Origin of the sequence: Massilia sp. BKSP1R2A-1 (assembly GCF_050586525.1) — a bacterium.
Classification (GTDB): Bacteria; Pseudomonadota; Gammaproteobacteria; order Burkholderiales; family Burkholderiaceae_D; genus Telluria.
In genome coordinates this window covers 227011-452344 of record NZ_JBOBRE010000001.1, presented here as the reverse complement: position 1 = coordinate 452344, position 225334 = coordinate 227011, and the positions used below count along the sequence as shown (strand labels likewise).

At 67.1% G+C, this 225334-nt stretch carries 202 protein-coding genes, 2 tRNA genes, 1 other RNA gene, 1 pseudogene and 2 riboswitches (2 of these 208 running past the window's edge); of the genes and pseudogenes, 109 read left to right on the top strand and 97 right to left on the bottom strand.

Translation table 11 applies throughout. The features are described 5' to 3' along the window. From ACQ7JA_RS02010 to ACQ7JA_RS02000, 3 genes are all read left to right on the top strand, one after another. A protein-coding gene (locus ACQ7JA_RS02010; protein WP_430894233.1) for a choice-of-anchor J domain-containing protein crosses the window boundary here: on the top strand, positions 1–257 show its end. Its footprint begins 424 nt before the window's first position; only the last 257 of its 681 coding nucleotides appear in the window; its start codon lies off the left edge, out of view; its stop codon occupies positions 255–257. 74 nt (positions 258–331) lie between these two features. After that, entirely contained in the window at positions 332–739 is a 408-nt protein-coding gene (locus ACQ7JA_RS02005) for a post-PEP-CTERM-1 domain-containing protein (protein WP_430894232.1), read from the top strand. Continuing rightward, positions 729–2177 carry a PA domain-containing protein gene (locus ACQ7JA_RS02000; RefSeq protein ID WP_430894231.1) on the top strand — a complete coding sequence of 483 codons (1449 nt, stop codon included), beginning with the start codon at positions 729–731 and terminating at the stop codon, positions 2175–2177. Before ACQ7JA_RS02005 ends, ACQ7JA_RS02000 begins: the two co-directional genes overlap by 11 nt. Positions 2178–2258: 81 nt before the next feature. Here ACQ7JA_RS02000 and ppa read toward each other — a convergent pair whose 3' ends face one another. The 5 genes from ppa to hemC all read right to left on the bottom strand — a co-directional run bounded on the left by ppa (position 2259) and on the right by hemC (position 6960). Next, on the bottom strand, positions 2259–2795 hold the full coding sequence (ppa, locus tag ACQ7JA_RS01995) for an inorganic diphosphatase (RefSeq protein ID WP_258827822.1): 537 nt from the start codon (positions 2793–2795) through the stop codon (positions 2259–2261). A gap of 157 nt (positions 2796–2952) precedes the next feature. After that, positions 2953–4149, bottom strand: a complete 1197-nt coding sequence (locus tag ACQ7JA_RS01990) for a heme biosynthesis protein HemY (RefSeq protein WP_430894230.1) — start codon at positions 4147–4149, stop codon at positions 2953–2955. A gap of 3 nt (positions 4150–4152) precedes the next feature. After that, positions 4153–5259 carry a uroporphyrinogen-III C-methyltransferase gene (locus ACQ7JA_RS01985; RefSeq protein WP_430894229.1) on the bottom strand — a complete coding sequence of 369 codons (1107 nt, stop codon included), beginning with the start codon at positions 5257–5259 and terminating at the stop codon, positions 4153–4155. Continuing rightward, positions 5256–6029 (bottom strand): uroporphyrinogen-III synthase, encoded by a 774-nt coding sequence (locus tag ACQ7JA_RS01980; RefSeq protein WP_430894228.1) that lies wholly within the window; start codon positions 6027–6029, stop codon positions 5256–5258. Before ACQ7JA_RS01980 ends, ACQ7JA_RS01985 begins: the two co-directional genes overlap by 4 nt. Next, entirely contained in the window at positions 6022–6960 is a 939-nt protein-coding gene (hemC, locus tag ACQ7JA_RS01975; protein ID WP_430894511.1) for a hydroxymethylbilane synthase, read from the bottom strand. Before hemC ends, ACQ7JA_RS01980 begins: the two co-directional genes overlap by 8 nt. Positions 6961–7187: 227 nt before the next feature. Between hemC and ppc the strand changes: the two genes are divergently transcribed. The 5 genes from ppc to bluB all read left to right on the top strand — a co-directional run bounded on the left by ppc (position 7188) and on the right by bluB (position 16147). Beyond that, positions 7188–10010 carry a phosphoenolpyruvate carboxylase gene (ppc, locus tag ACQ7JA_RS01970; protein WP_430894227.1) on the top strand — a complete coding sequence of 941 codons (2823 nt, stop codon included), beginning with the start codon at positions 7188–7190 and terminating at the stop codon, positions 10008–10010. Positions 10011–10070: 60 nt separating this feature from the next. Further along, a riboswitch (cobalamin riboswitch) is annotated at positions 10071–10287 on the top strand. Positions 10288–10436: 149 nt separating this feature from the next. Beyond that, the gene (locus ACQ7JA_RS01965) at positions 10437–14750 is read left to right on the top strand and encodes a cobaltochelatase subunit CobN (RefSeq protein ID WP_430894226.1); all 4314 of its coding nucleotides are present in this window, start codon (positions 10437–10439) and stop codon (positions 14748–14750) included. Beyond that, entirely contained in the window at positions 14743–15186 is a 444-nt protein-coding gene (locus ACQ7JA_RS01960; RefSeq protein ID WP_430894225.1) for a MotA/TolQ/ExbB proton channel family protein, read from the top strand. Before ACQ7JA_RS01965 ends, ACQ7JA_RS01960 begins: the two co-directional genes overlap by 8 nt. Continuing rightward, positions 15183–15491, top strand: coding sequence for a hypothetical protein (locus tag ACQ7JA_RS01955; RefSeq protein ID WP_430894224.1), 309 nt, complete (start codon positions 15183–15185; stop codon positions 15489–15491). Before ACQ7JA_RS01960 ends, ACQ7JA_RS01955 begins: the two co-directional genes overlap by 4 nt. Continuing rightward, positions 15488–16147, top strand: a complete 660-nt coding sequence (bluB, locus tag ACQ7JA_RS01950) for a 5,6-dimethylbenzimidazole synthase (RefSeq protein ID WP_430894223.1) — start codon at positions 15488–15490, stop codon at positions 16145–16147. The genes ACQ7JA_RS01955 and bluB overlap by 4 nt, the downstream gene beginning before the upstream one ends. A 1-nt stretch (position 16148) precedes the next feature. Here the strand turns inward: bluB and ACQ7JA_RS01945 are convergent, their stop codons facing one another. The 5 genes from ACQ7JA_RS01945 to rpoD all read right to left on the bottom strand — a co-directional run bounded on the left by ACQ7JA_RS01945 (position 16149) and on the right by rpoD (position 25943). Beyond that, complete coding sequence (locus ACQ7JA_RS01945; RefSeq protein ID WP_430894222.1) at positions 16149–18362, bottom strand: family 10 glycosylhydrolase; 2214 nt, start codon at positions 18360–18362, stop codon at positions 16149–16151. Positions 18363–18556: 194 nt separating this feature from the next. After that, positions 18557–20461, bottom strand: coding sequence for a methyl-accepting chemotaxis protein (locus ACQ7JA_RS01940; RefSeq protein ID WP_430894221.1), 1905 nt, complete (start codon positions 20459–20461; stop codon positions 18557–18559). 199 nt (positions 20462–20660) lie between these two features. Further along, positions 20661–22265 carry a methyl-accepting chemotaxis protein gene (locus ACQ7JA_RS01935; RefSeq protein WP_430894220.1) on the bottom strand — a complete coding sequence of 535 codons (1605 nt, stop codon included), beginning with the start codon at positions 22263–22265 and terminating at the stop codon, positions 20661–20663. Positions 22266–22272: 7 nt separating this feature from the next. Continuing rightward, positions 22273–23046 carry a transporter gene (locus tag ACQ7JA_RS01930; RefSeq protein ID WP_430894219.1) on the bottom strand — a complete coding sequence of 258 codons (774 nt, stop codon included), beginning with the start codon at positions 23044–23046 and terminating at the stop codon, positions 22273–22275. Between the two features lie 212 nt (positions 23047–23258). Further along, the gene (gene rpoD, locus ACQ7JA_RS01925; protein ID WP_430894218.1) at positions 23259–25943 is read right to left on the bottom strand and encodes an RNA polymerase sigma factor RpoD; all 2685 of its coding nucleotides are present in this window, start codon (positions 25941–25943) and stop codon (positions 23259–23261) included. A gap of 588 nt (positions 25944–26531) precedes the next feature. Between rpoD and ACQ7JA_RS01920 the strand changes: the two genes are divergently transcribed. The 9 genes from ACQ7JA_RS01920 (at position 26532) to ACQ7JA_RS01880 (ending at position 33428) form a co-directional block, all read left to right on the top strand. Further along, positions 26532–27050: a ProQ/FINO family protein gene (locus ACQ7JA_RS01920; RefSeq protein ID WP_430894217.1), complete on the top strand. Its 519-nt coding sequence runs from the start codon at positions 26532–26534 to the stop codon at positions 27048–27050. Further along, positions 27047–27709, top strand: coding sequence for a 3'-5' exonuclease (locus tag ACQ7JA_RS01915; protein ID WP_430894216.1), 663 nt, complete (start codon positions 27047–27049; stop codon positions 27707–27709). Before ACQ7JA_RS01920 ends, ACQ7JA_RS01915 begins: the two co-directional genes overlap by 4 nt. Positions 27710–27823: 114 nt before the next feature. After that, on the top strand, positions 27824–28543 hold the full coding sequence (locus tag ACQ7JA_RS01910; protein ID WP_430894215.1) for a c-type cytochrome: 720 nt from the start codon (positions 27824–27826) through the stop codon (positions 28541–28543). Next, complete coding sequence (locus ACQ7JA_RS01905; protein WP_430894214.1) at positions 28540–29802, top strand: cytochrome c; 1263 nt, start codon at positions 28540–28542, stop codon at positions 29800–29802. The genes ACQ7JA_RS01910 and ACQ7JA_RS01905 overlap by 4 nt, the downstream gene beginning before the upstream one ends. 29 nt (positions 29803–29831) lie before the next feature. Continuing rightward, on the top strand, positions 29832–30239 hold the full coding sequence (locus ACQ7JA_RS01900; RefSeq protein WP_430894213.1) for a DUF1428 domain-containing protein: 408 nt from the start codon (positions 29832–29834) through the stop codon (positions 30237–30239). Positions 30240–30556: 317 nt separating this feature from the next. Beyond that, on the top strand, positions 30557–31096 hold the full coding sequence (locus ACQ7JA_RS01895) for a GbsR/MarR family transcriptional regulator (RefSeq protein ID WP_430894212.1): 540 nt from the start codon (positions 30557–30559) through the stop codon (positions 31094–31096). Then, positions 31093–31509: a thiol-disulfide oxidoreductase DCC family protein gene (locus ACQ7JA_RS01890; RefSeq protein ID WP_430894211.1), complete on the top strand. Its 417-nt coding sequence runs from the start codon at positions 31093–31095 to the stop codon at positions 31507–31509. The genes ACQ7JA_RS01895 and ACQ7JA_RS01890 overlap by 4 nt, the downstream gene beginning before the upstream one ends. Before the next feature lie 15 nt (positions 31510–31524). Continuing rightward, positions 31525–31974 (top strand): cell division protein, encoded by a 450-nt coding sequence (locus ACQ7JA_RS01885; RefSeq protein WP_430894210.1) that lies wholly within the window; start codon positions 31525–31527, stop codon positions 31972–31974. Beyond that, a complete protein-coding gene (locus tag ACQ7JA_RS01880; RefSeq protein WP_430894209.1) occupies positions 31971–33428 on the top strand; it encodes a TIGR01777 family oxidoreductase in 1458 nt (485 codons plus the stop codon). The genes ACQ7JA_RS01885 and ACQ7JA_RS01880 overlap by 4 nt, the downstream gene beginning before the upstream one ends. 6 nt (positions 33429–33434) lie before the next feature. Here ACQ7JA_RS01880 and ACQ7JA_RS01875 read toward each other — a convergent pair whose 3' ends face one another. The 3 genes from ACQ7JA_RS01875 to ACQ7JA_RS01865 all read right to left on the bottom strand — a co-directional run bounded on the left by ACQ7JA_RS01875 (position 33435) and on the right by ACQ7JA_RS01865 (position 35483). After that, positions 33435–33782, bottom strand: coding sequence for a DUF2200 domain-containing protein (locus ACQ7JA_RS01875; protein ID WP_430894208.1), 348 nt, complete (start codon positions 33780–33782; stop codon positions 33435–33437). A 17-nt stretch (positions 33783–33799) separates the two neighbouring features. Further along, on the bottom strand, positions 33800–34921 hold the full coding sequence (locus tag ACQ7JA_RS01870; RefSeq protein ID WP_430894207.1) for a type IV pilus twitching motility protein PilT: 1122 nt from the start codon (positions 34919–34921) through the stop codon (positions 33800–33802). 88 nt (positions 34922–35009) lie between these two features. Further along, complete coding sequence (locus ACQ7JA_RS01865) at positions 35010–35483, bottom strand: DMT family transporter (RefSeq protein ID WP_430894206.1); 474 nt, start codon at positions 35481–35483, stop codon at positions 35010–35012. A 220-nt stretch (positions 35484–35703) separates the two neighbouring features. On the opposite strand from ACQ7JA_RS01865, the gene ACQ7JA_RS01860 reads away from it, so the two are divergent. Beyond that, on the top strand, positions 35704–36483 hold the full coding sequence (locus tag ACQ7JA_RS01860) for a head GIN domain-containing protein (protein ID WP_430894205.1): 780 nt from the start codon (positions 35704–35706) through the stop codon (positions 36481–36483). 42 nt (positions 36484–36525) lie between these two features. Here the strand turns inward: ACQ7JA_RS01860 and ACQ7JA_RS01855 are convergent, their stop codons facing one another. Together ACQ7JA_RS01855 and ACQ7JA_RS01850 are read right to left on the bottom strand one after the other, a co-directional pair. Further along, complete coding sequence (locus tag ACQ7JA_RS01855; protein ID WP_430894204.1) at positions 36526–36975, bottom strand: copper chaperone PCu(A)C; 450 nt, start codon at positions 36973–36975, stop codon at positions 36526–36528. Positions 36976–37014: 39 nt separating this feature from the next. Continuing rightward, positions 37015–37557 carry a YaeQ family protein gene (locus ACQ7JA_RS01850; protein WP_430894203.1) on the bottom strand — a complete coding sequence of 181 codons (543 nt, stop codon included), beginning with the start codon at positions 37555–37557 and terminating at the stop codon, positions 37015–37017. A 128-nt stretch (positions 37558–37685) separates the two neighbouring features. Here ACQ7JA_RS01850 and ACQ7JA_RS01845 point away from each other — a divergent pair, with 128 nt between their 5' ends. The 8 genes from ACQ7JA_RS01845 to ACQ7JA_RS01810 all read left to right on the top strand — a co-directional run bounded on the left by ACQ7JA_RS01845 (position 37686) and on the right by ACQ7JA_RS01810 (position 46335). Then, positions 37686–38717, top strand: a complete 1032-nt coding sequence (locus ACQ7JA_RS01845) for an NADP-dependent oxidoreductase (protein WP_430894202.1) — start codon at positions 37686–37688, stop codon at positions 38715–38717. Between the two features lie 199 nt (positions 38718–38916). After that, on the top strand, positions 38917–39483 hold the full coding sequence (locus ACQ7JA_RS01840) for a hemerythrin domain-containing protein (protein WP_430894201.1): 567 nt from the start codon (positions 38917–38919) through the stop codon (positions 39481–39483). A 112-nt stretch (positions 39484–39595) separates the two neighbouring features. Beyond that, on the top strand, positions 39596–39949 hold the full coding sequence (locus ACQ7JA_RS01835; RefSeq protein WP_430894200.1) for a KGG domain-containing protein: 354 nt from the start codon (positions 39596–39598) through the stop codon (positions 39947–39949). 184 nt (positions 39950–40133) lie between these two features. Continuing rightward, complete coding sequence (locus ACQ7JA_RS01830; protein WP_430894199.1) at positions 40134–40676, top strand: YgjP-like metallopeptidase domain-containing protein; 543 nt, start codon at positions 40134–40136, stop codon at positions 40674–40676. A gap of 133 nt (positions 40677–40809) precedes the next feature. Next, positions 40810–42096, top strand: a complete 1287-nt coding sequence (locus ACQ7JA_RS01825) for a hypothetical protein (protein WP_430894198.1) — start codon at positions 40810–40812, stop codon at positions 42094–42096. Between the two features lie 8 nt (positions 42097–42104). Beyond that, positions 42105–42542, top strand: a complete 438-nt coding sequence (locus ACQ7JA_RS01820; protein WP_430894197.1) for a phosphate ABC transporter substrate-binding protein — start codon at positions 42105–42107, stop codon at positions 42540–42542. A 2-nt stretch (positions 42543–42544) separates the two neighbouring features. Then, positions 42545–45241 (top strand): bifunctional diguanylate cyclase/phosphodiesterase, encoded by a 2697-nt coding sequence (locus ACQ7JA_RS01815; RefSeq protein ID WP_430894196.1) that lies wholly within the window; start codon positions 42545–42547, stop codon positions 45239–45241. Further along, positions 45238–46335 carry a diguanylate cyclase gene (locus tag ACQ7JA_RS01810; RefSeq protein ID WP_430894195.1) on the top strand — a complete coding sequence of 366 codons (1098 nt, stop codon included), beginning with the start codon at positions 45238–45240 and terminating at the stop codon, positions 46333–46335. The genes ACQ7JA_RS01815 and ACQ7JA_RS01810 overlap by 4 nt, the downstream gene beginning before the upstream one ends. 3 nt (positions 46336–46338) lie before the next feature. Here the strand turns inward: ACQ7JA_RS01810 and ACQ7JA_RS01805 are convergent, their stop codons facing one another. From ACQ7JA_RS01805 to ACQ7JA_RS01770, 8 genes are all read right to left on the bottom strand, one after another. Beyond that, a complete protein-coding gene (locus tag ACQ7JA_RS01805) occupies positions 46339–46890 on the bottom strand; it encodes a TIGR00730 family Rossman fold protein (RefSeq protein WP_430894194.1) in 552 nt (183 codons plus the stop codon). 6 nt (positions 46891–46896) lie between these two features. Next, complete coding sequence (locus ACQ7JA_RS01800) at positions 46897–47592, bottom strand: TetR/AcrR family transcriptional regulator (protein ID WP_430894193.1); 696 nt, start codon at positions 47590–47592, stop codon at positions 46897–46899. Between the two features lie 76 nt (positions 47593–47668). Further along, positions 47669–48145: a phasin family protein gene (locus ACQ7JA_RS01795; protein ID WP_430894192.1), complete on the bottom strand. Its 477-nt coding sequence runs from the start codon at positions 48143–48145 to the stop codon at positions 47669–47671. A gap of 59 nt (positions 48146–48204) precedes the next feature. Then, positions 48205–48972, bottom strand: a complete 768-nt coding sequence (locus ACQ7JA_RS01790; protein WP_430894191.1) for a response regulator — start codon at positions 48970–48972, stop codon at positions 48205–48207. A gap of 47 nt (positions 48973–49019) precedes the next feature. Beyond that, entirely contained in the window at positions 49020–49976 is a 957-nt protein-coding gene (locus ACQ7JA_RS01785; protein WP_430894190.1) for an esterase/lipase family protein, read from the bottom strand. Continuing rightward, positions 49973–51574 (bottom strand): GMC family oxidoreductase N-terminal domain-containing protein, encoded by a 1602-nt coding sequence (locus ACQ7JA_RS01780; protein WP_430894189.1) that lies wholly within the window; start codon positions 51572–51574, stop codon positions 49973–49975. The genes ACQ7JA_RS01785 and ACQ7JA_RS01780 overlap by 4 nt, the downstream gene beginning before the upstream one ends. Continuing rightward, positions 51571–52089, bottom strand: coding sequence for a twin-arginine translocation signal domain-containing protein (locus ACQ7JA_RS01775; RefSeq protein WP_430894188.1), 519 nt, complete (start codon positions 52087–52089; stop codon positions 51571–51573). Before ACQ7JA_RS01775 ends, ACQ7JA_RS01780 begins: the two co-directional genes overlap by 4 nt. A gap of 131 nt (positions 52090–52220) precedes the next feature. After that, entirely contained in the window at positions 52221–52982 is a 762-nt protein-coding gene (locus ACQ7JA_RS01770) for an RNA methyltransferase (protein ID WP_430894187.1), read from the bottom strand. A gap of 175 nt (positions 52983–53157) precedes the next feature. On the opposite strand from ACQ7JA_RS01770, the gene ACQ7JA_RS01765 reads away from it, so the two are divergent. The 9 genes from ACQ7JA_RS01765 (at position 53158) to ACQ7JA_RS01725 (ending at position 60867) form a co-directional block, all read left to right on the top strand. Continuing rightward, positions 53158–53937 carry an inositol monophosphatase family protein gene (locus tag ACQ7JA_RS01765; protein WP_430894509.1) on the top strand — a complete coding sequence of 260 codons (780 nt, stop codon included), beginning with the start codon at positions 53158–53160 and terminating at the stop codon, positions 53935–53937. A 268-nt stretch (positions 53938–54205) separates the two neighbouring features. Beyond that, entirely contained in the window at positions 54206–55591 is a 1386-nt protein-coding gene (locus ACQ7JA_RS01760; protein ID WP_430894186.1) for a DEAD/DEAH box helicase, read from the top strand. A 174-nt stretch (positions 55592–55765) separates the two neighbouring features. Beyond that, a complete protein-coding gene (locus ACQ7JA_RS01755) occupies positions 55766–56230 on the top strand; it encodes a MarR family winged helix-turn-helix transcriptional regulator (protein ID WP_430894185.1) in 465 nt (154 codons plus the stop codon). Positions 56231–56255: 25 nt separating this feature from the next. Further along, complete coding sequence (locus tag ACQ7JA_RS01750) at positions 56256–57557, top strand: MFS transporter (protein WP_430894184.1); 1302 nt, start codon at positions 56256–56258, stop codon at positions 57555–57557. A gap of 51 nt (positions 57558–57608) precedes the next feature. Then, on the top strand, positions 57609–58418 hold the full coding sequence (gene hyi, locus ACQ7JA_RS01745) for a hydroxypyruvate isomerase (protein ID WP_430894183.1): 810 nt from the start codon (positions 57609–57611) through the stop codon (positions 58416–58418). Between the two features lie 44 nt (positions 58419–58462). Next, the gene (locus ACQ7JA_RS01740; protein WP_430894182.1) at positions 58463–58828 is read left to right on the top strand and encodes a VOC family protein; all 366 of its coding nucleotides are present in this window, start codon (positions 58463–58465) and stop codon (positions 58826–58828) included. Positions 58829–58833: 5 nt separating this feature from the next. After that, positions 58834–59376 carry a hypothetical protein gene (locus ACQ7JA_RS01735; protein WP_430894507.1) on the top strand — a complete coding sequence of 181 codons (543 nt, stop codon included), beginning with the start codon at positions 58834–58836 and terminating at the stop codon, positions 59374–59376. Between the two features lie 70 nt (positions 59377–59446). Then, a complete protein-coding gene (locus ACQ7JA_RS01730) occupies positions 59447–60316 on the top strand; it encodes a hypothetical protein (protein ID WP_430894181.1) in 870 nt (289 codons plus the stop codon). Between the two features lie 11 nt (positions 60317–60327). After that, entirely contained in the window at positions 60328–60867 is a 540-nt protein-coding gene (locus tag ACQ7JA_RS01725) for a hypothetical protein (protein ID WP_430894180.1), read from the top strand. A 191-nt stretch (positions 60868–61058) separates the two neighbouring features. Here the strand turns inward: ACQ7JA_RS01725 and ACQ7JA_RS01720 are convergent, their stop codons facing one another. From ACQ7JA_RS01720 to ACQ7JA_RS01705, 4 genes are all read right to left on the bottom strand, one after another. Further along, positions 61059–61619: a hypothetical protein gene (locus ACQ7JA_RS01720; protein WP_430894179.1), complete on the bottom strand. Its 561-nt coding sequence runs from the start codon at positions 61617–61619 to the stop codon at positions 61059–61061. A gap of 92 nt (positions 61620–61711) precedes the next feature. Further along, a complete protein-coding gene (locus tag ACQ7JA_RS01715; protein ID WP_430894178.1) occupies positions 61712–62611 on the bottom strand; it encodes a zinc-dependent peptidase in 900 nt (299 codons plus the stop codon). Next, on the bottom strand, positions 62611–63375 hold the full coding sequence (locus ACQ7JA_RS01710; protein ID WP_430894177.1) for a glutathione peroxidase: 765 nt from the start codon (positions 63373–63375) through the stop codon (positions 62611–62613). Before ACQ7JA_RS01710 ends, ACQ7JA_RS01715 begins: the two co-directional genes overlap by 1 nt. Positions 63376–63573: 198 nt before the next feature. Continuing rightward, a complete protein-coding gene (locus ACQ7JA_RS01705) occupies positions 63574–64188 on the bottom strand; it encodes a winged helix-turn-helix domain-containing protein (protein ID WP_430894176.1) in 615 nt (204 codons plus the stop codon). Between the two features lie 415 nt (positions 64189–64603). Here ACQ7JA_RS01705 and ACQ7JA_RS01700 point away from each other — a divergent pair, with 415 nt between their 5' ends. Continuing rightward, positions 64604–65644 carry an OmpA family protein gene (locus ACQ7JA_RS01700; RefSeq protein WP_430894175.1) on the top strand — a complete coding sequence of 347 codons (1041 nt, stop codon included), beginning with the start codon at positions 64604–64606 and terminating at the stop codon, positions 65642–65644. 110 nt (positions 65645–65754) lie between these two features. Then, on the top strand, positions 65755–66705 hold the full coding sequence (locus ACQ7JA_RS01695) for a YihY/virulence factor BrkB family protein (RefSeq protein WP_430894174.1): 951 nt from the start codon (positions 65755–65757) through the stop codon (positions 66703–66705). A 52-nt stretch (positions 66706–66757) separates the two neighbouring features. Here ACQ7JA_RS01695 and ACQ7JA_RS01690 read toward each other — a convergent pair whose 3' ends face one another. The 3 genes from ACQ7JA_RS01690 to ACQ7JA_RS01680 form a co-directional block, all read right to left on the bottom strand. Next, on the bottom strand, positions 66758–68029 hold the full coding sequence (locus ACQ7JA_RS01690) for an AI-2E family transporter (protein WP_430894173.1): 1272 nt from the start codon (positions 68027–68029) through the stop codon (positions 66758–66760). A gap of 45 nt (positions 68030–68074) precedes the next feature. Then, positions 68075–68392, bottom strand: a complete 318-nt coding sequence (locus ACQ7JA_RS01685; protein WP_258829753.1) for a BON domain-containing protein — start codon at positions 68390–68392, stop codon at positions 68075–68077. 70 nt (positions 68393–68462) lie between these two features. Then, complete coding sequence (locus tag ACQ7JA_RS01680) at positions 68463–69011, bottom strand: hypothetical protein (protein ID WP_430894172.1); 549 nt, start codon at positions 69009–69011, stop codon at positions 68463–68465. A 218-nt stretch (positions 69012–69229) separates the two neighbouring features. Here ACQ7JA_RS01680 and ACQ7JA_RS01675 point away from each other — a divergent pair, with 218 nt between their 5' ends. Together ACQ7JA_RS01675 and ACQ7JA_RS01670 are read left to right on the top strand one after the other, a co-directional pair. After that, positions 69230–69691 carry a glycine zipper 2TM domain-containing protein gene (locus tag ACQ7JA_RS01675; RefSeq protein WP_430894171.1) on the top strand — a complete coding sequence of 154 codons (462 nt, stop codon included), beginning with the start codon at positions 69230–69232 and terminating at the stop codon, positions 69689–69691. A 170-nt stretch (positions 69692–69861) separates the two neighbouring features. Next, positions 69862–70218, top strand: a complete 357-nt coding sequence (locus ACQ7JA_RS01670) for a hypothetical protein (protein WP_430894170.1) — start codon at positions 69862–69864, stop codon at positions 70216–70218. A gap of 377 nt (positions 70219–70595) precedes the next feature. Here ACQ7JA_RS01670 and ACQ7JA_RS01665 read toward each other — a convergent pair whose 3' ends face one another. From ACQ7JA_RS01665 to ACQ7JA_RS01640, 6 genes are all read right to left on the bottom strand, one after another. After that, positions 70596–70979 carry a hypothetical protein gene (locus ACQ7JA_RS01665; RefSeq protein ID WP_430894169.1) on the bottom strand — a complete coding sequence of 128 codons (384 nt, stop codon included), beginning with the start codon at positions 70977–70979 and terminating at the stop codon, positions 70596–70598. Between the two features lie 24 nt (positions 70980–71003). After that, entirely contained in the window at positions 71004–71369 is a 366-nt protein-coding gene (locus tag ACQ7JA_RS01660) for a phage holin family protein (protein ID WP_430894168.1), read from the bottom strand. Between the two features lie 38 nt (positions 71370–71407). After that, positions 71408–71767 carry a DUF883 family protein gene (locus tag ACQ7JA_RS01655; protein WP_430894167.1) on the bottom strand — a complete coding sequence of 120 codons (360 nt, stop codon included), beginning with the start codon at positions 71765–71767 and terminating at the stop codon, positions 71408–71410. Positions 71768–71810: 43 nt separating this feature from the next. Beyond that, positions 71811–72344 carry a ferritin-like domain-containing protein gene (locus ACQ7JA_RS01650; protein ID WP_258829760.1) on the bottom strand — a complete coding sequence of 178 codons (534 nt, stop codon included), beginning with the start codon at positions 72342–72344 and terminating at the stop codon, positions 71811–71813. Between the two features lie 65 nt (positions 72345–72409). Next, positions 72410–73330: an OmpA family protein gene (locus tag ACQ7JA_RS01645; protein ID WP_430894166.1), complete on the bottom strand. Its 921-nt coding sequence runs from the start codon at positions 73328–73330 to the stop codon at positions 72410–72412. 46 nt (positions 73331–73376) lie between these two features. Next, the gene (locus ACQ7JA_RS01640) at positions 73377–73805 is read right to left on the bottom strand and encodes a DUF4398 domain-containing protein (protein ID WP_430894165.1); all 429 of its coding nucleotides are present in this window, start codon (positions 73803–73805) and stop codon (positions 73377–73379) included. A 223-nt stretch (positions 73806–74028) separates the two neighbouring features. On the opposite strand from ACQ7JA_RS01640, the gene ACQ7JA_RS01635 reads away from it, so the two are divergent. The 3 genes from ACQ7JA_RS01635 to ACQ7JA_RS01625 all read left to right on the top strand — a co-directional run bounded on the left by ACQ7JA_RS01635 (position 74029) and on the right by ACQ7JA_RS01625 (position 76753). Continuing rightward, on the top strand, positions 74029–76101 hold the full coding sequence (locus tag ACQ7JA_RS01635; protein WP_430894164.1) for an AsmA family protein: 2073 nt from the start codon (positions 74029–74031) through the stop codon (positions 76099–76101). Positions 76102–76198: 97 nt separating this feature from the next. Then, a complete protein-coding gene (locus ACQ7JA_RS01630) occupies positions 76199–76510 on the top strand; it encodes a BON domain-containing protein (RefSeq protein ID WP_430894163.1) in 312 nt (103 codons plus the stop codon). A 21-nt stretch (positions 76511–76531) separates the two neighbouring features. Next, positions 76532–76753 carry a glycine zipper 2TM domain-containing protein gene (locus ACQ7JA_RS01625; RefSeq protein WP_430894162.1) on the top strand — a complete coding sequence of 74 codons (222 nt, stop codon included), beginning with the start codon at positions 76532–76534 and terminating at the stop codon, positions 76751–76753. Positions 76754–76873: 120 nt separating this feature from the next. Here ACQ7JA_RS01625 and ACQ7JA_RS01620 read toward each other — a convergent pair whose 3' ends face one another. Then, positions 76874–77605: a Crp/Fnr family transcriptional regulator gene (locus tag ACQ7JA_RS01620; RefSeq protein WP_430894161.1), complete on the bottom strand. Its 732-nt coding sequence runs from the start codon at positions 77603–77605 to the stop codon at positions 76874–76876. A 244-nt stretch (positions 77606–77849) separates the two neighbouring features. Here ACQ7JA_RS01620 and ACQ7JA_RS01615 point away from each other — a divergent pair, with 244 nt between their 5' ends. The 5 genes from ACQ7JA_RS01615 (at position 77850) to ACQ7JA_RS01595 (ending at position 80398) form a co-directional block, all read left to right on the top strand. After that, a complete protein-coding gene (locus ACQ7JA_RS01615; RefSeq protein ID WP_430894160.1) occupies positions 77850–78614 on the top strand; it encodes a glycine zipper 2TM domain-containing protein in 765 nt (254 codons plus the stop codon). 183 nt (positions 78615–78797) lie between these two features. Then, positions 78798–79025: a hypothetical protein gene (locus ACQ7JA_RS01610; RefSeq protein WP_430894159.1), complete on the top strand. Its 228-nt coding sequence runs from the start codon at positions 78798–78800 to the stop codon at positions 79023–79025. A 98-nt stretch (positions 79026–79123) separates the two neighbouring features. After that, positions 79124–79270, top strand: coding sequence for a lmo0937 family membrane protein (locus tag ACQ7JA_RS01605; RefSeq protein ID WP_020652694.1), 147 nt, complete (start codon positions 79124–79126; stop codon positions 79268–79270). A 108-nt stretch (positions 79271–79378) separates the two neighbouring features. Then, positions 79379–80047, top strand: a complete 669-nt coding sequence (locus tag ACQ7JA_RS01600; protein WP_430894158.1) for an OmpA family protein — start codon at positions 79379–79381, stop codon at positions 80045–80047. 180 nt (positions 80048–80227) lie between these two features. Next, positions 80228–80398, top strand: a complete 171-nt coding sequence (locus ACQ7JA_RS01595) for a hypothetical protein (RefSeq protein WP_430894157.1) — start codon at positions 80228–80230, stop codon at positions 80396–80398. Positions 80399–80428: 30 nt separating this feature from the next. Here the strand turns inward: ACQ7JA_RS01595 and ACQ7JA_RS01590 are convergent, their stop codons facing one another. Continuing rightward, positions 80429–81265, bottom strand: coding sequence for a branched-chain amino acid aminotransferase (locus ACQ7JA_RS01590; RefSeq protein WP_430894156.1), 837 nt, complete (start codon positions 81263–81265; stop codon positions 80429–80431). 151 nt (positions 81266–81416) lie between these two features. Between ACQ7JA_RS01590 and ACQ7JA_RS01585 the strand changes: the two genes are divergently transcribed. Together ACQ7JA_RS01585 and cls are read left to right on the top strand one after the other, a co-directional pair. Continuing rightward, on the top strand, positions 81417–83510 hold the full coding sequence (locus tag ACQ7JA_RS01585; protein ID WP_430894155.1) for a site-specific recombinase: 2094 nt from the start codon (positions 81417–81419) through the stop codon (positions 83508–83510). Then, positions 83507–84895 (top strand): cardiolipin synthase, encoded by a 1389-nt coding sequence (gene cls, locus ACQ7JA_RS01580; protein WP_430894154.1) that lies wholly within the window; start codon positions 83507–83509, stop codon positions 84893–84895. Before ACQ7JA_RS01585 ends, cls begins: the two co-directional genes overlap by 4 nt. Before the next feature lie 27 nt (positions 84896–84922). Here cls and ACQ7JA_RS01575 read toward each other — a convergent pair whose 3' ends face one another. Continuing rightward, positions 84923–85759, bottom strand: a complete 837-nt coding sequence (locus ACQ7JA_RS01575) for a metallophosphoesterase family protein (RefSeq protein ID WP_430894153.1) — start codon at positions 85757–85759, stop codon at positions 84923–84925. 16 nt (positions 85760–85775) lie between these two features. Continuing rightward, positions 85776–86525, bottom strand: coding sequence for a phosphatase PAP2 family protein (locus tag ACQ7JA_RS01570; protein WP_430894152.1), 750 nt, complete (start codon positions 86523–86525; stop codon positions 85776–85778). Between the two features lie 139 nt (positions 86526–86664). Between ACQ7JA_RS01570 and ACQ7JA_RS01565 the strand changes: the two genes are divergently transcribed. From ACQ7JA_RS01565 to ACQ7JA_RS01555, 3 genes and pseudogenes are all read left to right on the top strand, one after another. Further along, entirely contained in the window at positions 86665–86877 is a 213-nt protein-coding gene (locus tag ACQ7JA_RS01565) for a hypothetical protein (RefSeq protein WP_258829776.1), read from the top strand. Positions 86878–86987: 110 nt separating this feature from the next. Beyond that, the gene (locus tag ACQ7JA_RS01560) at positions 86988–88001 is read left to right on the top strand and encodes a sulfate ABC transporter substrate-binding protein (protein ID WP_430894151.1); all 1014 of its coding nucleotides are present in this window, start codon (positions 86988–86990) and stop codon (positions 87999–88001) included. Positions 88002–88109: 108 nt separating this feature from the next. Continuing rightward, positions 88110–88394, top strand: a pseudogene (locus tag ACQ7JA_RS01555) (SDR family NAD(P)-dependent oxidoreductase); the annotation flags it as partial. 290 nt (positions 88395–88684) lie between these two features. On the opposite strand, the gene ACQ7JA_RS01550 reads toward ACQ7JA_RS01555, so the two are convergent. From ACQ7JA_RS01550 to ACQ7JA_RS01535, 4 genes are all read right to left on the bottom strand, one after another. Next, positions 88685–89122 (bottom strand): hypothetical protein, encoded by a 438-nt coding sequence (locus ACQ7JA_RS01550; protein ID WP_430894150.1) that lies wholly within the window; start codon positions 89120–89122, stop codon positions 88685–88687. 87 nt (positions 89123–89209) lie between these two features. Next, the gene (locus ACQ7JA_RS01545) at positions 89210–90226 is read right to left on the bottom strand and encodes a porin (RefSeq protein WP_430894149.1); all 1017 of its coding nucleotides are present in this window, start codon (positions 90224–90226) and stop codon (positions 89210–89212) included. A gap of 247 nt (positions 90227–90473) precedes the next feature. Then, positions 90474–91205, bottom strand: coding sequence for a transcriptional regulator (locus ACQ7JA_RS01540; RefSeq protein WP_430894148.1), 732 nt, complete (start codon positions 91203–91205; stop codon positions 90474–90476). Between the two features lie 57 nt (positions 91206–91262). Beyond that, positions 91263–92957, bottom strand: coding sequence for a diguanylate cyclase domain-containing protein (locus tag ACQ7JA_RS01535; RefSeq protein WP_430894147.1), 1695 nt, complete (start codon positions 92955–92957; stop codon positions 91263–91265). Positions 92958–93179: 222 nt separating this feature from the next. On the opposite strand from ACQ7JA_RS01535, the gene ACQ7JA_RS01530 reads away from it, so the two are divergent. Together ACQ7JA_RS01530 and ACQ7JA_RS01525 are read left to right on the top strand one after the other, a co-directional pair. Continuing rightward, on the top strand, positions 93180–94076 hold the full coding sequence (locus ACQ7JA_RS01530) for a LysR family transcriptional regulator (protein WP_430894505.1): 897 nt from the start codon (positions 93180–93182) through the stop codon (positions 94074–94076). A 50-nt stretch (positions 94077–94126) separates the two neighbouring features. After that, positions 94127–95257 carry a serine hydrolase domain-containing protein gene (locus tag ACQ7JA_RS01525; RefSeq protein ID WP_430894146.1) on the top strand — a complete coding sequence of 377 codons (1131 nt, stop codon included), beginning with the start codon at positions 94127–94129 and terminating at the stop codon, positions 95255–95257. 45 nt (positions 95258–95302) lie between these two features. On the opposite strand, the gene ACQ7JA_RS01520 is transcribed toward ACQ7JA_RS01525, so the two are convergent. The 4 genes from ACQ7JA_RS01520 to ACQ7JA_RS01505 form a co-directional block, all read right to left on the bottom strand. Further along, positions 95303–95950, bottom strand: a complete 648-nt coding sequence (locus ACQ7JA_RS01520) for a YitT family protein (RefSeq protein ID WP_430894145.1) — start codon at positions 95948–95950, stop codon at positions 95303–95305. 324 nt (positions 95951–96274) lie between these two features. Further along, positions 96275–98185 (bottom strand): TRAP transporter large permease, encoded by a 1911-nt coding sequence (locus ACQ7JA_RS01515; RefSeq protein ID WP_430894144.1) that lies wholly within the window; start codon positions 98183–98185, stop codon positions 96275–96277. Continuing rightward, positions 98182–98763 carry a TRAP transporter small permease subunit gene (locus ACQ7JA_RS01510; protein WP_430894143.1) on the bottom strand — a complete coding sequence of 194 codons (582 nt, stop codon included), beginning with the start codon at positions 98761–98763 and terminating at the stop codon, positions 98182–98184. Before ACQ7JA_RS01510 ends, ACQ7JA_RS01515 begins: the two co-directional genes overlap by 4 nt. Positions 98764–98831: 68 nt before the next feature. Beyond that, positions 98832–99965, bottom strand: coding sequence for a TRAP transporter substrate-binding protein (locus ACQ7JA_RS01505; RefSeq protein ID WP_430894142.1), 1134 nt, complete (start codon positions 99963–99965; stop codon positions 98832–98834). 203 nt (positions 99966–100168) lie between these two features. Between ACQ7JA_RS01505 and ACQ7JA_RS01500 the strand changes: the two genes are divergently transcribed. Together ACQ7JA_RS01500 and ACQ7JA_RS01495 are read left to right on the top strand one after the other, a co-directional pair. Further along, positions 100169–106393 carry a DUF4347 domain-containing protein gene (locus tag ACQ7JA_RS01500; RefSeq protein WP_430894141.1) on the top strand — a complete coding sequence of 2075 codons (6225 nt, stop codon included), beginning with the start codon at positions 100169–100171 and terminating at the stop codon, positions 106391–106393. Between the two features lie 71 nt (positions 106394–106464). Continuing rightward, positions 106465–109005 (top strand): chemotaxis protein CheW, encoded by a 2541-nt coding sequence (locus ACQ7JA_RS01495; protein ID WP_430894140.1) that lies wholly within the window; start codon positions 106465–106467, stop codon positions 109003–109005. Here the strand turns inward: ACQ7JA_RS01495 and ACQ7JA_RS01490 are convergent. The 4 genes from ACQ7JA_RS01490 to ACQ7JA_RS01475 are packed head-to-tail and all read right to left on the bottom strand — an operon-like array spanning position 109002 to position 113209. Next, positions 109002–110444: an HD domain-containing phosphohydrolase gene (locus tag ACQ7JA_RS01490; protein ID WP_430894139.1), complete on the bottom strand. Its 1443-nt coding sequence runs from the start codon at positions 110442–110444 to the stop codon at positions 109002–109004. The two genes, ACQ7JA_RS01495 and ACQ7JA_RS01490, sit on opposite strands and share 4 nt — an antisense overlap. Positions 110445–110453: 9 nt before the next feature. Further along, a complete protein-coding gene (locus tag ACQ7JA_RS01485) occupies positions 110454–112079 on the bottom strand; it encodes a GMC family oxidoreductase (protein ID WP_430894138.1) in 1626 nt (541 codons plus the stop codon). 27 nt (positions 112080–112106) lie between these two features. Next, positions 112107–112886 (bottom strand): SDR family oxidoreductase, encoded by a 780-nt coding sequence (locus ACQ7JA_RS01480; protein WP_430894137.1) that lies wholly within the window; start codon positions 112884–112886, stop codon positions 112107–112109. Beyond that, complete coding sequence (locus tag ACQ7JA_RS01475) at positions 112883–113209, bottom strand: nuclear transport factor 2 family protein (RefSeq protein ID WP_430894136.1); 327 nt, start codon at positions 113207–113209, stop codon at positions 112883–112885. The genes ACQ7JA_RS01480 and ACQ7JA_RS01475 overlap by 4 nt, the downstream gene beginning before the upstream one ends. A gap of 105 nt (positions 113210–113314) precedes the next feature. On the opposite strand from ACQ7JA_RS01475, the gene ACQ7JA_RS01470 reads away from it, so the two are divergent. Further along, positions 113315–114235 (top strand): LysR family transcriptional regulator, encoded by a 921-nt coding sequence (locus tag ACQ7JA_RS01470; protein ID WP_430894135.1) that lies wholly within the window; start codon positions 113315–113317, stop codon positions 114233–114235. Between the two features lie 6 nt (positions 114236–114241). Here ACQ7JA_RS01470 and ACQ7JA_RS01465 read toward each other — a convergent pair whose 3' ends face one another. The 7 genes from ACQ7JA_RS01465 to ACQ7JA_RS01435 all read right to left on the bottom strand — a co-directional run bounded on the left by ACQ7JA_RS01465 (position 114242) and on the right by ACQ7JA_RS01435 (position 122726). Next, positions 114242–115024: an alpha/beta fold hydrolase gene (locus ACQ7JA_RS01465; protein WP_430894134.1), complete on the bottom strand. Its 783-nt coding sequence runs from the start codon at positions 115022–115024 to the stop codon at positions 114242–114244. Positions 115025–115159: 135 nt separating this feature from the next. Next, complete coding sequence (locus ACQ7JA_RS01460) at positions 115160–117106, bottom strand: hybrid sensor histidine kinase/response regulator (protein WP_430894133.1); 1947 nt, start codon at positions 117104–117106, stop codon at positions 115160–115162. Between the two features lie 166 nt (positions 117107–117272). Continuing rightward, positions 117273–117362 (bottom strand) — tRNA-Ser (locus ACQ7JA_RS01455). Between the two features lie 48 nt (positions 117363–117410). After that, positions 117411–119465 carry a putative bifunctional diguanylate cyclase/phosphodiesterase gene (locus ACQ7JA_RS01450; RefSeq protein ID WP_430894132.1) on the bottom strand — a complete coding sequence of 685 codons (2055 nt, stop codon included), beginning with the start codon at positions 119463–119465 and terminating at the stop codon, positions 117411–117413. Continuing rightward, a complete protein-coding gene (locus tag ACQ7JA_RS01445) occupies positions 119458–120627 on the bottom strand; it encodes an EAL and HDOD domain-containing protein (RefSeq protein ID WP_430894131.1) in 1170 nt (389 codons plus the stop codon). Before ACQ7JA_RS01445 ends, ACQ7JA_RS01450 begins: the two co-directional genes overlap by 8 nt. A 93-nt stretch (positions 120628–120720) precedes the next feature. Next, entirely contained in the window at positions 120721–121365 is a 645-nt protein-coding gene (locus tag ACQ7JA_RS01440; protein WP_430894130.1) for a response regulator, read from the bottom strand. After that, the gene (locus ACQ7JA_RS01435; RefSeq protein ID WP_430894129.1) at positions 121362–122726 is read right to left on the bottom strand and encodes a cache domain-containing protein; all 1365 of its coding nucleotides are present in this window, start codon (positions 122724–122726) and stop codon (positions 121362–121364) included. Before ACQ7JA_RS01435 ends, ACQ7JA_RS01440 begins: the two co-directional genes overlap by 4 nt. 305 nt (positions 122727–123031) lie before the next feature. Here ACQ7JA_RS01435 and ACQ7JA_RS01430 point away from each other — a divergent pair, with 305 nt between their 5' ends. The 4 genes from ACQ7JA_RS01430 (at position 123032) to ACQ7JA_RS01415 (ending at position 130490) form a co-directional block, all read left to right on the top strand. Then, a complete protein-coding gene (locus tag ACQ7JA_RS01430) occupies positions 123032–125098 on the top strand; it encodes a carbon starvation CstA family protein (RefSeq protein WP_430894128.1) in 2067 nt (688 codons plus the stop codon). After that, the gene (locus ACQ7JA_RS01425; protein WP_258829805.1) at positions 125098–125304 is read left to right on the top strand and encodes a YbdD/YjiX family protein; all 207 of its coding nucleotides are present in this window, start codon (positions 125098–125100) and stop codon (positions 125302–125304) included. Before ACQ7JA_RS01430 ends, ACQ7JA_RS01425 begins: the two co-directional genes overlap by 1 nt. Before the next feature lie 202 nt (positions 125305–125506). Beyond that, positions 125507–128359: a response regulator gene (locus ACQ7JA_RS01420; protein ID WP_430894127.1), complete on the top strand. Its 2853-nt coding sequence runs from the start codon at positions 125507–125509 to the stop codon at positions 128357–128359. A 1-nt stretch (position 128360) separates the two neighbouring features. Further along, entirely contained in the window at positions 128361–130490 is a 2130-nt protein-coding gene (locus ACQ7JA_RS01415; protein WP_430894126.1) for a putative bifunctional diguanylate cyclase/phosphodiesterase, read from the top strand. A gap of 114 nt (positions 130491–130604) precedes the next feature. Here the strand turns inward: ACQ7JA_RS01415 and ACQ7JA_RS01410 are convergent, their stop codons facing one another. Together ACQ7JA_RS01410 and ACQ7JA_RS01405 are read right to left on the bottom strand one after the other, a co-directional pair. After that, positions 130605–133001: a penicillin acylase family protein gene (locus ACQ7JA_RS01410; RefSeq protein ID WP_430894125.1), complete on the bottom strand. Its 2397-nt coding sequence runs from the start codon at positions 132999–133001 to the stop codon at positions 130605–130607. Positions 133002–133112: 111 nt separating this feature from the next. Further along, a complete protein-coding gene (locus ACQ7JA_RS01405; protein ID WP_430894124.1) occupies positions 133113–133265 on the bottom strand; it encodes a hypothetical protein in 153 nt (50 codons plus the stop codon). Between ACQ7JA_RS01405 and ACQ7JA_RS01400 the strand changes: the two genes are divergently transcribed. Next, entirely contained in the window at positions 133264–133422 is a 159-nt protein-coding gene (locus ACQ7JA_RS01400; protein ID WP_430894123.1) for a hypothetical protein, read from the top strand. The two genes, ACQ7JA_RS01405 and ACQ7JA_RS01400, sit on opposite strands and share 2 nt — an antisense overlap. A 203-nt stretch (positions 133423–133625) precedes the next feature. Continuing rightward, positions 133626–133910: a hypothetical protein gene (locus tag ACQ7JA_RS01395; protein ID WP_430894122.1), complete on the top strand. Its 285-nt coding sequence runs from the start codon at positions 133626–133628 to the stop codon at positions 133908–133910. On the opposite strand, the gene ACQ7JA_RS01390 is transcribed toward ACQ7JA_RS01395, so the two are convergent. The 7 genes from ACQ7JA_RS01390 to ubiD all read right to left on the bottom strand — a co-directional run bounded on the left by ACQ7JA_RS01390 (position 133828) and on the right by ubiD (position 140945). Then, the gene (locus tag ACQ7JA_RS01390; RefSeq protein WP_430894121.1) at positions 133828–134727 is read right to left on the bottom strand and encodes a DUF2334 domain-containing protein; all 900 of its coding nucleotides are present in this window, start codon (positions 134725–134727) and stop codon (positions 133828–133830) included. The two genes, ACQ7JA_RS01395 and ACQ7JA_RS01390, sit on opposite strands and share 83 nt — an antisense overlap. Before the next feature lie 34 nt (positions 134728–134761). After that, positions 134762–135919: a glycosyltransferase gene (locus ACQ7JA_RS01385; RefSeq protein WP_430894120.1), complete on the bottom strand. Its 1158-nt coding sequence runs from the start codon at positions 135917–135919 to the stop codon at positions 134762–134764. A gap of 105 nt (positions 135920–136024) precedes the next feature. Beyond that, a complete protein-coding gene (gene recR / locus ACQ7JA_RS01380) occupies positions 136025–136615 on the bottom strand; it encodes a recombination mediator RecR (RefSeq protein ID WP_430894119.1) in 591 nt (196 codons plus the stop codon). Positions 136616–136631: 16 nt separating this feature from the next. Further along, positions 136632–136958, bottom strand: coding sequence for a YbaB/EbfC family nucleoid-associated protein (locus ACQ7JA_RS01375; RefSeq protein ID WP_121561271.1), 327 nt, complete (start codon positions 136956–136958; stop codon positions 136632–136634). Between the two features lie 41 nt (positions 136959–136999). After that, a complete protein-coding gene (locus ACQ7JA_RS01370) occupies positions 137000–139147 on the bottom strand; it encodes a DNA polymerase III subunit gamma/tau (RefSeq protein ID WP_430894118.1) in 2148 nt (715 codons plus the stop codon). Positions 139148–139289: 142 nt separating this feature from the next. Further along, positions 139290–139388: signal recognition particle sRNA small type (gene ffs / locus ACQ7JA_RS01365), an RNA gene on the bottom strand. 72 nt (positions 139389–139460) lie between these two features. Beyond that, a complete protein-coding gene (gene ubiD / locus ACQ7JA_RS01360) occupies positions 139461–140945 on the bottom strand; it encodes a 4-hydroxy-3-polyprenylbenzoate decarboxylase (RefSeq protein ID WP_430894117.1) in 1485 nt (494 codons plus the stop codon). Positions 140946–141418: 473 nt separating this feature from the next. Between ubiD and ACQ7JA_RS01355 the strand changes: the two genes are divergently transcribed. The 3 genes from ACQ7JA_RS01355 (at position 141419) to ACQ7JA_RS01345 (ending at position 143724) form a co-directional block, all read left to right on the top strand. Then, positions 141419–142330, top strand: coding sequence for a transglycosylase SLT domain-containing protein (locus tag ACQ7JA_RS01355; protein ID WP_430894116.1), 912 nt, complete (start codon positions 141419–141421; stop codon positions 142328–142330). Positions 142331–142486: 156 nt separating this feature from the next. Continuing rightward, positions 142487–143152: a PEP-CTERM sorting domain-containing protein gene (locus ACQ7JA_RS01350; RefSeq protein WP_430894115.1), complete on the top strand. Its 666-nt coding sequence runs from the start codon at positions 142487–142489 to the stop codon at positions 143150–143152. A gap of 428 nt (positions 143153–143580) precedes the next feature. After that, positions 143581–143724 carry a GNAT family N-acetyltransferase gene (locus ACQ7JA_RS01345; RefSeq protein ID WP_430894114.1) on the top strand — a complete coding sequence of 48 codons (144 nt, stop codon included), beginning with the start codon at positions 143581–143583 and terminating at the stop codon, positions 143722–143724. A gap of 97 nt (positions 143725–143821) precedes the next feature. Here the strand turns inward: ACQ7JA_RS01345 and ACQ7JA_RS01340 are convergent, their stop codons facing one another. The 4 genes from ACQ7JA_RS01340 to ribBA all read right to left on the bottom strand — a co-directional run bounded on the left by ACQ7JA_RS01340 (position 143822) and on the right by ribBA (position 147290). Continuing rightward, positions 143822–144793, bottom strand: coding sequence for an IS110 family transposase (locus ACQ7JA_RS01340; RefSeq protein WP_430894113.1), 972 nt, complete (start codon positions 144791–144793; stop codon positions 143822–143824). A 364-nt stretch (positions 144794–145157) separates the two neighbouring features. After that, on the bottom strand, positions 145158–145628 hold the full coding sequence (gene nusB, locus ACQ7JA_RS01335; RefSeq protein ID WP_430894112.1) for a transcription antitermination factor NusB: 471 nt from the start codon (positions 145626–145628) through the stop codon (positions 145158–145160). 13 nt (positions 145629–145641) lie between these two features. Beyond that, complete coding sequence (gene ribH, locus ACQ7JA_RS01330) at positions 145642–146121, bottom strand: 6,7-dimethyl-8-ribityllumazine synthase (protein WP_430894111.1); 480 nt, start codon at positions 146119–146121, stop codon at positions 145642–145644. A gap of 62 nt (positions 146122–146183) precedes the next feature. Beyond that, positions 146184–147290, bottom strand: coding sequence for a bifunctional 3,4-dihydroxy-2-butanone-4-phosphate synthase/GTP cyclohydrolase II (gene ribBA, locus ACQ7JA_RS01325; RefSeq protein ID WP_430894110.1), 1107 nt, complete (start codon positions 147288–147290; stop codon positions 146184–146186). A gap of 361 nt (positions 147291–147651) precedes the next feature. Here ribBA and ACQ7JA_RS01320 point away from each other — a divergent pair, with 361 nt between their 5' ends. Both ACQ7JA_RS01320 and ACQ7JA_RS01315 read left to right on the top strand, forming a co-directional pair. Further along, a complete protein-coding gene (locus ACQ7JA_RS01320) occupies positions 147652–150318 on the top strand; it encodes a two-component system response regulator (RefSeq protein WP_430894109.1) in 2667 nt (888 codons plus the stop codon). A gap of 98 nt (positions 150319–150416) precedes the next feature. Next, positions 150417–153335 carry a M16 family metallopeptidase gene (locus tag ACQ7JA_RS01315; protein WP_430894108.1) on the top strand — a complete coding sequence of 973 codons (2919 nt, stop codon included), beginning with the start codon at positions 150417–150419 and terminating at the stop codon, positions 153333–153335. A 116-nt stretch (positions 153336–153451) separates the two neighbouring features. Here ACQ7JA_RS01315 and ACQ7JA_RS01310 read toward each other — a convergent pair whose 3' ends face one another. The 9 genes from ACQ7JA_RS01310 to glyA form a co-directional block, all read right to left on the bottom strand. Beyond that, complete coding sequence (locus ACQ7JA_RS01310; RefSeq protein WP_430894107.1) at positions 153452–154078, bottom strand: riboflavin synthase; 627 nt, start codon at positions 154076–154078, stop codon at positions 153452–153454. 5 nt (positions 154079–154083) lie between these two features. Continuing rightward, a complete protein-coding gene (gene ribD / locus ACQ7JA_RS01305; RefSeq protein WP_430894503.1) occupies positions 154084–155178 on the bottom strand; it encodes a bifunctional diaminohydroxyphosphoribosylaminopyrimidine deaminase/5-amino-6-(5-phosphoribosylamino)uracil reductase RibD in 1095 nt (364 codons plus the stop codon). A gap of 69 nt (positions 155179–155247) precedes the next feature. Beyond that, positions 155248–155820: a GspH/FimT family pseudopilin gene (locus ACQ7JA_RS01300; RefSeq protein WP_430894106.1), complete on the bottom strand. Its 573-nt coding sequence runs from the start codon at positions 155818–155820 to the stop codon at positions 155248–155250. Then, a complete protein-coding gene (locus tag ACQ7JA_RS01295) occupies positions 155817–156266 on the bottom strand; it encodes a type IV pilin protein (RefSeq protein WP_430894105.1) in 450 nt (149 codons plus the stop codon). The genes ACQ7JA_RS01300 and ACQ7JA_RS01295 overlap by 4 nt, the downstream gene beginning before the upstream one ends. After that, on the bottom strand, positions 156263–157105 hold the full coding sequence (locus ACQ7JA_RS01290) for a pilus assembly protein (RefSeq protein WP_430894104.1): 843 nt from the start codon (positions 157103–157105) through the stop codon (positions 156263–156265). Before ACQ7JA_RS01290 ends, ACQ7JA_RS01295 begins: the two co-directional genes overlap by 4 nt. A 7-nt stretch (positions 157106–157112) precedes the next feature. Then, on the bottom strand, positions 157113–158075 hold the full coding sequence (locus ACQ7JA_RS01285; protein WP_430894103.1) for a PilW family protein: 963 nt from the start codon (positions 158073–158075) through the stop codon (positions 157113–157115). Continuing rightward, positions 158072–158590, bottom strand: coding sequence for a type IV pilus modification protein PilV (gene pilV, locus ACQ7JA_RS01280; protein ID WP_430894102.1), 519 nt, complete (start codon positions 158588–158590; stop codon positions 158072–158074). Before pilV ends, ACQ7JA_RS01285 begins: the two co-directional genes overlap by 4 nt. A gap of 235 nt (positions 158591–158825) precedes the next feature. Then, positions 158826–159284: a transcriptional regulator NrdR gene (nrdR, locus tag ACQ7JA_RS01275; RefSeq protein ID WP_159695734.1), complete on the bottom strand. Its 459-nt coding sequence runs from the start codon at positions 159282–159284 to the stop codon at positions 158826–158828. Between the two features lie 51 nt (positions 159285–159335). Continuing rightward, positions 159336–160583, bottom strand: a complete 1248-nt coding sequence (glyA, locus tag ACQ7JA_RS01270; RefSeq protein WP_430894101.1) for a serine hydroxymethyltransferase — start codon at positions 160581–160583, stop codon at positions 159336–159338. A gap of 107 nt (positions 160584–160690) precedes the next feature. Beyond that, positions 160691–160805: riboswitch (ZMP/ZTP riboswitch) on the bottom strand. A gap of 144 nt (positions 160806–160949) precedes the next feature. Here glyA and ACQ7JA_RS01265 point away from each other — a divergent pair. From ACQ7JA_RS01265 to ACQ7JA_RS01225, 9 genes are all read left to right on the top strand, one after another. Then, positions 160950–161696: an SDR family oxidoreductase gene (locus ACQ7JA_RS01265; RefSeq protein ID WP_430894100.1), complete on the top strand. Its 747-nt coding sequence runs from the start codon at positions 160950–160952 to the stop codon at positions 161694–161696. Between the two features lie 363 nt (positions 161697–162059). Next, entirely contained in the window at positions 162060–162464 is a 405-nt protein-coding gene (ybgC, locus tag ACQ7JA_RS01260) for a tol-pal system-associated acyl-CoA thioesterase (RefSeq protein WP_430894099.1), read from the top strand. A gap of 30 nt (positions 162465–162494) precedes the next feature. Beyond that, on the top strand, positions 162495–163178 hold the full coding sequence (tolQ, locus tag ACQ7JA_RS01255; RefSeq protein ID WP_430894098.1) for a protein TolQ: 684 nt from the start codon (positions 162495–162497) through the stop codon (positions 163176–163178). Between the two features lie 15 nt (positions 163179–163193). Further along, entirely contained in the window at positions 163194–163628 is a 435-nt protein-coding gene (locus ACQ7JA_RS01250) for a biopolymer transporter ExbD (RefSeq protein ID WP_430894097.1), read from the top strand. A gap of 7 nt (positions 163629–163635) precedes the next feature. Further along, positions 163636–164586, top strand: coding sequence for a cell envelope integrity protein TolA (gene tolA, locus ACQ7JA_RS01245; protein WP_430894096.1), 951 nt, complete (start codon positions 163636–163638; stop codon positions 164584–164586). A gap of 31 nt (positions 164587–164617) precedes the next feature. Beyond that, positions 164618–165883, top strand: a complete 1266-nt coding sequence (tolB, locus tag ACQ7JA_RS01240; RefSeq protein ID WP_430894095.1) for a Tol-Pal system beta propeller repeat protein TolB — start codon at positions 164618–164620, stop codon at positions 165881–165883. A gap of 36 nt (positions 165884–165919) precedes the next feature. Further along, positions 165920–166444, top strand: a complete 525-nt coding sequence (pal, locus tag ACQ7JA_RS01235; protein ID WP_430894094.1) for a peptidoglycan-associated lipoprotein Pal — start codon at positions 165920–165922, stop codon at positions 166442–166444. Positions 166445–166569: 125 nt separating this feature from the next. Further along, positions 166570–167325, top strand: coding sequence for a tol-pal system protein YbgF (gene ybgF / locus ACQ7JA_RS01230; RefSeq protein ID WP_430894093.1), 756 nt, complete (start codon positions 166570–166572; stop codon positions 167323–167325). A gap of 63 nt (positions 167326–167388) precedes the next feature. After that, a tRNA-Lys gene (locus tag ACQ7JA_RS01225) sits at positions 167389–167464 on the top strand. A gap of 58 nt (positions 167465–167522) precedes the next feature. Here ACQ7JA_RS01225 and ACQ7JA_RS01220 read toward each other — a convergent pair. Beyond that, positions 167523–167939, bottom strand: coding sequence for a hypothetical protein (locus ACQ7JA_RS01220; RefSeq protein ID WP_430894092.1), 417 nt, complete (start codon positions 167937–167939; stop codon positions 167523–167525). 682 nt (positions 167940–168621) lie between these two features. Here ACQ7JA_RS01220 and ACQ7JA_RS01215 point away from each other — a divergent pair. Further along, complete coding sequence (locus ACQ7JA_RS01215; RefSeq protein ID WP_430894091.1) at positions 168622–168798, top strand: hypothetical protein; 177 nt, start codon at positions 168622–168624, stop codon at positions 168796–168798. 86 nt (positions 168799–168884) lie between these two features. Here the strand turns inward: ACQ7JA_RS01215 and ACQ7JA_RS01210 are convergent, their stop codons facing one another. Continuing rightward, positions 168885–170621: a methyl-accepting chemotaxis protein gene (locus tag ACQ7JA_RS01210; protein ID WP_430894090.1), complete on the bottom strand. Its 1737-nt coding sequence runs from the start codon at positions 170619–170621 to the stop codon at positions 168885–168887. A gap of 283 nt (positions 170622–170904) precedes the next feature. Between ACQ7JA_RS01210 and ACQ7JA_RS01205 the strand changes: the two genes are divergently transcribed. The 4 genes from ACQ7JA_RS01205 to ACQ7JA_RS01190 all read left to right on the top strand — a co-directional run bounded on the left by ACQ7JA_RS01205 (position 170905) and on the right by ACQ7JA_RS01190 (position 174869). Beyond that, the gene (locus ACQ7JA_RS01205; protein WP_430894089.1) at positions 170905–172305 is read left to right on the top strand and encodes an L-cystine transporter; all 1401 of its coding nucleotides are present in this window, start codon (positions 170905–170907) and stop codon (positions 172303–172305) included. Between the two features lie 164 nt (positions 172306–172469). Then, positions 172470–173231, top strand: a complete 762-nt coding sequence (locus tag ACQ7JA_RS01200; protein WP_430894088.1) for a histidine phosphatase family protein — start codon at positions 172470–172472, stop codon at positions 173229–173231. A gap of 13 nt (positions 173232–173244) precedes the next feature. After that, the gene (locus tag ACQ7JA_RS01195) at positions 173245–174231 is read left to right on the top strand and encodes an NAD(P)H-hydrate dehydratase (protein WP_430894087.1); all 987 of its coding nucleotides are present in this window, start codon (positions 173245–173247) and stop codon (positions 174229–174231) included. Positions 174232–174491: 260 nt separating this feature from the next. Beyond that, on the top strand, positions 174492–174869 hold the full coding sequence (locus ACQ7JA_RS01190) for a hypothetical protein (protein ID WP_430894086.1): 378 nt from the start codon (positions 174492–174494) through the stop codon (positions 174867–174869). Positions 174870–175045: 176 nt separating this feature from the next. On the opposite strand, the gene ACQ7JA_RS01185 is transcribed toward ACQ7JA_RS01190, so the two are convergent. The 5 genes from ACQ7JA_RS01185 to ACQ7JA_RS01165 all read right to left on the bottom strand — a co-directional run bounded on the left by ACQ7JA_RS01185 (position 175046) and on the right by ACQ7JA_RS01165 (position 185590). Next, on the bottom strand, positions 175046–179245 hold the full coding sequence (locus tag ACQ7JA_RS01185; RefSeq protein ID WP_430894085.1) for an ATP-binding protein: 4200 nt from the start codon (positions 179243–179245) through the stop codon (positions 175046–175048). A 176-nt stretch (positions 179246–179421) separates the two neighbouring features. Continuing rightward, a complete protein-coding gene (locus ACQ7JA_RS01180) occupies positions 179422–180375 on the bottom strand; it encodes an IS1595 family transposase (protein ID WP_430894084.1) in 954 nt (317 codons plus the stop codon). A gap of 143 nt (positions 180376–180518) precedes the next feature. After that, positions 180519–183725 (bottom strand): efflux RND transporter permease subunit, encoded by a 3207-nt coding sequence (locus ACQ7JA_RS01175; protein ID WP_430894083.1) that lies wholly within the window; start codon positions 183723–183725, stop codon positions 180519–180521. Between the two features lie 12 nt (positions 183726–183737). After that, positions 183738–184901, bottom strand: coding sequence for an efflux RND transporter periplasmic adaptor subunit (locus tag ACQ7JA_RS01170; protein WP_430894082.1), 1164 nt, complete (start codon positions 184899–184901; stop codon positions 183738–183740). Positions 184902–185170: 269 nt separating this feature from the next. After that, entirely contained in the window at positions 185171–185590 is a 420-nt protein-coding gene (locus ACQ7JA_RS01165) for a divergent PAP2 family protein (RefSeq protein WP_430894081.1), read from the bottom strand. Positions 185591–185736: 146 nt separating this feature from the next. Here ACQ7JA_RS01165 and ACQ7JA_RS01160 point away from each other — a divergent pair, with 146 nt between their 5' ends. Together ACQ7JA_RS01160 and ACQ7JA_RS01155 are read left to right on the top strand one after the other, a co-directional pair. Beyond that, positions 185737–186783, top strand: a complete 1047-nt coding sequence (locus ACQ7JA_RS01160; RefSeq protein ID WP_430894080.1) for a DUF475 domain-containing protein — start codon at positions 185737–185739, stop codon at positions 186781–186783. 105 nt (positions 186784–186888) lie between these two features. Further along, positions 186889–187305: a hypothetical protein gene (locus ACQ7JA_RS01155; protein ID WP_430894079.1), complete on the top strand. Its 417-nt coding sequence runs from the start codon at positions 186889–186891 to the stop codon at positions 187303–187305. 57 nt (positions 187306–187362) lie between these two features. On the opposite strand, the gene ACQ7JA_RS01150 is transcribed toward ACQ7JA_RS01155, so the two are convergent. Continuing rightward, positions 187363–189699, bottom strand: coding sequence for a hypothetical protein (locus ACQ7JA_RS01150; RefSeq protein WP_430894078.1), 2337 nt, complete (start codon positions 189697–189699; stop codon positions 187363–187365). 112 nt (positions 189700–189811) lie between these two features. Continuing rightward, entirely contained in the window at positions 189812–190804 is a 993-nt protein-coding gene (locus tag ACQ7JA_RS01145) for a serine/threonine protein kinase (RefSeq protein WP_430894077.1), read from the bottom strand. 182 nt (positions 190805–190986) lie between these two features. On the opposite strand from ACQ7JA_RS01145, the gene ACQ7JA_RS01140 reads away from it, so the two are divergent. Next, positions 190987–192018 (top strand): alpha/beta hydrolase, encoded by a 1032-nt coding sequence (locus ACQ7JA_RS01140; protein WP_430894076.1) that lies wholly within the window; start codon positions 190987–190989, stop codon positions 192016–192018. 90 nt (positions 192019–192108) lie between these two features. Next, entirely contained in the window at positions 192109–192795 is a 687-nt protein-coding gene (locus tag ACQ7JA_RS01135; protein WP_430894075.1) for a UPF0149 family protein, read from the top strand. 28 nt (positions 192796–192823) lie between these two features. On the opposite strand, the gene ACQ7JA_RS01130 is transcribed toward ACQ7JA_RS01135, so the two are convergent. Next, on the bottom strand, positions 192824–193954 hold the full coding sequence (locus tag ACQ7JA_RS01130) for an HPP family protein (RefSeq protein WP_430894074.1): 1131 nt from the start codon (positions 193952–193954) through the stop codon (positions 192824–192826). Positions 193955–194100: 146 nt separating this feature from the next. Between ACQ7JA_RS01130 and ACQ7JA_RS01125 the strand changes: the two genes are divergently transcribed. Further along, the gene (locus tag ACQ7JA_RS01125) at positions 194101–195054 is read left to right on the top strand and encodes an MBL fold metallo-hydrolase (RefSeq protein ID WP_430894073.1); all 954 of its coding nucleotides are present in this window, start codon (positions 194101–194103) and stop codon (positions 195052–195054) included. A 96-nt stretch (positions 195055–195150) separates the two neighbouring features. On the opposite strand, the gene ACQ7JA_RS01120 is transcribed toward ACQ7JA_RS01125, so the two are convergent. Beyond that, positions 195151–197655: an ATP-binding protein gene (locus ACQ7JA_RS01120; protein ID WP_430894072.1), complete on the bottom strand. Its 2505-nt coding sequence runs from the start codon at positions 197653–197655 to the stop codon at positions 195151–195153. Positions 197656–197714: 59 nt separating this feature from the next. Next, complete coding sequence (gene orn / locus ACQ7JA_RS01115) at positions 197715–198299, bottom strand: oligoribonuclease (RefSeq protein WP_430894071.1); 585 nt, start codon at positions 198297–198299, stop codon at positions 197715–197717. Between the two features lie 74 nt (positions 198300–198373). Here orn and ACQ7JA_RS01110 point away from each other — a divergent pair, with 74 nt between their 5' ends. The 6 genes from ACQ7JA_RS01110 to ACQ7JA_RS01085 all read left to right on the top strand — a co-directional run bounded on the left by ACQ7JA_RS01110 (position 198374) and on the right by ACQ7JA_RS01085 (position 203630). Further along, entirely contained in the window at positions 198374–199636 is a 1263-nt protein-coding gene (locus tag ACQ7JA_RS01110; protein WP_430894070.1) for a M48 family metallopeptidase, read from the top strand. After that, entirely contained in the window at positions 199633–199965 is a 333-nt protein-coding gene (locus ACQ7JA_RS01105; RefSeq protein ID WP_430894069.1) for a 4a-hydroxytetrahydrobiopterin dehydratase, read from the top strand. The genes ACQ7JA_RS01110 and ACQ7JA_RS01105 overlap by 4 nt, the downstream gene beginning before the upstream one ends. Further along, the gene (rsgA, locus tag ACQ7JA_RS01100; protein WP_430894068.1) at positions 199962–200864 is read left to right on the top strand and encodes a ribosome small subunit-dependent GTPase A; all 903 of its coding nucleotides are present in this window, start codon (positions 199962–199964) and stop codon (positions 200862–200864) included. Before ACQ7JA_RS01105 ends, rsgA begins: the two co-directional genes overlap by 4 nt. A 78-nt stretch (positions 200865–200942) precedes the next feature. After that, positions 200943–201866 (top strand): ornithine carbamoyltransferase, encoded by a 924-nt coding sequence (gene argF / locus ACQ7JA_RS01095; RefSeq protein ID WP_430894067.1) that lies wholly within the window; start codon positions 200943–200945, stop codon positions 201864–201866. Beyond that, positions 201866–202264 carry a VOC family protein gene (locus ACQ7JA_RS01090; RefSeq protein WP_430894066.1) on the top strand — a complete coding sequence of 133 codons (399 nt, stop codon included), beginning with the start codon at positions 201866–201868 and terminating at the stop codon, positions 202262–202264. The genes argF and ACQ7JA_RS01090 overlap by 1 nt, the downstream gene beginning before the upstream one ends. Positions 202265–202397: 133 nt before the next feature. Continuing rightward, positions 202398–203630: an argininosuccinate synthase gene (locus tag ACQ7JA_RS01085; protein WP_430894065.1), complete on the top strand. Its 1233-nt coding sequence runs from the start codon at positions 202398–202400 to the stop codon at positions 203628–203630. 210 nt (positions 203631–203840) lie between these two features. Here ACQ7JA_RS01085 and ACQ7JA_RS01080 read toward each other — a convergent pair whose 3' ends face one another. Beyond that, on the bottom strand, positions 203841–204557 hold the full coding sequence (locus ACQ7JA_RS01080; RefSeq protein WP_430894064.1) for an SDR family oxidoreductase: 717 nt from the start codon (positions 204555–204557) through the stop codon (positions 203841–203843). Between the two features lie 11 nt (positions 204558–204568). Next, entirely contained in the window at positions 204569–205588 is a 1020-nt protein-coding gene (gene murB, locus ACQ7JA_RS01075) for a UDP-N-acetylmuramate dehydrogenase (RefSeq protein WP_430894063.1), read from the bottom strand. A gap of 168 nt (positions 205589–205756) precedes the next feature. Here murB and ACQ7JA_RS01070 point away from each other — a divergent pair, with 168 nt between their 5' ends. The 5 genes from ACQ7JA_RS01070 (at position 205757) to ACQ7JA_RS01050 (ending at position 210896) form a co-directional block, all read left to right on the top strand. Then, positions 205757–206242: a YajQ family cyclic di-GMP-binding protein gene (locus ACQ7JA_RS01070; protein ID WP_430894062.1), complete on the top strand. Its 486-nt coding sequence runs from the start codon at positions 205757–205759 to the stop codon at positions 206240–206242. A gap of 122 nt (positions 206243–206364) precedes the next feature. Then, positions 206365–207633 (top strand): nitronate monooxygenase, encoded by a 1269-nt coding sequence (locus ACQ7JA_RS01065; RefSeq protein WP_430894061.1) that lies wholly within the window; start codon positions 206365–206367, stop codon positions 207631–207633. Between the two features lie 125 nt (positions 207634–207758). Continuing rightward, positions 207759–210128, top strand: coding sequence for an EAL domain-containing protein (locus ACQ7JA_RS01060; protein WP_430894060.1), 2370 nt, complete (start codon positions 207759–207761; stop codon positions 210126–210128). A 58-nt stretch (positions 210129–210186) separates the two neighbouring features. Further along, positions 210187–210495 carry a metalloregulator ArsR/SmtB family transcription factor gene (locus tag ACQ7JA_RS01055; protein WP_430894059.1) on the top strand — a complete coding sequence of 103 codons (309 nt, stop codon included), beginning with the start codon at positions 210187–210189 and terminating at the stop codon, positions 210493–210495. After that, positions 210492–210896, top strand: coding sequence for a hypothetical protein (locus ACQ7JA_RS01050; protein ID WP_430894058.1), 405 nt, complete (start codon positions 210492–210494; stop codon positions 210894–210896). The genes ACQ7JA_RS01055 and ACQ7JA_RS01050 overlap by 4 nt, the downstream gene beginning before the upstream one ends. 51 nt (positions 210897–210947) lie before the next feature. Here ACQ7JA_RS01050 and ACQ7JA_RS01045 read toward each other — a convergent pair whose 3' ends face one another. Next, a complete protein-coding gene (locus tag ACQ7JA_RS01045) occupies positions 210948–211925 on the bottom strand; it encodes an exopolyphosphatase (RefSeq protein WP_430894057.1) in 978 nt (325 codons plus the stop codon). Between the two features lie 289 nt (positions 211926–212214). Between ACQ7JA_RS01045 and ACQ7JA_RS01040 the strand changes: the two genes are divergently transcribed. The 10 genes from ACQ7JA_RS01040 (at position 212215) to crtB (ending at position 224631) form a co-directional block, all read left to right on the top strand. Then, entirely contained in the window at positions 212215–213480 is a 1266-nt protein-coding gene (locus ACQ7JA_RS01040; protein WP_430894056.1) for a sensor histidine kinase, read from the top strand. A 107-nt stretch (positions 213481–213587) separates the two neighbouring features. Further along, a complete protein-coding gene (locus ACQ7JA_RS01035) occupies positions 213588–214349 on the top strand; it encodes a LytR/AlgR family response regulator transcription factor (protein WP_430894055.1) in 762 nt (253 codons plus the stop codon). A 77-nt stretch (positions 214350–214426) separates the two neighbouring features. Continuing rightward, positions 214427–215848 (top strand): cytochrome P450, encoded by a 1422-nt coding sequence (locus ACQ7JA_RS01030; RefSeq protein ID WP_430894054.1) that lies wholly within the window; start codon positions 214427–214429, stop codon positions 215846–215848. A gap of 189 nt (positions 215849–216037) precedes the next feature. Beyond that, positions 216038–217243 carry a histidine kinase gene (locus ACQ7JA_RS01025; RefSeq protein ID WP_430894053.1) on the top strand — a complete coding sequence of 402 codons (1206 nt, stop codon included), beginning with the start codon at positions 216038–216040 and terminating at the stop codon, positions 217241–217243. A gap of 111 nt (positions 217244–217354) precedes the next feature. Beyond that, positions 217355–218362, top strand: a complete 1008-nt coding sequence (locus ACQ7JA_RS01020) for a porin (RefSeq protein WP_430894052.1) — start codon at positions 217355–217357, stop codon at positions 218360–218362. A 307-nt stretch (positions 218363–218669) separates the two neighbouring features. After that, positions 218670–219659: a polyprenyl synthetase family protein gene (locus ACQ7JA_RS01015; RefSeq protein ID WP_430894051.1), complete on the top strand. Its 990-nt coding sequence runs from the start codon at positions 218670–218672 to the stop codon at positions 219657–219659. Between the two features lie 20 nt (positions 219660–219679). After that, a complete protein-coding gene (locus ACQ7JA_RS01010) occupies positions 219680–220981 on the top strand; it encodes a glycosyltransferase (protein WP_430894050.1) in 1302 nt (433 codons plus the stop codon). Beyond that, a complete protein-coding gene (crtY, locus tag ACQ7JA_RS01005; protein WP_430894049.1) occupies positions 220974–222152 on the top strand; it encodes a lycopene beta-cyclase CrtY in 1179 nt (392 codons plus the stop codon). The genes ACQ7JA_RS01010 and crtY overlap by 8 nt, the downstream gene beginning before the upstream one ends. After that, positions 222149–223663 (top strand): phytoene desaturase, encoded by a 1515-nt coding sequence (locus ACQ7JA_RS01000; protein WP_430894048.1) that lies wholly within the window; start codon positions 222149–222151, stop codon positions 223661–223663. Before crtY ends, ACQ7JA_RS01000 begins: the two co-directional genes overlap by 4 nt. Then, positions 223660–224631 (top strand): 15-cis-phytoene synthase CrtB, encoded by a 972-nt coding sequence (crtB, locus tag ACQ7JA_RS00995; RefSeq protein WP_430894047.1) that lies wholly within the window; start codon positions 223660–223662, stop codon positions 224629–224631. Before ACQ7JA_RS01000 ends, crtB begins: the two co-directional genes overlap by 4 nt. Here crtB and ACQ7JA_RS00990 read toward each other — a convergent pair. Continuing rightward, on the bottom strand, positions 224522–225061 hold the full coding sequence (locus ACQ7JA_RS00990; RefSeq protein WP_430894046.1) for a sterol desaturase family protein: 540 nt from the start codon (positions 225059–225061) through the stop codon (positions 224522–224524). The genes crtB and ACQ7JA_RS00990 overlap by 110 nt on opposite strands. 106 nt (positions 225062–225167) lie before the next feature. Between ACQ7JA_RS00990 and ACQ7JA_RS00985 the strand changes: the two genes are divergently transcribed. After that, positions 225168–225334, top strand: partial view of a DUF2141 domain-containing protein gene (locus ACQ7JA_RS00985; protein WP_430894045.1) — the start only. It continues 250 nt past the right edge of the window; 167 of the gene's 417 nt are visible here — the first part of the coding sequence; it begins with the start codon at positions 225168–225170; its stop codon lies beyond the right edge, outside the window.

Below are 225334 nucleotides of genomic sequence, written 5' to 3'. Positions count from 1 at the left end.
CCATCGGCGGCGAGATCGGTTTTCCGTCGCAATGGCAGCAATGGAGCGCCGATCTGACGGTCGAAGGAGAAGGCCGCTTCGCCTTCCGCTACCTCGGCGACGCTTCCACGCTCAGCTATGTCGGCCTCGACACGGTCCGGGTCGTCACCGCCGTACCGGAACCGTCGAGCTACCTGATGCTGCTGGGCGGGCTCGGCGCCCTCGGCGCCAGTGCGCGCCGCCTGCGCCGGCACGCGCAACAGGACGCGGCCCGATAGGCGGGCGCACGCGCCGCCACAGTTTGACCGGGCGCGCGTCCACGCGCCTGAAACCGTATCGCCAGGAGAAAGCCATGCCCACCCATACAAAGATGCTCTTGCTGCCGCTCGCCGTCCTGTGCATGCCAGTCGCCGCCCAGCAGGCCGCGCAGGAGACCTCCTCCCAGGCCCGGGCCGAGCAGGGAATGGTCGTCGTGCGCGACGCCCAGACCGGCCAGCTGCGCACCCCGACTCCCGCCGAGATGCGCGCCTTGCAGCCGCGCACGCCAGGTGCTGCCCTCGTCCCGACGCAGCCGAAGATGGTCACCGGCCCGGGCGGACGGCGCTCGGTGCAGCTGGGCCAGCGCCACATGGTGTATTCGGTCGTGACCCGCGGCGCCGACGGCAAGCTCGGCGACCAATGCGTCCACGGCGTGCACGCCGCCGAAAGCGCCGTCGACCACCCCGCCAGCAAGCCAGAGGAGCATCGCCATGACCGCTAAATCCCTGCGCGGCCTGGCCGCCGCCTTCGCCCTGGCCCTCGCCGGCCTCGCCGGTTCGAGCGCCGCCCAGGCGGCCGCCACCATCGTCATCGTCAACCAGAACGCACCGGGCGAAGGCTTCAACGACCCGACCCCGGCCGCGCCGATCGGCGGCAACCCCGGCACCACGCTGGGCCAGCAGCGCCTGAACGCCTTCCGGCACGCCGCCAGCATCTGGGGCGCCACCCTCACCAGCACGGTCACGATCCGCATCGGCGCGGCCTTCGTGCCGCTGGCCTGCAACGCCACCGGGGCCGTGCTCGGCTCGGCCGGCGCCTACGAGGTCTGGACCGATTTCCCGAATGCGCCGCGCACCAATACCTGGTACCCCTCCGCGCTGGCGAGCAAGCTGGCGGGCGCCGACCTCACCGCCCCGACCGACCCGCACATCATCGCGCGCTTCAACTCGCGCCTGGGCCTCTTCCCCGACTGCCTGCCCGGTTCGCCCTTCTACCTGGGCCTGGACAACCGCCACGGCGACCAGATCGACCTGGTCACCGTGCTCCTGCACGAAATGGGGCACGGCCTGGGCTTCCAGACCTTCACGGACGACGAGACCGGCGAGCAGTTCTTCGGCATCCCCTCGGTGTGGGACTACCACCTGGTGGACAACCGCAACAACACGGCCTGGGTCGCCATGACCGACGCCCAGCGCGCTGCCTCCGCCATCACCTGGCGCGGCCTGTCGTGGAACGGCCCCAACGTGAACGCCGCCGTGCCCAAGGTGCTGGCGCCGCGTTCCAACCTCAACATCGGCGGCGCCAATGCCGGCGGCGCGGCGGGCGACTACTACGTCGGCGACGCCACCTTCGGCGCGCCGCTGGCCAAGCGGGCCGTCAGCGGCCAGCTGATGCCGGTGGTCGACCAGGGCAACGCGAATTCGCCACCCCTTGGCCTGGCCTGCACGCCGCTGAACGCCGTCAACGCCCTCGCGGTGCGCAACAACATCGCCCTGGTGGACCGCGGCAGCTGCGACTTCACGGTGAAGGCGGCGAATGTGCAGGCGGCCGGCGCAATCGGGATCGTGGTAGTGGACAATGTGCCGGGTGACGTCGTCGGCCTGAGCGGCACCGACCCGAGCATCGCCATCCCGGCGGTGCGCATCACCCTGGCGGACGGCACCGTCATCAAGGCGGCCCTGCAGCAGCGCTCGCGCACCAAGTCCGGCGTCATTGCCAGCCTCGGCCTCGATCTCAGGCAGCTGGCCGGCACCGATGCCCAGCGCCGCATCCTGATGTACACGCCGAGCATCAACGTGCCGGGCTCCTCGGTGTCGCACTACACGACCGAGGCCAAGCCGAACCAGCTGATGGAGCCGTCGATCAACGACGACTTGCTGCACGTCGTCAAGCCGCCGCGCGACCTCACCTATCCGCTGCTGCGCGATCTCGGCTGGTAAGTCCTGCCCGCCAGCATCCGGAAATGCAAAAAGCCGGCGCCCCTTCGCGGGACGCCGGCTTTTTTGGCAAGCAAAACGGTCTTACTGGCCCTTGACCTTGAACGCTTCCACGCCCTTGGTGATCTCGGCCTCGGCGGCTGCCTTGTCGGCCCATCCTTCGATCTTGACCCACTTGCCCGGCTCGAGGTCCTTGTAGTGCTCGAAGAAGTGCTGGATCTGCTTCAGGCGCAGTTCCTCGACGTCGTCCAGCGACTGGATTTTCTTGTACATCGGCAGCACCTTCTCTACCGGCACCGCGATGACCTTGGCGTCGCCGCCACCGTCGTCGGTCATGTTCAGCACGCCCAGTGCGCGGCAACGCACGACCACGCCCGGCGGCAGCGGGAACGGGGTGATGACCAGCACGTCGCAAGGGTCGCCATCATCGGCGATGGTCTGCGGCACGTAGCCGTAGTTGCACGGATAATGCATGGCGGTACCCATGAAGCGGTCCACGAAGATCGCGCCGCTGTCCTTGTCGACCTCGTACTTGATCGGGTCGGCGTTCATCGGGATTTCGATGATGACGTTGAAGTCGTTCGGCACGTCTTTGCCGGCTGGGACGTTATTCAGGCTCATGGATATTCCTTGGTTGCTGAAGTTTCAATAAAGTTCGTCATTATAGCGAAACGCACCAGGCTTGTGCGGCGCAGCAGGAGCAATGGTGCGGCTGCAGATGGGTTCGCAGGATGGGCGGGAAGTCCCGCCCGTCCTACAAAAGCGATTGCCCGACAATTCAAAGAATGTTCGCCAGCGCGCACTGGCGGTAATGGTTCGCTGCCTCCTGTTCCTGCCCCAGCGCCTCGTGCATCTGGGCCAGCTTCAGGTGGGCCTCGCGCACCATCGCGCTTTCCGTGGCATCCGACAGCGCCTGCTCCAGGTAGCGCTGCGCCTTGCCCCACAGTTTCTGCTTCAGGCACAGGGAACCCAGGGTCAGCGCCAGCTCGGCGTCCATCGGGCGCTCCTTGAGCCAGGTTTCGCAATGCTCGATCTGGGCCAGCAGCGAGGGCGAGCCGGAGGGGCCGGCGGCCTCGCGATAGGCGCGCACCACGCAGTCGTCCCAGTTGGCCTTGAGCGCCTCCTCGGCGATCACGCGCGCTTCGTCGTGCAGGCCGCAGGCATTGAAGGCATTCGCCGCGCGCGCCGCGATGAAGGGCACGCTGCGGTCCGATGGCGGCACGCCGGCCCAGACGCGGCGGATCGATTCGGCGTCGTGGCCCTCTTCGCCCAGCAGTGCCTCGTAGGCCATCTCGCGCAGGCGCGTGGACAGCGCCGGATGCAGGGCCTTGCGCTTGTCCAGGATGCGCACCAGGCGCAGCACCTCGGGCCAGTTGCGGGCCTGCTGGTTCGCCTTCATCGACCACTGCAGGGCGTGGATGTGGCGCTGGCCGCTGGCGTTCAGTTCGGCCACCGCTTCCAGCGCCGCTTCCGGCTGGTGGTCGTCGACCAGCAGCTCGGTGACCGTCATCAGGCGCGCGGTCTTGAGTGCGTTGTCGTGGGCGATGCCGGCCAGCCAGGCGTCGCGCCTGCCGGGCTCGCGCATGCGGTGGGCGGCGCGCGCGCCGATCAGGGCGGCAAGACCCACGTTCTCGGGCAGCTCGGCGGCGCGCATGGCGGCCTTCTCGGCATGGCCGAAGCGCCCTTCGAACAGGGCCTTCAGCGCGTCGCGCAAGCCCTTGTTGCCTTCGCGCTCGCGCTTGCGCTGGCGGTAGGCCGCCACGCGCTCGGGCATCTTCATGGTCGACTTGATCGCGCGCACCAGGCCGTAGACCACCGCGAACAGCAGGACCAGCAGCACGACGAAGAGGTTGAGCGACATGTCGAGCCGGTGCGGCGGGTAGAACAGCACCACATTGCCCGGGTTGAAACGCGCCGTCACGGCGATGCCGATGGCCGCGGCCATCAGCGCAACCAGCCAGAGAAGGAGCCGCATCGCTTAACCCTTCGCCTTGTAGTTGCGCACCGCGTTCAGGCTCTCGGACAGCGTCGGCATCTCGATGTTCAGGTTGTTCGCCTGCACCTGGCGCAGCGCGCCTTGCGCCGACTGGGTGGCCCGGGCGCGCGTGTCGAAATACTTGAGCAGGATTTCCTGTGCGCCGGCCAGGTCGTCGCGGAAGGTCGACTCGTTGCGCGACAGCAGCGCCAGGCGTGCGTTCAGCAGGCGCAGCTTGAGGTTTTCACGCACGAAGAAGGATTCGGTCGGCGACAGCATCAGCGCTTCCGGCGTGTCGACGCTGCGCACGCGCACCAGCTGGCGCACGTCGTCCCACATCTCCTGGCTCCAGTTGCGCCAGGTCTGGACCACGCGCTGGCCCAGGCTCAGCGTTTCCGGCTCCGGCTCCGCGTTCTTCTTGCGCGTCGAGCGCAGCGGCGCGGCCGGCAACAGGGGTTTTTCGTCCGACAGCATCGGCAGGGTATCCACCTGGGCGATCACATTGTCCAGGCGCAGCGCCACACCGGCCAGGTCGACCGCCGGCATCGCCTTCAGGCGTTCGATGTCGGCGCCGATCGCACGGCGGATGTTCAGGAACTGCGGCTTGTCCGAGCGGCCCAGGGAGCGGTCGGCATTCTGCAGCGCGATCAGGGCGCCCTGTACGTTGCCGGCCAGCTGCAGCTGCTGGCTGGCGGTGTTCAGGACCTGTTCGACCTCGGACAACGCCCACTCGTCGCGGTTCTTCGACAGGTCCTGGTAGAGCTGCTCGAGGGCCAGCTGCTGGGTCTGGGCCTCGCTCTGGCGGCTTTCCAGCACCCCGACCTTGACCTGCAGTTCCTTGGCCGTGTCCGACACCTCGCGCGCCAGTGCGGCGGTCTCGGCGTTGACGGCATTGCCTTTCTGCAGGCTTTGCGCCATGTCGCGGCGCAGGGTGTTGATCCGGCTGTGCGAGCTGATGGTCTGCACCGCCAGCAGCACGGCGAGCACGGTCACCGCCAGCGGAAGCGGGCGTTGCAGCGTCTGCAGCAGGCCGCCCGTGCGCATCGGCGCCTTCTGGACGGCCAGGCTGGTCGAGGGAGTCTGGTCTGGATTGTTGGGCAATTCGTTCATTCTTGTGATTGTATCGCGGCAAGTAATCGAGCGTCGCCGGAACCCGTCAGCGTGATCCGGTTGCAGGCAAGGGCGCGCGCCGTCTCGGCGATGCGCGTGTGGGGAACGATCAGGTGCTGTTCGCGCAGGCGCGCGGGGCCATCGACCGGATCGAGCTCCCGCACCAGGCTCGCCAATCCGCGCAAGGCTTCCGAGCTCGTGATTATCCAGTCGTTTGGCTGCGCCAGCAAGACGGCCAGTTGCGCGGCAAGCGCCGGATCGAGCCGGGGCACGCTGCGGCGGTAGGCGGCCACAAGCTCGACCAGCGCCCCCGCTGCGCGAAACGTGTCGGCCATCAACTCGCGCCCGCTCTCGCCGCGCACGATCAGCACCCGCTTGCCCCGCATGGAGGCCAGGTCGAGGCTGGCCAGCAGGTGTTCGGAATCGCTGTTGGCCGGGTCAGGCGGGCAATGGATGGTGGTGTTGTCGGATGTGACGCCATGCCGCGCGAGCGCCAGGCGGCTGCCCTCGCCCACCACGGCGACCGGCACCCCGGCCGGCCAGGCGGCCAGGTGGGCGAATACGGCGTCCACCGCGTTCGGCGACACGAAGGCCACCAGGGCATAGGACGGCAGCCGGGCCAGGGCCGCCTGCAGCGCGGAAGTGTCGTCCAGCGGCGCGATGTCGAGCAGCGGCAGCACGACCGCCCTGCGCCCGAGGGAAGCAATGGCCCGCGCCAGGCTGTCCGCCTGGGCGCGTGGCCGGGTGACGACGACCGTCCGTTCAGGCATCCTGGGCGCCGCCTGCGGCGGCAGCGTCGGCCGCCGCGGCCTCCTGGCGGCAAGCCTCGAGGATGCCGTGGGCATCCTGGCTGTCCAGCAGGATGGACACCTGTTCGCCGAGGAAATCCGGGTAGTCCCAGGAACCGGCCACCTCGCCGTGGGCGCTGCGCAGGCCGTCGGGCGTGGCCACCATGGCGCGCAGGCGCATGGTCGTGCCCTCCACGGTCGCGAAGGCCGCCAGCGGAATCTGGCAGCTGCCGCCGAAAATCTTCGACACCTTGCGCTCGGCCGTGACGGCGCGCGCGGTGGCATCGTGGTTGAGTGGGGCAAGCAGGGCCTTCAGGTCGACGCCATCGCTGCGCTCGCCCCTCACGATCTCGATCGCCATCGCGCCCTGGCCGGCAGCCGGCAGGCTGTCCTCGGGTTCGAGCAGGGCGCGGATGCGCCCCTCGAGGCCGAGGCGCTTCAGGCCGGCGGCCGCCAGGATGATGGCCGCGTAGTCGCCGCGGTCGAGCTTGCCCAGGCGGGTGTCGAGGTTGCCGCGCAGCGGCTTGATGACGAGCTGCGGGTAGCGCGCCGCGATCAGGGACTGGCGGCGCAGGCTGCTGGTGCCGACCACACTGCCTGCCGGCAGGTCGGCCAGGCTGGCGTAGTCGTTCGAGACGAAGGCGTCGCGCGGGTCTTCGCGCTCGAGCACGGCGGCCAGCTCGAAGCCCTCCGGCAGGTCCATCGGCACGTCCTTGAGCGAATGCACGGCCAGGTCGGCGCGGCCCTCGGCCATGGCGACTTCGAGTTCCTTCACGAACAGGCCCTTGCCGCCCACCTTCGACAGCGCACGGTCGAGGATCTGGTCGCCGCGCGTGGTCATGCCCAGAATCTCCACGGAGCACTGCGGATATAATGCGGCGAGACGGGCGCGCACGTGCTCCGCCTGCCACATGGCCAGGCGGCTCTCGCGGGATGCGATAATCAGTTTCGCTGGCGCCTGCGGCGCCGTTTCATTTGCTTTCAACACGTATTCTTTCACTGTCGTCGCGCCCTACCAGGACGATGCCGGTAAAACGGCCCTTGCATAAGATCACAAATTTTAGCATGGGCCCTCTTGCAGACCGTGGCCAACCGCCATCGCACAATCGAGTCGTCATTCTCAATAACTTTGTGGTCGATATGGACAATCCTGCTGCATCAGTAAGCCCCGCCGTTCAGAATGTGAGTGCCCAGCGTGATCCCGACAAGGACGCGCCGCTGAAAGAAGACATCCGCCTGCTCGGCCGCCTGTTGGGGGACGTGCTGCGCGACCAGGAAGGCGAGCAGGTCTTCGAGATGGTCGAGACCATCCGCCAGACCGCCGTGCGCTTCCGCCGCGAAGCCGACCCGAAGGCCGGCGAAGAGCTTGCGACCCTGCTGCACCGTCTCACGCGCGACCAGACCATCACGGTGGTGCGCGCCTTCTCCTACTTCTCGCACCTGGCGAATATCGCCGAGGACCAGCACCATATCCGCCGCCGCCGCGCCCACCTGCTCAAGGGTTCCGGCCCGCAGCAGGGCAGCGTCAGCTTCGCGCTCGGCAAGCTGCGCGACGCCGGCGTGCCGCGCGAGACCGTCGAGGGCTTTTTCCAGGACGCCCTGATCGCCCCCGTGCTGACCGCCCACCCGACCGAGGTGCAGAGGAAGAGCATCCTGGACGCCGAGCACGACATCGCCCGCCTGCTGGCCGAGCGCGACCGCGGCCTGACCCCGAAGGAAGCGCAGAAGAACGGCCAGCTGCTGCACGCGCGCGTCGCCACCCTGTGGCAGACCCGCATGCTGCGCTACTCCAAGCTGACCGTGGCCGACGAGATCGACAACGCCCTGTCCTACTACCGCATCACCTTCCTGCGTGAAGTCCCCGCCCTGTACGACGACATCGAAGAAGAGATCGCGAGCCGCTACGAGGGCGAGGCGAAGGCGATGGACGAGGCCCAGTTCCTGCAGATGGGCAGCTGGATCGGCGGCGACCGCGACGGCAACCCGAACGTCAACGCCGACACCATGCGCCATGCGCTGACGCGCCAGTCGACCACCATCCTCGACTTCTACCTGGAAGAAGTGCATGCCCTCGGCGCCGAACTGTCGACCTCGACCCTGCTGGTGCCGGTGACGCCCGAGATGCAGGCCCTGGCCGACGCCTCGGTCGACACCTCGCCGCACCGCAGCGACGAACCCTACCGCCGCGCCCTGATCGGCATCTACGCGCGCCTGGCCGCCACCGCACGCGAGCTCGGCGTCGGCCACATCCTGCGCAAGGAAGTCGCCGAAGCCCCGCCCTACCTCGACGCCGGCCTGTTCGCGGCCGACCTCGAAGTCATCGCGGATTCCCTGCGCGCCAACCACGGCGGCATGCTGGTCGAGCCGCGCCTCGCGGGCCTGAAGCGCGCCGCGCGCATCTTCGGCTTCCACCTGGCCTCGCTCGACATGCGCCAGAGTTCGGACGTGCACGAGCGCGTGCTGACCGAGCTGTTCGCACGCGCCGGCGCCGAGAAAGATTATTCGACACTCGAGGAAGCGCAGAAGGTCGAGCTGCTGCTGGCCGAACTGGCCCAGCCGCGCCCCCTGTACTCGCCCTACGAAGCGTATTCGGACGAGACCAATTCGGAACTCGCCATCCTGCGCACCGCGCGCGAGATCCGCCTGCGCTACGGCAGCCGCGCGATCCGCAACTACATCATCTCGCATACCGAGACCGTGTCCGACCTGCTCGAAGTCCTGCTGCTGCAGAAGGAAACCGGCCTGCTGCGCGTGTCTTCCGGCTCCTGCGACGTGATGGTGATCCCGCTGTTCGAGACCATTCCCGACCTGCAGCGCGCAAGCGGCATCATGGACGAGTGGATGTCCCTGCCGCCGGTCGCGAAAGTCATCGAGCAGCAGGGCCGCCTGCAGGAAGTCATGCTCGGCTACTCGGATTCGAACAAGGACGGCGGCTTCATGACCTCGAACTGGGAGCTCTACCAGGCCGAACTGAAGCTGGTCGACGTGTTCGCGGCCAGGAACGTCAAACTGCGCCTCTTCCACGGCCGCGGCGGCACCGTCGGCCGCGGCGGCGGCCCGAGCTACGATGCGATCCGCGCCCAGCCGCCCGGCACCGTCAACGGCCAGATCCGCCTGACCGAACAGGGCGAGATCATTTCGTCGAAGTTCTCGAATCCCGAGATCGGCCGGCGCAACCTGGAGCTGCTGGTGGCCGCGACCCTCGAGGCGAGCCTGTCGCCGCGCGACGAGGACGCCGCCAGCCGCGAGCGCCTGTCGCGCTTCGAGGCGGTGATGGCCGAGCTGTCCGAGCGCGCCTACCGGGCCTACCGCAACCTGGTCTACGAGACCCCGGGCTTCACCGACTACTTCTTCTCGGCCACCCCGATCGCCGAGATCGCGGAACTGAACCTCGGTTCGCGCCCGGCCTCGCGCAAGTCGACCCGCCGCATCGAAGACCTGCGCGCGATTCCCTGGGGCTTCTCCTGGGGCCAGTGCCGCCTTCTGCTGCCGGGCTGGTACGGCTTCGGCGCCGCCGTCAGCGGCTGGATCAACGATGGCGACCGCGAATCGCGGCTCGAACTGCTGCGCGAGATGTACGGCGCCTGGCCCTTCTTCGCCACGCTGCTGTCGAACATGGACATGGTGCTGGCCAAGACCGACCTCGCCATCGCCTCGCGCTACGCGAGCCTGGTGGCGGACGCCGAGCTGCGCGAACGCATCTTCCGCCGCATCACCGCGGAGCATGGCGAGACCCTGCGCTGCCTGGAAGCGATCACGGGAACGAACGAACGCCTGGCCGGCAACCCGCTGCTGGCGCGTTCGATCCAGAACCGCTTCGCCTACCTCGACCCGCTGAACCACCTGCAGGTGGAACTCATCCATCGCCGCAGGAAGCTGGGCGACAACGCGGATCCGCGGGTGCACCGCGGCATCCACCTCTCCATCAACGGGGTGGCGGCAGGCCTGCGCAATACAGGCTGACGCATCTGCCGCGTCTGCGGCTGAAGATTGCCGTGACAACAACGCCACTCGGCGTTACAATCCGCCGCTTGAGCGATTGGTGCCCTTCCGCAGGTCTGCGGGAGGGTGAAACGGGAAGCCGGTGACGCGCGGGATGATCATCCCCGCCAGTCCGGCGCAGCCCCCGCTGCTGTAAGCCTGACGACGCCGGCCGTACGCCACTGTGCATTGCACGGGAAGGCAGGGCCGGCGAAGGACGAAGGCGAGCCAGAAGACCGGCCAGTCACGATGCACTTTGTAGCGCCCGGGGTGTGGCGCTGCCGGTTGGCTGTCCCTATTCTTCGGTCCAGGTCTCGACACCGTGTGCGCCTTTTGGCGCGCCGGGACGCGCGCGGCTGCTCCATGGAACACGGGGCCGCCTGGTTTTCGTCCCGAGGTCGACCTGAATTGAGCGCTCGTGTATTCCATCGCGTCCTGGCGGCCCTGTGCTGCCTGTGCGCCCTGCCCGTCCAGGCGGGCACCCTGTTCGCCGTCGTCACCGAACGCGCGGCGCCCAGCGCCATCGAAGCTGCCCACCGCCACCTGGCGCGCCATCCGAAAGACCGCATCCTGCTGCGCACGCCGGCCCAGCTGATGGCGGCCGGTGAACGTGACGTCGAACGCTGGATCGCCGGCGCCGACAGCGTACTCGCGGTCTCGGTCTTCGGCGACCCGGCGCGGCGCCTGAAGGATGCGGTCGCGCGCCACGCGCGGCCATCCGCTCAGGTGCTGGCCTTCAACGGCGAAGCCTCCCTCAGTCTCATGACGCGCGGCCGCCACGGCAGCCTGAGCGAGTTTTCGCCCGAGCTGCTGCGCCAGCTGTCGAACGAAACGCCGCCGGAAACGGCCCTGCGGGCAGCCGCCCTTGACACCGCTAGCGCGCACTGGCTGGCCGCACGCCGCCTGTGGCAAGGCAGCGGCAGCGACAACACGGCGGCCCTGTTCGCCCACCTGCTTGCACGAGATACGCCCGTTCCCGCGCCACGTCCCGAGCCGATGCTGCGCCTGCGCGTGGGCGAGCGCGAACTCGCCGACGGGGCAGCGTGGGGACACGCCGCGGAGCTCGGCCTGAAGGACAGGCCGACCGTCGTCGTACTGGATCTCGCCAATATGGATGCCGTGGTCCCGGCCGCGCTGTGCCGCCAGGTCGAAGCCCGGGGCCAGCCCTGCGTGCAGCTGCTCACCCGCTGGGGCGGCACCTCGCGCGAGGCGCTCGAGCGCCTGCCCGAACTGGTCGCGCCCGCGCGCCCGGCCGCGCTGGTGGTGCTGCAGGACTTCGTGGTCGGCGCCGCCGAAGGCCGCGAGGCGGTCGAGCAAGCTTTCAAGCGCCTCGACATCCCCGTGTTCAAGGCCATCCGCCTGATGGACCGCAGCGCCATGCAGTGGCAGCTCTCGCCAGACGGCCTGAGCCCCGACTCGGTCCAGTACCGCGTGGCCCTGCCCGAGCTGCAGGGCATCGGCCAGCCCATCGTCGTCGCCGCGCTCGGCAAGGCGCAGCGCGATGCGCGGACCGGCATCGAGAACCGCCCGCCCGAGGTACTGGAACAGGAAGCCGCCCGCGTGGCGGCGCGCGTGGACCGCTGGCTGCTTTTATCCGCCAAGCCGAACCGCGACAAGCGGGTCGCCCTGGTCTACTACAACCACCCGCCGGGCCGCCAGAACATCGGCGCCGACAACCTCGACGTGCCGGCCTCGCTGTTCGACATGCTGCATGCGATGAAGGCCGCCGGCTATACGGTGGGCGAACTGCCGGCCTCGCCCGAGGCGCTGCTGGACCGCATCATGGCGCATGGCGTCAACCTGCCCGAAGACCGCGCCGCCCTGCGCGAGCTGGCCGGGGCCGTGAATGGCGTCACGGGCGAGGAGTACCGGCGCTGGTTCGCCACCCTGTCGCCGCGCGTGCAGGGCGAGATGACGAGCGGCCTGCTGGGGCGCCTGCATGCCGACGTGCTGGCGGCGGAAGCCGGCCGCGAATACCAGCTGGGCCGCAAGCGCGCCGAGGTCGTGATCGCCGAGCTGCAGCACCTGGTCGAGGGCGCCGACCATCCGAGACGCGAGGACGCCCTGCGCGACCTGGCCGCCCTGCGCGAGGGATATATCGCCTGCCTGGACGGGCGCGCCACGCGCCGCTGCGCCACCCTCGCCTCCCTGCAGCGGCGCCTGGTCGGCTACGGCATCGAGGGCATGCGCGGCTGGGGACCGGCGCCGGGCAAGGTGATGGTCGAGGGTGGCAAGCTGCTGGTGCCCGGCCTCGTGTTCGGCAACGTCTTCATCGGCCCGCAGCCGCCACGCGGCTGGGAAGTCGACGAGGAGCTGCTGCACGCGAACACCAGCATCACGCCGCCCCACCAGTACCTGGGTTTCTACCACTGGCTGCGCGACCGCTTCAAGGCCGACGCCCTGGTCCACGTGGGGCGCCACTCGACCTATGAATTCCTGCCCGGGAAAGCCGTGGGCCTGTCCAGCGACGACTACCCGAGCCTGATCGCGGGCGACCTGCCCGGGATCTATCCCTACATCGTCGATGGCGTCGGCGAAGGCACCCAGGCCAAGCGCCGGGGCCTGGCCGTGATGGTCGACCACCTGACGCCGCCGCTGGCCGCCACGCCCCTGTACGACGAACTGCTGTCGCTGCGCCAGGTGGTCGAAAGCTACGAGGCCGCCAGCTCGGAATCGTTGAAAACCCAGGCCGCAGCCTTGATGCGTGAGCGCGTCATCAGGCTAAACCTGCGCGCCGAGCTGGAAGCCTCGATGGCCGACGTGCTGAAGGTGCGCGGTATCGGCTTCGATGCGGCCGACGACGACCTGCTGGCGCACGAGATCGGCCACTATCTCACCAAGCTGCAGGAGAAATTCATGCCCTACGGCCTGCACGTCTTCGGCCGGCCCTGGGAGCGCAAGTCGCTCGACCTGATGCTGGACTCGATGCGCAAGGGCGGCATCACGGACCCGGACATCGAACGCAAGCTGGTCGACTCCCCCAGGCTGGAAATGCGCGGCCTGCTGACCGGCCTGGACGGCCGCTACATCGAACCGGGCAAGGGCAACGATCCGCTACGCTCGCCCGAAGCCCTGCCCACCGGGCGCAACTTCCATGCGGTGGACGGCGACATCCTGCCGACCCGCCTCGGCTACGGCCTGGGCGAGCGCCTGGCCACGCAAGCCGCCGCGCGCGACGCCGGCAAGGAAGTCACGGGCAGCGAAGGCATCATCCTGTGGGCCTCGGACGCGGTGCGCGACGAGGGCGTGATGGTCGCCTTTGCGCTGGCCAAAATGGGCGCCGAGCCGGTGTGGAATGCGCGCGGCGTCGTGACCGACGTGCGCCTGAAACCGGATGCGATCCGGCGCGACGCCATCGTCACGACCTCCGGCCTGTTCCGCGACCTCTACCCAAACCTGATCCGCCTGATCGACCGGGCCGGCCGCCTGGCCCTGGCCGCCTCAGCAGCGACCCTGGAAGAACAGGACCCGCAAGTGCGCGAAGCCCTGCAGGCGGCGCTCGCTCCCCTGCCCGGCAATACCGCCTGGGGACACGAAGCGCTGACGCGCAACCGCGTGGCGCAGGAATGGCTGGCGCGCACCCGCGCCCTGCACACGGAAGGGCTGGCGATGCGGGACGCGGGCGTGGCCGCGGCCCAGCGCATCTTCGGCGACGCCCCCGGCGCCTACGGCACCGGCGTGAACCGCCTGACCGAACGCTCGGGCGCCTGGCGCCAGCGCGAGGAACTGGGCCGCGCCTACCGCCTGCGCATGGGCCACGCCTATGGCCTGGACGCCAACGGCGAGACGCAGCACGCCGCCTTCGACGTGGCGCTGGACGGCATCACGCGCACCTACCACGGCCGCGCCAGCAACCTCTACGGCCTGCTCGACAACAACGACGCCTTCGACTACCTGGGCGGCCTGTCGCTCGCCATCGAGGGCCGCACCGGCCGCGTGCCGGAAGCGCTGATCCTGCAGCACGCCCAGCCCGGACGCGCCGACGTCGAGCCGCTGGCGGCTGCCCTGCTGGGCGAGCTGCGCGGCCGCTTCCTGAACCCCGCCTGGCTCAAGCCCCTGATGGAGCACGGCTATGCGGGCGCCCGCACCATGGGCCAGGAGTTCATCGAGAACCTGTGGGGCTGGCAGGTGACGCGCCCCGACCTGGTCAGGAACTGGGCCTGGGACGAAGTCAAATCCGTGTACTTCGACGACCGCTACGGGCTTGGCCTGCCGGAATTCCTGGGCCGGCGCCACAACGCCCACGTCAAGGCGCATATGCTGGCCGTCTTCATGGTGGCGGCCGAGAAAGGCTTCTGGAAGACCGATCCCGCCACCATCCGCCGCATGGGCGGCGAGCTGGCCCGCCTGGTGAGCGCGAACGGCCTGCCGGGAAGCGGACACGCGGCGCCCGATCATCCCATGTGGCGGTGGCTGGCCCCGCAGCTCGATGCGCTGGATGCGCGCCGGCTGGGCGTCACCCTGGCGCGGGCACGCGGCGAGCTGCCGTCCGCGCCGCGTGCGCAGGCGGCAGCGCCATCGCCGACATCCGTCGCCGCACCGAGCCGGGCCGCACCCGCTCCGCGTACCTACGAATTGAGCCGGCTGGACCAGCCGGCCGCACCCGCCAACCGCCGCGTCGCAGGCGTGCTCGCCATGCTTGCCTGCGCCATGGTCCTGTTCTCGCTCGGCCTGTGGCGCGGGCGCACCCTTCCCCAACCCTTGAGGAGATTCCATGCTTGACATCCTGTCCTTCGCCTGGCTGCACGATGCCGTCAGCTGGCTGCTGGTGCCCGCCCTCGCCCTGCTGCTGCTCGCCTGCGCGGTGGCGCTGGTCGAAGCCGGCATCGCCGTCGGCGAGCGCTTCCACGGCCTGAAGCGGCTGGGCGTGAGCGGCGACGCCGAACGTGTTCACCTTCTTGCCCGCCGGCGCCTCGAACGCGCCGACCTGCTGGCGCGCATTCCACCGATGCTGGGCCTGATGGCCACCATCATCCCGCTCGGCCCGGGCCTGGCCGCGCTCGGCCGCGGCGACCCGGCGCAACTCGCGAGCGCGGTCACCGTGGCCTTCGACGCCACCGTGCTCGGCCTGGTGGCCGGCATCGGCGGCCTGGTGATCGGCAAGCTGCGCCGCCGCTGGTACGAAGAGACCCTGGAAGCGATGGAGACGCCGGCATGAGCGGCAAGCGCCTGCGCCTGTATTCGCGTCTCGACGCGCGCTTCGAGCAGGGCGACGAGGACCCGCGCGCCAGCCTGGTGAACCTGGTCGACGTGATGCTGGTCTTCGCCTGCGGCCTGATCGCCGCGATCGCCGGCACTCAGGAAGCCCGCACGGCGCCGCAGCCGGTCGAGAAGGGCCGCCAGATCGAGCGTCCTTACGACGCCGCCGGCATGGCCGGCAGCGGCTACGACCGCGTCGGCGAAGTCTACCGCGACCCGAAGACCGGCAAGCTGGTGCTGGTCGAACCGCCGCCCGCGAAATGAGCAGGCACGCTTTCCCGCCTGAAGAAGTGGCAGGCGTCTACCGCGCGATCCGCGAGCGGCGTGACATGCGCCACTTCCTGCCCACGCCCATCGAGCCCGCCCAGCTGGCGCGCTTCCTCGATGCGGCGCACCGCGCGCCCAGCGTCGGCCTGATGCAGCCCTGGCGCTTCATCCGCATCGCCGACCGCGGCCTGCGCGAACGGATCCATGCCCATGTCGAGGAAGAGCGCCTGCTGACCGCAGTGGCGCTCGAGCAGCGTGCGGACGACTTCATGCGCCTGAAGGTCGAGGGCATCCTCGGCTGCGCGGAAGTGCTGGTGGTCGGGCTGATGGACGAGCGCGAGCCTTATGTCTTCGGGCGCCGCACGATGCCGCAGATGGACCTGGCCTCGGCTTCCTGCGCGATCCAGAACTTCTGGCTGGCCGCGCGGGCGGAGGGTATCGGCGTAGGCTGGGTATCGCTGTTCGATCCCCAGCGCGTCCGCAGCCTGTGCGGGATGCCGCCAGGCAGCCAGCCGATCGCCATCCTCTGCGTCGGCCATGTCGAGGCCTTCTACCGCGCACCGATGCTGGAAGAAGAAGGCTGGGACCGGCGCCGTCCCCTGTCCGGCATGCTGTACGAAGACAGCTGGGGGACGGCGCCGGACCGGGCCTAGATCAGGCGCCGCAGACGCCGACCGTGCCGCCCTTGCGCACGTGCGCCGGCACCGCATTGGGCGACACGCAGATCTGCGTGGCCGGATTGCCCGCGCTGCCGGCGCTTCCGGTCTTGTGGCAGACCAGCACCTTGTTGCCGTTCCCGCAGCGCGCATCGATCACCTTGACGGTGCCGGACGCTTGCGCGAAACAGGCCTCCGGGCTGGCCGCCTGGGCCACGAAGCTGAAGCTGCCCGCGCTGGTAGCGGTGAAGGTCGTGACGGGGCCGGAGCTCGTCGACAGGCCTGCCGCCGGGCTCCAGGTGAAGCTGCTGCTGCCGGCAGTGTCGCTGGCGCCCAGCTGCACGCTCTGGGGGCCGTAGCCGAGCGCGATCGTGCCCGCCGGCAGCCCGGTCTCCTCGCCGGCGCCGCGCGTCACGCTCACCACCGGCTGCGGCACATGGCCCTCGACCCGCACGGTGGCCTCGCCGCCGGCGACATTGCCGCCCTTGTCGGTGACCGATAGCGTCACCTGCTGCGCGCCGATGTCGGCGCAGGAGAAGGTGGTGCGCGAGGCGGCGAGCGACTCCACGCCCCAGTTGTCGCTGCTGCCGCCGTCGATGTCGGCCGGCTGGATCGATGCCGTGCCGCCGGAAAGGAGCACCGCCACGTCGCGGGTGCGCACCACCGGCGCCTCGAAGTCGTTGCTGACCGTGTTCGTGCGCGGGCCTTCCGCGCTCAGGCGGTTCAGGGCCGTCACCGTGTAGTAGTGATACTGGCCGGGCGCCACCGTGGCGTCGGTGAAGGCGTTGGTCGCGGTGTCGGTCACGCCCAGCAGGGTACCCGGTGCATCGAGATCCATCTCGCGCTGGGCCGAGCGGTAGATGGCGTATTTGCGGGTCTTCTCGAACTCGTCGCTGGAATCCGCGGCCGGCGCCCAGGCCAGCTCTACCGCATTGTTGTCAATCACGCTGGCGGCAAGCTGGCCGGGGGCGCCGGGCACACCCGGCCCCTTCCACGACATCACGGGCAGCAGCGCGGGACGCGCATAGGTGAGGTTCCTCAGCGAGGTTCGGTAACCCAGCACGTCTCCCTGGAGGAAGGCATGGCGGAAGTGAATCTGGCCGCCAATGTTGGCGTTCGAACGGTTCAGGGCGATCTGGCGGTTGATCTGGTTCGGGTCCGTCCAGCCGGTGGTGTTCATCTTGTAGTCGGCCAGGCCGATGTACATGTGGCGCTCGTAGGCATTGTCGTTCCACCAGGGGACGAGCAGCTGGTAGTCCGAACCCGGCTGGCCGATATACCAGTAGACCTGGGGCGCAAGGTAGTCGACCCAGCCCTGCTGGATCCACTTGCGGGTGTCGGCGAACATGCTGCTGTAGTGCTGCGAGGCGCCGGCGGAGGTTGGCGAGCCGACCGCAGGATCGGTGCTGCTGCGGTAGATGCCCGACGGCGAGACGCCGAACTTCACCCAGGGCTTGGCGGCGCGGATCTCGTCGTTCACGCGGGCGATCAGCATGTTGATGTTGTCGCGCCGCCAGTCGGCGCGGCCCGCCGTGGTATTCGGGAAGCCGCGCGGATCGGCATTGTAGGCGGCATCGTCGAGGATGGCGCCGCTCGGGTAGAAGTAGTCGTCGAAGTGGATGCCGTCGATGTCGTAGCGGTTGACGATGTCCATGATGACGTCCACCACGTGGTCGCGCACCTGCGGCAGGCCCGGGTTCAGGATCTTCACGGTGCCGACCGTGAGCAGCCATTCCGGATGCGTTTTCGAGACGTGGTTGGCCGCATACTGCGCCGGGTTCGATTCGTTGGCGACGGTGGCGACCGCGCGGTAGGGATTGATCCAGGCATGGAATTCCATGCCGCGCGCACGGGTCTCGCCGATGGCGAAGGCCAGCGGGTCCCACATCGGGCTGGGGGCGCTGCCCTGCTGGTTGGTGAGGTAGTAGGACCAGGGCTCCAGGCTGCTCGGATACATGGCGTCGGCCTGGCTGCGCACCTGAAAGAAGGCGGCGTTCATGCCGGTCGCCTTGTTGTGGTCCAGGATGGCGCGCAGGGCCGCCTGCTGCTGGTTGGGCGTCTGGGTGCGGTTCGGCCAGTCCAGGCTCAGGTGGGTGCTGATCCACACGCCGCGCATCTCGCGCTTGGGCGAGACGGCTTGCGGATCGGTCTGGGCATGGGCGAAGGATGCGGCCAGCATGGCGGCTGCCGCGGCGAGCAAAAGTTTTTTCATGGTCGTTATTTTTTGCAGGGTTGAGGTGGCGCCCCTGTAGCCCGGGCGCCGGTGGCGCCTGGCGCCTCTCCACGCACCAGGTTGCCATCCGCGGAACAGCCTACGCCCGAGCAATTTTGACAACCAATGAATTTCCTGCAAGACCACATAACCGGCATGCATGGCGTCGCCGGCGCGCGCCCGGCCGGGCGGGATCAGGCGGCGAGCGCGAGGCGTGGCGCCGCCGTGTCGAGGCGGAAGCCGGCCACCACCTGGGCCAGGCGCGCAGCCTCCTGCTCGAGCGCGGCGGCGGCGGCGGCGGCCTCTTCGACCAAGGCGGCGTTCTGCTGGGTAACGTCATCCATGCTCGTGATCGAGCCATTGACCTGGGTAATTCCCTCGCTCTGCTCGCGGCTGGCCGCGTCGATCTCGCCCATCAGGTCGGCCACCCGCCGCACCGCCTGCACGATGCCGGTCATCGCGCTGCCGGCATCGTCGACCAGCCGGGCGCCGGCCTGGACCTGGCCCACCGAGTCGTTGATCAGCTGCTTGATTTCCTTGGCCGCGGCGGCCGAGCGCTGGGCCAGGTTGCGGACCTCGCTCGCCACCACCGCGAAGCCGCGGCCCTGCTCGCCGGCGCGCGCCGCCTCGACCGCCGCATTCAGCGCCAGGATGTTGGTCTGGAAGGCGATGCCGTCGATGACCCCGATGATATCGGCGATGCGGCGCGAGCTTTCGCTGATCGCGCCCATGGTCGCCACCACCTCGCCCACCACCTTGCCCCCCTGCTCCGCCTGGCTGCTGGCCGTGCTCACCAGGGCATTGGCCTGGCGCGCGTTGTCGGCGTTCTGGCGCACGGTCGAGGTCAGTTCTTCCATCGCGGCGGCCGTCTCTTCCAGACTCGAGGCCTGGGCTTCGGTGCGCTGCGACAGGTTCTGGTTGCCGGCCGCGATCTCGCTGGAAGCGCCGGCGATCGTCTCGGTGCTATCGCGCACCTCGCTCATGGTGCGGTTCAGCGAAGAGACGAAGCGGTTGAAGGCGCCGGCCAGCTGGCCAACTTCGTCCTGCGATTCGACCGGCATGCGGCGGGTCAGGTCGCCATTGCCGTCGGCGATCTCGCCGAGCATGACGGCGGCGCGCGCGACCGGGGCGGCAATCGCGCGGCTGACCAGGAAGATCGCGAACAGGCCCAGCCCGCCGCCGATCACCCCGGCCACCAGGGCCGAGAACGCCGTGGTGCGCACCAGGTCGCCCAGCACTTCGCTTTCCGGCACTTCGGCCACCACGTACAGGTCGAGTTCCGGAACGAAGGAGGCGGCCACGATCATCTCGCCCTGTTCGGCGCTGCGGCTGGCGTGCGCGAAGGCGCTCTTGTCGAACAGGCGCCCGATCAGCTCCGGCGTGAAGCCGGCCAGGTCCTTCATGCCGTGCTTGCCGTCGGCGAGCTTCGGGTCGCGGTGCAGCACGATGGCGCCGTTCGGACGGGCCAGGAACACGTGGCCAGACTTGCCGATGGTCTGGGCGCGCACCGCGTCGGCCAGCGCCCTGACCGAGATGCCCAGGCCCGCCACGGCCGCCCTGCCTTCGCCGAGCGTGACACGGGCGTTGACGAACAGCTTCATTTCGCCGGTCAGTGGATCGGGATCGAGGTTCAGTTCATATGGGCGGCCGCTCGCCAGGAAGGTGTCGAGCCAGGCATCGCGCGGATTGCCCTTCTCCAGCAGATAGGCCAGGCCGCGCTGGTCGAGGAACTTCATGTGCGCGGGCGAAGCCCAGAACACGGTCATGACCTTGTGCACGTCCTTGAGCCTGCCGGCATAGGCGCGCCAGGCATCCATGCCGCTGTCGGGCAGGCCTTCGCCTTCCCAGGCATGCAGGTAGGTATTGTTGGCCACGGCCAGCGAGGCCGTGAGCGGCTCGCCGATCTGGCGCAGCATGTCGTTGCGGATCTGGCCGACCACCGCCGGCAACTCCTGGGTCACGGCGCGCTCGCGCAGGCCCTTGCCCGCCAGCGAGACGCTGAGCAGGGTCGAGATCACGATGAAGAGCAGCAGGCAGGCCGCCATGCTGAGCATGAGCTTGGCCTTGATCGAAAAACGTTGGAAGAAGCGTGCGAGCATGATGTTGGATAAAAGTTGCCGTACAGAATCATGCGGCACGTATAAGTCCAGCGTCAACGATTTCGGCAACGGCCGTGTCCAGCGTGACAAGAAAGCGTTGCGTCCGCGCCGCGCCTCAGCGCCTGAGCGATATGCCGAAGGTGAAGGCATGGTCCGGCGGCTGTCAGGACCGCACGAGACGGCGGCGTCGAGCCGGGCCTCAGGCAATGGCCGGCAAGGCGAGCCGCGCGCGCCCGCCAGGCGCGGCCCCGGCGCCCTGCCCGGCCAGCTGAAATACGCCGACCAGCTCGACCAGGCGGGCGGCCTGGATGTTCAACGATTCGGCCGCTGCCGCCGCCTCTTCGACCAGCGCCGCGTTCTGCTGCGTCGCCGCGTCGATCTCGCTCACTGCCCCGTTGATCTGGCCGAGGCCCGCGTCCTGCTCGCGGCTGGCGGCGCTGATCTCGGCCACGATCTCGCTGACGCCGCGCACGCTGGCCACCACCTCGTCCATCGTGCCGCCCGCTTCGCCCACCAGCCGGCTTCCCGCGCCCACCGTGGCCGCGGTGGACTCGACCAGGGCCTTGATCTCGCCGGCGGCCGCATTGGCGCGCTGGGCCAGTGCCCGCACCTCGCCGGCGACGACGGCGAATCCGCGTCCCTGCTCCCCGGCGCGCGCCGCTTCCACGGCCGCGTTCAACGCCAGGATATTGGTCTGGAAGGCGATGCCCTCGATGACGCCGATGATGTCTCCGATCCGGCGCGACGCCGCATCGATGGCGCCCATGGTCTCGACCACCTGCGCGACCACGGCGCCGCCGCGCCCGGCCACCTCGGTGGCGGACGCTGCGAGCCGGCTCGCCATGCGCGCGCTTTCCGCATTCTGGCGCACGGTCGCGGTCAGTTCCTCCATCGAGGAAGCCGTTTCCTCCAGCGCGCCGGCCTGGGACTCGGTCCGGCGCGACAGGTCGGCGTTGCCCAAGGCGATCTCGCGCGAGGCGGTGCCGATGGTGTCGGTGCTGTCGCGCACCGCGCCCACGATGCCGTGCAGGCTGGCGCGCATCGCCTCGAGAGCGCGGCGCAGGCGGCCGGTCTCGGTGCGCTCATCGGCGTCCGGCGTCCCGGCATCGTCGGCGGCGCCCAGGTCGCCGCCGGCAATCCGGTCCGCGAAGGCGATCGCGGCTTCCAGCGGCCGCACGATGGCGCGGATCAGGACGTAGCCCATGCCCACCGCCGCCACCATCGCAGCCAGGGCCACGAGGACGATGTTGCGCTGGGCGGACACCACCACGGCGTCGCCGCCGGCGCGGGCCGCGTCGGAATCCTGCTCGATCTTTTCGCTGACCGCTTCCATGCCCCCTTCGAGCTTGCGGAAGCCCTCCATGAACGCGCCGAAGGCCTGGCGCGCCGCGGCCTGGTCGCTGCCCGCCAGCGCGACCATGCGGCCGGAGCTGTCCAGGTAGGCCTCGACGTCGGGACGCGCGCGCGCCACCGCCGCCTTGACCTCGGCATCGGTGGCATGGCCGTCCAGCTCCGCCAGCGCCGCGCGGAAGGCGGCCACGTGGGCGTCTGCATCGCGTCTGGCGCTCGCGTGTTCGTCGGGACTGGCCGCCATCAGGGCGGCCAGCACGTCGGCGCGCAAGGCGTCGTGCATCATGTCCGCCTGCATCTGCATGCGCAGGGCCGCGCCGTTGACGCTGATCGCATCCATCGAGCGGTCCAGCGACCGGACCGACAGGAAGCCGATCAGGCCGACCACTGCGCAGAACATCAGGGTGACGACATACGACAGGCGCAGCTGCGTCTTGATGGTCGGTTTCATCATGGCCAACTCAGCGTTTGAACGACAGGCCGATGGTGAAAGCCTGGTCGGCCGTGCGGCTGTTCAGGCCGCGAGAGAACATCAGGTCGACCTGCACGCTATCCGATAGCAAATAGGCGCCGCCGATGTCGAAACTGGCCTGGGTGCCGCCATGGGCGCTGCGCGCGACCTGCGGCAACGCCACTTCGACGAAACCGCGCAGGCGTTCGCCAAAGGACTTGCCGAGCACCACGCCGAGGATGCCGTAGCGATAGCGCCCGCCTTCGTCGCGTTCGATGCCGACGCCCGGCATGATGCCGAGCGCGTAGTCGTCGGGCAGCTCCCATTCGCCCACCACGCGCAGGGAAGGACGCAGGCCCCGGCCGCGGAAGGTGCGCGAACCGCTGTCCAGGTCTGCATGCAGCAGCACGCCGACCGACGGCAGTGCGCCGGCCGCATCCATCGTGTGCCATTTCAGGCCGAGCGCGGTGTCGGCATAACCGGCTTCGGTCTGCCTCCGGCCGCCCTCGCTGTGGCGCGCGATGGTGCGGGCATCGGTCTCGACGCGCAGCTCGACGGTCTCGCCGATGCCGTAGCGCAGCAGGGTCGGCATCGCAATGGTGCGGTCGCGCGCGGCGCCATCGCGGTTGCGTTCCAGCAGGGCGCTGGTTTCCACCTGCGCCCTGCCCTTGCCCACCACATTGCTGGATTCGACGAAATCCGGGCGGTCGGTGGCGATGGTGTCCTGGGCATGGGCGGCGGCGCCAGCCGACAGGATCAGCGCGGCAAGGAGAATGTGCTTCATGGGGATTGTCTGTGAACGTGTGATTCGGCGTCGGCGTATGTACTGCCGTACGTTGCATTGCGGAATCATCCGCCCGTTTGGAAACCCACGTCAACGCGCTTGTGCCGCGCCGTTTTCAATCCGCCAATAAAACGTTGCATACATGCCGAAAGGACGAAAAAAAAGCCGCTCAGTCAATGACTGAACGGCATTTTTATACCAGCCGGTAAAAATTACTGGTTGTGCAGGAAGGTCTTGAGCTTGTCCGAACGCGACGGCTGGCGCAGCTTGCTCATCGCCTTGGCTTCGATCTGGCGGATACGCTCGCGGGTCACGTCGAACTGCTTGCCCACTTCTTCCAGCGTGTGGTCGTTCGACATCTCGACGCCGTAGCGCATGCGCAGCACCTTGGCTTCGCGCGGGGTCAGCGAGTCCAGCACTTCCTTGATCACGTTGCGCATCGAGGCGTGCAGCGCGGCGTCCAGCGGGGCCAGCGTGGTGTTGTCCTCGATGAAGTCGCCCAGCTGCGAATCGCCGTCCTCGCCCATCGGGGTTTCCATCGAAATCGGCTCCTTGGCGATCTTCATGATCTCACGGACCTTGTTCTCCGGCATCTCCATCTTGGCCGCCAGGGTCGGCAGGTCCGGCTCGCTGCCGGTTTCCTGCATGATCTGGCGCGAGATGCGGTTCATCTTGTTGATGGTCTCGATCATGTGCACCGGCACGCGGATGGTACGGGCCATGTCCGCGATCGAGCGGGTGATGGCCTGGCGGATCCACCAGGTCGCGTAGGTCGAGAATTTATAGCCACGACGGTATTCGAACTTGTCCACTGCCTTCAGCAGGCCGATATTGCCTTCCTGGATCAGGTCGAGGAACTGCAGGCCGCGGTTGATGTATTTCTTTGCGATCGAGATCACCAGGCGCAGGTTGGCCACGGTCATTTCGCGCTTGGCCTGGCGCGCACGCTTCTCGCCGGCCGCCATCTGCTTGTTGATGCGGCGCAGGTCGGCCAGCGGCAGCGCCACGCGCGCCTGCAGGTCGATCATGCGCTGCTGCAGTTCCTTGATGGCCGGGAGGTTACGGCTCAGCACCGCGCTGTACGGATAGGCGCAGTCGACTTCGCGGTCACCCCAGGCAAGGTCGGTCTCGTTGCCCGGGAAGACCTTGATGAAGTGGGCGCGCGGCATGCCGCAGCGGTTCACGCAGATGTCCAGGACGGCGCGTTCGATCGAACGCACTTCGTCCATCTGGCCGCGCAGGGTGTCGCACAGCTTTTCCACGATCTTGGCGGTGAAGCGCATGCCCAGCAGCTCGTTCGAGATGATGGCCTGCGCCTCTTCGTAGTCTTCCGAACCGTAGCCGCTGGTCTTGAAGGCGTGGCCCATGCGGTCGAACTGTTTTTCGATCAGGGCGAACTTCTCCAGTGCGCTCTTGCGCAGTTGGGCCAGCTGTTCGGTCGAGTAGCCGGCAGCGCCACCGCCCACGGCGCCGTCTTCTTCCTCTTCCTCGACGTCCTCTTCCTCTTCTTCCTCGTCGCCGGCACGGGCGGGCGCAGCGACGGGGGCCGGCGCGGCGTCGTTATGGTCGACGAAGCCGTCCACCACGTCGTCGACCTTCAGCTCGTCCGAGGCGATCTTGTGCGACAGCGCGATGATTTCCGAGATCGTGGTCGGGCAGGCCGAGATCGCCTGCACCATGTCCTTCAGGCCGTCCTCGATGCGCTTGGCGATCTCGATCTCGCCTTCGCGGGTGAGCAGCGACACCGCACCCATTTCGCGCATGTACATGCGGACCGGGTCGGTGGTGCGGCCGAAGTCGGAGTCCACGGTCGACAGCGCGGTGGCGGCGGCCGCTTCCACTTCGTCGTCGCTGGTGGCGGTCGGCACGTTATCCGACAGCAGCATCATTTCCGCTTCCGGGGCGCGCTCGTAGATGGCGATGCCCATGTCGTTGAAGGTCGCGATGATGCCTTCGATCGCTTCCGGATCGACGATGTTTTCCGGCAGCTGGTCGTTGATCTGGGCGTGGGTCAGGTAGCCGCGCTCCTTGCCCATATTGATCAGGTTCTTGATCTGCTGGCGGCGCTTTTCCAGTTCCGCTTCCGAGAAGCCGTTATCGCCGCCCATCATGCCGGCCAGGCCCTTGGCCTTGCGCTCGCGCAGCTTGGAGGCCGCCTTCAGTTCGGCGCGCTCGATGGTATTGAGCGCCGCGACTTCGTCGTTCTCCGGCACGAATTCGCTCGGCTTGCGGCCGCGGCGGCCCGGGACTTTCACCTGCGGCAGCAGGTAGCCCGAGGTGTCGATCGCGGCCAGGGCTGCGGCATCGGTGGTGGCGCTGACGGCGCCCACGGCGGTCGGCGCTGCTGCCGGCGCCGGCAGTGCGTTCGCATCCGTGCGGCGGGTGCGGGTGCGCACGGCCTTCGGCGCACTTGGCGCCTCTTCGGCGGCGGCGACGGCCGGAGCGGCGGCGACCGGGGCCGCTGCGACTTCAGCCTGCGGCGCTTCGGCGGCGGCTTTCAGTGCGGCCAGCTTCGAACCGCGCTTTTTCACGACGACGGTCGCGGCGGCGTTCGGCACGGCGGCGGTATAGTCCTCGAAGGCGGCAGGCTCGGCTTCGACGGCCGGCGCGGCGGCGACCGGCGCTTCCACGGCCGGCGCTTCGACGGTCTCGGCCACGGCCGGCGTGTCCAGCACCGCTTCGTTCGCGGCGGCTTGCATGTCGGCCGGCGACTGCCCGGCTTCCAGCGCGGCCTTGGCCGAGGCCAGGCGCGAACGGGTCTTCACCACCGTCACTTTGGCCGCCGCTTCCGTTTCGAGGAAGTAGGAGGTCGCGGTTTTCGGCACTGCCAGCTGGGCCGTTGCCTTGCTTGGGGCTTTCTTGGCGGTCAGTGTCAGTGTCTTGGCGGTGTTTTTCATAGTAAAACTCTCTCCAGTCGAGGCGGATGGCGCGCCTGCGAAGTCAATAATCCAGCGGGACCCGCGGTCGGGTCCGGGTACGGGAAGCGGAAGTGGCCCTAGCTGAGGGCGGACAGGCGGACTTCAAGCAGCTTTTCCCTGCGGCCGTCCACAAAGGAACAGGGGCGGCGCATGGTCGAGGAAGGGCTGGCGGTCAAAGTCAGGTTGTGCATGTCGGAACGAAAAAAAGCCCGTCGGATGAAACGGGCTTGCATCTAGTGTTCAGGGAAGAACAAAAGGAAAGGCGATATTATGCCGCATTGCAAGTTTTGGTGATAATTGAAATATCCGATAAGGGATATCACCAGACTGAATATGACAGCGATGTGACCGTTTCCGGCTTCCCGATGGGTCGTCACGATTGCGACGGCACAAGCCGAGCGCAAGGCAAGGGGCGGATCATACACGATTTCACGGGCGCACGCGCATCCTGGGCGCGGCCGCCACCCGACGCCATCCCCATTTTTATTGGAACAAGTACAATACGCCCCGCACTCGCGTACGGGCGCCCGTGCTATCCTTCGCATTCCCGTTCTTATAATGAAGTCAATGAATACCATTTCCGCTGCCGAGTCGGCCGACACCACCGCTTCTGCCACTCCCGAAACTCCCGACACGCCACAAGCCCACGCTGCCGCACCCGCCGCATCCGGTGCCACCGCGGCCGCTCCGGCCATGTCGGCGCGCGCGCTGCTCAAGCAGCTGCAGCAGGAGTTCCCGGCCTTCCGCGACTGCCTGCCGCTGGCGATCGGCATCGACAAGCAACTGCTGGCGCGCATGCCCGGCCTGGACCGCAAGACCATGCGCGCTGCGCTCGGCATCCACACCGGCTCGATGCGCTACCTGCGCGCCATGGAAAAGGCCAAGGTGCGCTTCGACCTCGACGGCACCCCGGGCGCCGAAGTGACCGACACCCACCGCCAGCACGCCAAGGAACAGCTGCAGCAACGCTTCAAGAAGGAAGCCGAGCGCAAGAAGGCCGAGCGCGACGCCGCCGCGGCCGAGGAAGCGGCCCGCCAGCGCCAGGAAAAGCTGCAGGCCCTCGCCAGCAAGTTCTCGCGCCAGTGAGCATAGCGGAACCGCTGGGGGGCGAGCCGGACGACGGCCTGCCGCCCTACCCCGGTCTGGCGCTGGCCGACGTGCGCATCGTGCGCACGCCGCAGGACGCCGCCCGGGCCCTGGAAGCGCTGTCCCAGGCCGACGTGATCGGCTTCGACACCGAATCCAAGCCCACCTTCACGAAGGGCGAAGTGTCGACCGGGCCGCACCTGGTGCAGCTCGCGACCGACGAGCACGCCTACCTGTTCCAGATCGGCGCCAAGGCCGGCATCGCCATCGAGGCGCCGCACCTGCTGGACGTACTGAAACCCGTGCTCGAGTCGGATGCCATCCTGAAGGTCGGCTTCGGCCTGGGCGACGATCTCAAGCGCTTGCGCGCCAAGCTCGGCATCGAGACGCGCAACGTGCTCGACCTGGCCACGGCCCTGCGCCGGCGCGGCGAGCGCAACACCCTCGGCGCCAAGACCGCCGTCGCCCGCTTCTTCGGCCAGCACCTGCAGAAGTCGCGCCGCATCACCACCACCAACTGGGCCATGCCGCAGCTGAGCGAGAAGCAGGTGCTGTACGCCGCCGACGACGCCCACGTGTCGCTGCGCCTCTACCGCCACTGGCGCGCGCATCCGCCGGTCGAGGACAAGACGCCGCTGCCGCCGCGCAAGGCGTCGTAGGCTCCGGATTTCGCAGGGTGGTCGGCTCCGCCGACCGCCCTGCCAGTGCACCGCAGCAAGACTGGCGGCCGTATCCGCGTTATCATCCAGGCATCGCCACTATCGGGTCGTTCGATGCCACATCCCCGCATGTTCGCCTTCGCGCTGCTCCTGGCCGCCGGCGCCGTCCAGGCGCAGGTGCTGCCTGCGCCCACGGTTCCCGACACCCTGGCCCAGCGCCTGCTGGCCTGCACTTCCTGCCACGCCCGCGTCGATGCGCGCGGCAACCCCGTCAACGACAGCTACTTCCCGCGCATTGGCGGCAAGCCGGCCGGCTACCTGTACAACCAGCTGCAGAACTTCCGCGCAGGCCGGCGCCAGTATCCCCTGATGACCTACCTGGTCGAGCACCTGCCCGACGCCTACCTGCGCGAGATCGCCGGCTACTATGCGGCCCAGCCGCCGGCGGCGCATGCGGCCCAGGCGGAAGGCGTCGCGCCAACGCTGGTCGAGCGCGGCCGCCAGCTGGTCGTCAATGGCGACAGCGCGCGCAAGATCCCGGCCTGCGTCGCCTGCCACGGCCAGAAGCTCACCGGTGTCGAACCAGCGATCCCGGGCCTGCTCGGCCTGCCGCGCGACTACGTGAACGCCCAGTTCGGCGCCTGGCGCAACAAGGCGCGCCGCGCCCACGCGCCCGACTGCATGGCCGAGATCACCGCCAGGCTCTCGCTGGAAGACGTGAATGCCGTGTCCAGCTACCTGGCCAGCCAGCCCGTGCCGGCCGACCCGCGCCCCGCTGCGTCGATAGCGCGCCCCCTGCCCCTGGCCTGCGGCAGCGCCCCGGAGCAGCCATGAAGAAGACAATCGCCCTCGCCCTGTTCGCCATCGCGGCGCTGGCCATCGCCATCGCGTGGCCGCGCGCCCAGTTCGTCCCCGCCAGCTCGCCCGCCGCCTGGGCATCCACGCCGGACAACGTCGCGCGCGGCGCCTACCTCGCGCGCGCCGGCGACTGCGTGGCATGCCACACGGTGCGCGGCGGCCCGGAATATGCCGGCGGCCGCGCCCTCGACACGCCTTTCGGCCGCCTCTATGGTCCGAATCTCACGCCGGACATGGAGACCGGCATCGGCCGCTGGAGCGCGGACGACTTCTGGAACGCCCTGCACAACGGGATCGCGCGCGACGGCCGCCTGCTCTATCCGGCCTTCCCCTACACGAACTACACCAAGGTCTCGCGCACCGATTCGGACGCGCTGTATGCGTACTTGCGCAGCCTGGCGCCCCAGCGCCGCCCGAACCAGCCGCACGAGCTGGACTTCCCCTACAACCAGCAGGCCCTGCTCGCGGGCTGGCGCCTGCTCTACTTCAAGCCGGCCGTGTTCGCGCCACAGACCGAACGCAGTGCGGAGTGGAACCGCGGCGCCTACCTGGTCGAAGGCCTGGGACACTGCAGCGCATGCCACAGCACCCGCAACCGCCTGGGGGCCAGCGGCGACGCGCTCTCGGGCGGCCTGATTCCGACCATCGGCTGGTACGCGCCTTCGCTCACCGCCAGCGGCGAAGCGGGACTGGGCGACTGGGACCGGGAACACATCGTGGCCCTGCTGCACACCGGCGTCTCGCCGCGCGGCAGCGCGACCGGGCCGATGGCGGAAGTGGTGGCGCGCAGCCTGCAGCACCTGACGCAGGGCGACGTCGGCGCGATGGCGTCCTACCTGAAGTCGCTCCCGAGCGTCGATGCTCCGGCGCCCGCAAACTTCGCGCCGGCCGGCGAACAGCTGCTGGCGGAAGGCCGCCGCCTCTACACCACGCACTGCGTCGACTGCCACGGCGCGGACGGCAAGGGCAAGGCGCCCGCCTATCCGCCCCTGGCGGGCAACCGCGCGGTGACCCTGACACCTGCGGTGAACGCGATCCGCATGGTCCTGAACGGCGGTTTCCCGCCGGGGACGCAGGGCAATCCGCGCCCTTATGGCATGCCGCCCTACAGCCACGAGCTGAACGACGCCCAGGTCGCGGCCGTGCTCAGCTACGTGCGCGCCAGCTGGGGCAATGCGGCGGCGCCGGTCACTACCCCGGAAGTCAACCGCTGGCGCAGCGTGCCGCTCGACTGAGCCGGCTTCCCATTACGAAGGAGAGTGGAATGGCATACATCGATTGCTTCCTGGCGCCGGTCCCGCGCGCCAACCGGGCCGCGTACGAGGCGCTGGCCCGGGTGTCGTGGGAAGTCCTGAAGGACCACGGCGCACTCGCCGTCACCGAATGCTGGCTGGACGAGAGCGGCCCCGATGCCGCGACCTATCACGGCGCGGATGCGCGCCAGGCCAGCGACGCCTACGCCACCTTCATCGGCGCGTCCGGCGCGAAGCAGGACGAAACCGTCGTGCTGTCCTGGGTCGAATGGGCGGACAAGGCCGCGCGCGACGCGGGCATGGACAAGGTCACGGCGGACCCGCGCATGCAGTTCGGCGACGGCCCCATGGTCTTCGACGGCGCCCGCCTGGTCGCGGGCGGCTTCCTGCCGATGCTGCGACGGACAGCGTCGACTTAAGGCTTGCGCGCCAGGTCGCGCTCGACCACTCCCTGGAATCGTCCCGCGCTCCATTCCAGCGCCGTGACCCGTGGATGGCCGCGCGGAGGCGGAATCGGCGGCGCTGGCGCCGCACGACATGGCAAGGGTGAGGACGGCGGCGGCGAACGCGGTTCTCGACATGGCTTGGCAGGCAAATCGATGAGTATGGTGAGGGCCCGGAGGCACAGGCTCACCAAAAACCACGCTGCACCGGCGGCCTGCCCCTTGCGGATTCCACTTGACTTTGCGTCCACTTCATTCGATGATTTCTGTATCGACAGAAATTAAAGAAGAAAATGAACCTGAGTCCAACCGCGCAGAAGTTCGTCCTGCACTGGGGCGAGATGGGCACGCGCTGGGGCGTGAACCGTACCGTGGCGCAGATCCACGCCCTGCTCTACCTGGCCGAGGGTCCCCTGAGTGCCGACGACATCGTCGAGACCCTGGGCGTGGCGCGCTCCAACGTCAGCACCAGCCTCAAGGAGCTGCAAAGCTGGAAGCTGGTGCGCGTGACCCACGTACTCGGCGACCGGCGCGACCACTTCACGGCCCTGCAGGACGTCTGGGAAATCTTCCGCGTCATCCTGGAAGAGCGCAAGCGCCGCGAGATCGACCCGACCCTGAGCCTGCTGCGCGAGTGCGCCATCGAGGGCTCGCAGGACCAGGAGCTTCCGGACGAGACCCTGGCGCGCATGCAGACCGTGCTCGACTTCCTCGAACTCTTCAGCGCATCCTTCGAGGACTACCAGCGCCTGCCGCCGCAAACCCTGCAGAAGATGCTCAAGATGGGCGGCAAGGTGGCGCGCTTCCTGCCCGGCACAAAGGAAGGTATATGAACGCCGAACTCACCCTCTACTACGACGGCCGCTGCCCCTTCTGCGCCACCGAGATGGCGCGCCTGCAATCCTGGAACGGCGCCGGGCGCCTGGCTTTCGCCGACATCGCCGCAGCCGGCTTCGACCCGCTGCCCCTCGGCCTCGACATGGCGGCGCTCAATCGCGAATCGCATGCCCGCACGGCGGACGGCGCCCTGCTGGTCGGCATCGACAGCCTGCTCGCCGCCTATACCCTCGTCGGCCGTGCCTGGCTGGTGTGGCCCTTGCGCGTGCGCTTCCTGCGCCCCGTCCTGGGATTCGCCTACCGCGGCTTCGCCCGCCACCGCTACACCATGTCGCGCTGGCTCGGCTACCGCCTGCCGCCGCGCTGCGAGGACGGCGCCTGCGCGCTGAAGCACCCGTTTGCACAATAAGCCCTGGAGAAGACCGTGAACAATGACGTAGTGCGCACCTGGACGATCCGCTGGCTGCTGGCGGTCGCCCTCTTCCACGTGCTGGTAGGCGGCCTGCTGCCGTGGATCGCTTCAAACGAGGCCTTCGACCTCTACCACGCCGGCGTCACGGGCGCCTTCTGGCAGGCCGATACGCCCGGCCAGGCGCGCCAGATGCAGGCCTGGTGGCTGTCGCTGTTCGGGCCCACGGTGCTCCTGATGGCCCTGTGGATGATGGCCCTGATCCACCTGGCCGACCGCCTGCGCCAGGCGCGCATCTGGCTGTGGCTGGCCGGCGGCCTGCTGCTGTGGGCGCCGCAGGACATGCTGGTGTCGCTGCGCGCCGGCTACTGGCCGCACGTGTGGATCGATCTGCTGGCCCTCGCCGCCATGCTGCCGCCGCTGCTCTGGCTGTGGCGCCACGACCGCGCCGGGGAGCGGGCATGAACACCCACCTCCTCGCACTGCAGCTGATGGCCCTGCAGGGCTGCCTGGGCGCCTTCGATACCCTGTACCACCACGAGTTCGGCCAAGCCCTGCCCCAGCGCCCCGGCGCCCGCCGCGAACTCGGCATCCACGCACTGCGCGCGGCCATCTATGGCCTGCTCTTCGTCGGTCTCGCCTGCTGGGAGTGGCACGGCCTGTGGGCCTGGGTGCTGGCGGGCGCCTTCGCGGTCGAGATCGGGCTCACCCTGTGGGACTTCGTGGTCGAGGACCGCAGCCGGCTGCTGCCGGCCAGCGAACGGGTCACCCACACTATCCTCGCGATCAACGGCGGCGCCTTCATCGCCCTGCTGGCCTTGCTACTGCCCGGCTGGGCGGCCCAGCCGACGGCGTTTGCCTGGAACCCGCAGGGCTGGCTGAGCGTCTTCCTGGCGCTGTGCGGGGCCGGCGTCCTGCTATCCGGCCTGCGCGACCTGCTTGCCATGCGCCGCATCGCGCGCGTCGCCGAGGCGCCGCCGGTCTTCTTCGACGACACGAAACGCACGGTGCTCGTCACCGGCGCCACCGGCTTCGTCGGCCAGCATCTGGTGCGCGCCCTGCTGGCCGACGGCCACACGGTGATCGCCCTCAGCCGCCAGCCCCGGCAAGCCGCCTGGCTGTTCGACGGCCGGGTGCGCTGCGTGGCTGCGCTGGACGAACTGCCGGCCAGCACACAGGTCGACGTGGTGGTGAACCTGGCCGGCGCGCGCATCCTCGGCCCGCGCTGGACCGAAGGTCGCAAGGCCGCGCTGCGCCGCAGCCGCATCGACCTGACGCGCGCGCTCGTCGACTGGATCGGCAAGGCGGAGCACAAGCCCTTCCTGCTGCTGTCGGCCTCCGCGATCGGCTACTACGGCATCCAGCGCATCGGCGACGACACGCCGCTGGGCGAAGACGCCCCGCCGCAACCCATGTTCATGTCGGACCTGTGCCGCGAGTGGGAAGAAGCCGCCGGCGCTGCCGCACGCCACGGCACGCGGGTGGAGTGCATGCGCTTCGGCCTGGTGCTGGGCATGGGCGGCGCCCTGCCGATGATGCTGCTGCCGATCCTGCTGGGCCTGGGCGGACGGCTCGGCAGCGGCAGGCAGTGGCTGTCGTGGATCCACGTGGACGACGTGGTGCGCGGCATGGCCCACCGCTGGCAGCGCGCGCTCAAGGGGCTCGACAAGCAACAAACGGGCGCGAGCAATTTCACCGCGCCCGAGGGCGTCAGCCAGGCCCGCTTCAGCGCTACGGCGGCGCGCGTCTGGCGCCGCCCCAGCTTCATGCCGACGCCGGGATGGCCGATGCGTCTCGCCCTGGGGGAGCAATCGGATCTGCTGCTCGAAGGCCAGCGCGTGGCGCCCCTCAGGCTGCAAGGGGAAGGCTATGTGTTCCGTTATCCCCGCCTGGAAGACGCGCTGCGCAGCCTGAAGTGAAACGGCCTACTGGCGCAGGATCTTTTCCAGCGCCTTGCCCCTGGCCAGCTCGTCGACCAGCTTGTCGAGGTAGCGGACATTGCGCATCAGCGGATCCTCGACCGCCTCCACCCGCACGCCGCAGACCATGCCCGTGATCAGGGCGCAGTTCGGATGCATGGCCGGCGCCTCCGCGAAGAAGGTGCGGAAATCGGCCTGCGCGTCCAGCTGGCGCTGCAGGCCGGCCGCATCGTAGCCGGTCAACCAGCAGATGATGCGGTCGATCTCCGCACGCGACCGCCCCTTGCGCTCCGCCTTCTGGACGTACATCGGATAGACCTTCGAAAACGGCGTGCTGGAGATGCGGTGTTCCATCACGCGTCCTCCCGCTGTCAGACCATGTCGGCGAATCCGACCCGGTCGGTGGTGGCATGGCGCGCATCCTCGACGCGCACCTTGTGGGCCGCCAGCAGCTGCTCGAGCGCCGCATTCATCGTATGGCAGCCCGGATCGCGGCCCAGGTTCATGTGGGCGCGAATCGCCCCCACGTCGCCGGTCTCGATCATGCGCATCACGGCGCTGCTCGGGACCAGGCACTCGGTGGCCAGGTGGTAGCGGTTGCCTTCGCTCGACGGCAGCAGGGCCTGGCACAGCACGCCGCGCAGGGCGTGCGCCAGCGCCTGGGCCTGGGCTTCCGAATTGCCCAGCAGGCGCAGCATCTTCTGCAGTCCCAGCTCGGTCGAGCGCGCGTGCAGGGTCGCGAACACCAGCGGCCCCGATTCGGCCAGGGCCAATGCTTCCTGGGCCGTCTCGGCGTCGCGGATCTCGCCGATGACGATTACATCGGGGCGCTCGCGCAGCGCGTCCAGGGCCCCCAGGTAGTAGCTTTCCACGTCGGCGTCCACCCCGACTTCGCGCTGGGTGATGATGCACTTGCGCTGGGGAATCAGGGTTTCGACCGGGTCTTCGATGGTGATGATGTGGCCCGAGCGCTGCCGGTTGATCTCGTCGATCATCGAGGCGATCGTGGTCGACTTGCCCTGGCAGGTGTCGCCGATGATCAGCACCAGGCCGCTCGAGAGGCGCGCGAATTCCTGCTCGTCCTGCCACAGGCCCAGTTCGGACAGGGCGATCGGCTCCTTCGGGAAGCGGCGGATCACGCAGCCCAGGCGCTTCTTGCCCTGGAAGCTGAAGCAGTTGGCGCGGATGCGCGCCGTGTGCAGGTCGATCGAGCGATCAAAAGCCCGCACCGCGATGCGCTCGGCCCAGTTGGGCTCGATCACGTCGAAGAATTCTTCCAGCTCTTCCTTGGTGATCGGCGAATCCGTCACCGCCACCAGGCCTTTCGGCTGGCGCAGCATCAGCGGGCTGTTCTGGTGGATGATGATGTCCGAGAACACCAGGCGGGAATTCAGCAGGTGCAGGATCTGCTCGACCAGGGTCCCGAATACCGGGTGGTCTTCGTTCTCGATGTAGGAGAGGGTGGGGATCTGCGAGGAATGGTGGTATTCCATCTGGCCGGCACGTGGTTAAGGGTTAGACAGTGCCGGACATTATAGAACCATGCCTCGCCGAAAGATTGCAAAAGTGAAATAAAAATGTTCAGCGTGTTATTGCTGCAACGATGCGCTCACCAAAAATGGTCACAGCCACGCCCACGGCGACGATGCAGGCGCCCGCCACTCTTACGCCCGACACTTTTCGCACCGCCATATTGACCAGGCCAAAGTGGTCGATCGCCATCGAGGTGAGCAATTGGCCCGCGATCACCAGCACGATCAGGCTCAGCAGGCCGATGCGCGGCGCCAGGAACACGGTGCCGAAGACAAACGCCGCGCCCAGGAAGCCGCCGGCGAACTTCCAGGCCGGCTGGCTGGCCAGCGCCGCGAAGGTCGGGCCGAGGCCGCCGCGCGAGAGCGCCACGCCGCCCAGCACGATGGTGCCGCAGGCAAAGGAAACAAAGGCGGCGACCACGGAATTGGCGCCGATCGAGGACGCCAGCTGGGTGTTCACGGCCGCCTGGATCGACATGGCCATGCCGACGCAGAAGGCCATCAGGAGAAAAATCAGGTTCATCGCTTGCTCCACCCGGCACCATGCCGGGGCAAAAAGCGCACGATTCTAGTGCAATCCGGGCGTTCGGGATAGCCATGCAGGACGCATGGGCGTGCGGCAGCCTGTCCGCCTGACGCGCATTCCAGGCCCTGACGTGTGCAATTCGTCGCATTCGGCATACGGCGAACCCGGCATTTCCCTAGGATGAGGCCATCGACAATCACCATCCAAGGAGACCACCATGAACAAGACCTCCCGCCCGCTGCTGCGCACCCTCCTGATCCCGGCCGCCCTGGCCGCCGCCCTCGCCTGCGCCGCCGCACCCTCGATGGCCGGCGGCTGGCCGTGGAGTGGCGAACAGGTCCAGGGCAACGGCAGCATCAAGCGCCAGGCGCGCCAGGTCACGCACTTCACCGGCCTGGCCCTGGAAGTGCCGGGCAAGCTGGAACTGCGCATGGGCGACAGCGAAGGCGTCAGCATCGAGACCGACGACAATGTGCTGCCGCTGATCGAAACCGTGGTCGAGAACGGCACCCTGAAGATCCGCCCGAGCAAACGCAACCTGAACCTCAAGACCAAGAACCTGAAGATCGTCGTCAATGCCCGCCAGATCGAGCGTCTGGCGCTGGGCGGCTCCGGCTCCATCGATGCCGACACCCTGCGCGCGCCGCGCCTGGACATCGACCTGGGCGGCTCCGGCGACATCCAGGTGCGCGGGCTGGAAAGCGATACGCTGGCGGTGAGCCTGGGCGGCAGCGGCGACTTCAAGGCCGGCGAAGGCCGCGCGCGCAAGCTGTCGGTCTCGATCGGCGGCTCGGGCACCGTGGACATGGGCCGGGTGCAGTCGGACAGCGCCAGCGTGAGCGTGGCCGGTTCCGGCGAAGCGACGGTGTGGGCGAAGAGCGAGCTGAGCATGACGATCGCCGGCTCGGGCGACGTCAATTATTATGGCGACCCGCGCCTGAGCAAGTCGATCGTGGGTTCGGGAGATGCGCGCCGCATCGCGGCCGCTCCGCGCTGAGCGCGTTTTATCGGGTGGCCGGGTGCGTCGGCCACCTGCCGTTCAATGGCCGGAATGCGCGCTGTAGGTCAAGGGCCGCACCGGCGCCGCCACCTTCACGTCCTGCTTCTTGCCCGCCGCATCCTGCACGGTCAGGGTGATCGCGACATTCTCCCCTTCCTTCACCTGGCGCTTCAGGTCGAACAGCATCACGTGGTAGCCGCCGCTGGCGAGATTGACCGGCTTACCCGCAGGCAGCTCGATCGCCTCGACCCGGCGCATGCGCATCGTCTGCCCATCCATCTCCATCTCGTGCAGCTCGGCGCGGCCCGCCACGTCGGCCTGCACGCCGACCAGGCGCGCCGGCGCGGCCGACTGGACGCGCATGAAGGCGCCGGTCACCTTCTGGGCCGGCACGGTGGCGCGCACCCAGGGCTCGGAAACGCTGACCTGGGCGAACACGGCGCTCGAGAACAGGCTGCCGGCGATGAGGGCGAAAAGCTGACGTTTCATGGCATGCAATGTGAAATGAAGTGAAGGGAAATTATAGCGCTAGGCTTCGCCGCGCAGGTATTCGCGCTCGACCAGCACGGTATCGACGCCGTCGGTCAGCCACACCTGGCCGTCCTGGATCGTGCACTGCAGCTGCATATTGCGCTTGGCCATGCGCTCGAGCTGGCTGCTTGCCTGGTTCGGGATGTTCACCACCGAGACGTTCTTCGCACGGTCGATGCCCTTGGCCAGGCCCTTGAACCAGATGTCGCTGGTGGCGCTGTAGCTGTAGACGACGACGTTTTCCGAGCGGCCGGCGGCCTTGAGCAGGCGCTTCTCGTCGGGCTGGCCGACCTCGATCCACGTCTGGATCGCGCCGGTCAGGTCCTTCAGCCACATGGCCGGTTCCTCGACGTCGAACAGGTCCTTGGTGAAGGCCAGGGCGGGGTCGGCGTGCAGGGCGAAGGCCAGCACGCGGATCATCACGCGCTCGTCGGTTTCGGACGGGTGGCGCGCGATGGTGAGGCTGTGGTCGCCGTAATAATTGCGGTCCATGTCGGCGATCGACAGGTCGGCTTTGTAAATGGTTGCTTTGAGCGCCATGCGGGGTTCTCGTACGGATGCGGGTGCGGATGGATAAATGGGGGACAGCCCGCTATTGTCGCACGCGGCGCACGGCGAGTGGCCGGAAACGGTATAGTCACGTTGCCAAAACACTCTCGGAGACCACAATGACCAATGCATTCCCGCCGAACCAGCAGTTCCGCCTCGCCGCCCGCCCCCAGGGCATGCCGCGCAGGGAAGACTGGGACTTCCACGAAGAAGCCGTGGGCGAAGCGCCGGAGGGCGGCATCGTCGTCAAGGTGCTCTACCTCTCGCTCGACCCGGCCATGCGCGGCTGGATGAACGAGGGCAAGTCCTACATCCGCCCGGTGGCGATCGGCGAAGTCATGCGCGCCGGCGGCCTTGGCATCGTGGTGGCCTCGAGGTCGCCGCGCTTCCAGGTCGGCGATTACGTGGCCGGCGGCACCGGCGTGCAGCGCTACTGGGTCGGCCAGGGCGACGACAAGATCGCCGCCTTCACGAGGATCGACCCGGCTGCCGCCCCGCTGACGGCCTGGCTGAACACCCTCGGCATGCCCGGCATGACGGCCTTCTTCGGCCTGCGCGAGATCGGCCAGCCCAAGCCCGGCGAAACCGTGGTGGTCTCGGGCGCGGCCGGCGCGGTCGGCATGACGGTGGGCCAGGTGGCGAAGAAGATGGGCTGCCGCGTGGTCGGCATCGCCGGGGGCGCGGACAAGTGCCGCTTCGTGGTCGAGGAACTCGGCTTCGACGCCTGCATCGACTACAAGGCCGGTTCCGTGCATGCGGGCCTGAAGGAACACTGCCCGCAGGGCGTGGACGTCTACTTCGACAACGTCGGCGGCGAGATCCTGGACGCGGTCCTCACCCGCATCAACATGAAGGCGCGCATCGTCATCTGCGGCGCCATCTCGCAGTACAACGCCACCAGCCAGGTCAAGGGCCCGGCCAATTACCTGTCGCTGCTGGTGAACCGCGCGCGCATGGAAGGCATGGTCGTGTTCGACTACGCGCCGCGCTACGGCGAGGGCGTCGCGACGCTGGCGGGCTGGATGCGCGAAGGCAGCGTCAAGAGCGTCGAATACGTGACCGAAGGCTTCGAGCGCTTCCCGGAAGCGCTTCTGATGCTCTTCGAGGGCAAGAACCTCGGCAAGCTGGTGCTGAAGGTGGCCGAGGCCTGACCGGTCCACGCGAGGTGGCGCGTTGTTGATGCGCGCCACCTCCACTTCTTCTTCCGGGAACTTCCCCTCGTGCTGAAGGTCTACGCGTTTCCTGCGCATGCGCGTTCTGCTCCTTCACGCTTCATCACGAGGTGATCATGGCTTCCCCCTGCCCCCGCAGCACTCCCGCCGCCATCCCCTGGCGCTAGCGGGAGGCGCCATGCAGCACTTCCACGCCCCACCCCAGTCCGAGGCCCCGGGCGGCCTCCTGGCCCAGCTGCGCGCCGACCACGCCCACGTGCGCGCCCTCTTCCACGCCTTCGCCATGCTCGATCCCGCGGAGGAACAGCAGCGCGCGCGCCTGGTCGACGAACTGTGCCAGGAGCTGCTGCTGCACGCCATGCTCGAGGAAGAGCTGTTCTACCCCGCGCTGCGCGCCCTGGCGGACGACAGCCTGCTCGAGGACGCCGCGCTGGAGCACGACAGCGCCCACGAACTCGTCAACCAGCTCGAGACCCTGTTCCCCGGCGACGACTACTTCGACGCCACGGTCGCGGTGCTGGCCGAGGAAGTCGCCCACCACGTCGCGCGCGAGGAAACCCTGCTGTTCCCCGTGCTGGCGCGGGCCGGCCTGGACGACGTCCTGCTGGGCGAACGCCTGCGCGCGCGCCGCATGGAGCTCGAAGCCGACCTCGCGGCGCCACCGCAGGGCATCGACGGCCTGGAGCCGCGCGACCTGGCGCCGGCCCTGCGCGGCCCGCGCGAACGGCGCTCGCGCCCGCGCTAGACGCATGCGAACGGAACTAAGGCCCAAGTCCCGCCTCTAAACGGCACGAGCGCATCCATAAAACGCTCGCGGGTTCCACTTCGACAGCACCAGGGCAGACAAGGAGAACGACATGGCGACAAGCAGAGACAACGGCAAGAGCAGCCAGGGCGGCAACGGCTCCGGCAGCGCGCAAAAGAGTGGCGGCCAGGCGCCGGCCAAGCGCGGTTTCGCGGCGATGGACCAGAACCAGCAGCGCGAGATCGCCAGCAAGGGCGGACAGGCGGCGCACCAGAAAGGCACGGCGCACGAATTCGATTCCGAGGAAGCGCGCCGCGCCGGGCAGAAAGGCGGCGAAGCCGTGAGCCGCAACCGCGCCCACATGGCCGACATCGGCCGCAAGGGCGGCGAAAGCCGCCAGTCGGCCCAGCGGGCCGCCGCAGCCGCCAAGAATGCCGGCAACCGCCAGGGCGAAAAGGAGAGCTGACAAGTTCTCCGGTTGATCGTTTGTTTTTCGTAGGGTGGGCGGTCCTCCGCCCACGCGTTCAAACCGAGCAAGATCAGCCTGCGCAAGATTCACAGTTTAACTATCACCGCGTGGGCGGGACGACCCGCCCACCCTACCAAAGCCAAGCCACAGCACCGCCGCACTGTGCTACATTTGCGGCCCCATGCACAAGCTCCCCTACCTCAGCGGCTATCCCGACAATCTGCGCAGCCAGGTCATGCAACTGGTCGACGCCGGCCGGCTCGGCGAGGTCCTGCTGCAGCGCTACCCCGACGCCCACGGCATCCGCACCGACCGCGCCCTGTACGACTACGTGCAGGACATGAAGATCGACTACCTGCGCCAGGCCGCCCCGGTGTCGAAGGTCGCCTACGACAGCAAGATCCACGTGGTGCAGCACGCGCTCGGCCTGCACACGGCCATCTCGCGGGTGCAGGGCAGCCGGCTCAAGGCCAAGCACGAGATCCGCATCGCCAGCGTGTTTCGCGACGCTCCCCTGCCCTTCCTGCGCATGATCGCCGTGCACGAGCTGGCGCACCTGAAGGAAAAGGAGCACGACAAGGGCTTCTACAAGCTGTGCTGCTGGATGGAGCCCGCCTACCACCAGCTCGAGTTCGACCTGCGCCTCTACCTCAGCTGGCTGGACCTGGGCGGGCGCCGCCTGTGGACCGCGGACGACGATGGCACCAAGCGCGTTGCCTTCTAACAACAAGAATTGTCACATTGACTCGTTGCTACGCGCAAAGATCTCGACTTTGAGAGTTGCGTTCGGTAAAGTTTGAGGCCACGCGTGACGACGCGCATCCCTGCTTCTCCGGCCGCCTGGCCCCGACCTGAACATGACGCACCCGCTTTCTCATTCCGGCAAATCGCTGCCGTCGGTCCTGCGTTGCGGCGCGCTCGCGGGCCTGCTGGCAGCGAGCCCCGGCGCATTCGCCTTCGACGCGACGGTCGACCCGGCCGCCGCCAAGGGCCCGGCCTGGAAATTTTCCGGCTTCGGCACCCTCGGCGCCGTCCACGCGGACACCCGCGACGCCGACTTCACCTCCACCGTGATGCACGCCACCGGCGCCGGCCGCAGCGCGCCCTGGAGCGTGGAAGTCGACAGCCGCCTCGGGGCCCAGCTCGACGTGTCGCAGGGCCGCTGGTCGGCCGTGCTGCAGCTGGTGAGCGAACAGGACCTGGAAGGCAACTACCGTCCGCACCTCGAATGGGCCAACGTGAAATACCAGGCGAGCCCGGACCTGGCGATCCGCCTGGGCCGCATCGCGCTGCCGGTGTTCCTGGCGGCCGACTACCGCAAGGTGGGCTACACCCTGCCCTGGGTGCGCACCCCGGTCGAGGTCTACGGCAGCCTGCCGATTTCCAGCAGCGACGGCATCGACGCCACCTGGCGCTGGAGCAGCGGCGCCACGCGCCATGCGACCCAGGCCTTCTGGGGCCATACCAACACCCGCCTGTACGAAGACCACCGCGTGCACGCGCGCGCCATCACGGGCCTGTCGCACAGCATCGAGCGCGGCGCCCTGAGTGCGCGCGTGTCGGCGCTGACCGGCCGCCTGACGACGGGCATCGGCGACGAGCTGTTCACCGCGCTGCGCGCCTTCGGGCCGCAGGGCGAGCTGCTTTCCGCCCGCTATGCAATCGAAGACAAGCGCGTGAGCATGGTCAGCATGGGCGCCAACTACGACCCGGGCGCCTGGTTCCTGAGCGCCGAGATCGGGAAGTCCCGCACCGATTCGCTGCTGGGCAGCACCACCGCGCTGTACGCGGGCGGCGGCTACCGCTTCGACAGCCTGACCCCCTATGCCGGCTACGCCAAGGTGCGCGCCCATGGCGCCACCAGCGACCCGGGCCTGCGGCTCACCGGCCTGCCGCCGCGCGTGCAGGCCGTCGGCGCGCTCGTCAACCAGGCGCTGAACGCCTACCTGGCGACGGTCCCGCAGCAGTCCACCGTGACCGCCGGCCTGCGCTGGGACGCGGCCAGCAATATCGCGCTCAAGGCCCAGTACGACCGGGTCAGCCCGGGCGCAGGTTCGCGCGGCGCCCTGATCAACCCGAGCAACGCCTTCCGCCCGGACCGCACCGTCCACGTGGCGAGCGTCGCGCTCGACTTCGTGTTCTGAGGAGGCGCATGACTCACCGCATCCGCCGCCGCCTCGGCGCCACCCTCGTCCTGCTGGCACTGGCCGTTCCTCCCGTGGCCAGCGCCGAGCTGGTGGTCATCGTATCCGCACGCAGCCCGGCCCAGGGCTTGAGCAGCGACCAGGTCGCCGCGATCTTCCTCGGCCAGGCCGGACGCTTCCCCGACGGCCTCGAGGTGGTGGCGCTCGACCAGCGCCTGGGCTCGCAGGAACGCAACCAGTTCTACCAGCAGGTCACGGGCAAGACGCCCGCCCTGCTCAAGGCCCACTGGTCGAAGATGGTGTTCACCGGCCGCGGCCAGCCGCCGCGCGAAGCCGCCGACAGCGCCAGCGTGCGCCGCATGGTGGCCGAGAACCCCGCCATGATCGGCTATATCGATCGCGCGGCGCTGGACCCCAGCGTACGTCCGGTGCTGGTGCTGCGCTGACCATGGACGGCCCGCAGAGCCTGGCCCCGATCGCCGCGCCGCCTGCACGCGCGCGGCGCACGGCCATGATGCGCCTGCTCGGCCGCGGGCTCGAGACCCACGTCGCCCTGCCCCTGTTCGCCCTGCTCCTGGTCGCGGCACTGTGGCTGGCGACCCTGCACATGGTGCGCCAGGAGGAGCAGGCCGCGCGCGCAGCGGCGGCGCAAGCCACCCTGGAACTGGTCGACACCTACGAAGCGCAGATGGCGCGCAGCCTCTCCGGCATCGACCAGACCCTGCGCGTGCTGCAGTACGCGGTCGAGATGAACGGTCCCGGCGCGGCCCTGGGCGCGATGAGCGCCAAGGGCCTGCTGCCGCCGGGCGTGGTGTTCCAGGTGGCGATCGTCGGCGCCGACGGCCACATCCTGGCCGCCAACCCCTCGGTGCGGCGCGGCAGCGACGTGTCGAACTCGCCCTGGTTCGCCGTCCACCGCGAGCGCGACGGCAACGCGCCCTTCGTCAGCGAGACCATCGGCCGGCACGAACCGCATGTGGTGTTCTCGCGCCGCATCAACGACGGCGCGGGCCGCTTCGCCGGCGTCGCCAGCGTGGCCGTCGATCCGGCCTTCTTCACCTCTTCCTATGAATACTCGCGCCTCGGCGCGCGCGGCCTGCTGGGCGTGGCCGGCGAAGACGGCGTGGTGCGCGCAGCCCGCGTCGGCGACGAGGTCAGCTGGGGCCAGCGCATCGCTTTGGGCAGGCCTGAGCGGGTGGCGCTGGGCCGCGTCGGGGTCGACGCCGCGCTGCGCTACGCCAGCAGCCGCCCCCTGAACGGATTCCCCCTGGTCGCGGTGGTGGGCCTGTCGGAAACCGAGCAGATGGCCGCCTTTGCCCAGCAGCGCCGCACCTGGCTGCTGGGGGCGGGCGCCGGCACCGCACTGCTGGTGTTGGCGGTGTCCCTGGTCAGCGCCTGGTCCTGGCAGCTGGCCAAGGCGCGCCGGCGCGAGCGCCTGGCGCAGGAAACCTATGCCGCCGCTTCCGAGGCCAGCCTGGACGCCTTCTTCGTGCTGCGCACCGTGCGCGCTCACGACGGCGCCGTGCTCGACTTCCTGATCGAGACCACCAACAGCCGCGCCGAGCAGCTCACCGGCCTGGCGAAGGAGCGCATGCAGGGCAAGCGCATGTCGATCCTGCTGCCGACCTACCTCGGCATCGGCATCTTCGACGACCTCGCGGCGGTGGCCAGCGACGGCGTGGCGCGCGAGGCCGAATGGCTGGCGCACGAGCTGCCGCATCCCGACCGCTGGCTGCACCGCCAGGTGGTGCCGGTCGAAGGCGGCGTGGTGGCGATCGTGCGCGACATCACCGAGCGCAAGCTCGCCGAACAGCGCATCCGCCACCTGGCCCACCACGACGACCTCACCGGCCTGCCCAACCGGAGCCTGCTGCGCGACCGCCTCGGCCAGGCCATCCGCGACGCCGAGCGCAAGGGCGGCAGCGTGGGCCTGGCCTTCATCGACCTGGACGGCTTCAAGCTGGTCAACGATGGCCTCGGCCACAACGCCGGCGACGAGCTGCTGAAGGTGGTGGGCGCGCGCATGGGGCGCTGCCTGCGCCGCAACGACACCCTGGCGCGCTTCGGCGGCGACGAGTTCGTGATCCTGCTGCCCGACCTGTCCAGCGACCCGCTGGCGCTCACGCCGCTGCTGGAAAAGGTGCGCCAGGCCGTCACCGAACCGGTGGAGGTCGAGGGCCAGGAAGTCCAGGTCAGCTGCAGCATGGGCGTGGTGCTCTATCCGCGCGACGGCCAGGACGCCAATACCCTCATGATGAATGCCGATGCGGCGATGTACCGGGCCAAGGAAAACAAGAACAGCTTCCAGTTCTACGCCAGCGAGATGAACGCCAGCGTCGAGGAAAAGCTGGTCCTGCTGGAGGGCATGCGCAGCGCACTGGATGCCTGCCCGGGCAAGGCCTGCCAGTTCCAGCTGCTCTACCAGCCCAAGATCGACCTGCGCACCGGCCGCCTGTTCGGCGTCGAGGCCCTGATCCGCTGGAACCATCCCGAGCACGGCATGATCTCGCCGCTGCGCTTCATCGGCCTGGCCGAGGAGAGCGGCCTGATCGTCCCGCTGGGCGAATGGGTGCTGCGCACCGCCTGCGCGCAGGGACAGGCCTGGCGCGACGCCGGCCTGCCGGAAGTCGCGATCTCGGTCAACGTGTCGGCCCGCCAGTTTGAAGAAAAGCGCCTGGTCGAGCGCATCGACGGCGCCCTGCGCGACAGCGGCCTGCCGCCGGGGCTACTGGAGGTCGAGGTCACCGAAAGTTCGATCATGCGCGACCTCGCGCGCGCGGTGGACAAGATGCGCGAGATCGAGGCGATGGGCGTGGCGCTCTCGATCGACGACTTCGGCACCGGCTACTCGAGCCTGTCGGCGCTCAAGTCCTTCCCGATCAGCCGCCTGAAGATCGACAAGAGTTTTGTCGCCGACCTGGCCCACAGCCAGGACGACCAGGCCATCGCGATGGCCGTGATCTCGCTCGGCCACAAGCTCGACCTGCGCGTCATCGCCGAAGGCGTCGAGACCGAGGAGCAGCGCGACTTCCTGCGCGCCAACGACTGCGACGAGATGCAGGGCTACCTGTACAGCCGCCCGGTGCCGCCGGAGCGCATCGCCGAGCTGCTGGCCGAACAAGGCGCAGCCAGGGAGGCCGCATGAGCCTCTACCCGCGGCTGGCCGCCTTCCTGTTCGGCACCGACACCAGCCTGCGCCGCATGCTGACCTATTGGGCCGCCACCTGCGTGCTGTATTCGGCCTGCTCCGCCCTGCTGCTGGTCCAGGCCGGCCACGGCTTCAGCGACCGCGCCGCCGCGCATGCCTTGATCGGCTACGGCGGCAGCATCGCGGCGGGCTTCTACCTCCTGATCCGCTTCAGCAGCCGCATCGGCCTCAAGCCCGACCAGCTGGCGGTGCTGCAAGCTGCATTCTCGCTGGGCTGCTCCCTCTTCCTGTACGCCTACTCGGGGCCCTTGCGCGCGGCCACGCTCGTCATGACGGTGGTGATCATCGTCTTCTGCATGTTCGCCGCGCGCCCGCGCCAGACCATGCTGCTGTCCCTGGTCGCCCTGGCCGGCATGGGCGCCACCATGTGGTGGCTGGCCTTGCATGACCCGGCGCGCTTCCCGCCCGCCCAGGAAGCGCTGAGCTTCGGCTACCTGGCCGCGGCCCTGCTGTCCACCGCGGTGCTGAGCGGCGAGATGCACAAGCTGCGCTCGCGCCTGAAGCGCCAGCGGCGCGAGCTCACCGAAGCCCTCGACACCATCCGCGTGCTGGCCACCGTCGACGAACTGACCTCGCTGGTGAACCGCCGCAGGATGCATGAAGTGCTGGAAGCCGAGGAACGCCGCCAGCCCTCGCGCCGCGGCACGTGTATCGCCCTGCTCGACATCGACTTCTTCAAGCAGGTCAACGACCAGTTCGGCCACGCCGCCGGCGACAGCGTGCTGCGCAGCTTCTCGCAGGCCGCGCGCGCCTGCCTGCGCGGCGACGACGTGCTGGCGCGCTGGGGCGGCGAGGAGTTCCTGCTGCTGCTGCCCGACGCCTCGCTCGACGATGCGCGCGGCGTGCTGGAAAGGATGGCGGAACAGGTGCATGCCATGCCGGTGCCGGGCGTCGAGGGCCGCCGCATCAGCTTCTCGGCAGGCCTGGCCACCCGTAACCTGGGCGAACCCTTCGCCGAGGCCATCAATCGCGCCGACAAGGCGCTGTACCGGGCCAAGGAGTCCGGGCGCGACCGGGTCGTGCTGGCTTGACGTTCAGGCGCCGGCAACGGCGCCGCGCAAGGCCCGGATCAGCGCGGCCGGGTCGGCATCGACGCGCATCAGGTCCAGGTGCTCGGGGCGTACGAAGCCTTCCCTGCTCTGGTGCTGGACGAAGGCGACCAGGCCGTCCCAGAAGCCGTTCGGGTTGTACAGGCCGATCGGCTTGGCGTGGATCCCGAGCTGGGCCCAGGTCACCATCTCGAACAGCTCCTCCAGCGTGCCCATCCCGCCCGGCATGGCGATGAAGCCTTCCGACAGCTCGGCCATCATGGCCTTGCGCTCGTGCATGTCCTTCACCACGAACAGGCGGGTCAGGCCGGCGTGGCCGACCTCGCGCTCGACCAGCGCCTTGGGGATCACGCCGGTGGCTTCGCCGCCCAGGCGCAGCACCTCGTCGGCGATCACGCCCATCAGGCCGACCTTGCCGCCGCCGTAGACCAGGCCGATATTGTGTTCGACCAGCGCGCCCGCAAGGGCACGCGCCGCATCGGTGTAGAAGGGATTGACGCCATGCGAGGCGCCGCAGTAGACGGCCAGGGTTTTCATAGGGCTTTACAGGAATTCGGCGCCGGGCCTGGCCTCGGCGGACAGCTTCTTGAGGTATTCCTCGGACAGCTTCTCGAACAGCAGGCGGGTGTCGCCGCGCAGGTAGGGGCCGACCATCGACAGCACCTGGTAGCAGCCGCGCGCGAGCGCATCGGCAATGGCCTGCTGCTCGCTGTACTTGCGCGGGTTGCGCACGTATTCGTAGGACAGCCAGTAGGTCGCCACCACCACCATATTCGTCGCCATGGCGCCGATCTGCTGGTCCGAGGCTTCGAGCGAGCCTTCGCTGCGCAGGTCTTCGCAGAGCTGGCGCGCGACCTTGATCTTGTGGGCCAGGATGGCCTTGAAGTGCAGCTCGAGCTTGCGGTTGCGCGAGAGCAGGTCGTTGAGGTCGCGGTAGAAGAAGCGGTAGCGCCAGATCAGCTCGAACATCAGGTGCAGGTAGAGCCACACGTCTTCCATGTTCGAGCGGCGCCCGGCCGGCACGGTGAGGATGCGCTCGATCTCGGTCTCGAACTGGGCGAAGATCGAATTGACGATGTCGTCCTTGTTACGGAAGTGATAGTACAGATTGCCGGGCGAGATATTCATCTCCTCGGCGATGACGGTCGTCGTGATGTTCGGCTCGCCGAACTCGTTGAACAGCCTGAGCGAGAGCTCGAGGATGCGTTCGCGGGTCCGGCGCGGAGCTTTTTGTTGCATGAAGGGCGAGGTTTATGGTTCCAGCCGCGAGGATAACACCAAATGGTGGCAAACAGGCATTGCCGACAGCATGCCTTCAGGCGCCTTCGCCGTCCTCCGGCTCGTCGAGCGCCTTCGCGCCGCGGCGCTTGCGTGGCGCCGGGCTTGCCGGCAGGCGGCCGGCCAGCTCGGCCAGCGTGCGCTCGAGTTCGTCCACGCGGCGGCGCAGGGCCTCGACTTCGCTGGCGGCCGGCACGCCGATGGTGGCCAGGGCGCGCGCCACGCGGTCTTCGAAGACCTGCTCCAGCTTGCCCCAGGAGCCGCCGGTGCGGCGGTTTTCCCGGGTGACGGCGCGGCTGGCCTTGCGCCCGACGATGTCGGTGGCTTCCTCGACTTCGCGGGCGCGCTTTTGCAGGGCGCTGCCGTCGCGCACCAGGCGCGTGAAGGCGCTGCCGCCCTCTTCCTGCGCCTTGGCGAAGGCGCCCAGGCCGGCCTGCCAGATCTGCTGGGCCGAGTCGCGCACGGCGCGTGCGAGCGCCTCGTCGTCCTCGGGCGCGGGGAGTTTCTTGCTCATGATGGTGTTCTCGTGAAGCGGTGCGTTCTATTTTAAGGACGCACACTAGAAGCAGGTTTCTAAAGCCGCCTGCGCACTTCCTGCTGGCGCAGCGCCTCGGCCATGCGCTCCCGCAGGCTCGTCGCGGACACCGGCTTGGCGTAGTGGGCGTCAGCCACGCCGCTGTGCACGGCCGCCTCGACGCCGGCCAGGTCCTGCTGGCCGGTCAGCATCAGGCGCACCGTATGCGGATAGAGGGTAGCGGCGCGCGACAGCATCTCGGTGCCGCTCATGCCGGGCATCGACTGGTCGCACAGGATCACCTCGACTGGTTCACGCCGCAACAGCTCCAGTCCTTCCTCGCCGGAAGCGGCGCTCAGCACGCGGTAGGGTTCGTCGGCCAGCATCTCGCCGAGCACGGCGAGCATGAAGGGATCGTCGTCGACCAGCAGGACGGTACGCCGGTTTTCACCTGGCGCATCGGGCGGCGCCAGGAAGGCTTCCAGCTCGGCCACGAAGCTTTCGGGTTCGATCGGCTTGCTGATGTAGCCGTCGAAGCCGGCCGCCAGCACCTTCTCGCGGTCGCCCGCCATGGCGAGGGCCGTGACGGCCAGCACCGGCACGCCGGCAAGCTGCGGCTCGGCCTTGAGGACGGCGAGGACCTCGAAGCCGTTCATGCCGGGCAGGTTGACGTCGCAGGCCACCAGGTCGGGCCGTTCGGCGCGGGCGGCCGCCACCCCGCGCGCGCCGTCCGGGGCGCTGATGGGGGTGTGGCCGTAGGCTGCGAGCAGAAACGCCATCAGCTCGACGTTGGCGGGATTGTCTTCGATGATCAGGATGCGGGCCAAGGCGGCGCTCCGGTTACGGCGTAGCGCTTACTGTAACACGGCGCCCGTCAATACACCCTCTCCCGATCGCCGCCCCCCGCGATCTCGCGCATCACCACGTCCAGCACGCGCGCATTGCGCCCCAGCGCCACGTGGCCGACGCCGCCGAAGGCCAGGTTGCGCGCGCCCGGCAGCTCGCTCGAGGTCTGCGGCGAGATGATGTTGTCGTGGTGGCTGTAGAGCGAGGTGACCAGCGCGCGCGCGCCCGCGTCCTCGCCCTGGGCCAGGTCGCGCAGCCAGGCGCATTCGGGCGGCTCGTCCTGCATGACCCTTCGCATCTGGGCCGCATTGATGCCGATGCCGAAGGCGGCCAGGCAGGTGCCGTGGTGCGGCGTGCCGAGGGTGATCACGCGCGCCACCCGGGCGCTGCCGCAGGCGCGCATCCAGGCGCGCGCCACCAGGCCGCCCATGCTGTGCGCGACGATCACGACCTTGTCCCTGCTAGTTGCCGCGAGGAGCTGCTCCACCGCCTGCTGCACACGCGGCGCGTAGTCGTCGATGTCGCCAGTCAGCGGTTCCAGGTCGACCGTGGCATGGCTGATGCGCGCGGCATCCAGGCGCGGCGTGAGGTGCGACCAGTAGCCGCTGTTGCAGCCGTAGCCGTGCAAGAGCAGGACCGGCGGGCTCGCCGAGTCCGCGTAGACGCGGGTGCAGGGCCGCGCGCGCGGCATGGTCCAGGAGGACTGCAGCATGCTGGCCGTAAACTCTTCACCGAACATGCGCAGCGCCGCCAGCGGCTTGATGCGGAAATCCTGCGGCGTCGGGCTGGCATAGCGCGCACTCATGAAGAAGTTGTTGGCGTTGATGAGGAGGCGCACCAGCACCACGCTGCCCAGGCCCGCCAGCAGGCCTTCCCAGCGGCTGGCGCCAAGGATGTTCACGGCGGCCAGGCCGATGCCCAGCGCAGCCAGCGCCTGGATCACGAGGATCAGGCGCAGCAGCTGGCGCGAGCTCAGGCTCTTCATGCGGCGCGCGCCGTCAGGGACGTGGCCAGGCCGCTCGCCAGCTTCGCGCTGAGGCCGTAGATCGACAGCTGGGGATTGGCCCCGAGCGAGGTCGGGAACAGCGAGCCGTCGTGCACCGAGACGTTGGCCAGGCCCCGGTAGCGCCCTTCAGGCGTGGTCACGCCGAGCTGCTCGTCGCCGGACATGGCGCAGCCGCCCATCACGTGGGCCGAGGCCACACGGGTCAGCTGCAGGCCCTGCGGCAGCGCGGCGATCGCGGCCTTGGCCTCGCTCCAGGAACGGTAGCGGCGCGCCATCTCGTGCGCCGGCAGCACCTCCCTCGCGCCGGCGGCGAACTGGATCTCGGCCATGGTGAGCAGGGCGCGGCGCGCGCCGTCCCACAGGTAATCCGTGAGCGGGTAGTCGAGTTCCGGGCTGCCGTCGCCGCGCAGCCGGACCGTGCCGCCCGCGGCCTGTTCGTGGAAGCCGTCGCGCAGCAGGGCCAGCATGCCCTGCAAATGCGGGAACTCGCGCATCATCTGCGCGTGCTGCTCGCCGAAGCCGTTCATGGTGGTGGCCAGCAGCAGCGGGTGCAGCGGCGGGGCCTCGAGCTTGTAGCCCATCGGGCCGTCCGGCGCCCCCTGGAGGAAGTGGTCGGAATAGACGGTCTGCGGCGCGCCCTGCCAGGCCTCGACCCGCTGCGGGAAGAAGGCGGCCGAGATCACGGTCGGGTGGAGAAACGTGCGCTTGCCCAGCAGGCCGCTGGGGTCGGGCGCTTTCGAACGCAGCAGCAGGGCGGGCGAGTTGATGGCGCCGCCGGCGACCACGTAGTGGCGGGCGCGCAGGCGCAGTCGGTAGCCGGTGGCATGCACGCCGGGCGCGTCGAGGGCATGGCACAGCAGTTCGGTGGCGCGCTCGCCTTCAAAAGCGAAGCGCTCGGCGCGCGCGCGGGTGACGAGGGTCGCGCCGAGTCCGAGGGCGGCCGGAATCGTCGTCACCAGCATCGACTGCTTGGCATTGGTCGGGCAGCCCATGCCGCAGTAGCCGAGGTTCCAGCAGCCGTTCACGTTGCGGCGGATGAGGCCAGTAGGGATGCCGAGCTTGCCGGCGCCGCGGCGCAGGACGTCGTTGTTCTCGTTGGGCGCGCCTGGCCAGTCGGCGATGTGGAGGCGCTCCTCCATCATCGCGAACCAGGGCGCCAGGGCGTCCGGCGTCATGCCGGGCAGCGCATGGTGGCGGCGCCACCAGTCGAGCGTGGCGGGCGGCGTGCGGAAGCTCGAGGTCCAGTTGACGGTGGTCGAGCCGCCCACGGTGCGGCCCTGCAGGATGTTGATGCCCTTGTCCGCCGTCTTGCGCGCGGCGGATTCCTGGTACAGCGAAGGATAGGCCTCGCTTTCGCGCATCTTGAAGTCGCTCGAGGTGTTCAACGCGCCCTCTTCCACCACGATGACGGACAGGCCCGACTTCGCGAGGATCTCGGCCGTGACGCCGCCGCCGGCGCCGCTGCCGACGATGACGACGTCGGCATCCAGGCTGCGGTCTGCGGCGAGGGTCGAAGCATCGACGACCTTCCAGCCTTTCTCGAGGCCCGCGCGAATGGGATCGTGCACGATGCTCATGCCAGCTCCTTCATCGGACCGGGATAGCCGGTCGCCGCCCAACTGGCGGGCTGCGCATACCAGGCGCCCAGCACCAGGTCGTGCAGCGCGTGGTAGGCGCTGCGCAGGAGGCCCAGGCGGTGCAGGCGCCAGTCCTGCAGGAAGGCGCCCACCTCGTCGACGCGCGCGCCGTCCCAGCCGCCGGAGATGCCCGTCAGCAGACGCCGCGCGGGCGCCAGCGCGAGCAGGCCGAACAGGTCCTGCACTTCTTTCTGGACGGCGGGCGGCAGGCCGAGAATGGCCTGGTGCACAGCCTCGATGGTGGCCGCGAGCGCGGCTTCGCGGCCCGCATCGCGCGGCAATGCCCCGAGAAGGATCGCAGGCGCAATCGCGTGCAGGGCGGCGCGCGCCTCGCCGTCAAGTGCGAAGCGGTGCGGCGTGCCGGTGTGATTGACGCGGTAGAGTGCCCCGCCTGCGGCGAGTGCGAGCGCGGCCAGGCCGCCGGCTTTCAGGAAGGTCCTGCGTGATGTCCCCATTGCTGCCTCTTGTGTTTTTTCTAGTGTACGCCAAAGAAAAACACGGGCGACCGGCAGGAATTAGAGGAGAACGTCTAGGGTGCAGGGAATATTTGCATCAGGAGCCCCACCGGCAAATATCCTCTGCACGCTCACTTTTTGGGCGCGTGCTCGATGATGGCGCGGGCGATGCCGCGCAAAATGTTGACTTCTTCCGTCTCGAGCTGGGTGCGCGAGAACAGGCGCTTCAGGCGCGGCATCAGCTTCTTGGGATTGTTCGCGTTCAGGAAGCCGACCGCCACCAGCGCTTCCTCGAGGTGGGCGTACATGCCGTCGATCTGCGTCACGCTGGCCGCGTCGCCGTGGAAGCCTACGCCAGCATCGATCACCGTGTCGCCGGCCGCGGCCATGCGCGCCTCGTAGGCCAGCACCTGGGCGGCCTGGGAGAGGTTGAGCGAGGAGTACTCGGGATTGGCCGGGATGTTGATCAGGACGTTGCAGCCCTCGACGATCTCGTTCGGCAGGCCGACCCGCTCGTTGCCGAGGACCAGAGCGGGCCGCAGCTCGGCCTGCCCCGCCACGTGGGTGCTGAAGGCGCGCGGCGTCCATACCGGCGGCGAGAATTCGCGCAGGCGGGCCGAGACGGCGGCAGCGAAATTGCAGCCTTCGAGGGCTTCCCCGATGGTGCCGACGATGCGCGCCTTTTCCAGCACGTCGCCGGCGCCGCTGGCGAAGGCGACGGCCTCCGCATCGTGCAAAGGATCCTCGCAGCGGGGCGCCACCAGCACCAGATCGGTAAATCCCATCGTCTTCATGGCGCGCGCCACCGAGCCGACATTGCCGGCGCGGCTGGTCTCGACCAGCACAAAACGGAGCCTTTTGAAGAGAGATGTGTTGATTTCGGTCTGGTTCATTTAAAATAGCGCCATCGCGCGGTGCGGGCGCTTGGAATCCTGGTTGATCAGACCGGGATTTTAACGGGTTCGGCACCGCTTTGCTCTTTGTCATTCTCTATTCAGCAGACCGTTCACGGCGCATTGAAGGCGTGGTGGGCGTTCGCGTTTTTTCCACGGAAAGCTCATGCACCCAATGCTCAACACGGCCGTCAAGGCCGCCCGCCGCGCCGCCACCGTCATCAACCGCGCGTCCTTCGATCTCGATCGCATCACCATTTCTGAAAAAAATCACAACGATTTCGTCACCGACGTCGACCAGGCGGCCGAAGCGGCCATCGTGGAAACCCTGCTGAAGGCCTACCCTGACCACGCCATCCTGGCGGAAGAGTCGGGCGCGTCGAAGAACCTGAATGACGAAAGCGAAAACGTGTGGATCATCGACCCGATCGACGGCACCACCAACTTCCTGCACGGCTACCCCAACTTCTGCATCTCGATCGCCCTGCAACAGAAAGGCGTGATCACCAACGCCCTGGTCTACGACCCGGTCCGCAACGACCTGTTCACCGCCACCAAGGGCGCCGGCGCCTACCTGAACGACAAGCGCATCCGCGTGCGCAACCATGACCGCATCGGCAAGGCCCTGCTGTCGGCCGGCCACGGTCCGGACCCGCGCGCGCTGGCCGAATACCTGCGCATGTATGAAGTCGTCGCTTCGCGCTGCCACGGCGTGCGCAGCGCCGGCTCGGCCGCGCTGGAACTGGCCAACGTCGCCGCCGGCCGCATCGACGGCTTCTTCGAGAAGGGCCTGAAGGTCTGGGACATCGCGGCGGGCGCCCTGCTCGTCACCGAAGCGGGCGGCATCGTCGGCGAATTCAATGGCGAATCGGAATACCTGCACAAGGGCGACGTGATCGCCGCCGGTCCGAAGGTGTTCGGCGCCATGGTGCCGCTGCTGTCGCCGTTCGCTTAAGGTTCGATACGGCGTTTTCGCGTAGAATAGCCACCGTGCTTACGGGCGTGCTATTCCGCGCCCGCCGTACCGGCTGGAAAGTCCCGGTCAGAAACTTTCCATAGAGAAACAAACTCCTCTATAATCCCGGCTGGCCTTCCCGCATTGTTCGATGCGGGCGGCAGCGTCCGGCGTTCCCGCGACACCCATCGCGTCCCGCCTGCAATGACTAATCCGGTTTCCCTGGACTGGCGCCATGTGGCGTCCGTCCACTTTTGATAAAGAATTTATGTCATTTTCTACTCTCGGTTTGTCCGACGCGATCGTCCGCGCGGTGACTGAACAAGGCTATACCTCGCCGACGCCGATCCAGGCCCAGGCGATCCCGATGGTGCTGAACGGCGGCGACCTGCTGGCCGGCGCCCAGACCGGCACCGGCAAGACCGCCGGCTTCACCCTGCCGATCCTGCAGCGGCTGGCGACCGACAAGACCGGCGCCCAGCTCAAGAACAAGACCGCACCGCGCGCCATCCGCGCCCTGGTCCTGACCCCGACCCGCGAACTCGCGGCCCAGGTCGAGGAAAGCGTGCGCCTCTACGGCAAGTACACCAACCTGAACTCGGCCGTCATCTTCGGCGGCGTCGGCATCAACCCGCAGATTAAGCTCCTCAAGCAAGGCGTGGACATCCTGGTGGCCACCCCCGGCCGCCTGCTCGACCATGCGGGCCAGGGCACCGTGGACCTGTCGAAGATCGAAATCCTGATCCTGGACGAAGCCGACCGCATGCTGGACATGGGCTTCATCCACGACATCAAGAAGGTGCTGGCCCTGCTGCCGCCGAAGCGCCAGAACCTGCTGTTCTCGGCTACCTTCTCGGACGAGATCAAGGCCCTGGCCGACCGCCTGCTGAACAACCCGCAATCGATCGAAGTGGCGCGCCGCAACTCGACCGTGGAAGTGATCGCGCAAAAGATCCACCCGGTCGACCGCGACAAGAAGCACCCGATGCTGTCGCACCTGATCAAGGAAAACAACTGGCACCAGGTGCTGGTGTTCACCCGCACCAAGCACGGCGCCAACAAGCTGGTCGAGCAGCTCGGCAAGGACGGCATCGGCGCGATGGCCATTCACGGCAACAAGAGCCAGTCGGCACGCACCAAGGCCCTGTCCGAGTTCAAGGACGGCAGCCTGCAGGTGCTGGTGGCGACCGACATCGCGGCGCGCGGCATCGACATCGACCAGCTGCCGCACGTGGTCAACTATGACCTGCCGAACGTGCCGGAAGACTATGTGCACCGTATCGGCCGTACCGGCCGCGCCGGCGCGACCGGCGAAGCCGTGTCCCTGGTCTGCGTGGACGAGCACCAGATGCTCAAGGACATCGAACGCCTGATCAAGCAGACCCTGCCGCGTCACGTGATCCCGGGCTTCGAGCCGGACCTGAACGCCAAGGCGCAGCCGATCCAGCTGCGCAGCGGCGCACCGGGCCACGCCAACCGCGGCGGCGGCCGTGCTGGCGGCAACCGCGGCGGCAACAGCCAGCCGCGCAGTGCCGGCGCCGGCAACGGCCTCCCGGGCGGTGGTGGTGGTGGCCGTCCCGCCAATGCCAACGGCGGCAGCCGCAACGGCAATGGCGGCGGTGGCCGCGGCCCGCGTACTGCTTCGCGTGGATAAGCGCGGCAACTGAGCCGCAACGATAGCTTCAGGAAAAGCCAGTGCCGGACCCCGTTGTCCGCCACTGGCTTTTTTTCATCCAAAAGTGATAGTTGAGCACTCAAGCACTTGCCAAGGGTCGATATTCATCCTATATTTGAGTAATCAACTATTCCTCAAGCATGGAGGTTCGCCATGAGCGACGTGAACGACAGCACCCAGCAAGCCCCCTTCGACAGCCCAACCAGCGAATTCTGCCTGCGCATGGCGCGCGCCTGGGCGGCCCTGTCGCGCCGCCTGGACAGCGCCCTCGGCGGCCACCACGGGATCAGTTTCGCCGACTACCAGTTACTGCTGAGCCTGCAACGCGCGCCGGGCGGGAAGCTGCGCCGGGTCGACCTGGCCGAAAAGCTCGGCCTCACCGCGTCCGGGGTGACCCGCTCGCTGCTGCCGCTGGAAAAGATCGGCCTGGTGGCGCGCCAGAGCGATCCGCGCGACGCCCGCGTCGGCTACGCCATCATCACCCCGACCGGCAGCGAACTGGTCACCAACGCCAGCGTGGTGGTCCACAACGTCAGCCGCATGCTGCTGGGCGCGCCTTCGCGCGAGCAGGTCGAATCGACCTCGACCCTGCTGGCCCAGCTCGCCGGCGGACAGTAATACCCTCACCGAACAGGCAACGAATATGAGCGACAAGGCGGCGCTGCGGCGCGACCCCAATTTCACCTGGCTGATGAGCGGCGGCGTGATCTCCGCCCTGGGCGACCAGTTCACCATGATCGCCCTGCCCTGGCTGGTCCTGCAGCTCACCAAGGATCCGCTGGCCCTGGGCGTGATGGTGGCGGCGATGGGCGTGCCGCGCGCCGTCCTGATCCTGTTCGGCGGCGCCCTGGTCGACCGCTACTCGCCAAAAAGCGTCCTGATGCTGACCAAGCACGCCAACACGGTGCTGCTGGCCATCCTCGCCACCCTCGTGCTGCTGGACGCCGCCACCCTGCCCCTGGTCGCCGCGCTGGGCTTCGGCATGAGCGTGGCCTCGGCCTTCAGTATCCCGGCGGGCACCTCGATGCTGCCGCACACGGTCGCGCCCCAGCACCTGCCGGCCGCGAATGCGGCGATGATGGGCATGCGCCAGTTGACCATGCTGGGCGGACCGCTGCTGGCCGGCCTGCTGTTCGTGCTGGCCGGTGACGGCAGCAAGGGGCAAGGCGATGCGCGCGGCCTGGGCCTGGCGTTTGCCATCGACGCCCTCAGCTACATCGTCTCGGCCTGGACCCTGTCCAGGGTCAAGCCGCTCGTCCGGCCCGCGGCGGCCGAAGCGTACAAGGAATCGGTGTTCCGCTCGGTCGGCGCCGGTCTCGCCACCGTGTGGCGCGACCGCACCCTGCGCACCGCTTTCTTCTACTGGGGCCTGTGCGCCTGCGTGGTCGGCGGCCTGATGCAGGTCGCCCTGCCGCTGCTGGCCAGCGAGCGCCTGCACGGCGCCTCGGCCCTCGCCGTCCTGATGGCCGCGCACGGCGCCGGCATCCTGGCCGGCATGGCGCTGTCCGGCGTCATGGGCAAGCGCCGCATCGTCAACCTCGGCATTACCCTGCTGGTCGTGGACGGCGTGTCCGGCCTGCTCCTGATCCCGATGGGACTCGTGACGCAAAGCTGGCAGGGCATGCTCCTGATCGCTGCGATCGGCGTGCTCGGCGGCTTCATCCAGGTGGCCGTGTTCACCTGGATCCAGCAGCGCGTGCCGCCCTCCATGCTGGGCCGCATGATGGGCATCTTCATGTTCGTCTTCATGGGCCTGGCGCCGCTGGCGGCAGCCGGGGCCGGCTGGCTCGCCAGCCTGATCAGCCTGGCTACATTGTTCGCCGGCGCCGGCATCTTCCTGCTGGCGGCCGCCCTGCTGGCCTGGCTGTTCACGCCGATGTCGTCCCTGGCCGACGCCGCCCTGCCGGCGGCCAAACCTGCGCCTGCGGAGGCGGACGCGGCTTGAACTGGTGCGAGATCGGTTACGATCGCAGGATCGCCACCGATTTCCTCTCGCATGCCGAAATTCGCCGCCAACCTGAGCCTGCTATTCACCGAGCTCGACTTCCTCGACCGCTTCGCCGCCGCGCGCAACGCCGGCTTCGATGCGGTCGAATTCCTCTTCCCCTATGCTTTCGAGCCGCGCCAGATCGCGGCCCGCCTGCAGCGCTACGACCTCAAGCTCGCGCTGTTCAACCTGCCGGCCGGTGACTGGGCCGCTGGCGAGCGCGGCATCGCCTGCGATCCGCGCCGCACCGAAGAGTTCCGCGAAGGCGTACAGCTCGCCATCGACTACGCGCTTGAACTGGGCGTGAAGCGCATGCACTGCCTGGCCGGCCGGCGACCGCCGCGGGTCGGTGTGGAGCGCGCGCACGCGACCTATGTCGAGAACCTGCGCCACGCCGCCGGCGAATGCCGCGTCCACGGCCTCGAACTGCTGATCGAGCCGATCAACGACCGCGATATTCCCGGCTACTTCCTCACAGGGACCGGCCAGGCCGCCGCCGTCATCGCCGAATGCGGCGCTGACAACCTCTTCCTGCAGTACGACATCTATCACATGCAGCGCATGGAGGGAGAGCTGGCCGGCACGATCCGCCAGTACCTGCCCCTGATCCGCCACATCCAGCTGGCCGACGTGCCGGGGCGCCACCAGCCGGGCACCGGGGAGATCAACTTTCCCTACCTGTTCCGGCTGCTGGACGAACTCGGCTACGAGGGGCGGGTCGCCTGCGAGTACGTGCCCGACGGCGCGACCGCCGATTCCTTTGCCTGGCTGGAGGAAGAACGCGCACGAAGCCATGCACGTGGCATGGACAGCAACTAGCCATTCAGGCAACATCAAGGTTTTTCCCCTAGCGAGGAGCCGCGATGATCCAGGGTTTGCGTACCGTCATTTACCCCGTCACCAACCTGGGCGAGGCATCCGCCTGGTATGAGCGCGTGCTCGAGCGGGCGCCCTATTTCAGCGAATCCTTCTACGTCGGCTTCGAGGTCGGCGGTTTCGAACTCGGCCTGATTCCGGACGGCCAGCCCGGCCGCGCGGGCGCCACCGCCTACTGGGGCGTGGCGGATGCGGACGCAGAACTTGCGCGCCTGCTCGAACTGGGCGCCAGGATCGACCAGGGAGCCGAAGATGTCGGCGGCGGCATCAGGGTTGCTACTGTGAGCGACCCCGACGGCAACCTGTTCGGCATCATCGAAAATCCCCACTTCGACCGCAGCAAAGTCGCTTGACCCCGGTGATCGATCAAGCGAAGGCGTCGATCCTTGCCAGTGAAGCGTTCGACCAGTGGCAGGCCGGCCGGCACGAGCAGGCCCGGCTGCTGTATGAAGAGGCCCTTTCTCTGGCCGATCCTCAACACTTTGCTCTGGCGCAGGTCTACGGCCAGTACGCCTGCGTACTGAATGCGCTCGGACGACACGAACAGGCGTGCACGGCGCTGGAAACGGCATCGAAGACCGAAATCGCGCAGGGCTATGCAGAAGGGTCGCCGCCCGTCATCGTTGCGCGCTACTTTCTCGCGGATCAACAGCTCCGGCTCGGTCAGACCGAAACGGCGCTCGAGACCCTGGCGCCGTCGATCCTGCAGGCGCCGGACAATTGGCTGACACGCTTCGAAGAGGCGTGCATACTCCATGCACTGGGGCGCAAGCCCGAAGCCAGGCAGGCCGCCGCCGTGGCGGTCGCCCACGCGCCCACGCCGAAAAAGGCCGAAGAACTCCGTCAGCGGCTTGGGGAAATGTTCGGGCGCGATGGCGACGACACTGCCATTGACGGCTAGCAAGACTTTCCTGCACGGAGTTTGAAACAATGGGACCTTTCGGGCCGTACCCGCGGCCAGGAGCGAGCCCATGTTGCGACACATTGCCACCCGTCTGTTTCCGCGCCTGATGCTCTTCGGCGCCCTGCTGCTCTCCAGCTGTGCCACGACCAATACCGGCCAGGTCAGCCTGCAGGAGGTGCGGGAATTCGCCGACGCTTCCGCCCGTCTGGGGGGGTATGCCGAACTGGCGCGGCGCTACCGCGACACCTACGAGCGCGAGCAGCCCTATCTGTCGCCGGCGGCCGACAAGCTGGCCAAGGAAAACGACGCCAGGCGCCGCGCCGTCTTCGAGGACTTCGTCGCCATCCAGAAGACCCTGGTGCTCTATATGCAGACTCTCAGCCTGCTGGCCGGCGACAGCCGCTACGACCTGTCGGCCCGCATCGACGACCTGGGCAATGGCCTGAAGGCGAATACGGAATCGGGCCTGCAGCAACGCCACATCACGGCCTATACCGGCATGACGCGCCTGCTCACGCGGGTGATCGCTTCCGGCTACCAGAACCGCAGCGTCGAGACCATGGTGCGCGATGGCGACGCCGACGTGCAGGTCCTGCTGGACGCCATGATCCAGCTCACCCGGCTCTACTACAAGACCAACGAGAATGAGAAGAAGACGATCCTCGGCATTTTCGATGTCGAGATTCCGTTTTCGACCCGCAATTCGGACCGCATGCTGGTGACGCTCGCCAAGGTGCACTACATGCACAAGGCCACCGAATACAAACTCATCGACCGCCGCTACGAGCTGGCCCTGCAGGGCCTGACCAAAGTCGCGCTGGGGCACCAGAAGATGCGCGAGAACCTCGGCAAGCTGTCCAGCGATGAAGTGCGGCGCCTGCTGACCAACTACGGCCGCGACCTGCGCACGATCCGCGACGGGCTGTCCGGCGAATGACAGGAGAGCACATGGCAAGCACCTCGACCCGCAAAGGCGCCGCTCCGGCAGCCGCCGCCAAGGAGGCCCCGGCCGCGCAAGGAGCCGCCCAGGGCGGCCTGTCCACCACCGACCAGATCGTCGAACTGGCCGACCAGCTCTCGGCCTGCGCCGACCAGATCCACGAACGCGTGATGAACGAAATCCGCTCCTATGGCGGCAAGCCGGTGCCGGACAAGGTCCAGGCCACCGCGCGCGCGCTGCTGGAAGACGAAGTCCTGCTGCGCCAGCGCGCCAACGGCCTTTATGCCGACGCCGCCACCTTCATCGTCAAGGCGCTCGGCAAGCCGCAGGCGCAGCTGGTGAAACTGACGGCCGACGCCGCCGAGAAGATCCGCCGCATCGGCGTCATCGGGGAAGTCACGGGACTGGTGGCGGGGCTGATCGGCCTGGCGGGCGCCGCCGCTACCGGCCAGGCGGTGCCGGTCCTGATGGCGCTCGAGAAGGTGCACAAGCAGGTGAAGGCGATCGAGGCGCTGGCGCCGAAGCCGCCGGCAACTGCGAAAACGTAGGGTGGGCGGCTCCACCTGGCACGGGATTTATCGGCAACATAAACGCCGCCCACGCGTTCAAGCTGCTGATGAGTAGACGATTCGTCCGCTCACGAGGGAGTTGAACGCGTGGGCGGCGTCACGCGTTGCCGTCGATTGGCACTGAAAGGTTCAGCGTGATCCAGTCCACTGGACTGGATCACCCCTACAAATTACGAAATCAGGTGCGGCCGGCTGCTGGGATCGAAATCCGCCCAGTCGCCGTCGACAATATTGCCTTCGGCGCGTTCGATGTGACGCGCGCCCAGTTGGCGCAGCACGTCGACGGCCTTGTCGGCGAGCCCGTCACCATCGTCGAAAGCGACCGCCACCAGCATTCCCGCCTCGCGCGGCGGGACGCGGTTCTCGGTGCTGCCCTCTTCCGCCTCGCCGCGGTCCTTCATCTTGGAAAAGCTGAACAGCGAGCCGACGTGGCCGCCCACCAGGCCGCCGACAACCGGGCCCAGCGGTCCGGTGACGGGCGCGGTGGCCGCGCCGATGGCGGCGCCGACCGCGCCGCCGGTCGCCACGCCCTGCATCACGCCTTCCGGCGTTTCCTTGGCGCCCGGCGACTGGATATGGTCTCCGCCGATCGGGGTCTGGTCGTGCTGGCCCGGCTGGGTCAGGTAAAAGCCGCTGATGCGGGAGGCATCGAAGCCTGCATCGGCAAGTGCGCGGCGGGCGCGGTCGACGTCCTCCTGAAGCTGGAAGCGCCCTGCAATAATCGTGGACATATCGATTCCTCCTGGAACGTGGTTAGCTCAACGATACGCCGGCGCGTGTCCATACTCTGTACGGAGGCGCACGCAGCCCACCCCCGCAGCGTTCAGCGCCACTGGCCGTAGACCACGTGCTCGCCGAAGGCTTCCTCCACCACGACCGGCTCCGGCAGCCAGGCGCGTGGATCGACGCGGAAATACTTGAGAAATTCCCCGTACAGGTCCGGATGGCGCGCGGCCATGGCATGCGGCTGCTCGTAGAAGCTTTCGGTGGCCACCGCGAAGAACTCGGCAGGGCTGCTCGCCCCGTAATGGTCGAGCACGCCATGCTGGCCCCACATGGCATCGCGCCTCAAGTTCGCGAAATTGCGCGACAACACTTCCGACCAGCTGCGATAGCGCTCGGTGCTGCCAAGGTAAGGGGCGCCGTTCGTGCTGCCCGACTCGCTGTCGAGCTGGTGGGCGAATTCATGCAGCACCACGTTGTGGTGGGCCTGGGCGTCCTCGCGCCAATCATCCTGCGTGCCGCGCCGCACATGGTCCCAGGACAGGATCACGCGGCCGTCGCCCCAGGATTCGCCCAGCAGGTCCTGGCGCTGTTCGGTAACGACACCGGCCGCATCGATCTCGCGGCGCGGCACCAGGAAGGCGCCCGGGTAGACCAGCACCGCGTGCAGGCTGGGGTAGACGTTCGCCGGCATGGCGTCCCCGGCACGTCCCAGCACCAGCAGGCAGGCCTGGGCCGCGATGGTCACCCGCATCTCCTCGGTGATCTCGAGCCCGGCGCAGCCGACGAAATTCTTTTCATGCAGGAATTGCTGGACCAGGCGCTGCAGCCGCTGGCGCTCGCCCCCGTCCATGCCGGCGTATTGCACGACATTGCGCTCGATGATGGCGAGCTGCTCGCGCGACAGCGGACGCGCCAGCGCCCGGCGCAGGCGCCACTTCGGCAGCAGCCAGGCCGCCAGCAGTCCGGCCCCGATCAGGCCGACGACGATCCCTTCCATCAACGCTCCCGTTCGGCCACCCAGGCGACCGTCTCGTCGGCGCCGCCGATGCGCTCGCCGCCGACAAACACTTGCGGCCAGGTCAGCTGCCCGCTAATGCCGCGCAGCACGCTGGTCGTGATCTTCTGGTCTTCCGAGATATCGGTGAACACGATGCCATTCTCGCGCAGCGCGGCCTTGGCGCGCGCACAATGCGGGCAGCCGGAGCGCGAGAACACGACGACCGGCTCGGGAATCTTCGCATTCGGGTTGATATGTCTCAGCATCGTATCGGCGTCGGAGACCTCGAACGGGTCGCCTTCCTTGTCCGGCTCGATGAAGATTTTGTCGATCACGCCGTCTTTCACCAACATCGAATAGCGCCAGGAGCGCCGCCCGAAGCCGAGGTCGCGCTTGTCGACCAGCATGCCCATGCCTTCCGTGAAGTCGCCGTTACCGTCGGGGATGACGGTGATATTCGAGGCGCCTTGGCCCGCCGCCCACTGGTTCATGACGAAGGCGTCGTTCACCGAGATGCACAGGATGTCGTCGACGCCGTTCTGGCGCAGCACCGGCGCCAGCTCGTTATAGCGCGGCAGGTGGGTCGATGAGCAGGTCGGCGTGAAGGCGCCGGGCAGCGAGAACACGACCACGGTCTTGCCCTTGAACAGCTCGTCGGAACTCAGGTCGCGCCACTGGTCCTCCAGGCGCGCCTTGAAGGTCACGCTGGGAACGGGCTTGCCCTGCAGTGCTTCGGCGGTCGGTAATGTCGTAGTCGATGGCATCTGGCTTCCTTTCCTCGTGGGCGGCTGGAGCCGCATTGGGAGGCAGGTAGGGATGCTTGACGGGATTTCAACGCGGCCGCGCCAAATAATTGTTGAACTGAAAAAACAAAGCCGCGCACAAGGCGCGGCATGAAGGACGACAGCGATCGTCCGGCCGGCAGCCGCGCGTCTCAAGCGCGGCTGGCCGGGGCGTGCCGGTCAGGCACCCTGCTTGGCGGTCTGGCTCGGCGGCGGGCCGAACAGCGCAGCGACCAGCGGATCGCGGGTCACCGGGCTGCGGTTGACGCGGATGGCGTAGTGGGTGTCGTCCGCCAGGATGTGGAAGTGGCGGCCGCTGCCGGCCATGTTCTGCTCGCGCAGGCCCGGGCGCTCCTTGCGCGGGGCGGCGCCTTCGCGCTTGGGCTGGCAGATGGCGGCCAGGAAGGCCTTCACGCGCTCCTGGTCCGGGCAGATCTGGTAGACGGCCTTGCCCAGGTAGGTGGCGGTGCCCTCGATGTAGCGGGCCAGTTCGATGACGCCGGCTTCGCGCAGGTCGCGGATGTACTTGCGGGCGCCCGACGGCGAGAACTTCAGGAACCAGGCGATCTCGTCGGCCAGCATCTCGTGGGTCGACAGTTCGTTGATGAGTTTCTGCATGTTTTCGATCCGGCGTTGCGTGGCCGACGTCGAGCGGACACGCTCGATGGGCGCCAGGGAAATTGGCGCACGTTCGGTCGGTTGCGGCGGGACGCGTTCGATCAGCGCGGAGTTGCTGGAAGTGTGCACTGCGCCAAGATCGCCTTGCACCGCGTTGTGATGGGTCGTTGCATGCATGTGGTGAGCTCCGTTTTATAGAGTGAGACTTGTGTGGTCCGGGTCGCTGTGTGTCTGTTCGACACCCTGACAACACCTCGGTTCCGCTTAACTGGGCTCAAGATTGCCTGCGTCAGTCCCCTTGGTCTGTGCGCCATCCAACATTCAACAAAATTCCTAAAAGCATTTACTTAATCCTTTGAAACATTCGCTTACACACGATTCGTCATGTAATCGTCACAAATTTCCAAAATGCACTATGATGCTGCGCACAACGCTTCCTGTAGCTTTTTTGCCACTGTTGTAAATTTGCACAGTAAATATGCCTTGGGTGCGGTACCGCACCGAGAGCACGGAACTTGGACTGTTATTATTTATCCAACATCTGTGTCAAGGCATGCGATGTCAACCACCCTTCACCTTATGGGAGTAACCTGTGAATAATACGAAGAAGATCGCCCTGGCAGTCGCCATCCTCTGCTCGGCCGGCACCGCCCTCGCCCAAGAAGCACCAGCAATCAACCCGTCGTGGTATATCCAGCCGAGCGTCGTGCACGCCAAGCCGGACGCCGACTTCGGCGTCAACGATCGCGACACCGGCGGCGGCCTCAAGTTCGGTAAGGCAATCAACCAGTACTGGGATGTCCAGTTCGGCGGCAGCCAGGTGCGCTTCGAAGAGGGCGCCAACAACTATCGCCAGACCCTGCTGGGCGTGGACGCCCTGCTGATGCTGTCGCGTGAGCGTTTCCGTCCGTTCGTGCTGTTCGGCCTGGGTGTCGAGCGCGACAAGGTCGAAAACCGCATCCGCAACGTCGGCCACAACTCGCCGTACGGCACCGTCGGCATCGGCTTCCAGGCCAGCCTGACCCCGCAATGGTCGCTGCAGGCCGACCTGCGCAGTGTGCGCGGCTTCCTGCGCCACGACGAAGAATTCGGCTTCAAGCGCAGCAACAACAAATACCTGACCGTCGGCCTGAACTACGCGTTCAACCCGCCGCCAGTCGCCGCTGCTCCGGCCCCGGCGCCGGCACCGGTCGTGGAAGCCCCGGCACCGGCACCGGCACCGGTCGCTCCGCCGCCACCGCCGCCAGCACGCTTCGAGAAAGTGACCCTGGAAGCCACCAAGCTGTTCGAGTTCGACAAAGCCGACGTCATCATGCCGTCGCCGAAACTGGACGAGATCGCTTCGGCGCTGCAGGCTGACACCAGCATCACCAACGTCGACATCACCGGCTACACCGACCGCCTGGGTTCGGAAAAGTACAACCTGAAGCTGTCGGAGCGCCGCGCCAATGCCGTGCGTGACTACCTGGTCAGCAAGGGCATCGACGCCAACCGCCTGAAAGCCTACGGCAAGGGTGAAGCCAACCCGCTGGTGCAGTGCAACGAGAAGAACCGTGCTGCGCTGATCGCTTGCCTGGAACCGAACCGCCGCGTCGAGGTCGAGCAGATCACCATCGAAAAGCGCGTGCAGTAATTATCGCCGGCTAGCCAGGACCAGCCCCGCCCTCCAGGGCCGGGCTGGGCTCGGCTTCGTCGACGCACGTCACAGGGGCTTCGGCCCCTTTTTTATTTGGAGGATAGGACATGGCTGTCAAAAACTGGCTACCGTATTCGCGCGAGCTGGTGCGCGTCATGCGTTGCGCCGTCACGGAATGGCTCGAGCACCGCGCCTCCAGCAAGGGCGCCGCGCTCGCCTTCTATACCCTGTTCTCGCTGGCGCCGATCCTGGTGCTGGTGATCGCGATCGCCGGCTTCTTCTATGGGGCCGAAGCCGCACAGGGCCAGCTGCTGAGCGAATTGCGCGGCCTGGTCGGCAAACAGGGCGCCGAAACCATCCAGGCCATCCTGGCCGGCGCGCGCAACAAGGAAGACGGGATGTTCGCCACCATCGTGGCCGGCGTGCTGCTGCTGGTCGGCGCCACCAGCGTGTTTTCCGAACTGAAGGACAGCCTCGACGAGATCTGGGACGTGCCCCAGCCGAAGAATGCCGGTTTCTGGGACGTGGTGCGCACCCGCCTGCTCTCTTTCGGGCTGATCCTGGTGCTGGGCTTCCTGCTGATGGTGTCGCTGGTCGTCAGCGCGGCCCTGGCCGTGGTCGAGAATTTTATCGGGGGCATGTGGAAGGAAGCGGCCGTCGTCATGGGCTGGGTCGCCTCAGGCATCAGCTTCCTCGTGATCGCCATCCTGTTCGGGACCATCTACAAGCTGCTGCCGCGCATCAAGCTGTCCTGGCACGACGTCACCATCGGCGCGCTCGGCACGGCGGCGATGTTCACGCTGGGTAAATTCGGCATCGGCCTCTACATCGGCAACAGCGGCGCCGCCGACAGCTTCGGCGCGGCCGGTTCCCTGATCGCCCTGCTGCTGTGGGTGTATTACTCGGCCCAGATCTTCTTCCTCGGCGCCGAGTTCGCACGCCAGTATGCCCTCAAGCTGGGCAGCCTCAAGCACAAGCCGGCGGAAGAGACGGGGGACAAGAAGAAGGAAGAGCCGCCGGTGCAGACCGGGACGTGGAAAGGTGGCCAGGCGGTGTAGATCGTGGAATCGTGGTTCTGTAGGGCGGTCGGCGGAGCCGACCACCCTGCGTTTACTCGCCAAGCAGCTCCGCCAGCACTTCCATCCCTTCGACACGCTCGGCCACCACCTTCAGCACCACCACCACCGGCACCCCGAGCAGCAGACCCCACATCCCCCACAGCCAGCCCCAGAACAGCAGGCTCACGAACACGGCCGCCGGATTCATCTTGGCGATCTTGCCCGTCATCCAGGTGGTCACCACCATGCCGACCAGGGTCGCGATCCCGAGCGAAGAGCCGGCCACGAGGATCACCATGCGCAGCGATTCGAACTGGAAGAAGGCCACCGCGCCGGTCGCGATGGTGATGAGCAGCGGCCCGAAATACGGCACCACGTGGGCCACGCCGGCGAACGCCGCCCAGGCGCCCGCATTCTCCAGGCCGATGGCGCGCAGTGCCGCCCAGGTGAGCAGGGCGAGCAGCACATTGGTCACCAGCAGCATGAACATATAGGCCTGGATCGCATTGTTCATGTCGTCCAGGATGTGCACCGTCACTTTCTTGCGGGTGAGCGAGGGGCCGGTGAGCTTCACCAGCTTGCGCTTGAATGTGTCGCCCGCGAGCAGCAGGAAGAACACCAGGAACACCACCATGGTCGCCTGCGAGAGGAAGGTCGCCAGGCCGACTGAGCCCGCCAGCACCCAGTCCATCACGCGGATGTTCGAGCCGGCGGCGGGGACTGGCGGCACGCTCTGGGTCCGTTTCTGGATCGCCTTGCGCTCCCCGCCCCCGGTGGCGTTGGAGGCCGCGCGCTCGATCTCGGCCGCGGCCTGCTGCACCTGCTGGATGGTGGAACGCTCGCCGCTGCTGCTGGTCAGGATCTTCGTAACCTTATGGGTCAGCGCGGGCAGCTCGTCGATGATGTTGAAGAATTCGCCTTGGAGGCGGTAGAAGGTGCCGCCCATGGCGCCGAGGATCAGCGCGGTCACGAGGGTCGCGCCGACGACGCGTTTCACGTGCCAGCGCTCGAGCCAGCGCACGACGGGATTGAGCGTGTAGGCGATGAAGATGCCGAGCAGGAGCGGCACGAAGAATTTCTGCGCCCATTGCAGCGCGAAGATGCAGGCAATGGTGGCGAGGATGCCCAGCGACAGTCCACGTGCGTTCACGTGGACCGGCAGGCGCAAGCCGGCCGCATGCAGCGTCAGCTCGTCGCCGGCTGGGGGTGAAACAGGATGGGGCTCGGGTGCGGCGCCTGGCTCGGAAGAAGCCGAGGGCGCCGCCAGGGCGGCATTGTCAGGCGTCTGCGCAGGCTGCGCCGGTTCGGGTGGTACAAGCTGCATAGATCAAGCGCCTTGACAAGGAGCCGGGCCGCCCCGGCCATTGGATTACTTGACGCGGATGTCGTTCTTGACCGACGTCACGCCCTTCACGCCGCGAGCGATCTGCACGGCTTTCTGTGCGTCGCCGGCTTCAGCGACGAAGCCCGACAGCTGCACGTCGCCCTTGTAGGTTTCGACGTTGATCTCGGTCGCCTTGACGGTCGGGTCGGCCGCGAAGGCTGCCTTCACCTTGGTGGTGATGACGGCGTCGTCGACGTATTCGCCGGCGGTCTTCGAGGTTTCGTTCTGCGAAGCGCAGCCCACGGCGGTGATGGCGACAGCGGCAGCGAAGGTGGCGGTGATGAGGCGTTGTGCGATTTTCATGATAGCTCCTTGGTTAACACTACAAATAGTCAGACTACTAAAGCAAGCCCATGCGGGCGTGGGGGAAATCTTATTTGCCGAACTGCGTCTTGGCTGCGTTCACGCACTGGTCCTTGACGGCGCCGGCGTAGGCATCGCATTTTTCGATCGCGACGCGATACTGGGCGGCCAGCTTGTCCTCGCGCGCATCGAGGCGCGCCTCGATGCTCTTGCGGTCGGCCTTGGCGTCGGCCTGGGCCGCCACCAGGGTGGCCTTGGCCTGTTCCAGGCAGACGTCGCGGTCATTGCCGGTCACGGCGGCGCAGCGCACCTTGTCGCGGTCGAAGTTGGCGGAGGCGATGCGCATGCGGGCCTGGGTATAGGCCGACAGGGTATTCTTGTAGGCGGCTTCGGACTCTTCCTCGACACGTACCCGCGCCGCTTTCGCTTCCGCGATGCAGAGGTCGTGCGGATTGCCGGTGATGAGGTCGCAGCGCGCCTTGGCTGCCTTGTAGTTGGCTTCGGCCGCGGCACGGGCGTGCTCGTACGCCGTCTTGGCGTCCGGCACGGCCTGGGCGCGCGCCGCACCTGCCCAGGCGAGCGCGGCGCCGATCAGCAGGAAAGCATGGCTTGTTCTCATTTTTTGTTCTCCATTTGTCAACACGCTAATGACGTTTTACGCGCAGTTCCACCGGTCTTCTGTTCGGTGCCGAACACATGAGCATTTGCACAACAATTCCGTACGGATTTGCTCAAACATTCATCGAAATAACGTGAGGCTAGGACGGTTAGGAAACGCACAGACCCCAGGCGTGCGCGTGTCTACAGTGGACCCATACTACTTATCAGGAGAACAACATGAAAGCAAACCGTACCCTCGCTGCTGCCGTGCTGGCAACCACTGCCCTCCTCACCGGTTGCGCAAGCACCTCGTCCCAGCCGTATAACAACGGCTACAACAGCGGCTACAACAATGTGTCGATGGGCTATGGCACGATCGAGTCGATCCAGGTCGTGCAGGGCGAGAACCGCACCAGCGGCGCCGGCGCCATCCTCGGCGGCGTGGTCGGCGCACTGGCCGGCAACCAGGTCGGCAGCGGCAGCGGCCGTACCGCGGCTACCGTGGCAGGCGGCGTGGCAGGCGCAGCGATCGGCAACAGCGTCGAGCGCAACCGCGCTGCGGGCGCCGGCGCTGAGGTGTACCAGATCAATGTGCGCATGGATAACGGCGAGTACCGCACCGTGAACCAGGACAGCGTCTACGACCTGCGCGTGGGCAACCGCGTGCGCATCGTCGACGGCCGCGTCTACCGCTATTGATCGGACGGGAGGCGGCTGAAAGGCCGCTTCCTTCTCCTTCCTGATCCGGGCACCCGGCCGGCCTCGCGCCCGCCGGGCGTCCGGCCATCGCCCGCCGCGGCGTGTGCGCGCGGCGGGCCGGCTTCACGTTGTCCTGCCGGGCCACAGCCCGGCCGGTTCGGGAGAACACCATGCCCTACCATCGCATCCTCCTGCGCGGCGCCTGCGCCTGCCTGCTTGGCGCCACCCTCTCCACCCACGCGCAGACCCAAACCAGCAGCGACGCCCTGGTCGATCCGGTCGCTGCCCGTCAGCAAGCGAAGGAAATTGCCCAAGGCGATCCGGCGCGCTGGTACCGCGAAGACACCACCCGCCAGGCCCAGCTGCGCACCCTGCAGAAGGAAGCCGGCGCCGCGCTGCAGGAAGCGCGCAATGCCTGCAAGAAGTCGCCGGGCGCCGAGCGCAAGCGCTGCGAACAGGAAGCGCGCGCGATCTATCAGCGCGATATGGCGCAGGCCAGGGCGCAGGTGGACGGGCAGACGCCGTGAATCGCCCGTTTCACCGCTGGCCGACTATGCCGGCCAACGATGCCGGCTTTGCCGTAGGGTGTACGGCTCCACCCGGCGGCGTGCATTCACGCACCTGGAACGCCGTACGCGCGTTCAACTCCCCCTGGAACAGAAACGGACTTTCATGATGCGTTCTCCCTGCGCGAGGGAGAGTTGAACGCGCGGACGGCGCACCTGCTGCGGGCCACGCCTCCTCCGGGGTGTAGCCGTCCACCCTACGATTGAGCGAGCACGCCGGCGTTTGCAGGAAGCAGGCAAAAAAAAACGGCGCCGAATCAGAGATTGCGACGCCGCTCAAGCCCCACCATATTCTTCAGGCAGCACTTACTTGCTGTTGACTACGCTGCTGCCTCGTTTCAAGCCGCCGCTTGCTGCGAACGGCGCTTGTGTACATACCACCCGACCACACCCAGCAGGATGGCGGCGACGCCGGCCTGCTTGCCGAGACGGCGCTGGCGGATGAAATTGAACGCCGTCATTCCGTAAGGCGCCAGCGTCGCAACGCTGATGCCGGTTGGCCTGAGCAGCGCATCCGCGCGCGTGCGCAGCGCCAGGGTGGCATGGTCGAGCGCGCCGTGCAGGATCACATCCGGGCGCGCGCCGTAGCGGATCTCCGCCTTGGCCTGCGCCACGCTATGGCGGAAATATTCGCCTTCGCGCAGGAGCTCCTGCTTGCGGATCACCGGATCCACACTGTGCTTGTGCCCTGCCAAACCGGCCGTGCCATCTTGATTGTGCATGTTTCCCCTCCTTCGTGTCGCCGCTTAGAGCAGCATGTCGCGGTCGTTCTTGAGTTCCTTCATCGTGGCCGGGAAGCCGAGCTTGTCCTGCTTCAGCAGCGCCAATCCCTTCGCCACCAATACGCCGGCGATGATGAGGAACACGACGAACATGATCAGGAGGATCTTCCATCCCATGTCTTCCCAAGCCAGCGCCACGATGGTCATCGTGCCGTAGGCGATGGCGAACCAGACCGCCAGGACGGCGATGCCGAAGCAGGCCAGCAGCTCGATGACGTGGTTGCGCACCTCGGACAGCTCGAGCGCGGCCAGTTCGACGCGCGACACCACCAGCCCGAAGAGGCTTTTCATCAGGATGGAAATCCCGCCCATCAGGCCAGGGCTATGCACTACGGTATCGTCCTTTTCCATGGCGTCACTGGCCCGGCTTATTGCTGCTTGCCGCGGCTCAGCAGGACGCCGAGGGCGATGCCGATGCCGGCGGCGATCGCCAGGGTGCGGTAGGGGTTGTCACGAACATAGACATCGGCGTCGTGCGCCAGTTCCCGGCCGCGCTCCAGGGCTTGATCCTGGTAGCGGTTGGCCTTGCCCAGGGCGCGGTCCAGCAGGTCCATGCCGCGGCTGCGCAGTTCCTCGGCCTTCTCGCCCGTCAGCCCGGTGGCCGCGCTCAGCATCGACTGCGCATCGCGCACCAGCGCTTTCAGGTCGGACTGGGCCTCGGCCGCGTGGGCGTCGTACTCGTAGGAATGGGCCTTGGCTTTCAGGTTGCTGCGGGTGGTATCAAGCATGGTGTACTCCCTTAGTTGGTGATGTTAAAAGTGTCCGCCGGCTTCAGGCCAGCAGGTCGCGCATGTCGTCGGCGTGTTCTTCCTCGACCGCCATGATGTCGACCAGCAGCGCGCGGGTGGTCGGGTCCTTGTCGCCGATCGCCGCGATCATCTGGCGATAGGATTCGATCGCCACGCGCTCGGCGATCAGGTCGGCGCGGATCATCGCCTGCACGTCGTCGGAATCGTCGTACTCCGCGTGGCTGCGCGCGGTCAGCGTGGCGGGGTTGAAGTTCGGCGAACCGTTCAGTTGGACGATGCGCTCGGCGATGCGGTCGGCATGGTCTTGCTCTTGCTGGGCATGCTCGAGGAACTCGGCCTTGATGTGGCCGGTGTTCGGCCCGCTCACGGTGTAGTAGTGGCGCTTGTAGCGCAGTACGCACAGGAGCTCGGTGGCCAGTGCGTCGTTGAGCATGGCGATGACGGCGTCGCGGTCGGCCTGGTAGCCCTCGGTGACGGCGCCGTCGTCGAGGTTGGCGGCGGCGCGGCGGATCGCGGCGATATCGAAACCATGCGCCAGCTTGTTCGTCTGTTCCATGATGTTTTCCCAAAACGTGAAAAAAGCGGTTAACAGGGCGCCTCGAGAGGCGCCCGATCAGCCGCTCAGCGTCCTGCGGTACGCGGCGGAATCTGCGCGCCTTCGTTCGACAGCACGATCTCCACCCGGCGGTTGAGCTGGCGGTTGGACGCGGTGTCGTTCGAGGCTACCGGGAAGGCTTCGCCATAGGCCTTCATGGCGATGCGGTCACGCGGCACGCCCAGCGAGCCCAGTGCCGAGGCCACGGCTTCGGCACGGCGCTGCGACAGTTCCTGGTTGTACGAGGAGCTGCCGGTGCTGTCCGTAAACCCTTCGACCAGCACAGTGCGGTTCGGGTTCTGCGCCATCACGTCGGCGAGCTTGCGCAGGGTCGACATTCCGTTCGGCGTCAGGCTGGCCTTGTCGGTGGCAAACAGCACGTCGCCGATGGTCACCACATAGCCGCGTTCGGTCTTGACCGCCTGCAGCTCGACCAGCAGGGCCTCCAGCACGGCCGCGCGCTGGGCCAGGGCGGCGTTCTGCTCCTGGGTCGCGGCGGCTTGCTGCTGGGCAGCCTGGGCCTGCGCCTGCGCTTGAGCAGCGGCGGCCTGGGCAGCTTCGGCTTCGCGCTTGGCGCGGTCGGCTTCGGCGGTGCGTGCTTCCAGGCGCACCTGGTCGCGTTCGCGCGAGGCATTCGCGATATTGGCTTCGGCGCCCTTCGCCTTCGCCACTTCCATCGCAGTGGCGATGCGCTGCTTGGCGACATAGGCCAGGCGGTCGACGTCGTTCAGGCTCTCGCGGCGGGCGGCCGCGGCATTGGCCTGGTCGAGTGCGTCGCTGGCCTGCTTGAATTCCAGCGGCGCGTACTGCGAGACTTGCGGATTGTTATTGGCAGCAACGAAATCGGCGCGCGCCTGGTCCAGGGTCGGGGTGGTCACAGGGGCGGTGGCGCAGGCTGTGGCCAGCACTGCGGCGGCCAGCAGCGACATCGTGGAACGGGTTTTCATGTCCTTGTCCTTTTCTTGGTCTTGGTTGGAGGCGAATCCGTTTGCCTTACTGCTGCGTCGTGGTCGGAGTGGTCGAGGCCGGCTGCGAAGAATTGGCGCGGTCGACTTCCTCGCGCAGCACGCGCAGGTCTTCGTTCAGCTGGTTCGAGGCGGCGGTCGCCTTGGTCGACACGGCCTTGCTCTGGGCCAGCTTGGCGTCGGCCTGGGCCTGGATCGCCAGTTCGCGCGCCAGCTTGTAGTCGCGTGCAGCCAGGGCCTGGTTGGCGCGCATCATCTTGTCGCGTGCGGCATTGATCTCTTCCGGCGCCAGCTCGGCGGCGCCGGCCGAGACTGCGTTCTCGACAGCATTGCGGGACACGGCCACGTCGGCAGTGGCAGGGGCTTTCTGCGGGCTGGCGCAGCCAGCCAGCAGCAGCACGGCGGCAGCGAAGGCGCCGGCAGCGAGGCGGCCCATGGCTTGTTGTTGTTGGTCCATTCTGGATCCTCCGGTTGAACAGTCACGTATGGACTGTTATTGAAGAAATGTCCTACGTAACGTTATAAACCTGTTATCCCCTTGCTATCGGTTCGCTGCCGCACATTGAATGGCCATGCCGGTCTGCTCAACAATCGGGGGTTAGGCAGCGCACATTGGGCGCGACAGGCTTTGCGCTAAGCTGCATTCGACCATCCCACTATGACAACAATGGAAGACCGCCATGGCCGATACCCACGCGCCGGCGGCGCAAGGCGGGCATCCCGCGCGCCGCAGTAGCAAAAGCAAGAAAGTACTGCTGAGCATCCTCGGCATCCTGATCGCCATTCCCGTCATCGCAATCGTCTTCATCCTCACCTTCGACTGGAACCGTGCCCGTCCCTGGATCAACGCCAAGGTGAGCGAGGCGATCGACCGCCCCTTCGCCATCCGCGGCAACCTGGAGGTCGAGTGGCAGCGCCCCGCCGAGACCATGGCGCCTGCCGAACGGACATGGCGCGACCACATTCCCTGGCCCCACCTGATCGCCAACGACACCCATGTGAGCAACCCGGCAGGCCTGCCGGTCCAGGATGCGGGCGCCGCGCGCCAGTTCTCCTTCTCGCTCAATCCCTTCGCCCTGCTCTCGCGCACCATCCACATCCCGCTGCTGCGCTTCGACGGCCCGCGCGTGGACCTGCTGCGCACGGACGCCACCCACAACAACTGGACTTTCAAGCGCAAGGAGGAAAAGTCGCGCTGGACCCTCGACCTCGAGCGCGTGGTGCTGACCGACGGCGTCATCCACATCAAGGATGCCGTGACAAAAGCGGACGTGACGGCGCAGGTGCGCACCCTCGACGGGGATCCGCGCTACGGCGTCGCCTTCACCCTGGGCGGGACGTATAACGGCGCCAAGGTGGAAGGCGGCGGCAAGGCGGGCGCCGTGCTCTCGCTCAAGCAACAGTCGACGCCCTATCCGGTGCAGGCCGACATGCGTTCCGGCAAGACCCGGATCGCCGTCGAGGGAACGGTCACCCGTCCTTCGAAACTGGCCGCCATCGACCTCAAACTCACGCTGGCCGCGCCCAGCATGGACCAGCTCTATTACCTAACCGGCGTGGTGCTGCCGACCACCAGCCCCTTCTCGACCTCCGGCCGCCTGACCGGCACGCTGGGTGAAGACAAGAGGCGCTGGGTCTATGACGGCTTCAAGGGCAAGGTCGGCTCATCGGACATCGGCGGCCGGCTCGAATACGTCACGGGCGAGCCGCGTCCCAAGCTGTCGGGCAATGTGCACTCGAAAACGCTGGTATTCGCCGACCTCGCGCCGCTGATCGGCGCCGACTCGAATGCGGCCAAGAAGGAGCGCAATGCCGACGCCGTGCAGCCCACCGGCAAGGTGCTGCCGGTCGAGGAATTCAAGACCGAGCGCTGGAACAAGCTGGACGCGGACGTGCGCTTCTCGGCGGACCGCATCATCCGCGATACCGCCTTCCCGATCAGCAAGCTGTCGACCCATCTCACCATGGAGAACGCCGTGCTGAACCTGCAGCCGCTCGAGTTCGCGATGGCGGGCGGCACGGTGCGCTCCAATATCCGCCTCGACGGCCGCGGCCGCGAAGGACCGAAGGCCATCAAGGCCCAGGCCAAGGTCGCCGCGCGGGGCATCGAGATCAAGAAGCTGTTCCCGAAGATCGAGGAGCTGCAGGCGACGGTGGGCAGCATCAATGGCGACGCCAACCTGACCGCCCAGGGCAACTCGGTGGCCAGCCTGCTGGCCGGATCGAACGGGGAACTGAAGACCCTGATCAACCAGGGCCAGGTGAGCAAGTATCTGCTGGAGCTGATGGGCCTGAACGTCGGCAACATCATCGTCACCAAGCTGTTCGGCGACAAGCAGGTGAAGCTCAATTGCATGGCGACGGATTTCGAGGTCACCGACGGCATCGCGCGCACCCGTTACTTCGTGGTCGATACCGAAGAGGCCCTGATCGAGGTGGCCGGCGCGATCAACCTGGCCGGCGAACAGATGGACCTGCGCATCGACCCGAAGACCAAGGCCCTGCGCCTGTTCACGCTGCGCTCGCCTTTGTATGTGCGCGGCTCCTTCAGCGAGCCGGACGTGTCGGTGGACAAGGGCGTGCTGGCCATGAAGGCCGGCGGCGCCATTGCGCTGGCCGCCGCAGCCCCGATCGCCGCGCTGATCCCGCTCGTGAACACGGGCCCGGGCAAGGACAGCGATTGCGGCCGCCTGCTGGCCGAGTCGCGCGAAAAGCCGAAGGCGCCGCCGCCGGGCAAGGCAAAACGCGGCTGATGACACAGAATCTGTGCGGCACTGTGAGTTGTCGAACAGACCAGTTCACCGCCGCGCAATATCCTGATCACATGGATTCGACAAACCGCAGCACGACATGAAGCACTTCCGATTTACCGCCGCCCTGCTGGCGATTTTGCTGGGCGGACAACTGGGAGGATGCGCCTTGTCTGGGCGGGCCGGGCCGGTGGCCGAAGTCGTCGACGACGCCACCATCACCGCCGGAGTCAGGGCCGCCATCGATGGCGACCAGTCGCTGAAGGTGTCCGAGCTCGATGTCGAGACCAGGCAGGGCGTAGTACAGCTGAGCGGATTCGTCGGCTCGGCGGATAGCGTGGCGGCCGCGGCATCGGTTGCCCGGACCGTTAAGGGCGTCAGGTCCGTCATCAACGACCTGCGCCTGAAATAACCCACCGTAAAGGAGATCAACATGAAAACCATCAAACAACTGGTCGTGACCGCAACCATCGCAACTGCCGCCCTGGGCCTGGCCGGCTGCTCCGGCATGTCGCAGCAGGACAAGAACACCGCGATCGGCGCGGGTGCAGGCGCCGTCGTCGGCGGCGTGCTGACCGGCGGCAGCGCTGTCGGCACCGTGGGTGGCGCAGCTGTCGGCGGCGTCATCGGCAACCAGGTCAACAAGACCAACTGAGTCACGGTTCGGTCCGGGCGCGATCTGCGCCCGCCAGAACCCGAGGGCCCGGCATTGCCGGGCCCTTTTCTTTGCGCAGAACCCTGGCTGCCAGGCAAGACGCACCGGCGAGGCAAGCCCTCAGTTGCGTGCGCCGTGCAAGGGCATGGCCCCCGCCTCCCGCACGATCTCGTAGCAGGTGCAGGAGGCGGCCGCTAGCCCATCCGGATCGAGGATCTCGATGTTCCCGCGGCTGTAGTTGATCAGCCCCTGCTGCTGCAGGGCGCTGGCGGCCTTGGTCACGCCGACCCGGCGCACGCCGAGCGCGTGGGCCAGGAACTCGTGGGTGAGGTGAAATTTATCCGACTGCAGGCGGTCGCGCGTGACGAGCAGCGAGCGCGCCAGGCGCGCTTCCAGCACGTGGAAGCGGCTGCACACGGCGATCTGGATCGCCTGGGCCAGCAGGGTATCCGTGTAGCGGTACAGCACGCGCTGCAGCGCCGGGTTGCGCCCCACCTCTTCGCGGAAGCGTTCGCTGTCCATGCGGCCGGCGCTGCCGGCGCGCTGGGCGATGGCGCGCACCTGCGCGGTGTCATGGCCGAGCGCCACGGTTGCGCCCACCATGCCTTCACGGCCGACCAGGCCGACCTCGAGGGTCATGCGCCCTTCGGCCACGCCCATCAGCGAAACCAGGCAGTCGTGGGGAAAATAAATATAGCGCAGAGGGTCGCCCGCTTCGCACAGGACGTCGCCGGCCTCGACCTTGACCGGGTCGAGCAGCGCCAGCACCTGGGCAAGTTCTTGCGGCGGCAGTGCGGCCAGCAGCAGGTTGCTGTTGTGTTCGGCGATCGGCGGCGGTGCGGCAACGTTCATCGGTTTCTCGTGGTGGGACTGTGGCATACGAGCGCGGGCGCCGTCGGCGGCTGCCTCGCGGCCTCGCCGGATACATTTGCAAACAATTTCGGCCAGCGTAACCGTCTCGCTGCGAGCTGGTATGTACGGTGACGCACGGAACGGCTTGTTGTTCCTGAGGACAATCTCCGCATGTGTCAGGCAGTCCGGACGGTGCCCCAGAAGGCAGCCGCGGACCCGACAGAAACGAACGAAAGGACGCACCATGAATACCTCCCCTACTTCCCCCACCCGGGCGCGCCTGCATCCCCTGATGATCCTGGCGGCGCTCGCGGTCGTCCTGTTCTGCATGGTGGGCACGGCCGCCATCCTCGGCTGGATCCCGACCTCGACCGGCGGCACCGCCGAGCGCCAGCTGAGCGAAGCCGACCGCCTCGCCCTGGCCGCCACCCTGCCGCAGGGCGGCGTGCAGCCGGCGCCCGGCGTGGTCGCCCCGGCCCCTGGCCAGCAGCTGGCGCCGGGCTACGCCGAGCCGGTGAATGCCCAGGCCCCGGCGGTGCCGGCGCAGGCCTATGCCCCGGCCTACCCGGCTGCGGCGGCAACGGCCGCCGCAGCGCCCGTGCGTGAAGCACCGGCGCCCAAGGCAGTCAAGAAAGATGTCCAGGTTGCCGCCGCCGACACCGGCCGCAACTGGTGCTCGAACTGCGGCAACGTCGAATCGGTGCGTGAGATCAAGCAGCGCGCCCAGGGCAGTGGCCTGGGCGCCGCCGGCGGCGCCGTGATCGGCGGCCTGCTGGGCAACCAGATCGGCGACGGCAGCGGCCGCACCATCGCCACTGCCGCCGGCGCCATCGGCGGCGCCGTGGTGGGTAACCAGGTCGAGGGCAATATGAAGGCCACCGTCAGCTACGAGATCCGTGTGCGCCTCGACGACGGCACCCTGCGCACCTTCCGCCAGAGCAGCCCGCCGGCATGGCGCAGTGGTGACCGCGTGCGCATCGTCAAAGGCAAGCTGCGCTCGGTCGCCTGATCCCCGATCACTCCTCCGAAAGCCGGGATGCCGCAAGGATCCCGGCTTTTATTTCCTATGAATATTTTTTCTTTATAGCAATGTGCGGCAGCGCACGGAACAATGGATGAGCTAACCCGACAATGGATTCACGCTGCAAGGCGTGTGCGATTCGGATAAAAACCATTCAAGGGGGAACGCATCATGAACAGCATGGCATGGATCGGCATCATCGTCTGGGGTGTGGTCGTGGCGGCTTTCGGCCTGTTGTCGGCCCATCCGCCGGGCGAAGCGGCATCGACGGGTCTGCAGCCGCAAGACGTCGTCTTCCTGGTGGCGGGCGGCCTGCTCACCTGCCTGATCGGCGTGACCGGCCTGCTCGGCTTCATGGGCTGGATTCCCGGCATCAAGAAGGACGGCGCCAAGGCCTGAAAACTGCGGATACGTACGGCATCGTACAGAGACCGGCGCCACGGATGGGCATACTGGAATCACGACGCAAACAATGCGTACTTCCAGTGAGGTGAAACATGTTATATACAATCGCTGTCATCCTGATCGTCCTGTGGCTGCTCGGCCTGGTGACCTCGTACACCATCGGCGGCTTCATCCATATCCTGCTGGTCGTTGCCGTGATCATGATCCTGGTGCGCCTGATCAGCGGACGCGGCATATAGCCTTGCAAGCCCTTGCAGTACCCCGTACCATCCCGATCCGTTTCGCAGTCGCGCCCACGTTGACCGGGTGCGATTCCGAAACGGATTTTTCGATCTAAGGAGAACACCATGCATACCAAACTGACCAAGACCGCGGCCGCGATGGCCCTCGTCGCCTTCACCGCGACCGGTTGCGCCGACATGAGCGCGACCCAGCGCGGCACCGCGCAAGGCGCGGGCATCGGCGCCGCCCTGGGCGGCGTCATCGGCGCCACCACCAGCGGCGGCGGCAGCGGCCGCGCGACCCGTGGCGCCGTGATCGGCGGCGCCCTCGGCGCCGTGGCCGGCAACATCTGGTCCAAGCGCATGGAAGCGCAGCGCCAGGCCATGGAACAGGCCACCCAGGGCACCGGCGTGCAGGTCAGCCAGACCGCCGACAACCGCCTGAAGCTGGAGATCCCGAGCGACATCTCCTTCGACACCGGCCGTTCCGACATCAAGGGCAACTTCCAGCCCGTGCTGAACCGCTTCGCCCAGACGCTCAACGAAAACCCGGCCACCACCGTGACCATCATCGGCCACACCGACAACACCGGCACCGACGACATCAACCAGCCGCTGTCGGTGGACCGCGCCTCGCGCACCCGCGACTACCTGGCCGGCCGTGGCGTCAACCCGAACCGCGTCACCATCGAAGGCCGCGGCTCGCGCGAGCCGATCGCCTCGAATTCGGACGCGAACAGCCGCGCCCGCAACCGCCGCGTCGAGATCTACGTGGCGGAACGCGCGCAAGGCTGATTCCCCTCCCCGCGTTTCGCGAAACCGTCCGGCCTGTGCCGGACGGTTTTTTTTCGTCGCGGAATTCGCGCGCGGATGCGCGGCCATCTTCGCTATGGTCGGCTCCATGGAAAACGTTCCGATCCGCATCGTCGGCGAACAGCGGCTTTCCGATGACCGTGCCCCACTCGAGAAGAGGTCGTGCACTGCTTTTTGGGCGAGTATGAGCGCGGCGGGAAGAAGCAGGAAGGCGAGGATATCGAGGTGCTCGAGATCGATGCCGACGAGGCCTTCAGGATGGTCGAAGACGGGCGGATTGTCGATGCGAAGACGGTGATGTTGCTGCAGCGCTTGCGGCAGGAGCTGTTGTAGGGTGGGCGGGTCTCCCGCCCACCCTACGGATCAGCTGGCTTCGGTGAAGGCCAGGTAGAGTTCACGCGCACGACGCGCCACCGGACCTGCTTCCAGCGTACGGTCTTCATAACGCGTGCACGGCGTCACCTTGCCATAATTCCCGGTGCTGAAGATCTCGCGCGCGGTGCGCAGTTCTTCCGGCGTCACCGTGCGTTCTTCCACGTGCACGCCCTCGGAGGCCAGCAGCGCGATCACGCGCGCGCGGGTGATTCCCGCCAGGAAGGTGCCGTTCAGCTTAGGCGTCACCACCGCCCCATCCTCGGCCACAATGAACAGGTTCGAGGCCGCGAACTCCGCCACATTGCCGTCCGCATCCAGCAGGATCGCCTGGTCGAAACCGCGCGCCGCGGCTTCGCGCATGGCGCGGGTCGAGTTGGCGTACAGGGCCGAGGCCTTGGCGTCGGTCGGCGCCATGGTCGGCTGCGGGCGCAGCATGGTCGACAGGCAGCTCGAAAAGCCGGCGAACGGCGGCAGCGGCGCATCGAACAGGGTCAGCGCGAACTGGCTGGCCGCCGCCACGGGAATCAGGAAGCCCTCGGTGCCGAACACCAGCGGGCGGATGTACAGTTCGGCGTCCGCCGGGAACTTTGCCACGCCTTCGCGCACCAGCGCTTCCATCTCGTCCACGCTCAAGGGGCAGCGCAGGCCCAGCTTTTCGCTGGATGAAATCACGCGCTCCAGGTGCGGGCGCAGGTCGGGCAGCTTGCCGCGCAGGGCGCGGGCGCCGTCGAACACGGACGAGCCCAGCCAGAGGCTGTGGTCCATGGCGCCATAGAGCGGCACATTACCTTCAGTCCATTGGCCGTTGTAATAAGTCAGGTACATTGCATCCCCATCGTTTTGTCACAGAACATCGTAGTGTAGCGCGGATGCGTGACCCGGATGTGTTGACGGTAGCCCCTGGCCATTGTTCGGTGGCGAACCATGTTTCCTCCCCGCCTCGCGTACACTAGGGCTTTCCAAGCAAACGCTGCCCATGCTCGCCATCCTCGAACGCATCGATCCCGATAGCGACCGGATCGACCTCCTGGTCGACCTGGTCGATTGCCTGCGCCCGCGCCCGCGCTGGGTCTGGCAACGGCAGGACGATCCGGTGCAGAAGGTGCGTACGCTGACCCAGCTGCTCAAGGGGAACCCCGCCCAGGCATGGGCGCTGCGCCGCTACATCACGACCCTGCTCGAGAATCGCCGCCATACCAGCCTGTACAGCGATATCGGCATCCTGTCGAACGACGGCTTCGTCACCGAACTGAAACGCCGCATCGCCTACCGCTTCCTGCCGCCGGCCCTGAACGACCTCTACCTGTCCGACGCCCTGAACCAGGTGCTGTACCGCGAAGACGACTACGAATGGATCCGCGCGGTGCCGAACCACGACTGGATGGAACTGTTCGACGTCATCGCCAACGCCCCGCCACCAATCGATGCAACGCCCGACCGCGCCCGCTACGTGACGCTGATGGGCCTGCTGGACGCGATCCGCACCCTGTCCTGCCGCATCTGCGCGCTGGGCCTGGAGCCGCGCCTGGTGCACAGCTACAGCGAGATCGAGGACTTCGATTCGCCCTTCCTGATGCAGAACATCGAGGTCAACGACTACCTCGACGAGTACGCCCGCTACCTGGACGGCAAGATCGAGCAGCCCGAGCCGGCCCGTCACCTGCTGGTGATGCTGGACCAGTGCGAAGAAGTGGTGCTCAAGATCCGCCGCGGCGCCATGTCAAGCGGCACCAGCGTCGCCCTCACTTACCTGCTGGTGGCCCTGCAGCAGAGCATCAACCGCCTGCACAAGCTGCTCTACCTGGTCGACGTCAGCGGCAGCCTGCCCTCGGCGCCGACCGTCGACCTCGAGGCGATGGCCAGCCGCCAGGAAGGCCTGGTGGCGAGCGGCAAGCGCCTGGCCGCCATCGCCCTGGCCGAGGAGCTGATCGAAGCCCACAACACCAAGTACGAGGTGCGCGGCTTCATGCGCGACAACGTCGACCTGCTGGCGCGCAACGTCACCGAGAACGCCAGCCGCACCGGCGAGCACTACATCGCCGAGAGCCGGCGCGACCTGCGCCACATGTTCACGGCGTCCGCCGGCGCCGGCTTCATCGTCGGCTTCATGGCGATGTTCAAGATCATGCTCGGCTACCTGCGCACCGCGCCCCTGGTCGAGGCTTTTCTCTTCAGCATGAACTATTCGCTGGGCTTCATCCTCGTCCACGTGCTGCACTTCACCATCGCGACCAAGCAGCCGGCCATGACGGCCCAGCGCATCGCCGCCTCCCTGCACCGCGCCGACAACGGACGCGGCCTGGACGTGGACAGCCTGGCCGAACTGGTGAATAAAGTCTTCCGCACCCAGATCGTTGCGGTGCTGGGCAATGTGCTGCTGGCCTTCCCGGTGGCCTGGGCGATCGCGGTCGGCTACAAGGCCATCAACGGCAGCCACATCGTCGACCCGGCCAAGGCCCACCACCTGCTGCACGACATCGACCCCATCCACAGCCCCGCCCTGTTCTATGCCGCGATCGCCGGCATCTGGCTGTTCGTGGCCGGCCTGATCTCGGGCTACTACGACAACAAGGCCCTGTACACGCGCATGGGGCAGCGGGTGCGCCAACTGCGCGGCCTGCGGCGCCTGCTGGGCGAGGAGCGCCTGGGACGGTTTGCCGACTACGTCGAGGACAATCTCGGCGGCCTGATGGGTAACTTCTTCTTCGGCATCATGCTGGGCATGACCGGCACCGTCGGCTACCTGCTCGGCCTGCCGCTCGACATCCGCCACGTGACCTTCTCCACCGCCAACCTGGCCACTGCCCTGGTCGGCCTGGACTACCGCCTGCCGGTGGAGACGGTGGTCAACGCCGCTACGGGTGTGGCGCTGATCGGCGCCGTCAACCTGGTGGTCAGCTTCGGGCTGGCGCTGTGGGTCGCCATGCGCTCCCGCAAGATCCGTTTCAAGCGCGGCATCCTGCTGGTGCGCGCCATGGGGCGCCGCATGATCGCGTCGCCGATCGACTTCTTCCTCGGGCCGAAGGACCAGCCCGTCAGCACCGTACTCCTCGAGAGGGACACGAAATGAACAACAAGCGCTTGCGGACCTTCCTGGCGTTCTTCGCCTTCATCTGCGTCGTTGCCTCGTGCAAGACCCTGCCGGACGCGGAAACCCTGCCGGATAGCCCGGCCAAGGCGACGCCCACGGTGAAGACCCCGCGCGGCATGCTCGACAACAGGCAGGCGGCGGCGCTCTTGAGAAAACGCTGGGCGAATGCCTCGCCCGACCTGAAGCAGCTCGCGGTGCTGGAAGAACAGGCCACCGGCGCGCCGCTCATCCCGGGCAACAAGGTCACCCTGCTGTTCGACGGCCCGGCCACCATGCGCGAGATGATGGCCGCCGCGCGCGATGCCAGGACCTCGATCAATCTCGAGACCTATATCTTCGACCAGGATCCGATCGGCCTGCAGTTCGCCGAACTGCTGATGGAGAAGCGCCGCCAGGGCGTGGTCGTGAACATCATCGCCGACGGCGTCGGGACCCTCGCCACACCGAAGGAATTCTTCGAGCGCCTGCGTGCGGCCGGCATCAACGTGCTGATCTTCAATCCGGTCAATCCGCTGCAGCGGCCCGGCAACTGGCAGCTGAACAACCGCGACCACCGCAAGATCATGGTCGTGGACGGCAAGGTCGGTTTCACGGGCGGGATCAACATCAGCGAGACGTATGCCAACAGCTCGCTGTTCCGCTCACGCAAGAAACCGGGCAGCGTCAACAAGGACGACGTCGGCTGGCGCGACACCCACATCCGCATCGAGGGCCCGGCGGTGGCCGCCCTGCAGTACGCTTTCGTGGACAACTGGGTGCACCAGGACGCCGGCGAACTGCCCCAGGCCGACTACTTCCCGCGCCTCGCGCCGGTCGGTGACAAGGTGCTGCGCGTGCTGGCGACCTCGCCGGACCGCGATTCCGAGATCTACAAATCGATGATGGTGGCCATGAACGAGGCCAAGCAGTCGATCCACATTACCTCGGCCTACTTCGTGCCGGACCAGCAGATCGTCGACTCGCTGGTGAATGCGGCAAAGCGCGGCGTGGACGTCAAGCTGGTGCTGCCGGGGGTGTCGGACCACGACCTGATCAAGTACGCGGGCCAGGCTTTCTATGAACAGCTGCTGGCGGGCGGCGTGAAGATCTACCAGCTGCAGGTGGCGGTGCTGCATGCGAAGACGGCGGTCATCGACGGCATCTGGTCGACCATCGGCTCGGCGAACATCGACCGGCGCAGCTTCATCCACAACTACGAGCTCAATGTCGTGGTGCTGGATCCGGGCTTCGGGCGCGATATGGAGGCGGCGTTCAACGAGGATTTGCGCAGCTCGAAGCAGGTCACCCTCGATCAGTGGCGGGACCGGCCCTGGAAGGACCGCTTGCGTGAGTTCATCGGGCGACTGGCCGAATACTGGATCTAACGTAGGGTGGGCGGAGGACCGCCCACCCTACAAGCCCGCCGCCATCAGGCCGTCGATGTGCGGCGTCCACACATTCCCGGTCCGCATGAACTTCTCCGTCGCCACCAGCGCAAATTCCCCGCGCACCACATCCCAGCCATAGCGGTCGATCTCGACCTGCAGGGGCTCCACCCGCACCACATTGAAGGAATTTACCTCCCCGCGCCCGCGCGTCGAGGTCGCCGTTCCCGCCTGCACCACCAGCGCCGCATACTCGCTGATCTGGTAGCGCGCCGCCGTGCTGCCCGCGTGGCTGGCGTGCATGTGGCCCGCCATCAGGATGTCCACGCCCGACTCCGAGAAGGCCTGCATCGCCAGCGAACGGCGCCGCACCAGGTCGCGTTCCTCGAAACCGTCGGGCAGGTCGAAGGGATGGTGGGTGACGACGATGCGCGTGATCTCCGGCGGCAGGCCGGCCAGCTGTTCGCGCATGGCGGCGAGCTGGCCGCGGCTCACGCGGCCGTCCTTGATGGTGAGCGAGCGCGCCGTGTTCACGCCGACCACCGCGATCTCCTCGTCGGCATAGAAGGGATCGAGGTCGTCGGTGATGTAGCGCTTGTAGCGCGCCAGCGGCTTCACAAAGCGCCGGAACACGTTGTAGAGCGAGATGTCGTGGTTGCCCGGCACGATGATCTGCGGGCCCGGCAGGGTGTCGAGGAAGGCGCGCGCCTCCTCGAACTGTTCCGGCCTGGCGCGCTGGGTCAGGTCGCCCGACACCACCACCACGTCCGGATCGACGCGCTCGACCAGGGCGCGCAGCGGCGCCAGCAAGGCCTGGTCGACGCGGCCGAAATGCAGGTCAGACAGGTGGACGAGTGTGCGCATCCTTTCTCCTTCGGTATCAGATGTCCTGCGGCTCCGGCGTCTTGCCGCTGCGTGCCGCGCGGGCGCGCTTGCGGCGGTTCAGGGTGGCGGCGCCGGTGATGCAGATCGCCAGCCAGGCGCAGCCTTCCACGAGACCCGCCAGCACATCAGTTAAGTAATGGACTCCAAGATACATCCTCGAGAAGGCGACCGTCGCCACCATGGCCGCCGCCAGCACGAAGGGCAGCACCCTGCCCCACCAGGAGCGCGCATGGCGGGCAACGTAGCAAGCGATGAAACCGTACAGCACGGTCGCGCCCATCGCATGGCCGCTGGGGAAGCTGTAGGTCGTCAACTCCAGGATGGGCTCGGCGAAATGCGGGCGGGCGCGCTCGAAGGTGTGCTTGAGCACCACGTTCAGGACCTGGCCGCCGGGCACGCTGCTCGCCAGGGCGATCAGCGAGTAGCGGTGGCCGCGCCGGTACAGATAGAAACCGAACAGCGCGGCCAGCACGAGGATGCCCGGCGTGCTGTGCATGTGTGTAATGCCCAGCAGGAAGCTGCGCAGCGGCCCATTGGCGTGTGCATGCGGATGCAGCCAGTTTGCGACCTCGACGTCGAAGCGCGTGATCGGCGCGCCGGCCACGACGGCGCCTGCGATGTGGGCAAATGCGGCGGTGGCGATGACCAGCATGGCCAGGCCGGCAGTCAGGTGTAGGCCGTATTCCCCTTCGGCAGAGAAGCGGGCCGCGGCGAAACGGTGGAGTCGGGGCAGGATCTGGTTCATGCGGAACTATCTGGGGCTTGTTGGTGGAAAAACCACAGAAATAAAAATTTACTGTACATCCAAACAGTAACTGTAGATTTATACAGTGGTTATGATATTCTTTACTCACTCCAACGATTTTAATAAAAGGAAACACACCATGACCACTCTGAACAGCTCTTTCGGCCTGGAATATGCCCCTGTCCCTTTTATGGTGCGCCTCGGCCGCCGCGAAATCCTGATCACCCGTGATTTCCGCAAGCGCTTCTACGCCGTCAACCCGATCATCGAATGCGATACCGGCGTCGAGCCGGGCCACGTCGAGATCCTGCTGCTGCGCCGCTGGCTGCTCATCCTTTCCAAGGCGCACTAAAATAATCGCACGCGTCAAAAGTTTCATATTCTTAGGCGAATTCATTCGTTCCTTCAGGGGGAACTGAGCCGTAAGCTACAAGCTCCGAACTCCCTCTGAAAGAAGAACACATGCTTCGCAAAACCTTCGTGCAATCGCTGGCGGCGCTGACGCTGCTGGCAAGCCTGGCCCCGTCGGCAGCTCTTGCGGCGGACGTCACCCTGCTTAACGTGTCCTACGATCCGACCCGTGAGCTCTACCAGGACATCGACGCCGCCTTCGCCCGCAGCTGGAAGGCCAGGACGGGCGACACCGTCACCGTGAAGCAATCGCATGGCGGCTCGGGCAAGCAGGCCAGGGCCGTCATCGACGGGCTGGCAGCCGACGTCGTGACGCTGGCGCTCGCCTACGACATCGATGCTATCAGCGAAAAAGGTTTGATTGCGCAAGGTTGGCAGAATCGCCTGCAATACCGCAGCGCGCCCTACACCTCGACCATCGTGTTCCTGGTGCGCAAGGGTAATCCGAAAAAGATCCGCGACTGGGGCGACCTGGTGAAGCCGGGCGTGTCCGTCATCACCCCGAACCCGAAGACCTCGGGCGGCGCGCGCTGGAACCACCTGGCCGCCTATGGCTACGCCCTGCGCCAGCCGGGCGGGTCGCCGGCCACCGCCAAGGATTTCCTGGGCAAGCTCTACAAGAACGTGCCGGTGCTCGACTCCGGCGCCCGCGGCGCCACCACCACCTTCGTCGAGCGCGGCATCGGCGACGTGCTGCTGGCCTGGGAAAACGAAGCATTGCTGGCCCTGCGCGAACTGGGTCCGGACAAGTTTGAGATCGTCGCGCCGTCGATCAGCATCCTGGCCGAACCGCCGGTCGCCGTGGTCGACAAGAACGTCGACAAGAAGGGCACCCGCAAGGTGGCGCAGGCCTACCTCGAGTTCCTCTACACCGACGAGGCCCAGGACATCATCGCCAAGAACTACTACCGTCCGGCGGTGGAACGCTTCTCGAAGAAGTACGCCTCGCAGTTCCCGAACATCAAGCTGTTCCAGATCGCCGAGCTGGGCGGCTGGACCCAGGCGCAGAAGGCGCACTTCGCGGATGGCGGGCTGTTCGACCAGATCTACCAGCCGGGCAAGTGAACATCTCCGACCTGCCCTGGTCTTGTGGAGGCGCCGCATTGTCGGCGCCTTTTTTCATTCATTCGGAACCTGGATTTTCGTAGGGTGGACGGGGGCGCCTAGCCGGCTTTGCCATCCGCGCGTTCAAACGGTCTTCGAACAGCCGCACATCTGCTCGAAACGGAGTTGGATGCGCGTGCGGCGAAGCCGCACACCCTACAAATTCTGAAAAGCAAGCGAGCATCTCCTGCTCTCCAGCCGGGCTGGCAGGCCATCGACCGTTTCGGCCGCATCGACACCTGGGTCAACAACGCCGGCATCTCGATCTTCGGCCGCCTGGAGGAAATCGCGCCGGAGGACCACCACCGCCTGTTCCAGACCAACTTCTGGGGCACGGTCAACGGTTCGCTGGAGGCGGCGCGGTGCATGAAGCGCGGCAGCGGCGGCGCCTCGAAGATGATCTCGGCGGGCTCGAAGCTGATGCCGGCCATGTTCGACCGCTACATGAACGCCACCATGTTCAGGCAGCAGCAGTCGAACCGCCCGACCCTGCCGGGCCGCCGCGACGCCCTCTACAAGCCCGATCCGGCAACCGAACTGCGCCAGCGCCAGGGCATGCCGCAGAACGTGCATGAGCGCAGCCTGTACACCAGGAACAGCCTGCGCTCCTCGCCGACGACCACCTGCTGGTGGCCGGTGGCGCCTTACTGGCCGCGTTCTCGCTCTCGCGGCGGCTGGCTCGTTAAGAAGTCGGTGTCCTCCTCGGTAAGCGGCGTATCGGGGATGGACACGATCTGGTCGGTGTCGATGTCGGCGCCGTCCTTCGAGACGGTGTCGCGGCCGGCCGCGGCGCGTTCGCCGGTGCCGCCCATGTCGCTGTCACCGGAGAAGTTGGCGTCGCCCACATCCGGGCCGGCGGTGCCGTCGGCGTGGCTGGCTTCGAGGTCCGAGGTGGTGCCGCGGTCGAAGTCCAGCGTCTGCTCGGGGTCGAGCGCGTCGGAGAAGCCGGGGCCGCCCACCACGTCGCTGCCGGTGTCGGAAATGTCGCTCGGACCCAGGGCGTCGATGCCGTGGCCCTTGCTCAGGGTACGGTCGGGGCGCTCCGGGAAGTTGTCCGGATCGAGTGTGCTTGTGCCTGTCATGTTGCCTCCAAAAACGTTGTTAGCCATGGGATCAGGCTACCGTTTTTTGCAACATCGCGTCGCCGCGCAGGAAGGCGCCCACCCGCGTCAGAAGGCGCGCCGCATCCCCACGTTGATCGCGCCGCCGCTGCCGCGCTTGCCGACGTCGAGTACGCCGCCAGTGTGCTGGATGTGCGAGTAGGCGGCGTAGAAGTCCATCCTGCGCGATACCGCATAGGTGGCCCCGACCGCGATCTGGCGCGCGTCCTGGTTGGAGAGGTCGCGGTCGTTCTTGCGGATGTAGGAAGCCAGCAGCGTGGTGGCGTGATTCAGGGGCACGGCGACGCCGGCCAGCACGTCGCGGCTGTCGGTCGAGGGCGTGCTCTTGATTCCGGCGGCGCCGTAGGGGTTGTCGGGGTTGAACAGCGGCGAGCTGGCCCAGCCGCGGTTGGCGCTGTAGGCCGCGTAGGCCGTGCCCCAGCCCATGCGGTAGTTGGCCGCCACGATCGAATTCTTCGCGGCCATGGTGATGTCGACCTGGTTGATGCGGGTGACCTTGGCCACGTTGCGGTTCTGGTGGGCGGCGCGGATGGTGAAGGGACCGAGCTTGAAGCCGGCCGTCATGCCCCAGGCGCGGCCCGAGGGCGAGCCGTCGATGTCTCCCCTGCCCCAGGACGAGCCGGCGGTGAAGCCCTTGTAGCGGCCCTGGTAGCTGATGCTGTCGTCGCCGCGCAGCCTGTCCTCGGCGCCGCTGGCGCTGCCGGCCAGGCCGCCGCGGAAGGGATCGCCCACTTCGTTCAGGGTGGTGAAGTCGAGGTTGTACTGGCGGCCGACAGTAAGCGCCTGCGCGGTCGATTCGGCATTGCGGCGCGCTTCCGTTTCCCTGGAGGTTTCCAGCGTAAAAATCGCCGGCGCATCGCTCGGCTGTCTTGCGGCCTGCCCGGCGGCTAGCTGGGCGGATGCTTCCTTCACGCTGCCGGCGACAGATGACACGGCGCAGCCATTGGCGCACCCGGCTTCCCTGGCGACCCCGGCATCGGCGCCCGCTGCGGGCGCACTGTTCTGTGCCGAGGCGCACGCCGCGCTCGCTCCGAGCACGGCACATGCGACGATGGAGATCTTCATGGCGTCATTCCTCTTTGATGCCAAGTGTTCCGTATCGCAGCGGCCTGATCTGTCTAATACCTCACATAAAACTGCAGCTCATGCCAAAAAAATCAGCATTGCCTGCGGCCGCGCAGAACTTTCGCATTCATGTCCCGTTGTACACCGCAGAATGAGTGGGCGCAAGTGCCTTGGACAAAATGCGTGGCGTGCATATGGGAAGCGTGGGCGCCGCGCGACTCGTCGCTGCGCGGCTGGAGGGAAGCGCTCAGCGGCGCAGGGCCGCGAAGGCCGCCGGCTCCCACTCGCGCAGGGCGAGCAGCAGGCCGGTGCCGCGGCGTTGCGGCAGGGGTGCGGCCAGGCTTTCCTCGTGCAGCTGGGCGAAACGGGCGCGCAGCTGGCGCAGCTCGGCCTGCAGTTTGGCGCGCGCGCTCTCGGTCAGCATCCCGTGCACGAAGTCGAGCGATTCGTCCTGGGCGCGGAAACCGCTGTCGATGAATTCCGGCATGCCCTGCTCGCGGAAGTAGCGGCGGATCGGCCCATCCTGCAGCCAGTCGAAGTCGCGCGCCACGTTCAGGCGGATGCGGTTGCCCGGCAGCAGGGTGATGAGCTCGAGCCGGTCCAGGCGCAGCAGCAGCTGCAGGCATTCGGCCTCAGTCAAGCGGTAGACCTGCAGCATCTGCTCGATGGTCCAGTGGTTCAGCGCGCACACGGCAACCAGCAGCAGCCGCATGTCCGACACCAGCTCGCGCTCCTGGGCGGCCTTCAGGGTATGGATCTGCTGGGGGCGCTGCCCCGCTTCCTGGGCCAGCTCGGCCAGGGTCAGGCCCAGCAGGCCGCAGATGTCGACCAGGCGCTCGAGGGTGAACTGCTCGGTAGCGAACAGGCGCTTGACGCTGGGTTCGGACAGGTCGAGCGCCACGCCGACGTCGCGGTAGGTCTTGCCCTGGCGTTTCAGCTCGCGCTTGAGGGTGGTGATGAGTTGGGTGATCTCGGACATGCGGCGATGGTAGCAGCCGCTTTATCCACCAAGCAAGCTTAGTGGCTTACCCAGGCACTACATGGCGGCCGCCAGCGCGACGCCGTTCTTGCCGGTGCGCTTGACGGCATACATCGCATGGTCGGCGCGCGCCAGCCAGGCGTCGAGGTCCGGCTCGTCGGCGGGACGGTGCAGGGCCACGCCGATGCTGGCGCCCACGCTCACGGTGGCGGTGCGCAGCACGAACGGTTCCTTCAGGCGCACGAGGAGTTTGCGCGCCGTGTCCTCGGCGTGGACGGCGTCGGCCAGCATTTCGAGCACCACCACGAATTCGTCGCCGGCCAGGCGCGCCACCATATCGGTCTTGCGCACGCCCTGCAGCAGGCGCTCGCCGAACTGGCGCAGCAGTTCGTCGCCTTCCTCGTGGCCGTGGTTGTCGTTGACCGACTTGAAGCCGTCCATGTCGAGGAACAGCAAGGCGCAGGGCCGGCCCACGCGGCGCGCCCGGCTCATCGCCTCGGGCAAGGTTTCGAGCAGGGCGCGGCGATTCGGCAGGCCGGTCAGCACGTCGCGCAGCAGCAGGTCGTGCAGCTCGGCGGTACGCTCGGCCACGGCCGCTTCCAGGCTCTCGTTCATGGCCTGCAAGGCCTTGCGGTGCGCGGTCTCGCTGCGCACCAGGTCGCGCAGGGTATTCGACAGCATCTCCGCTTCGAGGAAGCCATCCACGCGCGGGATCGGCGGCGGCTCGCGGCCGGTGTCGGTGGCCGCGGTGATCTGTTCGATCGCGCGGCGCAGCGCCGCCATCGGGCGCGTCAGGCGGCGCGCCAGCAGCGCCGCGGCGCCGATCAGGAGCACGGTCAGCAGCGCGCTCCATGCCAGCATGCGGCGCTGCAGGTCGACCGCGCCTTCCATCGCGCGGTCCTCGGTCTGGCGCACCAGCACGCTCCAGCGCAGCGAGGTGTTGTCCAGCATGTCGCCGGTCTGGCTGTAGCCGGTGAGATAGGCGCGTCCGTCCGGCCAGACTTCGCGCATGGAACCGGTCATGCCCTTCTGCGCCAGGCGCACGCTGGCGGTATCGATCTTCTTCTCCACCAGGCCGTCCGGCCCCAGCATGACGGTGCCGTCGTCGCGCACCACCAGGATTTCGGCGCCGTATTCGCGCAGGGCCGGCGTGAGGAGCTTCCTTGCATGGTTGCGTGTCCATTCCCAGCTCAGGTGCAGGCCCAGCACGCCGGCCGGCTTGCCCTGCTCGTCGAGGAGCGGACCGGAGACGTCGACGAAGCGCCAGGGGTCGGGCTTGCGCGGCAGGATCTTCTCGAGCAGCACGGCGGGATGGTAGTCGGAGGCATGCACACCGCGCGTGCCGGCCGTGAACCAGGGGCGCTTGCTGACGTTCGCTCCTTCCAGCATGCGGCCGGTCGAAGCAGTCACAGTGCCGTCCACCTCGGCGATGCCGATCCAGGCGTAGTCCGGAAAGGTGCGCTGCAGGCTTTCGAGCACCTTGCGCGCGCTGTCGGCGTCGCGGGCAAAGCGCACCGAGGGCAGCTCGGTCAGCAGGCGGGCGTCGCCGGCGGCCTTTTCGATGACGCGGTTGAGCGAGTCGCGCATCTGCCATGACAGCTGCTGCAGGCGCAGCTGCGCTTCTTCCCGTGACTGGCGCACCGCGAAATGATTCACCAGCGCCAGCTGCAGGGCGACCGTCAGCGCGACCGTCGCACAAACGGCCAGCGTCATGAGGCTGGATAAGCGCAGTTTGCCGAAGAAGCTGTCCATGAATATTCACCAACTGTCCAAAAAGCAATAACCACACATTGTAACGATCTTTGTGCCTTGCAGCATATACAACTAGGCATCATTTGTTTCCAGATGGACTATTTTTACTCGTATTCGCCACAAGACCATCCTGGGTCCGCGCCAGGAGTTGATCGAAACAGAATAGATGCGCTAGTCTCGCACTCATCATTTCAAGTGGACCAACAATCGATGCGCAGCCAGATGGACCGCTTCCAGGAGATGCGCATCTTCGTGCGCATCGTCGAACGCCGCAGCTTCACCCTGGCCGCCGGAGACCTGCAACTGCCCCGCGCCACGGTGACCAATGCCATCAAGCGCCTCGAGACGCGGCTGGCCACGCGCCTGCTGGAACGCACCACGCGCGTGGTCGCCCCGACGCTCGACGGCCAGGCCTACTACGGGCGCTGCGTGCGCCTGCTTGGCGACCTGGCCGAGATGGAAGCCGTGTTCACGCGCACCGAGCCCAGCGGCCTCCTGCGCGTGAACCTGCAGGCCACGCTGGCCCGCCACGTCGTCGCGCCCGCCCTGCCCGCCTTCCTGGCGCGCTATCCCGGCATCGCGCTGCAGATCGGCGAAGGCGACCGCCTGGTCGACCTGGTGCGCGAGGGGATCGACTGCGTGCTGCGCGTGGGGAACCTGCAGGATTCCTCGATGGTCGCCCAGCAGGTCGCGCGCCTGCGCCAGGTCACCTGCGCCAGCCCTGCCTACCTGGACCGCCACGGCCGCCCGCTCGGCCTCGACGACCTCGATGGCCACCTGGCCGTGCACTACCTGACATCCAGCACGGGCCGCCCCTACCCGCTGGAATTCCTGGTCGACGGCGCGCTGCGCCAGGTCACGCCCCCGGCCTCGGTGTCGGTGACCGGCGCCGACATGTACGCGGCCAGCGCCATCGCCGGCCTGGGACTGGTGCAGGTGCCGCGCTACCGCATCGAGACCGAGCTGGCGTCCGGCCTGCTCGAAGCCGTCCTGCCCGGGCTGCCGCCGCCCGAGCTGCCGGTCTCGGTGCTCTATCCGCAAAGCCGCCAGCTGTCGCCGCGGGTGCGCGTCTTCGTCGACTGGCTCAAGTCCATCTTTGGAGAGGCCACCGATCTCTGAGCGGGCGGGCCGGTGTACCATGGCGGACCAGCCTTCGCCAGGAGCCTTCGATGAACCTGCTTTGCCTGCTGTTCGCCTGCCTGCTTTCCGCCTGCGCCGTCTCCCCGCCCGCCGCACGCATCGTCCCGGATGAGGAAGTGCGCCGCCTCATGGCGAGCGAGAAGGTCGAGGGCCTGGCGCTGGCCGTGATCGACAAAGGCCAGGTGAAGAGCGTGCGCACCTGGGGCTGGCGCAACGTCGAGAAGAAGCTGCCGCTGGAGCCGCACACCGTCATGTACGGCGCCTCGCTCACCAAGCCGACCTTCGCCTACATGCTGATGCAGGTGGTCGACGAGGGCAAGCTGGATCTCGACGCGCCCTTGTCCACCCTGCTGCCCCAGCCGCTGCCGGCCTACGACAAGCGGCCCTACGACTTCTCCGACCTGGCCGGCGACGAACGCTGGCGCAAGCTGACCCCGCGCATCCTGCTCACGCATTCCTCGGGCTTCGCCAACTTCCGCTGGGTCGAACCGGACAAGAAGCTGCGCTTCCACTTCGATCCGGGCGCGCGCTATGGCTACTCGGCCGAGGGCATGTACATCCTGCAGCTGATCGTCGAGCATGGCCTGGGCCTGGAAACCGAACAGGAGATGCAGCGCCGCGTCTTCCAGCGCTTCGGCATGCGCAACACCAGCATGCTGTGGCGGGCCGACTTCGCGAACAATCTCGCCGACGGCTACACGGTGGAGGGCAAGATGATCCCGCACGACGACCGCAGCCGGCCGAGCGCGGCCGGTTCGATGGACACGAGCATCGAGGACCAGGCGCGGCTCTGGGCCGGCATCGTGCGTGGAGAAGGGTTGAGCGCGGCGTCGCGCGCGGCGATGGTGAAGCCGCAGCTGCCGATCAGCTCGAACAGCCAGTTCCCGACCCTGGTGCCGGGCCAGGTCGCCTGGCCCCAGGGACTGGCCGCAGGCCTGGGACTCGTGACCTTCAATGATCGCAGCGGGCCGGCCTGGTTCAAGGGCGGGCACGACGACGGCACCGGGAATATGGCGATCTGCCTGGAGAACGGCCGGCGCTGCGTGGTGATGCTGTCGAACGACGTGCGCGCCGAGCGCATCTACCCCGAGCTGGCGCGCCGCGTGCTGGGCGAGACGGACATGCCGTGGAAGTGGGAATACGGGTGGTACAAGCCGTGATCTCGGGGTTCGTAGGGTGGACGGCTTCGCCGTCCACCCTACGGATTAATTTCCGAAGTAGCGCCCCGGCCGATGCCAGGCCATGACCATGCTGCTCATGGCGATCGCGCTCAGCGAGGACCAGCCGACCAGCTCAGGCTTCACGATGGACAGCGCCACCAGCAGGATGACCGCGTCGATCGCCACCTGGGTGCGTCCGGCGTTGATGCCGTACTTCTTCTGCAGCCACAGGGTGACGATGCCGGTGCCGCCCACGCCCGCGCCGTGGCGCGCCAGGGCCAGGATGCCCATGCCGCAGAAGGTGCCGCCGCCCAGCGCCGCCACCATCGGGTGGACGTGGCCGATCACCAGGCCGCCCGGCATCAGCTTCAGGAGCAGCATGATGGCGACGCTGCCGATCAGGGACTTGATGGTGAAGCGCGCGCCCATGAACAGGTAGCCGAACAGGAAGAAGGGCAGGTTGATGAGCATGAACAGCACGCCGACGGAGAGGTCCGTGGTATAGGACACCAGCAGCGAAATGCCGGCCACGCCGCCCGTGATCAGGCCCGCGGCCTGCAGCAGCAGCACGCCCATCACGACGAAGAGGATGCCCACGGCGATGCCGTAGACGTCATCGAACAGGCTATGCGGCTTGACGGTCACGACGTGGTTTCCTTGGGCGGCCTGCGAAGACAGGGCGCCCTGCATCATCGCACCACCTCGACGCGCGCCGGACCGGACGAGCGCAGCGGCTGCGCGCCATATCGGGAAGAAGTCGGGCCGAAGGGGAAAAGATGCTTCATGGTCCTCACAATGCAACAGACGAAGACGCCGCCGCGCATGCCTTGTGAGCATGGCGGCGGCGACAACAAAATCCGGGAATATTCGGTGTACTACTGCGTACAGGCCCCTATTATTACCGATGTTGCAGCGCAATGAAACTTCGTGCTTCGCATGACAGCCATTCAGGTAACGAATAACTGGCGAGAAGCACGAAAATCTTGCTAATGACGCAAAGCGCGCCGGCGTCCGGTCTTATTTGTATAGCACTTGCGGCAGCCACATCCCGATTGCCGGGAAGGTGTAGAGCAGGATGATTCCCAGGACCTGCAGCCCCATGAAGGGCAGCATGCCGAGGAAGATCTGGTTCAGGGTGACGTGCGGCGGCGACACGCCCTTGAGATAGAAGGCCGACATCGCCACCGGCGGCGACAGGAAGGCCGTCTGCAGGTTCATCGCCACCAGCAGGCCGAAGAACAGCGGATCGATATTGAAGTGTGGCAGCAGCGGCACGAAGATCGGCATGAAGATCACGATGATCTCGGTCCACTCGAGCGGCCAGCCGAGGAGAAAAATGATCACCTGGGCCAGGATCATGAATTCCACCGGCGTCAGGTTCATCCCCAGCACCCAGGCATTGATGATCTCCTGCCCGCCCAGCAGCGCGAAGGCGGCCGAGAAGATGCTGGAGCCGACGAAGAGCCAGCACACCATGGCCGTGGTCTTGGTGCTCAGGTGGGCCGATTCGCGCAGCAGCTTGAAGTTGAACCGGCGGTAGGCGATCGCCAGGATCAGCCCGCCGAAAGCCCCCATCGCCGCCGCCTCGGTGGGCGTGGCCAGCCCGAACACGATGCTGCCCAGGACCGCCAGGATCATCAGCGCCAGCGGGAACAGGGAGCCCAGCAGCATCTTGAAGATCTCGAGGCGCGCGAAGTTGAAGTAAAGGTAGAAGGCCGCGAGCAGGACGACGCCCGCCGCCAGCACGATCCAGTACGTCCTGGACGCGGGCCTGGCCACCGGCTCCACGGCGGGCGCGGGAACCACGCCTGCCGTCGCCTGCTGCGCCGCTGCCGGCGCGGCGGCGGCGGGTGCGCCCTCGCCTTCCACCGGCGGCTCTTCCAGGCCACCCTCGACCGGCGGCTCCTCCAGCCCGCCCGACACGCTGCTGGCGAAAGGATCGCTGTCCTGCCCCGCGCCCATTGCGGCCAGCTCGGTCTGCGGCGCCTGCGGCGCGGTGACGACGAGGTAGCCCAGGCCCATGATGGCCGCAAAGGCGAGTGCCGGCAGCAGCGCAACCAGGAGCTGCGAGCGCGCCGTACGGCGGTGCTCGGGCATGCGCAGCGCGCCCACCAGGCCTCCGAGGGCCGTCCTGGCATGGGCGTTTGGAATGGCCTGGGTATAGGCCGGCAGCGCGACGATACGCTCTTCGGCCGGAAGCGGGGGCGCCAGCTTGGGGCGCAGCTTGGCAATCAGGATCACGTAGCCGACGTAGAGCCCCGCCAGCATGATCCCGGGGAAGAAGGCGCCCGCATACAGCTTGACCACCGAGACCCCGGCCGTCGCGCCATACACGATCAGGAGCACCGAGGGCGGAATCAGGATGCCCAGGCAGCCGCCCGCCGTGATGCAGCCGGCCGACAGCTGGGTGCTGTAGCCGGCCTTGAGCATGGCCGGCAGCGCCAGCAGCCCCATGAGCGTGACCACGGCCCCGACGATGCCGGTGGCGGTGGCGAAGACGGCGCAGGTGACGATGGTGGCCACGGCCAGCGAGCCGGGCACGTTGGCCATGGCCAGGTGCAGGCTCTTGAACAGGCGCTCGATCAGGTTGGCGCGCTCCACCAGGTAACCCATGAAGATGAACAGCGGGATCGAAATCAGCACGTCGTTCGCCATCACCGAATAGGCCCGCTGCACCATCAGGTCGAGCGTGCGCTGCACCGCCAGGTCCGGCTCGGTGCTGTGGAAGGCGAACCAGGCAAACAGCACGCCCATGCCCATCAGGGTGAAGGCCGTCGGAAAGCCCAGCATGATGGCGACCACCACCAGGGCCAGCATCAGGAGGCCCAGGTGGCCGTTCGTCATGTCTGCGGGCGCCGGCATCAGGATGAAGACGCCGATCACGATCGCCAGCAGGATCGAGAGGCCGAACCAGATTTCCTTCCTCATCGCGCGCCCTCCTCGCTGCTTACCTGGGCTTTCAGCTTGTCGACGTCGACCTCCTCGACGTCAGCCTCGCGCGGCGGCCAGGCGCCCTCCTTCAGGCAGGCGATGCAGCGCACGATCTCCACCAGGCCCTGCAGCAGGAGCAGCGCGCCCGACAGGGGAATCACCATCTTGAAGGGATACAGGGGCGGGCCGTTGGCGGTGAGCGTGGAGTGCTCGCGGATGGCGAAGGATTCGGCGGCATAGGTGGCGCCGGCCCACACCAGGGCGACCACGCCGGGGATGAAGAAGACGAAGTACAGGATCAGGTCGAGGCCGGCCTGCAGGCGCGGCGGGAAGAAGCTGTACAGCACGTCGCCGCGCACGTGGCCGTTCTTGGCCAGGGTGTAGGCGCCTGCCATCATGAAGGCGGCGCCGTACATCATGATCATCAGGTCGAAGGCCCAGGGATTGGGCGAGTTCAGGGCGTAGCGCGCAAACACTTCCCAGCTGATGAGGAAGGTCAGCGCGACGATCAGCCACGAGAAGGCCTGGCCGACCCAGCTGCTGAGCCGGTCGACGAAAAACAGAATGTTCTGCATGAAGCTGCTCCGGTCGCGATATGGATGCCGTAGGGTGGTCGGCTTCGCCGGCCACCCTACGAAAAGCGTTACGCTTTGGTTGGCGGCGCCTTGCGACCGAAGTAGTGGTTGTAGGCCATGCGGCGCGGATTGTTGGTATCCATGTCCCACTTCACCGCCCGCTCCGCGAAGGCCCGCATCGAGGCTTCGACCTTGCGGAACAGCGGGTTATCGGCGCCCTTCTTCTTGACCACCTCGTCCCACACCGCCAGCTGCGCCTGCAGCAGCGCGTCCGGGGTCTTGTAGAACTTCACGCCGTTCTTCGACTGCAGCTCGCGGTAGTCCTTCGAATAGCGGTCGACCGCCTTCCAGGACATGTCCGAGGACGCCGCCTCGACCGCGTTCTCGATGATCGCCTTCATCTTGGCGGGCAGCGCGTTGTACTTCGTTTTATTGAAGGTGACCTCGAACTGCTCCGAGCTCTGGTGGAAGCTTTGCAGCATGCAGATCTTGGACACGTCCGGGAAGCCGAGCACGCGGTCCGAGCTGGCGTTGTTGAACTCGGCCCCGTCAAGCAGGCCCCGGTCCATGGCCGGCACGATCTCGCCGGCCGGCAGCGCGTTCACGGCCGCGCCCATGGCGGTGAACATGTCGATGGCCAGGCCATTGGTGCGGAACTTCAGGCCCTTCAGGTCTTCGCGCTTGGTGATGGCCTTCTTGAACCAGCCGAGCGGCTGGGTCGGCATCGGGCCGGTGAGGAAGGAAACCACGTTGGCGCCGATCCCGTTATACAGCTCGGCCAGCAGCTCCTTGCCGCCGCCGTACTTGTGCCAGGCAAGCACCATATTGGCGTCCATGCCGTAGGCCGGGCCCGAGGTCCACAGGGCGATCGCGGCCTGCTTGCCGTAGTTGTAGCCCATCACGCCATGGCCGCCATCCAGGGTGCCCTTGGAGACCGCGTCCAGCAGGCCGAAGGCGGGAACGACGGCGCCGGCCGGCAGCACCTCGATCTTCAGCTCGCCGCCGGTCATGTCGTTGACCTTCTCGGCGAAGTCGAGCGCGTATTCGTGGAAGATGTCCTTGCTGGGCCAGGTGCTCTGGAAGCGCATCTGCTTCGGCGTCTGCGCGCTTGCGATCATCGGGGCCGCCAGTGCGGTGCCTGCGGCTACGCCGAGGAATTTCCTGCGGTTGGACTGCTTGGTCTCCTTGTTACCCTTCTTCATCGTGTGTCTCCTGTCTAGTCTTGTCATGAACCGAACTACGGATGAGATGCGTGGGTGAACCGGTACGCGCGAAACTTGCTTGTACGTACGTCAGGATCGGCCCGTTTTATTGTTGTGTCAAGACAAGCGCTTCATGGCGGGCGGCGATTCCAGTTTTTCTTTACAGCAAGGTAATTTTTGTGAGAAATTTCTAGTCCAAAATCATGAACCTGATGGAGCGCCGCGTGCCTGCCTTAACGACCCCTTCGATGCATGGCATCGGCCATACTGAAATCGTCTTTATCGACACCGCCATTGCCGATTACCAGGCGCTGGTCGACGGCATCCGCGCGGGGGTCGAGGTCATCCTGATCGACGGCGCCTCCGACGGCCTGACCCAGATCGCGGCCGCGCTCGCCGGCCGCGCCGGCATCGAGGCCCTCCACCTCTTCAGCCATGGCGCGCCCGGCGTCCTGCAACTGGGCGCGACGCTGCTGGGTGAAGCCGGCCTGGCCGGACGCGGCGCCGAGCTGGCCATGCTGCGCGAAGCCCTGGCGCCGGGCGCCGACCTGCTGCTCTACGGCTGCGACGTGGCGGCCGGCCCTGCGGGCGAGCGCTTCCTGGAAACGCTGTCGGCCGCGACCGGCGCCGACGTCGCGGCCTCGATCGATCCGAGCGGCAGCGCACTGCTGGGCGGAGACTGGGATCTGGAGGCGAACACCGGCGCCATCGCGGCCGAGTCGGCGCTGGCACCCGCGGGACAGGAGGGCTTCGGCGGCCTGCTGGGCGTGGCCAGTGAGAATTTCGATGGCATGCTGAACACGACCGTCTCCGGTTTCACAAGCATGACCCTGGGCGCCTGGACCTTCACCAGCAACGTTCCGACCGAGCTGGCGCTCTACGACAGCAACACGTATCCCACGCCGTTGAACACCGACGAGCCTGGAAACACGGCCGATCACGCTGTCGCCCTCAACGACTACTTCGATCCCGGCCCGAAGCAATTCTCGATGAAGTCCACCGACGGCACGAATTTCAGCCTCGCCTCCGTCAAGATCGGCCAGGGTCCGGGCATGCCCACGAACGTGAGCATCGAAGCCTGGTCGAACGGCCAACTGGCGGTGGCCGGCGTGTCCCTCGACCTTTCCTACTCCACCTACAGCAGCGGCATCACTTATTCCTTCGCCGCCTACGGCCCCAGCGGGCTCTACGGCACCCTGAGCTTCGGCTCGGCCTACGCGAACGTCGACGAGATCCGCTTCGTCTTTGCCAGCGCCACCACCCTCTACCTCGACAACATCACGGTCGGCCCGGCCGTGGACAGCACTCCGCCCCAGGTCACCGGAGTCTGGGTGCCCGCCAATGGCATCTATGCCGCCGGCCGGAAGCTCAGCTTCACTGTGTTATTCAATGAGGCCCTCACCGTGACCGGCACCGGCAGCGCGCTGGGCCTGGACATCGGCGGCGTCGCGCGCAGCGCAAGCTTCGAGTCTGCAGGCAGCGGTTCCATCACCTACAGCTACACCCTGCAGGCCGGCGAACTCGATGCGAACGGCATCACGGTCGGCGCCCTGTCCCTGAACGGCAGCACCATCAAGGACGCGGCCGGCAACGACGCCAACCTGACGCTGATCGGCGTCGGCAGCACCAGCGGCGTGCTGGTGGACGGCATCGCGCCTTCCGTCACCGGCAACATCGGCGTACCGGCCGACGGCAGCTGGAAGGCAGGCCAGACCCTGGTCTTCACGGTCACGCTGAACGAGAACGTGACGGTCACCGGCACCGACAGCACCCTGCTCCTGGACATCGGCGGCGTCGCCCGCAGCGCCACCTTCGGTTCCGCATCGGGCAACACGATCACCTATCGCTACACGGTGCAGGCGGGCGACACGGATACCGATGGCATCGGCATCGGCGGCATCGTCCGCGGGGCCACGACCGTGCGCGACGCGGCCGGCAACGATGCCGACCTGTCGCTGTCCGGCCATCTCCCGGCAACCGGCGGGATCCGCATCGATACCAGCGCCCCGACGGTCGCCGCGATCCAGGCGCCGGCCGACGGCACCCATGTCGCCGGCGACGCACTGACTTTCACGGTGCGCTTCAGTGAAGACGTCCAGCAAGCCGGCTCCGCCAGCACGCTCGGCCTGACGATCGGCGGCGCCTCGCGCGCGGCAAGTTTCCTGTCGGCGAACGGCGACAGCATCAGCTACCGCTACGTCGTGCACGCCGGCGACAGCGACACCGACGGCATCGCCATCACGGGCATCGCCCTGAACGGCGGCAGCATCCGCGACGCCGCGGGCAACGACGCCAACCTGGCGCTGGCCGGCCACCTGCCACCGCTAGGCGGCGTACTGGTCGATGCGCTCGCCCCCGCCGTGTCGGGGCTCATCGGCGCGCCGGGCGCCGGCAGCTACCGCAGCGGCCAGACGCTCGGATTCACCGTCACCTTCGGCGAGAACGTAATCGTCAGCGGCACCGACACTACGCTCGGCCTGACCGTCGGCAGCACCGCGCGCACCGCCACCTTCGCCTCGAAAACCGCGAACAGCATTACCTATGCCTACACGGTGCAGGCCGGCGACAACGACGCCAACGGCATCGCGATCGGCGCCATCGACGCGGGCACGACCACCATCCGCGACGCGGCCGGCAACAACGCCAATCTTGCGCTGGCCGGGCACCTGCCCTCGACCGCCGGCGTGCTGGTCGACACCACCGCGCCGGCGGTCTTCGGCACGGTGTCGGCCCCGGCCAACGCCACCTATGTGGCGGGCCAGCATCTCGACTTCACCGTGGCCTTCGACGAAAACATCACCGTCGTCGGCAGCGACAGCGCGCTGGGCCTCACCATCGGCGCCACCGCGCGCAGCGCCGCCTTGCTGTCCGCCAGCGGCAACACGCTCACCTACCGCTACACCGTGCAGGCCGGCGACATCGACGCCGACGGCATCGCCATCGGCGCCCTCTCCCTCGGCGGCAGCACCATCCGCGACGCGGCCGGCAACGACGCCAGCGTGGCGCTGGCCGGCCACCTGCCGGCTACCGCCGGCGTGCTGGTGGACGGCACGGTGCCCTCCGTGACGGGCATGGTGTCGGCGCCGCCGGACGGCGTCTACAGCACCGGCCAGCAACTGGCCTTCACCGTGGTCTTCGACGAGAATGTCAGCGCCAGCGACGGCGCCAGCACGCTCGGCCTGGTCGTCGGCGGCGCCGCCCGCAGCGCAGCGTTCACCTCGCAGACCGCGAACAGCATCACCTATACCTACACCGTGCAGGCCGGCGACAAGGACGCCGACGGCATCGCCATCACCGGCATCGCCCTGAACGGCAGCACGATCCGTGACGCCGCGGGCAACAATGCGTCCCTGTCCTTGGCGGGCCACCTGCCTTCGCTGGCGGGGGTGCTGGTGGACGCCGGGCCGCCGGTCGTTGCGGGCACGATCGCCGTGCCGGCCGCGGGCAGCTATGGCGCCGGACAAACGCTCAGCTTCACGGTGAGCTTCGACGAGGACGTGACCGTCACCGGCGCCGACAGCACGCTCGGCCTCACCGTCGGCAGCACCCCGCGCAGCGCCACCTTCGCCTCGGCGACCGCGAACAGCATCACCTATACCTATACGGTGCAGGCCGGCGACAACGACGCCAACGGCATCGCGGTCGGTACCATCAGCCTGGGCGCGACGACCATCCGCGACGCCGCCGGCAACGACGCCACCCTGTCTCTGGCCGGCCACGTCCCGCCGACCTCCGGCGTCCTGGTCGACACCACGGCGCCCGCCGTCTCGGGCAATGTGTCGGTCCCGGCGAACGCCACCTACGTGGCAGGCCAACACCTCGATTTCACCGTGACCTTCGACGAAAACGTCACCGTCGGCGGCAGCGACAGCACGCTGGCGCTCACCGTCGGCAGCGTGGCGAAGAGCGCCGTCTTCCTGTCCGCCAGCGGCAACACGGTCACCTACCGCTACATCGTGCAGGCCGGCGACGTGGACGCGAACGGCATCGCTGTCGGCGCCATCGCGCTGGGTTCCAGCACCATCCGCGACGCGGCCGGCAACGACGCCAGCCTGTCCCTTGCCGGCCACCTGCCGGCTACCGGCGGCGTGCTGGTGGATGGCACCATCCCCGGCCTGACGGGCATGGTGTCGGCCCCGGCCAATGGGAACTACGGCGTCGGCCAGACGCTCGACTTCACCGTCACCTTCGACGAAAACGTCGTCGTCGCCGGCACCGCCAGCACGCTCGCACTCGACATAGGCGGCACCGTGCGCAGCGCGGCCTTCGCCTCCAAGACCGCGAACAGCATCACCTACCGCTACACGGTGCAGGCGGGCGACAACGACGCCGACGGCATCGCCATCACGGGCATCGCCCTGAACGGCGGCACCATCCGCGACGCCGCCGGCAACGACGCCATCCTGGCGCTGGCAGGCCACCTCCCGCCGCTTGCGGGCGTGCGCGCCGACACCGCCGGGCCCGTGCTGGCCACGGCCTCCGTGAACGGCGCCACGATGGTGCTGCGCTACACCGACGCGAACGCCCTCGACGCCGCGCATCCGCCGCTGGCGGGCAGCTTTGCCGTGACCGTGGCCGGCAACAGCGTCGCAGTCACCAGCGTGGCGGTCGACGCCGCCGCCGGCACCGTGACCCTGGTGCTGGCCACGGCCGTGGGCAACGGCCAGGCAGTGACGGTGGCCTACACCGACCCGACCGCCGGCAACGATGCGAATGCCGTCCAGGACGCCCTGGGCAACGACGCCGCCGGCTTCGGCGCGACCGCCGTGACCAACGCCACCCCGGCGCCTTCCACGCCGGCCCCGCCGACCAACAGCACCACGATCGACGGCGTGTCGGTCAGCAGCGCCACCGTCGTCCTCGGCGACGGCAACCTGGGCCAGCGCATCACCATCCCGATCGTGAGCCCGTCGCGCCAGGAGCAGGTCGGCGGCAACACGGTGGCCGACATTCCGCTGGTGAAGGCGGCGGACGGCAGCACCCTCCTCGGCGTGCAGGTGCCGACCGGCGCCGGCCTGCAGGCGACCGGCGCCACGGCGCCCAAGGCGGCCGGCAATTCGCTTAATGACCTGATCCGCGAGATCAAGGCCCACACCGCCGCCGGCTCCCAGGTCCAGGACCAGCTGACGGGCGGCGGCGCCGGCTTCCTCGGTAGCCTGTCCGACGACACGCCGCTGCTGGTCCAGACCATCGTCGTGGGCGGCAATGGCGGCAACGCCGGCACGCCGGTCGGCATCATCGGCCAGCCGCAGGGCGCGGGCGCGGTGCAGTCGGCCCTGGTGATCGACACGCGCTCGCTGTCCTCCGGCGCGACGATCGAACTGCACAACGTGGAATTCGCGGCCGTGATCGGCACCGCCACCGTGACCGGCGGCGCCGGCTCCCAGCACGTCTGGGGCGATGGCGCCAGCCAGACCATCTTCCTGGGCGCCGACGACGACGTGCTGCACGGCGGCGCGGGCGACGACATCGTCGGCAGCGCGGGCGGCAACGACATGATCTACGGCGACGAGGGCAACGATATCGTCTTCGGCGGCGAAGGCGACGACTACCTGGACGGCGGCAGCGGCCAGGACACGGCGCGCTTCGCGGGACGCAGCGACGGCTATTCGCTGCGCCTCAAGGACGGCAAGCTGGTGGTGACCGACCGCGTGGGCAAGGACGGCGTGGATACGGTGGTGGCGGTCGAGACGCTGCGCTTCACCGGCGGCCAGAGCATGGCGACTGAAGCCGTGCTGGCGCGCCTGTACGAGGGCCTGCTGCACCGCCAGGCCTCGCACGCCGAGATCGCGTTCTGGCAGGAGATGCACGGGCGCGGCGTGTCCATGCACGACATCGCCGCCGCCATGATCGGCTCGCCCGAAGGTGCGCCGCTGCACCGCGCGGCAAGCGATGCGGCATTCGTGGCCGGGCTGTACCAGTCGGTGCTGGGCCGCGCGGCGCCGCCGGAAAGCAGCTTCTGGACCGGCGTGCTGGCCGGCGGCGCCGACCGCGCCACGGTGGCACTGGCTTTCGTGAACTCGGCCGAGAAGCTGGCTTCCGCGCAGGACGTGGACTTCAACCGCAGCGACGTGGCGGTGCTGGTGCGCATGTACCACGCCATGTTCGGCCGTGCGCCCGACGAGGGTGGCCTGAACTTCTGGCTGGCGCGCCACGACGACGGCATGTCGCTGGGCGCCATCGCCGACGTCTTCGCCGCCTCGCCCGAGACCCGCGCCCGCCTGCCGCAGGACAGCGATGCCGCCTTCATCGACCTGCTGTACCGCACGGCCCTGGAGCGTGCACCCACGGCCGGCGAGATGCTGGAGCTGCAGGGCCAGCTGCGCGACGGCGTCTTCGACCGTGGCCAGGTGCTGCTCAATGTGGCGGAGTCGGGCGACAGCATCGCCATCGTCGGCAACATCAGCACGGATATCGCGTTGGTGTAAGGGAGGAAGCAGGCGGCACGGGTCTGGCATAGGATTTGCTTGATAGAAACGAATTGTTCTATCGAGTGAATATGAGTCAAGAATCCCAAGCTCGTCCCGTGGAGTCCTTCCTGCCCTATATGCCGGATGTGGTGCAGCGCCAGGCGGCGCTGCACGAACTGCACCAGACCTGGCGCCTGATCGAGGCGTCCGCAAAAATGAACTGCCCTGTGGAGGCGCGCCTGCTGCTGCCGGCGGTGCTGGCCACCCGCACCGACCTGGTGCAGCTCGAGCGCGACCTGGTCGCCAATATGGTCCTCGAAAAGGTGCGCGGGGTGCTGGGCGAAGCCGCGACGCGCGCGCAGTATGCGCTCGATCTCCTGGTGCGCAACCTGTTCGAGCGCACCGCCGACGTCGGCTTCCTGGCCTCCGACCTCGACCTGTGCCGCTTCGTGTCAGGCCAGGCCACAGATAGCGAGGCCGCGCGCCGCCGCCTGGCCGCCTACCGCGACAAGTACACGGTCTACGACGACATCCTGCTGCTCAGGCCCGACGGCACCGTGCTGGCGCAGGCCGACGCTTCCGGCCGGCTTGCGCACAGCAGCGACCCGCTGGTTGCAGCGACGCTGGGCGCCCCGGGCTATATCGAGACCTTCCGCGCCAGCGACCTGCGTCCCGGCCATGCACGCGCCCTGCTTTACTCGCGGGCCATGCGCGAGCCCGGCGGCGGCGCGGTAACCGGCGTGCTGGTCCTGAGCTTTCGCTTCGAGCACGAACTGACAGCGATCTTCCAGGCCTACAGCGACCGCGAAGGCCGCGCCACCATGCTGCTGCTCGATGCCGACAACCGGGTCGTGAGCAGCGCCGATCCCCTGTGGATCGCGCCCGGCGTGCAGGTGCCGGTCAGTCTTGACGAGAGCACGGCTTCGCGGATGTTCGCGGGCCGCGAGTACCTGGTGCGCACCTTCGCCTCGAACGGCTACCAGGGCTATCCGGGCCCGCCGGGCTGGAAGACACAGGTCATGGCGCCGCTCGACCTGGCCTTTCGCGGTGTGCGCCAGGATGCGGCGTCCCAGGTCGCGCCGGGCATGCTGCAAGGGCTGCTGTCGCACGCGCACACCTTCAACCCGGCACTGCACACGCTGATGTCCTCCGTGTCTGGCACGACCCAGGCCATCAAGCGCATCGTCTGGAACGGCAAGATCAGCAGCGTGAAAGCAGCGCATGGCGAAGTGCGCGACAGCAGTCGCCTGAACCCCGTGCTGGACCAGATCACCGAAACGGGCGAACGCAGCGACGCCGCCTTCTCGCAATCGATCCAGGGCCTGTACCAGACGGTATTGGCCTCGAGCCTCCAGGCTGCCGCGTTCACGGCCCAGCTGCTGGTCGACATGCTGGACCGCAGCCTCTACGAACGTGCGAACGATTGCCGCTGGTGGGCGCTGGCCGGCCAGCTGCGGCAGGCCCTGGCTTGTGGCGACGAACAGGAAAAAACGCCAGGCATCGGCGCCCTGCTACACCATATCAACGGCCTGTACACGGTCTACACCCGCCTCTTCGTCTACGACCGCAGCGGCCGCATCGTCGCGACAACGGGTTCGCAGGATGTCGTCGGCGGCCAGGTGCCGGGCGAGACCCTGCGCGCCGTGGCAGGCCTGCGCAGCGAGATGGACCACTACGTCGAACCCTTCGGCCCTTCGCCGCTGTACGACGGCCGGCCCACCTTCATCTACCACGCGGCGATCCGTCATCCCGAGCGCGATGCGACCGTCGTGGGCGGCATAGGCATCGTCTTCGACAGTGCCGTCGAGCTGCGCAATATGCTGGACAGCGGCGTGGCGGGGCGCGCGAACATGCACGCCTTCCTGGTCAGCCCGGACGGGCGGGTGCTGTGCGGGACCGATTCCTCCCATCCACCCGGGAGCGTGCTGCCGCTCGAGCGCGCTCTGTTGGAGGCGGCCTCGCAGCAAGGTCACGACGCACGCATCGTGGCGCATGGCGGCCAGTACTGCGTCGCAGCCTGCGCCCGCGCGCAAGGTTACCGCGAGTTCCGCGCCGTTACCGGGCGCGAGCAGCCGGTGCTGTCGGTGCTGCTGCAGTCCTTCGGTCCGGTGCGCTCCGCGCCGGAAATCGCAGCGATGGGCGGACATGCGCGCGTACGTCCGGAGCACGAGTATGGCCGCAACTATGCGCTGTTCGAGGTGGACGGCGTCCTGATGGCGCTGGATGCCGGCGCAGTGGTCGAGGCGGTGCCCTTCGCGCGTGTCAAACGCACGCCCCCCTCCGATGGCGCCCGCATCGGCATGCTCGATGTCGACATCGACAAGGAGCGGCGCCATTTCGTGTGGGTGTTCGACCTGGCGCGGCTGACCTCTGGCCGCTCCCGGGCGCTGCGCGGCGATGGCCAGGTCATCCTGGTGCGCGATGGCGCGACGACAATCGGGCTGCTGGTGGACGACGTGCATTCGGTGCAGTGCTTCGCGCCGCAAGCGGCCAGCCCGGTCGGCATGGCGGGCGACGAAGCCGGAATCACCGTCGGCCTGATCAAGGCGAATGGCGGCGAGATACTGATCCAGGAGATCGGCGTGAAGAAGATCCTGGCGCAGGTCTGCTCCGTGATGGCTGCGGCCTAGATCAGTCCGAGCGTCAGGCCTTTCAGCGTCGCCGCGGTGCGCGTCGAGCATCCAAGCTTGCGGAAGATACTCTCGACATGGGTGCGCACGGTCGATGGGCTGATCTGCAGCTCGCGCGCGACCTCCTTGTTGCTTTCGCCGAGGCTGAGCCGGCGCAGCACCGAGGTCTCGCGCTCGGACAGCAGGCGCCTGCGCTGTGCCGCCGGCTCTTCGACCTGCAATCCCTTGCCTTCGGCGGCAGTGACGACTGCGTTCACGGCGCTGCCGCAGAAACGCCCCGCCGACACCCCGGCCGCAAGCTGCCGGCCTGCTTCCTCGGCATCGCAAGCAGCGCGCCAGGGGCGCGGCATGCACAAGGCCGCATAGGCGCTTGCTGCGGCCAGGATCCGCTGCGCCATGGTCAGCGTATCGCCTTCGAGATCGCGGTGGTAGCCGCTGCCGTCCAGGCGCTCATATATGTGGGATGCGAGCGTCGCCTCGGCGCGCAGCGAGGGAATCTGCACGCCGGCGCGCGCCGTCCAGTAAGGCACCAGGCGCACCTTTTCCCAGTCCGCCGTCGTCAGCCTGCCGCTGCGCTGCCAGACGGCGTTCGGCACGGCGGCACGGCCGATGCCGTGCATCAGGGCGGCGCGGCCCAGGCACTGCTGCTGGCTCGGGCTCAAGCCCGCCAGCTGCGCGGCGCGCTCGGCGAGGTCCGCTACCCGGCGCGAGTAGCCGAGCAGCCAGGGCAGCTTCAGTTCGATCATGTCGGCCACGATGGTGAGCGACACGCGCTCGCTCAGGACCGGCAGTTCCGTCGGACAGGGAGGTGCTTCGACCGCCTCCAGCCACTGGGCGGCATGCGCCGCCTGCAGCTGGACCAGGTCGGCCGGATACTTCCTGTCCGCGCGCCCGGCGATCATCCGCAGGGCCTCGTCCAGCCCATGCGCCCGCGTCAGGATCTCCAGGTCGCTCGCCAGGTTGACGTAGTAGACCAGGCGCGGGATGTCCGCATCCGTCAGGCGTTCCGGGATGCCGCCGCCGTCGTAGTGTTCCCACACGCGCCGCAGGCCGATCTCGACTTCCACCGGCAAGCCCATGGCCTCGGCGATCGCGCCCGATACCTCGCAGTGGATGCGGGCCAGCGGCGCGACGCTGGTGAAGGTCATTTTCGTGCCGGGCGGCAGGGTCTGCGTGAGCATCGCATCGCGGCCGGCGACGTCGTCGCCGAGCAGGTCGGTGAAGCCGCTTGCATTGGCGGTGCAGCCCGACCAGCGCAGCAGCGTCACCAGCCGCACGTGGGCGCAGGCCCCGGCTGCGGCGCCGTCCTGCAGGGCCAGGCGCTCGGCCAGGGCGGCCGAGCGGATCGACTGGTCGGTGGGCTGGCCCATGCTCAGGTCGCCCACCATGGCAAGCACCTGGACGGCTTCTTCTACAGTGACGGTATGGTCTTTGTGCATCCCTTCACTCTAGCGTATTCCCTGGACACCATGTGCGGACTTGATGAGGTCGGCCGCCCGTTCGCCGATGACGACGCAGGGCGCCATCGTGTTACCCGTCGTGATACGCGGCATGATCGACGCATCGGCGATGCGCAGGCCCTTGATGCCATAGACCTGCAGCCTGGCATCCACCACCGACATGGCGTCGCGCCCCATCTTGGCCGTGCACGACTGGTGCCAGTAGGTGACGGCGCCGTTGCGGATGTAGGCCTCCATCTCTTCGCGATTCAGCTTGCCGGGCATGCTCTCGCCCTTCACCAGTCGCCCGAAGGCGCCGGCATTGCCCAGCGCGCGGCACAGTTCGATGTTGGCCAGGGCCGCGCGCATGTCGTCCGGATCGGACAAGGTATTGGCGCGGATGATCATGCCGTCGTTCGCCTCGGGACCGGACAGCAACAGCTCGCCCCGGCTCTTCGGGTGTGCAAGGCCCGCGAACATGGTCCAGCCGTGTTCGGGCACGCCGCGCGCCGCGTTCTCCGCACTCGGCACCGGGAACTCCACCTGGCAGTGCAGCATGTCGGGCGCGTCCAGGCGTGGATCGCTTTTCCAGTACAGCGTCGCCTCGGAGCCGCCGTTGCCGACCTGCTGCGGTTCGGCGTATTCCCAGATGCAGCCGAAGGAGACGTGGTCCTGGTGATTCTGGCCGACGCCCGCCAGGTGCTGGCGCACGGCGATGCCGTGGCGCTGCAGCTCCTTCTCCGGGCCGATCCCGGACTGCATCAGGACCTTCGGCGTGTTCACGGCGCCCAGCGACAGAATCACTTCGCGAGTACTGCCGATCCACCGCTTGCGGCCGTCGAGAATGACTTCGACGCCGGTCACCAGGCTGCCCTCGAAGGTGAGCTTCGAGACCAGCGCATCGGTCAGCACCGTCAGGTTGCACTGCGCCATGCGCGGATAGGTATAGGAACGGAAAACCGACAGGCGCTTGCCGTCGCGGATGCGCAGGTCGTTGATCGCGGCGCCGCCGTCGCACTCCATCATCGCGCCGTTCGGGCTGTCGAAGGTCGGGATGCCCAGCGAGCGCGCGGCCTCCAACATGAGGGTGGCCGTCGGCTGCGGATCGCGGGCCGGCGCCACGTAGACGGGGCCGCCCTGCCCGCGCCGCTCCGGATCCGCCGGGCCGTGCCAGTCTTCGATGCGGCGGTAGATCTGCAGTACGGACTCGTAGTTCCAGGCCTCGTCGCCCGCCTCCGCAGCGAAATGGTTCCAGTCGCTGCGGTGGCCGCGCGCCCAGACCATCACATTGATGCTGGAACCGCCGCCCAGCACCTTGCCCATGTTCATGGGAATGGAGCGGCCGTTGAGGTGGACGTTCGGCTCCGCCATGAAACCCCAGTCGCGTTCCGTGCCCAGGTTGAGCGGCCACTGCGCCGGTTCGATGACGCTCGCGACGTCGTCGCTGCCGCCGGCTTCCAGCAGCAGGACCTGCACGTCCGGGTTCTCGGCCAGCCGGGCCGCGACAACGGAGCCCGAGGAGCCTGCGCCGCAGACGATGAAGTCGTAGTGGCTGCGCAGGCTGGCGTGCCGTGCGGCCTGGTTGCGACGGACCGCGTCCGCGAAATCGGGTTCGGAATGGTAAGGAGTGTTCATGGTCGGATACCTGCAAGTGAAGACTGCCTAGACAGTCGGGATGGTGCCGCCGTCGATCACGTACTCGGCCCCATGGACCGAGGCCGCCAGCGGTGACAGGAGAAAGGCGACCAGCTCGGCGACCTCCTCCGGCCTGCCGGGACGGCCGATCGGGATGCCGCCCAGCGAAGCCATGAGCTGCTGCCTGGCCTCATCCATGGTGCTGCCGCCGTGTTGCGCCAGGCGTTCGATGAAGGCCTGCGTCGCGATGGTTTCGATGAAGCCGGGCGCCACGCTGTTCACGCGGATACCCTTGGGGCCGAATTCGTTGGCCAGCGATTTGCTGTAGTTGCTGAGCGCCGCCTTGGCCGCGGCATAGGCGACGGTGGATTCGAACAGCGGCAGGCGTCGCTGGATCGAGGTGATGTGGACGATGGCGCCGCTGCCGCGTTCGAGCATCGCGGGCAGGAAGGCGCGGTCCAGGCGCACGGCGGACATCAGGTTGGCCTGCAGCGCCGCGTCCCACAGCGCGTCGGTCAGCGCCAGCGCGCCGCCGCCCGGCGCCGAGGAGCCGCCCACGTTATTCACCAGGAAGTCGAGGTGGCCGAATTCGCGCCGGACCACGTCGGCGACATGGGCTGCGCCCGCGCTCGTTGCAAGGTCCGCTTCGATGTAGCGCACCCCGGGCAGCGGGGCTTCCGGCGCGCGGCGGGCAGTCGTGATCACGACCGCGCCGTCCTGTGCCAGGCGGAGCGCGGTGGCCTCGCCCATGCCCATGGTGCCGCCAGTGACGAGGGCGTGCTTGCCCTGGAAGGAATAGGCGCTCATGCCGTCACCTCCAGCGACTGGATGCCACCGTTCTGCAGCAGGAAGTGGAAGTCGAGCGCGATCGGGCTGCCCGGGAAGGTGCCGCGCACGGTGGCGCGGACGACATGCGCGTCTCCGGCCTGGACCACGCCGGTCGGCTCCATCGTGGACTGGTAGCGGGCGACGTAGTCGCTGGCCCAGGCGGCGATTTCCTCACGGCCGCTGCGCAGGTGGCCTTCGTCGAAGACCTTGGCATCGGAGTTGAAGGCGGCCGCAATCCGCTGCGGATCCATGGCGTTGTTGGCGTCGACGAAGTTGGCGATCGCTTGAGGCAGTTTGTTCATGTCAGTCTCCAAAAAAGGTGTGAAGCCAGTGTAGATTCTGGCATCATTGCGAAAAAGCACCATAATGGACATGCGCAATGAACCAACAGTTCATAATCAAATAAGATGAGCTCGCTCGACCTCATCCGCCTGTTTCTTGCCGTTGCCGAGGAGCGCAGCTTCACCCTGGCCGCCCGGCGCCTGAACATCACGCCGACGGCGGTCAGCAAGGGTGTACGCGCGCTGGAGAAGCAGCACCGCGTCGCGCTGTTCGTCCGTACGACCCGCAGCGTCGCGCTGACCGAAGCGGGAGCGACCCTGCAAGCGGCCGTCAAGCCGGCGGTCGGCCAGATCGACGACGCTTTCAGCGAGCTGTCGCGTCACCAGAGCCGCCCGTCCGGCCACCTGCGCATCACCGCGCCGCGCACCTTCGGCTTTCTCGTGGCGCGTCACCTGGTGCCGCGCATGCGCGCCGCCTACCCCGACGTCAAGGTCGACCTGTCGCTCGACGACGGCCTGGCCGACCTGGTGACGCAGGGTCTGGACGCCGGCATCCGGCTGGGACAGGCGATCGCGCAGGACATGGTGGCCATCCGTCTCAGCCAGCCCCTGTCATGGTCGCTGGTCGCCTCGCCCGCTTACCTCGACAAGGCGGGCAGCCTCGAACGCCCGCAAGACCTGCTGCGGCACCAGGCGCTGCGCTACCGCTTCACCACCGCGAGCCGCCTGCCGCCATGGCGCCTGAACGGGCCGGAAGGCGAACTGCTGCTCGACATCGATGCCCACCTGAGCGCCAACGACACCCAGATGCTGGCCGAATGGGCGCGCCAGGGAATGGGGATCACCTACCTGCCGGACCTCGAGATCAAGGAGGACGTGGATGCCGGACGGCTGGTGCGGGTGCTGACCCGCTTCGTGCCCGAGACCTCCGGCCTGTTCCTCTACTTCCCGATGCGCACCCAGCACCAGCCGAAGATGCGCGCGCTGATCGAGCAGGTTTCTCTGCTCGCCGGCGAGGGCGCCTTCGACATCCGCTGCGCGCCCTAGCTGCCTTTACTTGGATGCGGCGACAGCGTCGAGGATGACCTTGGCCACGTCCGCGGGGCGTGACTGCTGCGGCACGTGGCTGGCCTGCAGCTCGGTGGTCCTGGCGTTGATCTTCTTCGCCATCGCGCGCAGCAGGCCTGGGTCGATCATGCGGTCGCGCGTGCTGACGATGAACCACGAAGGTTTGGTGGTCCAGGCGGCGTTGCTCACCTTGTCGGCGAAGGCCTTGGCCTGGATCGGGCCCTGGGTCGCGGTCATGACGGCGGCCTGCGCGGCCGGCACGTCCTGGGCGAAGTCTTCGCGCATCGCGGCTTCGGGCAGGCTCAGGAAGCCTTCCGCATCGGCGACGAAGCGCTTGCTGCCCGGGGCTGCGGGGTAGCCCTCTCCGGTGTCGGCGGTCGACTTGCCGGCGTCCGGGGCGAAGGCGGCGACGTAGACCAGGCTGGCGACCTTGTCGTGCTGGCCGGCGTCCGTGATCACGGTGCCGCCCCAGGAGTGGCCGACCAGCACCACCTTGCCCGGCTGGGCCGCGATGGCGCGGCGGGTGGCGGCGACGTCGTCGGCCAGGGAAGTGAGCGGGTTCTGGACGGCGGTGACCTTCACACCCTTGGCCTGCAGGATCGGGATGACCTTGGACCAGTCGGAACCGTCGGCGAAGGCGCCGTGGACGATGACGACCGAGGGCTTGACGTCGGCGTCGACGGCTGCGGCGCTTGCGGCCTGGGTGCCGATGGCGGCGAAAGCGGCGGCGGCGGCGATCAGGCGCAACGAGGTGGTGATGGCGGTCATGGCGTTCTCCTCTGGTGTGGTGGGTAAGTGAGACCAGTGTAGGGAGAATGCCGCCGCGGCGGTATCGGTCGAATAACCGATAGGGTCGCGCGACGCGGGTCCTGCGCTGCCTGGCAGGCCGGCCGCAGCCAGCCCTCAGGCGCTTGCCGCTTGCCTGCCGGACTTCGCGGCGCCGGCGCTTTCGAGCACCGCGCTCAACTCGTCGTAATCCACGGGCTTGACCAGGTGATGGTCGAACCCGGATTCCAGCGAACGCTGGCGGTCTTCGGCCTGCCCGTAACCGGTCACGGCAACCAGCACGGCCGACGAGGTTTCCGCTTGGGCGCGCAGCCGCTGCGCCAGCTCGTTCCCGTCCATGCCGGGCAAGCCGATATCGAGCAGGCACACGTCGGGGCGCTCGTTGCGCGCGAGTTCGAGTGCGCGCAGGGATTCGTGGGCAATCGCCACCTCATGCCCGGCCGCCTCGAGCAACATGCTCAGGACCTCGGCGGCGTCCACATTGTCGTCCACGACCATCAGGCGCAGCGGCGGCGCGGGGGCCCCGGCCTGGCGCGCGTCCGCCCCTGCGCCGGCCGGCTCGCTGCGCGCTCCCAGCGCCGGGAGGCAGACAGTGAAGGTACTGCCCTTGCCTGGGCCGGCGCTCTGGCATTTCACGGTGCCCCCGTGCAGCTCGACGATGTTCTTCACCAACGCCAGCCCGAGCCCCAGGCCGCCGGAGGAGCGGTCCGAGGTCACGATGGCCTGCGCGAACAGGTCGAACACCCGTTCGACCAGCTGCGCTTCCATGCCGACGCCGTCATCGCTGACCTTGATCACGACATGGGCGCCGTCCATGCCGACGCTGACACCGATGGCGCCGCCCTCCTGCGTGTACTTCGCCGCGTTGTTGACGAGGTTGGCAAATACCTGCACCAGGCGCTTCTTGTCCCCCACCACCCGTGCTTCGCGGGGAATCGCGTCGATCGACAACTGCTGCCGCCGCGCCTGGATGAGCGGCGCCGATTGTTCGACCGCGTCGGCGACGATCAGCGCGATATCGAGCTCGGTCTTGTCGAGCTCCACCAAACCCCGCGTCACGCGCGAGACGTCGAGCAGGTCGTCGACCAGGCTCGTCATGTGCTTGACCTGCCGTACGATGATTTCGCTGGTGCGCCGCAGGCGCGCCTTGTCGACGTCCGCCAGCAGCAGCAGCTCGGCGGCCGAGCTGATCGGCGCCAGCGGATTGCGCAGCTCGTGCGCCAGCATGGCCAGGAACTCGTCCTTGCGGCGGTCGATGTCCTTCAGTTTCAGTTCCGCAAGCTTGCGTTCGGTGATGTCGCTGGCCGAGCCGATCCATTCGTAGATCTCGCCCGCCGCGTCCAGCAAGGGCACCGCGCGTGAATAGGTCCAGCCAGGCGAATCGTCCACCCGCAGCACGCGATGTTCGAGTTCGAACAGGGTCTTGTGCGCGATCGCTTCCTGGATATGCGCTCGGGCCAGCGCCAGGTCTTCCGGATGCACATACTGCTCGATGTGGTATTCGGCCCAGCCGGTCGTGGTCTTGAGGAAGCCGCGGCCGTCGAGTTCATGCATGTACTTCCAGTCGGGACTCATCCGGTATAGCACGTCCGAGGTCGCCGCCACATAGGCGCTCAGCCGGCTCTCGCTGGCGCGCAAGGACTTTTCGTAGCCGACCCGGTCGGTAATGTCGATCGTGGTGTGCGAGATGCACAGCAAGGCGCCATCGTCGCCGTAGATCGGCGTGTTGGTCGCGCTCCAGTAGCGGTCCTCGAACCAGCTGCGCCCATCCGCGTGCATTTCGATCGGATAGCGCTGCGCCTGGATCGTCTGGCGCTCGCCCGATGCAATCGCCGTCGCAATCGAGTCGGCCAGCTTGCGCATTCCGTCGCCGGCGGCGTCATTGGGATCGTTCGGGAAGGCTTCGAACAGCGGCAGGCCCTGGACTTCGGCGCGGGTCCGCGAGACTGCGGTGAGGAAGGCCTGGTTGACGGCGAGGATCTCGAGCTTCTCGGTAGGCGCCAGCAAATATTGCCCGATCGGAGAAGCGTCGAAGGATAGGTGGAATAGTTTATCGAGCAGCATGATCTTTCGGTGAGTGGCACGCTTCATGGAATGCTGGGGCTACCGTATGTTACCTGCAATCAAACCAAATGCCACAATTTACTGCGGGTCACTTGCATGCCGCTGGACGCGCAGGCCGAGGACGAAAAAAAAGCCCCATCGCGTGGGGCTTTTTGTTCAGCATGCTTGGCGGAAGCGGTGAGATTCGAACTCACGAACGGGTTCCCCCGTCGGCAGTTTTCAAGACTGCTGCCTTCAACCACTCGGCCACGCTTCCTCTGAGGAAGCAGCATTATACATAAATCATCAACACCGGTCAGGACAATCAGGCCACCAGCAGCCAGTTCTCCCGCAGGCAGCGCTCGAAGTCGAAGGCCGGCAGCGGCTTGCTGTACAGGTAGCCCTGCACCTCGTCGCAGCCCGCCTCGCGCAGGAAGTCCAGCTGTTCCACGGTCTCCACGCCTTCCGCGATCACACGCAGCCCGAGCTGGCGCGCCATGCTGATGATGGTCCCCGCGATCGCGCAATCGCTGCCGTCCACCGGAATCCCGGTCGTGAACGAGCGGTCGATCTTGAGCGTATCGATCGGGAAGCGCTTCAGGTAGGACAGGCTCGAATACCCCGTCCCGAAATCGTCCAGCGACAGCGCCACGCCCAGCTTGTTGATGTGATCCATGATGCCGGTCACGCGTTCGAAGTCGTGCATCAGCGTGCTCTCGGTGATCTCCAGCTCCAGCCACGACGGATCGAGCTGATAGCGCGCCAGCGTATCTGCCACGCGCTCCGGCAGTGACGCGGTAAATTCGCGCGCCGACACATTCACCGCCAGCCGGAACGGCGGCACACCCGCTCGCTGCCAGATCGCCGCCTGCGCACACGCCTGCTCCAGCACCCACTCGCCCACCTGCACGATCAGGCCCGTGGTCTCGGCCAGCGGAATGAATTCGCTCGGTGGGACCACGCCGCGGGTCGGATGCACCCAGCGCACCAGCGCCTCCGCGCCGACGATGCGGTCCGACCCGATCTCGAACTTCGGCTGGTAATACAGAATCAGCTCACCGTTGCCCAGCGCCTGGCGCAGGCCCGATTCGATGCGCATGCGTTCCTGCATCCCCTGGTTCATGTCCTGGCTGTAGAAAGCCACGCTGCGGTCGGGATTCGCCGCCGCCTGCTTGGCGCGCTCCATCGCGATGTCGGCCAGGCCGAGCAGGGTCTCGGCGTCGCTGCCGTCCTGCGGGAACACACTGATGCCGATGCTGGCGCCCACGCGCAGGTCGTGGCCGCCGATCAGGAAAGGCGCGTCCAGCGCCAGCTGCAGCTTCTGCGCCACCGTGGTCGCCTCAAAATGCTGGCGGATGTCGAACAGGCCCACCGCGAATTCGTCGCCCGACAGGCGCGCCACCACGTCCTCATCACGCAGGGTGTCGCGCACACGTTTGGCCACCTGGCGCAGCAGCTCGTCGCCGATGCGGCGGCCGAGGGTGTCGTTGATGCGCTTGAATCGGTTGATGTCCATGAACATCACGCAGCCGGAAGTTTCGTTGCGCTGCGCGACCATCAGGGCCTGGTCGACCAGGCGCGCGAACAGGGTGCGGTTCGGCAGGCCGGTGAGTTCGTCGTAGTAGGCCAGGTGGTGCAGCTGTTCCTCGGCCTGCTTGCGTTCCGTGATGTCGGTCAGATAGGCGATCAGCCCGATCGGGCGCTCGGCCAAATCGCGCAGGGGAGACAGCGACAGGCTGGCCCAGAACACCTCGCCGGACTTCTTGCGGCGCTTCACTTCCATCATGCGCCCGCCCTGCTCGGCAAAAGCGTCCGGCATGTCCTCGTCTTCGTCCGCGTACAGGAACAGGATGTTGCGGCCGATGGCTTCCAGGCCCGTGTAGCCGAACAGCTCCTCGGCGCCGCGGTTCCAGCTGGTGATGTAGCCCATCTGGTCCATCGTCAGGACGGATTCGTGGATCTGGTCGAGGATCTGCGACTGGTGCGCCAGCTGCGCTTCCATCTGCGCATAGGCGTGGGTGGAGCGCTGGGCCAGCGAGTGCACCTGCATCAGGGAGGCCGTCAGGTGCGCCAGTCCCTCCAGCTGGCGCGCATCGTCCACCGTATAGCTGCATCGCCCCGCCACTTCGTAGATGCCGAACTGCTCGGACACGCCCGCCACCACCTGGCGCAGCACCGGGCCGGGCCCGAAAGGTGCGGCCACGCCGGCGCCCGGCACGAATCGGCCGCGCGGACTATTCAGCAGGCCGGCTGCCGCGCCGCCCAGGGCGGCATGGAGGGTGTCGCCGCGCAGGCGCAGCACCGCATCGCACACTGCACTGGAGGCGCCGACAAAGTCGAGCGATGTAAGGGCGGGGACCAGTGCATGCATATCAGACATTACGGCCTACCTGGATTGCCCAATGATAGGCGTTCATCTGGCTGTGCCACCAGGCGGTGGGGCTGATGCCGGCCTCAAACAGCTCCTGCTCCGTGGGACGGGTCTCCGCCAGGCGCAGCCAGCTTCCCAATGGCCCAGTGCGGTGCAGGAGCGCCTCGGACACCTGCTCGGGCAGGAACAGCTCGGCGACGATTTCGCTCATCGGCATCTGCAGCAGGCGGTCGAGGAGAGAAAACACGCCGGTCATGAAGGCCAGGTCGCAGTCGTCGCGCTCCCCGCCAGCTTCCTTGCACAGGGCCTCCAGCTGGGCGCCGCGGCGCGCGGCCAGCGGCAGCAGCAGGTTCGGCAGGCCGTCGGGCTGCTGGCGCGCGTACAGCAGCAATTGCAGCCAGCGCTGCAACTGGCGCCGGCCGAGCAGGCTGATGGCCTGGTTGAAGCTGGTGATCTGGGAGCTGACCGCGAAGGCCGCCGAGTTCACGAGTTTCAGCAGGTGGAAGGACAGCGCCGGGTCCTGCTTGAGCTGGTTTTCGAGCTCGCGCGAGTCGGCGTCGCGCGCCAGCAGGCCGAGCAGGGTCAGGATGCGCTTGCGCGAACTGCCGTCGCCGCCCTGCCCCGCCAGCACGGGGTCGTAGGGATAATCGCCGCTGAACCAGTCGAAGCCGGCCATCTCGCATTCGCCGAAGCGCCGGGCGCTGTCGACGCGGGTGGCAAGGTGGGGGCCGAACAGGGCGAACAGGCGGCCCGGCGGCAGCGCGTCGACGCTGCAATCGCGCGACACGGTGCGCAAGGCCGGCGGGACGGTCACGCCCTCTGGGGCGTCGCCGTCGAGCCAGATGCGGTAGCCGATTTCATGGAGTTCGGCCAGGCGGCGCGTCACGCCGTCCTGCGCCAGCGCGCCTGCGGCCACCACGAAGCCGATGCGGTTGGCCGGCAGCAGGGCCAGCACCGGCGGCGTCAGTGAAGCCGGGTGATCGAGTATCAGGAGACCGTCCAGTGGCGCGATCGCGGTCAAGAGGTCCGGGGAACCGAACACCGTCTGCAGGTCCTGCGGCGTCGGGGCGACGCCCTCAACCCGCAGGTATAGCGCCACCCACTCGTTCTGCCCATTGGCGACCGGGTCGATTGCTACCAGCGGAAATGGGTGTGGGTCCAGCTCGGCCATTGTGGAGGCTTCTCAATGATATTCAGTCAATCTTATTGTAGTGCTTATCAGAAAGCAACACCTGTATTGCTCTACGGACACTAATATGCAGACTTAGGGGCTGGCGTGTTGTATTGCGTAGCGAATCAGCTCGGCCTGACCCTCGATCCCGAGCTTGCGCTTGATGTTCAGGCGGTGGGTTTCGACCGTGCGCACCGACAGGTCGAGTTCGCGGGCGATGCCCTTGTTCGACTGGCCGGCCGCGATGAAGCGCAGGATCTCCTGCTCGCGCGAGGTGAGGCCTTCGCCATAGCCGGAGGCCGCGGCCGGCGGGCTGGCCAGCTGGCGCGCCAGGGCGGCGCTGTAATAGATGCCGCCGCCCATCACGGTGTCGATCGCCAGCACGATGTCCTTGCCCGGCGCGTCCTTCAGCACATAGCCGCGCGCGCCGGCCTGGATGGCCTGGGTCACGTACTCGGGCCGGTCGTGCATGGACAGCATCAGCACCGCGATGCCGGGGAAGCGCTGCGTCAGGCGGGCGGTGGCTTCGATGCCGCTGGTATTGCTGTCGCCGCGCATGTTCACGTCCATCAGCACCAGGTCGGGCTGCAGAATGCCGGCCTGCTCCAGCGCCTCTTCGGCGGACCCCGCCTCGCCCACCACGCGCAGGCGTGGCGCCGCTTCCAGGCGCGCGCGCAGGCCGTCGCGCACCAGGGGGTGGTCGTCCACCAGCAGGATGTTGATGTCTCGTTCGCTCATGCGTGTTCCTCGAGGTCGATGCTGGCCACCACGCGGGTGCCCTGGGGGCTGGAGGCGATCTCCAGGCGTCCGCCGATCGCTTCCATCCGTTCCATCATATTGCGCAGGCCGATCCCGCGCTGCGGGTGCACCGCCACGCTGTCGGCGTCGAAGCCCGCGCCGTCGTCGCGAATCGTCAACGTAAGGCAGCGGCCGCGCCGCACCAGCGACAGGTCGATCAGGCGCGCGCCGGCGTGGCGTTCGGCGTTCGTCAGGGCTTCCTGGGCGATGCGGAACAGCACCGTGCCCGCCGTCTCGGGCAGCGCATCCACGGCCCCTTCGACCCGGAAGCGGACCGGCGTGCCGCTATGGCGGTGCGATTCGCTGGCCAGGTGGTCGAGCGCGGGGGCCAGGCCCAGGTCGTCCAGCAGGGCCGGACGCAGGTCGTGCGAAATGCGCCGCACCTCGCCCAGCACGCATTTCACCTGCTCCACCGTGCGTTCCAGGCCTTCCTTGCCGGCCTGCTGCTGGGCCGCGTCGCCGCCCAGGCGGATGATGCCAGCTTCCAGTTGCAGCTTGACGGAGACCAGCGCCTGGCTGATCCCGTCGTGCAGGTCGCGCGAGAGGCGCGCCCGTTCCTGCTCCTGCGAGTCGACCACCCGCTGGGCCAGGGCCTTCAGCTTGGCGTCGGCCACGCGCAGCTCGCGCAGATTCAGCACCAGGCCGCCGGCGGCCACCGCGCTCGACGCCAGGATCGCCAGGCCGGCGATCCACAGCAGGGTTTCGTCGATATTGCGCGACTGCTGGGCGTCGATCTGGGTGAGCGCGTTTTCCACGTCGTCGAGGTAGATGCCGGTGCCCATCATCCAGCCCCAGTTCGCCACCGGCACCACGTAGCCGAGCTTGGGCGCCTGGCGGTTCGAAGACGGCTTGGCCCAGGTGTAGCGGTGGAAGCCCCCGCCGGCCTGGGCGCGCTCGATCAGGCGCCGGATGGTGGGCACGCCGTTGGCGTCCTTCCAGTCCCACATGTCGCGGCCGACCAGCTCGGGCTGGCGCGGGTGCATCAGGCTCTTGCCCTTCATGTCGTAGACGAAGAAGTAGCCGTCGTCGCCGAAGCTGAGCGCGCCGAGGATGCGCTTGGCTTCCTCCAGCGTGTCGGGGTCGTTGCGGCCGGAGCGGACCAGGTGGCCGATCGACTGGCTGGCCAGGGCCACGTAATGGCGCAGCTCGGCCTCCTTGCTGGCCAGGTAGGCGCGCTGGATGGTGGCGCGCTGCTGCCGGGCCAGGTCGACGGCCTGCTGGCGCACGAACAGGGCGATGGCGCACAGGGCCACGATCAGGGGGGCGATGGCCAGAACAATGACCTTTTGCCGAAGTTTCATGTTTTTCGTAGGGTGGGCGGTCCCCCGCCCACGCGGTGATAGTTATCGCAAAAAGGCCGCGCACGATGATTTCACCGTGATTTCGAACGCGTGGGCGGGGGGCCGCCCACCCTACGGACCAGCATTCTAAGCTCAAGCAGGCTCTTCGGCCTACGTACTACTACGCAGCTACTGCGTAATCATGCGCTTGTCGTGCTGATAATGATGCAACATACTTTGCGCTAGCCTGTCCAAAAATCCGCCCGCATGGGGCCGTTCGCATGCGGGATACAACAAGTTGTCAAATCCATCCTCGGAGGAGCACCATGAAACGAATGTCGAGCACGCTCGGCTGGATCGCGCTATCGATCCTCGGCGCCTTTTCGCTCGGGTTCATCGCGGTCAAGCGCGGCGAAACCATCAATGCGATCTGGATCGTCGCCGCGGCAGTCTGCGTCTACCTGATCGCCTACCGCTTCTACAGCAAATACATCGCCTACAAGGCGCTGGGCCTGGACCCGACGCGCCAGACCCCGGCCTATAAATACAACGACGGCCTGGACTACGTCCCCACCAACCGATACGTCCTGTTCGGCCACCACTTCGCCGCGATCGCGGGCGCGGGCCCGCTGGTCGGCCCCGTGCTGGCCGCCCAGATGGGCTACCTGCCCGGCATGATGTGGATCCTGGCAGGCGTCGTCTTCGCCGGCGCCGTCCAGGACTTCATCGTGCTGTTCATGTCGACCCGCCGCGACGGCCGTTCGCTGGGCGACCTGATCAAGTCCGAGATGGGCGAGATCCCCGGCCTGATCGCCCTGCTCGGCTGCTTCATGATCATGGTGATCATCCTGGCCGTGCTGGCGCTGATCGTCGTGAAGGCGCTCACCGGCTCGCCGTGGGGCTCCTTCACCGTGATGGCCACCATCCCGATCGCCCTCTTCATGGGCCTGTACTCGCGCTACGTGCGCGTGGGCCGCATCGGCGAAGTCTCGATCATCGGCTTCGTGCTGCTGATGCTGGCCATCATCGGCGGCCAGTGGGTCCACGATTCGCCGACCTGGGGTCCGGCCTTCACCTTCACCGGCACCGAACTGACCTGGATGCTGATCGGCTACGGCTTCGTCGCCTCCGTGATTCCCGTGTGGCTGCTGCTGGCGCCGCGCGACTACCTGTCGACCTTCCTCAAGATCGGCACCATCGTGGCGCTGGCCATCGGCATCGTGATCGTCGCACCGGACCTGCGCATGCCGGCCGTGACCAAGTTCATCGACGGCAGCGGCCCGGTGTGGTCGGGCAACCTGTTCCCCTTCCTGTTCATTACCATCGCCTGCGGCGCCGTCTCCGGCTTCCACGCGCTGATCTCCTCGGGCACCACGCCGAAGATGATCGAGAACGAAACCCACGCCCGCTTCATCGGCTACGGCGGCATGCTGATGGAATCGTTCGTCGCCATCATGGCCCTCGTCGCCGCAAGCACCATCGACCCGGGCGTCTACTTCGCCATGAACAGCCCGGCCGCCGTGCTGGGCACGACGGCGCAAACCGCCGCCGCGGCCGTGTCGAACATGGGCTTCGTGATCACCCCTGAAACCCTGGAGCAGATGGCCAGGGACGTCGGCGAGCACACCATCATCTCGCGCGCCGGCGGCGCCCCGACCCTGGCGGTGGGCATGGCCCACATCCTGTCGAACGTGGTCGGCGGCCAGGCCATGATGGCCTTCTGGTACCACTTCGCGATCCTGTTCGAGGCCCTGTTCATCCTGACCGCGGTGGACGCGGGCACCCGCGCCGGCCGCTTCATGCTGCAGGACCTGCTGGGCGCCTTCTCCCCGTCGCTCAAGCGTACCGAATCGCTGCCGGCCAACCTGCTGGCCACCGGCCTGTGCGTCGCGGCCTGGGGCTACTTCCTGTACCAGGGCGTGGTCGATCCGCTGGGCGGCATCAACACCCTGTGGCCGCTGTTCGGCATCGCCAACCAGATGCTGGCAGCGATTGCGCTGACCCTCGGCACCGTGGTGCTGTTCAAGATGAAGCGCGCCCAGTACGCCTGGGTCACCATCGTGCCGACCGTCTGGCTGCTGGCCTGTACCCTCACCGCCGGCTGGCAGAAAGTGTTCTCGGCCGATCCGAAGGTCGGCTTCCTGGCCCACGCCAACAAGTTCCAGGCCGCCCACGACGCCGGCACGGTGCTGGCGCCGGCCAAGACCGTCGAGCAGATGGAACGCATCATCTTCAACGACTACGTCGATGCGACCCTGGCGGGCTTCTTCATCCTCGTGGTGCTGGCGGTGGTGTTCTACGGCATCCGCACCATCCTCGCCTCGCGCGCGAGCAGCGGCCCGACCGCGAAGGAAACCCCGTACGTCGCCATGTCCGGCGCACAGGTGCAGTGATGTTCGGCGCCCTGCTCGACGCCGGCAAGACGGCAGGCAAGTACCTCGGGCAGAGCATGCGCCTGATGGTCGGCCTGCCCGAGTACGACACCTATGTGTCGCATATGGAAAGGACGCATCCGGACCAGACGCCGATGACGTACGAGGAGTTCTTCCGCGAGCGCCAGGAGGCGCGCTACGGCGGGAAGCGGGCGACGTGCTGCTGATGGCGGCGCGCTGAACGGAGAAGGGACGCTGCGGCGTCCCTTTTTTTTTCGCGCACGATTACCTGTCTACACCCTCTTGACCTCCCTCAACGCCCCTCCCCTCCCCTGAACGTATATTTTTTTCTTGCGGGAATTTGCATTCCGCAAAGGAGGCCCTGCTTCGTCCGTTGCAGGTCTGCTCCGCCGTGCCTCCGGGATCAGCATGCCGAACTTCGAGCGCTCCAGTCTGAACCAGAAGCTGACCATCATCTCGCTGCTGTCGACCGCGACCGCGCTGGCCTGCGTGTTCGCCGCCTTTGCGGCAACCTCGGTGGCCAACCATCGCAAGGACGAGGCGATGCAGCTGGCAACCTTCGCCCAGGTGATCGGCGCCACGAGCAGCGACCACCTGCTGCTGCGCGACCGCAAGCGCGCCGTCGCCGCCCTGTCCACCCTGGCCGCCAAGCGCGACATCTCGGCCGCCGTGCTCTACGACCGCCACGGCCAGCCCTTCGCCCACTTCCCCGCCGACGGGGAATGGGAAGCGCAGGCCCTCGAGCGCGTCGACGCCGACGCCCTGGCCACTGCCAACCGGGAAGGCCAGCGCCTGCTTTCGCGCACCATGCGCCTCTACCAGCCGGTACGCGACGGCGAGCTGCAGGTCGGCGTGGTGATGATCGAGACCGACCTGGTGAACACCTGGATCGACATCCTCGCGGGCCTCGCGGTCATGGGCCTGGCGATGCTGGCCTCGCTGCTGGTGTCGGTCGCGATGGCGGGCCGCTTCAAGCGCAGCATCGCCGAACCGGTGACGAAGCTGATCCAGGCCGCCCAGAAGGTTTCCAGCAGCCAGAACTACAGCCTGCGCATCGCCCACCAGCGCACCGACGAGCTGGGTATCCTGATCGACAGCTTCAACACCATGATGGCCCAGATCGAGGACCGCGGCGCCGCCCTGCTGCACCACCGCGACGAGCTCGAACGCCAGGTCGGCGTGCGCACCGAGCAGCTGGAAAAGGCGAAGAACGCGGCCGAAGCGGCCAGCCGCGCCAAGAGCGCTTTTCTTGCCACCATGAGCCACGAGATCCGCACCCCGATGAACGGCGTGCTGGGCATGACCGAGATGCTGCTCGCGACCGAGCTCACCGAGTCGCAGCGCAACTACACCACCCTGGTGAAGCGCTCGGGCGAGCACCTCCTGGTGATCATCAACGACATCCTGGATTTTTCGAAAATCGAGGCCGGCAAGCTCACCATCGAGTACATCAACTTCAACCTCTGGGACCTGCTGGACGACATCCACAACGTCTACACCCCGCAGGCGGCCGGCAAGGGGATCGGCTTCGACTTCGACATCGCCAACGACATCCCGGTGGCGATCTGCGGCGACCCGAACCGGCTGCGCCAGATCATGGCCAACCTGCTGGGCAATGCCATCAAGTTCACCGACCAGGGCCGCATCCTGGCGCGGGTGCGGGTGGCGGGCGAAGACACCCAGTCCGTCATGCTGCGCTTCGAGGTGCACGACACCGGCATCGGCATTTCGCGCGAGGCGCGTGCGCGCCTGTTCGAAGCCTTCTCGCAGGCCGACGACTCGACCACGCGGCGCTACGGCGGCACCGGTCTGGGGCTGGCGATCTCCAAGCAGCTGGTCGAGCTGATGGGCGGCGCCATCGGGGTCGACAACGCGCCGCAGCGCGGCTCGATCTTCTGGTTCACGGTGAGCTTCGACAAGCGCCGCGTGGACCCGAGCGCGCCCGGCCATCGCCAGCATACCCTCGAGGGCCTGCGCGTGCTGGTGGTCGACGAGGACGAAGAAGTCCGCGAAGACCTCACCCAGCAGCTGCGCGACTGGCGCGCCCAGGCCGACGGCGCCGCCAGCACGGCCGCGGCCTACGAATGCATCCTGAGCGCGGCGCGCGCCGGCCGGCCGTATGACGCCGCGCTGCTCGACATGGAACTCACCCACACCAGCGGCCTCGCGCTGGCGGCGTCGATCAAGGCCGACGCCGCCGCGCGTGGCACCCACCTGGTGCTGCTCAGCCTTGAAACCCAGGCGGCCGACCCGGTGCAGCGGCGCGCCGCCGGCGTGGCCTACCAGCTGATCAAGCCCGCGCGCGCCGCCGACCTCTACGCCTGCCTCGCCGCCTGCGCGGCGCGCCTGCATGCGCCGCCGGTTCCCGTACCCGCCACTGCTGCGCCAGTCGCGGCCAGCGCGACGCCGCGTCCGGCCCCGGCCGCGCCGGCGCCGCGCGCGCGCATCCGCCGGGTGCTGCTGGCCGAGGACAATCCGGTCAATGTGGAGGTGGCCAAGGCGATGCTGGAGAGCCTCGGCATCGAGGCGACCTGCGCGCGCAACGGCCAGGAAGCGCTGAATGCGGTGCGCTCCAGCGCTTTCGACGCGGTGCTGATGGATTGCCAGATGCCGGTGATGGACGGCTTCGCCGCCACCGCCGCGATCCGCCGCCACGAACGCGAATCCGGCCGCGCGCGCACCTTGCCGGTCATTGCCATCACGGCCAACGCCCTGCAGGGCGACCGCGAAGCCTGCCTGGCGGCCGGCATGGACGACTACCTGTCCAAACCCTTCACCCAGCAGCAGCTGGCCGCCGTGATCGGCCGCTGGGTGGGAGCCGCCATGGCCGCCACCAGCCACCACGACGACGCGCCATTGCGCCCGCCGCCGCGCCTGCCGCCGGAAGCGGTCGAGGTGATCCAGCGCGAGGCGGTCAACCGCACGGCGCTGGAAAACATCCGGGCGCTCTCCCGCGACGGCGGCGACGCCCTGGTGCAGAAGGTGGTGGCCGCCTACATGGGCGACACCCCGCGCCACCTGGCCACCCTGCGCGAAGCGATCGACGGCGACGACCCGGGCAGCGTGCGGCGCGTCGCCCACAGCCTGAAGTCGGCCAGCGCCAACGTCGGCGCCGTCCACCTGGCCTCGCTGTGCAAGGAACTCGAACAACTCGGCCGCGCGGAGTCCGTCGATGGGGCCGCGCGCATCCTTGCCGACATGGAGCGCGAGTTCCAGTCGGTCCGCCAGTCGCTTCACGCCATGTTAGAGAAGGAAACCTAGAATGCCAGCCTCTTCTTCCCCGAAGCGCGGAACGGTCCTGGTTGCCGACGACGACCCGGTGATGCGCCTGCTGATGCTCGAGATGCTGGCCCAGGTCGGGCTGGACGCGATCGAGGCGGCGGACGGCGCACAGGCCGTGCAGCTCGCGGCCGAGCGCAATCCCGACCTGATCCTGCTCGACGTCGACATGCCGCACATGGACGGCTTCGCGGCCTGCGCGGCGATCCGCCGTGCCGAAGTTGGCAACATTCGAGACGGCGTCTCGGTGCCGATCGTGATGGTCACCGGCGGCGACGACCTGGAAGCCGTCACCCGCGCCTATGAGGTCGGCGCCACCGACTTCGTCTCGAAACCCATCAACTGGCCGATCCTCGGCCACCGCGTGCTCTACGTGCTGCGCGCCAGCGACGCCATCGCACGCCTGCGCATCGCCGACGCGCAGAACCGCGCGGTGCTGGCCGCGATTCCCGACACTTTCTTCCGGCTCGACCGCGACGGCTTCTATCTCGATTACGAGCCGGGCAACGAGCGTCCCGGACGCGGGCGGGCGATGCCGCTGCAGCAACCCAGGGTCGGCAAGCACATCACCGACGTGCTGCCGCCGGAGGTGGCCGCGAGCATCATCGAGCAGATGCGCACCGTGCTGACCACCCAGCAGGTGCGCTCGGTCGAGTACGAACTGGAGCACTGTGGCGAGATCCAGCATTTCGAGGCGCGCCTGGTGGCCACCAGCGCCTCCCAGGTGCTGGGCCTGGTGCGCGACATCAGCGAACGAAAGCGCGCCGAGGAACAGATCCGGCGCCTGGCCTACAGCGACAGCCTGACCGGCATCCCGAACCGCCAGGCCTTCCTCGAGACGCTGGAGCGCGAGTTGCAGCGCTCCAAGATCGGCAACAAGAAGTTCGCGGTGCTGTTCATGGACCTGGATGCGTTCAAGCGCATCAACGACACGCTCGGCCACAATGCCGGCGACCAGTTATTGAAGATGGTGTCGGAGCGCCTGCGCGAAACGACGCGCCCCAGCGATCTGGTCTCGCGCGGGGACAATGCGAGCAACCTGGCGCGCTTGGGCGGGGACGAATTCACCATCCTGATTCCCGACCTGGAACGGGTCGAGCATGCGCTCAATGTCGCCACGCGCGTGAAGGAAGCGATGCGGCGGCCCTTCCTCATCGAAGGCAACGAGATTTTTGTCACCGCCAGCATCGGCATCTCGCTCTTCCCCGAGGATGGCGACGACTGCGGCTCGCTGTTGAAATACGCCGACACCGCGATGTACCACGCCAAGAACTGCGGCAAGAACAACGCCAAGCTGTACAGCTCATCGCTGACGATGCAGATCATAAGCCATGTGAAGCTGGAGGTAGGGCTGCGCAAGGCGCTGCAGAACGACGAGCTGTACCTCGTCTACCAGCCGCAGCGCGACGTGCGCACCTCGGAGATCGTCGGCGTCGAAGCCCTGGTGCGCTGGCGCCATCCGGAGCGCGGCCTGGTGCCGCCGACCGAGTTCATTCCGCTGGCCGAGGAGACCGGCCTGATCGTGCCGATCGGCGAATGGGTGCTGCGCACCGCCTGCCGCCAGGCGCGCACCTGGCAGCGCCACGCCCGGCGCACCCTGCGCATGGCGGTGAACCTGTCGGCCAAGCAGTTCAAGGACGAGAACCTGTCGCAAATGGTGCATTCGGCCCTGCTGGACGCGGGACTGGAGCCGCGCCTGCTGGAGCTGGAACTGACCGAAGGCACGCTGATGGACGACGCGCGCGCCACCCTGGTGACCCTGGAACGGCTGCGCGGCATCGGGGTCTTCCTGTCGATCGACGATTTCGGCACCGGCTACTCGTCGATGAACTATCTAAAGCGTTTCGACGTGCGCGCGCTGAAGATCGACCGCAGCTTCATCAACGGCCTGCCGCAGGATTCCGAGAACGCGGCCATCACGCGCGCCATCATCGCGATGGCGCACGGGCTCAAGATGGTGGTGGTGGCCGAGGGGGTGGAGACCGGGGAGCAGTTGCTGTTGCTGGAGCAGTATGGCTGCGATATGGTGCAGGGCTACTTCCTGGGGCATCCGTCGAGCGCGGAGGACATCACCGGCATGCTGGCGGCGCCCTTGGCCTTGCCCGCTAAGTAGGGTGGACGGCTTCGCCGTCCGCGCGTTCAACTCACGGATGCACTGTGGCGACGCATTCTTTAGCTGGACGCGCGGACGACGACGCCTGGTCCAGTCCACTGGACTGGACCACCCCTACGGTTTGAATCTTAGCGTGTACTTCGGCTTCCCCGGCAGGAACGGCACCGGCACCGCCTTCACCCACTCGCTGTGGCCCGCCAGGAAGAAGGGCGACAGCGGATGCCCGCTCTGCCCGCCCGGCATATTGTACAAACCCTCCTCTTCGCGCCCCGGCGACACCGTCATGCGCTCCGACTGCCCGAACTTCGGCCCCGCCACGCGCGGCATATTGGCGTCGCCCGGCAGGCGGTCCGCCGGCGCGCCCAGCAGCGGCTTGAGGGCCGGCACCGCGAGGCTGATCGGATGCGCGATCTCAACGGTATTGCGGGCGCCCCAAGTGGCATCGGCCAGCACCTGGCCATCCTGGGTGAGCTCAGCGATGACGCGGTCCACGGCCGCCAGTTCCACCGCGCGCCAGTCGGCGTAGCCGGCCGGCAGCCAGCCGCTGGGTCGGGCGTCGAGCAGGCGGGCCACCACCTCGGGCCAGCGGCTGGTGCCGGCGATCGGTGCCTTCGGGTCGAGGGCCGTGATGGCCTTGCCGGCGCCGGCGTAGAAGAGGTCGTGCAGCGCCCACATATAGCCGCGCGCGAGGCGGTAGCCGACGGAATCGACGCTGGCATGGCCATCCCAGCTCTGCTCCAGCAGGCGGCGGAACTCGGCGCGCTGGGGCTGGCCCTTCATGGCTTGCGCATCGAGCACGCGCAGCGCGCGTTCGCGCCAGCCGGCCATGAACAGCGCGCGGTCATCCAGGGCCACGTCGAAGACCTTGCGCACGTCGAGCTTGCCGCCCAGCGCCTGCAGGCCATCGGCGATCTGGCGGTTGCGGGCGCCCAGGTCGAAGCCGCCGTCGCCGAGCACGGCCGCGCCTTCGCCCATCAGTTGGCGGCTGTTGGCGGTCGTGATCTGCCCGTCCGCCGGGTTGACGATGCGCGGATAGCGCTGGGCCGGCAGCAGGCCGCTCCAGCTCGGCGTGTCGCCAGTTACCGGGAAGGTAGTCGCGAACTGCGCCGTGCCGCGTGCCGGCAGCGTGCCGGCGATGGTCCAGCCGATATTGCCGGCTGCATCGCCCACGACGATGTTCTGGGCCGGGATGCCGTCGATGGCGGCGACCTCGAGGCCTTCCTCGACGCTGGCGACGGTCTCGAATTGCAGATGATTGAGGTTGACGGCGGCATCGTCGTGCGCCACCCAGCGCACGGCATAGAGACGCCCCGCCGCTTCGCGGATCGGGCCGAGCGACGTGTCCCGCACCACGAAGCGTTCGGGCTGCGCGCCCTTCACGGCGATCATCTCGACGTGGCTTTGCGGGGTCTCCCAGCCGGAAGGCAGGCGCACCTGGCCGGCACGGGCGGGATCGCGTTCGAGCGCCACCAGGTCGATCAGGTCGGCATAGCTGTTGGTGAAGGCCCAGGCCACCTGCCCATTGCTGCCTGCGATGACCGTGGGCGGCGCGCCCGGCAGGCTGACGCCGGCGACGCGGCGCTGGCCGCCCTTCCCGTCCGGGAAACGCAGTGCCAGGCGGTACCAGATGTTCGGCAGCTGCAGGCCGAGGTGCATGTCGTCCGAGACGATTGCCGCGCCACTGCTGCTGCGGCTGCCGGCCACCGCCCAGTTGTTGCTGCCGACGCTGTCGACGAAGTCGGCGCCGCGCAATGCCACCTGCCTGCCGGCGGTGTCGAGCGGCGTGCCCCACCAGCCCGGGGCGCGCTCGGGGATGGGCGCGGGCGCCACGGCCGCGCCCTTGTCGAGGGTGGCGTCCCAGCGGCTCGCTTCGGGCAGCAGGAAGGCCAGCTGCGCCGCGTCGCTGTGCTCGCGCAGCCAGCCGCGGGCCAGGTCGCGGCCTTCCTGCATGGCCTGCAGGTCGATGTACATGGCCCACACGACCAGCAGCGAATCCGTTGCCGTCCAGGGGCGCGCCTCGGTGCCGGTCAGCGCGTATTCGAAGGGTTTGGCGCCCAGCGCCTTGTATCCGTCATTAGCCCCTGCAACATAGCGGTCGAGCAAGGCACGGTCCGCGGCCGGCAGGCGGGCCAGGGTGTGTTCGGCGCGGGCGCGGAAACGGTGCAGGCGGCGTGCGCGGTCGAGCGGCAGCGCACGCGGACCGAAGAGCTCGGCCAGCTCGCCGGCGGCAGTGCGGCGCAACAGGTCCATCTGGAAATAGCGTTCCTGCGCATGGACGAAGCCGGTCGCATAGGCGACGTCGAGACGGCTGCTTCCGCTGATCAAGGGCACGCCTGCAGCATCGCGCTCGACCGTCACCGCCGCGGACAGCCCGGGGACCTGCCGTTCACCGTCCAGCTGGGCCAGGCTGGCGCGCAGGTAGAGCCAGGCGGCCAGCGCCGCCAGGACGACGAGCAGCAGCAATCCTCCCAGGCCTCTCAGGGCCCAGGTCTTCCAACGGCGCTGTCGCATGTCTCCTCCTTGTTTTTAGGGGGCGTATCTTGCCAGAAAATTGATTTCCCCGGCGAACAGACTTGTGATCACCTTCCCAGCGCGATTGATTTACCTCACACGGACACCGGGTCAGGACACGATGCTGAAGTGCGCCGCCAGGACGGCGGCATGGGAGATGATGATGCGACCGTCGCTGTTGCAATGCTTGGTGCTCACGTTGGCGCTGGTCGCGTCCGCGTGCAGCACGCCGGAACGGCGCGCAGAGCGGGCACGGGCCGCCATGGAACAGCGCATGGCGCTGCATGGCCCCGCCTGCGCCCGGCTCGGCAATGCGCCCGATACCGAACCCTGGCGTTACTGCGTTGTCGAACGCAGTTCGCGGGCCGAGCTGGACGAGCAGTCCGGCTATCACATGGGATGGCGGCACGGAATCCGGTAGCCGGCTGCGGCAATCCCATCGCTTTGTCAGGCAATGCCTACAGGAGGAATTCGACAGAGGAGAGAGCTCGCGGATGCGGTGCTTCGATGACCCGGTTTTGCGCACGCACGATTAAGATAGGCAGGGCAAATGATGAACGTGCGGCCTATACTGGAAGCAAATCATGAACCCGATCGCCAGGACGGCGAATACAGGAGAACATCATGCGTATCAGAGCTCTTCCCATACTGGTCCTGCCCCTCCTGCTGGCAGCCTGTTCCACCCCGCAGCAGCGCGCCGAACGCCTGCAGGCGGAAATGGCCGACCTGATGGCGATCTACGGACCGGCCTGCACCCGCCTGGGCTACGCTCCCAACAGCGACCCATGGCGCGAATGCGTGCTGCAGCTGAGCACGCGCGACGAAGTCAGGCGCTATGGCCCGTCCTATCATGGCGGCTACGGTCCGCGTGGCTGGCGTGGAGGCGGCTTCTGGGGTCCGTACTGGTAAGCTTGCCGCTTGCCATCGTGCCGGCAGCCAGCAGGCGCCCGGCAAAGTCCGCCTTGGTCATGGCCGTGCGGCCATCCAGCAGCCGCGCCACTGCGGCCTGGGCATGACGCAGCAGGCGTGGATGGTGCAGGTCGGGCGGATGCAGGCTGAGGCGGATCAGCGGACGCCGCGCCAGCAGCAGTGCCAAGGCATCCGCCAGCAAGGGCGAAGCCAGCCGGCCGAGGCGGTTCCGGGCGGCGTACACCAGGGAAGGCGACCACAGCGAGGCCGCTGCGGATGAGGCTGTGAGCGCGATGTCCGGCGCGACCTCCGACGCATGCGCGCGCAGCAGGTGGAAGCGGCCGAACGTGGTCGTATAGTCGAAGTCGAAGGTGCGCAGCGCCTCCCAGGCGCCCTCGCCCATCAGCCAGGCCGGCGGCACGAAGCCGCGCACGGGCCAGCCGCGCTCCGCGAACCAGTCCAGGCCCAGCCGGATGCGGCGCGCCGCCTCGCCGGCATCCAGGGCGGCGAACTCCCCTTCCCGGCTATACCTTTCCCGCAGAAACCGCTCTCGCCACCCACCTGCGGGTGGCCCCGTGTCCAGGTGCGCCAGGCCATGCAGCGCCAGCTCGTCGCCGCGCGCGAGAAGCGCATCCAGCCCCGCTTCCATCTTGCGCAGGTCTCCGCCGCCGCGGTGATAGTGCGGCACCACCAGCCAGGTCAGCGGCACGTCGGCAACGGCGCGGATGGCCTGCGCCAGGCCGGCGCAATCGTCCCAGGTGGCCGGTGCGACGTCATGGATCGAGATGCACAGCGCCGGCAAGCCCCCGTCCCGCAAGCAGGCATCGCCGTGGGGGGGCCCTGCCGCTGTCTCAGTCGGTGACACAGACCCGGTCCAGCGCGTGCCGCGTGCCCGCGCGGGCCGCCAGCAGGCTGCCGTAACGGTGCATCAGCTGGGGGAAGACCTGGCGCCAGTCGTACTGCTCCTGCGCCTTGCGGCGCGCCTGGGCGCCCAGCCGCCCCATGTCGCGCGCGTAGATCGCCTCGATGGCGCCGGCGAGGCTGTCGGCGTCGTTGGGCCGCGCGAGGATGCCGGTCTGTTCGTCCACCAGCTCGGCCACGCCGCCGCCGGTGGTGGCGACCACCGGCAGGCCGCAGGCCATCGCTTCGAGCACGATCAGGCCGAAGGTCTCGCAGTCGCCCGGGTGCACCAGCAGGTCGCAGCTGGCCAGCACGCCCGCCAGCGCCCGCTGGTCGCGCTGGAAGGGCATGAAGCTCACATGCGGATGGCGCGGCAGCTCGGCGCCGCCGCCGACCAGCAGCAGGTGGTAGCGCGGCCCCAGCTGGCGCGCGGCGTCGATCAGGAGCGGCAGCTTCTTGTCCGCGGTGAAACGCCCGGCGTACACCAGCAGGCGCATGTCGCCCGGCAAGCCGAGCTCGCGGCGCAGCGTGTCGCGGCGCCGGCTCGGGTGGAAGATCTCGCTGTCGATGCCGAGCGGCTGGTGCAGGGCGTGGGCCACGCCCATGTCGTGCAACTGGTGCACCATCAGCCGGCTCGGCGCCAGCACCAGGTCGAACTCGTGGTAGAGGTGGGCCAGGTATTTGCAGCTGCCTTGCGAGATGGCGTGGCCGAAGCGGTTTTCCACCAGGCGCGGCAGGTCGGAATGATAGAAGGCGACGGCGGGAATGCCGAGCCGCTGCTGCATCCGCAGCGCGGCCCAGGCGCAGTGGCCGGCGTCGCCCGCCTCGACGAGATCGGGCCGGGCGGCGCGCAGCAGGCGCACCGCGGCCGCGACGGACAGGGGCATGCGGTAGCCGTGGATGCCCGGCAGCGTGACGGCGGGAACGCGCACCAGCGTGGGTGCGCCCTCGCCTTCGCCGTCATCGGCATCGCTTTCGCTGACGTTGGGACTGAAGATCGTATGACGCGCCCAGCCGAGACCAGCCAGCCAGCGCGCCTTCGCGTTGAGGTAGGTGCTGACGCCGCCCCCTTCGGCGGCATAGAACATCGTGATGTCGACAAGGTGCATGGACGGTCCGCTGAAAGCGCCACCATAGCAGCCGCCCGCGGACCGGGTTTGCGCACACGCACGATGGCGCGGCGCGGAGATGCTACGTGGCCGTCATGCGAACCATTATGCGCTGCGGCGATCGAGCATGGCGCGCGCTATCGTGCCCGCGTCGACATACTCGAGCTCGCCGCCGACGGGCACGCCGCGCGCCAGGCGGCTGACTGTCAGGCCGCGCGCCTTGAGCATCTCGCTGATGTAGTGGGCGGTCGCTTCGCCCTCGTTGGTGAAATTGGTCGCCAACACGACTTCGTGCACGACACCGTCCGCCGCGCGCCCGATGAGCTTATCGAGGTGCAGGTCGCGCGGGCCGATGCCGTCGAGCGGCGAGAGCCGTCCCATCAGCACGAAGTACAGGCCTTTGTACGTGAGGGTCTGCTCGATCATCATCTGGTCGGCAGGGGTCTCGACGACGCACAGCAGCGTGCGGTCGCGCGACTCGTCGGCGCACAGCTCGCACACCTCGGTGTCGGCGAAGGTATTGCACATGGCGCAGTGGTGGACCGTGTCCACCGCCTGGTACAGGGCGCGCGACAGCATGGCCGCGCCTTCGCGGTCATGCTGCAGCAGGTGGAAGGCCATGCGCTGCGCCGACTTCGGACCGACGCCGGGCAGGCGCCGAAGTGCTTCGGTCAGGAAGTCGAGCGATCGCGACATGGATTCGTTCCCTGCCTCAGAACGGCATCTTGAAGCCAGGCGGCAGCGGCATGCCGGCGGTCAGGCCGCTCATCTTTTCGCTGGCGGTGGCTTCGGCCTTGCGCACGGCGTCGTTGAAGGCGGCCGCCACCAGGTCTTCCAGCATGTCGCGGTCGTCGCCCAGCAGCGAGGGGTCGATGGTGACGCGCTTGACGTCGTTCTTGCAGGTCATCACGACCTTCACCAGGCCCGCGCCCGACTGGCCTTCGACTTCGATCTGAGCCAGCTGCTCCTGCGCCTTCTTCATATTGTCCTGCATGGCCTGCGCCTGTTTCATCAAGCCTGCGAGCTGGTTTTTCATCATGGTCGTTTCTCCAAAAGTTCTGATGGGTTATTCGTATTATTTCAGGCGGCGGCCGGCTTCACCGAGCCCGGCACGACGAAGGCGCCGAAGGTGCGTTCCATGGCCTGCACGAAGGGATCGCCGGCGACCAGGGCTTCGGCCTGGCGCTGGCGTTCCTCGCGCGCGGCCTTGGCTTCGGCGGCCGCCGTGTACCAGGTCGGGCCGATCTCGGTGTCGAGCGAGATCCGCACCTGCGGGAAGTGCTCCTGCAACGCGGCGGTGAGCTTCTCGCTGTTGCCGCTGGCGCGCAGGGTATCGACCGGCACGCGCAGTTTGAAGGTCGCGGCCTGCTCGTGCGCCACGCATTCGATGAGTTCGGTCTGCAGCGCCAGCTGCTGGGCCACGCCGCGCAGCGGCAGGCCGGCGGCCAGGGCCGGCCAGTTGCCGTCCCAGCCGATGGCCGGGACCGGCGTGACGACGTAGGCGTGCGGCGGCGCGGCCGGCGCGCGCTGTTGCGCCGGCGCCGGCGCCGTCACCACGGCCGGCGCATCGGCGGCAACGGCCGTGTCGTCGGAAAACTCGGTGACCCAGGAAGGCGGCTCGTCTTCGGCCGGGGCCTGCGGCATGCGCGCCTGCGGCTGCTGTTGCTGAGGCTGAACGGCCTGCGGCTGCGCCTGTTCCCAGGGTGGCGCGGATGCCGGTCCCTGAGCCGGACGGCCCGCCGGCGCCGCCTGCATGGCGGCCGAAGGACCAGGGGCCGGCGGCGGCGCGCTCGGGGCCGGCGCGGGGGCAGGCGCTGCTGCCGCTTGCGCAGGCGGCGGCGCCTCGGGGCGTGGCTTCGCGCCTCCGCCGCCCGGGCGGCCCGATGCTGCGCGCGCAGCTTCCAGCGCCGCATTGATGGCGGCCCTGGCCGAGGTCATGGCGGGCGCCGGTGCGGCCGGTGCTGCCGGAGCGGCGGGCGCCGGCGCCGCTGCCTGGGCGGGCGGCGCCTGACGGGCAGGGGCGACCGCCGCATGGCTGGCCGCAGCGACTGCCGCCGCGCGTGCGCCCGGACCGGCGCCGGCCGCCATGGCCGGAGCCGGCGCCGCGGCCGGCTGCTCGGCGCCGCCCTGCCCCGGACGGAAGGCGAGCATGCGCAGCAGGGTCATGGTGAAACCGGCGTACTCGTCCGGCGCCAGGCCGATCTCGTTACGGCCGTGCACGGCGATCTGGTAATACAGCTGCACTTCCTGCGCGTCGAAGGCCTGGGCCAGGCGCAGGATGTCGTTCAGTTCCGGCAGGTCCTGCGGCACGGCCGAGGGCACGGACTGCGCCAGCGCGATCCGGTGCAGCAGGGTGCCGAGGTCCTGCAGCGCGCCGTTATAGGACAGGCTGCGGCTGGCCATCTCGTCGGCCACCGCCATCAGGTCGGCGCCGTCCTGGGCCAGCAGCGCGTCCAGCAGGCGCACGAGGTAGGACTGGTCGAGCGCGCCCAGCATGCCCTGCACGGCATCGAGCGTCACCTGGCCGGCGGCATAGGCGATCGCCTGGTCGGTCAGCGACAGCGCGTCGCGCATCGAGCCGTGGGCGCCTTGCGCCAGCAGGCGCAGGGCCGGCTGCTCGTAGGTCACGCCTTCCTGGCCGAGGATGTTCTCGAGGTGGCCCACGATGTGGCCCGGCGGCATCTGCTTCAGGTTGAACTGCAGGCAGCGCGACAGCACCGTGACCGGGATCTTCTGCGGGTCGGTAGTCGCGAGGATGAATTTGACGTGCGGCGGCGGTTCTTCCAGCGTCTTCAGCATGGCGTTGAAGGCGTGGTTGGTGAGCATGTGCACCTCGTCGATCATGTAGACCTTGAAGCGCGCATTGCTCGGCGCGTACACCGCCTGCTCCAGCAGCTGGGCCATCTCGTCCACGCCGCGGTTCGAGGCCGCGTCCATCTCGATGTAGTCCACAAAACGGCCGGCATCGATCGCGCGGCAGGCTTCGCACACGCCGCAGGGTTCGGCCGTGATGCCGCCCTGCCCGTCCGGGCCCACGCAGTTGAGCGACTTGGCCAGGATGCGCGACAGCGTGGTCTTGCCGACCCCGCGCGTGCCCGTGAACAGGTAGGCGTGGTGCAGGCGGCCCGTTTTCAACGCATGGGTCAGTGCACGAACGACGTGCTCCTGGCCGACCAGCGTTTCGAAGTTCTTGGGACGGTATTTGCGGGCGAGGACTTGATAGGACATACCCGGATTTTACCGCAGTTGGCGGCCGGGGCGAACTATCCGAGGCATGCCTGTCAACAACGCGGATTCTGCGGACGCGATCGAACAGCCGGGCTGCTGCGGATCGTTCAAACAGGGGAAGTGTGAAACAGGAGGAAGATAAAGAGGCGAGCCTGATCTGCGGCACTTGCGGTGAACGGCTTTGGCTGCTTCGTTCCCGACCTGACCAGGTAAACCATGCCGCAATGCGCAGGGGCCCGCCAGCGCTCATTATACCTGACGTTGGCGCTTGTGTGAATTCGCAGGATGGTCGGCTCTGCCGACCATCCTGCATTTAAATCCCGAGCTGTCCCCACAGCCCGTCGATGCGCGCCTTCACTTCCGGCGTCATCTCGATCGGCGTGCCCCACTCGCGGTTGGTCTCGCCCGGCCACTTGTTGGTGGCGTCGATGCCCATCTTGCTGCCCAGGCCGCTGATCGGCGAGGCGAAGTCGAGGTAGTCGATCGGGGTGTTGTCGACCATGACCGTGTCGCGGGTCGGATCGACCCGGGTCGTGATGGCCCAGATCACCTCTTTCCAGTCGCGCACGTCGACGTCCTCGTCCACCACCACGATGAACTTGGTATACATGAACTGGCGCAAAAAACTCCAGACCCCGAACATCACGCGCTTGGCGTGGCCGGCGTACTGCTTCTTCATCTGCACCACCGCCATGCGGTAGCTGCAGCCCTCGGGCGGCAGGTAGAAGTCGGTGATCTCGCTGAACTGCTTCTGCAGCAGCGGAATGAAGACCTCGTTCAGCGCCACGCCCAGCACGGCCGGCTCGTCCGGCGGCTTGCCCGTGTAGGTCGAGTGATAGATGGGGTCGCGCCGCATGGTGATGCGGTCGATGGTGAATACCGGGAAGCTGTCCTGCTCATTGTAATAGCCGGTGTGGTCGCCATACGGTCCTTCCAGCGCATGCTCGAAGCCGGAGGGGTGGCTCGCATCCGGGTAGATATGCCCTTCAAGGACGATCTCGGCGGACGCGGGCACGCGCAGCTCGCTGCCGATGGCTTTCGTCAGCACGGTGCGCTGGCCGCGCAGCAGGCCGGCGAACTGGTATTCGGACAGGCTGTCCGGCACCGGCGTGACCGCGCCCAGGATGGTGGCCGGGTCGGCGCCCAGCGCCACCGCCACCGGATAGGGTTTGCCCGGATTGGCCAGCGCGTGCTCGCGGAAGTCGAGCGCGCCGCCGCGGTGGGCCAGCCAGCGCATGATCACCTTGTTCGGCCCCAGCACCTGCTGGCGGTAGATGCCCAGGTTCTGGCGCTTCTTGTTCGGACCCTTGGTGATCACCAGGCCCCAGGTAATCAATGGCGCGATGTCGCCCGGCCAGCAGTGCTGGATCGGCAACTTGCCCAGGTCGACGTCCTGGCCTTCCCATACGATTTCCTGGCAGGGCGCGCCGCGTATTTCTTTAGGGGCCATGTCCCACACGGCTTTCACGAGCGAGCCCAGGCCCATGATGTCCTTGAAGCCCTTGGGCGGCTCCGGCTCCTTCAGGCGCGCCAGCACGTGGCCGATATTGCGCAGTTCGTCGATGCTCTCGGCGCCCATGCCCAGCGCCACCCGGCGCGGGGTGCCGAACAGGTTGCCCAGCACGGGGATGCTGTGCCCCGTCGGCTTCTCGAACAGCAGCGCCGGACCTTCGGCACGCAGGGTCCGGTCGCAGATTTCCGTCATCTCGAGGTGGGGCGACACCGGTACGCCAACATGCTTGAGCTCGCCCATTCGCTCGAGCTGCGCCATAAAGTCCCGCAAATCTGAATATTTCATCAAGTTTTGATCGTTATCTCGTCAGTAGAAGCTTGTTCAAGGCACCATGCCAAGTATCTGATTTGTTAAGCTTTTCTAAAATTTCGCTTTGGCAATCAGAACTAAAAGTAATAAGAGCGGATCGTGCTAGGGTTGACTTGGTATAAAGGAGCCACTAGAATCCGTCCTACTTGATGAGGCAGGCAAGTCTATCTGACATGATTCTAGCTGTTCTCATGCATTCACGGGGTCGGGGCCCCACATGACATTTTGAGGAGTGTTTTCACAGGACGTCTGTCCTAATCCCCCCGAGACAGTTGTTGAGCCACTGGTTCCACCCGCCTGGGTTTTTAGCAGCCAGCTGAAGCAAAGCAATGACGGCGTTAGTCGGCCGCGACGCGGCGACCTACGATATTTCTGATGCACGGCATAGTCCGACACCGCGCTTAGGCGCTGTGACAGGAGCTCTTTTTGCCGCGACAAAGGGGAATTCGATGATCCATCGTTTCATCACGAGCGCAAGGTTCGTGCAATCCATGGCCAGCCAGCCAGTCACATGGTCTTCCATTGGCAAAGCGGCACGCGGTTTCGCAAACACCGCACGCAACACCCTGACCGTATTCGGTCTTTCCGCCATCGCCATGCTGGCGCTGCTGTATACCAACGAAGACGTCGCCAAGCGCGTCTCGGACGTGCTGGATCCCCAGCCTGAAATCGTCGCCGTCGCCCCTGGCGCGCCTGCGGCCGCAATCATGCCGGTTGCCCTGACCGAAGCGGTGGAAACGAGTCATGCCGACACCCACCATCTCGGCAACAGCAAGCAGCAGCAATGGGTCACCTCCTGGCTGAGCAAGCGCTACCGCGTCGCCAGCGATGCCGCCAACATGCTGGTCTCGACCGCCTACATGACGGCGCACGAGGTCAAGCTGGATCCGCTCCTGATCCTCGCCGTGATGGCGATCGAATCGGGCCTGAACCCTTTCGCCGAGAGCCCGATGGGCGCGAAGGGCTTGATGCAGGTCATGGCCAAGGTTCACCATGACAAGTTCGAGGAAGTCGGCGGCCAGCAGGCGGCCCTGAATCCGGTCGCCAACATCAAGGTCGGCGCCCTGATCCTGAAGGACTACGTCAAGCGCACCGGCTCCGTCGAAGGCGGCCTGAAGACCTACGTCGGCGCCGCCGACATGGAAAGCGATTCCGGCTACGGCGCGAAAGTGCTGGCCGAATACAAGCGCCTGAAACAGGTGGCGCGCGGCCAGAAGGTGCCGACCACCACGCGCCCGGCAGCTCCGGCGCCGATCGTGGTCAAGCAGTCGCCGAGCGCCAAGCCGGTCGAGACCCCTGCCCCGGCTCCAGCGCCGGCTCCGACCGAGAACCACGGTTCGGAAACGCTGGCCACCCTGTAAGCCGGCAGAAAACACTCCTCTCGGCCACCGCATGACGGTGGCTTTTTCTTTCGGCTTCCTATTTTTGGGGTACAACCCTGCAAGCATAAACTCGCGGACAGACTTGACATAATTTCAACATCGGAAATATAGTATGAGTTTATTTGACGCTAAAACATGAAAATAATTGCCGCGTTGTTACTCGCTCTCAGCTTTGGCATGGCGCAAGCCAAGGTTGTCACCTACGCTTTTACTGGAAAATTCGGAACGCCTACGCGCTGGGCCGTTTCCGGCGATCCAAATCATGCGGCCCTGTTCAACGGCCTGCTGAAGGAAGGCGATCAGTTTTGGGGAGAATTCAGTTTCGACAACGAGGCTGCCCCGCTCGAGGAGCGGAATCCACAATATGCGTGGATGCTGTACCCCTCGCTTACCTTCAAGCTGACAGCGTCGACGGCTTTCAACACTGCAGCTTCAACCTGGGAAGCGGAAAATATTCAGATTACAAATGACGGCTGGCTCACCGGCGAAACCTATTACGATCGGCTGATCGCCGCAGGCCGCAAAGATCTCGACAGTCAGCATGTGCTTTCGGCACACATTGATCTCTACGCCGACGATACGGCCTTCAATGATTTTCGCGTACCTCGAGGATTCCAGGACTTTACGAGTGCTAATCTCGACCTGAGCCTATTCCACTACGACCACGTGGCCTGGGACCGTGTGTACGGCACTACTGTAGAGATCAAACTGCTTGAAATTAGCTCGGTTCCGGAACCGGCCACCATATTGCTGCTCTTGGCAGGACTCGGCGGCCTCACCCTGCTGCGCCGCAGGGTGTGACATTTGACTGGAAGACGCCACCGGGCCGCCAGGCATCGTAAATAAAACCATGTTTGCTCTCTCCTTGCCTGGTCATGGGCTCGTTTGACCCGCAGTGAATACCTGACTACAGTCTGGACGATGGAAAGCGACGATATTCCTCAGCCGCCCCATTTCAGGCCTGTTGCCACACGGGAGCCTTGTGCGGACATCACGATCGAGGCGGCCGACCCGGCGGGCGGCGAGGCGCGCGCCTGCGTGGCGCACTACTTAGACGAACTGCAGGAGCGCTTCGACACCGGATTCGACCCGGCGGCCAGTTTTTCGGCCAATCCCGAGGAGCTGGCGCCGCCCTCAGGATGGTTCCTGCTCGCGCGGCTGAATGGGAGCGCGGTGGGTTGCGGGGCGCTCAAAGTGCAGGAACAGGGCTTCGGGGAACTGAAAAGGATGTGGTGGCGCCGCATGCGCGCGGCTTGGGGCTCGCCAGGCAGCTGCTGGCGGCGCTGGAAGCGCAGGCGGTGGCGGCCGGTGTGCGGGTGCTGCGGCTGGATACGATCCGGCACCTGCCGGAGGCTCATGCGCTCTATATATAGAACGGTTACGTCGAGATCGCGGCGTACAACGACAATCCCTACGCCGACCATTGGTTCGAAAAGCGCTTTTCGTAGATACCGTCTTGTCCGTCAAGCCCTACATCGCAAATTTTGGATCGTAGGGCTTGCCGGTGTGGATGACACCAAAGCACAAGTGCGCCAGCTTACGCATGGCGGCGCCGATAGCGGCCATCTTGGATTTGCCTTTGGCGAGTAGTCGGTCGTTGAGTGCCTTAATGTGTGGATTGCAGCGTCGTGCAACGACGGCTGGCATATAGAGCACTTTACTCAGATAAGCGGGGCCTGCCTTGGACATTCGTGGGCGACCTCGCACCGACGTTCCGGACTGCCACTCTACAGGGACAAGGCCCAGATAGGCTGCCAGTTGCTCGGCACGATCAAACGTTCGTCCTGCAAACGGCGCCGTCATATGGCCAGCAACGCGCGGCCCAACTCCAGGAATGGTCTCGAGCAGTTCTTTCTTGTTGCGCAAATCCGGATCGCTGTCGATATGCTCGGCAATCATCTTCTCGAGCCGCTTCAGTTCAGCCTCGAGGAAGGTAATCGTCTGAGCAATCGATTCCCCGACGGCCTCGGGGACAGGACTGAAATTGTTCGCTTCCTGGCGATTTCGCTCGCGCTGCAGGTCGTCGGCGACAGCGTCACGGCGCGCCAACAATGCTTTGAGGCGCCGCGCTGATTGCGATGGCGGCTGCCATGGAGCAGGTTTCTGCGTGGCGCCATATCTGGCCAGCACCGCGCTATCGGCCCTGTCATTTTTGGTCTTAACGCCCAAGCCTTGTGCGAATGCGCGCAGCTGGGCCGGGTTGACGAGAGATACCACCAGGCCCGCGTCGGCCAGCGCCAGGGCGGCGTTTTCGTGATACATCCCGGTCGGTTCCATCACCACATGCACCCTGTCGGCCTTCTGCTTGTCCAGCCAGTCCAGCAACTGGACAAATCCGGCAGAGGTGTTTGCGATCGACTTCGATTTCAATTTGCCATTCGACGAATCGAGCAGCATGCAATCAAGCTTGGCTTTGGCAACGTCTACGCCCAGGTAATACATCTGTTCTCCTTGTGTTCTCGGTCATCACACCCACTCTCCTTGTGCATACAGGGTCAGAGCCCTTGGCTACCGTCCAGTGTTTGGTATGGTGTGGGAACGAGGTGAAGGGCTTGAACTACCTTCCAAGGTCGAGCCTTAAGGGTGGTCTCAAGCTGGTCTTCACCTCAATTGGCAGTAGCTAACCACCAATGAGAACAAGATACAAGGGTGGTCGGCTCGGCCGACCGCGCGTTCAACCCATGCCCGCAGGCCCGCTCGCGTGATGTGAATGCGTGGGCGGACAAGCCGCCCACCCTACAAAAGCAAAAGCCACCGGGCAGTGCCACGGTGGCTTTCCTCCATATATACAGAGAGCAGCTGCGGGTCAGCGCTTCGCGTCGGCCCCGACCTCGTCCGGGCGCAGGCTGCCGGCCAGCTTGTCCAGCACGCCATTGACGTACTTGTGGCCGTCGATGCCGCCGAAGGACTTGGTCAGCTCGACCGCCTCGTTGATCACGACGCGATACGGAATCTCCGGGTGGTTCTTCAGCTCGTAGGCGCCCAGCAGCAGCACGCCGTGTTCGATCGGCGAGAGCTCGGCGATGCCGCGGTCGATCAGCGGGGCGATGACTTCGCGCAGCTCGACCGAGGTCGCGATGGCGCCGTTCAGCAGTTCGCTGAAGAACTCGCCGTCGGCCTTGTCGAAGCCGTGGGCGCCGCGGATGTTGGTCACGACGGTGCGGGCCGGCTCATTGTTGAGCAGCCATTGGTACAGGCCCTGCAGCGCGAACTCGCGCGCGCGGTGGCGCGGCGTGCGGTTCTTGCTCGGGTTGGCGTGGGTGGTCTTGTCGGTCATTCTTCTCTCTTCCTTATTCTTCTTCGGGCTGCAGCTCTTCCAGCGCGAACATCAGGTTCGACATCTCGACCGCCACGCGGGCCGCGTCGGCGCCCTTCTCGGCCATGCGCGCTTCGGCCTGCTCGTCGTTCTCGGTGGTGAGGATCGCGTTGGCGATCGGCATGCCGTAGTCCAGGCCGATGCGGGTGATGCCGGCGCCGGATTCGTTCGAGACCAGCTCGAAGTGATAGGTCTCGCCACGGATCACCGCGCCGAGCGCGATCAGCGCGTCGAACTGCTGACTTTCGGCCAGCTTCTGCAGCGCCAGCGGCGCTTCCAGGGCGCCCGGCACCGTGATGTGGAGAATGTCCTCGTCGGCCACGCCCAGGCGCTTGAGTTCCGCCAGGCAGGACGACAGCAGGCCGTGGCCGATGTCGGCATTGAAGCGGGCCTGTACGATCCCGATGCGCAGGCCTTCGCCCGCCAGATTGCTTTCAAAAGTTGGTACCGTCATGGCTGGCCTCTTCTTTGTATGTGTGTATATAGTAGTGTGATTTGTTCTGGCGGCGCGCCGCGTCAGGCAGCCGGCTGCGGCAGGTAGCCCGTCACTTCCAGGTCGAAGCCGGTCATCGAGGGCATCTTGCGCGGATTGGCCAGCAGCTGCATCTTGCCGACGCCCAGGTTGCGCAGGATCTGCGCGCCGATGCCGTAGGTGCGCAGATCCATCGAGGCCGCGCGGGCGCTGCGTGCGCTGGTGTCGCGCGGGGCGAACTGGGCGAACAGCTGGTCCGCGCTCTCGCCGGCATTGAGCAGCACGATCACGCCGTTGTCGCTGGCCTGGATCGCCTTCATGGCCGAGGCCAGGTCCCAGGAGTGGGTGCTGGCGCAGTTGCCCAGCACGTCCAGCAGCGACACCGGCTGGTGCACGCGCACCAGGGCTTCCTTCTCCGGCGACGGTTCGCCGTGCACCAGGGCCAGGTGGGCCGAGCCGCTCGGCTTGTCGCGGTAGGCGACCAGGCGGAAGTCGCCGTGCACGGTATGCAGGGGCCGCTCGGCCACGCGCTCGACCAGGCTTTCGTTCTGGCTGCGGTAGTGGATCAGGTCGGCGATGGTGCCGATCTTCAGATTGTGTTCCCTGGCGAATTCGATCAGGTCCGGCAGGCGCGCCATGGTGCCGTCTTCCTTGATGATCTCGCAGATCACCGAGGCCGGGGTCAGGCCGGCCATCGCGGTCAGGTCGCAGCCGGCTTCGGTATGGCCGGCGCGCATCAGGACGCCGCCGTTCTGGGCGCGCAGCGGGAAGATGTGGCCCGGCTGCACCAGGTCGTCCGGGGTCGTGCCCTTGTTCACGGCCACCTGGATGGTGCGCGCACGGTCGGCCGCCGAGATGCCGGTGGTCACGCCCTCGGCCGCTTCGATCGACACCGTGAAGTTGGTGCCGAAGGAGGTGCCGTTTTTGGAAGTCATCATCGGCAGCGCCAGCTGGTCGCAGCGCTCTTCGGTGAGTGTCAGGCAGACCAGGCCGCGCGCATGGCGGATCATGAAGTTGATCGCTTCCGGGGTGACGAAGTCAGCGGCAAGCACCAGGTCGCCTTCGTTCTCGCGGTCTTCCTCGTCGACGAGAATGACCATGCGCCCTGCGCGCAGTTCGGCAACGATTTCCTCGGTGCTGGAAATAGACATACGGATTCCTCGGGATTTTGCGTAATCCGCTATTTTAAAGGATTTACCGCCGTTCAAGCGGAAGCCGATACATTCTCACCAAGCACGGCTCTGCGTATCCGTCAATGACTGTTGCTCCAAAGCAACGTGCAATAATTTGCGTACATTTGTTCACACATAATTGTTAAGCTCACCCGTCCCGCATGCCACGAATCCTATGTTGTGGCGTGCTTACGCTTGACTCGATTATGATTAAGACATTGCGGTTGGAAAGCCCGCTGCGGCATGTGCCCGGCGATTTGCAGCCATTCTTCGGAGTTGCCATGGCGGTAGTTCCACACTCCAGCGGCTATCCCGCGCACTCCACGGGATGGCGACGCTGATGGCCACGATTTTGATCGTCGACGATCGGCCGAGCAATCGCGTCTTCCTGAACGCGCTGCTAGCTTACACCGGCCATCGCCTGCTGGAAGCGGAAGACGGCGCCCAGGCCCTGGCGCTGGTGCGCAGCGAACGTCCGGAACTGGTCATCACCGACATCCTGATGCCGATCATGGATGGCTACGAGTTGGTGCAGCATATTCGAAACGATCCGGACATTCGCGCTACGCGCGTGATTTTCTTTTCGGCTGTGTACGCCGAACGTGAAACGCAGGCCATGGCTGCACGCTGCGGCGTGGCGACCGTGCTGCCCAAGCCGGCCGATGCGCACCAGATTCTCGAAGCCGTCAATGCAGAACTGGGCGGGGCAGAATCGATTGCGGCGCCACCCGAGGCGCAGGAGCGCGAGCGCGCCCTGCCCTTCGACCTGTGCGCCCGCCTGGGCGAACTCGAGCGCATGTGCCTGGCCCTGATCGGCGAGCGCCGCGTCGAGACCCTGGCCGCCTCCTTCCTGGATGCCGCGCGGCGCGTCCTCCATGCAGACCATGCGGCCCTGTGCCTGATCGACCGCAACGAGCGCAACGTGCGCCATCTCGACGCCTGGTCGCTCGACACCGGCCTGTTCGAAAACCATGCGCGCGACGAGATGCGCCTGCCGGGCGTGCTGATGCGCGCCCGCGCGCCGCTGCGGCTCTCCGAGGGCGATACCCTGCTGGCCAGCCTGCCGGCCGGCCATCCGGGCGTCGGCAGCTTCCTCGGCCTGCAGGTACACGACCTGCAGCACCCACTCGGCTGGCTCTACTGCGCCCGTCATCCCGGCGCGCCGGCCTTCACCGAGGAAGAAGAGCGCTGGGCCACGGCCCTGGCCGCCCAGCTGGCGGTCGCCTACGAGAACCTGAACCTGTACGACGTGGTCCAGCGCCACGCCTCCCAGCTGCAGCTCGAGGCCCTGGCGCGCGCCGACGCCGACGCCGCCCTGCGCGAGAGCGAGCACCGGCTCGAATTGGCGCGCCAGGTCTTCGACAGCACCCAGGAAGGCATCCTGATGACCGATGCCGAAGCAAATATCGTGGCGGTCAACCCGGCCTTCGAGCAGATCACCGGCTACCGCGAGGCCGAGGTCATGGGCCTGAATCCGCGCATCCTGCGCTCGGGCCGGCACGACGCCACCTTCTACCGCGAGATGTGGAACTGCCTGGAAAAGGACGGTCAATGGCGCGGCGAGATCTGGAACCGCCGCAAGAACGGCGAAGTCTATCCCGAACGCACCAGCATCAGCGCGGTGCACGACGACGGCGGCAATCTGACGGCCTATGTCTCGGTGTCGACCGACCTGTCGGCCCTGAAGGCCGCCCATCACCAGCTCGACTTCCTGTCGAACCACGACGCCCTGACCCTGCTGCCGAACCGCTCCCTGTTCAACGACCGTTTGCAACAGGCGATCGCGGCGGCGCGCCAGGGCGACGGCGAACTGGCGCTGCTGCTGTTCAATGTCGACCGGCTCTCGCGCATCAACGACAGCCTGGGCCATGCGGCCGGCGACGCCGTGCTGCGCGAAGTGGCCCAGCGGGTCAACGCCATCGCCGGTCCGACCGACACCCTGGCGCGCCTGTCCGGCGACGAGTTCGTGCTGCTGCTCACCAGCTGCCATGACAACGAAGACATCATCCTGGCCGCGCGGCGCCTGATCGACGCCATCGCCCAGCCGCACACGGTGGGCGGGCACGACGTGGTGGTGACCGGCAGCGTCGGCATCAGCATCTTCCCGCGCGACGGCGCGGCGCCCGGCGACCTGCTCAAGGCGGCCGACGCGGCCCTGGGCGACATGAAGAAATCCGGACGCAACGGCTTCCGCTTCTTCAAGGGCGAGATGAATGCCCAGGCCCTGCGCTGGCTGGCGCTGGAAACCCGGCTGCGGCGCGCCATCGAGCGCGGCGAGCTGGCCCTGCACTACCAGCCGCAGATTTCCCGCCTCGACGGCAATGTGGTCGGCATGGAAGCCCTGCTGCGCTGGAAGAGCGACGAGATCGGCGTGGTCTCGCCGGGCGACTTCATCCCGCTGGCCGAGGACACCGGCCTGATCCACCCGATCGGCGAATGGGTGATCCGCCAGGCCTGCTTCCAGAACAAGGCCTGGCAAAACGCCGGCCTGCCGCCCATGAAGGTGGCGGTCAACGTCTCGGCCAACCAGTTCAAGGCCGGCTCGGTGAGCGGCATCGTGCAGAAGGCGCTGCTGGAGAGCGGCCTGGCGCCGCGCTACCTCGAAGTGGAACTGACCGAGAGCGTGATGCTGGGCGACAGCGCCGCGGCGGAAGCGCAGATGGCGGAATTGCGCGCCATGGGCGTGTCGCTGTCGCTGGACGACTTCGGCACCGGCTACTCCTCGCTCGGCTACCTGTCGCGCTTCCCGCTCGACAAGCTCAAGATCGACCAGACCTTTGTCCGCAACATCACCACCGAGCAGCGCAGCGCCGCGATCGCCCAGGCCACCATCGCCCTGGCCCAGGGCCTGTCGCTGTCCGTCGTGGCCGAGGGCGTGGAAACCATCGGGCAGCGCGACTTCCTGGGCCTGATCGGCTGCGACGTGATGCAGGGCTATCTGTACAGCCGTCCGGTGCCGGCGCACGAAATGGCGCAGTTGCTGGCGAAGGGGCGCGTGGCGGTCTGACCGCCCCTTTTTCACGGCCTGCCCAAACGCAACAGTGCAAGGCGGACACGCGCGGTAGAATGCATGCTCGTCCGCCAGTTTCTAACCAGGGATCACCAATGAGCAAGAACTTCACGCGCGGCCTCTGCCTGGCCGCGCTGCTGTGCGCGCAGCTGCCGGCCACTGCCGCGGCTGGCGCCACCGTAGCCAAGGGGTCCGCCACGGCCGCGGCCGCGGCCACCGCCGTTCCCTTGCGCCTCGATGCTCCGATCCCGGTCGGCCCGCAGGTCAAGGTCGGCAAGCTGGCCAATGGCCTGAGCTATTACATCCAGAAGAATGCGCGCCCGGAGCGCAAGCTCGAGCTGCGCCTGGTGGTCAAGGCCGGCTCCATCCTCGAGGACGAGGACCAGCGCGGCCTGGCCCACTTTGTCGAGCACATGGCCTTCAATGGCTCGACCAATTTCCGCAAGCACGAGCTGGTGTCCTACCTGCAGTCGATCGGCGTCGGCTTCGGCGCCGACCTGAACGCCTACACCTCCTTCGACGAGACCGTCTACATCCTGCCGATCCCGACCGACAAGCAGGAAAACGTGAGCAAGGCCTTCCAGGTGCTGGAAGACTGGGCCCACGGACTGAGCTTCGACCCCGAGACGATCGACAAGGAACGCGGCATCGTGCTGGAAGAGCTGCGCCTCGGCAAAGGCGCCTCGGACCGCATGAGCAAGCAGATCATGCCGGCCATCTTCAACGGCTCGAAGTACGCCGAGCGCCTGCCGATCGGCACCGAGGACGTGCTGCGCAACTTCACGCCCGAGGCCCTGAAGCGTTTCTACCGCGACTGGTACCGCCCCGACCTGATGGCGGTCGTCGTGGTCGGCGACATCGACCCGGCCCAGGCCGAGAAGCTGGTCAAATCGCACTTCGCCCATTTGAAGAACCCCCAGCCTTCGCGCCCGCGCGCCTATGCCGAGATTCCCGCGCGCCAGTCGACCCAGGCCCTGGTCGTCACCGACCAGGAGGCGACCGGCAACGCGGTGCTGATCCGCTATCCGGTGCAGAAGGTCGAGGAAGCCGGCACCATCCGCGCCTACCGCGACGACCTGGTGCAGTCGCTGTTCGCCGCCATGCTGAACCAGCGCTTGCAGGAGCTGTCGCAGCTGCCGGAACCGCCCTTCATGGGCGCTTCCAGCTCGCTCGGCAAGCTCACCCCGCGCTACCGCTCCTACAACGCCTCGGCCGCGCTGGGACCGCGCGGCGCCGAAGTGGCCCTGTCCGCCCTGGTCGAGGAAAACGAGCGCGCACGCCGCTACGGCTTCGGCGCGGCCGAGCTCGAGCGCATGAAGAAGAACCTGATGCGTACCTACGAGCAGGCCTGGAACGAACGCGCCAAGAGCGACTCGGCCACCTATGCCGCCGAATACATCCGCAACTTCCTGCAGCAGGAGGCGATTCCCGGCATCGACACCGAATACCGCTACGTGAAGGAGCTGGTGCCCGGCATCACCCTGGACGAAGTGAATGCCTATGCGCGCCGCACCATCCCGGCCGACTCGGGCAAGCTGGTGCTGTACACGGGCGTGACCCGTCCCGACACCCCGAAGGGCGAGCAGCTGCTCGCCACCGTGGAAGCGGCCCAGCGCGCCGAGGTGAGCCGGCACGACGAAAAAGCCGTGGCGGCGCGCCTGATGGACAAGCCGCCCCAGGCGGGGACCATCGTCGCCCAGGCCCAGGACAAGGCCCTCGGCCTGACGCACCTGACCTTCTCCAACGGCGTGAAGGTCATCCTCAAGCCGACCGACTTCCGCAACGACCAGGTGATGATGAGCGCCGCCCGCTTCGGCGGCCAGAGCCTGTTCGGCGACCAGGACATCCTGAACGCGCGCTTCGCCAACGCCATCGTGGCCAGCATGGGCGTGAAGGAGTTCACCCCGCTCGACATGCGCAAGATCCTGGCCGGCAAGGCGGCGCAAGTGAACGTGGGCCTGGCCAACTACACCGACGTGGTGGTGGGCGCCTCGGGCGCCACCGACGTCGAGACCATGCTGCAGCTGACCTGGCTGAAGTTCAGCGGCGTGCGCCGCGACGAGGACCTGTTCCGCTCCTACGTCGGCAAGCAGGCCGAGCAGGCGCGCAACCAGACCGCCCAGCCGGGCACGCGCTTCGGCGACGCGGTGATGGCGGCGCTTTACAACAACCACCCGCGCGCACCGCGCAGCCTGACGCCCGAGGAATACGCGCAGATCGACCTCGACCGCAGCATCGACATTTTCAAGCAGCGCTTCTCCAGCGCGAAGGACCTGACCTTCATCCTGGTCGGCAGCTTCGACCCGGCGGCCATCAAGCCCCTGCTGGCGACCTACCTCGGCAGCCTGCCGACGCCCGACCTCCCGGTGGCCTACCGCGACGTCGGCCTGCGTCCGGCCAAGGGGGTGGTCAAGCGCGAAGTCAAGAGCGGCACCGAGCCAAAAAGCACGATTTCGCTGACCTTCACGGGCCAGGCGGAATTCACGGAAGCCGAGCAGCTGCGCCTGTCGGCCCTGCTGGAAGTGACCAACATCCGCATCATCGACGTGCTGCGCGAACAGATGGCGCTGATCTACGGCGGCGGCGCCACCGGGGCGCTGAGCAAGATCCCGTACGGGAACTACTCGATCGGCGTGACCCTGCCGACCGGGCCCGAGAACGTCGACAAGGTGCTGGCCACGACCTTTGCCGAGATCAAGCGCCTGCAGACCCGGGGGCCGGATGCGGCCGACCTGGAGAAGGTGAAAAGCAACTGGATCCAGAACCACCGCCGCTCGCTGCGCGAGAACGGTTACTGGCTGGGACACCTGCAGTCGGCCTTGAGCGAAGGCACCGACCCGGCCTCGATCCTCGATGTCGAGAAGCGCGTGCAGGCCTTGACGGCCGACGATATCCGCCTTGCTGCGCAGCGCTATTTCAACGAGCGCAATTATGTGCAGGTGGTGTTGAATCCGGAAACGACGGCGCCCGCGCAGGTGGCGGCGCATACCGACAAGCCGGCGCCGGGCGGTTGATTATAGTAGGGTGGGCGCTCCCGCGCCCACGCGTTCAACACAACGGTGAGCACTCGCGCCGCGTGGTCTCCTCCGTGATTTGAACGCGCGGTCGGCGCAGCCGACCACCCTACGAATCAGCCTTTCGCCGACAGCATGCGCTCGACGTAGCGCGCGATCAGGTCGATCTCCAGGTTCACCTTCGACCCCGCCTTCAGGTGCTTGAGCGTGGTGACCTCGATCGTATGCGGAATCAGGTTGATCGAGAATCGGCACACCTTCCCGCCTTCCGCCGCCACATCCTCGACACGGTTCACGGTCAAGGACACACCGTTGACGACGATCGATCCCTTATAGGCCAGGAACTTGGCCAGCTCCCACGGCGCGTCGATCACGAGTTCGCGCGACTCGCCCACCGGCTCGAAGCTGTGCACCGTGCCCAGGCCATCGACGTGGCCGGACACCAGGTGCCCGCCCAGGCGCTCGGCCAGGGTCAGGGCCTTCTCCAGGTTGACTTCGCCCGCCCCTTCCAGGCCGACGGTCTTGCTGAGGCTTTCGCGCGAGACGTCCACGGCGAAGCTGTTGCCGGTCTTCTCGACCACGGTCATGCAGGCGCCGTTGATGGCGATCGAGTCGCCCAGGGCCACGTCGGCCAGGGGCAGCGGGCCGGCGTCGATCTGCAGGCGCACGCCGGCAAACGAGCCGCCTTCGAGCGGGGTGACGGAGGTGATGTTGCCAACGGCGGCGACGATTCCAGTAAACATGCTGCTTATTCCTTCGTAGTGATGTCGGTATGGGGGTGCGCGAACCTGGCCAGGATGCGGATGTCGTCGCCGGCCCGCGCCACGTCGTGGAAGCGCAGCTGGCGTTTGTCCGAGAGCGCGGCGAGCGGCGGCAGGTCGAACATGCCCTGCCCCGGTCCGATGAGGCTCGGGGCCAGGTAGACCAGCAGCTCGTCGACGCAGCCTTCGCGCACCATCGAGGCATTCAGCTTCGAGCCGGCCTCGACGTGCACTTCGTTGATTTCCCGCCGGCCGAGCTCGCGCATCAGGGCCGGCAGGTCGACCTTGCCCTTCGGGTTCGGCAAATGGATGACTTCGTGTCCCGCTGCGCGCAGGGCCGCGGCCTTCTCGGGTGCATCGGCGGCGGCGACGATCCAGCACGGTTCGCCCTGCAGGATGCGTGCGTTCAGGTCGATCTCGAGGCGGCTGTCGACGATGACGCGGCGTGGCGGCAAGGGCGTATCGACGCCGCGCACCGTCAGTTGCGGATCGTCCGCCTTGACGGTGCCGATGCCGGTGAGGATGGCCTGGGCGCGGGCGCGCCAGGCGTGGCCGTCGGCGCGTGCGTCCGGGCCGGTGATCCACTGGCTTTCGCCGCTATCCAGTGCGGTGGCGCCGTCCAGGCTGGCGGCCACCTTCAGGCGCACCCAGGGCAGGCCGCGCCGCATGCGCGAGAAGAATCCGATATTGAGTTCGTGGGCGGCATCGGCCAGCACGCCGGAGGTGACGGCGATGCCGGCCGCCTCCAGCTGGGCCAGGCCGCGGCCGGCGACCAGGGGATTCGGATCGGTCATGGCGGCCACCACGCGGCCGACGCCCGCCTGCACCAGCGCGTTCGAACACGGCGGCGTGCGGCCGTGATGGCTGCATGGCTCCAGGGTCACGTAGGCGGTGGCGCCGCGCACATCGTTGCCGCGGGCGGCGGCATCGCGCATCGCCTGGATCTCGGCGTGGGCCTGCCCGGCCGGCTGGGTGTGGCCGGCGCCGATCACGATGCCGTCGCGCACGATCACGCAGCCGATGCGGGGGTTCGGCGCGGTGATATACATGCCTTTCGCGGCCCAGGCGAGGGCCAGGGCCATGCCCTCGGTGTCGTCGCGGATCTCTACCCTGTCCTCTTGCACGTTCTTCTTCCTGTCTGCCATGTTTGCCTAGCGCGGCGCCTCCGCACCGTCGCAGGCATCGTCGCGCGCGGGATTGCATACGCGCACGCGACCGAGCATATTGATCTTAATACGGCGGATATGCTCGCCGTGTAAGAGCGAAAGCGTACCCAGCCGTGACGCGTTGCCGCCCGCATCGCTGCAGCTGCGCCCGGCGCCATTGTAGGCGATGTACTGCGGCGGCGCTGACTGGGTGAAGGAAAAGTCGATCCGCACGCCTTCCGGCACCGGACCGTGCACCTGCAGGATCTCGTCGCCCACGCCCGGCTGGCGGTCGCCGTCGCGGTCGATGAAGACGGTCCAGCCGCGGGTCCAGTCGGCGCCGCCGGGGTCGCGCGGCATCAGCTTGACGCGCGCGTTGCGGGCAATGGCCTGGGCCCGGGTCTCGGCGATCGCGCCCATCAGGTCGCCGGAAGCGGTACGCAGTTGCTGCGCCGCCACCAATGCCTGCAGGTCGGGCGCGGCGACGGCCATCATGATGGAGGCGATGGCGACGACGACCGCCAACTCGACCAGGCTGGCTCCCCTTGCCCGCTTGCGCCAGCCGCGTGCGGCCTTCATGGCCAGCAGCGCGGCCCGGCGCCGCTCGCACCCTGGGCGCCGGTGCTGTCGAGGGTCAGTACGCCGCAGTCCGGATCGCGGAAACGCACGTCGACCCTTTCCGTCCCCGGCCGGGCGCGCAGCACGATGCAGTGGCGGATGTCCTGCCCTTCGCAGGCGTAGCCGTCGATCTCGTAGGCGCTCCTCTCCGGTTGCGATCCAAGGTGCCAGCGAAAGTCGCGGCTGCCGGGGTCGTTCGACCCGGACGAGAACGCCAGGTAGCTATGGTGCTGGGCACGGTATTGTTCCTGGCGCTGCATGGCGTCGACCAGGGCGAGCTGCGCCTCGGTGCGGCGGGCCTTGACGATATGCCGCGCATAGCCGGGCCAGGCGATCGCGGTCATGATGGCCAGGATCGCGACCACGATCAGCACCTCGATCAGGGTAAAACCCTTGTGCCTGTTCATCGCCGCTCCCCGTGTCTCGACGCCACCATGCTGTCCTGCCAGTTGCCGATTTCGCGCCAGCCGACGCGGATGCCGGGACCGCCGGGCGAGCCGGGTGCGCCTGGCGGCAGGGCCTGGCCGGGAGGTGGCGTTCCACTGCCGGGCCCGCCACCCGGCGCCGGTGGCTGCTCCGGTTCCGGGGCGGCCGGCGCATCGGGTCCGGCGGGGACAGCCGGCACACCCGGCTCCGCCCCAGGCGGCGCCCCTGTGCCCGGCGCAGGCGCGCTGGGTGGCAACACCTTGCGGTAATAAGCCTGCACCGCCGCCTGGGTCGTCTCCACACTCCCGAAACCGAGCGCGGTGATGCGATACAGCAGGGTATCCGGGCTCGAAGGCATCAGCTCGATCAGGTAGCGCGGCGCCCGTGCCGCCAGCGCCCCGCCGGTCGGGATGGTCACCCCGCTGAAGGCGCCGAGCACGACGCCCGGCCCTTCCGGATCGGCCAGGACCGCATGGATCTCCTCCCCGGCTGCATGGCGGCAGAGTCCCCCGAAAGGCGCGCCACCCCGGCAGCCGTCGGCAAAGGCGGCAGGATCCGCCTGCGCCAGCGCCGCGGCCCGGACCGAGCCGGGATCCAGACCGCCTTCAATATCGTGCTCGGCGTCGCGCAGCCCCGCCATGGCGCCGTGCAGGGCCAGCATGCGGTCGCGCTCGTGCCCGGCGACCCGGGCGGAGGCGATGGCGGCGCGGGCGGCGGCGATGCCCGTCATCAGCACCGCCAGCATCAACAGCAAGGCGGTCAAAAGGGCCACGCCGCGCTGCCGCCTTTGCCGGGACCGCATGAAGTCGCGTGCCGTCATCGCGCCCTCACCTCGCCCGCGCCGGCAGCGCCACGGTCGTGGCGAACACCTTGCGGTAGCGTGCATCGCCGCTGTTGCCATCCCGCGGCCTGCCGCCGCGCACGCTGCTTGCCGCCAGCACCGCTTCGGGAAGGCGCGTGCCGGCGTCGTCCGCGCCTTGCGCCGCGCCGTAATCCGGTCCGAACAGGTCGTGGACGACATGGCGCGTGCTTTCCAGCTTGCTCACGGGCCCGTGCAGCAGCAAGGCCACGTGCACGATGGAGACCTTCTTCCAGTGGGTGCGCTTGCGCAGGTCGGCCTCGCGTTCGGCGGCGGTCGCGCCGGCCAGCGCCAGGCCGGCATCGAGCTCGCTCACCGCACTGGCGTTCAGGTAGCGCTCGGGCGCGCCGTCGCCGTCGAGGTCGACGCCGTAGAGCAGCTGAAAACTGTCCACGGCGCCCACCACGGCGTCCGACGACCAGTTGCTGCTGCCCCGGTACTTGCAGCGCAGCTCGGCTTCGCCCTGAGCGTTGCGCGCCACGTAGAAGATGCTCCAGCCTTCCTCGTCGCGGTGGACGCTGAAACCGGCGCAATCCAGGCTGCTGCCGTCGCCACTGGGCGCTGCACCGCTGCCGGGAAAGCGCACCGCCAGCACGTCGCTGCCGTTGACGGCCAGGGGCGAGGCGTTGTCGATGCCGTGGCCGGTGCGCGGCACGCTGCGCGCATCCAGGCCGGCGAGCGCGCCGGGCGCCGCCGGATCCGGGCCGCTGCTCGCGCGCTCCCAGTCCGCCGCGGCCGACTGGCGCACCGCACGCGCGACGACTTCCAGGGCGTAGCGGCCGGCATCGTCCATGGCGGCGGTTTCCAGCTGCGCGGCAAACGCGCGGTTGGCCCAGATGAACAGGCTGCCGGCCGCCAGCAGCACCACCAGGCCCACGCTCATGGCCACCAGCAGCTCGGCCATCGTCATGCCCGCTTCACGCCCTCTCATTGCAGCACCATCACGTAGCCGGGGCCATCGCCGGTTCCCTGCCAGCCCAGCTTCACCACCGGCAGCGCATCGGGGGCGCCGTCGCAGTCCCAGCGGTAGGCATTGGCGGCCGGGTCCCAGGGCGAACCATCCCGGCACACCAGCATGCGCCCGCGCGGGAATTGCGTGCTCAGGGCCTGGCGCAGCGCGTGCAGGTCGAACTGCGCCAGCGCCTCCGGCGTGCAGCTGCTGCCGCCGAAACACAGCGCAGCGGCGGCAGGCATGCTTTCCGCAGCGTCGTACTGAAAGGAGAGGTAGGGATTGGCGCCGTCCGGCAGCGTGGCGATGGCCGGATTGACGCGCATGCGCGCGGCCAGCGCATTGGCCAGCTGGGCGGCCTCGGAGCGTAGGCTGGCCTGCTGGCGCGTGCGCTCCGCCGTGATCTGCACCGCCCCGGCGCCGACGATGCCCACGGCCAGCACGAACAGGGCGACCAGCACCTCGACCAGTGTGAAGCCTCGTTCCCGGACACGCACGGCACCCTCCCGATCTCGCGACAGCGTTGACGGACCGGCAGGTTCAAATCTACCTGCCAGTGACGAGCTGTGAAGTTATCAGGGGAGCCGGAGCCGGCCATGAGATGGGCCAAGCGTGATCGGGGAACTGTTGGGCTGAGGCGTGCTCTGCGACTATGCGACGGGGAGTCGAACGCGTGGGCGGAGGACTCGCGGGGCCGCCCAGGCCCACCCTACGAGAACACGGAGGCGGAGATTATTTTCGCGGGTGGCCGACTTCGGCCAAGGCTTCCTGGAACTCGGCCAGGTCTTCGAAGTTCTTGTAGACCGAGGCGAAGCGGATGTAGGCGATCTTGTCGAGGCGCTTGAGTTCCTGCATCACCAGTTCGCCCACGTAGCCGGTGTCGACTTCGCGGCGGCCGCTGGTCAGGAGCTTTTCTTCGATGGTGGCGACGGCCGTGTCGATCGCCTCGGCGGCGACCGGGCGCTTCCTCAGCGCCAGCATCAGGCTGCCGCGCAGCTTGGCCGGCGCATACTCCGTGCGGCTGCCGTTCTTCTTGACGAGGATCGGCATCGACAGTTCGATGCGCTCATAGGTGGTGAAGCGCTTGTCGCACTTCGCGCAGCGCCGGCGCCGGCGAATGGCATCCCCTTCCTCGGACACGCGCGTGTCGAGGACCTGGGTATCTTCATGCTGGCAGAAGGGACATTTCATGGGCGCCGGGTGCTTCCTGAAAGGGGCTGCACAGCGCAGCCCCGGATTGCCTTACTTCGCGTAGACCGGATACTTGTCGGTCAGGACCTTGACCTCGGCCTTCACGCGCTCGATGGTCGCGGCGTCGTGCGGGTTGTCCAGCACGTCGGCGATCAGGTGGCCGACCTTGACCGCGTCTTCTTCCTTGAAGCCGCGGGTGGTGAAGGCCGGGCTGCCGAGGCGGATGCCCGAGGTGACGAATGGCTTCTGCGGATCGTTCGGAATGCCGTTCTTGTTGCAGGTCATGTGTGCCTGGCCCAGGATGGCTTCCGCTTCCTTGCCGGTCAGGCCTTTCGCACGCAGGTCGACCAGCATCACGTGCGACTCGGTACGGCCCGAGACGATGCGCAGGCCGCGCTCGGTCAGGGTATTCGCCAGGGCGGCGGCGTTTTTCACCACCTGCTTCTGGTACTCCTTGAACTCCGGCGACAGCGCTTCCTTGAAGGCGACCGCTTTACCGGCGATCACGTGCATCAGCGGACCGCCCTGGATGCCCGGGAAGATCGCCGAGTTGATGGCCTTCTCGTGCTCGGCCTTCATCAGGATGATGCCGCCGCGCGGACCGCGCAGCGATTTGTGGGTGGTCGAGGTGACGAAGTCGGCGTGCGGCACCGGGTTCGGGTACTCGCCCGCGGCGATCAGGCCGGCGTAGTGGGCCATGTCGACCATGAAGTAGGCGCCGACTTCCTTGGCGATGCGGGCGAAACGCTCGAAGTCGATGCGCAGGGCGAAGGCCGAGGCGCCGGCGATGATCATCTTCGGCTTGTGCTCGCGGGCCAGGCGTTCCATGGCGTCGTAGTCGATGTCTTCCTGCTCGGTCAGGCCGTAGGAGATGACGTTGAACCATTTACCGGACATGTTCAGGGCCATGCCGTGGGTCAGGTGGCCGCCTTCGGCCAGCGACATGCCCATGATGGTGTCGCCCGGTTTCAGCATGGCGAAGAACACGCCCTGGTTGGCCTGCGAACCGGAGTTCGGCTGCACGTTGGCGGCTTCCGCGCCGAACAGTTGCTTCAGGCGGTCGATCGCCAGCTGCTCGGCGACGTCGACGTATTCGCAACCGCCATAGTAGCGCTTGCCCGGATAGCCTTCGGCATACTTGTTGGTCAGCTGCGAGCCCTGCGCTTCCATGACGGCCGGCGAGGTGTAGTTCTCGGAGGCGATCAGTTCGATGTGGTCTTGCTGGCGAACGTTTTCCTTCTGGATGGCATCCCACAGTTCCGGGTCGACATTGGCAAGCGTATGGTCTTTTGCAAACATGTAAAACTCCAATCGAGAGAAATACCAGGCAACGGTCAGCGTTGACAGTGCGTATGTGGCGGGCCCCAGGACAAGCGCCCGCCGAACGCGTCTCAAAGCGTTCCGTCGATGGCTGCCCAGGCGAACGGCGGTGATGCCTCACGTTCCCCGGTGGATGTCCACCTTGGCCAGTCGTGGCGAAACAGCGCCGCGCCCGGCATTTCGCCAGTTACGTGAGACGTAAATTCACCAAATTGTATGTGATCTACGCTCCTTAGGGCAAGGAAACTGCTGTCTTCCTAACAAGACGCAGGCGCCAGGCCGGCCGCCAGCGGAGATGTGGCCGTTTCGGCTACAATTTTCGGATCACTCCTCCAGGGACCACCCATGATCGTCTTGATTACCGGCGCCTCGGCCGGCTTCGGCGCCGCGATGGCGCGCATTTTTGTGAGCAATGGCCACCGCGCCATCCTGGCCGCGCGCCGCACCGAGCGCATCGAAGAACTGGCGCGCGAACTCGGCGAGGCCGCCCTGGCGGTGACGCTGGACGTGACCAGCCGCGCCTCGATCGAGGCGGCCATCGCCGGCCTGCCGGAAGGCTGGCGCGACATCGACGTGCTCATCAACAATGCCGGCCTGGCGCTGAACACCAAGCCGGCCCATGAGGTCCCGCTGGAAGACTGGGACACCATGATCGCCACCAACTGCCAGGGCCTGGTGACCATGACCCGCGCCCTCCTTCCGGGCATGGTGGCCCGCGGCAGCGGCCTGGTGATCAACCTGGGCTCGGTGGCCGGTCACTATCCCTACCCGGGCGGCAACGTCTACGGCGCGACCAAAGCCTTCGTGGAACAGTTCACCCTCAACCTGCGCGCCGACCTGGTCGGCACCGGCGTGCGCGCCACCAACCTGGCGCCGGGCCTGTGCGGCGGCACCGAGTTCTCGAACGTGCGCTTCAAGGGCGACGACGCGGCGGCCGCCAAGGTCTATGAAGGCACGACGCCGCTGACGGCCGAGGACATCGCCAACACCGCCTACTGGATCGCCACCCTGCCCCCGCACGTGAACGTCAACAGCATCGAGTTGATGCCGACCTGCCAGGGGTTCTCGCCTTTCGCGATCAAACGCAGCTGACTATGTAGGGTGGGCGGCCCTCCGCCCGCGCGTTCACACCATGCCTGAGTAGCCTGCTCCATGGCTGATTAGAATGCGGTTGAACGCGTGGGCGGGAGACCCGCCCACCCTACAAAAAGCGCCGCGATCTCGGAAAATCCTATGTTTTAGCTTGCGTAACTAATCGTATCGAGCGCTGGCCAAATGTGAGAAAGTGTTACAGTAATTGGCCTTTCGGCTATGTTTCACGTCTACTACTGCCGCACTGCTCTGCCTTATCCGAGAGGCATGGACTACTTTTTCCCGGCTTTATGTATGGAAGCGTACATAAGAAGGGTAGATATCGCGTAAAATGTTTCCTATTTACATTTAATGGCAGGGGAAATGCCTTCAGCTTTTGACTGGACAGTCAGGGTCTATTACGAGGACACCGACGCCGGTGGCATCGTGTTTTACGCTAATTACCTGAAATTCTTCGAACGGGCCCGCACCGAATGGCTGCGCGCGCTCGGCGTCGGCCAGCAGGAATTGCTGGATGCCGAAGGCGCCGTCTTCGTCGTGCGCAGCGCTTCGCTCGATTATCACGCGCCGGCCCGCCTGGACGACGTGCTGACCATCCGCACCATGGTGGACAAGCTTGGCTCGGCCTCGGTCCGCTTTACCCAGCAAGCCTGGAAAGACGAACTGCTGCTGACCAGCGCCAGCGTCAAGGTCGGCTGCGTCGACCTCGCCACGATGCGTCCGCGCTCGCTCCCGGCCACTGCTGCTGATAAAATGCGCGCCGCATAAAGAATCTAACCAATCCGACAACCCGACACGATGACCGAGACTCCAGACCTTTCGTTGACCGCCCTGATCCTCAACGCCCACCCGCTGGTGCAATTGATCATGGCCTTGCTGCTGCTGTTGTCGGTCGTCAGCTGGACCTATATCTTCCGCAAGGTGTTCGCCCTGCGCGCCGCCCGTAGCCAGACCGAGCAGTTCGAACGCAGCTTCTGGGCCGGCGGCAACCTGCACACCCTGCACCAGAGCGCCAGCGCCCAGCGCGACCAGAGCGGTCCGCTGGCCCGCATCTTCGAAGCCGGCATGGGCGAATTCATCAAGGGCAAGCAGGCCGCCCGCGACGTCAACGACATGGGACCGGTCCTGGACGGCTCCCGCCGCGCCATGCGCGCTTCCTTCCAGCGCGAACTCGACGCCCTCGACCTGCACCTGAACTTCCTGGCCTCGGTCGGCTCGGTCTCGCCCTACATCGGCCTGCTCGGCACCGTCTGGGGCATCATGAACGCCTTCCGCGGCCTCGCCAACGTGCAGCAGGCAACGCTCGCCGTGGTCGCGCCCGGCATTGCGGAGGCGCTGATCGCCACCGCGATCGGCCTGTTCGCCGCGATTCCGGCGGTGGTCGCGTACAACCGCTTCACCCACGACATCGACCGCCTGGCGATCCGCTTCGAGAGCTTCGTCGAAGAATTCTCGAACATCCTGCAGCGCCAGTCGCGATAAGGACGGAGGCTCCCGATGGCTTTTTCCAGCAGCAGCCTGCGTGGCGGACGCAAACGCAAATTCAAGTCCGAGATCAACGTCGTGCCCTACATCGACGTGATGCTGGTGCTGCTCATCATCTTCATGGCCGTGCCAGCCAACGAGGCGCCGAGCGTGGTGAACCTGCCGAGCGCCGAGAAGTCGGCGCTGCCGCCGGACACCTACATCCGCCTCTCGGTCCAGCCCGACAACAAGCTCTCGATCGGCGTCGGCGGCAAACAGAAGATCGCCATGGAAGACGTGGCCGACCGCACCGCCCTGCTCGAGCGCCTGCGCGCCCTGCACGAAGAGAATCCGGACTACCCGGTCCTGATCGAAGGCGACCGCGAGAGCAAGTACGAAGACGTGATCAGCCTGATCTCCGACGCGAAGAAGATGGGCATTAACCGGGTGGGTCTCGCGACCAAGTAAGCCATTTATGTCAGCAATGAAGCCTGCCACCGCCGGCGCGCCCTACAGCGTGCCGCCAGAACCGAGCCGCCTGCCAGCATTCATGCTGGCACTGGCCGTGCACGCCGCTCTGCTGGGCTTCCTGTGGTTCGGCATCAGCTGGCAGACCAGCGAGCCGGTCGCCGTCGAGGCCGAGGTGTGGGACATGTCGGTGCAGACCGCGGCCGCGCCCGAGCTGCCAACGCCGCCCGCGCCGGAACCCGCGCCGGAGCCGGAACCGGTGACGCCGCCGCCACGCGCCATCGAGCCGCCGCCGGTCGAGCGCCCTGCCCCGACGCCGCCGGACATCAATCTGCAGCGCGAGAAAGAGCGCAAGGAACTGGCAAAGCGCGAAGAGGCCGAAAAGAAGGAACGCCTGCGTAAGGAAGAGGAAGCGCGCGAGAAGAAACTCGCCGAGCAGAAAAAGAAGGAAGACGCCGAGCGCGAGAAGAAGGAACTCGCCAAGAAGGAAGCCGCCGAACAGAAGAAGAAAGAAGAAGCCGAAGCCAAGCAGAAGGCGCTGGCCGAGGCCAAGAAGAAGGCCGCCGCCGAGAAGGCCGAAGCCGCCAAGCTCGATAAGCTGCGCCAAGATGAACTCAAGCGCATCGCCGGCGCCATGGGCAGCACCGGCACGGCCGCCAAGTCGACCGGGCCGAAAGCGGATTCCGGCTACGTCGCCGCCATCACGGCTGCAATCAAGAGCAATACCGCCTACGGCGGCAGCACGACCATGCCGGGCAATCCGAAGGCGATCTTCAAGGTCGAGCAGCTGCCGACCGGCGAAATCATGTCGGTGCGCCTGGTGAAAAGCAGCGGTGTGCCTGAGTTTGACAGAGCAGTGGAAAATGGTATTAAAAAGGCATCTCCGCTGCCGAAGAAAAAGGATGGCACGGTGGAACGCACGCTCGACGTCAATTTCTCGATGAAGGATTACGACTGATTCATTCGATGGATACGGTTCAAGACAGATTATGAAAAAACTCCATTACCTGCTGTTCAGCGCCACCCTCCTGATGGGCACGGCGACCAATGCCCAGATCAAGGTCGAAATCGCCGGTGTCGGCAGCAACCAGATCCCGGTCGCGGTCGCGGCCTTCGCCGACGAATCGATGGCGCCGGAACAGGTGTCCGCCATCATCCGCGCCGACCTCGAGCGCAGCGGCGTGTTCAAGGTCATCGACGCCGGCCAGGTGATCAGCGACACCGCCAACATCGACCTGGCCGCCTTCAAGGCCAAGGGCGCCGACGCCCTGGTGGTCGGCAGCGTGGCGCGCCAGCCGGACGGCCGCATCGCGGTGCGCTATAAACTCCACGATACCGTCAAGGGCGCGCCGATCTCGCAGCTGGGCGGCGAAGTGCAGCCGAAGTACACCCGCCTGCAGGCCCACCGCATCGCCGACGACGTCTACGAGAAGCTGACCGGCGTGCGCGGCATCTTCTCGACCCGCATCGCCTATGTGAAGGAAGACCGGTCTGGCCGTAACTACAGCCTGGTGGTGGCCGACGCCGACGGCGAGAACGAAGTCGTCGCCGCCCGCGGCCGCGAATCGATCATCTCGCCGGCCTGGTCGCCGGACGGCACCAAGGTCGCCTATGTGTCGCTGGAAGACCGCAAGCCCGTGGTCTACCTGCAGGACCTGATGACCGGCCGCCGCAACGTGATCTCGAACGTCAAGGGCAACAATTCGGCGCCCGCCTGGTCGCCGGACGGCAGCCTGATGGCCGTGGCCCTGTCGCGCGACGGCAATACCGAAATCTATACCGTGCGCCCGGACGGCACGGGCCACAAGCGCCTGACCAACAATGCGGCGATCGACAGCGAGCCGCAGTTCTCGGCTGACGGCCAGACCATTTATTTCATGAGCGACCGCAGCGGCGGTCCGCAGATCTACAAGATGAGCGTCTCGGGCGGCAATGCCACCCGCCTGACCTTCAACGGCAACTACAACATCAGCCCGCGCGTGTCTTCCGATGGCAAGACCCTGGCATGGATCTCCCAGCGCAACGGCAGTTTCTCTCTTTACGCGATGGACCTGGCAAGCGGCCAGGAACTGCGCCTGGCCGATGGGGCCACCGAACCGAGTTTTTCGCCTAACGGCAAGTACATCATGTATGCGATCAAGGGCGGCGGGCGTGCCTCGCTGGCCGTGGTCTCGGTGGATGGACGGGTCAAGCAGCGCTTGAGCACCAATGCGGGAAACATTCGGGAGCCCAGCTGGGGTCCCTTCATGAAGTAAAGAAGCAGAAACTTTTAATAGACAAGGAGAAAAACCATGCGCAACTTCCAGAAACTCGCCCTCATCGCTTCGGCCGCCCTGCTGACCGCCTGCTCGTCGACCAAGCTGCAGGAAACCCCGGTCGTCGAAAAGACCCCGACCCCGGAAGCGGCTCCGGCCCAGCCTGACACCCGTGAAGTCAAGCCAGTCGAGACCGGCAGCGTCGATCCGCTGAACGACCCGCAAGGCGTGCTGGCCAAACGTAGCGTCTACTTCGACTACGACAGCTTCGTCGTGCGCGAAGACGGCAAGCCGGTCGTCGCCAACCACTCGGGCTACCTGACCAAGAACACCGGTCGCAAGGTCCTGATCCAGGGCAACACCGACGAACGCGGCGGCACCGAGTACAACCTGGCCCTGGGCCAGAAGCGTGCCGAAGCCGTGCGCCGTGCAATGGCCGCCCTGGGCGTGTCGGAAAACCAGATGGAAGCCGTGTCGCTGGGCGAAGAAAAGCCGAAGGCAACCGGCAGCGACGAAGCAGCCTGGGCTGAAAACCGCCGCGCTGACATCGTCTACCAGTAATAGCTCATTGGTTAAACCTTCAGTCGGCTGATGCGCCTTAAGGTTAGGCGCATTGACAGCGGGGCGGATGGCAGTCAGACTGCATCCGCCCCGTTTTTACTCTGCAACCGGAAAGATTGACTGCCATGATGAAACTGTCCCCGTCCCGTCTCGCCGCCCTGGTCCTGGCGGCCTGGATGCCGCTGCAGGCTCACGCCGGCCTGCTCGACGACGACGAAGCGCGCAAGGCCATCCTCGACCTGCGCGCCAAGGTCGACGCCATCGCCCGCGACCTGAACGCCCGCATCGAGACCAAGTCGGACAAGACCGTCCAGCTCGACATGCTGAACCAGCACGAGCAGACCATGCAGGAAATCGCGCGCCTGCGCGGCCAGATCGAAGTCCTGGCAAACCAGATCGCCCGCGCCCAGGAAGGCCAGAAGCAGCTCTACGCCGACCTCGATTCCCGCATCAAGAAGCTCGAGCCGCAACAGGAAACCGTGGACGGCCAGACCGCCCAGGTAATGCCGGCCGAGAAGACCACCTACGAGAACGCCACCGCCCTGTTCCAGTCGGGCGACTACAAGGGCGCAGCAAGCGCCCTGCAGGAATTCGTGCGCCGCTACCCAAGCTCTGCCTATGCCTCGAACGCCCAGTACTGGCTCGGCAACGCCTGGTATGCGCTGGGCGACTACAAGAAGGCCATCGCGGCCCAGGAGGTCGTCACCAGCACCTACGCCGACAGCGCCAAGGTCCCGGACGCCATGCTGAACATCGCCAGCAGCTACGCCCTGCTCAAGGACAGCAAGAACGCCAAGAAGGCGCTGCAGCAGCTGGTCTCGAAATACCCGGAGTCGAGCGCCGCCAAGACGGCCAAGGACCGACTGGCCTCGCTCAAGTAAGTTCCATCGAAGCGATGGGGATTTGACAGCTTCGCTGTCTCATCCTATAATCTCGCTTCTTTCGGGTCGTTAGCTCAGTTGGTAGAGCAGCGGACTTTTAATCCGTTGGTCGCTGGTTCGAGCCCAGCACGGCCTACCAGAATTGAACGAGAACGCCAGCCTTCGGGCTGGCGTTTTTGTTTTGCGGCTTAACGCTCTCAGCGCTGCGCCAGCGTCGCCCTCACCTCGATGATCTCCGCCAGCCGCGACTGCGGCACATAGCGCATCACCATCTCGTCGCGCGCCACGTCGAAGCGCATCCAGACCTTGCCGTCATGCGAAGCATAGGTGTCCTTCGATATCGCGGCAAGGCGCATCGGGCGCTGGCGGTCGATGCGGGTCCAGATGCCGCTGTAGCCCGGATTGACCTCCAGCTTCCATCCGTTCGACAGGCGATACTGGCCGCTGACGGCATCCGGCTCGGCGTCGAGCACCCTCTCGCCACGCGGAGGCGCGGTGACCTGCACGCTGGATATTTGACCGGTGGCCGGATAATCGGAAGCCGGGGACTGGGCGGCGGCGTTCGCAGCCACCAGGAGTAGAGTGGCAGCCAGTGCCAGGGATTGCAGGCGCATGATCGCTCCTTCGCGATATGTGGGGGGGTTGAATTGCGTAGCCCGGTTCTGGCCACGCCAGTGCCGGTGCTTCAGTCTAGGATGCCCCGCCCTGCATGCAAGTTCCACAAGGTGCACATCACGAAACAGTCTGGAAGACCTGCCGATCAGATCGGCGGGATATGACACCAAAGCCGGCGTCTGCATGCGCACCGGCGAATCATGTGCAGTTCACGGCCCGGTTACGCAGAAAGACTGTTGGTTTCTACCGACGCTGCGCGCCGGTTACTTGACTTTCGACCGCGCCAGCGAGATATTGATGAATACGTTGGCTCACGGCAATGCATTGAAATGTAAGGAAACGTGTGCGGCCTTGTGCGCACGCGCCGAACATGTAAAATGATTAACATCCCGTGCAGGCCACCCGGCGCGGCCCTGAAGGGTCATGCGCCATTATGGACGGGTCACCCGAAGTCGAAGCTTGGTACTGGCACAGCATGTCTAGAACGTTTCTTCCGCACTACCCAAGCGACCGCATCCGCGTCGTCGCCAGCATGCCGTGTGCCGCCAGCTCGATATCCGTCCGGCTTGCCTGAGCTCGGCGAGCAATTTTCGCCCGACCGAGCCCGCTCCAGATTCCCGCTCAATGAGCACCGACCATAGAACGCCTGTCTCCGGTGGAGACGGCAACAAGGAGACTTTTATGTACACCGAACACTCGCATCCACGTATCCATCCGGGCACCGTCGACCGCAGCAACCCGTCGGCGCCGAAACGCACCTTTGCCAAGAGCATCGTGTCGAGCCGCCTGCGCCAGCGCCTCAGCGTCGCGCTCGGCCTGTGCGTCGGCCTCGCCGCCCTGGTCGTCGCCTTCGAATAAACCGCCGCCCCTGCAGCGGGGCCGCATAAAAAAACAGGGCGCGGCGCCCTCGAGCGCCGCGCCCTGCTGCATGACGCTTCTACGCGTCAGAACTCTTCCCAACCCTCCGTCGCATCGACCGCCTGGGCAGCCTTGGCGCCGCGCGACTGGGCCGGTTTTGCCGCGGCCTTCGGTGCAGGCCTGGCTGCCGGCTTCGCGGCCTGCCTGACTGCCTGGCCCGACGCGATACGCGCCTGCGCCTTGGCCGGCCTGGACGTGGCCGACGCAGGGGCTGCCGACGCATCGAGGCGGAACGTGCCGACCGCCTGCGCCAGCGCGCGGGCTTCTTCCTGCAGCGCCTGCGCCGCTGCCGAGGCTTCCTCGACCAGCGCCGCGTTCTGCTGGGTCACCTGATCCATCTGGGTCACGGCGCTGTTGATCTGCTCGATGCCCGCGGTCTGCTCCTGGCTGGCGGCGCTGATCTCGGTGATGATGTCGGTCACGCGGCCGACGCTCTGCACGATCTCGGCCATGGTGGCGCCGGCCTGGTCCACCAGTTCGGAACCGTGGTGCACCTTCTCGACCGAATCGTCGATCAGGGACTTGATTTCCTTGGCCGCCGCCGCGCTGCGCTGGGCCAGGTTGCGCACCTCGCCCGCCACCACGGCGAAGCCGCGGCCCTGCTCGCCTGCCCGGGCCGCTTCCACGGCCGCGTTCAGCGCCAGGATATTGGTCTGGAAGGCGATGCCGTCGATGACGGCGATGATGTCCACGATGCGGGTCGCCGAGCTGTTGATGGCGCCCATCGTCTTGACCACCTGCTCCACCACTTCGCCGCCCTTGCCCGCCACCTGCTGGGCCGAGGCCGCCAGCACATTGGCCTGGCGCGCGTTGTCGGCGTTCTGCTTCACGGTCGAGGTCAGTTCTTCCATCGACGAGGCGGTCTCTTCCAGCGAACCGGCCTGCTGCTCGGTGCGGCTCGAGAGATCCAGGTTGCCGGCGGCGATCTCGCCCGAGGCGGTGGCGATGGTGTCGGTGCCGCCGCGCACTTGCGTGACGATGCGCACCAGGGCGGCGTTCATGTCCTTCAGGGCCAGCAGCAGGCGGCCGGTCTCGTCGCGCGAGTCGACTTCGATCTTCTGGGTCAGGTCGCCGCTTGCGACGGCGCCGGCGATTTCCACGGCACGCTCGATCGGGCGCACGATGGCGCGCACCAGCAGCCAACCGACCACGGCCGCCATCACGAGGCCGAAGGCCAGGCCCGCCAGGCAGACCAGGCGCACCAGCTCGAACGTCGCCTGCGACGCCTCGTAGTCGGCTTTGGCGACGCGCTTCTGTAACTCGATCAATTGCCCGCCAAGAGTGCTAACGGGCTGGAACAGGCGCGACATGTCGCCGGTCACGAGCTGCCCTGCGCGTGCGGTGTCACCCGTGCGCACCGCCGCGACGGCCGGGTTCAGGCCCTGCGCCAGGAAGGCCTTGCGTGCCTCGATGAACTTGCTCGCCAAGGCGGCTTCCTCGGTGGTCTGCTCGGTGGCCGCGTACGCTTTCCAGGTCGCCGTCACCACGCCGATATTGGCTTCGACCTCCGCCAGAAGCGCGTCGCGCTGGGAAGCGTCGGCGCTGCTGACGGCCTTGGCGACATTCATCTGGTTGGTGGTAATCAGCTGCATGACCTGGCTAAGTTGGCCCAGCGCGACGAGACGGTTATCGTACAGATTCTTCAGCTCGCCGTTCGCCATGCCAAGGTTGACGATGCCGACGACGGCGCCGACGACGAGTTCGGCGGCAAGGAAGGCGATCACGAAGATCAGCCGGGCTTTGATGGTGAGGTGTTTGAACATGGTGGCTGTCAAAAAAAGAATGGCTGGCGGAAACAAACATTTTGCACAAGCTTGTCACGCGGGATGCATATTGACCAGCAGCTTTGCGCCCTGCCTGAGCCCTTCGTCGTTCAATTGCCACAAAGCATTAACAGCACGACATCTTCCGATGCTTTCTTGCTACCGATCCGCAGAAACAAGCACGGGATCCGCATTTCACGGAGATGCCGGATTGCCTATAGAATGTGTCGATTGATTTCCACGGCGCATGAGCTGTGAAGAATCGGCTTGCATAAAGGTTCCAATGAATTTCCCGCTCCTGATCAACCTCGCCGTCGCCCTCGTCGTCTGCGTCCTGCTCTACCGCCTCCAGGCCAATCACGTCTCCTTCACCAAGCGCGTCTTCACCGGACTGGGCCTGGGCGTGCTGCTGGGCGCGGCCCTGCAGGCCTTCTACGGCGCGGGCTCGCCCGAGGTCGCCGCCACCAATGCCTGGCTGGACGTGCTCGGCAGCGGCTATGTGAAGCTGCTGCAGATGATCGTGATTCCGCTGATCATGGTCTCGATCGTCCAGGCCATCCTCAAGCTGCGCAATGCCTCCTCGCTCGGCAGCATCAGCACGCTGACCATCGGCATCCTGCTCGTTACCACCGTGGTGGCGGCCGCGATCGGCATCGCGATGGCCAAGCTCTTCGGCCTGTCCGCCGTCGGCCTCACGGCGTCCACTGCGGAAGTGGCGCGTGGAGAATACCTGCAAGGCAATCTCGCGGCGGCAAAAGAGATCTCGCTGCCGAGCATGCTGCTCTCCTTCATTCCGGCCAACCCCTTCCTCGACATGACCGGGGCGCGCAAGACCTCGACCATCGCGGTGGTGGTGTTCTCGATTTTTGTCGGCATCTCGGCCACCGGCATCGCCGGCAAGAAGCCGGAAGTGTTCCAGTCCTTCAGTGAATTCGTGCATGTGGCCCACGTCATCATCATGCGCATGGTGACCCTGGTGCTGCGCCTGACCCCGTTCGGCGTGTTCGCCCTGATGGCCAAGGTGGTGTCGAGCTCGAGCTTGCAAGACATCCTCGGCCTGGCCAGCTTCGTCGCCGCCTCCTACTGCGCGCTGGCCCTGATGTTCTGCGTGCACCTCCTGATGATCGCCGGCAGCGGCCTGAACCCGCTGCGCTATGCGCAGAAGATCTTCCCGGTGCTGGCCTTTGCCTTCACCTCGCGCACCAGCGCCGGCAGCATCCCGATGAGCGTTGCTACCCAGACCGCGCGTTTGGGCACGCCGGAAGGCATCGCCAACTTCGCGGCATCGTTCGGCGCCACCATCGGCCAGAACGGTTGCGCCGGCATCTATCCCGCCATGCTGGCGGTGATGATCGCCCCCACCGTCGGCATCGACCCGATGACGGCTTCCTTCCTGCTGCCGTTGCTGGCCATCATCGCCTTCGGCTCGATCGGCGTGGCCGGGGTCGGCGGCGGCGCCACCTTCGCGGCGCTGATCGTGCTGTCGGCGATGGACCTGCCGGTGGCGCTGGCGGGCCTCCTGATCTCGGTCGAACCGCTGATCGACATGGGCCGCACCGCGCTCAACGTGAGCGGCTCCATCACGGCCGGCACCATCACCGGCCGCGTACTCGGCCAGCAGGACATGCGCGTGTTCCAGAGCGATGCCGACATCAATCTCGATGGCGACGAGCAAGTCGTGTAAGCACGCTCCGACGCTTCCAACAGCCTCATCGGAAGGGACAATCGGGCGCGTGTAAGACCCTTCCGACGCTGCGACGAGCAGGTCCGGAAAGCCCGCAATCGTGCGCTTTGCGGCCGCCGAATCCGTCTATGATGACGCCATGTCAACATCAAGACGGGCTCGTGATGGAACAGAAGTGGCCGCAGGAGATCTGGCTGGTCAGGCACGGACAGAGCGCTGGCAATGTCGCGCGCGACCTGGCGGAAGCAGCCGCCGGACACCGCATCGACATCGCCGACCGTGACGTCGACGTGCCCCTGTCGGAACTCGGCGAACGGCAGTCGCAGGCGCTCGGCTCCTGGTTCGCGGCGCTGCCGCCGGAACAGCAGCCGACCGTGGTGCTGCACTCGCCCTACGTGCGCGCCGCCGAGACCGCCAACATCATGATGCAGCGCCTCGGCCGCGCCAGGCTCATCGTCGAATCCGACGAGCGCCTGCGCGAAAAAGAGTTCGGCATCCTCGACCGCCTCACCACCCACGGCATCGCCCACCATTACCCCGAGCTCTACGAACAGCGCCAGCACGTCGGCAAGTTCTACTTCCGCCCGCCGGGCGGCGAGAGCTGGTGCGACGTCATCCTGCGCCTGCGCAGCGTGATCGATACCCTGAACCGCGAGTACTGCCGCGAGCGCGTCCTCATCGTCGCGCACCAGGTCACGGTCAATTGCTTCCGCTACCTGTTTGAGCGCATGAACGAGAAGGCCATCCTCGATTTCGACCGCGCCGGCGACGTCCCGAACTGTTCGGTCACCTCCTACGAATACGACCCGACGCTGGGCAAGGGCGGCCACCTGGCCTTGCGCCTGGTGAACTTCGTCGCGCCGCTGGAAGCCACCGGCACGCCCGTCACCGCAAGCAAAGACCTGCCCTCCGCTCCCAAGGCATAAACCCACCGCGACCATGGACACGCCCCCCCGCGCCACCGCCGTGCATGACGTCGACACAGCCCTGCTGCGCAGCTGGGCCGTGCCGATGCCCGCGGTCGAGGGCGACAAGGAAATCCGCGGCCACGTGCTGGTGCTGGGCGGCTCGAGCGAGATGCCGGGCGCCATCATCCTGGCGGCCACCGCGGCCCTGCGCGCGGGCGCCGGCAAGCTCACCGTGGCCACCGGAAAAAGCGTGGCCCAGCTGGTGGCGCTGGCCATGCCCGAGGCGCGCGTGATCGGGCTGGAGGAGCACGACAGCGCCGGCATCAAACTCGAGGCCGTGGCCCGCCTCGACCCGCTGGCCGACCGCGTCGACGCCATCCTGATCGGGCCCGGCATGCGCGACGAAACGGCCACGGCCGAACTGGTGCATGCGCTGCTGCCGCGCTTCGAGGCCGCGGGCACGGCGGTGGTGCTGGATGCCTGCGCCATGGGCGCGCTGCTGCATCCGCCGGCCGACTGGCCGCAAGACCGGCCCTGGCGTTTCGAACGCCCGCCGATCCTGACCCCGCATGCGGGCGAGATGGCGCACCTGACCGGCATCGCCAAGGAAGACATCTGCCGCGATCCCGACCCGCGCGCACTCGTCGCCTCGCGCGACTGGAATGCGGTGGTCATATTAAAAGGTGCGCGCACTGTCATCGCAACGCCCGATGGAACGTTGTACCAGCATGAAGGCGGCAATGTGGGCCTCGCGATCTCCGGTTCGGGAGACGTGCTGGCAGGCATCATCGCCGGACTGGCGGCACGCGGCGCGGCGCTCGACCAGGCCGCATGCTGGGGCGTGGCCCTGCATGCGCGCTCCGGCGAACACCTGGCCCGGCGCATGGGCACACTCGGATACCTGGCGCGGGAAATTTCGCAAGAGATTCCCGCCCTGCTGGAACAGATCGCCGGCGAAAATGCCCGCGACCATGAGACCATCCGGCCTGCGCCGGTGGCTTGGGGAGTGGGTGCCTAGCACCTGTTCCCGGCACTTCCGCAGCGTAGAGCGGAATGGAGTACGCGGTATGCGTTTCTTTCGAACTGGCCGGCCGGCTTTCGGTCTAAGGTTCGCCGGAATCGTGCACCGACCCCGGGGCCGCGTATTGCGTCGGTTCCCTGATGGTTCCACTGCTGGGTTCACGAACCCTCGGAGGACCTAACCCTGGCGCCACGGACACTCCAAGGCCTCACCTGGAGCCCGTGGCACAAGATAGACGTGAACGAGGAGTTTAAACAATGAACGCACTGACCAAAGCACCAAAAATCCTGCTGACTGCTGCCGTGTTGGCCTCCCTGCTGGGCGCCTGCCGCAAGAACGAGCCGGCGACCGACACCACGACCACTACGCCGGACACCTCGGCCACCACCCCGAGCAGCACTTCGGGCGCCACCGGCACCACGGGTGACACCGGCACCGGCGCAACCGGCACCGGCACCACCGGCACCGGCACCATGACCGATCCGGCGACCACCACCACCCCGCCGACCACGATGGATCCGGCAGCCACCGGCACCGGCGCGACCGGCACCACCGGCACTGGCGCAACCGGCACCACCGGCACCGGCACGTCGGGCACCACCGGCACCACCACCCCGCCGACCACCGGCCAGTAAGCCGTCCGCATGGCAAGGAACGGGGCCCGCCATGCGGGCTCCGGGAACTTCCGGGCCAGCCGGAAGAAATGCTTCCTGCCGCCGTTCTCTCGCATCCCTGTCTCGGGGATGCGGCGATCGCCAGCCTTGCGGCTGGCTTTTGTTCTTCCGGCGCTGGCGTCAGCGCAACGCATCACTCAAGCGCGGTTCACACGCACCAGCGCCTCGTCCAGCAGCGACTCGACCGCGTCGAACTCGGCCGGCTTGGTCAGGTGATGATCGAAACCTGCCTCGCGCGTCCTGCGCCGGTCTTCCTCCGTACCCCAGCCGGTCAGTGCGACCAGCATCGCCGTCTTCGTACCGTCGAGCAGGCGCAGGCGCCGGCATGCGTCGTGGCCGCTCATGTCGGGCAAGCCAATGTCGAGGAACACGACATGCGGGGCCATGGCCTGCGCGGCGGCCAGCGCGCCGGCGCCGTCGTGCGCCACTTGCACCTGGTGGCCGCCGATCGCGAGGAGCGAGGCGAGCATGTCGGCGGCGTCCTGATTGTCGTCGACGACGAGTATGCGCAGTCCCTGCGCCGCGACATGGTGGCGAGCGGGCGCCGGCGGCGCAGACGGCACCGCCGGCGCCGTCTCGGACAGCGGCAGCCAGACGGTGAAACGGCTGCCCTTGCCTTCCCCCGCACTCGCCGCGGCCACGCGGCCCCCGTGCAGGTGAACGAGGCGCTGGACCAGGTTCAGTCCCACGCCCAGCCCGCCGTCGCCCATCACCTCGCTGGCGCGGCCCTGGGCATACATGTCGAATACGGTGGGAAGCACCTCCGCCGGGATGCCGATGCCGCTGTCAATGACGTCGATGCGCGCCATGCTTCCCTCCTGGCCGGTCTCGACCACGATGTCGCCGCCATCTGGCGTGTACTTGGCCGCGTTGTTGACCAGGTTGCTGAGCACCTGGGCGAGCCGGTGCGGATCTCCTGTCAGCGCGAGGGGTTCCGGGGGCAGCCGCAGCGCCAGGCGATGGGCGCGCGCCGCGACGAGCGGCATGCACATGGCCACCGCCTCGTCCACGACCGAGGAAAGCAGAACGGTTTCGGGACGCAGGGTCAGCTTTCCCTCGGCCAGGCGCGCCATGTCGAGCAGGTCGTCGACCAGGCGCACCATGTGCTCGACCTGGCGCCGCATCATGGCCTGCACCTCGCGCTGGCGGGCCGGGTCGGCGTCCGCCTGCATCAGTTCGATGCCGGCGCGGATCGGCGCCAGTGGGTTACGCAGCTCATGCGCGAGCGTCGACAGGAAATCGCTCTGCTGGCGGTTCTTCTCGCTCAGCTCCTGGGCCAGGCGGCGCAAATCATGCTCGGCCTCTTTATGGGTGCCGACATCCAGGGTGACGCCGTCGAAGCGCAACACTTTCTGGCCGCCGGCTGCGTCGTTGCCGCCACACCAGCCGATCGCGCGCAGCCAGCGTCCGCCGTGTGCGGCGTCGGTCCGGAACTCGACATCCAGGCTGCTGCCTTCGGCCAGGGTGCGGCGCATGCTGGATTCCACGCGCGGCCGGTCGGCCGGGTCGATGACCGCCAGCAGCGCGCGGATATGCGCATGCCGGTTGTGTCCGAGGCCCAGGTGACGCGCCATCTCGTCGTTGAGCTGGAAGCGGCTGAACGGTGCATCCGCATACCAGACGCCGATGTCGCCTGCGCGTGCGACCTGCTCGAAGCGCTCCTGCAGCATGCGCCGCTCGTGCACGTCGATGACGGTGCCGACGTAGCCGTTCGGGTGTCCATAGGCATCGACGCGCGGCAGTCCGTTGTCGATCACCCAGCGGTAGCTGCCGTCGCGATGCCGCAGGCGGAAGTCGAGCGACACCGGGATGCGCGCCGCGGCCGCGTCGAGGTAGGCGGCAACGGTGCGCTGCAGGTCGTCGGGATGGACGTTTTCCAGCCAACCGCGCCCGAGGTCCTGCTCCGGCTGGCGACCGGTGAAGTCATACCAGCGCTGGCTCAGGTAGGTGCATTGCTCGTCCGCGTCGGTGGTCCACAGCATGACGGGCGCGGCGTCGACCAGGGCGCGGAAGTACTGCTCGCGCGCCGCCGTCTCGCGGGCCTGGCTGCGCCGCTCCTCGGCCAGCACCAGCTGGCCGCGCACCCGCGCCAGCAGTTCATTGGCGGCAAAGGGCTTGACCATGTAGTCGTCGGCGCCTGCCTGAAGCCCCTCGACCTTGGCCTCCTCGCCGGCGCGCGCCGATAGCAGCATCACGGGCAGCCGGCGCAACTCGCCATGTGCGCGGATCCGCGCCAGCAGGCCGAAGCCATCCAGCACCGGCATCATCACGTCGGTGAGCACGAGGTCGGGCGGATCCCGTTCGATCAGCCGGAAGGCGGCGTCGCCGTCGGCGCAGACCGTGACCTCCGCATGCGGCGCCAGCAGGCTTTTCAGGTAGGCGCGCATGTCGTTGTTGTCGTCCGCGACGAGGATGCGCGGCCGTCCCATGCGGCGCTCGTCCCTGCGCGTCACCACCGCGGCCGGCGTGGCTGGCACCGGGTTCTCGTCCGCCTCCGGCAGCCAGCGCATTGCTTCCTCCACGAATGCCGCGCCGATGGGTCCGGCCTGCGCTTCCTGTGCTTCCTGCGCGGTCGCCGGCGCCGCCGCGATGCGATCGGACGGAAGATGGGCGTGGCCGAAAGGCAGGCGCACCTCGAAGCGCGAACCCTCGCCCGCCACGCTCTCGGCCACGATGCTGCCGCCGTGCAGGCGCACCAGCTCCTGGATCAGGGCGAGCCCGATGCCGGTACCCTCGTAGCTGCGCCCAGCCGCGCCCTCGATCCGGTGGAAGCGCTCGAACACGCGCGACAGCTCGCTTTCCGGAATGCCGGTGCCGGTATCGCACACCGTGAGCTGCGCCATCCCGTCCACCCGCGCCAGCCGCACAGTCACGCTGCCCGCCAGGGTGAATTTGAAGGCATTCGACAGCAGGTTGAAGACAATTTTTTCCCACATGTCGCGGTCGACCCAGACCGGCTCGCCCAGCTCCTCCGCTTCCACCGCATAGGCCAGGCCGCCCTTCGCCATGGTCGATTCGAACACCCCCGCCAGGTCGAGCGTCAGGCGCGACAGATCGGTCGGCAGATAGCTGGCCTGTACCCGGCCCGCCTCGATACGCGAGAAGTCGAGCAGGGAGTTGACCAGCTTGAGCAGGCGCAGGGCATTCCGGTGGGTCAGGTCGAGGCGGCGCCGCTGCGCCGGGGCAAGCGGTTCGGCGGTATCGTTCAGGGCGTCGTCGAGCGGCCCCAGGATCAGGGTCAGCGGCGTACGGAATTCGTGCGAGACATTGGAGAAGAAGGCCGTCTTGGCGCGGTCGATGCGGGCCAGTTCCTCGGCGCGGCGCTGTTCCTGCTCGTAGGCGACCACATTGCCGACGGCCGTCCCCACGGCTGCGACGAGCCCGTCGTAGAAATGCCGGTAGTCGGCGTCCAGGGCGCGGCGTGCGCTGACGCCGGCGACCAGGAAACCGTAGGGATCCTGCTGCCCGGGCAGCAGGATCGGCAGCACCAATGCCGAATCGGGCACTTCCTCGTACGGTCCGCAGCGCAGCGGGTCGATGCGCCCCGCCATGCCGTCCACGCGCACGGCACCGCGTGTGGATGCCGCTTCGGCGAATGGCCAGGGTGCGGCATCGAGCGCGACGCTGGCCGGCGCCAGCTCGCTGTTCCCTTCGATACCGGTGCGCCCGCGCAGCAGCAACTCGCCCTCGTCGCCGCGCTGGTAGAACAGCAGGTAAGGCGCGTCCAGGGCCAGTTGCTGGCCTTGGGCCGACAGCTGGCGCCCGATGTCGCCCAGGGTGCGCGCATCGGCCAGCGCGGCGCTCAGCGCACGCAGGCATTGCGTGCGGCGCGCACCCAGCACCTGGGACGTCGTTTCCGTGATCGGATGGAAAACGCCGCCGACAGTTCCGGACTCGTCGCGGATCGGCGAGAACGAAAAGGTCATGAATGCTTCTTCGAGGTAGCCATGACGGTCGAGGAACATGCGCTGGTCGCGAATGTAGGCACCCTCTCCCTGGTGGGCGCGGTCGAAGGCATCGCCGACGACCGGCAGCGCGCTGGCCCAGACCTTCTTGAAGGCGCCGCCCATGGAGGCCGGATGCAGGCCGCCGCAGATGGGCCGGTAGGCGTCGTTGTAGATCTGGATGTCGTCCTCGCCCCAGCACACCAGGATCGGGAAGGTCGAGGACAGGCACAGGCTGACCGTGGTGCGCAGGCTCTGCGGCCAGCTTTCCAGCGGGCCCAGCGGCGTGGCCGACCAATCCATCGAGCGGATCAAGGCGCCCATCTCGCCACCGCCGGACAGCCAGTTCAGGTCGGATGGGGCGGCGGGAGGAAGAAGACGGGACTGTGGCATGGCAGGGGGCAAAGGTGGACGAGCGCTTCAGGCCGGGTGGTCCTGACGCTACCGTATTGTAGAAGAAACATGGGACTTCAGGCTCAGATTCGGCGAATTTTCATGCGTGTGTAACAGAGTTAGCCGCCAAAGAAGAGGCTGTGTTCGCGTTGATTATGCGTGCGCGGCCGCGTTTACTAAGCTTGTCGTACCGCAGTGCACAGCCACAGCGCTGGCGTACGCAACGCCTGCGCGTCCAGTAATCGCCGCCATCCCGAATAGTTCGCCAGGTAGCGGCTGGCCACACCCTTGAACCGAGCGAGCCAACCCTTGAAACGGCTGTGCCAGCCATTGACGTTCTGGATGTGGATCGCGCCGCGTGCGCGCCGGCCTGCCCGGACATTGACGGACGCATGCGTGATACCGGCGTCGGCGGCAAACCGGGCATAGGCAGCCGCGCCATCGCTGATGAGCAACACGTCGCCGGGCAGCACTGGCTGCAGGCAGGCGCGTAGCTGCGCCGCAGTCACGGGACCACGTCCCGTATGAAAGTCCAGCGTCATGCCCATGCGGTCGCGCGCCACCAGCAGGCAATCATGCTCGCGGTTGATGCCGCGCCGCCGGGCAGCGCCCCCGCGCTTGCGTGGCGGACGTGTCAACGTGCGCGATCCCTTCTGCGATTCCAGCCGATAGGTTTCGTCGGCCTCGACGATCGCCGACAAGGCCGCCGGCCGGTGGCGCGCGGCGCCCGGCGCGAAGCGGTGGCGCCACCGGAAGCTGGTGGTGCGATGCACGCCGGTGGCGAGCGCCGCGTCGCGCACGGTGCGTGATTCCAGCAAGCATTGAATATAGGGCAGCCAGCACGCTCGCTTGCGCAGCCGGGCCAGCGGCGTGCCGGTCAGCGCGTTGAAAGGACGGCGGCAGCCCAGGCAGCGGAACCGCTGCAGGCCGCTGGCGAAGCCGGACCGGTGCACGCGCGCGCCAGCACAATGCGGACATGGCCGGCCTGCCGCGGCCGCTTCGATGAGCGCCAGGCACTCGGCCGGGTCGCGGATGCTGTCGATCCACGCGCGCAGCCGGGCCAGGTCGTTGCTGGACATTGGCGCTGCGGACAGGCAGGCGAACAATTCGTCGAAGCGCAAGCTTTGCATCGTCACTCCGGATGAGTTAACTCGACGATGCGTAAGACTTCGACAACAGGATTTGGTTCACCCAATGAGCGCGAACACAGCCAAAGAAAAACGGCCAGCACATGGCTGGCCGTTGGTGACTGCCGGGCTCGCGCCCGCCTGCCTCAGGCAGGCAGCGCCTTGCCGCCGCGGCGGCCGGTCACGAGACGGCCCAGCCACAGGATGAAGCGGAACACGGCGCGCACCAGCAGGATCGTCAGGATCGCTTCCACGAAGGTCAGCAGGAAGGCGACCAGCACCGGCTGGCGCTCCGCGCGGCGGTTGAACTTCGCGAACATGCGGTCGCGGGCGATCTCGATGCTGTCGTAGAAGGTCGGCACCACCAGCAAGGTCAGGAAGGTCGAGGTGATGGTGCCGCCGATGATCGCGATGGCCAGCGGCTGGTAGAACTCGCCCGAGTCGCCCAGGGCCAGCGCCACCGGCAGCATGCCGGCGATCAGCGCGAAGGTCGTCATCAGGATCGGACGCAGGCGCTTGCGGCCGGCCGCCATCAGCGCTTCCTCGCGGTCGACGCCCTGCTTCTCCAGTTCACGCGCCGCGTCGAGCAGCAGGATCGCGTTCTTGGCCACCAGGCCCATCAGCATGATGACGCCGATCAGGCTCATCAGGTTGAGGGTGTTCTTGGTCAGCAGCAGGGCCACCACCACGCCGATCAGGGACAGCGGCAGCGACAGCATCACGCCCAGCGGGGCCGTGAAGGAACCGAACTGCATCACCAGGATCAGGTACATCAGGCCGATACCCGACAGCAGCGAGATGCCCATGGCACTGAACACTTCCTGCTGGTCCTGGCCGGCGCCGCCCAGCTTCAGGCCATAGCCCGGCGGGAAGTCGAAGGTCTTGGCCAGCTTCATGGCGTCGGCGGTCACTTCGCCCGGGGAACGGCCCTGGGCATTGGCCGAGACCGTGATCATGCGCTCGCCGTCGCGGTGGCGGATGCCGGCCGGGCCCTTGCCCATGGTGATGGTGGCGATCTGCTCCAGGGGCACCATCATGCCGGTGCCGCTGACCGAGATCGGCAGGCGCTCGATGTTCTCGGTGCTGACGCGGTCTTCCGGATGCAGGCGCACGGCGACGTCGCGGGTCTCGTTGCTCGGGTCGACCCAGTCGCCCACTTCGATGCCGGCGAAGGCCACGCGCAGCGACTGGGCGGCGTCGTTGATCGAGATGCCCATGGCATTGGCCAGGCCCCGGTCGAGCACGATCTGCAGCTCGTTCTTCGGATCCTGCTCCGACAGGGTGACGTCGACGGCGCCCGGCACTTCACGCAGCTTTTCCATATAGGCCGTGGTCAGCTCCATCAGCTTGCGCGAATCGGGGCCGGTGAACTGCACCTGCACCGGCTTGCCGCCGCCGTTCAGGTCGTCGATCACGGTGTACTCGGCGCCCACCAGGCGGCTGACCTTCTCGCGCAGTTCCACCGCGATCTCGGCGGCGGTGCGGTCACGCGAACGGCGCTTGCCGATGTCGACATAGACGCGGCCGCCGCTCAGGTTGGCGTTGCTGTTGGTGTCCTCGGTTTCCGGAATCTGGCGCGCCAGTTCGGCCGCTGCTTCGACCTTGCGGCGCGAGTATTCCACGCTCGACGACGCCGGCACGCGGACTTCGACCATGATGGCGCCGTTGTCGGATTTCGGCAGGAAGCTCGAGCCGCCGAACGCAGAGTGCAGGGCGATGGCGCCGATGAAGCTGAGCACGGCGATGAAGGCCATCCACTTGCGGTGGTGCAGCGCCCACTCGATCACGCGTCCGTAGCGTTCCGCCTGGTGGTCGAACCAGTGGTTGAAACGGTCGAGCAGCTTGCCCACACCCTTTTTCGGCGCGCTGTGGTGGCCCGGCGGGTCGCCCCAGTAGGCCGACAGCATCGGGTCGAGGGTGAAGGAGATGAACAGCGACACGATCACCGAGCAGGTCACGGTCAGGGCGAAGGGACCGAACCACTCGCCGGACACGCCCGGCATGAAGGCGACCGGGATGAACACGGCCATGATCGAGAAGGTGGTCGCGGCCACGGCCATGCCGATCTCGGCGGTGCCTTCCAGCGCCGCGGTGCGGCGGTCTGACCCCATTTCCATGTGGCGCACGATGTTTTCCCGCACCACGATCGCATCGTCGATCAGCACGCCGATGGCCAGCGACAGGCCCAGCAGGGTCATGAAGTTCAGGGTGAAGCCGCACAGCCACACGGCGATGAAGGCGGCCAGCACGGAGGTCGGCAGCGACAGCGCGGTGATCAGGGTCGAACGCCAGGAATTCAGGAAGGCGTAGACCACGAAGATGGTCAGGATCGCACCCAGCACCAGGGCTTCGATCACGTTGTTCAGGCTGCTCTGGGCGTCTTCGCCGCCGTCGCGGGTGACTTCCAGCTTGGTGCCTTCCGGCAGTTCCTTGCCGACTTCCTCGACGACCTTGTGGACCTTCTTGGCCAGCGACACGGTGGAAGCGTCACGGGCGCGGGAGATCATGATGCCCACGTTCGGCTTGCCGCTGCGCATGGACAGGCTGTTGACGTCGGCGTAGCCGTCGCGGATCTCGGCAACCTGGTTCAGGCGCACGATCTGGTCGCCGTTGCGCTTGACCACGACCTGCGAGAAGTCTTCCGGACGTTCGATGCGGCCGACCAGGCGGATGCCCTTCTCGTCCAGTTCGCTGCGCAGCTTGCCCACCGGCGCATTGGTGTTCTGGGTGCGCAGGGCGTTGGCCACGTCGGACACCGACACATTGAACTCACGCAGTTTCTCCGCGCGCAGCAGGACCGACAGCTCGCGGCGCAGGGCGCCGTTCACGGTGACCGTGGAGGCGCCTTCGATGGCGCGGAAGCGGTCGGCCAGCACGTCCTCGGCATAGCGCGAGATCTCGGCGTGACTCTGCGAGCTCGACGACAGGGCCAGCTGCATCACCGGCTCGGCCGAGGTGTCGATGCGGCGCAGGATCGGCTCGCGCATCTCGACCGGCAGCTTGTAGCGCACCGCCGCGATGGCGTTGCGCACGTCGTCCGAGGCTTCGATCAGGTTGCGGTCGAAGTCGAATTCCATCCAGAGCGACACGCCGCCCTCGTAGGAGTTGGAGTTGACTTCGGTGACGCCCTGGACTGCCAGCAGCTGCTTCTCGATGCGGTTGGTGATCTCGCGCTCGGCGGTCTCGGGCGAGGCGCCCGGGTACGGAATGTCGACCGAGATCATCGGCAGTTCGACGTCCGGGTTCTGGTTGACCTTCAGCTTGGACAGGGCCAGCAGGCCCATCGCCATCATCGCGACGATCAGCACGATCGTCGCGACGGGCTTCTTGACACTGAAATTAGAGAGGAACATTTATTGTTTTCCTTATTTCCCTTGCACTGCGCCGCCGGCGGCGCTGGCGACGCGGGCGGCGGCCATTTCGACCTTCTGGCCGTCCTTCAGGTTCGAGGTCGGGGAGCGCAGCACGACGTCGCCCTGGGCCAGGCCATGCTTGACTTCGAGGTTGCCGGTGCGCGGGTCGCGCGCGCCGACCACCAGGTTGACCTTGCTCAGGGTCTTGTCCTTGATGCGCCAGGTATAGGCCTTGTCGCCCGACTTGACCACGGCTGCTTCCGGCAGCATCAGCGCGTCGGTCGAAGCGGCGTCCACGCGGCCTTCGGCGTACAGGCCGGCCACCTTCGGCTGGACCTTGTCGGCGAACTCGATCACGACTTCCACCTGGCGGGTGACCGCATTGGCGGCCGGGTCGATGCGCTTGATGACGCCGGCGAATTGCTGCTCGCCATAGCCGTTGACGCGGAAATTGACCTTCTGGCCCATCTTGACGGCAGCGATCGAGTCGGCCGAGACGCGGCCCTGGAAGCGCATGCTGTTCGGATCGATGACCTTCACCAGTTCCTTGCCGATGGTGGCGGTGTCGCCGGCCGAGACCTTGCGTTCCGAGACGATGCCGTCGAACGGTGCGCGCACCACGGTGCGCGACAGTTGCTGGCGGGCAGTCGCGGCGCGGCTCCGGGCGGCCGACAGCTCGCTCTGGGCGCTGTTGCGGCGCACTTCGGCTTCGTCCAGGCCGACGGCCGAGGTCATGCCGGAAGCGCGCAGGGTCTTCATGCGCTCGAGCTGGCGGTTGGACTGGTCGAGGGCCTGGCTGGCGGCGCGCACGGCTTCGTCGGCGGAGGAAACGGTGTCGCGGATCGCGGTCTCATCCAGGCGCACCAGCACGTCGCCGCGCTTGACCGGATCGCCATTCTCTTTCAGGACCTGGAGCACGACGGCCGAGACTTCGGCGCGCAGGTCGGCCTTGCGCTCCGGCTGGATCGAACCGGTCACGACCGGGCCGCTGGTCAGGGTATCGCTCCGGATGGTCAGCACGTCTTCCGGTGCGACCTGCAGCTGCGTCGGACGCTTGTCCTTCGGATCGGCCTTGGCGGCCTGTGGCGCCCCTTCGGCGCCCGGCTTGGCGGGCTCCTTGCTGCAGGCGGCGAGCGCCGTGGCTATGGCAAGGACGAGTAGTGATTTGCGCAGCATGTGGTTCTCCAGAGAATGGACTCAGTTTGAAGGCTGTGGAAAATGCAACTTTTCACAGCCTCGTCTTCTTTTTAAAAATGCGAATATGAACAGCCAGCGCGCAGTATTCAGTAGTGCCCTGGGGGCGTCAATTGACGACTCTGCATACTGCGGAAATCGAGGGATGAAATGCGGTATGACGCGACGAACTGCATTTCGTACGGATGAAATGCCGTCCGTTTCCGGACAGGGCGGACGTCCGGCTGTCCGCCCATCTGTCAACTATAAGATCATGCTCCAAACAGGGCGTGGATCAGGAAGCCCATGCCGATGCCGGTGGCGATGCCGCCGCCGATCTCGACCAGGGTGTGGCCCATGCGCTCGCGCAGGACGACGTGGCCGGCCGTCTCGCAGGCCAGCTTGTTGATCGCGGCCGCCTGGCGCCCCACGTGCTGGCGCAGGCTGTTGGCGTCGATCATGACGATGAATGCCAGCGTCACGGCGACCCCGAAGGCCGGGTGGCCGATGCCCTCGCGCAGGGCGATCAGGGTCGCCATGCTGGTGACCACCGAGCTGTGGTTGCTGGGGAAGCCGCCATTGCCTACCAGATTGAAGGCCCAGCGGCGCTGGCGCACGCTGGTAATCAGGAACTTGATCGGGCCGACCACCATCCAGGTCAGCACGGGTGTGACGAGATACGCGAAATCCATTGTCTCTTCCAGGTGAATTAATGCCGGCCAGAATTATCTCAGAAGCAAGCCTGGACAACACCATTTTCTGCGGCATTCTCGCGCCGCCGCTGGGGCCGGAACGTTACTATGTTGGTAATACTCACAATACGAACACGGGGGTCTTTATGCGGCATTTCCACTTGTCGATCGGGGTCACGGTCATCCTGATGGTACTGGCCGGCTGGTGGGGTTACGAGCATCGTGGCGTCGCCGGTATGCTACAGGCCCTGTGGATCACCGCGGTGCTTGGCGTATTGGAAGTGTCGCTTTCTTTCGACAATGCGGTCGTGAACGCCTCCGTCCTGCGCGGCTGGAACGAGTTCTGGCGCAAATTGTTCCTGACAGTCGGCATCCTGGTGGCCGTGTTCGGCATGCGCCTGCTCTTCCCCCTGGTGATCGTCTCGGCCGCGACCGGGCTGGGGCTGATCGAGGTCTGGCACATGGCGATCGACAATCCCAACGAGTATTCACGCCACCTCACCGAGAAGCACGCCGAGGTGGCGGCCTTCGGCGGGGCCTTCCTGATGCTGGTGTTCCTGAACTTCCTGTTCGACGAGGAAAAGGAACTGCACTGGCTGGGCTGGATCGAAGAGAAGGTGGGCAAGTACGGCACCGAAGGCCTGGCCATCCTCCTGACGCTGTCGGCGGTGTGCGGCGCCATGTACCTGATGGAGCCGGCGCGCAAGCTCCCGGTGCTGATCGCAGGCGTCAGCGGCGTGCTCGTGTATATCGGCGTGCAGTGGATCAGCGGTCTGCTGGAAAAGGAAGAAGAAGACCCCACGGTCGGCAAGATGATCGCGCAGGGCAGCATCGGCGGCTTCCTCTACCTCGAAGTGCTGGACGCCTCCTTCAGCTTCGACGGCGTGATCGGGGCCTTCGCCATCACCAACGACGTCGTCATCATCATGCTGGGCCTGGCCATCGGCGCCATGTTCGTGCGTTCGATGACGGTGTTCCTGGTCTACAAGGGCACGCTCGACGAATTCGTCTTCCTGGAACACGGGGCGCACTACGCAATCGGCATCCTGGCCGTGATCATGTTCGCCAGCGTGCACTATCACATCCCCGAGTGGTTCACGGGGCTGTCGGGGCTGGCCTTCATCCTGGTCTCGCTGTGGTCCTCGGTGCTTTACCGGCGGCGCATGGAGAGCGAGGCGCGTGCGCCAGCCTAGCGGCGGCGAGGCGGTCCATTTTGTTATTCTGCTCAGCCATGGCAGAATGTGCGCGGCCGCCCAGCTGCCATCCTGACAACAACTTTTTATATTGAACATCGCGCCATGCCCAAGACCATGCCGAAACGCGCCACCGTCCTCCTCCTGTCCGCCCTCGCCGCCATCGTCGTGCTGTTCGGGCTGTACACCTGGTTCACCCTGAGCTGGTCGTATTCGGAAGGCGAACGGGCGGGCTACCTGCAGAAGTTCTCGAAGAAGGGCTGGCTGTGCAAGACCTGGGAGGGCGAGATCCTGCTGTCGAGCATGCCGGGCGCGATTCCCGAGCGCTTCGCCTTCACCGTGCGCGACGAGGCGGTGGTCAGGCAGCTGCAGAACGCCATGGGGCAGCGGGTGCAGATCTCCTACGAGCAGCACGTCGGCGTGCCGACCTCCTGCTTCGGTGAGACCGAGTATTTTGCGACCAAGGCGAACACGGGGCCGGTGAATCCGGTGTCGCCGAGCCAGGCCGGCGCTGCCCAGTAAGACACCAGCCGTATCAACTCAGCCTTTTTAGTGATATGCGACGCATATCACTGACCTTCACTCCTGCTCGTTCTTGCGCTGGTTGGCGATCACGTCGGCCAGCCGCGTCACCGCCTGGGTCGCCGAGGCCGGCTGCTTGAAGCGGCCCAGCACCTCGCGCGTGATGTTCACCGAGGCCACCCGGTGCTCGGCTTCCGCCTTGCGTTCGCCGATCGCCTTGCCGGTGGCGGCCAGTTCTGCGCTGTGCTCGTCCAAACGCTGGGCTTCCAGGTCGGCCAGTTCCTTGCGCGCTTCCATCATGCGCTGGGTTGCCTCGGCCGCTTTGCGCTGCATCTCGGCGTGGCGCTGGGCGTGTTCCAGCAGGGCGCGCTGGGCGTCGCGCTTCTCGACCGCGGCCTGCAGGCCGGCCAGCTCGGCCGCTTCGCGTTCGCGCGCCAGCCTGGCCTGCTCTTCCTCGGCGTCCGCCCTCGCCTGCGCCGCCTGGGCGGCGGCCTGCTCGGAAGCGAGGCGCGCCGCGGCCGCCTCGCTGGCGCGGGCGTCGGCCTGGGCCTGCTGGCGCTGGGCTTCCATCTTGCGTTCAACCTGGGCCAGCGATTCGCGCGCCGCCTCGGTGCTCGACCGTTCGGAGGCGATGGCGGCTTCCGTCAAGTCCAGCTGGCGGCGCTCCACCGTGGCGCGCTCGGCCTGGGCCGCGGCCAGTTCGGCCGCCTTCTGCGCCTGGGCGCGCTGGGCCGCGGCGGCCGCTTCCGCATGCTCCGCTTCCTCGATGGCGGCGCGCGCCTGTTCGCGCTGGGCCGCCAGGGCCGCCTGCTGCGCGGCTTCGGCGCGGCGTTCGGCCTCCAGCTGCTCGCGCAGCTGGGCCGCCGTCTCGCTGGCGGCGCGGGCGCGGCTTTCCGCCGCCTGCGCCAGCGCGCGCTCGGCCTGCAATTGTTCTTCCTCGCGCATCAAGGCCGCTTCCTCGGCAGCGACGCGCTCGCGTTCGGCCTGTAGCAGACGCTCGGCGCCCTCCAGACGGCGCTGCGCGGCCTCCTCGGCCTGGCGCTGGGCCTCGGCCTGCTCGCGCACGGCCGCCATCGCGGCTTCCTCGGCCGCGTTTTCCCTGGCTTGCGCTTCGAACGCTTCACGCGCCAGGGCGGCGCGTTCCTCGGCCAGCGCGCGTTGGCGCTGTTCTTCCTCGGCCTGGCGGCGCGCGGCCGCAAGCGCCGCTTCGTCGGCCGCGGCGCGCTCGCGCGCATGCCCTGCGGCGACGGTCTCGGCCTCGAGGCGCGCCTGGGCCTGCTGGCTCGCCTCTTCCTCGGCGCGGGCGCGCTCCTCGGACACCTCGCGCAGCTTGCGGTCGGCCTCGATGCGCGCCTCGGTGGCGGCGATGATGCGGTTCTCGGCCTCGCGCCGCGCGGCCGCGCCGGCCGCCGCCATCTGCTCGAGGCGCTCGCGGTGAGTGGCGGCGTCGCGCATTTCCTTCTCGGTTTCCAGGCGCATGTGCAGCGACTGGGCGGCGACGCGTTCGGACTCTGCCTGCGCCAGCGCGATCGCCGCGCGCTCCTGTTCGATATGGGCCAGGGCGCGCGCTTCTTCCAGCGCCCGCGCCTCGGCGGCCGCGCGCGCAAATGCCGCGGCGAGCGCCACCTGGTCGGCGAGTTCGCGCTGCTGGGTCAGCTCCAGCGCCTCGGCTTCGGCCTGGGCCAGTTTCTCGGCGGTCTGGCGGGCGCCCCGTTCGGCCCGCTCGCGCTCGCGCGCCAGGATCGCCACGCGCGCATCGGCGCTGGCGTTGTGCAGGACTTCCTCCTTGGCCGCTTCCACCGCCGCCATGCGCTCGGCGGCCTGCATGCGCGCCTGCTCGGTTTGCAGCAGCAGTTCCTCGGCGGCCTTGGCCGCCTGGGCTGCCATCTCGGCCTGGGCCTCGACCTGGGCGGCGGCGCGGCGGTGTGCTTCTTCCTCGGCGCGGACGCGGGCCTCGGCGGCCATGCGGGTTTCGGTTTCCGTCTGCACGCGGGCGCGCAGCTCGGCGGTTTCCTGGCGGATCGCTTCCAGGCGCTCGTTCGATGCCTGGGCGGCGGCGCGCAACGATTCCAGGCGGTCGCGGTTGGCGGCGATCGCTTCTTCGGACGCCTGGGCGTTGGCCAGGGCGGCAGCGGTTGCCGCCGCATCCATGGCGGCGCGCTCATCGGCCAGCGAGCGGGCGCGCGCCTCGGCGTGGGCGCGGCTCTCGGCGGCGACGTTCGCCTTGGCTTCGGCCTCGACGCGGGCGATGGCTTCCTGGATCTCGCGCATGTCCATCGGGGCGCGGCCGGCCGCCTTCGGCGTTTCTGCCGCTCCTTCCGGCACCGCGCTCCCAGCGTGGGAAAGATCGATCGTGAAATCGGACTCGTCGGGCTCGGGCTTGATGGGTTCCATGCTCATTCTCGTTGTCGGGCTGCGATGCGGACTGCGTCGATGTGATTATCCGGCAAATCCGGCGCGCACGGCACGCCGAACTGGACGGTGAAATCCGGGCAATTTCTCTTTTTCACACAGGCCAGAGCGGCGGCTCGTCCATCAGGGCCACCTGCTCGCGCAGTTCGAGGATGCGATCCTGCCAGTAACGCTGGGTGTTGAACCAGGGGAAAGCTTGCGGGAAGGCCGGATCGTCCCAGCGCATCGCCAGCCAGCAGGAATAATGGATCAGGCGCAGGGTGCGCAGGGCCTCCACCAGGTAGAGCTGGCGCGGGTGGAATTCGCAGAAGTCCTCGTAGCCGGCCAGCACGTCGGCCATCTGGGACACCATCTCCTGGCGCTCGCCCGAGAGCAGCATCCACAGGTCCTGCACCGCCGGGCCCATGCGGCTGTCGTCGAAGTCGACGAAGTGCGGGCCGTCCGGCGTCCACAGCACGTTGCCGCCGTGGCAGTCGCCGTGCAGGCGCAGCAGCGGCAGTTCACCGGCGCGTTCATAGCAGCGCGCCACCCCGTCCAGGGCCTGCTCGACCACGCTGGACCAGGTTGCCAGCAGCTCGGGCGGCACGAAATCGTGGCTGCGCAGCCAGTCGTAAGGCGCGCGCCCGAAGCTCTGCGCATCGAGCGTCGGCCGATGCTCGAAGGGCCGCGCGGCGCCCACCGCGTGGATGCGGCCGATGAAGCGTCCGAGCCACGCCAGGGTAGCCGGGTCGCCCAGCTCGGGCGCGCGTCCGCCTTTGCGCGGGAAGACCGCGAAGCGGTAGCCGGCGGCGAGGTGCAGCGTGCGCCCGTCGATGGGGGGCGGCGGCACCGCCGGGATCTCGTTCTCCGCCAGCTCGGCAATAAAAGCGTGCTCCTCGAGGATGGCGGCATCGCTCCAGCGCGCCGGGCGGTAGAACTTGACCACCACCGGCGGCCCCTCTTCCATGCCGACCTGGTAGACGCGGTTTTCGTAGCTGTTCAGGGCGAGCAGCCGGCCATCGCCGTACAGGCCGACGCTTTCGACCGCCTCGAGGACGGTTTGCGGGTCGAGGCGCTCGAACGGATGGGCCTGGCTGCTGGTTTCCATGGACGGATTCTTCATCCAGCCATTGTAAGCGCCAGCCTCCCCTCCCTCCTAATGACCTGCAGAATTTGACAAATTTGGTGAGAACACGAACAGATCGCCGTGCTACCGGTGCGTAATTATCGAATTTGGCGCGTACCTGTACGCAATCGCGTGGCATACGGCCTTTTACCGAGGAACACAATATGAAAGCAATCCCGCTGGCATTGACGGCCGTTGCCGCAGCCTTTGTCTGGAATACTGCCCAGGCGCAGCAGCCACCGAAGGCCGACGCCGATATGCAGAAGGTGCTCGACGCCCTCTCGTCGTTGAACCCGAAACCGCTCGACACCCTGACGCCCGCCGAAGCACGCAAGCAGCCAACGCCGGCCGACGCCGTCAAGAAGGTGCTCACCCAGATGGGCAAGAGCACCGCCCCCGAACCCGGCGTGAACCTGAAGACCATGAACGTGCCGGTGAAGGGCGGCAGCGTACCGGTCCACATCTTCACACCGGAGGGCAAGGGCCCCTTCCCGGTGATGGTCTACTACCACGGCGGCGGCTTCGTGATTGCCGACACCAAGGTGTACGAGGCTTCGCCGCGCGCCCTGGCCAAGATGAGCAAGGCCATCATGGTCTCGGTCGACTACCGCCGGGCGCCCGAACATCCCTTCCCGACCGCGCCGGAAGACGCCTACGCCGCCTACCTGTGGGTGATCCAGCATGCCAGGGAATTCAATGGCGACCCGGCCCGCGTGGCGGTCGGCGGCGAATCGGCCGGCGGCAACCTGGCGACCGTGGTGTCGATGATGGCCCGGGACAAACAGGCCCAGCTGCCCCTGCACCAGCTGCTGGTCTACCCGGTCGTGAACGACGACATGAACAACACGTCCTACCAGCGCAACGCCAATGCCAAGCCGCTCAACAAGGCGATGATGGGCTGGTTCTTCAAGCACTACGGCGCCGATCCGAAGAGCCCCTATGCCCTGCCGATGAAGGCCGCGACCTTGAAGGGACTGCCGCCGGCGACCATCGTCGCGGCCGAGATCGATCCGCTGCTGACCGAGGGCAAGCAGTATGCGGACAAGCTGAAACAGGACGGCGTGCCGGTGAACTACCGCGCGTGGAGCGGCGTGACGCACGAGTTCTTCGGGATGGGCGCGGTGGTGCCGAAAGCGAAGGAAGCGGAGCAGTTTGCGGCGGATGCCCTGGCGAAGGCGTTCGCAGCCAAGCGCTAAGGCCTCGGGCGCCAGGCGCCACCACGTTTTCCGTGCTCTCCGGGGCCGCAACGGTTACACTGGCGCCTTCCAACGCAACAAGAGCCTCACATGCATCTCGACGAACCCCTCACCGACAAAGAATTCGACGACCTCGACCAGTTCCTGCTGTCCGACCGCTCCCCCGAGGATGCGATGACCATGGACACCCTGCACGGCTACCTGACCGCGATCGCGATCGGTCCGGAAACCATCATGCCGGCCGAGTGGCTGCCGCGTGTCTGGGGCGAGGATGGCAAGCAGGCGCCGACCTGGAAGAATCCGAAGGAAGAGCAGCGCATCATCAACCTGATCATGCGCTTCATGAACGAAGTCCTGATCACCTTCGAAGCCGCGCCCAAGGAATTCGAGCCGCTGTTCTGCGAGCACGACATCGGCGGCGACACCCTGATCGACGCCGAAGCCTGGTGCTGGGGCTTCTGGGAAGGCATGGAGCTGCGCCCGGGTTCGTGGGAACGCATCTGGGATTCGGAAGTGGCCGAGCTGATGCGCCCGATCTACCTGCTGGGCGCCGACGAGATCGACGAATCCGAACTGCCGGAGGTGGAAGATCCGAAAAAGGCCCACCAGCTGGCGCTCGAGATCGAGGCCAACATCCCGGCCATCTACCGCTACTGGCTCCCGCTGCGCAAGGGCGCCGTCGAGACCATCAAGCGCGAAGAGCCGAAGGTCGGCCGCAACGACGACTGCCCTTGCGGCAGCGGCAAGAAGTTCAAGAAGTGCTGCGGCGCCGATTGATGCCGTAGGGCGGTCGGCTGCGCGCGACTCAGGCAGCCGCCTCCAGCACTTCCCCTCCGAGCCCCGCCAGCAAATCCCGGGGCCTCACGATCCCGGTGAGGCGCCCTTCCCCATCCACTACATACACCTGCTGCGCCCCGTCATGGAAGCGCGCCAGCAGCGCCGCCAGCGGCGCATTGTCCCGCAGCGCCACGCATTCCATCTCGACCAGGCTGCCCACGGTCGGCGCCGTATCGCGGCCGAACAGCAGCGCCGTCGCCCGCCGCGCCCGCGCCGGCAGCGGCCTTGTCGCCGCGCCGCCGGCAGCCACCATGGCCGCCATGCTCAGCACGCCGACCGGCCGCCCTTCGCTGTCGAGCACCGGCAGCGCCGGCTCGCCGTGGCGCAGCAGCAGGGCACGCGCTTGCGCCAGCGGCATCTCCGCACCCAGGGTGGCCGGCAGCGGATGCGCCACCGCGCCGCAGGTCTGCTGGCGCGCACGCCGCTCGGCGGCGCGCTGCTCGGTGTCGGCCAGAATCGAGGCCAGGTCGTCGCGGCTGACGTCGAGCGTCTCGCCGTAGCTGTCGAGCGCCGCGTCCAGGTCTTCGCGCGCGAACCCCGCCTTCTGCTCGGGCGGGCGCACGACCGGCTGCACGTGCGGATAACGGTGTCCCGACAGGTTGTTCCACACCACGGCGCCCAGCACCATCAGCACCGAGTTCACGCCCACCGGCGCCAGGGCGAACCACAAGCCCGCCTTCTGCACCGCCGCCCCGCCCAGCACGGCGGTGACGGCCACCGCCCCGCCGGGCGGATGCAGGCAGCGCAGCGCGGCCATCGCGGCGATCGCCAGGCCACCCGCCAGCGGTGCGGTCCACAAGGGGTCGCCCAGCTGGACGCAGGCGGCGCCGACCAGGGCGGAGATTACGTTGCCGCCGATGACGGGCCAGGGCTGGGCCAGCGGCGCAGCCGGCAGGCAGAACAGGAGCACGGCGGAGGCGGCCATCGGCGCCACCAGGTAAGGCAGGGACGCGGCGAAGGTGCCGCCGAGGGCGGCGCGGGTCACCAGGGCGGTGGTCAGGAGGGCCAGCAAGGCCCCGAGGGCGGAACGGGCCTGGCCCGGGAAGGTGGCGGGTCCGGCCGGGCGCAGTCGCAGCCGTTTGAACAGCGTGGAGAACATGGACAGAAAATACAGCAAATGAGCCTGCCATTACACCACAGCTTGCGCTATCTTGCTTCCCCCTGCAGCGTTCAGCATCCCATGATGCAATCATGTACGATTCGCAATGCACTGCGCCCCGCAGACCACAACAACAAGGAACCGCGATGAACCTCCCACAACGAACCCTGTCCACCCTTGCCGCCGCCGTCGCCGCATTCTGCATCGCCACGCCGGCCCTCGCCGCCGCCCCGATGGCCAAGACGCCGGCTCCGGGCTGGTCGCGCATGATGCTGGGCCAGTTCGAAGTCACCCCGCTGTCGGACGGCACCGTCGACCTTCCGGTCGACAAGCTGCTGGCCCAGGATCCGAAGAAGACGCAGGCGACCCTGGCCAAGGCCCACCTGAAGCCGATGCTGGAAACCTCGGACAACGCCTACCTGATCAATACCGGCAACAAGCTGATCCTCATCGACACCGGCGCCGGCTCCTTCTTCGGCCCCACCCTCGGCAAGCTGGTCGCCAATATGAAGGCCGCCGGGTATTCGCCCGAGCAGGTCGACGAGATCTACCTGACCCACTTCCACGGCGACCACGCCGGCGGCCTGGTGAAGGATTCGGCGGCCGTGTTCAGCAAGGCCATCGTGCGCGCCAGCAAGGCGGAATCGGACCACTGGCTGAGCCAGGCGAACATGGAGAAGTCCACCGACAAGGACACCTTCAAGGGCGCCCAGGCCGCCCTCGGTCCCTATGTGAAAGCCGGCCGCTTCAAGGCCTTCGAAGGCAGCGTCGAACTGGTCCCCGGCATCCGCTCGAACCCGACCGGCGGCCATACCCCTGGCCACACCAGCTACCTGGTGGAGAGCGGCGGCCAGAAGCTGCTCGTGATCGGCGACCTGATCCACGTTGCCGCGGTGCAGATGGAAAACCCGGCCGTGACAATCGACTTCGACAGCGACCAGAAAGCCGCAGCCGCCACCCGCAAGAAGGAATTCGACGCCGCTGCCAAGGGCGGCTACCTGATCGGCGGCGCCCACCTGCAGTTCCCGGGCATGGGCTACCTGCAGACCGAAGGCAAGGGTTACAAGTTCATCCCGGTGAACTACACCCAGATGCGCTGAGAATTACCGTTGTAGGGGTGATCTGGTCCAGTGGACCAGATCACGCTTTGCCGTCCGCGCGTTCAGCTACACGGTGAGACCAGGCGCATCGTCCATTCACACGCCGCTTGAACGCGCGTGCGGCGAAGCCGCACACCCTACGCCCTCCAGCAGGCGCGCCAGCGCCTCGAAGTCCACCGGCTTGACCAGGTGATGCTGGAAGCCGGCGGCAAACGCGTCTTCGCGGTCCTGCTGCTGGCCGTAGCCGGTGACGGCCACCAGCACCGCGTTCGCGGTTTCCGGCTGGGCGCGCAGGCGCCGCGCCAGTTCGCGGCCGTCCATCTCGGGCAGGCCGATATCCAACAGGCAGACATCCGGCGCCACGCTGCGCGCCCGCTCGAGCGCGCGCAGCGAGTCGTGTTCGATCACGACCTCGTGGCCGTGCGCGGCCAATAGCAGGCCGAGGGTCTCGGCCGCGTCCACATTGTCGTCCACCACCAGCACCTTCAAGGCGCCCGCGCATGCGGCCGGCGGCGCCGTTGCGGGCGTACCGGCATTCTGCTGCGTCTCGTCGCGCAGCAGCGGCAGCGTGATGACGAAGGTGCTGCCCTTGCCCGGCCCGGGGCTGGAACAGCTCACCATCCCGCCGTGCAGCTCGACCAGGTTGCGCACCAGCGCCAGGCCCAGTCCCAGGCCGCCCTGGGAGCGGTCCGACGAGCGTTCGGCTTGCGTGAACAGGTCGAACACGCGGCTGGTGAGTTCGCGGTCCATGCCGATGCCCTCGTCGCGCACGCTGATCGCCAGGTGACCGGAGCGCACCTCGGCGCGCAGGTCGATGCCGCGCCCCTCCTGCGTGTACTTGGCGGCGTTGCCCAGCACATTGGCCACCACCTGCACCAGGCGCGCCTTGTCGCCCTCCACCGTCGCCCAGGAGGGCGGCAGGTGGACGGCCAGGCGCTGGCCGCGCGCCTCGATGTTCGGACGCACCTGCTCCACCGCCTCCTGCACAACGGCGCGCGCGGCCACGCGGGCGCGCTCCAGCGTGATCAGGCCGCGCGTGACGCGCGAGACGTCCAGCAGGTCGTCGACCAGGCGCGTCATGTGGCGCACCTGGCGCCCGATGATGCTGCTGCTCTGGCGCACCCGGGCCTCGTCGCCGCTGCCGATGCGCAGCAGCTCGGCGGCGGCGCTGATCGGCGCCAGGGGATTCCTCAGCTCGTGGGCCAGCATGGCCAGGAATTCGTCCTTGCGGCGGTCGGCCTCGACCAGCTTTTCCTCGGCCAGCTTGCGGTCGGTGATGTCGCGGAAGAAGGAAGCAATGCCGCCGTCCGGCATCGGATAGGCGCGCACCTCGGTCCAGATCCGCTGGCCATCCGGACAGGTATGCGCGTAGACGGCGCCGGAGGCGACGCGAGTCTGCATCACCTCGCGGTACATGCGTCCCGAGTCCATGTCGACCGTATGGGGAAACACCTCCCAGTGATTGCGCCCGATGACCTCCTGCGCCGTGGCGCGGCACAGGCGCAGGCCTTCGGCGTTCATTTCGATGATCGTCCAGTCGGCGTCGAACAGGGCGAAGCCTTCGGCGATGGTGTCGAAGATGTTGCGGCTGCGGTCGCGCTCCGCGCGCAGCTCGGCCTGGGCGCGCGCGGTTTCGACCGCCGACCAGGTGCGCTCGGCCACGTCGCGCGCCAGCTGGATGTCGTCCTCGCTCCAGTAGCGCGGTTGCGGGCAGTCGATGCCCAGGCAGGCCCGCAGCTGCCCGGATTTCACCAGCGGCACGATCAGGAGCGCGGCGATGCGGTCGGCAACGCCGTTACCGGTGTAGGCGCTGCGGTAGCCGACGGTGCGCACGTCGTGCGCGGTGTCGTGGATGCGCACCACGTCGCCGGCGCGCAGGGCGCTGCCGACCGCCGGTCCGAATTCGTCGAAGCTGAAGGAAGGTTGAGACAGCGCGCGGCCGTCGCGCGCCCACCAGCGCGGCACCGAGAAGCGTCCGTTCGCCCCGTTCATCTCGGCATACACGACGCGGCCCGCATGCAGCTCGCCGCCCAGCAGGGCGCTGGCGATGGCGATCACCTCCTCGCTCGAAGCGAGCGGACGCAGCGCATCCGACACGGTCAGCTCGAAGGCCGCGCGCCGTTCGGCCGCGACCCGGCGCGTGGTTTCCATCACGGTGCAGAACAGGCCGGCGACCTGGCCGTCGTCGCCGATCAGCGGCGCATGCGAGAAGGTGAAGTGGGCGCGTTCAGGATAGCCGCGCCGCTCCACGGTCATCGGCATGTCCTCGAAATACACGGGCTTGCCGGATAGCGCGCGGTCGATCAGCGGCACCATCTCGTTCCAGACCTCGGCCCACAGGTCGGCGAAGCGGGCGCCCAGCGCGCGGCCGTGCTTCTGCCCGAGCAGGGGCACGTAGGCGTCGTTGTAGAGGAAGACCAGGTCCGGCCCCCAGGCCATGAACATGGGGAAGGCCGAGTGCAGCATCATGTCCAACGCCGTGCGCAGGGCGCCCGGCCAGGCTTCCTGCGGACCAAGGGGGGTCTGGCTCCAGTCATGGCGGCGGATGCGCATGCGCATCGCCACCCCGTCGCCGGGCCCGGTATGTGGTGCTTGAACCATGACCCGATTGTCTCACAAAGATTGCCTATCAGTCACATTTGCATGATAGGCAATTTTGCTTACAACTTGATGAAGTGCTCGCGGTAGTAGCGCAGCTCTTCGATGGACTCATGGATGTCGGCCAGGGCGGTGTGCTTCTGGTGCTTCTTGAAGCCGGACGCGAGCTCGGGCTTCCAGCGGCGGCACAGTTCCTTCAGGGTCGACACGTCCAGGTTACGGTAGTGGAAGAAGGCTTCCAGCTTCGGCATGCCGCGCGCCATGAAGCGGCGGTCCTGGCAGATCGAGTTGCCGCACATCGGCGACTTGTTCGCCGGGACGTACTGCTTCAGGAAGGCGATCAGCTCCTGCTCGGCCTGGGCTTCCGTGACGGTGGAGGCCTTGACGCGGTCGATCAGGCCCGACTTGCCGTGGGTGCCCTTGTTCCAGTTGTCCATCTTGTCCAGGGTCTCGTCCGACTGGTGGATGGCGAACACCGGGCCTTCGGCGATGATGTTCAGATCGGGATCGGTGACGACCACGGCGACTTCGATGATGCGGTCGGTATCCGGGTCCAGGCCCGTCATCTCCATGTCGAGCCAGACCAGGTTGAATTCATTCGGACGCGCGGGCGCGGCGGCCCCTTCGGTTTGTGTAGCTTGTGACATAATTCTCTCTTTGCTTTATTAGGACTGCGCTGAGCGTTCTAGATAGTAACCCTGCATTTTCTCACAGGCACAGCATGTCTTCACTCGGGTTTTCGGTTTTGTTCGTGGTTTTCTTTGCGCTGACGCTCGGTCTGCGCTTCTGGCTGGCCGGCCGGCATATCCGGCACGTGCTGCGCCACCGCGCCAGCGTACCCGCCGAGTTTGCGCCGAAAGTGCCACTCGCGGCGCACCAGAAGGCCGCCGACTACACGGTCGCCAAGACCCGGCTCGGCATCGTGTCGCTGCTGTGGGGCGGCGCGGTGCTGATCGGATTTACCTTGCTGGGCGGCCTGCAGGCCTTGTCCATGGCCCTGCTGCCGGTCACCGGCCCGGGCACCCTGCACCAGATGGCGCTGGTGGTCGCATTCGCCGCGCTGTCCGCCCTGCTCGACCTGCCGCTCGACTGGTACCGCCAGTTCGTGCTCGAGGAGCGCTTCGGCTTCAACAAGATGACGCCCGGCCTGTGGGTGGCCGACATGGTCAAGGGCGCCCTGGTGGGCGCGGTGATCGGCCTGCCGCTCCTGTGGGTGATCCTGGCCCTGATGGAAAAGAGCGGCGACCTGTGGTGGCTGTGGGCCTGGTGCGTGTGGAGCGGCTTCCAGCTCCTGATGATGGTGCTCTACCCGACCGTGATCGCGCCGATGTTCAACAAGTTCACCCCGCTCGCCGACGTCTCGCTGAAGGAGCGCATCGAAGGCCTGATGGCGCGCGTCGGCTTCGCGTCCAAGGGCCTGTTCGTGATGGACGGCAGCAAGCGCAGCGCCCACGGCAATGCCTACTTCTCGGGCTTCGGCAGCAACAAGCGCATCGTCTTCTTCGACACCCTGCTCTCGCGCCTCGAGCCGCAGGAGATCGAAGCCGTGCTGGCGCACGAGCTGGGCCACTTCAAGCTCAAGCACATCATCAAGCGCATCGCCGTGATGTTCGCGCTGTCGCTGGCTTTCCTCGCCCTGCTGGGCTACCTCAAGGGGCAAGCCTGGTTCTACACGGGCCTGGGCGTGACGCCGATGATGGATGCGTCCAACGACGGCATGGCCCTGATCCTGTTCGCCCTCGTCCTGCCGATCTTCACCTTCGTGCTCGCGCCCCTGAACTCGATCACCTCGCGCAAGCATGAATTCGAAGCGGACGCCTTCGCGGCGCAGCATACCGACCATCGCGACCTGGTCTCGGCCCTGGTCAAGATGTACGAGGACAACGCCTCGACCCTGACGCCGGACCCGCTGCACTCGGCCTTCTACGATTCGCACCCGCCGGCCTCGGTGCGCGTCAAGCACCTGAACATGGCGGCCGCATGAGTCTTCTCGACCACCACAGCGTGCATGGCGCGCCGGCCCTGGACGCCGGCGACCGTCCGGCCCTGCTGGCCCAGGTACCGGGCTGGCAAGCCATCGACGGCACCATCGCGCGCGAATTCACCTTCCGCGACTACCGCGAAACCATCGCCTTCGTGAACGCGGTCGCCTGGCTGGCCGAGGGCGAGAACCATCACCCTGACCTGACGGTCGGCTACCGCCGCTGCCTGGTCGCCTACACCACGCATTCGGCCGGCAATGCGCTGTCGATGAACGACTTCATCTGCGCGGCCAAAGTGGATGCGCTGTACGCGCAGAGGACCGGCGCATGAGCTCAGTTGACAACACCTTGACCGGCACCATCATCGCGGCCCACGGACGCCACTACCTCGCCGATGCGGACGGCGAGAAGCTGCAATGCGTCACGCGCGGCAAGAAGACCAATGTCGCCGTCGGCGACGTCGTGCACTTGAAGCGCACCTCGAACGACCAGGCCGTGATCGAGAAGATCGCCGACCGCACCACCCTGCTCTACCGCTCGGACCAGTACAAGTCGAAGCTGCTGGCTGCGAACATCTCGCGCCTCTTCATCGTCGTCGCCACCGAGCCGAGCTTCGCCGACGACCTGGTTTCGCGCTCGCTGGTGGCGGCCGAAGCGGCCGGCATCGAGGCCCACATCATCCTGAACAAGGTCGACGTCGAGGAACCGCTGGCGCGCGCCCGCGAGCGCGTGGGCCTGTATGCCTCGCTCGGCTACCCGGTGCACGAGCTGTCGGCGCGTGCCCGTCCGGAACACGCGGTCGAGACCCTGATGCCGCTCCTTGCAGGCCAGTCCTCGATCTTCATCGGCCAGTCGGGCATGGGCAAGTCTTCGCTCATCAACCTCCTGGTGCCGGATGCCGACATCGCGGTGCGCGAGATTTCCGAGGCGCTGGATACGGGCAAGCACACCACGACATTTACGCGCCTCTATTGGCTGCCCGGGGGCGCATCGATCATCGACTCGCCGGGCTTCCAGGAATTCGGGCTCTACCACCTGACCGAAGGGATGCTGGAGCGGGCTTTCGTGGAGTTCAAGCCCTACCTGGGCGGCTGCAAGTACTATAACTGCCGCCACCTGGCCGAGCCGCAGTGCGCGGTGCTGGGCGCGGTGGCCGACGGGAAGATCGCGAAGATGCGGCATGCGCTGTATGGGCAGCTGCTGCACGAGTCCTCGCAGACCCTGTATTGAGTCCCGGCTGAGCCGCTTTCCCTAGCGTCAAGCAAAAGCCCTTATAATCGTATGGATAACAGCAAAGCGAACGACGCCATGGCAGCACAAGCTATCAAACACTTCCTGCAGTTTTCCGATTTCACCTTCGACGAATTCGAGTACGTCATCGAGCGCGCCAAGGTCATCAAGCGCAAGTTCAAGGCCTACGAGGTCTATCACCCGCTGGTCGACCGCACCCTGGTGATGGTGTTCGAGAAGAGCTCGACCCGCACCCGCCTGTCCTTCGAGGCCGGCATGCACCAGCTGGGCGGCGCCGCGATCTACCTGAACACCCGCGACAGCCAGCTGGGCCGCGGCGAGCCGGTGGAAGACGCGGGCCAGGTCATGTCCCGCATGTGCGACATCATCATGGTGCGCACCTTCGGCCAGGAGATCATCGAGCGTTTCGCCGCCAACTCGCGCGTCCCGGTGATCAACGGCCTGACCAACGAACACCACCCCTGCCAGGTGCTGGCCGACATTTTCACTTTCTACGAGCACCGCGGCCCGATCGCCGGCAAGACGGTCGCCTGGATCGGCGACGCCAACAACATGCTGTACTCCTGGCTGCAGGCGGCCGAGGTGTTCGGTTTCCACCTGAACGTCTCGACGCCCAAGGGCTACGAGCTCGATCCGAAGCTGGTCAGCACGCAGCGCTACACCCTGTTCGACAACCCGTCGGATGCCTGCGAAGGCGCGCACCTGGTCAGCACCGACGTGTGGACCAGCATGGGCTACGAGAAGGAAAACGCCGAGCGCCTGAAAGCCTTCGACGGCTTCATCGTGGACGCCGCCAAGATGGCGCGCGCCACCCCGGACGCCCTGTTCATGCACTGCCTGCCGGCCCACCGCGGCGAGGAAGTCGCGGCCGAGGTCATCGACGGTCCGCAGTCGGTGGTCTGGGACGAAGCCGAGAACCGCCTGCACGTGCAGAAGGCCCTGATCGAATACCTGCTGCTGGGCCGCATCGAGGATAAATAATGATCGACCACACCGGCGTCATCGTCTCCGATTTCGAACGCAGCCGCGCCTTCTACACGCAGGCGCTGGCGCCGATCGGCTATGCGCTGCTGGCCGAGATTCCGGCCGCGGTCACGAAGAGCACCGATGTCGCCGGTTTCGGCGAGCCGCCCAAGCCGGATTTCTGGATCTCGGGCGCGACCCTCGACAAGCCGGTGAACCATCCGCCGGTGCACGTGGCCTTCCGCGTGACGAACCGCGCGCAAGTGGACGCGTTTTATCAGGCCGCGCTGGCCGCCGGTGGCCGCGACAACGGCGCGCCGGGACCGCGTCCGCATTATCATGAGCACTATTACGGCGCCTTCGTGCTCGACCCGGACGGCCACAACATCGAAGCCGTCTGCCATGCGCCGGTATAAGATTTTTTCAACCTGAAGCACCCACGACCTTATGTTTGATCGTCTGCCCGTCCGCCCCAGCATTGCCGCGACGGACTCCCCATGGGCCGGCTGACCATTTAGTCCCCACCTCCCTCCCTTCACTGGAACATCCATGAGCGACATTAAAAAAGTAGTCCTCGCCTACTCCGGCGGCCTCGATACCTCGGTCATCCTCAAATGGCTGCAGGATCACTACAACTGCGAAATCGTCACCTTCACCGCCGACCTCGGCCAGGGCGAAGAACTGGAGCCGGCGCGCGCCAAGGCGATCAAGTTCGGCATCAAGCCGGAAAACATCTACATCGACGACGTGCGCGAAGAATTCGTGCGCGACTTCGTGTTCCCGATGTTCCGTGCGAACACCGTCTACGAAGGCGAATACCTGCTGGGCACCTCGATCGCGCGTCCGCTGATCGCCAAGCGCCTGATCGAGATCGCCAACGCCACCGGCGCCGACGCCATCTCGCACGGCGCGACCGGCAAGGGCAACGACCAGGTGCGCTTCGAGCTGGGCGCTTACGCCCTGAAGCCCGACGTCAAGATCATCGCTCCGTGGCGTGAATGGGACCTGCTGTCGCGCGAGAAGCTGCTGAAGTACGCGGAAGACGCCGGCATCGAGATCGACATGAAGCACAAGAACGGCGGCGCGCCCTACTCGATGGACGCCAACCTGCTGCACATCTCCTTCGAAGGCCGCCACCTGGAAAACCCGAGCGCGGAAGCCGAGGAATCGATGTGGCGCTGGACCGTGTCGCCGGAGCAGGCGCCGAACGAAGCCGAGTACCTCGACATCGAGTACGCGCAGGGCGACATCGTCGCGCTGAACGGCAAGCGCATGAGCGCGGCCGAGGTGCTGACCGAACTGAACCGCCTGGGCGGCAAGCACGGCATCGGGCGCCTCGACCTGGTGGAAAACCGCTACGTCGGCATGAAGTCGCGCGGCTGCTACGAAACCCCGGGCGGCGCCATCATGCTCAAGGCCCACCGCGCGATCGAATCGATCACCCTGGACCGCGAAGTGGCGCACCTGAAGGACGACCTGATGCCGCGCTACGCTTCGCTGATCTATAACGGCTACTGGTGGGCGCCGGAGCGCGTCGCGCTGCAGACCCTGATCGACCACACCCAGAAGACCGTCAATGGCTGGGTGCGCGTGAAGCTCTACAAGGGCAACGTCATCGTCGTCTCGCGCGACTCGAAGACCGACTCGCTGTTCGACATGAACATCGCCACCTTCGATGAAGACGGCGGCGCCTACAACCAGGCGGATGCGGGCGGCTTCATCAAGCTGAACGCACTGCGCATGCGCATCGCCGCCAAGGCGCGCGCAGCACGCGGCAAGTAAGGGCGCATCGCTCTCTTCGGAAGCCACCTGCGGGTGGCTTTTTTACTTTACGGGGGTTTGCTGAGTCCTTGCCGGGAAGGGGAAATTGGCGATGACAAATGCGTCAGAGCAAGAGAACTGCACGGTCTTGCGTCCATAGGCGAACTTGGCCACGTGTGATGACGATCGCTTGCGGATTCCGATTGCCACGGAAAAGCTTCCCGTGTTCGGCTAGCTGCCGTTGCGCAGGTCGTCCACCGGCTCCTGCCCGAAGCGCTTCGACAGCAGGCAGTCCACCAGCCTGGCCGCGCATTCGGCGGGGCTGACCAGCACCCCGCCCTCCTTCATGTCGACGAAGCGCTGCTTGAGCGGAAAGCGCGCGTCCGGCGTGGCCCGGATCTCCGCCTGCATGTCGGTGTCGATCACGCCCGGCGCCATGCTGACGCAGCGCACCCGCGGGTCGCCGTCGAGCGCCACTGCGCGGGCGTGCTGGTCGAGCGCCGCCTTGGTCGCGCAGTACACGCTCCAGCCCGGATAAGCGCTGCGTCCCGCGCCGCTCGAGATGTGCAGGATGCGCCGTTCGGCCTGGGGCGCGGCCTGCACGACAGCGGCGGACAGGGCCAGCGGCGCGCCCACGTTGACGATGGCCGCGCGCAGCGCGGCGGCCGGTTCCTGCTCGGCCAGCGGGCCCACCGGCGAAACGACGCCGGCATTGTTCACCAGCAGCACCGTATCGGCGCCGGCAAGGAAGCCGGCCAGGGTATGGCCCTGCAGCCAGGCGCCGAGCGCCGCGGCATCGCCGAAATCGACCGTGGCCTGCTCCATGCCCTCGGCCACTTCCGCGTGTCCGCGCGCCAGCCCCAGCACCGGAATGCCGCGCGCCATCAGTTCGGCCGCCACCGCGGCGCCCAGGCCGCGCGAGTGGCCCGTCACGACTGCCTTGATCATGCCCGCCTCCGCTAGATGAATACCGGTTCAGGTTCCAGCTCGACGCCGTAGCGCGCCTTGACGTCGGCCTGGATCGCGCGCGCGAGCCGCACCACCTCGTCTCCCGTGGCCCCGCCCAGGTTGACCAGCACCAGCGCCTGCTTCGGGTAGACGCCGGCCCGGCCCAGCGAGCGGCCCTTCCAGCCGCACTGGTCGATCAGCCAGCCGGCCGCCAGCTTCTCGCTGCCGTCCGCCTGTGCATGGTGCACCAGGTTCGGGAATTCGGCCAAGAGGCGCGCGCAGTGTTCCTGCGATACCACGGGGTTCTTGAAGAAGCTGCCCGCATTGCCGATTTCCAGCGGATCGGGGAGCTTGCGGCGCCGGATCGCTGCCACGGTGCGGCCCACCTCCTGCGGCGTCGGCGCGGCCAGGCCGGCTTCCTCGACCGCCCTGGCCAGTTCGGCATAGCGCAGGTTCGGGGACCACGCCGCCGGCAGCGTGAACGTCACGTCCAGCACCACCAGTTCGCGGCCCTCGGCATGCTTGAACACGCTGTCGCGGTAGGCGAAGCGGCAAGCGGCGGCGTCCAGCGTGCGGACTTCGCCGCTGGCCATGTCGAATGCCGTCAGACAATGGAACACGTCCCTAGTTTCCGTGCCGTAAGCCCCCACGTTCTGGATCGGGGCCGCGCCCACCGTGCCGGGGATCAGGGACAGGTTTTCCAGTCCGCCCAGGCCCTGGGCCAGGGTCCATTGCACGAAGGCGTGCCAGTTCTCGCCCGCCTGGGCGCGCACCAGGATCCTGCCGTCCTGCTCGCCCAGCGCTTCCTTGCCCAGGCCGGTCATGTGCAGCACGACGCCCTCGACATCGCGGGTGAACAGCATATTGCTGCCGCCGCCCAGCACCAGGCGCGGCAGCGCGGCGAGTGCGGGATCGGCGCGCAGGGCCGCGAGCTGCTCAGCACCTTCCACCCGGAGGTAGTGCCGGGCCCGTGCCGGGATGCGGAAAGTATTCAGGGAATCGAGCGGATGGTCGTGGAGGATGGCGTGCATGGCGTGAGGGTGTTTTTCGAGCATTATAGTAGTCAATGCGGGGCCAACGCGGGTGCAAGCCCGGTTCAGGCTGTTTCCGTACGGGCAAATTGATGGCTCCCGGGGACGTTGTCCGTTAAAATAGAGGGATTCATCTAGTTAGCACTACCAGAAAAAGGAAAAAACGCCATGCCATCGTTTGATGTGGTCTGCGAAGCAGACATGGTCGAAGTGAAGAACGCCGTCGAACAGTCGAACAAGGAAATCACCACCCGCTTCGACTTCAAGGGCAGCTCGGCCAATGTCGAACAAAAGGAAAAGGAACTGACCCTGTTCGCCGACTCCGACTTCCAGCTCGGCCAGGTCAAGGACGTCCTGATCAACAAGATGGCCAAGCGCAAGGTCGACGTGCGCTTCCTCGACGAAGGCAAGGTCGAGAAGATCGGCGGCGACAAGGTCAAGCAGGTCATCAAGGTGCGCAACGGCATCGAGACCGAGGACGCCAAGAAGATCACCAAGGCGATCAAGGAAAGCAAGATGAAGGTGCAGGCCAGCATCCAGGGCGAATCGGTGCGCGTCACCGGCGCCAAGCGCGACGACCTGCAGGCTGCCATGGCCCTGCTGCGCAAGGATATCCAGGACCTGCCGCTGGCCTTCAACAACTTCCGCGACTGAAAAAGACAGCGGCCGCAATGGGGTGTGGCTTCAGGCCCGCCCGGGAGTAGAATGATGGCCGTGCCATGCGCCGGCCATCGTGCATGTGTACGCGTTGGACATACGAAGGTTTAAGGATTGCAATGAAACGTGTTGATGATTTCCGCCTGCGACTGGGCAACAAGGAGTACGTGCCCATCATGATCGGCGGGATGGGCGTGGACATCTCGACCTCCGAGCTGGCCCTGGAAGCGGCCCGCCTGGGCGGCATCGGACACATCTCCGATGCGATGGTGCAGGACGTCTCGGACCGCAAGTTCGACACCACCTTCGTCAAGGACAAGACCAAGCTCTACAAGTTCAACATCAACAACATGAACAAGGCGGTGGTCCAGTTCGACCTCGACCGCCTGGCCGAAGCGACCCGCCTGCACGTGGGCTCGACCATGGAAGCGAAGAAAGGCGATGGCCTGATCTTCGTGAACTGCATGGAAAAGCTGACCATGAACGCGCCCAAGGAAACCCTGCGCACCCGCCTGTCGGCGGCGATGGACGCCGGCATCGACGGCATCACCATGTCGGCCGGCCTGCACCTGGGTTCCTTCGAGCTGATCAAGGATCACCCGCGCTTCCGCGCTACCTTCCTGGGCATCATCGTGTCCTCGGTGCGCGCGCTGCAGCTGTTCCTCAAGAAAGTCTCGCGCCTGAACCGCCTGCCCGACTACATCATCGTCGAAGGTCCGCTGGCCGGCGGCCACCTGGGCTTCGGCATCGACGACTGGAAGCAGTACGACCTGCACACCATCATGGACGAGATCCATGTCTTCATGCGCGAGCAGAACCTCGACATCCCGGTGATCGCCGCGGGCGGCATCTTCACCGGTTCGGATGCGGTCGGTTTCCTGGAAAAAGGCGCCGGCGGCGTGCAGGTGGCGACCCGCTTCACCGTGACCCACGAGTGCGGCATGCCGGACAACGTCAAGCAGGAGTACTTCCGCGCCAGCGAAGAGGACATCATCGTCAACGGCGTCTCGCCGACCGGCTATCCGATGCGCATGCTGAAAAGCACGCCGGCGATCGGCTCCGGCATCCGCCCGGGCTGCGAATCCTATGGCTACCTGCTGGACGCGACCGGCAACTGCGCCTACATCAATTCCTACAACCGCGAAGTGCAGGCCAGCCCGGACGGCAAGAACATCTCCGTCCTGGACAAGACCTGCCTGTGCACGCACATGCGCAACTTCAACTGCTGGACCTGCGGCCACACCACCTACCGCCTGAAGGACACCACCCACCGCCTGGCGGACGGCAGCTACCAGATCCTGTCGGCCCAGCATGTGTTCGAGGACTACCAGTTCAGCGTGAACAACGAGATCGCGCTGCCGCCGAAGCAGGAAATCGCCGCGGCCTGAGCGCGCCTTTCGCGGTTCCATATCTTCAAAGCCACGGTTCGCCGTGGCTTTGTTGTTTTGCGCCACCCACCCGCAAAGGCGTGTAATCTGGGCCTCCAGCGAGCGCTTTTACAAAGGGTGCCGGCATGTCCATCATCGAACCATCCGCGCAGGTCACCTTCCTGCTTGATGACGAGGGCAAGGTCATGAGCTGGAATCCGGCGGCCTCCGCCATGTTCGGGTGGACGCCGGCGCAGGCGCCGGGACACGCGCTGACCGAGCTGCTCCCGGGAACGGCCTCCTGGCCGGTGCTGGCTTCCACCGGCGGCGGCAAGATGCGGATGCGCTTTGCCGGCGGCACCGACGGCAAGGCCCGCCTGGTGCTGCTGCGCCAGTACGGCGCGGACGGCGCGCCGCAGGGCTGGAGCGCCAGCGTGACGGTCTCGCCGCGGGAGTCTCCCGAAGAATCCGTGCGCGTGGGCAGCACGCCGCTGTCCGAGGTGGTCGACCTGCTGCCCGGCACCTTCTATGCGATCAACCGTGGCGGCCGCCTGGTCCTGTGGAACCACAACCTCGAGCGCCTCACCGAAATGACGCCCGACGAACTGGCCGCGGCCCAGGTGCTCGACATGTTCGAGCCGCACGAGCGTCCCGTGGCGATCGAGAACATCCGCCGCGTCTTCGAGGAAGGCGCCGAGGTGTCGATGGAGATGAACTATGTGTCGCGCAGCGGGCGCGAGACCCCGATGCTGGTGGGCGGCGCCCTGGTCGCCTGCAACGGCGACCGCTACCTGTTCGGCATGGGCATCAGCATCGCGAAGCGGCGCGACAAGGAGCGCCAGCTGATGCTGAGCGAACGCGCCCTGCACGCGGCCAGCAACGGCATCGTCATCACCCGCTGCGTCGGGCGCGACAGCATCATCGAGTACGTGAACCCGGCCTTCGAGCGCATCGCCGGCTACCCGGCGGAAGAGTCGCTGGGGCGCGACCCGCGCTTCATGACCGCCCCCGAGTTCGACGTCCACGAACGCAGCCAGGTGCGCCTGGCCGTGGCCGAGCGGCGCCCGGTGAACGTGGTGTTCCGCAACCGGCGCAAGAATGGCGAGGTGTTCTGGAACGACCTGCGCATCACCCCGGTGCGCGACGAGCACGGCGAAGTCACCCACTTCATCGGCATCCTGCAGGACGTCACCGCCATCAAGGAGCGCACCGCCCACCTCGAGCACGAGGTCAACCACGATCCCCTCACCGGCCTGGCCAACCGCACCCTGCTGTGGGACCGCCTCGACCATGCGGTGCACCTGGCCCATCGCCACCACACGATGGTGGCAGCCGTCCTCATCGACCTGGACAACTTCAAGACCATCAACGACACCTTCGGCCACGAAGCCGGCGACGTGGTGCTCAAGGTGGTGGCGCGGCGCCTGCAGGCGGCCGTGCGCGAGAGCGACACGGTGGCGCGCATGTCGGGCGACGAATTCGTGCTGGTGCTGGTCGACCAGCCCTCGGTCCGTTTCACCCTGCGCATGGTGGAGCGCCTGCGCCGTTCGATGACGATGCCGGTCGCCTTCGGCGGCAACGAGATCCCGGTCGGCGCCAGCCTGGGCGTGGCGCTCTATCCGCACGACGGATCGAACCCCGCCGAGCTGGTGCGCAGCGCCGACATGGCCATGTACCATGCCAAGGGGAATGGCGGCGGCGTGCATTTCTTCTCGCCCGAGATGCGCTCGGCCGACGAGAAGCGCGTTGCGCTGGCCAGGGGCATCCGCAGCGCCCTCGACCACGACGAGCTGTTCCTGCTGTTCCAGCCGCGCATGGATGCGCGCAGCGGCAAGGTGCGCGGCTTCGAAGCCCTGCTGCGCTGGCGCCATCCGGAACACGGGGTCATGCTGCCGGCAAGCTTTCTCACCGAGGCCGAGGAGACCGGCCAGATGGTCGAGATCGGCAGTTGGGTGCTGGACCAGGCCTGCGCCTTTCTCCAGCAGCTGCGCCAGCTCGGCTACACCGGCCTGCCGGTGTCGGTGAACGTGTCGCACCGCGAGTACAGCCAGCACGGCTTCATTGCCGGCCTGTCCGCACGCATGACGCGCCATGGCCTGCCGCCGGGCTCGCTGGAGATCGAGATCCCCGAAGCCGACCTGATCCGCAACCCCGGGCTCGGGCGCGACCTGTCGAGCCAGCTGCGCGAAGCCGGCGTCGCCCTCTCGCTGGACGAGTTCGGCAAGGGCATCTCGGACCTCAACTTCCTGCAGCAGCTCTCGGTGCGCCAGGTGAAGCTGTCCAAGACCGCGGTACGCGACATCACGCGCGATGGCCGCGGCAGCCTGGCCAAGACCCTGATCGACATCGGCCACAACCTGGAACTGGCCGTGGTCGGCGAAGCGGTCGAAAACGAGGCGCAGGTCGAGTTCCTGAAGTCGCACGGCTGCGACCAGCTGCAGGGCCAGTGGTTCAGCGAGCCGCTGGCGGCCGACGCGGTGCACCGGATGCTGGACCAGCGCTATCACGCGCAGTGAGCCGGCGGCGGCGGAAAAAACGCTTGCAATAGTTCGATATTTAGCTAACAATCTACTCATGACTTCCGTGTTCAAAGCCCTGTCCGACCCGACCCGGCGCGCCATCCTCCAGCACCTGCAGCAGGGGCCGATGGGCGCCGGCGAGCTGGCCGAGCTGTTCGACGTATCCAAGCCGACCATGTCGGCCCATTTCGCCGTGCTGGTCGCGGCCGGCCTGATCGAGCCGGACAAGCAGGGCCGCACGATCACCTACCGGCTGTGCCTGTCCGTGCTCGAGGACGCGCTGCTGGGATTCGCACAGGTATTCGGCCTGAACGTCAGCCGTTCCGAGCCATCCTCCATGTCACCCGAGAAGGAGAAACCATGAAGCCGTCGCCCCGATTTTCCCAGCTGTGCCGCGCCGTGCTGGGCGCCCTGTTCATCCTCGGCGCCGCCGGCCTGATCGCCTGGGCCTCGCCCGCCTGGCTCGATCCCGAATGGGCGCGGCGCCTGGCCGGCGCCCTGCTGGGCGGCGTGGTCGTGGTGTATGCGAATGCGATTCCGAAGGCGCTCTCGAAGCGCATGCGCTGCGCCTCGCCGGCGGCGGACCAGGCGGCGCGGCGCTTCGCGGGCTGGGCCCTGGTGCTGGGCGGGCTCGGCTACATGCTGGCGTGGCTCGCCGCGCCGCTGCACCTGGCCGGCATGGTCGGCGGTCTCATGCTGGGACTGGCGGTAACGTGTGCGGCGCTCGGCTGCATCCGCATCGGCGCCCGCCACGCCGGGCACTGAACCTTAGGCGTGATCCAGTCCAGTGGACTGGATCACGCTTCGCCGACCACCCTACCCGTCCTTGTTGATGCGGTTGACCAGCGCGCCGAGCACGTCCTCGGCCAGCTCGTTGTCGACCTGGCAGGTTCCCGCATTCTCGTGCCCGCCTCCACCGTACTCCAGCATCAACGGGCCGATATTCGTGTTCGAGGTCCGGTTCAGGATCGACTTGCCCGCGGCGAACACGGTGTTGCACCGCTTCAGGCCCCACAGCACGTGGATCGAGATATTCGTCTCGGGGAAGAGCGCGTAGACGATGAAGCGGTTGCCGGCATAGATCACCTCTTCCGTCCGCAGGTCCAGCACCACGAGGTTCTTGTGGACACGGGCGCAGCGGCGGATCTGTTCCTTGCAACGCTCGCCATGGGCGAAATACAGCTTGGTGCGCTCGACCACGTCCGGCAGGGCCATGATGCGCTCGATCGGATGGACCGCGCAGTAGTCGATCAGGGCCATCATGAGCTGGTAGTTCGAGATGCGGAAGTCGTGGAAGCGCCCCAGGCCGGTGCGCGCGTCCATCAGGAAGTTCAGCAGGTTCCAGCCTTGGGGAAACAGCACCTCGTCGCGCGTGAAGCGCGCCGCGTCGGCCTTGTCCACCGCAGCCATCATGTCGTTCCAGGCCGCCGGAAATGCCCGGGCGCCGCCGTAGTGCCGGTACACGACCCGCGCCGCCGAAGGCGCGTCCGGATGGATCATGTGGTTCTCGCGCACGCCCGTGTTGCGGATGGTTTCCGACAGGTGGTGGTCGAACGAGAGGTGGGCGACCGCCACGTAGGGCAGATTGGTCGTGATGTCGCGCCCGCTGATGGCGATTTTGCCGTCCTGCATGTCCTTCGGGTGCACGAAGAGGATGTCGTCGATCAGGCCCAGGTGCCTGAGCAGGACCGCACAGACCAGGCCGTCGAAGTCGCTGCGGGTGACGAGGCGGAATTTGCCGCCGGGAGCACTTGCATGCACGGCGGACGGTTCGGCAAGGTGTTCGGCTGACATCGCACATCCCTTCATGGAAACCAAAAACCATACCTTGCAGTGTTTCCGGTCATCAGCCTTTGCGCTGGCGCATTGCGGGACGGGCGCATCCTGGCTGGGCCGGGTGCAGCCCATGCCCCGGATCGTGCAGGCTGTCGCACGGCGCTGGCCCGGCGTAGCTGCATTGGGTAAAGTTGCATCATCCCAACAGTTGTAGATGCCGGCAATGTTGTTTTTGCGGCACGCGGGAGCGGCGACAGAGTACACTCGCCGATTGCACGTGCCAGCGAACCGACTCGAACACCAGACCATGCAAGCAAGGAACACAAGCCAGAACCATTTTTCCAGCGTCCTGTCGTGGCTCTACCGCTGCTTCGACGCCGTGGCGACCTGGGTGACCCAGCTGTCGTGGTGGAAGTTTTTTCTCTTTGCGATCCTGACCCTGACCGCCGGCGCCATTCTGCAGGAAGAGCTGTTCTCGCGCCCGGCCGAGGAAGAAGCCCGCGCCGAGCGCAGCCAGGACAAGCGCAGCGACGCCGCCATCCTCATCGACGAGAGCGGCATCCACTTCAATCCGCGCAGCCGGCCGAAGAGCGGCGCGTCCAGCGTCCCGCCGGAGGCCCCGGAGGCGCCCGACGCACCTGACGCACCGGAAACCCCGGCAACGCCCGCCGTGCCCGCTCCTGCGACCACGCCTTCCGCGACCGTCTACCCCAACGGCGACTCGGTGCACATCGCACTGCCGCCCCAGATCACCGAAGAACTGTCGAATGCGATCGAAGTCGCGGTCGAGGACGCGGCCGAGCAGAAGGTCTCGCGCTACCACAAGCAGGCCTCGACCTGGTTCATGAACTTCGTGCTGCTCTTCGTGCTCGCCCTGTTCGGCACCAAGGCCCTGGTGGGCGGCAAGAAGCGCGCCGAGGCGGAATCGCAGGTCGCCAACGCCGCCGCCGAGCGCGAGGCCATGCAGCGCCAGCTGTCGGAAACGAAGATGCAGATGATGCAGGCCCAGGTCGAGCCCCACTTCCTGTTCAACACCCTGGCCTCGGTCGAGCACCTGATCCAGGTCGACCCGCCGCGCGCCTCGGCCATGCAGCGCAGCCTGATCCAGTACCTGCGCGCCGTGCTGCCGCAGATGCGCGACAACGCCGTGGTCACCGGCCTCGGGCGTGAGGTCGACATGGTGACGGCCTACCTGGCCCTGCTCAAGATGCGCATGGAAGAACGCCTGACCGTCGTGATGCAGATCCCCGACGGCCTGCGCAGCGCGGCCTTCCCGCCGATGATGCTGCAGTCCATGGTCGAAAACGCCATCAAGCACGGCCTCGAATGCAAGCCCGAAGGCGGCACCCTCAAGATCCAGGCCGAAGTGGTCGACAGCAAGCTGCGCGTCACCGTCACCGACGACGGGGTCGGCTTCGGCGTGGTACCGAGCGACGGTACGGGCCTGGGCCTGCAGACCATCCGCGACCGCCTCAAGCTGCTGCACGGCGAGCAGGCCGGCCTGCACATCGCCGCCAACAGCCCGAGCGGCGTGATCGCGATGATCGAAGTGCCGTATCAGTTGTCCAAATGAGGTCCAAATGAGGTCCAAATGAGGTCCAAATAAGCCCGTCCATCGGCTTGCCTGCCGCGCCGTTTCATTGAATAATTGTTACTCTTCATTCAGCTACCGGAACTCCCATGCCTACTGCAATCATTGCCGATGACGAAAGACTGATGCGCGACCAGCTGCGGCTGCGGCTGTCGGAGGCGTGGCCGGAACTGGAGATCCTGGGCGAGGCCAAGAATGGCGAAGAGGCGGTGGAGCTGGTCGACCAGCTTCATCCCGACCTCACCTTCCTCGACATCCGCATGCCAGGCAAGACCGGCATGGAAGCGGCGCGCGACATCGGCGACCGCAGCCAGATCGTGTTCGTCACCGCCTACGACCAGTACGCGGTCGAGGCCTTCGAGCGCGGCGCGGTCGACTACGTGCTCAAGCCCACCGAGCCGGAGCGCCTGAGGGTCACCGTCGACCGCCTCAAGCAGCGCCTCGAGCGTCCGGGCGAGAAGGTCAACGACAGCGTGCAGCAGATGCTGTCGCAGCTGGCCGAAAAGATCGCGGCGCCCAAGCAGAAGCACCTGCAATGGATCCAGGCCAGCATCGGCCAGGACCTGCGCATGATTCCGGTGGAAGACATCCTGTTCTTCCGCTCCGACGAAAAATACACCTGCGTGCAGACCGCGTCGTTCGAGGCCCTGATCCGCAAACCCGTGCGCGACCTGGCCGAGGAGCTCGATCCTTCGCTGTTCTGGCAGATCCACCGCGCCACCCTGGTCAACGTCAACGCAATCGAAGGCGTGACGCGCGACATCCGCGGCCGCCACCTGGTGCTGGTCAAGGGCCGTCCGGAAAAGCTCGAAGTCAGCCGCAGCTTCCTCCACCTGTTCAAGCAAATGTAGATCCCGCGGGCGTCCGTGCGCGGCGTCCCGACCAGTTGTCGTAGAGTCAAGCTTTACCGAACTGGACAGGACGTTTCATGAGCAAGACGCGCAAGGACTCCCTCTTCCTGGCCGCCGGCGTGCTGGGCGCATTCAGCGCCGGCCTCGCCGTCGGCCGCGGCATTTCCAGGGCCGGAACCACCTGCACCGGCTTGCCCCGTGCCAGCCTGCTGGACACCCTCGCCCTCGGCCTCGAGGTCTTCGCCCCGGTCGTGGCGCAGGGCGTCATCATCCGCCGGCCGCCGATGGTGGCGCTGGCCGAAAAACTCGACCTCGACCGCCGCGCCGTGCAGCGCATGCAGAAGCTGCGCGACAAGTACGGACGCGGCCCCCTGATGCTGCCCCTGCCGATCCGCAAGCAGGCCGTGGTGCTGGACCCGCGGCATGCGCAGCGGGTGCTGGACGGCTCGCCCGCCCCCTTCTCGCCCGCCAGCACCGAGAAGCGCGGCGCCCTCTCCCACTTCGAACCGAAGGCGGTGCTGCTGTCGGAGGGCGCCGAACGGTCGGAACGGCGCCGCTTCAACGAGGCGGCGCTCGACACCGCGCATCCGATGCACCGGATGGCCGCCGGCTTCCTGCCGCTGGCCGAGGAGGAAGCCGCGCGCATCCTGGAGGCCGCACGTGCACAGGGGCGCCTCGATTGGGACGTCTGGTCGCAGGGCTGGTATCGCCTGATCCGCCGCATCGTGCTGGGCAATGGCGCCGCCGAAGACCATGAGCTGCAAGAAATGATCACACGCCTGCGCGGCGCGGCCAACTGGGCGGGCTTCCATCCGACGATGCGCGGCAAGCGGGAACGCTTCCTCGAGCGCATCCGGATGTATCTCGACCGCGCCGAGCCGGGCAGCCTGGCCGGCTTCATGGCCCAGATCCCGCGCAACGCCCTCACCGCGCCGGAGCAGCAGGTGCCGCAGTGGCTGTTCGCCTTCGATGCGGCCGTGATCGCCAGCTTCCGCGCGCTGGCCCTGCTGGACACTTACCCGGACCAGTTGCAGCGCGCCCGCGAAGAGATCGCGGAGCGGTCCGGCAAGCCGCAGCTGCCCTTCCTTCGCGCCACCCTACTGGAAGCGCTGCGCCTGTGGCCGACCACGCCCATGGTGCTGCGCCAGAGCCGTGAGGAAACACAGTGGGAAGACGGCGCCATGCCGGCGGATACCGGGGTGCTGATCCACGCCCCCTTCTTCCACCGCGACGACGCCCACCTGCCGTATGCCGACCGCTTTACGCCTGAACTGTGGCGCGAGGATTGGGAGGGAGGCGTCAAGCGCGACTGGCCCCTGATTCCGTTCAGCGACGGGCCGGTGATCTGTCCGGGGCGCCACCTGGTCTTGATGACGGGCAGCCATCTGCTGGCGGCCCTGCTCGAGAAGCACACGCTACGGCTGGAAAACAAGCGGCTCGATCCGGCGCGCTTGCCGGGGACGCTCGACAACTTCGGCCTGCGTTTCCAGGTTTCGTAGGGTGGCCGGCTGTGCCGGCCGCGCGTTCAACTCCCCCGTGACTAGCCAAAGCGCGTGGTTTCAACGGTGGTTTGAACGCGCGCACGGCGGAGCCGTGCACCCTACGGTTGTGAGGTATCAAGCACACATCGCCCCCCGCCACGTAATGTAGAGCTCCCGGCCCCGGCCACGACACGCAGCTCTTCCCGCATGACTCCACAGCGACGCCAGCGCCGCCGCACGCCAGGCACGGCGGTTCTCGTAGTGAGCTTCCTGGGCGGCTATTGCGCCAGCCAGGCGGCTGCGGCAGTGCGCCGCGCACGCGCCGTGCGCCGCACGCCTGCCGAGGTGCGCCGGGTTGACGGGCGCCGCATCGTCCACAGCGCCAGCGACGCCATCCTCTCCATCGACGAGGAGGCGGTGATCGTGTTCGCCAACCCGGCCGCGGCACATATGTTCGCCACCAGCGTGGCGAACATGCGGGGCAGCTCGCTGGCGCGCTTCATCCAGGCGCCGGGACGCGATGCCAATTTGCCGCTCGACTATTTTCCTGCCGGCGGAGGGCGGGCCGGGCGCCGCGCCACCGACTACGCCGTCACCGGCATCCGCGCCAACGGCCAGCTGTTCCCGATCGAAGGCTCGATCTCCAGCATCGAGCAGGACGGCCGCCTGGTCTACACCGTGATCCTGCGCGACGTGTCCGAGCGCCACCTCGTGCAGCAGAAGCTGGCGCGCTCGCACGACCAGCTGCGCCAGCTGTCCTCGGCCCTGCAGACCATCCGCGAAGAAGAGCGCACCCACATCGCACGCGAACTGCACGACGACCTCGGCCAGCTGCTGGCCTCGCTGCGCATGGATCTCACCCTGTTGCAACAGGACCAGAAGCTGCCGGACGTGTGCCGGCGCCTGCTCGACGGCATGGAGAGCAACCTCATGACCGCCATCACATCGCTGCGCCGGATCGCAAGCAACCTGCGCCCGCGGGCCCTGGACGAGGGCGGCCTGTATTTCGCCCTGCGTGGCTTGCGCGACGAGTGGGTCGAGCGCCATGGCATCGAATGCGTGCTGCTGGCGGAGGAAGAGCAGCTGCGCCTCGACGATGCCGCCAGCACCGCCGTGTTCCGCATCGTGCAGGAAGCCCTGACCAATATCGCGCGACATGCGGATGCCACCCGCGTCGTCCTCAACCTCGACCGCACCGACGGCGAACTCCTGATCTGCATCCGCGACAACGGTCGCGGCATCAGCTCCGAAGACATGGAAAAGGTCGAGTCGCTCGGCCTGGTCGGCATGCGCGAGCGGGTCTGGGCCCTGCACGGCGAAATCGCCATCAGCGCCGACGAGCCGCCCGGTACGCGGATCGATATCTCCATCCCCGTCGGCGCCCACGACCACGTGGAGGCGCCGGCCAGTTGAGCGTTTGGCATATCAGGATGTCATCAAGCGGACATATTCCCCCCGTACTATCCGCGTCGATCCGAGTGCATAAGAACTCGACATCCTGTCCAAACCAAACTGGAGATCTACATGAAGTTTAAGTGCCTGGCAGCTGCGCTGCTGTCGTCCCTCCCGCTGTTCGCCCACGCCCAGACCAATGTGACCATCTACGGCGTGATGGATGCTGCGATCGCCGTGGAGAACACCGACACCCCGGGCGAAGGCCATCGTACTGTGATCAACTCGGGTAACCAGTCGAGCAGCCGCATCGGCTTCCGCGGTACCGAAGACCTGGGTAACGGCCTGAAAGCACTGTTCAACATCGAAGCCGGCGTCGCCCTCGACACCGGCGCCGCCGATTCGAGCCTGTTCGGCCGCCGCGCCGTGGTCGGCCTGCAGGGCGACTTCGGTACCCTGACCGTCGGCCGCGAGTACTCGCCGATCGCCGCCGTCGCCGCCGCCACCGACACCCTGGGCCAGGGCATGTTCGGCAGCAACCTGTCGGCCTTCGCCCGCCTGACCCGCCGCCTGGCCAACTCGGTGAACTACAAGAGCAACGCGCTCTCCGGCTTCACCGTCAACGCCGCCTACTCGACCGGCGAGAAGACCGTCGATCCTTCGGGCGACCTGATGGGCGCATCGCTGGAATACAAGAACGGCGGCCTGTACCTGGGCGCCGGCTATCACCAGATCGAACGCCTGGCCACCGGCGACGACAAGGAATGGGGCGCCGGCGCCGGCTACACCTTCGGCGCCTTCGAGGTCAAAGGTAACTACCTGGTCGCCGACCAGACCGGCCCGAACAACGAGTACAAGAACGCCAACATCGGCGTCGCCTACACCACCGGTCCGAACAAGTTCTTCGTGAACTTCCAGCAGCAGAAGATCGAAACCGGCGCCAAGGGCAACACCGTCTCGCTGGCCTACACCTACAACCTGTCGAAGCGCACCAACATCTACACGACCTACGCGCAACTGCGCAACAACGGCCGTGGCGTGTTCGGCATCTACTCGTCCTCGACCAACGTGACCCCGGCCGCCACCGCACTGGGCGCCGATCCGTCGGTGTTCACCGTGGGCGTGCGTCACAACTTCTAAGCACCCGCTGCCGCGTTCCGCGCGGCAGCAGGTATTCCCAAAGCCGGCTTTTGCCGGCTTTTTCATTCCTGAAACATTTCTTTCCGTCCCACACTTGACCCGCTCTCCTGAGGGCGGCTAATGAACGTGGCCGAAATTTCAAGTTTAATACGCGTGTAACAAGGATGCGGTGGTGCGCAGGCCGGTTTTCGGCCGTTTGCCCCATTACTGCGCACGATTGAAAAAATTAACGATTACTCAATATTGCTTCCGGTATGATCGTCAGCATTTCCGACAAATCGTGGCTCTCGGCAAAAGGGGTTAACGCATGAATACAGCGACACGGCGATTCGAAGGCTTCGACGTCCCGAACAGCGAAGACCAGATCGAGGCATTGCGCGACTGCATCGAGCAGCGCATCGACGAACTGCTGGAGGGCAGCGGCGAGCACGCCGACCTCCTCAACGCCGCCATGCGCGCCGGCGCCCTCAGCGCGGGCAAGCGCATGCGTCCCTTGCTCGTGATGCTGGTCGCGCGCGACCTCGGCTGCACCTCGCCCGCCCTGGTCGACGTCGCCTGCGCGGTCGAGATGGTGCATGCCGCCTCCCTGATGCTGGACGACATGCCCTGCATGGACAATGCCCAGCTCCGGCGCGGCAAGCCCGCCATTCACGTGCAGTTTGGCGAGGACGTCGCCATCCTCGCCTCGGTCGCCCTGCTCAGCCGCGCCTTCGGCGTGCTGGCCACCGCCCAGGACATCCCGCCCGTCACCCGCACCCGCCTGGTGGCGCGCCTGGCCGAGACCATCGGCACCCAGGGCCTGGTGCGCGGGCAGTTCGAAGACCTGCACGGCGGCGCGCGCAGCCCCGAGGCCATCGCCGCCACCAACGAACTCAAGACCGGCGTGCTGCTCGGCGTGGCGGTCGACATGGCGGCCATCATCGCCCAGACCGGGGAAGAAGTGGCGCGTTCGCTGCGTGCCTTTGCCCTCGCGGCCGGCCACGCCTTCCAGATCCGCGACGACTTCCACGACCTGCCCGGCAACGACAGCGCCGTCACCGGCAAGGACACCGGCAAGGACCTGGGCAAGAGCACCCTGCTGGTCTCGCTCGGCCTGGACGAAGCGCAGCGGCGCCTGGCCGGACACCTGACGGAGGCCGAGCGCCACCTGGTCGCGGCCCTCGGCATCCAGGCCGGCACCCGGCGTTTCGTGGCCGGCCTGTTCGCGCGCGGCGGCGCGCGCCTGCGCTTCGCGGGCGGCGCCATGCCCTTCGCCGACAGCGCCGCGACGCACGCGCATGCGCTGAGCGTCAACTGAAACCCGGGGGAAGCGATCGCATGGCGCATTTCGGTGTTGTCGCACCCGCCTTCTACAGCCACTTCAATGCGCTGGAAGCACTCGGCGGCGAACTCGTCGCGCGCGGGCACCGCGTGACCTTCATCCACCGGCCCGACGCCGGCCAGTACGTGCGCGACGCGCGCATCGGCTTTCACGCCGTCGGCGCCGACACCCACCCGCCCGGCTCGCTGGCGGAGTCCTTGCGGCGCGCCGCCAATCCGGGCGGGCCGCTGGGGCTGCGCCGCGTCATCCTCGACATGGCCGCATCCACCGACATGCTGTGCCGCGAACTGCCGCGCGCCATCGACCAGCTCGGCATCGACGCCATCGTCGCCGACCAGATGGAAGCGGCCGGCGGCCTGGTGGCCGAAGGCCTGGGCTTGCCCTTCGTCTCGGTCGCCTGCGCGCTGCCGGTCAACCGCGAACCAAGCATTCCCTTGCCCGTCATGCCCTTCGCTTACGAGGACAGCGAGCGGGCGCGCAAGATCGTCGACGGCAGCACCCGGGTCTACGACTGGATGATGGGCCCGCACGCACGCAGCATCGCGGCCAATGCCGCGCGCCTTGGTCTCGCGCCGCGCACGGGGCTGCACGAATGCCTGTCGCCGCTGGCGCAAGTCAGCCAGACCGTGGAAGATTTCGACTTCCCGCGGCGCGCGCTGCCGGCGCACTTCCACCATGTGGGTCCGCTGCGCCCGCCGGGCATCCAGCACCTGCCCGAGCAGTCGCGCATGCCGGCGATCGCGGCCGGGCGGCCCTTCGTGTTCGCCTCGCTCGGCACCCTGCAGGGCCAGCGTTTCGGCCTGTTCCGCCGCATCGCCCATGCCTGCCGCGAACTCGACGTCCAGCTGCTGATCGCCCATTGCGGCGGCCTGGAAGCACCCCAGGAACGCGCCCTCGAGCAGGCCGGCGCCACGTGGGTGTGCGCCTTCGCGCCGCAGCAGGCCGTGCTGGCGCGCGCCGATGCGGTGGTCTCGCATGCGGGCTCGAACACCGTCATGGACGCCATCGCCGCGCGCACGCCGATCCTGGCGCTGCCGATCGCCTTCGACCAGCCGGGCACCGCCAGCCGCGTCGTCCACACGGGCATCGGCCTGAAGGCCTCGCCACAGTTCGCGTCGAGCGGCCATATGGCGAAGCTGTTGAAGCGCCTGCTGGAAGAATCGACGTTCGCCGACAATCTGGAACGCCTGTCCGGCAGCATCGCCGCCAGCGGCGGCACGCGCCGCGCGGCCGACATCATCGAAGCGGCGCTGCAGCTGCGCGGCGTCCCGCGGGAAGAAGTGGCCAGCCTTGACTAAGCCCTACGACCTGATCCTGGCCGGCGGCGGGCTGGCCAATGGCCTGATCGCCTGGCGCCTGCGCCAGCAGCGCCCAAGCCTGCGTATCCTGCTGCTGGAAGGCGGGGACAGCATCGGCGGCAACCATACCTGGTCCTTCCACGACAGCGACCTGACGGCCCAGGAATGGGCCTGGATCGCGCCGCTCGTGACGCAACGCTGGCCGCGCTACCAGGTCGGTTTCCCGCAGCTGGAACGCACCCTGGAAGGCGGCTATGCCAGCATCTCCTCCGAAGACTTCGCCCGCATCGTCTCGGCGGATCTCGGCCCAGGCCTGAGGACAGGCGCGCAGATCACCGGCCTGACCCCGTCCTCCGTCACGCTGGCAAGCGGCGAGGTGCTCGCGGCGCGCGCCGTGGTCGACGGACGCGGCATGCGCGCGACAAGACACCTGTCGCTCGGCTACCAGACTTTCCTCGGCCAGGAACTGGTTCTGGCCGCCCCGCACGGCCTGCAGGCGCCCGTCATCATGGACGCCGGCGTCGAGCAGCAGGGCGGCTACCGTTTCGTCTACCTGCTGCCCTTCGGGCCGGACCGCATCCTCGTCGAAGACACCCATTACGTCGACAGCGCCGCCTGGGAGCCGGAGCGCCTGCGCGCCAACATCGCCGCCTACGCCGCCGCGCGCGGCTGGCAGGTGGCCAGCATGCTGCGCGAAGAACACGGCTCGCTTCCCATTGTGCTGGCGGGCGACTTCGACGCCTGCTGGGACGAGATGCAGGGCCAGCCCTGCTCGGGCCTGCGCGCCGCCCTGTTCCATCCGACCACCGGCTATTCGCTGCCGCACGCGGTGCGCCTGGCCGACTACATCGCCGGCCTCCAGGACGACGCACTGGACGCACCGCGTCTGTTCGCCGCCATCCGCGAGCAAGCGCGCCTTGCCTGGGAAAGCCAGCGCTTCTTCCGCCTGCTCAACCGCATGCTCTTCCTTGCGGGCAGGCCGGAATCGCGCTGGCGCGTGATGCAGCGTTTCTACCGCCTGCCCGCGCCGCTGATCGCGCGCTTCTACGCCGGCCGCCTGCGCTTGCAGGACAAGGCGCGCCTGCTTTCCGGCAAACCGCCGGTGCCCGTGGGCGAAGCCTTTGCAGCAGCCATCAAGATCCATCCCGACCAGATCAGGAAACCAGCATGAACCAGAAGAAGAACGCAGTCGTCATCGGCGCCGGTTTCGGCGGCCTGGCGCTCGCCATCCGCCTGCAGGCCGCCGGCATGCAGGTCACGCTGCTGGAAAAGCGCGACAAGCCGGGCGGCCGCGCCTATGTCTATGAGGACCAGGGTTTCGTGTTCGATGCCGGCCCCACCGTGATCACCGACCCGTCCTGCATCGAGGAGCTGTTCACGGCCGCCGGCAGGAAGCTGTCCGACTATGTCGAGCTGCTGCCGGTGAAGCCCTTCTACCGCCTGTGCTGGGAAGACGGCAGCCACTTCGACTACGCCAACGACCAGGAGGCGCTGGACCGCCAGATCCACGCCCTCAACCCGCGCGACGTGGAAGGCTACAAGCGCTTCCTGGCCTACTCCAAGGCCGTGTTCGAGGAAGGCTACCTGAAGCTGGGCGCCGTGCCCTTCCTCTCCTTCCGCGACATGATCTCGGCCGGCCCGCAGCTGGCGCGCCTGCAGGCCTGGCGCAGCGTCTACAGCCTGGTCTCGAAATTCATCGAGGACGAGCACCTGCGCCAGGCCTTCTCCTTCCACTCGCTGCTGGTGGGCGGCAATCCCTTCGCCACCAGCTCGATCTACACCCTGATCCACGCGCTCGAGCGCCAGTGGGGCGTGTGGTTCCCGCGCGGCGGCACCGGCGCCCTGGTGCGCGGCATGGTGAAGCTGTTCGAGGACATCGGCGGACGCATCGAAGTCAATGCGCCGGTGGCCGAGATCGAGGCGAGCGGAAAACGTGTCACCGGCGTGCGGCTGGAAGACGGCCGCCGCTTTGCGGCCGACGCCGTGGCCTCGAACGCCGACGTGGTCCACACCTACGACAAGCTGCTCGGCAAGCACCCGCGCGGAAAGGCCGAGTCGGCATCGCTGCGCGGGAAGCGCTTCAGCAACTCGCTGTTCGTGCTCTACTTTGGCCTGGACCACCATCACGAGCAGCTCCAGCACCACACGGTCTGCTTCGGCCCGCGCTACCAGGGCCTGATCAAGGACATCTTCGGCGGCAGGGAACTGGCCGAGGACTTCTCGCTCTACCTGCACGCGCCCTGCGTCACCGATCCTTCGCTGGCCCCGCCCGGCTGCGGCAGCCACTACGTGCTGGCCCCGGTGCCGCACCTGGGCAATGCGCCGATCGACTGGGAGGTCGAAGGTCCGCGCTACCGCGACCGCATCTTCGACTACCTGGAAGAGCGCTACATGCCGGGCCTGCGCAGCCAGCTCGTCACCAGCCGCATCTTCACGCCCTTCGACTTCCGCGACCAGCTCAATGCCCACCACGGCTCGGCCTTCTCGCTCGAACCCATCCTGACCCAGAGCGCCTGGTTCCGCCCCCACAACCGCGACAGCGAGCTGGCCAACCTCTACCTGGTCGGCGCCGGCACCCATCCGGGCGCGGGCGTGCCCGGCGTGATCGGCTCGGCCAAGGCCACGGCCGGCCTGATGCTGGAAGAAGTGCGCGCAGCGCGCCGCGAGGCGGTGCCGGCATGAGCGAAGCCCTGATGGAGCACGCGACGCGCACCATCGAAGTCGGCTCGAAGAGCTTCGCGGCGGCCGCGAAACTGTTCGACCCGGCGACGCGGCGCAGCGTGCTGATGCTCTATGCCTGGTGCCGCCACTGCGACGACGTGGTCGATGGCCAGGAGTTGGGTTTCAATGTGGCGAATCCGCAGCACGATGCGGCCGGCGCCCTGGCGCTGCTGGAAGACCAGACCCGCCGCGCCTATGCGGGCGAGCGGATGCGCGACCCCGCCTTCGCCGCCTTCCAGGAAGTCGCCCTGCGCCACCGCATCGCGCCGCGCTACGCCTTCGACCACCTGGCCGGCTTCGCCATGGACGTCGCCGACGCGCGCTACGAGACCTTTGACGACACCCTGCGCTACTGCTACCACGTGGCCGGGGTGGTCGGCCTGATGATGGCTTCCATCATGGGCGCGGTGGACGAAGATGTGTTGGACCGCGCCTGCGACCTGGGCCTGGCTTTCCAGCTCACGAATATCGCGCGCGACATCGTCGAGGATGCACGCATGGGCCGCTGCTATCTGCCGGCCCAGTGGCTGAGGGAGGCCGGCATCCCGCGCGAGGAACTGGCCGAGCCGCGCCATCGCGCCGCCCTGGCGCTGCTGGCTGCGCGCCTGGTCGACCATGCCGAACCCTATTACGACTCGGCGGCCGAGGGCGTGAAAGCCCTGCCCCTGCGCTCGGCCTGGGCGATCGCCAGCGCGCGCAATGTCTACCGCCAGATCGGCATCGAAGTGAAGCGCCGTGGGGCCCACGCCTGGGACCAACGGGCCGGCACCAGCAAGGCGGCGAAGGTATGGCTCCTGTTGAAAGGCGGCGCGAGCGCGCTCAGTTCGCGCGGTCGCGGCTTGCGACCGCGTCCGGCTGGCTTGTGGCGCCGTCCGGGCGCGGCTGACGCTGCAAGCGTCCTCCATGCAGCGCATGCAAGTCCTGCTTGAGCTTGGCCACGGGCGGGGCGTACAGGAAGCCGAAGGAGACCGCGCCCTCCCGTCCCTCGACCGCATGGTGCATGCGGTGGGCCTGGTAGAGGCGCTTCAGGTAGCCGCTCCTGGGCGTGTAGCGGAAGGGCCAGCGCTGATGCACCAGGCCGTCGTGGGCGATGAAGTAGAGCGCCCCGTAGGCCGTCATGCCGGCGCCGATCCACTGCAGCGGGTAGAAGCCGCGCGTGCCGAACCAGATCAGGGCGATGGCCACGCCGGCGAACACGACGGCGTAGAGGTCGTTTTTCTCGAACCAGCCAGTGCGGGGTTCGTGGTGCGACTTGTGCCAGCCCCAGCCGAAGCCATGCATGACGTACTTGTGCGCCACGATGGAAAACACTTCCATCAGCACGATGGTGGCGAGGACGATGAGGGTATTGGTCAGCATGCCGCAAGCCTACCACACCGGCCGCATTGCACCGTTGCCATCGGTACAAGCCTGCGGTTCATCGACGGTACAGATTTCGCTTAAAAACTATCTAGAAAGGATCACCATGCGCAGCGTTTCCACCGCCCTCCTCGCCTTCGTCCTTGTTCTCTCTACCGGCCAGGCGCTGGCAGCCGCCACGGTCGAGGTCCGCGTCTCGGGCGTGACGGCCAAGGGCAAGGTCAACGTCGCCGTCTGCGACCGTGAACGCTTCCTCAAGCAGTGTGTCTACAG

Bases quoted from the DNA above. Each gene is read 5' to 3' on its own strand.
- ACQ7JA_RS01850 (WP_430894203.1), bottom strand. From the start codon at position 37,557: ATGGCGCTCAAAGCAACCATTTACAAAGCCGACCTGTCGATCGCCGAC.
- recR (WP_430894119.1), bottom strand. From the start codon at position 136,615: ATGTCGCGATCGCTCGACTTCCTGACCGAAGCACTTCGGCGCCTGCCC.
- ACQ7JA_RS01550 (WP_430894150.1), bottom strand. From the start codon at position 89,122: ATGACAGGCACAAGCACACTCGATCCGGACAACTTCCCGGAGCGCCCC.
- ybgF (WP_430894093.1), top strand. From the start codon at position 166,570: ATGATGAAACTGTCCCCGTCCCGTCTCGCCGCCCTGGTCCTGGCGGCC.
- ACQ7JA_RS01730 (WP_430894181.1), top strand. From the start codon at position 59,447: ATGTTGCGACACATTGCCACCCGTCTGTTTCCGCGCCTGATGCTCTTC.
- ACQ7JA_RS01300 (WP_430894106.1), bottom strand. From the start codon at position 155,820: ATGAAGGCCGCACGCGGCTGGCGCAAGCGGGCAAGGGGAGCCAGCCTG.
- ACQ7JA_RS01605 (WP_020652694.1), top strand. From the start codon at position 79,124: ATGTTATATACAATCGCTGTCATCCTGATCGTCCTGTGGCTGCTCGGC.
- ACQ7JA_RS01895 (WP_430894212.1), top strand. From the start codon at position 30,557: ATGAACCTGAGTCCAACCGCGCAGAAGTTCGTCCTGCACTGGGGCGAG.
- ACQ7JA_RS01320 (WP_430894109.1), top strand. From the start codon at position 147,652: ATGGCCACGATTTTGATCGTCGACGATCGGCCGAGCAATCGCGTCTTC.
- ACQ7JA_RS00990 (WP_430894046.1), bottom strand. From the start codon at position 225,061: ATGCTGACCAATACCCTCATCGTCCTCGCCACCATCGTGCTGATGGAA.
- ACQ7JA_RS01445 (WP_430894131.1), bottom strand. From the start codon at position 120,627: ATGGCCGAGCTGGACCCACACCCATTTCCGCTGGTAGCAATCGACCCG.
- ACQ7JA_RS01520 (WP_430894145.1), bottom strand. From the start codon at position 95,950: ATGATGCAGGGCGCCCTGTCTTCGCAGGCCGCCCAAGGAAACCACGTC.
- ACQ7JA_RS01430 (WP_430894128.1), top strand. From the start codon at position 123,032: ATGAAACGAATGTCGAGCACGCTCGGCTGGATCGCGCTATCGATCCTC.
- tolB (WP_430894095.1), top strand. From the start codon at position 164,618: ATGAAAAAACTCCATTACCTGCTGTTCAGCGCCACCCTCCTGATGGGC.
- rpoD (WP_430894218.1), bottom strand. From the start codon at position 25,943: ATGAAAAACACCGCCAAGACACTGACACTGACCGCCAAGAAAGCCCCA.
- ACQ7JA_RS01180 (WP_430894084.1), bottom strand. From the start codon at position 180,375: ATGCAAAGCTTGCGCTTCGACGAATTGTTCGCCTGCCTGTCCGCAGCG.
- ACQ7JA_RS01070 (WP_430894062.1), top strand. From the start codon at position 205,757: ATGCCATCGTTTGATGTGGTCTGCGAAGCAGACATGGTCGAAGTGAAG.
- ACQ7JA_RS01385 (WP_430894120.1), bottom strand. From the start codon at position 135,919: ATGCACCTTGTCGACATCACGATGTTCTATGCCGCCGAAGGGGGCGGC.
- ACQ7JA_RS01800 (WP_430894193.1), bottom strand. From the start codon at position 47,592: ATGCAACAAAAAGCTCCGCGCCGGACCCGCGAACGCATCCTCGAGCTC.
- ACQ7JA_RS01080 (WP_430894064.1), bottom strand. From the start codon at position 204,557: ATGATCAAGGCAGTCGTGACGGGCCACTCGCGCGGCCTGGGCGCCGCG.
- ACQ7JA_RS01110 (WP_430894070.1), top strand. From the start codon at position 198,374: ATGTCTTCACTCGGGTTTTCGGTTTTGTTCGTGGTTTTCTTTGCGCTG.
- nrdR (WP_159695734.1), bottom strand. From the start codon at position 159,284: ATGAAATGTCCCTTCTGCCAGCATGAAGATACCCAGGTCCTCGACACG.
- ACQ7JA_RS01635 (WP_430894164.1), top strand. From the start codon at position 74,029: ATGGCCGATACCCACGCGCCGGCGGCGCAAGGCGGGCATCCCGCGCGC.
- ACQ7JA_RS02005 (WP_430894232.1), top strand. From the start codon at position 332: ATGCCCACCCATACAAAGATGCTCTTGCTGCCGCTCGCCGTCCTGTGC.
- ACQ7JA_RS01980 (WP_430894228.1), bottom strand. From the start codon at position 6,029: ATGCCTGAACGGACGGTCGTCGTCACCCGGCCACGCGCCCAGGCGGAC.
- ACQ7JA_RS01375 (WP_121561271.1), bottom strand. From the start codon at position 136,958: ATGATGAAAAACCAGCTCGCAGGCTTGATGAAACAGGCGCAGGCCATG.
- ACQ7JA_RS01120 (WP_430894072.1), bottom strand. From the start codon at position 197,655: ATGGTTCAAGCACCACATACCGGGCCCGGCGACGGGGTGGCGATGCGC.
- ACQ7JA_RS01725 (WP_430894180.1), top strand. From the start codon at position 60,328: ATGGCAAGCACCTCGACCCGCAAAGGCGCCGCTCCGGCAGCCGCCGCC.
- ACQ7JA_RS01185 (WP_430894085.1), bottom strand. From the start codon at position 179,245: ATGCCACAGTCCCGTCTTCTTCCTCCCGCCGCCCCATCCGACCTGAAC.
- ACQ7JA_RS01190 (WP_430894086.1), top strand. From the start codon at position 174,492: ATGAACGCACTGACCAAAGCACCAAAAATCCTGCTGACTGCTGCCGTG.
- ACQ7JA_RS01145 (WP_430894077.1), bottom strand. From the start codon at position 190,804: ATGGAAACCAGCAGCCAGGCCCATCCGTTCGAGCGCCTCGACCCGCAA.
- ACQ7JA_RS01710 (WP_430894177.1), bottom strand. From the start codon at position 63,375: ATGCCATCGACTACGACATTACCGACCGCCGAAGCACTGCAGGGCAAG.
- ACQ7JA_RS01420 (WP_430894127.1), top strand. From the start codon at position 125,507: ATGCCGAACTTCGAGCGCTCCAGTCTGAACCAGAAGCTGACCATCATC.
- cls (WP_430894154.1), top strand. From the start codon at position 83,507: ATGAACAACAAGCGCTTGCGGACCTTCCTGGCGTTCTTCGCCTTCATC.
- ACQ7JA_RS01890 (WP_430894211.1), top strand. From the start codon at position 31,093: ATGAACGCCGAACTCACCCTCTACTACGACGGCCGCTGCCCCTTCTGC.
- ACQ7JA_RS01570 (WP_430894152.1), bottom strand. From the start codon at position 86,525: ATGAACCAGATCCTGCCCCGACTCCACCGTTTCGCCGCGGCCCGCTTC.
- ACQ7JA_RS01195 (WP_430894087.1), top strand. From the start codon at position 173,245: ATGGACACGCCCCCCCGCGCCACCGCCGTGCATGACGTCGACACAGCC.
- ACQ7JA_RS01780 (WP_430894189.1), bottom strand. From the start codon at position 51,574: ATGAGCATCGTGCACGATCCCATTCGCGCGGGCCTCGAGAAAGGCTGG.
- ACQ7JA_RS01775 (WP_430894188.1), bottom strand. From the start codon at position 52,089: ATGGGGACATCACGCAGGACCTTCCTGAAAGCCGGCGGCCTGGCCGCG.
- ACQ7JA_RS01205 (WP_430894089.1), top strand. From the start codon at position 170,905: ATGAATTTCCCGCTCCTGATCAACCTCGCCGTCGCCCTCGTCGTCTGC.
- ACQ7JA_RS01900 (WP_430894213.1), top strand. From the start codon at position 29,832: ATGGCATACATCGATTGCTTCCTGGCGCCGGTCCCGCGCGCCAACCGG.
- ACQ7JA_RS01250 (WP_430894097.1), top strand. From the start codon at position 163,194: ATGGCTTTTTCCAGCAGCAGCCTGCGTGGCGGACGCAAACGCAAATTC.
- ACQ7JA_RS01930 (WP_430894219.1), bottom strand. From the start codon at position 23,046: ATGAAGCACATTCTCCTTGCCGCGCTGATCCTGTCGGCTGGCGCCGCC.
- ACQ7JA_RS01985 (WP_430894229.1), bottom strand. From the start codon at position 5,259: ATGAACGAATTGCCCAACAATCCAGACCAGACTCCCTCGACCAGCCTG.
- ACQ7JA_RS01040 (WP_430894056.1), top strand. From the start codon at position 212,215: ATGCAAGCAAGGAACACAAGCCAGAACCATTTTTCCAGCGTCCTGTCG.
- ACQ7JA_RS01835 (WP_430894200.1), top strand. From the start codon at position 39,596: ATGGCGACAAGCAGAGACAACGGCAAGAGCAGCCAGGGCGGCAACGGC.
- pal (WP_430894094.1), top strand. From the start codon at position 165,920: ATGCGCAACTTCCAGAAACTCGCCCTCATCGCTTCGGCCGCCCTGCTG.
- ACQ7JA_RS01125 (WP_430894073.1), top strand. From the start codon at position 194,101: ATGAACCTCCCACAACGAACCCTGTCCACCCTTGCCGCCGCCGTCGCC.
- ACQ7JA_RS01760 (WP_430894186.1), top strand. From the start codon at position 54,206: ATGTCATTTTCTACTCTCGGTTTGTCCGACGCGATCGTCCGCGCGGTG.
- ACQ7JA_RS01410 (WP_430894125.1), bottom strand. From the start codon at position 133,001: ATGCGACAGCGCCGTTGGAAGACCTGGGCCCTGAGAGGCCTGGGAGGA.
- ACQ7JA_RS01820 (WP_430894197.1), top strand. From the start codon at position 42,105: ATGACTCACCGCATCCGCCGCCGCCTCGGCGCCACCCTCGTCCTGCTG.
- ACQ7JA_RS01370 (WP_430894118.1), bottom strand. From the start codon at position 139,147: ATGTCCTATCAAGTCCTCGCCCGCAAATACCGTCCCAAGAACTTCGAA.
- ACQ7JA_RS01655 (WP_430894167.1), bottom strand. From the start codon at position 71,767: ATGCTTGATACCACCCGCAGCAACCTGAAAGCCAAGGCCCATTCCTAC.
- ACQ7JA_RS01515 (WP_430894144.1), bottom strand. From the start codon at position 98,185: ATGAGGAAGGAAATCTGGTTCGGCCTCTCGATCCTGCTGGCGATCGTG.
- ACQ7JA_RS01220 (WP_430894092.1), bottom strand. From the start codon at position 167,939: ATGCGCCTGCAATCCCTGGCACTGGCTGCCACTCTACTCCTGGTGGCT.
- ACQ7JA_RS02000 (WP_430894231.1), top strand. From the start codon at position 729: ATGACCGCTAAATCCCTGCGCGGCCTGGCCGCCGCCTTCGCCCTGGCC.
- ACQ7JA_RS01720 (WP_430894179.1), bottom strand. From the start codon at position 61,619: ATGTCCACGATTATTGCAGGGCGCTTCCAGCTTCAGGAGGACGTCGAC.
- ACQ7JA_RS01795 (WP_430894192.1), bottom strand. From the start codon at position 48,145: ATGAGCAAGAAACTCCCCGCGCCCGAGGACGACGAGGCGCTCGCACGC.
- ACQ7JA_RS01015 (WP_430894051.1), top strand. From the start codon at position 218,670: ATGAATACAGCGACACGGCGATTCGAAGGCTTCGACGTCCCGAACAGC.
- hyi (WP_430894183.1), top strand. From the start codon at position 57,609: ATGCCGAAATTCGCCGCCAACCTGAGCCTGCTATTCACCGAGCTCGAC.
- ACQ7JA_RS01840 (WP_430894201.1), top strand. From the start codon at position 38,917: ATGCAGCACTTCCACGCCCCACCCCAGTCCGAGGCCCCGGGCGGCCTC.
- ACQ7JA_RS01610 (WP_430894159.1), top strand. From the start codon at position 78,798: ATGAACAGCATGGCATGGATCGGCATCATCGTCTGGGGTGTGGTCGTG.
- ACQ7JA_RS01685 (WP_258829753.1), bottom strand. From the start codon at position 68,392: ATGAAAATCGCACAACGCCTCATCACCGCCACCTTCGCTGCCGCTGTC.
- ACQ7JA_RS01490 (WP_430894139.1), bottom strand. From the start codon at position 110,444: ATGCACAAAGACCATACCGTCACTGTAGAAGAAGCCGTCCAGGTGCTT.
- ACQ7JA_RS01415 (WP_430894126.1), top strand. From the start codon at position 128,361: ATGCCAGCCTCTTCTTCCCCGAAGCGCGGAACGGTCCTGGTTGCCGAC.
- ACQ7JA_RS01670 (WP_430894170.1), top strand. From the start codon at position 69,862: ATGCCCTACCATCGCATCCTCCTGCGCGGCGCCTGCGCCTGCCTGCTT.
- ACQ7JA_RS01960 (WP_430894225.1), top strand. From the start codon at position 14,743: ATGCTTGACATCCTGTCCTTCGCCTGGCTGCACGATGCCGTCAGCTGG.
- ACQ7JA_RS01910 (WP_430894215.1), top strand. From the start codon at position 27,824: ATGCCACATCCCCGCATGTTCGCCTTCGCGCTGCTCCTGGCCGCCGGC.
- ACQ7JA_RS01150 (WP_430894078.1), bottom strand. From the start codon at position 189,699: ATGGAACCCATCAAGCCCGAGCCCGACGAGTCCGATTTCACGATCGAT.
- ACQ7JA_RS01010 (WP_430894050.1), top strand. From the start codon at position 219,680: ATGGCGCATTTCGGTGTTGTCGCACCCGCCTTCTACAGCCACTTCAAT.
- ACQ7JA_RS01680 (WP_430894172.1), bottom strand. From the start codon at position 69,011: ATGAGAACAAGCCATGCTTTCCTGCTGATCGGCGCCGCGCTCGCCTGG.
- ACQ7JA_RS01510 (WP_430894143.1), bottom strand. From the start codon at position 98,763: ATGCAGAACATTCTGTTTTTCGTCGACCGGCTCAGCAGCTGGGTCGGC.
- ACQ7JA_RS01055 (WP_430894059.1), top strand. From the start codon at position 210,187: ATGACTTCCGTGTTCAAAGCCCTGTCCGACCCGACCCGGCGCGCCATC.
- hemC (WP_430894511.1), bottom strand. From the start codon at position 6,960: ATGTGGCAGGCGGAGCACGTGCGCGCCCGTCTCGCCGCATTATATCCG.
- ACQ7JA_RS01000 (WP_430894048.1), top strand. From the start codon at position 222,149: ATGAACCAGAAGAAGAACGCAGTCGTCATCGGCGCCGGTTTCGGCGGC.
- ACQ7JA_RS01505 (WP_430894142.1), bottom strand. From the start codon at position 99,965: ATGAAGAAGGGTAACAAGGAGACCAAGCAGTCCAACCGCAGGAAATTC.
- ACQ7JA_RS01480 (WP_430894137.1), bottom strand. From the start codon at position 112,886: ATGAGCGCCTATTCCTTCCAGGGCAAGCACGCCCTCGTCACTGGCGGC.
- ubiD (WP_430894117.1), bottom strand. From the start codon at position 140,945: ATGAAATATTCAGATTTGCGGGACTTTATGGCGCAGCTCGAGCGAATG.
- ACQ7JA_RS01160 (WP_430894080.1), top strand. From the start codon at position 185,737: ATGCGGCATTTCCACTTGTCGATCGGGGTCACGGTCATCCTGATGGTA.
- ACQ7JA_RS01475 (WP_430894136.1), bottom strand. From the start codon at position 113,209: ATGAACAAACTGCCTCAAGCGATCGCCAACTTCGTCGACGCCAACAAC.
- ACQ7JA_RS01310 (WP_430894107.1), bottom strand. From the start codon at position 154,078: ATGTTTACTGGAATCGTCGCCGCCGTTGGCAACATCACCTCCGTCACC.
- ACQ7JA_RS01175 (WP_430894083.1), bottom strand. From the start codon at position 183,725: ATGTTCCTCTCTAATTTCAGTGTCAAGAAGCCCGTCGCGACGATCGTG.
- ribD (WP_430894503.1), bottom strand. From the start codon at position 155,178: ATGGCCCTGGCCCTCGCCTGGGCCGCGAAAGGCATGTATATCACCGCG.
- ACQ7JA_RS01315 (WP_430894108.1), top strand. From the start codon at position 150,417: ATGAGCAAGAACTTCACGCGCGGCCTCTGCCTGGCCGCGCTGCTGTGC.
- ACQ7JA_RS01830 (WP_430894199.1), top strand. From the start codon at position 40,134: ATGCACAAGCTCCCCTACCTCAGCGGCTATCCCGACAATCTGCGCAGC.
- ACQ7JA_RS01535 (WP_430894147.1), bottom strand. From the start codon at position 92,957: ATGGACAGCTTCTTCGGCAAACTGCGCTTATCCAGCCTCATGACGCTG.
- ppa (WP_258827822.1), bottom strand. From the start codon at position 2,795: ATGAGCCTGAATAACGTCCCAGCCGGCAAAGACGTGCCGAACGACTTC.
- ACQ7JA_RS01130 (WP_430894074.1), bottom strand. From the start codon at position 193,954: ATGTTCTCCACGCTGTTCAAACGGCTGCGACTGCGCCCGGCCGGACCC.
- ACQ7JA_RS01020 (WP_430894052.1), top strand. From the start codon at position 217,355: ATGAAGTTTAAGTGCCTGGCAGCTGCGCTGCTGTCGTCCCTCCCGCTG.
- ACQ7JA_RS01105 (WP_430894069.1), top strand. From the start codon at position 199,633: ATGAGTCTTCTCGACCACCACAGCGTGCATGGCGCGCCGGCCCTGGAC.
- ACQ7JA_RS01755 (WP_430894185.1), top strand. From the start codon at position 55,766: ATGAGCGACGTGAACGACAGCACCCAGCAAGCCCCCTTCGACAGCCCA.
- ACQ7JA_RS01405 (WP_430894124.1), bottom strand. From the start codon at position 133,265: ATGGCGGCCCGTGCCCGCTCTGCGCGCCGTTCCGGCGTGCTGCACGCG.
- ACQ7JA_RS01855 (WP_430894204.1), bottom strand. From the start codon at position 36,975: ATGAAACGTCAGCTTTTCGCCCTCATCGCCGGCAGCCTGTTCTCGAGC.
- ACQ7JA_RS01155 (WP_430894079.1), top strand. From the start codon at position 186,889: ATGCCCAAGACCATGCCGAAACGCGCCACCGTCCTCCTCCTGTCCGCC.
- ACQ7JA_RS01640 (WP_430894165.1), bottom strand. From the start codon at position 73,805: ATGGACCAACAACAACAAGCCATGGGCCGCCTCGCTGCCGGCGCCTTC.
- ACQ7JA_RS01450 (WP_430894132.1), bottom strand. From the start codon at position 119,465: ATGTCTGATATGCATGCACTGGTCCCCGCCCTTACATCGCTCGACTTT.
- ACQ7JA_RS01265 (WP_430894100.1), top strand. From the start codon at position 160,950: ATGATCGTCTTGATTACCGGCGCCTCGGCCGGCTTCGGCGCCGCGATG.
- ACQ7JA_RS01865 (WP_430894206.1), bottom strand. From the start codon at position 35,483: ATGAACCTGATTTTTCTCCTGATGGCCTTCTGCGTCGGCATGGCCATG.
- ACQ7JA_RS01665 (WP_430894169.1), bottom strand. From the start codon at position 70,979: ATGCACAATCAAGATGGCACGGCCGGTTTGGCAGGGCACAAGCACAGT.
- ACQ7JA_RS01465 (WP_430894134.1), bottom strand. From the start codon at position 115,024: ATGACCGCCATCACCACCTCGTTGCGCCTGATCGCCGCCGCCGCCGCT.
- ACQ7JA_RS01630 (WP_430894163.1), top strand. From the start codon at position 76,199: ATGAAGCACTTCCGATTTACCGCCGCCCTGCTGGCGATTTTGCTGGGC.
- ACQ7JA_RS01530 (WP_430894505.1), top strand. From the start codon at position 93,180: ATGGACCGCTTCCAGGAGATGCGCATCTTCGTGCGCATCGTCGAACGC.
- ACQ7JA_RS01350 (WP_430894115.1), top strand. From the start codon at position 142,487: ATGAAAATAATTGCCGCGTTGTTACTCGCTCTCAGCTTTGGCATGGCG.
- ribBA (WP_430894110.1), bottom strand. From the start codon at position 147,290: ATGTCTATTTCCAGCACCGAGGAAATCGTTGCCGAACTGCGCGCAGGG.
- nusB (WP_430894112.1), bottom strand. From the start codon at position 145,628: ATGACCGACAAGACCACCCACGCCAACCCGAGCAAGAACCGCACGCCG.
- ACQ7JA_RS01340 (WP_430894113.1), bottom strand. From the start codon at position 144,793: ATGTATTACCTGGGCGTAGACGTTGCCAAAGCCAAGCTTGATTGCATG.
- ACQ7JA_RS01285 (WP_430894103.1), bottom strand. From the start codon at position 158,075: ATGAGAGGGCGTGAAGCGGGCATGACGATGGCCGAGCTGCTGGTGGCC.
- ACQ7JA_RS01875 (WP_430894208.1), bottom strand. From the start codon at position 33,782: ATGGAACACCGCATCTCCAGCACGCCGTTTTCGAAGGTCTATCCGATG.
- ACQ7JA_RS01460 (WP_430894133.1), bottom strand. From the start codon at position 117,106: ATGCTGCTCGATAAACTATTCCACCTATCCTTCGACGCTTCTCCGATC.
- ACQ7JA_RS01990 (WP_430894230.1), bottom strand. From the start codon at position 4,149: ATGCGGCTCCTTCTCTGGCTGGTTGCGCTGATGGCCGCGGCCATCGGC.
- ACQ7JA_RS01170 (WP_430894082.1), bottom strand. From the start codon at position 184,901: ATGCTGCGCAAATCACTACTCGTCCTTGCCATAGCCACGGCGCTCGCC.
- ACQ7JA_RS01590 (WP_430894156.1), bottom strand. From the start codon at position 81,265: ATGTACCTGACTTATTACAACGGCCAATGGACTGAAGGTAATGTGCCG.
- ACQ7JA_RS01805 (WP_430894194.1), bottom strand. From the start codon at position 46,890: ATGAAAACCCTGGCCGTCTACTGCGGCGCCTCGCATGGCGTCAATCCC.
- ACQ7JA_RS01675 (WP_430894171.1), top strand. From the start codon at position 69,230: ATGAAAGCAAACCGTACCCTCGCTGCTGCCGTGCTGGCAACCACTGCC.
- ACQ7JA_RS01045 (WP_430894057.1), bottom strand. From the start codon at position 211,925: ATGTCAGCCGAACACCTTGCCGAACCGTCCGCCGTGCATGCAAGTGCT.
- ACQ7JA_RS01210 (WP_430894090.1), bottom strand. From the start codon at position 170,621: ATGTTCAAACACCTCACCATCAAAGCCCGGCTGATCTTCGTGATCGCC.
- ACQ7JA_RS01620 (WP_430894161.1), bottom strand. From the start codon at position 77,605: ATGAACGTTGCCGCACCGCCGCCGATCGCCGAACACAACAGCAACCTG.
- ACQ7JA_RS01425 (WP_258829805.1), top strand. From the start codon at position 125,098: ATGTTCGGCGCCCTGCTCGACGCCGGCAAGACGGCAGGCAAGTACCTC.
- ACQ7JA_RS01395 (WP_430894122.1), top strand. From the start codon at position 133,626: ATGCGTATCAGAGCTCTTCCCATACTGGTCCTGCCCCTCCTGCTGGCA.
- ACQ7JA_RS01945 (WP_430894222.1), bottom strand. From the start codon at position 18,362: ATGAAAAAACTTTTGCTCGCCGCGGCAGCCGCCATGCTGGCCGCATCC.
- ACQ7JA_RS01355 (WP_430894116.1), top strand. From the start codon at position 141,419: ATGATCCATCGTTTCATCACGAGCGCAAGGTTCGTGCAATCCATGGCC.
- tolQ (WP_430894098.1), top strand. From the start codon at position 162,495: ATGACCGAGACTCCAGACCTTTCGTTGACCGCCCTGATCCTCAACGCC.
- ACQ7JA_RS01545 (WP_430894149.1), bottom strand. From the start codon at position 90,226: ATGAAGATCTCCATCGTCGCATGTGCCGTGCTCGGAGCGAGCGCGGCG.
- ACQ7JA_RS01435 (WP_430894129.1), bottom strand. From the start codon at position 122,726: ATGAAACTTCGGCAAAAGGTCATTGTTCTGGCCATCGCCCCCCTGATC.
- ACQ7JA_RS01815 (WP_430894196.1), top strand. From the start codon at position 42,545: ATGGACGGCCCGCAGAGCCTGGCCCCGATCGCCGCGCCGCCTGCACGC.
- ACQ7JA_RS01215 (WP_430894091.1), top strand. From the start codon at position 168,622: ATGTACACCGAACACTCGCATCCACGTATCCATCCGGGCACCGTCGAC.
- ribH (WP_430894111.1), bottom strand. From the start codon at position 146,121: ATGACGGTACCAACTTTTGAAAGCAATCTGGCGGGCGAAGGCCTGCGC.
- ACQ7JA_RS01955 (WP_430894224.1), top strand. From the start codon at position 15,183: ATGAGCGGCAAGCGCCTGCGCCTGTATTCGCGTCTCGACGCGCGCTTC.
- ACQ7JA_RS01025 (WP_430894053.1), top strand. From the start codon at position 216,038: ATGACTCCACAGCGACGCCAGCGCCGCCGCACGCCAGGCACGGCGGTT.
- tolA (WP_430894096.1), top strand. From the start codon at position 163,636: ATGTCAGCAATGAAGCCTGCCACCGCCGGCGCGCCCTACAGCGTGCCG.
- ACQ7JA_RS01645 (WP_430894166.1), bottom strand. From the start codon at position 73,330: ATGAAAACCCGTTCCACGATGTCGCTGCTGGCCGCCGCAGTGCTGGCC.
- ACQ7JA_RS01400 (WP_430894123.1), top strand. From the start codon at position 133,264: ATGGAACAGCGCATGGCGCTGCATGGCCCCGCCTGCGCCCGGCTCGGC.
- ACQ7JA_RS01625 (WP_430894162.1), top strand. From the start codon at position 76,532: ATGAAAACCATCAAACAACTGGTCGTGACCGCAACCATCGCAACTGCC.
- ACQ7JA_RS01560 (WP_430894151.1), top strand. From the start codon at position 86,988: ATGCTTCGCAAAACCTTCGTGCAATCGCTGGCGGCGCTGACGCTGCTG.
- ACQ7JA_RS01935 (WP_430894220.1), bottom strand. From the start codon at position 22,265: ATGATGAAACCGACCATCAAGACGCAGCTGCGCCTGTCGTATGTCGTC.
- ACQ7JA_RS01525 (WP_430894146.1), top strand. From the start codon at position 94,127: ATGAACCTGCTTTGCCTGCTGTTCGCCTGCCTGCTTTCCGCCTGCGCC.
- ACQ7JA_RS01050 (WP_430894058.1), top strand. From the start codon at position 210,492: ATGAAGCCGTCGCCCCGATTTTCCCAGCTGTGCCGCGCCGTGCTGGGC.
- rsgA (WP_430894068.1), top strand. From the start codon at position 199,962: ATGAGCTCAGTTGACAACACCTTGACCGGCACCATCATCGCGGCCCAC.
- ACQ7JA_RS01750 (WP_430894184.1), top strand. From the start codon at position 56,256: ATGAGCGACAAGGCGGCGCTGCGGCGCGACCCCAATTTCACCTGGCTG.
- crtB (WP_430894047.1), top strand. From the start codon at position 223,660: ATGAGCGAAGCCCTGATGGAGCACGCGACGCGCACCATCGAAGTCGGC.
- ACQ7JA_RS01200 (WP_430894088.1), top strand. From the start codon at position 172,470: ATGGAACAGAAGTGGCCGCAGGAGATCTGGCTGGTCAGGCACGGACAG.
- ACQ7JA_RS01740 (WP_430894182.1), top strand. From the start codon at position 58,463: ATGATCCAGGGTTTGCGTACCGTCATTTACCCCGTCACCAACCTGGGC.
- ACQ7JA_RS01600 (WP_430894158.1), top strand. From the start codon at position 79,379: ATGCATACCAAACTGACCAAGACCGCGGCCGCGATGGCCCTCGTCGCC.
- ACQ7JA_RS01785 (WP_430894190.1), bottom strand. From the start codon at position 49,976: ATGAAGAGCCTGAGCTCGCGCCAGCTGCTGCGCCTGATCCTCGTGATC.
- ACQ7JA_RS01030 (WP_430894054.1), top strand. From the start codon at position 214,427: ATGAGCAAGACGCGCAAGGACTCCCTCTTCCTGGCCGCCGGCGTGCTG.
- ACQ7JA_RS01810 (WP_430894195.1), top strand. From the start codon at position 45,238: ATGAGCCTCTACCCGCGGCTGGCCGCCTTCCTGTTCGGCACCGACACC.
- ACQ7JA_RS01575 (WP_430894153.1), bottom strand. From the start codon at position 85,759: ATGCGCACACTCGTCCACCTGTCTGACCTGCATTTCGGCCGCGTCGAC.
- ACQ7JA_RS01765 (WP_430894509.1), top strand. From the start codon at position 53,158: ATGCTCAACACGGCCGTCAAGGCCGCCCGCCGCGCCGCCACCGTCATC.
- orn (WP_430894071.1), bottom strand. From the start codon at position 198,299: ATGTCACAAGCTACACAAACCGAAGGGGCCGCCGCGCCCGCGCGTCCG.
- ACQ7JA_RS01495 (WP_430894140.1), top strand. From the start codon at position 106,465: ATGAGTCAAGAATCCCAAGCTCGTCCCGTGGAGTCCTTCCTGCCCTAT.
- ACQ7JA_RS01870 (WP_430894207.1), bottom strand. From the start codon at position 34,921: ATGGAATACCACCATTCCTCGCAGATCCCCACCCTCTCCTACATCGAG.
- ACQ7JA_RS01715 (WP_430894178.1), bottom strand. From the start codon at position 62,611: ATGGAAGGGATCGTCGTCGGCCTGATCGGGGCCGGACTGCTGGCGGCC.
- ACQ7JA_RS01540 (WP_430894148.1), bottom strand. From the start codon at position 91,205: ATGTCCGAGATCACCCAACTCATCACCACCCTCAAGCGCGAGCTGAAA.
- ACQ7JA_RS01065 (WP_430894061.1), top strand. From the start codon at position 206,365: ATGAAACGTGTTGATGATTTCCGCCTGCGACTGGGCAACAAGGAGTAC.
- ACQ7JA_RS01920 (WP_430894217.1), top strand. From the start codon at position 26,532: ATGAATACCATTTCCGCTGCCGAGTCGGCCGACACCACCGCTTCTGCC.
- ACQ7JA_RS01690 (WP_430894173.1), bottom strand. From the start codon at position 68,029: ATGCAGCTTGTACCACCCGAACCGGCGCAGCCTGCGCAGACGCCTGAC.
- argF (WP_430894067.1), top strand. From the start codon at position 200,943: ATGGCAGCACAAGCTATCAAACACTTCCTGCAGTTTTCCGATTTCACC.
- ACQ7JA_RS01090 (WP_430894066.1), top strand. From the start codon at position 201,866: ATGATCGACCACACCGGCGTCATCGTCTCCGATTTCGAACGCAGCCGC.
- ACQ7JA_RS01165 (WP_430894081.1), bottom strand. From the start codon at position 185,590: ATGGATTTCGCGTATCTCGTCACACCCGTGCTGACCTGGATGGTGGTC.
- ACQ7JA_RS01440 (WP_430894130.1), bottom strand. From the start codon at position 121,365: ATGAGCGAACGAGACATCAACATCCTGCTGGTGGACGACCACCCCCTG.
- ACQ7JA_RS01705 (WP_430894176.1), bottom strand. From the start codon at position 64,188: ATGCATGCAACGACCCATCACAACGCGGTGCAAGGCGATCTTGGCGCA.
- ACQ7JA_RS01565 (WP_258829776.1), top strand. From the start codon at position 86,665: ATGACCACTCTGAACAGCTCTTTCGGCCTGGAATATGCCCCTGTCCCT.
- ACQ7JA_RS01060 (WP_430894060.1), top strand. From the start codon at position 207,759: ATGTCCATCATCGAACCATCCGCGCAGGTCACCTTCCTGCTTGATGAC.
- ACQ7JA_RS01695 (WP_430894174.1), top strand. From the start codon at position 65,755: ATGGCTGTCAAAAACTGGCTACCGTATTCGCGCGAGCTGGTGCGCGTC.
- ACQ7JA_RS01860 (WP_430894205.1), top strand. From the start codon at position 35,704: ATGAACAAGACCTCCCGCCCGCTGCTGCGCACCCTCCTGATCCCGGCC.
- ACQ7JA_RS01905 (WP_430894214.1), top strand. From the start codon at position 28,540: ATGAAGAAGACAATCGCCCTCGCCCTGTTCGCCATCGCGGCGCTGGCC.
- ACQ7JA_RS01770 (WP_430894187.1), bottom strand. From the start codon at position 52,982: ATGAACCAGACCGAAATCAACACATCTCTCTTCAAAAGGCTCCGTTTT.
- ACQ7JA_RS01615 (WP_430894160.1), top strand. From the start codon at position 77,850: ATGAATACCTCCCCTACTTCCCCCACCCGGGCGCGCCTGCATCCCCTG.
- ACQ7JA_RS01035 (WP_430894055.1), top strand. From the start codon at position 213,588: ATGCCTACTGCAATCATTGCCGATGACGAAAGACTGATGCGCGACCAG.
- ACQ7JA_RS01470 (WP_430894135.1), top strand. From the start codon at position 113,315: ATGAGCTCGCTCGACCTCATCCGCCTGTTTCTTGCCGTTGCCGAGGAG.
- ACQ7JA_RS01585 (WP_430894155.1), top strand. From the start codon at position 81,417: ATGCTCGCCATCCTCGAACGCATCGATCCCGATAGCGACCGGATCGAC.
- glyA (WP_430894101.1), bottom strand. From the start codon at position 160,583: ATGTTTGCAAAAGACCATACGCTTGCCAATGTCGACCCGGAACTGTGG.
- murB (WP_430894063.1), bottom strand. From the start codon at position 205,588: ATGCACGCCATCCTCCACGACCATCCGCTCGATTCCCTGAATACTTTC.
- ACQ7JA_RS01135 (WP_430894075.1), top strand. From the start codon at position 192,109: ATGCATCTCGACGAACCCCTCACCGACAAAGAATTCGACGACCTCGAC.
- ACQ7JA_RS01295 (WP_430894105.1), bottom strand. From the start codon at position 156,266: ATGAACAGGCACAAGGGTTTTACCCTGATCGAGGTGCTGATCGTGGTC.
- ACQ7JA_RS01845 (WP_430894202.1), top strand. From the start codon at position 37,686: ATGACCAATGCATTCCCGCCGAACCAGCAGTTCCGCCTCGCCGCCCGC.
- ACQ7JA_RS01825 (WP_430894198.1), top strand. From the start codon at position 40,810: ATGACGCACCCGCTTTCTCATTCCGGCAAATCGCTGCCGTCGGTCCTG.
- bluB (WP_430894223.1), top strand. From the start codon at position 15,488: ATGAGCAGGCACGCTTTCCCGCCTGAAGAAGTGGCAGGCGTCTACCGC.
- ybgC (WP_430894099.1), top strand. From the start codon at position 162,060: ATGCCTTCAGCTTTTGACTGGACAGTCAGGGTCTATTACGAGGACACC.
- ACQ7JA_RS01500 (WP_430894141.1), top strand. From the start codon at position 100,169: ATGAACCTGATGGAGCGCCGCGTGCCTGCCTTAACGACCCCTTCGATG.
- ACQ7JA_RS01290 (WP_430894104.1), bottom strand. From the start codon at position 157,105: ATGACGGCACGCGACTTCATGCGGTCCCGGCAAAGGCGGCAGCGCGGC.
- ACQ7JA_RS01485 (WP_430894138.1), bottom strand. From the start codon at position 112,079: ATGAACACTCCTTACCATTCCGAACCCGATTTCGCGGACGCGGTCCGT.
- ACQ7JA_RS01085 (WP_430894065.1), top strand. From the start codon at position 202,398: ATGAGCGACATTAAAAAAGTAGTCCTCGCCTACTCCGGCGGCCTCGAT.
- ACQ7JA_RS01940 (WP_430894221.1), bottom strand. From the start codon at position 20,461: ATGCTCGCACGCTTCTTCCAACGTTTTTCGATCAAGGCCAAGCTCATG.
- ppc (WP_430894227.1), top strand. From the start codon at position 7,188: ATGGACAATCCTGCTGCATCAGTAAGCCCCGCCGTTCAGAATGTGAGT.
- ACQ7JA_RS01650 (WP_258829760.1), bottom strand. From the start codon at position 72,344: ATGGAACAGACGAACAAGCTGGCGCATGGTTTCGATATCGCCGCGATC.
- ACQ7JA_RS01140 (WP_430894076.1), top strand. From the start codon at position 190,987: ATGAAAGCAATCCCGCTGGCATTGACGGCCGTTGCCGCAGCCTTTGTC.
- ACQ7JA_RS01880 (WP_430894209.1), top strand. From the start codon at position 31,971: ATGAACACCCACCTCCTCGCACTGCAGCTGATGGCCCTGCAGGGCTGC.